193 protein-coding genes, 6 pseudogenes and 3 riboswitches (2 of these 202 only partly in view) are annotated in these 230104 nt (G+C 74.6%); of the genes and pseudogenes, 91 read left to right on the top strand and 108 right to left on the bottom strand.

Going from position 1 to position 230104, the window contains the following annotated elements; all coding sequences use genetic code 11:
- The 3 genes in view from AD017_RS16305 to AD017_RS16295 are tightly spaced (each overlapping or abutting the next) and all read right to left on the bottom strand, a layout consistent with a single transcriptional unit that may run on beyond the window.
- Positions 1 to 556, bottom strand: partial view of a sulfate/molybdate ABC transporter ATP-binding protein gene (locus AD017_RS16305; RefSeq protein ID WP_060574752.1) — the 5' portion only. The gene continues 536 nt to the left of window position 1, outside the view; 556 of the gene's 1092 nt are visible here — the first part of the coding sequence; the start codon lies at positions 554 to 556; the stop codon falls past the left edge of the window.
- Entirely contained in the window at positions 553 to 1410 is an 858-nt protein-coding gene (locus AD017_RS16300) for an ABC transporter permease (RefSeq protein WP_174521756.1), read from the bottom strand. Before AD017_RS16300 ends, AD017_RS16305 begins: the two co-directional genes overlap by 4 nt.
- Complete coding sequence (locus tag AD017_RS16295) at positions 1407 to 1811, bottom strand: molybdopterin-binding protein (RefSeq protein ID WP_010234411.1); 405 nt, start codon at positions 1809 to 1811, stop codon at positions 1407 to 1409. Before AD017_RS16295 ends, AD017_RS16300 begins: the two co-directional genes overlap by 4 nt.
- A gap of 108 nt (positions 1812 to 1919) precedes the next feature.
- Between AD017_RS16295 and AD017_RS16290 the strand changes: the two genes are divergently transcribed.
- The 3 genes from AD017_RS16290 to AD017_RS16280 all read left to right on the top strand — a co-directional run bounded on the left by AD017_RS16290 (position 1920) and on the right by AD017_RS16280 (position 4634).
- Positions 1920 to 3134 carry an acyl-CoA dehydrogenase family protein gene (locus AD017_RS16290; protein WP_010234414.1) on the top strand — a complete coding sequence of 405 codons (1215 nt, stop codon included), beginning with the start codon at positions 1920 to 1922 and terminating at the stop codon, positions 3132 to 3134.
- A gap of 154 nt (positions 3135 to 3288) precedes the next feature.
- Positions 3289 to 4347, top strand: a complete 1059-nt coding sequence (moaA, locus tag AD017_RS16285) for a GTP 3',8-cyclase MoaA (protein WP_060574751.1) — start codon at positions 3289 to 3291, stop codon at positions 4345 to 4347.
- Between the two features lie 2 nt (positions 4348 to 4349).
- A complete protein-coding gene (locus tag AD017_RS16280; RefSeq protein WP_010234420.1) occupies positions 4350 to 4634 on the top strand; it encodes a MoaD/ThiS family protein in 285 nt (94 codons plus the stop codon).
- A 10-nt stretch (positions 4635 to 4644) separates the two neighbouring features.
- Here the strand turns inward: AD017_RS16280 and AD017_RS16275 are convergent, their stop codons facing one another.
- Entirely contained in the window at positions 4645 to 7551 is a 2907-nt protein-coding gene (locus AD017_RS16275; protein ID WP_060574750.1) for an Hsp70 family protein, read from the bottom strand.
- A 138-nt stretch (positions 7552 to 7689) separates the two neighbouring features.
- Between AD017_RS16275 and AD017_RS16270 the strand changes: the two genes are divergently transcribed.
- The 4 genes from AD017_RS16270 (at position 7690) to AD017_RS16255 (ending at position 12274) form a co-directional block, all read left to right on the top strand.
- Positions 7690 to 8307 carry a histidine kinase gene (locus AD017_RS16270; protein ID WP_010224141.1) on the top strand — a complete coding sequence of 206 codons (618 nt, stop codon included), beginning with the start codon at positions 7690 to 7692 and terminating at the stop codon, positions 8305 to 8307.
- On the top strand, positions 8298 to 8960 hold the full coding sequence (locus AD017_RS16265; protein ID WP_075297857.1) for a response regulator transcription factor: 663 nt from the start codon (positions 8298 to 8300) through the stop codon (positions 8958 to 8960). Before AD017_RS16270 ends, AD017_RS16265 begins: the two co-directional genes overlap by 10 nt.
- A 75-nt stretch (positions 8961 to 9035) precedes the next feature.
- Positions 9036 to 10367 carry a HAMP domain-containing histidine kinase gene (locus AD017_RS16260; protein ID WP_145984059.1) on the top strand — a complete coding sequence of 444 codons (1332 nt, stop codon included), beginning with the start codon at positions 9036 to 9038 and terminating at the stop codon, positions 10365 to 10367.
- Positions 10364 to 12274 carry an ATP-binding protein gene (locus tag AD017_RS16255; RefSeq protein WP_060574748.1) on the top strand — a complete coding sequence of 637 codons (1911 nt, stop codon included), beginning with the start codon at positions 10364 to 10366 and terminating at the stop codon, positions 12272 to 12274. The genes AD017_RS16260 and AD017_RS16255 overlap by 4 nt, the downstream gene beginning before the upstream one ends.
- A gap of 14 nt (positions 12275 to 12288) precedes the next feature.
- Here the strand turns inward: AD017_RS16255 and sbnA are convergent, their stop codons facing one another.
- Entirely contained in the window at positions 12289 to 13266 is a 978-nt protein-coding gene (sbnA, locus tag AD017_RS16250; RefSeq protein WP_060574747.1) for a 2,3-diaminopropionate biosynthesis protein SbnA, read from the bottom strand.
- Between the two features lie 409 nt (positions 13267 to 13675).
- On the opposite strand from sbnA, the gene AD017_RS16245 reads away from it, so the two are divergent.
- From AD017_RS16245 to sbnB, 4 genes are read left to right on the top strand one after another with little or no spacing between them, the layout of a single operon-like run.
- A complete protein-coding gene (locus AD017_RS16245) occupies positions 13676 to 17818 on the top strand; it encodes a Pls/PosA family non-ribosomal peptide synthetase (protein ID WP_060574746.1) in 4143 nt (1380 codons plus the stop codon).
- Positions 17819 to 17861: 43 nt separating this feature from the next.
- Entirely contained in the window at positions 17862 to 21146 is a 3285-nt protein-coding gene (locus tag AD017_RS16240) for an amino acid adenylation domain-containing protein (protein WP_082398757.1), read from the top strand.
- Between the two features lie 23 nt (positions 21147 to 21169).
- Positions 21170 to 22147: a TauD/TfdA family dioxygenase gene (locus AD017_RS16235; RefSeq protein ID WP_010229490.1), complete on the top strand. Its 978-nt coding sequence runs from the start codon at positions 21170 to 21172 to the stop codon at positions 22145 to 22147.
- Positions 22144 to 23211, top strand: coding sequence for a 2,3-diaminopropionate biosynthesis protein SbnB (sbnB, locus tag AD017_RS16230; protein ID WP_060574745.1), 1068 nt, complete (start codon positions 22144 to 22146; stop codon positions 23209 to 23211). Before AD017_RS16235 ends, sbnB begins: the two co-directional genes overlap by 4 nt.
- A gap of 13 nt (positions 23212 to 23224) precedes the next feature.
- Here sbnB and AD017_RS35820 read toward each other — a convergent pair whose 3' ends face one another.
- Positions 23225 to 23746 (bottom strand): hypothetical protein, encoded by a 522-nt coding sequence (locus AD017_RS35820; RefSeq protein WP_010229496.1) that lies wholly within the window; start codon positions 23744 to 23746, stop codon positions 23225 to 23227.
- Between the two features lie 104 nt (positions 23747 to 23850).
- On the opposite strand from AD017_RS35820, the gene AD017_RS16220 reads away from it, so the two are divergent.
- From AD017_RS16220 to AD017_RS16210, 3 genes are all read left to right on the top strand, one after another.
- Positions 23851 to 24540 (top strand): response regulator transcription factor, encoded by a 690-nt coding sequence (locus AD017_RS16220; RefSeq protein WP_010229499.1) that lies wholly within the window; start codon positions 23851 to 23853, stop codon positions 24538 to 24540.
- Positions 24540 to 25817: a HAMP domain-containing sensor histidine kinase gene (locus AD017_RS16215; RefSeq protein WP_060574744.1), complete on the top strand. Its 1278-nt coding sequence runs from the start codon at positions 24540 to 24542 to the stop codon at positions 25815 to 25817. Before AD017_RS16220 ends, AD017_RS16215 begins: the two co-directional genes overlap by 1 nt.
- A gap of 131 nt (positions 25818 to 25948) precedes the next feature.
- Positions 25949 to 26371, top strand: coding sequence for a PepSY domain-containing protein (locus AD017_RS16210; protein WP_060574743.1), 423 nt, complete (start codon positions 25949 to 25951; stop codon positions 26369 to 26371).
- 122 nt (positions 26372 to 26493) lie between these two features.
- Here AD017_RS16210 and AD017_RS16205 read toward each other — a convergent pair whose 3' ends face one another.
- From AD017_RS16205 to AD017_RS16190, 4 genes and pseudogenes are all read right to left on the bottom strand, one after another.
- Positions 26494 to 27504: a DUF2399 domain-containing protein gene (locus tag AD017_RS16205; protein ID WP_060574742.1), complete on the bottom strand. Its 1011-nt coding sequence runs from the start codon at positions 27502 to 27504 to the stop codon at positions 26494 to 26496.
- A complete protein-coding gene (locus AD017_RS16200) occupies positions 27501 to 32105 on the bottom strand; it encodes a hypothetical protein (protein WP_060574741.1) in 4605 nt (1534 codons plus the stop codon). The genes AD017_RS16205 and AD017_RS16200 overlap by 4 nt, the downstream gene beginning before the upstream one ends.
- A gap of 253 nt (positions 32106 to 32358) precedes the next feature.
- Positions 32359 to 33102: pseudogene (locus AD017_RS16195) on the bottom strand (hypothetical protein); the annotation flags it as partial.
- Positions 33099 to 34538, bottom strand: a complete 1440-nt coding sequence (locus tag AD017_RS16190; protein ID WP_060574740.1) for a hypothetical protein — start codon at positions 34536 to 34538, stop codon at positions 33099 to 33101. The gene AD017_RS16190 and the pseudogene AD017_RS16195, both read right to left, overlap by 4 nt.
- Before the next feature lie 149 nt (positions 34539 to 34687).
- On the opposite strand from AD017_RS16190, the gene AD017_RS16185 reads away from it, so the two are divergent.
- A complete protein-coding gene (locus AD017_RS16185; RefSeq protein WP_060574739.1) occupies positions 34688 to 35188 on the top strand; it encodes a PepSY domain-containing protein in 501 nt (166 codons plus the stop codon).
- Positions 35189 to 35213: 25 nt separating this feature from the next.
- Here the strand turns inward: AD017_RS16185 and AD017_RS35355 are convergent, their stop codons facing one another.
- The 7 genes from AD017_RS35355 to mftF form a co-directional block, all read right to left on the bottom strand.
- Positions 35214 to 35405, bottom strand: coding sequence for a hypothetical protein (locus AD017_RS35355; protein ID WP_060574738.1), 192 nt, complete (start codon positions 35403 to 35405; stop codon positions 35214 to 35216).
- Between the two features lie 84 nt (positions 35406 to 35489).
- Positions 35490 to 36479 (bottom strand): P1 family peptidase, encoded by a 990-nt coding sequence (locus tag AD017_RS16175; RefSeq protein ID WP_060574737.1) that lies wholly within the window; start codon positions 36477 to 36479, stop codon positions 35490 to 35492.
- A 118-nt stretch (positions 36480 to 36597) separates the two neighbouring features.
- Positions 36598 to 37317 carry an SRPBCC family protein gene (locus AD017_RS16170; RefSeq protein ID WP_060574736.1) on the bottom strand — a complete coding sequence of 240 codons (720 nt, stop codon included), beginning with the start codon at positions 37315 to 37317 and terminating at the stop codon, positions 36598 to 36600.
- Between the two features lie 92 nt (positions 37318 to 37409).
- Positions 37410 to 38261: a xanthine dehydrogenase family protein subunit M gene (locus AD017_RS16165; protein ID WP_010232657.1), complete on the bottom strand. Its 852-nt coding sequence runs from the start codon at positions 38259 to 38261 to the stop codon at positions 37410 to 37412.
- Positions 38258 to 40741, bottom strand: a complete 2484-nt coding sequence (locus AD017_RS16160) for a xanthine dehydrogenase family protein molybdopterin-binding subunit (RefSeq protein ID WP_060574735.1) — start codon at positions 40739 to 40741, stop codon at positions 38258 to 38260. The genes AD017_RS16165 and AD017_RS16160 overlap by 4 nt, the downstream gene beginning before the upstream one ends.
- Position 40742: 1 nt before the next feature.
- On the bottom strand, positions 40743 to 41261 hold the full coding sequence (locus AD017_RS16155; protein ID WP_010232655.1) for a (2Fe-2S)-binding protein: 519 nt from the start codon (positions 41259 to 41261) through the stop codon (positions 40743 to 40745).
- A 391-nt stretch (positions 41262 to 41652) separates the two neighbouring features.
- Complete coding sequence (mftF, locus tag AD017_RS16150) at positions 41653 to 43182, bottom strand: mycofactocin biosynthesis glycosyltransferase MftF (RefSeq protein WP_145982516.1); 1530 nt, start codon at positions 43180 to 43182, stop codon at positions 41653 to 41655.
- Between the two features lie 80 nt (positions 43183 to 43262).
- Here mftF and AD017_RS16145 point away from each other — a divergent pair, with 80 nt between their 5' ends.
- Positions 43263 to 44390 carry an alkaline phosphatase family protein gene (locus tag AD017_RS16145; protein ID WP_010223831.1) on the top strand — a complete coding sequence of 376 codons (1128 nt, stop codon included), beginning with the start codon at positions 43263 to 43265 and terminating at the stop codon, positions 44388 to 44390.
- Between the two features lie 9 nt (positions 44391 to 44399).
- Here the strand turns inward: AD017_RS16145 and mftE are convergent, their stop codons facing one another.
- Genes mftE through mftA form a run of 6 tightly spaced genes read right to left on the bottom strand, consistent with a single transcriptional unit; the run spans position 44400 to position 52760 of the window.
- On the bottom strand, positions 44400 to 45119 hold the full coding sequence (mftE, locus tag AD017_RS16140; RefSeq protein ID WP_060574734.1) for a mycofactocin biosynthesis peptidyl-dipeptidase MftE: 720 nt from the start codon (positions 45117 to 45119) through the stop codon (positions 44400 to 44402).
- 17 nt (positions 45120 to 45136) lie between these two features.
- On the bottom strand, positions 45137 to 46654 hold the full coding sequence (locus AD017_RS16135) for an MFS transporter (protein WP_060574733.1): 1518 nt from the start codon (positions 46652 to 46654) through the stop codon (positions 45137 to 45139).
- 29 nt (positions 46655 to 46683) lie between these two features.
- A complete protein-coding gene (locus tag AD017_RS36370) occupies positions 46684 to 51033 on the bottom strand; it encodes a mycofactocin system FadH/OYE family oxidoreductase 2 (protein WP_227012762.1) in 4350 nt (1449 codons plus the stop codon).
- Positions 51034 to 51089: 56 nt separating this feature from the next.
- Positions 51090 to 52331: a mycofactocin radical SAM maturase gene (mftC, locus tag AD017_RS16125; protein WP_174521755.1), complete on the bottom strand. Its 1242-nt coding sequence runs from the start codon at positions 52329 to 52331 to the stop codon at positions 51090 to 51092.
- A 29-nt stretch (positions 52332 to 52360) separates the two neighbouring features.
- Positions 52361 to 52684, bottom strand: a complete 324-nt coding sequence (gene mftB, locus AD017_RS16120) for a mycofactocin biosynthesis chaperone MftB (RefSeq protein WP_010229645.1) — start codon at positions 52682 to 52684, stop codon at positions 52361 to 52363.
- Complete coding sequence (gene mftA / locus AD017_RS16115) at positions 52674 to 52760, bottom strand: mycofactocin precursor MftA (protein WP_060574731.1); 87 nt, start codon at positions 52758 to 52760, stop codon at positions 52674 to 52676. The genes mftB and mftA overlap by 11 nt, the downstream gene beginning before the upstream one ends.
- 158 nt (positions 52761 to 52918) lie before the next feature.
- Here mftA and AD017_RS16110 point away from each other — a divergent pair, with 158 nt between their 5' ends.
- From AD017_RS16110 to AD017_RS16095, 4 genes are all read left to right on the top strand, one after another.
- Positions 52919 to 53296, top strand: coding sequence for a DUF952 domain-containing protein (locus AD017_RS16110; protein WP_060576428.1), 378 nt, complete (start codon positions 52919 to 52921; stop codon positions 53294 to 53296).
- Between the two features lie 149 nt (positions 53297 to 53445).
- Complete coding sequence (mdo, locus tag AD017_RS16105) at positions 53446 to 54717, top strand: NDMA-dependent methanol dehydrogenase (protein ID WP_060574730.1); 1272 nt, start codon at positions 53446 to 53448, stop codon at positions 54715 to 54717.
- Positions 54718 to 54821: 104 nt separating this feature from the next.
- A complete protein-coding gene (locus AD017_RS16100) occupies positions 54822 to 55880 on the top strand; it encodes a MoxR family ATPase (RefSeq protein WP_060574729.1) in 1059 nt (352 codons plus the stop codon).
- A complete protein-coding gene (locus AD017_RS16095; RefSeq protein WP_060574728.1) occupies positions 55877 to 57421 on the top strand; it encodes a VWA domain-containing protein in 1545 nt (514 codons plus the stop codon). Before AD017_RS16100 ends, AD017_RS16095 begins: the two co-directional genes overlap by 4 nt.
- Before the next feature lie 32 nt (positions 57422 to 57453).
- Here the strand turns inward: AD017_RS16095 and AD017_RS16090 are convergent, their stop codons facing one another.
- Complete coding sequence (locus AD017_RS16090) at positions 57454 to 58041, bottom strand: NADPH-dependent FMN reductase (RefSeq protein ID WP_060574727.1); 588 nt, start codon at positions 58039 to 58041, stop codon at positions 57454 to 57456.
- A gap of 42 nt (positions 58042 to 58083) precedes the next feature.
- On the opposite strand from AD017_RS16090, the gene AD017_RS16085 reads away from it, so the two are divergent.
- The 4 genes from AD017_RS16085 to AD017_RS37240 all read left to right on the top strand — a co-directional run bounded on the left by AD017_RS16085 (position 58084) and on the right by AD017_RS37240 (position 63013).
- Positions 58084 to 59703 carry an ABC transporter substrate-binding protein gene (locus AD017_RS16085; RefSeq protein WP_060574726.1) on the top strand — a complete coding sequence of 540 codons (1620 nt, stop codon included), beginning with the start codon at positions 58084 to 58086 and terminating at the stop codon, positions 59701 to 59703.
- 120 nt (positions 59704 to 59823) lie between these two features.
- Positions 59824 to 60789: an ABC transporter permease gene (locus AD017_RS16080; protein ID WP_060574725.1), complete on the top strand. Its 966-nt coding sequence runs from the start codon at positions 59824 to 59826 to the stop codon at positions 60787 to 60789.
- Positions 60786 to 61580 carry an ABC transporter permease subunit gene (locus AD017_RS16075; RefSeq protein ID WP_010227896.1) on the top strand — a complete coding sequence of 265 codons (795 nt, stop codon included), beginning with the start codon at positions 60786 to 60788 and terminating at the stop codon, positions 61578 to 61580. Before AD017_RS16080 ends, AD017_RS16075 begins: the two co-directional genes overlap by 4 nt.
- Positions 61577 to 63013 carry an ABC transporter ATP-binding protein gene (locus AD017_RS37240; RefSeq protein WP_060574724.1) on the top strand — a complete coding sequence of 479 codons (1437 nt, stop codon included), beginning with the start codon at positions 61577 to 61579 and terminating at the stop codon, positions 63011 to 63013. The genes AD017_RS16075 and AD017_RS37240 overlap by 4 nt, the downstream gene beginning before the upstream one ends.
- Positions 63014 to 63016: 3 nt before the next feature.
- Here AD017_RS37240 and AD017_RS16065 read toward each other — a convergent pair whose 3' ends face one another.
- The gene (locus AD017_RS16065; RefSeq protein WP_060574723.1) at positions 63017 to 63379 is read right to left on the bottom strand and encodes a hypothetical protein; all 363 of its coding nucleotides are present in this window, start codon (positions 63377 to 63379) and stop codon (positions 63017 to 63019) included.
- A gap of 115 nt (positions 63380 to 63494) precedes the next feature.
- Here AD017_RS16065 and AD017_RS16060 point away from each other — a divergent pair, with 115 nt between their 5' ends.
- Together AD017_RS16060 and AD017_RS16055 are read left to right on the top strand one after the other, a co-directional pair.
- Complete coding sequence (locus AD017_RS16060) at positions 63495 to 63854, top strand: hypothetical protein (protein WP_010234641.1); 360 nt, start codon at positions 63495 to 63497, stop codon at positions 63852 to 63854.
- Positions 63851 to 65371 carry an ABC transporter substrate-binding protein gene (locus AD017_RS16055; RefSeq protein WP_060574722.1) on the top strand — a complete coding sequence of 507 codons (1521 nt, stop codon included), beginning with the start codon at positions 63851 to 63853 and terminating at the stop codon, positions 65369 to 65371. Before AD017_RS16060 ends, AD017_RS16055 begins: the two co-directional genes overlap by 4 nt.
- Positions 65372 to 65883: 512 nt before the next feature.
- Here the strand turns inward: AD017_RS16055 and AD017_RS16050 are convergent.
- A complete protein-coding gene (locus tag AD017_RS16050) occupies positions 65884 to 66630 on the bottom strand; it encodes a trans-aconitate 2-methyltransferase (RefSeq protein WP_060574721.1) in 747 nt (248 codons plus the stop codon).
- A 213-nt stretch (positions 66631 to 66843) separates the two neighbouring features.
- Positions 66844 to 67115, top strand: a riboswitch (cobalamin riboswitch).
- Between the two features lie 113 nt (positions 67116 to 67228).
- Between AD017_RS16050 and AD017_RS16045 the strand changes: the two genes are divergently transcribed.
- From AD017_RS16045 to AD017_RS16025, 5 genes are all read left to right on the top strand, one after another.
- Positions 67229 to 70228 (top strand): ribonucleoside-diphosphate reductase subunit alpha, encoded by a 3000-nt coding sequence (locus tag AD017_RS16045; RefSeq protein WP_060574720.1) that lies wholly within the window; start codon positions 67229 to 67231, stop codon positions 70226 to 70228.
- Positions 70225 to 71301 (top strand): ribonucleotide-diphosphate reductase subunit beta, encoded by a 1077-nt coding sequence (locus AD017_RS16040; RefSeq protein WP_010226799.1) that lies wholly within the window; start codon positions 70225 to 70227, stop codon positions 71299 to 71301. The genes AD017_RS16045 and AD017_RS16040 overlap by 4 nt, the downstream gene beginning before the upstream one ends.
- A 253-nt stretch (positions 71302 to 71554) precedes the next feature.
- On the top strand, positions 71555 to 73066 hold the full coding sequence (locus AD017_RS16035) for an MmgE/PrpD family protein (protein WP_060574719.1): 1512 nt from the start codon (positions 71555 to 71557) through the stop codon (positions 73064 to 73066).
- On the top strand, positions 73066 to 73974 hold the full coding sequence (gene prpB, locus AD017_RS16030; RefSeq protein ID WP_060574718.1) for a methylisocitrate lyase: 909 nt from the start codon (positions 73066 to 73068) through the stop codon (positions 73972 to 73974). The genes AD017_RS16035 and prpB overlap by 1 nt, the downstream gene beginning before the upstream one ends.
- Positions 73971 to 75098: a bifunctional 2-methylcitrate synthase/citrate synthase gene (locus tag AD017_RS16025; protein ID WP_060574717.1), complete on the top strand. Its 1128-nt coding sequence runs from the start codon at positions 73971 to 73973 to the stop codon at positions 75096 to 75098. The genes prpB and AD017_RS16025 overlap by 4 nt, the downstream gene beginning before the upstream one ends.
- A 282-nt stretch (positions 75099 to 75380) precedes the next feature.
- Here AD017_RS16025 and AD017_RS33450 read toward each other — a convergent pair.
- Positions 75381 to 76040: pseudogene (locus AD017_RS33450) on the bottom strand (LLM class flavin-dependent oxidoreductase); the annotation flags it as partial.
- A 36-nt stretch (positions 76041 to 76076) separates the two neighbouring features.
- Between AD017_RS33450 and AD017_RS16020 the strand changes: the two are divergent.
- From AD017_RS16020 to AD017_RS16010, 3 genes are all read left to right on the top strand, one after another.
- A complete protein-coding gene (locus tag AD017_RS16020) occupies positions 76077 to 77066 on the top strand; it encodes an ABC transporter substrate-binding protein (protein ID WP_227012760.1) in 990 nt (329 codons plus the stop codon).
- A 126-nt stretch (positions 77067 to 77192) separates the two neighbouring features.
- Complete coding sequence (locus AD017_RS16015) at positions 77193 to 78194, top strand: iron ABC transporter permease (protein ID WP_060574716.1); 1002 nt, start codon at positions 77193 to 77195, stop codon at positions 78192 to 78194.
- Positions 78191 to 78955 (top strand): ABC transporter ATP-binding protein, encoded by a 765-nt coding sequence (locus AD017_RS16010; protein ID WP_060574715.1) that lies wholly within the window; start codon positions 78191 to 78193, stop codon positions 78953 to 78955. The genes AD017_RS16015 and AD017_RS16010 overlap by 4 nt, the downstream gene beginning before the upstream one ends.
- A 25-nt stretch (positions 78956 to 78980) precedes the next feature.
- On the opposite strand, the gene AD017_RS16005 is transcribed toward AD017_RS16010, so the two are convergent.
- Positions 78981 to 80105: a bifunctional 2-methylcitrate synthase/citrate synthase gene (locus AD017_RS16005; RefSeq protein WP_060574714.1), complete on the bottom strand. Its 1125-nt coding sequence runs from the start codon at positions 80103 to 80105 to the stop codon at positions 78981 to 78983.
- Positions 80102 to 81400: an isocitrate lyase gene (gene aceA / locus AD017_RS16000; protein WP_010226781.1), complete on the bottom strand. Its 1299-nt coding sequence runs from the start codon at positions 81398 to 81400 to the stop codon at positions 80102 to 80104. The genes AD017_RS16005 and aceA overlap by 4 nt, the downstream gene beginning before the upstream one ends.
- Positions 81401 to 81607: 207 nt before the next feature.
- Here aceA and AD017_RS15995 point away from each other — a divergent pair, with 207 nt between their 5' ends.
- Positions 81608 to 83029, top strand: a complete 1422-nt coding sequence (locus AD017_RS15995; protein WP_060574713.1) for a short-chain fatty acyl-CoA regulator family protein — start codon at positions 81608 to 81610, stop codon at positions 83027 to 83029.
- A gap of 2 nt (positions 83030 to 83031) precedes the next feature.
- On the opposite strand, the gene AD017_RS15990 is transcribed toward AD017_RS15995, so the two are convergent.
- The 4 genes from AD017_RS15990 to AD017_RS15975 are packed head-to-tail and all read right to left on the bottom strand — an operon-like array spanning position 83032 to position 86913.
- The gene (locus AD017_RS15990; RefSeq protein WP_060574712.1) at positions 83032 to 83811 is read right to left on the bottom strand and encodes an ABC transporter ATP-binding protein; all 780 of its coding nucleotides are present in this window, start codon (positions 83809 to 83811) and stop codon (positions 83032 to 83034) included.
- Entirely contained in the window at positions 83808 to 84851 is a 1044-nt protein-coding gene (locus tag AD017_RS15985) for an iron chelate uptake ABC transporter family permease subunit (RefSeq protein WP_060574711.1), read from the bottom strand. Before AD017_RS15985 ends, AD017_RS15990 begins: the two co-directional genes overlap by 4 nt.
- Positions 84848 to 85876, bottom strand: coding sequence for an iron ABC transporter permease (locus AD017_RS15980; protein WP_060574710.1), 1029 nt, complete (start codon positions 85874 to 85876; stop codon positions 84848 to 84850). The genes AD017_RS15985 and AD017_RS15980 overlap by 4 nt, the downstream gene beginning before the upstream one ends.
- Entirely contained in the window at positions 85873 to 86913 is a 1041-nt protein-coding gene (locus tag AD017_RS15975) for an ABC transporter substrate-binding protein (RefSeq protein WP_060574709.1), read from the bottom strand. Before AD017_RS15975 ends, AD017_RS15980 begins: the two co-directional genes overlap by 4 nt.
- Before the next feature lie 153 nt (positions 86914 to 87066).
- On the opposite strand from AD017_RS15975, the gene AD017_RS15970 reads away from it, so the two are divergent.
- Positions 87067 to 88050, top strand: coding sequence for an ABC transporter substrate-binding protein (locus tag AD017_RS15970; protein ID WP_060574708.1), 984 nt, complete (start codon positions 87067 to 87069; stop codon positions 88048 to 88050).
- Here AD017_RS15970 and AD017_RS15965 read toward each other — a convergent pair.
- From AD017_RS15965 to AD017_RS15910, 12 genes are all read right to left on the bottom strand, one after another.
- Positions 88034 to 89437, bottom strand: a complete 1404-nt coding sequence (locus tag AD017_RS15965; protein ID WP_060574707.1) for a DHA2 family efflux MFS transporter permease subunit — start codon at positions 89435 to 89437, stop codon at positions 88034 to 88036. The genes AD017_RS15970 and AD017_RS15965 overlap by 17 nt on opposite strands.
- On the bottom strand, positions 89434 to 98484 hold the full coding sequence (locus AD017_RS15960; protein ID WP_227012759.1) for a non-ribosomal peptide synthetase: 9051 nt from the start codon (positions 98482 to 98484) through the stop codon (positions 89434 to 89436). Before AD017_RS15960 ends, AD017_RS15965 begins: the two co-directional genes overlap by 4 nt.
- 52 nt (positions 98485 to 98536) lie before the next feature.
- On the bottom strand, positions 98537 to 99415 hold the full coding sequence (locus tag AD017_RS15955) for a siderophore-interacting protein (protein WP_010231486.1): 879 nt from the start codon (positions 99413 to 99415) through the stop codon (positions 98537 to 98539).
- Complete coding sequence (locus AD017_RS15950; RefSeq protein ID WP_010231489.1) at positions 99412 to 99645, bottom strand: phosphopantetheine-binding protein; 234 nt, start codon at positions 99643 to 99645, stop codon at positions 99412 to 99414. The genes AD017_RS15955 and AD017_RS15950 overlap by 4 nt, the downstream gene beginning before the upstream one ends.
- A complete protein-coding gene (locus tag AD017_RS15945) occupies positions 99642 to 100307 on the bottom strand; it encodes an isochorismatase family protein (protein ID WP_029239603.1) in 666 nt (221 codons plus the stop codon). Before AD017_RS15945 ends, AD017_RS15950 begins: the two co-directional genes overlap by 4 nt.
- 5 nt (positions 100308 to 100312) lie before the next feature.
- The gene (locus AD017_RS15940; protein WP_060574705.1) at positions 100313 to 102028 is read right to left on the bottom strand and encodes a (2,3-dihydroxybenzoyl)adenylate synthase; all 1716 of its coding nucleotides are present in this window, start codon (positions 102026 to 102028) and stop codon (positions 100313 to 100315) included.
- The gene (locus tag AD017_RS15935) at positions 102025 to 103221 is read right to left on the bottom strand and encodes an isochorismate synthase (protein WP_060574704.1); all 1197 of its coding nucleotides are present in this window, start codon (positions 103219 to 103221) and stop codon (positions 102025 to 102027) included. The genes AD017_RS15940 and AD017_RS15935 overlap by 4 nt, the downstream gene beginning before the upstream one ends.
- Positions 103222 to 103299: 78 nt before the next feature.
- Positions 103300 to 104067: an SDR family oxidoreductase gene (locus AD017_RS15930; protein WP_227012758.1), complete on the bottom strand. Its 768-nt coding sequence runs from the start codon at positions 104065 to 104067 to the stop codon at positions 103300 to 103302.
- A 2-nt stretch (positions 104068 to 104069) separates the two neighbouring features.
- Positions 104070 to 105068 (bottom strand): ABC transporter substrate-binding protein, encoded by a 999-nt coding sequence (locus AD017_RS15925; protein ID WP_060574702.1) that lies wholly within the window; start codon positions 105066 to 105068, stop codon positions 104070 to 104072.
- 110 nt (positions 105069 to 105178) lie between these two features.
- Positions 105179 to 106054, bottom strand: a complete 876-nt coding sequence (locus AD017_RS15920; protein WP_060574701.1) for a siderophore-interacting protein — start codon at positions 106052 to 106054, stop codon at positions 105179 to 105181.
- On the bottom strand, positions 106051 to 107796 hold the full coding sequence (locus AD017_RS15915; RefSeq protein WP_060574700.1) for an ABC transporter ATP-binding protein: 1746 nt from the start codon (positions 107794 to 107796) through the stop codon (positions 106051 to 106053). The genes AD017_RS15920 and AD017_RS15915 overlap by 4 nt, the downstream gene beginning before the upstream one ends.
- Positions 107793 to 109592: an ABC transporter ATP-binding protein gene (locus AD017_RS15910; RefSeq protein ID WP_060574699.1), complete on the bottom strand. Its 1800-nt coding sequence runs from the start codon at positions 109590 to 109592 to the stop codon at positions 107793 to 107795. Before AD017_RS15910 ends, AD017_RS15915 begins: the two co-directional genes overlap by 4 nt.
- 108 nt (positions 109593 to 109700) lie before the next feature.
- Here AD017_RS15910 and AD017_RS15905 point away from each other — a divergent pair, with 108 nt between their 5' ends.
- Positions 109701 to 110375 (top strand): TetR/AcrR family transcriptional regulator, encoded by a 675-nt coding sequence (locus AD017_RS15905; RefSeq protein ID WP_168172282.1) that lies wholly within the window; start codon positions 109701 to 109703, stop codon positions 110373 to 110375.
- A 7-nt stretch (positions 110376 to 110382) separates the two neighbouring features.
- Here AD017_RS15905 and AD017_RS15900 read toward each other — a convergent pair whose 3' ends face one another.
- From AD017_RS15900 to metE, 5 genes are all read right to left on the bottom strand, one after another.
- A complete protein-coding gene (locus AD017_RS15900) occupies positions 110383 to 111384 on the bottom strand; it encodes a hypothetical protein (RefSeq protein WP_060574697.1) in 1002 nt (333 codons plus the stop codon).
- Positions 111385 to 111437: 53 nt separating this feature from the next.
- Positions 111438 to 112199 carry an ABC transporter permease gene (locus AD017_RS15895; RefSeq protein WP_060574696.1) on the bottom strand — a complete coding sequence of 254 codons (762 nt, stop codon included), beginning with the start codon at positions 112197 to 112199 and terminating at the stop codon, positions 111438 to 111440.
- 92 nt (positions 112200 to 112291) lie between these two features.
- The gene (locus AD017_RS15890) at positions 112292 to 113236 is read right to left on the bottom strand and encodes an ABC transporter permease (protein ID WP_010241996.1); all 945 of its coding nucleotides are present in this window, start codon (positions 113234 to 113236) and stop codon (positions 112292 to 112294) included.
- The gene (locus tag AD017_RS15885; RefSeq protein WP_060574695.1) at positions 113233 to 114762 is read right to left on the bottom strand and encodes an ABC transporter substrate-binding protein; all 1530 of its coding nucleotides are present in this window, start codon (positions 114760 to 114762) and stop codon (positions 113233 to 113235) included. Before AD017_RS15885 ends, AD017_RS15890 begins: the two co-directional genes overlap by 4 nt.
- 201 nt (positions 114763 to 114963) lie before the next feature.
- Entirely contained in the window at positions 114964 to 117267 is a 2304-nt protein-coding gene (gene metE, locus AD017_RS15880; RefSeq protein ID WP_060574694.1) for a 5-methyltetrahydropteroyltriglutamate--homocysteine S-methyltransferase, read from the bottom strand.
- A 185-nt stretch (positions 117268 to 117452) separates the two neighbouring features.
- Positions 117453 to 117594, bottom strand: a riboswitch (cobalamin riboswitch).
- A gap of 299 nt (positions 117595 to 117893) precedes the next feature.
- Here metE and mdo (AD017_RS15875) point away from each other — a divergent pair.
- From mdo (AD017_RS15875) to AD017_RS15865, 3 genes are all read left to right on the top strand, one after another.
- Positions 117894 to 119186 (top strand): NDMA-dependent methanol dehydrogenase, encoded by a 1293-nt coding sequence (mdo, locus tag AD017_RS15875; RefSeq protein ID WP_010242003.1) that lies wholly within the window; start codon positions 117894 to 117896, stop codon positions 119184 to 119186.
- Between the two features lie 134 nt (positions 119187 to 119320).
- Complete coding sequence (locus AD017_RS15870) at positions 119321 to 120586, top strand: MoxR family ATPase (RefSeq protein ID WP_082398752.1); 1266 nt, start codon at positions 119321 to 119323, stop codon at positions 120584 to 120586.
- A 13-nt stretch (positions 120587 to 120599) separates the two neighbouring features.
- Entirely contained in the window at positions 120600 to 122141 is a 1542-nt protein-coding gene (locus AD017_RS15865; protein WP_060574693.1) for a VWA domain-containing protein, read from the top strand.
- Between the two features lie 43 nt (positions 122142 to 122184).
- Here AD017_RS15865 and AD017_RS36355 read toward each other — a convergent pair whose 3' ends face one another.
- Positions 122185 to 122691: a zinc-binding dehydrogenase gene (locus AD017_RS36355; protein WP_227013336.1), complete on the bottom strand. Its 507-nt coding sequence runs from the start codon at positions 122689 to 122691 to the stop codon at positions 122185 to 122187.
- Between the two features lie 92 nt (positions 122692 to 122783).
- Positions 122784 to 123179: an alcohol dehydrogenase catalytic domain-containing protein gene (locus tag AD017_RS36350; protein WP_227013335.1), complete on the bottom strand. Its 396-nt coding sequence runs from the start codon at positions 123177 to 123179 to the stop codon at positions 122784 to 122786.
- 146 nt (positions 123180 to 123325) lie between these two features.
- Here AD017_RS36350 and mftM point away from each other — a divergent pair, with 146 nt between their 5' ends.
- Positions 123326 to 124036, top strand: a complete 711-nt coding sequence (mftM, locus tag AD017_RS15855; RefSeq protein ID WP_010242010.1) for a mycofactocin oligosaccharide methyltransferase MftM — start codon at positions 123326 to 123328, stop codon at positions 124034 to 124036.
- Here the strand turns inward: mftM and AD017_RS15850 are convergent.
- Together AD017_RS15850 and AD017_RS15845 are read right to left on the bottom strand one after the other, a co-directional pair.
- Positions 123990 to 125132 carry a DUF418 domain-containing protein gene (locus AD017_RS15850; RefSeq protein ID WP_060574692.1) on the bottom strand — a complete coding sequence of 381 codons (1143 nt, stop codon included), beginning with the start codon at positions 125130 to 125132 and terminating at the stop codon, positions 123990 to 123992. The two genes, mftM and AD017_RS15850, sit on opposite strands and share 47 nt — an antisense overlap.
- Positions 125122 to 125721, bottom strand: a complete 600-nt coding sequence (locus tag AD017_RS15845; RefSeq protein ID WP_060574691.1) for a hypothetical protein — start codon at positions 125719 to 125721, stop codon at positions 125122 to 125124. The genes AD017_RS15850 and AD017_RS15845 overlap by 11 nt, the downstream gene beginning before the upstream one ends.
- A gap of 111 nt (positions 125722 to 125832) precedes the next feature.
- On the opposite strand from AD017_RS15845, the gene AD017_RS15840 reads away from it, so the two are divergent.
- Positions 125833 to 127119, top strand: coding sequence for a sensor histidine kinase (locus AD017_RS15840; RefSeq protein ID WP_060574690.1), 1287 nt, complete (start codon positions 125833 to 125835; stop codon positions 127117 to 127119).
- Positions 127116 to 127754, top strand: a complete 639-nt coding sequence (locus tag AD017_RS15835; RefSeq protein ID WP_010242021.1) for a response regulator transcription factor — start codon at positions 127116 to 127118, stop codon at positions 127752 to 127754. Before AD017_RS15840 ends, AD017_RS15835 begins: the two co-directional genes overlap by 4 nt.
- A gap of 54 nt (positions 127755 to 127808) precedes the next feature.
- Here AD017_RS15835 and AD017_RS15830 read toward each other — a convergent pair whose 3' ends face one another.
- The 5 genes from AD017_RS15830 to thiC form a co-directional block, all read right to left on the bottom strand.
- The gene (locus AD017_RS15830) at positions 127809 to 128621 is read right to left on the bottom strand and encodes a xanthine dehydrogenase family protein subunit M (protein WP_060574689.1); all 813 of its coding nucleotides are present in this window, start codon (positions 128619 to 128621) and stop codon (positions 127809 to 127811) included.
- Complete coding sequence (locus AD017_RS15825; RefSeq protein ID WP_010242027.1) at positions 128618 to 129169, bottom strand: (2Fe-2S)-binding protein; 552 nt, start codon at positions 129167 to 129169, stop codon at positions 128618 to 128620. Before AD017_RS15825 ends, AD017_RS15830 begins: the two co-directional genes overlap by 4 nt.
- Positions 129166 to 131436, bottom strand: coding sequence for a xanthine dehydrogenase family protein molybdopterin-binding subunit (locus AD017_RS15820; protein WP_060574688.1), 2271 nt, complete (start codon positions 131434 to 131436; stop codon positions 129166 to 129168). Before AD017_RS15820 ends, AD017_RS15825 begins: the two co-directional genes overlap by 4 nt.
- 240 nt (positions 131437 to 131676) lie before the next feature.
- Positions 131677 to 132531 carry a bifunctional hydroxymethylpyrimidine kinase/phosphomethylpyrimidine kinase gene (thiD, locus tag AD017_RS15815; RefSeq protein ID WP_010242030.1) on the bottom strand — a complete coding sequence of 285 codons (855 nt, stop codon included), beginning with the start codon at positions 132529 to 132531 and terminating at the stop codon, positions 131677 to 131679.
- Positions 132532 to 132745: 214 nt separating this feature from the next.
- Complete coding sequence (gene thiC, locus AD017_RS15810) at positions 132746 to 134392, bottom strand: phosphomethylpyrimidine synthase ThiC (protein ID WP_060574687.1); 1647 nt, start codon at positions 134390 to 134392, stop codon at positions 132746 to 132748.
- Between the two features lie 220 nt (positions 134393 to 134612).
- Here thiC and AD017_RS15805 point away from each other — a divergent pair, with 220 nt between their 5' ends.
- Complete coding sequence (locus AD017_RS15805; protein WP_060576426.1) at positions 134613 to 135044, top strand: nitroreductase family deazaflavin-dependent oxidoreductase; 432 nt, start codon at positions 134613 to 134615, stop codon at positions 135042 to 135044.
- 100 nt (positions 135045 to 135144) lie between these two features.
- Here the strand turns inward: AD017_RS15805 and AD017_RS15800 are convergent, their stop codons facing one another.
- Complete coding sequence (locus AD017_RS15800) at positions 135145 to 136779, bottom strand: FtsX-like permease family protein (protein WP_060574686.1); 1635 nt, start codon at positions 136777 to 136779, stop codon at positions 135145 to 135147.
- Positions 136780 to 136784: 5 nt separating this feature from the next.
- Positions 136785 to 137549 carry an ABC transporter ATP-binding protein gene (locus AD017_RS15795; RefSeq protein WP_060574685.1) on the bottom strand — a complete coding sequence of 255 codons (765 nt, stop codon included), beginning with the start codon at positions 137547 to 137549 and terminating at the stop codon, positions 136785 to 136787.
- Between the two features lie 232 nt (positions 137550 to 137781).
- Here AD017_RS15795 and AD017_RS15790 point away from each other — a divergent pair, with 232 nt between their 5' ends.
- Both AD017_RS15790 and AD017_RS15785 read left to right on the top strand, forming a co-directional pair.
- A complete protein-coding gene (locus AD017_RS15790; protein WP_060574684.1) occupies positions 137782 to 138978 on the top strand; it encodes a sensor histidine kinase in 1197 nt (398 codons plus the stop codon).
- On the top strand, positions 138975 to 139613 hold the full coding sequence (locus AD017_RS15785) for a response regulator transcription factor (RefSeq protein ID WP_060574683.1): 639 nt from the start codon (positions 138975 to 138977) through the stop codon (positions 139611 to 139613). The genes AD017_RS15790 and AD017_RS15785 overlap by 4 nt, the downstream gene beginning before the upstream one ends.
- 7 nt (positions 139614 to 139620) lie before the next feature.
- Here the strand turns inward: AD017_RS15785 and AD017_RS15780 are convergent, their stop codons facing one another.
- Positions 139621 to 139893, bottom strand: coding sequence for a hypothetical protein (locus tag AD017_RS15780; RefSeq protein WP_060574682.1), 273 nt, complete (start codon positions 139891 to 139893; stop codon positions 139621 to 139623).
- Positions 139894 to 139992: 99 nt separating this feature from the next.
- A complete protein-coding gene (locus AD017_RS15775) occupies positions 139993 to 140574 on the bottom strand; it encodes a peptide deformylase (RefSeq protein ID WP_010224081.1) in 582 nt (193 codons plus the stop codon).
- 213 nt (positions 140575 to 140787) lie between these two features.
- On the opposite strand from AD017_RS15775, the gene AD017_RS15770 reads away from it, so the two are divergent.
- Together AD017_RS15770 and AD017_RS15765 are read left to right on the top strand one after the other, a co-directional pair.
- Positions 140788 to 141102, top strand: coding sequence for a DUF3263 domain-containing protein (locus AD017_RS15770; RefSeq protein ID WP_010224083.1), 315 nt, complete (start codon positions 140788 to 140790; stop codon positions 141100 to 141102).
- A 48-nt stretch (positions 141103 to 141150) separates the two neighbouring features.
- The gene (locus tag AD017_RS15765; protein WP_060574681.1) at positions 141151 to 141846 is read left to right on the top strand and encodes a LytR C-terminal domain-containing protein; all 696 of its coding nucleotides are present in this window, start codon (positions 141151 to 141153) and stop codon (positions 141844 to 141846) included.
- 68 nt (positions 141847 to 141914) lie between these two features.
- Here the strand turns inward: AD017_RS15765 and AD017_RS15760 are convergent, their stop codons facing one another.
- The 4 genes from AD017_RS15760 to glp form a co-directional block, all read right to left on the bottom strand.
- The gene (locus AD017_RS15760) at positions 141915 to 144362 is read right to left on the bottom strand and encodes an AAA family ATPase (RefSeq protein WP_060574680.1); all 2448 of its coding nucleotides are present in this window, start codon (positions 144360 to 144362) and stop codon (positions 141915 to 141917) included.
- Positions 144363 to 144408: 46 nt separating this feature from the next.
- Positions 144409 to 145416, bottom strand: coding sequence for a CDP-diacylglycerol--serine O-phosphatidyltransferase (gene pssA, locus AD017_RS15755; protein ID WP_060574679.1), 1008 nt, complete (start codon positions 145414 to 145416; stop codon positions 144409 to 144411).
- A gap of 1 nt (position 145417) precedes the next feature.
- Positions 145418 to 146122 carry a phosphatidylserine decarboxylase gene (locus AD017_RS15750; RefSeq protein WP_010243531.1) on the bottom strand — a complete coding sequence of 235 codons (705 nt, stop codon included), beginning with the start codon at positions 146120 to 146122 and terminating at the stop codon, positions 145418 to 145420.
- Between the two features lie 575 nt (positions 146123 to 146697).
- Positions 146698 to 147936: a gephyrin-like molybdotransferase Glp gene (gene glp, locus AD017_RS15745; protein WP_060574678.1), complete on the bottom strand. Its 1239-nt coding sequence runs from the start codon at positions 147934 to 147936 to the stop codon at positions 146698 to 146700.
- 216 nt (positions 147937 to 148152) lie between these two features.
- Between glp and groL the strand changes: the two genes are divergently transcribed.
- Entirely contained in the window at positions 148153 to 149781 is a 1629-nt protein-coding gene (gene groL / locus AD017_RS15740) for a chaperonin GroEL (RefSeq protein WP_060574677.1), read from the top strand.
- A gap of 76 nt (positions 149782 to 149857) precedes the next feature.
- Here the strand turns inward: groL and AD017_RS15735 are convergent, their stop codons facing one another.
- Positions 149858 to 150274 (bottom strand): hypothetical protein, encoded by a 417-nt coding sequence (locus AD017_RS15735; protein WP_060574676.1) that lies wholly within the window; start codon positions 150272 to 150274, stop codon positions 149858 to 149860.
- A 721-nt stretch (positions 150275 to 150995) separates the two neighbouring features.
- Between AD017_RS15735 and AD017_RS15730 the strand changes: the two genes are divergently transcribed.
- The 4 genes and pseudogenes from AD017_RS15730 to AD017_RS15720 all read left to right on the top strand — a co-directional run bounded on the left by AD017_RS15730 (position 150996) and on the right by AD017_RS15720 (position 153737).
- Positions 150996 to 151415, top strand: a complete 420-nt coding sequence (locus AD017_RS15730; RefSeq protein ID WP_202968842.1) for a helix-turn-helix domain-containing protein — start codon at positions 150996 to 150998, stop codon at positions 151413 to 151415.
- 63 nt (positions 151416 to 151478) lie between these two features.
- Positions 151479 to 152366, top strand: a pseudogene (locus AD017_RS37430) (DDE-type integrase/transposase/recombinase); the annotation flags it as partial.
- Between the two features lie 83 nt (positions 152367 to 152449).
- Entirely contained in the window at positions 152450 to 152932 is a 483-nt protein-coding gene (locus AD017_RS36335; protein ID WP_227012702.1) for a Mu transposase C-terminal domain-containing protein, read from the top strand.
- A complete protein-coding gene (locus AD017_RS15720; RefSeq protein WP_060573909.1) occupies positions 152925 to 153737 on the top strand; it encodes an ExeA family protein in 813 nt (270 codons plus the stop codon). The genes AD017_RS36335 and AD017_RS15720 overlap by 8 nt, the downstream gene beginning before the upstream one ends.
- 163 nt (positions 153738 to 153900) lie before the next feature.
- On the opposite strand, the gene AD017_RS15715 is transcribed toward AD017_RS15720, so the two are convergent.
- Entirely contained in the window at positions 153901 to 154869 is a 969-nt protein-coding gene (locus tag AD017_RS15715; RefSeq protein WP_060574675.1) for a YafY family protein, read from the bottom strand.
- 63 nt (positions 154870 to 154932) lie between these two features.
- On the opposite strand from AD017_RS15715, the gene AD017_RS15710 reads away from it, so the two are divergent.
- A complete protein-coding gene (locus tag AD017_RS15710; protein WP_060574674.1) occupies positions 154933 to 155532 on the top strand; it encodes a TIGR03086 family metal-binding protein in 600 nt (199 codons plus the stop codon).
- A gap of 67 nt (positions 155533 to 155599) precedes the next feature.
- Here AD017_RS15710 and AD017_RS36330 read toward each other — a convergent pair whose 3' ends face one another.
- From AD017_RS36330 to AD017_RS15695, 3 genes are all read right to left on the bottom strand, one after another.
- Complete coding sequence (locus AD017_RS36330; protein WP_060574673.1) at positions 155600 to 155935, bottom strand: PspC domain-containing protein; 336 nt, start codon at positions 155933 to 155935, stop codon at positions 155600 to 155602.
- Positions 155936 to 156020: 85 nt separating this feature from the next.
- Positions 156021 to 156227, bottom strand: coding sequence for a hypothetical protein (locus AD017_RS15700; protein WP_060574672.1), 207 nt, complete (start codon positions 156225 to 156227; stop codon positions 156021 to 156023).
- Between the two features lie 113 nt (positions 156228 to 156340).
- Complete coding sequence (locus AD017_RS15695; protein WP_010226452.1) at positions 156341 to 158002, bottom strand: DNA repair helicase XPB; 1662 nt, start codon at positions 158000 to 158002, stop codon at positions 156341 to 156343.
- 404 nt (positions 158003 to 158406) lie between these two features.
- Between AD017_RS15695 and AD017_RS35815 the strand changes: the two genes are divergently transcribed.
- The 4 genes from AD017_RS35815 (at position 158407) to AD017_RS15675 (ending at position 164498) form a co-directional block, all read left to right on the top strand.
- On the top strand, positions 158407 to 162732 hold the full coding sequence (locus tag AD017_RS35815; protein WP_060574671.1) for a nitrate- and nitrite sensing domain-containing protein: 4326 nt from the start codon (positions 158407 to 158409) through the stop codon (positions 162730 to 162732).
- A complete protein-coding gene (locus AD017_RS15685; protein WP_010235343.1) occupies positions 162729 to 163157 on the top strand; it encodes a roadblock/LC7 domain-containing protein in 429 nt (142 codons plus the stop codon). The genes AD017_RS35815 and AD017_RS15685 overlap by 4 nt, the downstream gene beginning before the upstream one ends.
- Before the next feature lie 83 nt (positions 163158 to 163240).
- Positions 163241 to 163900: a DUF742 domain-containing protein gene (locus AD017_RS15680; protein ID WP_010235346.1), complete on the top strand. Its 660-nt coding sequence runs from the start codon at positions 163241 to 163243 to the stop codon at positions 163898 to 163900.
- Positions 163901 to 163946: 46 nt separating this feature from the next.
- Complete coding sequence (locus tag AD017_RS15675) at positions 163947 to 164498, top strand: ATP/GTP-binding protein (RefSeq protein ID WP_010235349.1); 552 nt, start codon at positions 163947 to 163949, stop codon at positions 164496 to 164498.
- Here AD017_RS15675 and AD017_RS15670 read toward each other — a convergent pair.
- Positions 164495 to 166798, bottom strand: a complete 2304-nt coding sequence (locus AD017_RS15670; RefSeq protein WP_060576425.1) for a helicase-associated domain-containing protein — start codon at positions 166796 to 166798, stop codon at positions 164495 to 164497. The two genes, AD017_RS15675 and AD017_RS15670, sit on opposite strands and share 4 nt — an antisense overlap.
- Positions 166799 to 166914: 116 nt before the next feature.
- On the opposite strand from AD017_RS15670, the gene AD017_RS15665 reads away from it, so the two are divergent.
- Both AD017_RS15665 and AD017_RS15660 read left to right on the top strand, forming a co-directional pair.
- Positions 166915 to 167097: a hypothetical protein gene (locus AD017_RS15665; RefSeq protein WP_010242391.1), complete on the top strand. Its 183-nt coding sequence runs from the start codon at positions 166915 to 166917 to the stop codon at positions 167095 to 167097.
- A gap of 2 nt (positions 167098 to 167099) precedes the next feature.
- A complete protein-coding gene (locus AD017_RS15660; RefSeq protein ID WP_075298066.1) occupies positions 167100 to 167705 on the top strand; it encodes an NTP transferase domain-containing protein in 606 nt (201 codons plus the stop codon).
- A gap of 102 nt (positions 167706 to 167807) precedes the next feature.
- Here AD017_RS15660 and AD017_RS15655 read toward each other — a convergent pair whose 3' ends face one another.
- Positions 167808 to 168413: a transglycosylase family protein gene (locus AD017_RS15655; protein WP_060574670.1), complete on the bottom strand. Its 606-nt coding sequence runs from the start codon at positions 168411 to 168413 to the stop codon at positions 167808 to 167810.
- 488 nt (positions 168414 to 168901) lie between these two features.
- Between AD017_RS15655 and moaC the strand changes: the two genes are divergently transcribed.
- The 3 genes from moaC to AD017_RS37420 are packed head-to-tail and all read left to right on the top strand — an operon-like array spanning position 168902 to position 170285.
- A complete protein-coding gene (gene moaC, locus AD017_RS15650) occupies positions 168902 to 169354 on the top strand; it encodes a cyclic pyranopterin monophosphate synthase MoaC (RefSeq protein ID WP_010242385.1) in 453 nt (150 codons plus the stop codon).
- Positions 169351 to 169854: a molybdenum cofactor biosynthesis protein B gene (locus tag AD017_RS37425; protein WP_060576423.1), complete on the top strand. Its 504-nt coding sequence runs from the start codon at positions 169351 to 169353 to the stop codon at positions 169852 to 169854. The genes moaC and AD017_RS37425 overlap by 4 nt, the downstream gene beginning before the upstream one ends.
- On the top strand, positions 169851 to 170285 hold the full coding sequence (locus AD017_RS37420; RefSeq protein ID WP_010242381.1) for a molybdenum cofactor biosynthesis protein MoaE: 435 nt from the start codon (positions 169851 to 169853) through the stop codon (positions 170283 to 170285). The genes AD017_RS37425 and AD017_RS37420 overlap by 4 nt, the downstream gene beginning before the upstream one ends.
- Before the next feature lie 124 nt (positions 170286 to 170409).
- On the opposite strand, the gene AD017_RS37230 is transcribed toward AD017_RS37420, so the two are convergent.
- Both AD017_RS37230 and AD017_RS37225 read right to left on the bottom strand, forming a co-directional pair.
- Positions 170410 to 170697 (bottom strand): LysM domain-containing protein, encoded by a 288-nt coding sequence (locus AD017_RS37230; protein ID WP_304440544.1) that lies wholly within the window; start codon positions 170695 to 170697, stop codon positions 170410 to 170412.
- 21 nt (positions 170698 to 170718) lie between these two features.
- Positions 170719 to 170790, bottom strand: a pseudogene (locus AD017_RS37225) (transglycosylase); the annotation flags it as partial.
- A gap of 135 nt (positions 170791 to 170925) precedes the next feature.
- Here AD017_RS37225 and AD017_RS15630 point away from each other — a divergent pair.
- Together AD017_RS15630 and AD017_RS36315 are read left to right on the top strand one after the other, a co-directional pair.
- Entirely contained in the window at positions 170926 to 172023 is a 1098-nt protein-coding gene (locus AD017_RS15630) for a tyrosine-type recombinase/integrase (RefSeq protein ID WP_168172826.1), read from the top strand.
- A 146-nt stretch (positions 172024 to 172169) separates the two neighbouring features.
- Entirely contained in the window at positions 172170 to 174113 is a 1944-nt protein-coding gene (locus tag AD017_RS36315) for a tyrosine-type recombinase/integrase (RefSeq protein WP_227013334.1), read from the top strand.
- Between the two features lie 289 nt (positions 174114 to 174402).
- On the opposite strand, the gene AD017_RS15620 is transcribed toward AD017_RS36315, so the two are convergent.
- Positions 174403 to 176994, bottom strand: coding sequence for a site-specific integrase (locus AD017_RS15620; protein ID WP_227012956.1), 2592 nt, complete (start codon positions 176992 to 176994; stop codon positions 174403 to 174405).
- Complete coding sequence (locus AD017_RS15615) at positions 176991 to 178220, bottom strand: tyrosine-type recombinase/integrase (protein WP_227013333.1); 1230 nt, start codon at positions 178218 to 178220, stop codon at positions 176991 to 176993. Before AD017_RS15615 ends, AD017_RS15620 begins: the two co-directional genes overlap by 4 nt.
- Before the next feature lie 898 nt (positions 178221 to 179118).
- On the opposite strand from AD017_RS15615, the gene AD017_RS15610 reads away from it, so the two are divergent.
- The 6 genes from AD017_RS15610 (at position 179119) to AD017_RS15585 (ending at position 185842) form a co-directional block, all read left to right on the top strand.
- Positions 179119 to 180036 carry a MoxR family ATPase gene (locus tag AD017_RS15610; protein WP_010242377.1) on the top strand — a complete coding sequence of 306 codons (918 nt, stop codon included), beginning with the start codon at positions 179119 to 179121 and terminating at the stop codon, positions 180034 to 180036.
- 4 nt (positions 180037 to 180040) lie between these two features.
- Positions 180041 to 181171 (top strand): VWA domain-containing protein, encoded by a 1131-nt coding sequence (locus tag AD017_RS15605; protein WP_060574666.1) that lies wholly within the window; start codon positions 180041 to 180043, stop codon positions 181169 to 181171.
- Positions 181164 to 182279, top strand: a complete 1116-nt coding sequence (locus AD017_RS15600; protein WP_060574665.1) for an XdhC/CoxI family protein — start codon at positions 181164 to 181166, stop codon at positions 182277 to 182279. The genes AD017_RS15605 and AD017_RS15600 overlap by 8 nt, the downstream gene beginning before the upstream one ends.
- A 126-nt stretch (positions 182280 to 182405) precedes the next feature.
- Positions 182406 to 183743: an iron-containing alcohol dehydrogenase gene (locus AD017_RS15595; protein ID WP_010242371.1), complete on the top strand. Its 1338-nt coding sequence runs from the start codon at positions 182406 to 182408 to the stop codon at positions 183741 to 183743.
- 10 nt (positions 183744 to 183753) lie between these two features.
- Positions 183754 to 185136 carry a GAF domain-containing sensor histidine kinase gene (locus AD017_RS15590; protein WP_082538257.1) on the top strand — a complete coding sequence of 461 codons (1383 nt, stop codon included), beginning with the start codon at positions 183754 to 183756 and terminating at the stop codon, positions 185134 to 185136.
- Between the two features lie 85 nt (positions 185137 to 185221).
- On the top strand, positions 185222 to 185842 hold the full coding sequence (locus AD017_RS15585; RefSeq protein ID WP_227012757.1) for a response regulator transcription factor: 621 nt from the start codon (positions 185222 to 185224) through the stop codon (positions 185840 to 185842).
- An 18-nt stretch (positions 185843 to 185860) separates the two neighbouring features.
- On the opposite strand, the gene AD017_RS36310 is transcribed toward AD017_RS15585, so the two are convergent.
- The gene (locus AD017_RS36310; protein WP_227013383.1) at positions 185861 to 186202 is read right to left on the bottom strand and encodes a hypothetical protein; all 342 of its coding nucleotides are present in this window, start codon (positions 186200 to 186202) and stop codon (positions 185861 to 185863) included.
- Between the two features lie 160 nt (positions 186203 to 186362).
- Positions 186363 to 186764: pseudogene (locus AD017_RS36305) on the bottom strand (class I SAM-dependent methyltransferase); the annotation flags it as partial.
- Between the two features lie 64 nt (positions 186765 to 186828).
- Between AD017_RS36305 and AD017_RS15575 the strand changes: the two are divergent.
- Positions 186829 to 187431 carry a hypothetical protein gene (locus tag AD017_RS15575; RefSeq protein WP_060574664.1) on the top strand — a complete coding sequence of 201 codons (603 nt, stop codon included), beginning with the start codon at positions 186829 to 186831 and terminating at the stop codon, positions 187429 to 187431.
- Between the two features lie 24 nt (positions 187432 to 187455).
- On the opposite strand, the gene AD017_RS15570 is transcribed toward AD017_RS15575, so the two are convergent.
- The 3 genes from AD017_RS15570 to thiO form a co-directional block, all read right to left on the bottom strand.
- Positions 187456 to 188202 carry a thiazole synthase gene (locus AD017_RS15570; protein WP_010226767.1) on the bottom strand — a complete coding sequence of 249 codons (747 nt, stop codon included), beginning with the start codon at positions 188200 to 188202 and terminating at the stop codon, positions 187456 to 187458.
- Positions 188203 to 188204: 2 nt separating this feature from the next.
- Entirely contained in the window at positions 188205 to 188405 is a 201-nt protein-coding gene (gene thiS, locus AD017_RS15565) for a sulfur carrier protein ThiS (protein WP_010226766.1), read from the bottom strand.
- A 2-nt stretch (positions 188406 to 188407) separates the two neighbouring features.
- Positions 188408 to 189556, bottom strand: a complete 1149-nt coding sequence (thiO, locus tag AD017_RS15560) for a glycine oxidase ThiO (protein ID WP_060574663.1) — start codon at positions 189554 to 189556, stop codon at positions 188408 to 188410.
- Positions 189555 to 189662, bottom strand: a riboswitch (TPP riboswitch). Its footprint overlaps the gene before it by 2 nt.
- A 31-nt stretch (positions 189663 to 189693) precedes the next feature.
- On the opposite strand from thiO, the gene thiE reads away from it, so the two are divergent.
- Positions 189694 to 190377 carry a thiamine phosphate synthase gene (gene thiE / locus AD017_RS15555; RefSeq protein ID WP_060574662.1) on the top strand — a complete coding sequence of 228 codons (684 nt, stop codon included), beginning with the start codon at positions 189694 to 189696 and terminating at the stop codon, positions 190375 to 190377.
- Positions 190378 to 190447: 70 nt separating this feature from the next.
- Here the strand turns inward: thiE and AD017_RS15550 are convergent, their stop codons facing one another.
- Both AD017_RS15550 and AD017_RS15545 read right to left on the bottom strand, forming a co-directional pair.
- Complete coding sequence (locus AD017_RS15550) at positions 190448 to 191704, bottom strand: hypothetical protein (protein ID WP_060574661.1); 1257 nt, start codon at positions 191702 to 191704, stop codon at positions 190448 to 190450.
- Positions 191705 to 191836: 132 nt separating this feature from the next.
- Positions 191837 to 192532, bottom strand: a complete 696-nt coding sequence (locus tag AD017_RS15545; RefSeq protein WP_060574660.1) for a DUF3159 domain-containing protein — start codon at positions 192530 to 192532, stop codon at positions 191837 to 191839.
- A gap of 153 nt (positions 192533 to 192685) precedes the next feature.
- On the opposite strand from AD017_RS15545, the pseudogene AD017_RS15540 reads away from it, so the two are divergent.
- Positions 192686 to 193470 (top strand): annotated as a pseudogene (locus AD017_RS15540) (SGNH/GDSL hydrolase family protein); the annotation flags it as partial.
- Positions 193471 to 193484: 14 nt separating this feature from the next.
- Here AD017_RS15540 and thpD read toward each other — a convergent pair.
- From thpD to ectA, 4 genes are all read right to left on the bottom strand, one after another.
- Positions 193485 to 194411 carry an ectoine hydroxylase gene (gene thpD, locus AD017_RS15535; protein WP_060574659.1) on the bottom strand — a complete coding sequence of 309 codons (927 nt, stop codon included), beginning with the start codon at positions 194409 to 194411 and terminating at the stop codon, positions 193485 to 193487.
- 137 nt (positions 194412 to 194548) lie between these two features.
- Positions 194549 to 194944: an ectoine synthase gene (locus tag AD017_RS15530; RefSeq protein WP_010241127.1), complete on the bottom strand. Its 396-nt coding sequence runs from the start codon at positions 194942 to 194944 to the stop codon at positions 194549 to 194551.
- Positions 194945 to 194951: 7 nt separating this feature from the next.
- On the bottom strand, positions 194952 to 196205 hold the full coding sequence (gene ectB / locus AD017_RS15525; protein ID WP_010241128.1) for a diaminobutyrate--2-oxoglutarate transaminase: 1254 nt from the start codon (positions 196203 to 196205) through the stop codon (positions 194952 to 194954).
- Positions 196206 to 196790, bottom strand: a complete 585-nt coding sequence (ectA, locus tag AD017_RS15520; protein WP_010241130.1) for a diaminobutyrate acetyltransferase — start codon at positions 196788 to 196790, stop codon at positions 196206 to 196208.
- Positions 196791 to 197116: 326 nt separating this feature from the next.
- Here ectA and AD017_RS15515 point away from each other — a divergent pair, with 326 nt between their 5' ends.
- Positions 197117 to 197416 carry a hypothetical protein gene (locus AD017_RS15515; protein WP_139323983.1) on the top strand — a complete coding sequence of 100 codons (300 nt, stop codon included), beginning with the start codon at positions 197117 to 197119 and terminating at the stop codon, positions 197414 to 197416.
- Positions 197417 to 197467: 51 nt separating this feature from the next.
- Here AD017_RS15515 and AD017_RS15510 read toward each other — a convergent pair whose 3' ends face one another.
- Together AD017_RS15510 and tatA are read right to left on the bottom strand one after the other, a co-directional pair.
- Positions 197468 to 198208 carry an SDR family oxidoreductase gene (locus tag AD017_RS15510; RefSeq protein WP_060574658.1) on the bottom strand — a complete coding sequence of 247 codons (741 nt, stop codon included), beginning with the start codon at positions 198206 to 198208 and terminating at the stop codon, positions 197468 to 197470.
- Positions 198209 to 198215: 7 nt separating this feature from the next.
- Complete coding sequence (tatA, locus tag AD017_RS15505) at positions 198216 to 198443, bottom strand: Sec-independent protein translocase subunit TatA (protein WP_010241145.1); 228 nt, start codon at positions 198441 to 198443, stop codon at positions 198216 to 198218.
- Positions 198444 to 198658: 215 nt separating this feature from the next.
- On the opposite strand from tatA, the gene AD017_RS15500 reads away from it, so the two are divergent.
- The 5 genes from AD017_RS15500 (at position 198659) to AD017_RS15480 (ending at position 204296) form a co-directional block, all read left to right on the top strand.
- Positions 198659 to 199519 (top strand): arpA protein, encoded by an 861-nt coding sequence (locus AD017_RS15500; RefSeq protein WP_145984057.1) that lies wholly within the window; start codon positions 198659 to 198661, stop codon positions 199517 to 199519.
- Between the two features lie 7 nt (positions 199520 to 199526).
- On the top strand, positions 199527 to 201320 hold the full coding sequence (locus AD017_RS15495; RefSeq protein WP_060574657.1) for a choline/carnitine O-acyltransferase: 1794 nt from the start codon (positions 199527 to 199529) through the stop codon (positions 201318 to 201320).
- A gap of 18 nt (positions 201321 to 201338) precedes the next feature.
- Positions 201339 to 202313, top strand: a complete 975-nt coding sequence (locus AD017_RS15490) for an NAD(P)-dependent oxidoreductase (RefSeq protein WP_082399265.1) — start codon at positions 201339 to 201341, stop codon at positions 202311 to 202313.
- A 132-nt stretch (positions 202314 to 202445) separates the two neighbouring features.
- Positions 202446 to 203567, top strand: a complete 1122-nt coding sequence (locus AD017_RS15485) for a hypothetical protein (RefSeq protein ID WP_060574655.1) — start codon at positions 202446 to 202448, stop codon at positions 203565 to 203567.
- A gap of 72 nt (positions 203568 to 203639) precedes the next feature.
- Positions 203640 to 204296 (top strand): maleylpyruvate isomerase family mycothiol-dependent enzyme, encoded by a 657-nt coding sequence (locus AD017_RS15480; RefSeq protein WP_060574654.1) that lies wholly within the window; start codon positions 203640 to 203642, stop codon positions 204294 to 204296.
- Between the two features lie 40 nt (positions 204297 to 204336).
- Here the strand turns inward: AD017_RS15480 and AD017_RS15475 are convergent, their stop codons facing one another.
- Positions 204337 to 205179 (bottom strand): alpha/beta fold hydrolase, encoded by an 843-nt coding sequence (locus AD017_RS15475; RefSeq protein ID WP_060574653.1) that lies wholly within the window; start codon positions 205177 to 205179, stop codon positions 204337 to 204339.
- A 109-nt stretch (positions 205180 to 205288) separates the two neighbouring features.
- Here AD017_RS15475 and AD017_RS15470 point away from each other — a divergent pair, with 109 nt between their 5' ends.
- Positions 205289 to 205666, top strand: a complete 378-nt coding sequence (locus AD017_RS15470; protein ID WP_060633641.1) for a hypothetical protein — start codon at positions 205289 to 205291, stop codon at positions 205664 to 205666.
- A 51-nt stretch (positions 205667 to 205717) separates the two neighbouring features.
- The gene (locus AD017_RS35350; RefSeq protein ID WP_168172281.1) at positions 205718 to 205873 is read left to right on the top strand and encodes a hypothetical protein; all 156 of its coding nucleotides are present in this window, start codon (positions 205718 to 205720) and stop codon (positions 205871 to 205873) included.
- A 9-nt stretch (positions 205874 to 205882) separates the two neighbouring features.
- On the opposite strand, the gene AD017_RS15465 is transcribed toward AD017_RS35350, so the two are convergent.
- Positions 205883 to 206386 carry a VOC family protein gene (locus tag AD017_RS15465; RefSeq protein WP_050802442.1) on the bottom strand — a complete coding sequence of 168 codons (504 nt, stop codon included), beginning with the start codon at positions 206384 to 206386 and terminating at the stop codon, positions 205883 to 205885.
- A gap of 111 nt (positions 206387 to 206497) precedes the next feature.
- A complete protein-coding gene (locus AD017_RS15460) occupies positions 206498 to 207595 on the bottom strand; it encodes an LLM class flavin-dependent oxidoreductase (RefSeq protein ID WP_060574651.1) in 1098 nt (365 codons plus the stop codon).
- 100 nt (positions 207596 to 207695) lie between these two features.
- Here AD017_RS15460 and AD017_RS15455 point away from each other — a divergent pair, with 100 nt between their 5' ends.
- Positions 207696 to 208160 carry a MarR family winged helix-turn-helix transcriptional regulator gene (locus tag AD017_RS15455; RefSeq protein ID WP_029239718.1) on the top strand — a complete coding sequence of 155 codons (465 nt, stop codon included), beginning with the start codon at positions 207696 to 207698 and terminating at the stop codon, positions 208158 to 208160.
- Positions 208161 to 208242: 82 nt separating this feature from the next.
- On the top strand, positions 208243 to 209388 hold the full coding sequence (locus AD017_RS15450) for a glycerol dehydrogenase (RefSeq protein WP_010234358.1): 1146 nt from the start codon (positions 208243 to 208245) through the stop codon (positions 209386 to 209388).
- Between the two features lie 68 nt (positions 209389 to 209456).
- Here AD017_RS15450 and AD017_RS15445 read toward each other — a convergent pair whose 3' ends face one another.
- The 3 genes from AD017_RS15445 to AD017_RS15435 are packed head-to-tail and all read right to left on the bottom strand — an operon-like array spanning position 209457 to position 212220.
- Positions 209457 to 210482: an NAD(P)-dependent alcohol dehydrogenase gene (locus tag AD017_RS15445; protein ID WP_010234357.1), complete on the bottom strand. Its 1026-nt coding sequence runs from the start codon at positions 210480 to 210482 to the stop codon at positions 209457 to 209459.
- Complete coding sequence (locus AD017_RS15440; protein WP_060574650.1) at positions 210479 to 211207, bottom strand: iron-sulfur cluster assembly protein; 729 nt, start codon at positions 211205 to 211207, stop codon at positions 210479 to 210481. Before AD017_RS15440 ends, AD017_RS15445 begins: the two co-directional genes overlap by 4 nt.
- Complete coding sequence (locus AD017_RS15435; RefSeq protein WP_060574649.1) at positions 211207 to 212220, bottom strand: amidohydrolase family protein; 1014 nt, start codon at positions 212218 to 212220, stop codon at positions 211207 to 211209. The genes AD017_RS15440 and AD017_RS15435 overlap by 1 nt, the downstream gene beginning before the upstream one ends.
- 202 nt (positions 212221 to 212422) lie before the next feature.
- Between AD017_RS15435 and AD017_RS15430 the strand changes: the two genes are divergently transcribed.
- The gene (locus tag AD017_RS15430; protein ID WP_060574648.1) at positions 212423 to 213817 is read left to right on the top strand and encodes a helix-turn-helix domain-containing protein; all 1395 of its coding nucleotides are present in this window, start codon (positions 212423 to 212425) and stop codon (positions 213815 to 213817) included.
- Between the two features lie 12 nt (positions 213818 to 213829).
- On the opposite strand, the gene AD017_RS35345 is transcribed toward AD017_RS15430, so the two are convergent.
- Positions 213830 to 213970, bottom strand: a complete 141-nt coding sequence (locus AD017_RS35345) for a hypothetical protein (RefSeq protein ID WP_010239639.1) — start codon at positions 213968 to 213970, stop codon at positions 213830 to 213832.
- A gap of 220 nt (positions 213971 to 214190) precedes the next feature.
- Between AD017_RS35345 and AD017_RS15425 the strand changes: the two genes are divergently transcribed.
- Positions 214191 to 214811, top strand: a complete 621-nt coding sequence (locus AD017_RS15425; RefSeq protein ID WP_010239637.1) for a DedA family protein — start codon at positions 214191 to 214193, stop codon at positions 214809 to 214811.
- Positions 214812 to 214894: 83 nt separating this feature from the next.
- Positions 214895 to 216292 carry an amidase gene (locus tag AD017_RS15420; protein WP_060574647.1) on the top strand — a complete coding sequence of 466 codons (1398 nt, stop codon included), beginning with the start codon at positions 214895 to 214897 and terminating at the stop codon, positions 216290 to 216292.
- 2 nt (positions 216293 to 216294) lie between these two features.
- On the opposite strand, the gene hppD is transcribed toward AD017_RS15420, so the two are convergent.
- From hppD to AD017_RS15390, 6 genes are all read right to left on the bottom strand, one after another.
- On the bottom strand, positions 216295 to 217491 hold the full coding sequence (hppD, locus tag AD017_RS15415; protein WP_010239633.1) for a 4-hydroxyphenylpyruvate dioxygenase: 1197 nt from the start codon (positions 217489 to 217491) through the stop codon (positions 216295 to 216297).
- Positions 217488 to 218549, bottom strand: coding sequence for a Glu/Leu/Phe/Val dehydrogenase dimerization domain-containing protein (locus tag AD017_RS15410; RefSeq protein ID WP_060574646.1), 1062 nt, complete (start codon positions 218547 to 218549; stop codon positions 217488 to 217490). Before AD017_RS15410 ends, hppD begins: the two co-directional genes overlap by 4 nt.
- Before the next feature lie 151 nt (positions 218550 to 218700).
- Positions 218701 to 219900: a homogentisate 1,2-dioxygenase gene (locus tag AD017_RS15405; protein WP_060574645.1), complete on the bottom strand. Its 1200-nt coding sequence runs from the start codon at positions 219898 to 219900 to the stop codon at positions 218701 to 218703.
- Positions 219875 to 221569 carry an FAD-dependent monooxygenase gene (locus AD017_RS15400; RefSeq protein ID WP_082399263.1) on the bottom strand — a complete coding sequence of 565 codons (1695 nt, stop codon included), beginning with the start codon at positions 221567 to 221569 and terminating at the stop codon, positions 219875 to 219877. The genes AD017_RS15405 and AD017_RS15400 overlap by 26 nt, the downstream gene beginning before the upstream one ends.
- A gap of 2 nt (positions 221570 to 221571) precedes the next feature.
- Positions 221572 to 222534 carry an MBL fold metallo-hydrolase gene (locus tag AD017_RS15395; protein ID WP_010224400.1) on the bottom strand — a complete coding sequence of 321 codons (963 nt, stop codon included), beginning with the start codon at positions 222532 to 222534 and terminating at the stop codon, positions 221572 to 221574.
- 90 nt (positions 222535 to 222624) lie between these two features.
- Positions 222625 to 223161, bottom strand: coding sequence for a MarR family winged helix-turn-helix transcriptional regulator (locus tag AD017_RS15390; protein ID WP_060574644.1), 537 nt, complete (start codon positions 223159 to 223161; stop codon positions 222625 to 222627).
- A 25-nt stretch (positions 223162 to 223186) separates the two neighbouring features.
- On the opposite strand from AD017_RS15390, the gene AD017_RS15385 reads away from it, so the two are divergent.
- The 3 genes from AD017_RS15385 to AD017_RS15375 all read left to right on the top strand — a co-directional run bounded on the left by AD017_RS15385 (position 223187) and on the right by AD017_RS15375 (position 225256).
- Positions 223187 to 223822, top strand: coding sequence for a carboxymuconolactone decarboxylase family protein (locus AD017_RS15385; RefSeq protein ID WP_168170536.1), 636 nt, complete (start codon positions 223187 to 223189; stop codon positions 223820 to 223822).
- A gap of 65 nt (positions 223823 to 223887) precedes the next feature.
- Positions 223888 to 224319 carry a CBS domain-containing protein gene (locus AD017_RS15380; protein ID WP_060574643.1) on the top strand — a complete coding sequence of 144 codons (432 nt, stop codon included), beginning with the start codon at positions 223888 to 223890 and terminating at the stop codon, positions 224317 to 224319.
- A gap of 139 nt (positions 224320 to 224458) precedes the next feature.
- Complete coding sequence (locus AD017_RS15375) at positions 224459 to 225256, top strand: aldo/keto reductase (protein WP_060576418.1); 798 nt, start codon at positions 224459 to 224461, stop codon at positions 225254 to 225256.
- 751 nt (positions 225257 to 226007) lie between these two features.
- Here the strand turns inward: AD017_RS15375 and AD017_RS15370 are convergent.
- Together AD017_RS15370 and AD017_RS15365 are read right to left on the bottom strand one after the other, a co-directional pair.
- A complete protein-coding gene (locus AD017_RS15370) occupies positions 226008 to 227018 on the bottom strand; it encodes a phosphotransferase family protein (protein WP_060574642.1) in 1011 nt (336 codons plus the stop codon).
- A complete protein-coding gene (locus AD017_RS15365) occupies positions 227015 to 228196 on the bottom strand; it encodes an acyl-CoA dehydrogenase family protein (protein ID WP_060574641.1) in 1182 nt (393 codons plus the stop codon). The genes AD017_RS15370 and AD017_RS15365 overlap by 4 nt, the downstream gene beginning before the upstream one ends.
- 105 nt (positions 228197 to 228301) lie before the next feature.
- Here AD017_RS15365 and AD017_RS15360 point away from each other — a divergent pair, with 105 nt between their 5' ends.
- Complete coding sequence (locus AD017_RS15360) at positions 228302 to 228886, top strand: TetR/AcrR family transcriptional regulator (RefSeq protein ID WP_060574640.1); 585 nt, start codon at positions 228302 to 228304, stop codon at positions 228884 to 228886.
- Here the strand turns inward: AD017_RS15360 and AD017_RS15355 are convergent.
- Positions 228875 to 229987, bottom strand: a complete 1113-nt coding sequence (locus tag AD017_RS15355) for a helix-turn-helix domain-containing protein (RefSeq protein ID WP_060574639.1) — start codon at positions 229985 to 229987, stop codon at positions 228875 to 228877. The two genes, AD017_RS15360 and AD017_RS15355, sit on opposite strands and share 12 nt — an antisense overlap.
- A gap of 18 nt (positions 229988 to 230005) precedes the next feature.
- A protein-coding gene (locus tag AD017_RS15350; protein ID WP_010240900.1) for a M20 family metallo-hydrolase crosses the window boundary here: on the bottom strand, positions 230006 to 230104 show its 3' end. 1140 nt of this gene lie beyond the right edge of the window; the window shows 99 of its 1239 coding nt (coding positions 1141-1239); the start codon falls outside the window, past its right edge; its stop codon occupies positions 230006 to 230008.

Raw genomic sequence — 230104 nt, 5'->3', positions numbered from 1 at the left:
CGTCGGCGATCACCCGCCGGAGGAGGGTCCGCATGGCGGGCGTGGCGTCGACGTCGAGCGCGGCGAGCGGCTCGTCGAGCAGGAGCAGCCCGGGCCGCGGGGCGAGCGCGCGGGCGAGCGCGACGCGCTGCTGCTGCCCGCCGGAGAGCTGGGCCGGGCGGCGGGCGGCGAGCTCGCCGACGCCGACGTCGCCCAGCAGGCCGCGGGCACGCTCGTCGGCCTCGGCCCGCGGGGTGCCCTGCGCCCGCGGCCCGAAGGCCACGTTGGCCAGCGCGGACAGGTGCGGGAACAGCAGCGCCTCCTGGGCGAGCAGCCCCACGCCCCGCCGGTGCGCCGGGACGAACGCGCCGGTCGCGGTGTCGAGCAGGGTGCGCCCGCCGACCCGCAGGTGCCCGCTGTCCGGGCGGAGGAGCCCGGACAGGACACCGAGCATCGTCGACTTCCCGGCCCCGTTCGGCCCGAGGACGGCGAGGACCTCCCCCTCGGCGACGCTCAGCTCCAGGTCGAGGTCGAAGCCGTCCCGCTCCAGACGGGCGGCGAGCTCGACGCCGCTCATCCGCGGCCGTCCATCCCGCGCGGCCGGCCGACCACGATCACGACGAGCGACACCACCACGAGCAGCAGCGACAGCGCGACCGCGCCGGCGACGTCGGTCTCGCCCTGCAGGTAGACCAGCAGCGGCAGGGTCCGGGTGGTGCCCTCCAGGCTGCCGGCGAACGCGATCGTCGCGCCGAACTCGCCCATGCACCGCGCGAAGGCGAGCACCAGCCCGGAGGCCAGCCCGGGCAGCACCAGCGGCACCGTCACCCGGCGGAACGCCAGCCCCGGGGACGCGCCGAGGGTCGCGGCGGTCGCCTCGTACCGCTCGCCCGCGGTCCGCAGCGCGCCCTCCAGGGAGACGATCAGGAACGGCATCGCGACGAACGTCTGGGCCAGCACCACCGCGACCGTGGTGAAGGGGATGAAGATCCCGAAGGCGGCGTCCAGGCCGTCGCCGACCAGGCCGTTCGCCCCGAGCAGGAACAGCAGCGAGAGACCGCCGACGACCGGCGGCAGCACCAGCGGCAGCAGCACGACCGAGCGGATCCCCCGCATCAGCCGGGGCAGCCGGTTGATGCGGCCCCGGGCGAGGACGACGGCGAGCGGCCCGCCCAGCAGCAGGCACAGCGTCGTCGACACCGCGGCCGTGACCAGCGACAGCCGCAGCGCCGACAGGGCGGCGGTGCTGGTCAGCAGGCTGGGCATCTCCGCCCAGTCGGCCTCCCACAGCAGCCCGGCGACGGGCAGCGCGATGAGCAGGAAGCCGATGCCGGCCGGGACCCACATCCACGCCGGCAGCCCGACGCCGGTGCCGTGCCGGTCGGCCGCGCCCTCCCGGCGGCGTGGACGCTCCGGGGCCACCACCGTCACAGGTGCCCGCCGGGTGTCTCCACCACGACGTTCGTCGACTTGATCACCGCCACCGCCAGCGCGCCCGGCTCGAGCCCGAGGTCACGGACGGCCTCGCTGCTCATCAGCGACACGACGCGGTGCGGCCCGCACTGCATCTCCACCTGGGCCATCACGGTGTCGGCGATGACCGAGGTGACGAGCCCGACCATGCGGTTGCGGGCCGAGCGCTGGACCACCGACGGGTCCGGCGGCGCCGACGCGTGGTCACGCGCGAACTCGGCCAGCGCGGCGCCGTCGATCACCTTGCGGTTCGACGCGTCGTTCTGCACCGGCAGCGTCCCCGCTTCCACCCACCGGCGGACGGTGTCGTCGCTGACGCCGAGCAGGCGGGCGGCCTCGGAGATCCTGAAGTGCGGCACGGACCGGATACTAGGGTCCGCCGCTGCGGCGGTGCCACGGCGGGAGAGCACGCAACTCCCCACCCTCGTCGCGTGCCGGTCCGCGGGGGCGTGTGATGTGATCGCGGCGTGGACTTCGCACCCAGTGCCGTGGCGACCGACTACACCGCGCGCATGCGCGCCTTCCTCGACGAGAAGGTCCTGCCCGCCGAGGCGGAGTACGACGCCTTCCGCGCCGAGCGGCGCGGCACCGCGGCGGAGTGGGACCTCCCGCCGGTCGTGGAGGACCTGAAGGCCGACGCCCGCGGGCGCGGTCTGTGGAACCTGTTCCTGCCCGCCCTGTCCGGCCTGTCGAACCTGGAGTACGCGCCGGTCGCCGAGGTCTCCGGCTGGTCGCCGGTGATCGCCCCGGAGGCGATCAACTGCCAGGCCCCGGACACCGGGAACATGGAGACGCTGCACCTGTTCGGCACCGACGAGCAGAAGGAACAGTGGCTGGAGCCGCTGCTCGCGGGCGAGATCCGGTCCGCGTTCGCGATGACCGAGCCGGACGTGGCGTCCTCCGACGCCACCAACATCGAGACCCGCATCCGCCGCGACGGCGACGACTACGTCATCGACGGGCGGAAGTGGTGGATCTCCGGCGCCGCCGACGAGCGCTGCCGGGTCTTCATCGTGATGGGCAAGACCGATCCCGAGGCATCGACCCACCGCCAGCAGTCGATGATCCTGGTCCCGCGCGACGCCCCCGGGCTGGAGATCGTCCGGCACCTGCCGACCTTCGGCTACCAGGACCAGCACGGCCACTCCGAGCTGCGGTTCGACGGCGTACGGGTGCCGGCGTCGAACCTGCTCGGCGAGGAGGGCGGCGGCTTCGCGATCGCCCAGGCCCGGCTCGGCCCGGGGCGCATCCACCACTGCATGCGGCTGATCGGGATGGCCGAGCGGGCGCTGTCGCTGATGACGGAGCGGGCGCAGTCCCGGGTCGCGTTCGGGCGGCCGCTGGCCGACCAGGGCGTCGTGCGGGAGCAGATCGCGCTGTCCCGGATGGAGATCGAGCAGGCCCGGCTGCTGACGCTGAAGACGGCGTGGCTGATCGACGAGCACGGCGCCAAGGGCGCGGCCACCGAGATCGCCGCGATCAAGGTCGTGGTGCCGCGGACGGCCTGCGCCGTGATCGACCGGGCGATGCAGGTGCACGGCGGTGCGGCGATGAGCGACGACACCCCGCTGGCCTACTTCTACGCCTGGGCGCGCGCGCTGCGCTTCGCCGACGGCCCGGACGAGGTGCACATCCGCTCGGTGGCGCGCCAGGAGCTCAAGGCCCACCCGCGGCCCGAGTAGTCGCACCGGCCCGCCCGTTCGACTAGGTACACGGTGACTAGTTCCGCATCTGCGTGCGTGTGGCCAGAGCCACTCCCGCGGCTGCGGATCATGTGGTTGAGCTGCGGAAACCCGCCCTGGGCGACCGCCGGGGGACACGGTTAGCCTCGGGGACATGACCACCGAGCTCGGCCTTCCGGCGCTGCGGGGCGGCCCGTCGCGGGACCCCGCCCGGCCCGACGATCCGCGGCTGATCGACGGGTTCGGACGGGTGGCGACCGATCTCCGGATCTCGCTCACGGACCGCTGCAACCTGCGCTGCACCTACTGCATGCCCGCCGAGGGCCTCGACTGGATGCCGCGCGACGAGCAGCTGACGGACGACGAGCTCAACCGGCTCATCGCCGTCGCCGTGCACGAGCTCGGCGTCGAGGAGCTCCGCTTCACCGGCGGCGAGCCGCTCCTGCGCAAGGGCCTGGAGAACGTGTTGTCCGCGGCGTCGTCGCTGCGGCCGCGGCCCGACATGTCGCTGACCACGAACGGGATCGGGCTGGCCCGGCGCGCGGAGTCGCTCGCGGCGGCCGGGGTGAACCGGCTCAACGTCTCGCTGGACACCCTCCGCCCGGAGCGGTTCGCCGAGATCACCCGGCGGGACCGGCTGCAGGACGTCCTCGACGGCATGGCCGCCGCGCAGGCCGCAGGGCTGTCGCCCGTCAAGATCAACACGGTGCTGCTCCGCGGCGTGAACGACGACGAGGCGGCCGATCTCCTGGAGTTCGCGCTGGCCCACGGCTACCAGCTGCGGTTCATCGAGCAGATGCCGCTCGACGCCCAGCACGGGTGGCGCCGCTCGGAGATGATCACGGCCGAGGAGATCCTGGAGCGCCTGGAGCAGCGGTTCGTCCTGACGGAGTCGGACGAGGACCGTGGGGGCGCGCCGGCCGAGAAGTTCGTCGTCAACGGTGGCCCCGCCACCGTCGGGGTGATCGCCTCGGTGACGCGGCCGTTCTGCGGCGCCTGCGACCGGACCCGGCTCACCGCCGACGGCCAGGTCCGCACCTGCCTGTTCGCCACCGGCGAGACCGACCTGCGGGCGATGCTGCGCGGCGGCGCGTCCGACGCCGACATCGCCGCCACCTGGCGCGACGCCATGTGGGGCAAGAAGGCCGGCCACGGCATCGACGACCCCGGGTTCCTGCAGCCCACGCGCCCGATGAGCGCTATCGGAGGATGAGTATGACCACGAGCGTCACCCCGGACCTCGCGACCCGGACCCTCACGGTCCGCTACTTCGCGGCCGCCAAGGCCGCCGCCGGCACGCCCGAGGAGACCGTCGAGCTGCCCGCCGGCGCGACCGTCGCCGACGCCGTCGCCACGCTGCGGGCCGCGCACGGTCCGGAACTGGCCCACGTCCTGCAGCGGTGCAGCTTCCTGCTCGACGAGGTCGCCGTCCGGGACCGGTCGGTGGCGCTCGGCGGGGCGGCCGCACTCGACGTGCTGCCGCCGTTCGCCGGGGGCTGACCCGCCGGGCTCAGCCCGCCGCCAGGTCCAGGATCGTCAGCGTCCCGTCCTTGAGGTTGCTGACGTAGGCCTTCTTCCCGTTCGGCAGCACCGCGATGCTGGTCGGGCCGTTGCCGACGGGCAGCGTCGCGGTGACCGTGAAGGTGTCGGCGCTGATCACCGACACCGTGTTGTCGGTGACGTTCGCGGTGTAGGCGAACCGGCCGTCCCGCGACCAGGCGATGGCCTGCGGGTTCGTCCGCACCGGCACGGTGGCGAGCACGGTGTTGCTCCCGGTGTCGGTGAAGGACACCGACGCCGAGTCGTAGTTGACGTTGGCGACCATCGGCCGGACCGGGTTGACGGCGACGCTGTGCGGGCTCCGTTCCACCGGCACCTCGGCGACGACGGCGTCGTCCGACGTGTCGAGCGCGCTGATCAGGTTCGACTCGTGGTTGGCGGTCCAGAAGCGCGTGCCGTCCGGGGTGATCGCGACCCAGTGCGGGTTCGGGGCGACCTTGATCTCGCTCGCGACCCGGTTCGTCGCGGTGTCGATCACCGAGACCGTCCCGGAGTCGTGGTTGGGCACGTAGACCTTGCTGCCGTCGGGGGTGACGGCGAGCGCGAACGGCCGGGTCTGCACGGGGACCGTCGCGACGACCGAGTTCGTGGTCGTGTCGAGCACGGCGACCGTGGCGATCGTGCGTGCCTCGTCGAACACGCTCACGTAGACGTGCCGCCCGTCCGGTGCGAACGCGAGGTACTGCGGCGGGCCCTCGGGCACCTCGATGGTGGCGATCTCCCGGTTCACCGACGTGTCGATCACCGTGACGACGCCTGCCGCCCGGTTGGCGACGTAGGCCAGCCGTCCGTTCGGGGACACCACGACGAAGCCCGACGTCGGCCCGGCCGGGACGGTTCCGCCGAGGGTCGGGATCGGGACGGCGACGGCGACGCCCTCGGGTGCCGCCGGTTCGGTCGCGGTGCTGTCACCGAGCAGGAGCCCGAACCCGCCGGTGCCGAGGTAGACCGCCCCGGCGGCGAGGACGAGCACCGCCACGACCGCGACGGCGAGGAGCCTGCTCCGGCGGCGGGGACGCTCCTCCGGGAGCGGGGCCGGGTCGCCGACGGTCGTCGGCGGGCCCGGTGGGGGCGCCGCCCCGCCACCCGCGGCCTGCGGGTCCGGCTGCGGAGCGGCGACGGGACCACCGGCGCCGGCCGGGCCGCCGGGTGGTCCGGCGGAGCCGTTGGTGGACGTCCCGTACGCGTAGCCGTTCGCGGGTGGTGGGGCGGCGGACGGCAGCCCGGATCCGGCCGGGGTGGACGACGCCGGGGCCGCGGCGGCCGATGCCGGCGGCGGCCAGGTGCCGGGCCGCGGCATCTCCGCCGCGGGCACCGCGGCGCGCGGCATCCCCGCGGACTCCCCCGGGCGCGGCATCCCCGCGGTCCCCCCGGGGCGCGGCATCCCGGCGGTCTCCCCCGGGCGCGGTGTCCCCGCCGCCTCCCCCGGACGCGGCAACCCGGCGGACCCCGCGCGGCCCGGCGTCCCGGAGGGTTCCGCGGGACGCGGGATCCCCGCCGCGTGCTCGGCGGGCCGGGGCACACCGCCCTCGGCGGGCCGGGGCATCCCGGCCGGCCCGGCGGAGGTCTGCGTCCCGGCAGCGGCGCGGTCGGCACGCTGCGCCCCGGGTTCCTGCGCGTCACCCGAGGCACCCCGGCCGACGGTGGCACCGGCGGCTCCCGCGGCGGCCACCGCCCCGGCGGCTCCCGCCGCACCCACGGCGCCCGGCGCCGCCGACCGCCGCTCCGGCGGCGGGACCGTCTCCACCCGGGCTGCGGCACCACCGGCACCGGACGCCGAGAGGTCCCCGCGCGCGAGCTCCGCCGCGCCTAGGGCGACGGCGTACTTGGGGTGTGCGTCGACCACGATCGGCCGCCCGAGCTCCTCGGACAGCATCCGCGCGACCAGCGGGATCCGGGAGGAACCACCGACCAGGAGCACCGAGCCGAGCTCGGCGGGCGCGACCCCGGCCGAGTGGAGGGTGCGGGTCAGTGCCCCGATCGTCGACTCCACCTGGGCCCGGATCATGCCCTCGAAGTCGCCCAGGGTGAGCCGCACGTCGAAGTGCCGCTGCGGCAGGAACACCGGGATCGTCGTCTCGGTGTCGACCGACAGCGCCTCCTTTGCCAGCACGCAGTCCTGGCGGAGCCGGGCCATCGCCACCGACGTCTGCAGGTCGCCCAGGTCGAGCTCGGTCAGCGCGTTGCCGGACTGGTAGTTGACGTAGGACAGGATCGCCTCGTCGAAGTCGACGCCGCCGAGCCGCTCGATCCCCTCCGGGGTGCCGAGGATCTCGATGCCGTCGCCCTTCTTGCGCAGCACCGTCGCGTCGAACGTCCCGCCGCCCAGGTCGTAGACGGCCACGGTGTCGTCCTCGGCCAGGCGGCGCGCGGCCGCGTAGTGCGCGGCGGCGGCCTCCGGCTCGGTGACCGCCCGCAGCACCGTCGTCGGGCCGCTGTGCAGCCCGGCCGACTCCGGGACCTCGTCGAAGAGCTCCCGCCGGTACGGCCCCCAGTTCGCCGGGTGGGTGAGCACCAGGCGCTCGGGCGGAACGCCCTCGGTGCCGCCCACCCGATCGACGACGTCGCGCAGCACCGCGCCGAGCAGCATCGACACCGGGAACTCGGACCCGCCCAGGAACACCGGGGTCGGGTCGCCGAGGCGCCGCTTGAACTCCCGCGAGACCCGGTCCGGCCTGCTCACGGCGCGCCGGACCGAGGCCTCGCCGCTGACCAGCACGCCGTCCTCGCGCGCGTACACCGCGGCCGGTGACACGACACTGCGGTCCCCGAGGGTGAACATCTCCACCTGGGACGCGTGCGCGACAGCCGCGGCGACGAACGTCGTGCCGAGGTCGACCCCCAGGCTGTAGGACACCGTCGCACCTCCCGTTCCGACCCGTGACACTCGCCACAGAGCGCGCGGCGTTACGGGGGACGCGCAAGGGGGCTGTCCCTACCTCCGGGTGGGGTCCGCACGCTTCCGCCACCACCCCGGGCGGGGCACGCTCGGCGCATGACCGTCGATCCCGCGTGCCGGGACACGGGCGCGGGTCCACCGGACGGCGGGACCGCGGCCGGGTGGACCCAGTGGTCGCAGCGGCGTGGGCTGGAACGCCGGCTCCACGACGGCGCCGCGCTGCGGCTCTCGGCGCTCGCGCTGCAGCTCGGGCTGGTCCGCCACCGGCTGCCCGACGACGACGTCGAGCTGCACGGGGCCGTCGACGACCTCCAGGGCGAGCTGCACGCGGTCCTCCAGGAGCTGCGCGGGATCGCCGCCGAGCTGTACCCGCCGCTGCTCGACGAGGCCGGGCTCGGCCCGGCGCTGCGCGAGGAGTCGGCGCGGCGCGGCCTGCCGGTGACCGTCGAGGTGCCCGACGACCGGTTCGGACCGTCCGCCGAGGGTGCCGCCTACTTCGCCGTCGTCGCGGCGCTGGACCCGTGCCACGCGGAACGGCTCGTCGTGACCGTCCGCCGGGACCACCACGACCTGCTGCTGCGGCTGGACGGCCTCCGGCCGGCCGGTGCCGCCCGGGTCCGGGACACCGCCGGGATCCTCGGCGGGTCGGCCGGGCCGGCCGTGGGAGCCGGCCCCGGCACCGTGACGATCACTGCGAGGTTTCCGTGCGGGTAGCGCTGGCCGAGGACGGGGCGTTGTTCCGGGAGGGCCTGCTGATGCTGCTGCGGGCGGCCGGGCACGAGGTCGTCGGGTGTGCCGCGGGCGGCGACGAGCTGGTCGCGATCCTCACCCGGGAACGGGCCGACGTCGCGCTGCTCGACATCCGCATGCCCCCGGAGCCCGACGGCGGGCTGGTCACCGCCGAGCGGCTCCGTGCCCTCTACCCGGACATGGGCCTGCTGTTCCTGTCGCACTACGCCGAGTCGCACTACCTGATGCGGATCCTCGACATCGGCACCGACGCGATCGGCTACCGGCTCAAGGAGAAGGTGGGCAGCGTCGAGGTCCTCACCGACACCCTGGACCGGATCCGGGACGGAGAGATCGTGATCGAGCCGGTGCTGGCGAAACGCCTGGTCGAACGGCCCCGGGGGGACCGCCGCGACGCCCTGTCCGGGCTGACCGAGCGGGAGCTCGACGTGCTGCGGCTGATGGCCGAGGGCCGCTCGAACGCCGGCATCGCCGGGCAGCTCTACGTGACCCCGAAGGCCGTGGAGAAGCACATCGCGAACATCTTCGGCAAGCTCGGCCTGACCGCGGAGACCGCCGAGCAGCACCGGCGGGTGCTCGCGGTGCTCACCTACCTCCGTTCGCAGGACGGCGGCTGAGCCGCCCGGTCCTTGGCCGGCGGCATCGGCCGGGCCTAGCGTTGCGCTGCTCGTATCCGGGAGCGGGTGGTGGGGATGGGACGGGCCGCGGCAGCACGTCTGGTGCCCCCGTTCGTCGTCGGGGCCGGTGTCCTCGCGGTGGTCGTGCCGGTCGTCGGCACGGGGCCGTGGGCGGGGCCGGGCGCGCGGGGCGTCGTCACCGCGTTCGTGGCCGCCGCCCTCGCCGCCGTCGGCACCACCGCGGTGCTGCCGCTGCTCGACCGGTGGGCCCGCCGGCTGGACCCGCGCCGCGCCGCCACCCCGTACTCGGCCCTCGCCCGCGCCACCGCCGGGATCCGGTCCGGGAGCCTCCCGGCCGCGCTGCCCGGCCTGGCCGGGGCCGTCGCCGAGGGCACCGGCGCCGAGCGGGCCGTGGTGTGGCTGACCGTCGAGGACCGGCTGGTCGCCGCCGCGGTGCACCCGCCGGGCGGCGCGGACGGGGCCGGCTCCGGTGAGGACGGCACCGGCGAGGTCTCCGTGCCGGGGCTCGCCGTGCTCCTCGCGCGGCCGGGCACCGACCACGTCGTGCCGGTGCTGGACGGCGGGCACCTCCGGGCGGCACTGGCGATCGGCAAGGCCGACGCCCCGGTCACCGCGGACGACCGGCGGCTGCTGCGCGACCTCGCGAACGGCGCCGGTGCGCTGCTGCGCGAGGTGCAGCACGGCGTCGAGCTGGAGGCGCGGGTCCGCCGGGCGGACGAGCTGGCCGACGAGCTGCAGCGGTCCCGGGAGCGTCTCGGCCGGGCCCGCGACGTCGAGCGGCGCCGGCTGGTCGGCGAGCTCTCGCACGCCACCGCCGGCCGGTTCGTCGCGCTGCGCGACGGATTGAAGGGCGCCCGCGGCGAGCTGGCCGCCGGTGCCCCGCCCGACGACGTCCGGGCCGGACTGGCCCGCACCCGGGAGGGCCTCGAGGAGCTGCTCGAACGCTTCCGCGCGATCGCCCGCGGCGTCTACCCGTCGGTGCTGCGCGACCAGGGCCCGGCGGCGGCGCTGGAGGAGCTGGCCGCCGACCTCCCGCGGGTCGTGCGGGTGGGACCGGCGCCCGACCGGCGGCTCGACTGGGAGATCGAGTCGGGGATCTACTACCTGGCCGCGGCGGCGGTGCAGCACCTGGCGGCCCGCCCCGGCCCGGAGCTGTCGGTGGAGTTCGACCGGGCCGGTGGACGGCTGACGGTCCAGGTCGACGACCCCGGCACCGGCGGCACCGCGGGGCTCGGCGAGGCGCTCGCGATCGACGCCGAGCGGCTCGACGCGCTCGGCGGGACCGTCGACGTCACCGGTGCGGGGACGGGCGCGGTCGTCGTGCGGGCCTGGCTGCCGGAGCGGCTCGAACCGCTGGTCGAACCGGCCCGCGGGGTGTTCCCGTGACCGGCCCCCGCGGCCGGCCGGGCGAGCGCGTCCTCGTCGGCGGGCTGACGGTCGTGCTGGTGACGGCCGTCGCGGGCGGTGTCCTCGCGGGGGTGCACGCCGTGCTGGTCGGCGCCGGGCTGACGCTCCCGGTGGCGGCCGTGGTCGCCGCCGTACCGGTCGCCGCCGGTTTCCTGCCGCTGTACACGGCCGCCCGGCGCCTGGTCGACCGTGCGGTCCGCGGCGACCGGCCGACGCCCTACGGCGTGCTGGCCGGGGTGACCGCGCTGTCCCGGTCCGCGCCCGCGGACACCCCCGACCTCGCCGGGGCGGCCGAGGCCGTCGCCCGCGGTGTCGGGGCCACCACCTGCCGGCTGACCGTCCACCGGAGCGGGCTGCGGGACCGCGCCTACACCTGGACGGCGGCGGGCACCGTCGCGGCGACCGGTGACGCCCTCGTCCGGGTGCCGGTGCGGCTGGGCGAGGAGGAGCTCGGGGAGCTGGCCGTGGACCGTGCCGCGGCGAGGGCGCTGCGCGGCGAGTGGGCGACCCTGCTGGCCGACATCGCCGACGGCCTCGCGGTGGCGGTGCACGCGAACCGCTCGGCGGTCGAGCTGGAGCGGCAGCTGCGGGCGGCGCTGGCGCACGGCGAGCGGATCGCCGCGGCCCGCCGGGACGCCGTCGCCGCGATGGACGCCGAGCGGCGCCGGATCGAGCGCGACCTGCACGACGGCGCCCAGCACCACCTCGTCAGCCTCGGGCTGAGCCTCGGCCTGGTCGAGCACCTGGTGTCGGCCGCTCGGCCGGAGCAGGCCCGCGCCGGTCTGGACGAGCTGCTGGAGCGGGTCGACGCGGCGGACGCGGTGCTGGCCGAGACCGTCGGCGGGGTCTCCTCCGCCGTGCTGGCCGGGCAGGGACTGGTCGCCGTGCTGCGGGACCCCCTGGCCGGGTCCGAGCCGCCGGTGACCGTCGAGCACGACGGCGTGCCCGCGGGGCGGCGCTACCCGGACGGGATCGGCGACACCGCGTACTTCTGCTGCCTGGAGGCGGTGAACAACGCGCGCAAGCACGCGCCGGGGGCCCCGGTGACCGTGAGCATCGCGGAGCGGGACTCGACGCTGCGGATGGCGGTCCGCGACGAGGGCCCGGGCTTCGTCCCGGACCCGGGGCCGGGCTCCCCCCGCGGACAGGGCCGCGGCCTGCGGAACCTCACGGTGCGGCTGGTGGCGGTCGGCGGGACGGTCGCGGTGCGGTCCGCGCCCGGCGCCGGGACGACCGTCCTGTGGTCGTTGCCGCTGCCCCCGGACCGCGAGGGCGTCGTGGACCCGGAGGAGCCGGAGCTCCCGGAGCACGGGGCCGACGGGCGGGCCGGGCGCGCGCCGGACGGGTTCCCGGCCGAGGTCGGGGAGCTGCTCCGGACCGGAGCCGGGGTCTACGCCGGCACCCCGCACGCGGCGGCGCTCGGGGCGACGGCGGACGCGCTCGGCCGGGTCCCGGCGGACGACCGCGTGGCCCGGATGCGGGGCGCGCGCGCCGCGCTGGCCGCGCTGGAGGAGGTGCTGGGGACCGTCCGGCCGGTGCCGCGGGGTGCCGACCGGCTGCGCTACCTCGTCGAGCGGCTGCGGGCCGAGGCCCACGAGCTGGTGGAGGCGGAGCTGGCCGAGGCCCTGCGCGGGCCCGGCCCGGTGCTGCCGGGTGAGCTGCGCGCGTCCGCCGAGCGGCTGCTGGGGATGCTGGGGGTGGCGCCGCGGACCCGGCTGGGGCTCCCGGCCGACGCCGGCGCCGACGAGGTCCGCCGCGCGGCCGAGCTCGAACTGGCCCGCTGGCAGCGGCTGGCGGCGCACCCGAGTGCCACCGGAACCGTGCGGGACGCCGCGCCGGTGCTGGTCCGGACCTGCGAGCGGCTGCTCGCCGACCGTCCCGGCTGACCCGGCGCGGTGTCTCACGCGGCGGCGAGGGCCGAGTCGTCAGCCAGGGCGTCGGCGCCGTAGAGGTCCTCGACCCAGTGCGGCTGGTAGATCGTGTCCAGGTAGCGCTCGCCCAGGTCCGGCGCCAGCGCGACGCAGGTCGTGTCCGGCGTGCCGTGCTCGGCCAGCCACGCCTCGGCGCCGCTGACGACGGTGCCGGTGGAGCCGCCGAACAGGTAGCCGGTACGGGCCAGGCGGTGGCAGGTGCGGACCGTGTCGGCCTCCTCGACCAGCACGACGTCGTCGACGTAGGACTCGTCGAGCTGCGGCGGACGCTCACCGCTGCCCAGGCCCGGGATCATCCGGCGCGACGCCGGACCGCCGAACGTCACCGAGCCGACGCTGTCGACGGCGACGATGCGGACGTCCGGGTTCCACTCGCGGAAGAACCGGGCGACACCCATCAGCGTGCCGCAGGTGCCCGCACCGACGAAGACGACGTCGACGTCCGGGAACTCGCGGGCGATCGCCGGGCCGGTGGTGGCGTGGTGCGCCATCCAGGCGTTCGGGTTCTCGTACTGGTTCAGCCAGACGAAACGCTCGTCGGACTCGCACAGCTCCCGGACGTGGTTCTTGCGGGCGCCGAGCAGACCGCCCTCGGGGTCCGGCTCGGTGATCACGTGCACCTCGGTGCCCAGCGACTCCATCAGCCGTCGGGTCGCCAGGTTGCAGCGGGAGTCGGTCACGCACACGAACCGGTAGCCGCGGTTGGCGGCGATCATGCTGAGCGCCACCCCGAGGTTGCCGGACGAGGACTCGACCAGGAACGAGCCCGGCCGCAGGATCCCGTCCCGCTCGGCGGCCTCGATCATCGCGGTCGCGGCCTTCAGCTTCACCGAGCCGGCGAAGTTGAAACCCTCGCACTTGAGGTACAGGGCGTGTCCGACGACCGACCGGAGGTCGACGTACAGGTCGTCCTGGTTGAACTGCTGGGGGCCGGTGATGACGGTCATGGGATTCGCCTCGTTTCCGCTCGTTGCGACTGCCGTCAACGGTCGCGGCACGGGGCCTCCCGCTCGATCGTGTGCACACCCGCTCCGCCGGAGGCGCCCCCCGTTCCGTGGTGGGGTCAGCACCCGCGTGCGGGCACCGCCCCGTGGGGGGTCCGCCCGGCTCCGCCGGAGCCGCGCGCGGCGGATGCTCGGCATGTCCGGCCCCAGCCGGTCACCGCGATCCCCACCGGCGAGGAGCGCCATGTCCGCACCGACCGTCCCGGGCCCGCCCGTCGTCAGAAGTGGCTATACGGGCCCCGCGCACGCCGTACAGCCGTTGACCCGCCCGGACGCCGGTGCCAGCCTTCCGAGCTGCGTCAGTGACCGGGGGCAACCGGCCGGTGCCCTCCCGTCGCCCGGGGGAGGCCAGGTGCCGCAGCACGCCGGATCACCGGTTCCGGGACCCGGACCGCGGATCTCCGAGCTGGTGCTGGTCGACACCGACCGGCCCCAGGGACGCCGCGTGCGCCGGGACGAGCGGCTGGACCACCTGTTCGAGCAGCGGTGCGACTGGAACCGGAGCTACGGCCGTCCGGACCGGCTCGCCGTGGACTCCCCCGAGCTGTCGCTGACCTACGACGAGCTCGACGCCCGGGCGAACCGCCTGGCCCGCTACCTGCGAATGCGGGGCGTGCGCTGCGGGGACAGGGTCGCGCTCCTCATCGACGTGCCGGTGCACGCGCACGTCGCGATGCTCGCCGTCCTCAAGATCGGCGCCACCTACGTCGCCCTGGACGTCACCGCGTCGACGGGGCGGTTGGTCTACATCGTCGAGGACGCACGGGCCTCCGTCGTGCTGTCGCTGTCGCACCTTGCGCAGCGGGTGGACCGGATCGAGCTGCTGACCGCGAGCGGTGCGGAGCTCGTGCACCTCGACGCGGTCGCACCGCTGGTCGACGAGCTCGACGGTCGCCGCCTGATCGACGCCGAACGCGGCGTCCTCGACAACCCGCTCGCCTACATCAGCTACGCGTCGGTGTCGGGCAGGCCCGAGGGCGTGGCGATCGACCACGCGAGCATCGGCAACTTCGTGAAGGTCGCCGCGGAGACCTACGGCATCCGCACCGAGGACCGCGTCTACCAGGGGATGCCCCTCGCGTTCGACTTCGCCGTCGAGGAGATCTGGGTCCCGTGGACGTGCGGGGCGACGCTGGTGCCGCGCCCGCCCGGTCCCCCGCTGCTCGGCCCCGCGCTCACCGCATTCCTCACCGAGCACCGGGTCAGCGCGCTGTGCACCGTCCCGGAGGTCCTCGCCACCCTCGACGCGGACCTGCCGGGCCTGCGCTTCCTGCTCGTCTGCGGCAAGGACGCCGGCCCCGACCAGCTGCGCCGCTGGTGCCGGCCGGGCCGCCGGCTGCTGAACGTCTACGGCCCGACCGAGGCGACCGTGACGGCGACCTGGGCCGAGGTGCGTCCGGTCGGCCCGGTGACGATCGGGCTCCCGCTGCCGACCTACAGCACCGTCGTCCTCGACGTCGCGGACCCGCACCGGGCGCTGCCGCACGGGCAGGCGGGCGAGATCGGGATCGCCGGGATCGGGCTGGCCTGCGGCTACCTCAACCACGACGACCTGACCGAGCAGGTCTTCGTCCGGGACTTCCTGGAGATCCCCGGCAACCCGTCGGGGCGCATCTACCGGACCGGGGACCTGGGCCGGGTCAACGCCGCCGGTGAGCTGGAGTACCTCGGCCGGGTCGGCGGGCGGGACCGGGACCGGGACCGCTACGGGCCGCGGACCGCGCTCGACCCGGCTCCGGCCACCGTGGCCGCCGCCGCACCCGCCCCGGTCCCGGAGAGCGCGCCGGCCGCCGGTCCGACGACGACGCTGGCCGAGGTGCTGTCCGGTGTCCTGGGCGCCCCGGTGGGTCCCGACCAGCACTTCTTCGACGACCTCGGCGCCGACTCCATGACGATGGCCCGGTTCTGCGCGACGCTGCGCGGCCGCGACGACCTGCCGCCGGTCTCGATGAAGGACGTCTACCGGTACCCGACGGCCCGGGCGCTGGCCGCGGCCGTCGCCGACGACGGGTCCAGCCCGGCCCAGCGGAGCCTGCTGGAGGCGCTGGCCGGGGTGCTGGGCGCCCCGGTGGGGCCCGACCAGCACTTCTTCGACGACCTCGGCGCCGACTCCATGACGATGGCCCGGTTCTGCGCGGTCCTGCGCAAGCGGGTGGACCTGCCCCCGGTCTCGATCAAGGACGTGTACCGGTACGGCACCGTGCGCGAGCTCGCGGCCGGGCTGGGCCTGGCCGGTCCCGGGTCCGGCGGCGGTGAGCCGGCGCAGCAGGCCCCGGACGGCGAGATCGCGCTGCCCGACCCGGTCGGCACCCCGCGGCACGCGCTCTGCGGCACCCTGCAGGCGCTGGTGTTCCTGCTCTACCCGGCGCTGCCGATGCTGATGACCTACCGGGGCCTCGAGTGGGCGCTGGCGGGCACCGGGCCGGTCGAGATCTACCTGCGGGTGGTGGCCTTCGCCGGAGCGACGTTCGTGCTGCTGTGCGCCGTGCCGATCGCGGCCAAGTGGCTGCTGGTCGGCCGGTGGCGGCCCCAGCAGATCCGCGTCTGGAGCATGGCCTACCTGCGGTTCTGGTTCGTCCGGTCGCTGATCCGGTCCAGCCCGCTCGCGCTCTTCGTGGGCTCGCCGGTCTACGTGTTCCACCTCCGCGCGCTGGGGGCGCGGATCGGCGGCGGCGTCACGGTGCTGACCCGGCAGGTGCCGGTGTGCACCGACCTCCTCTCGATCGGGCGGGACACCGTCGTCCGCAAGGACTCGTTCCTGTCCGGCTACCGGGCGCGCGACGGGGTCGTCCAGATCGGGCCCGTCACGCTCGGCCGGGACGTGGTCGTCGGGGAGAAGACGGTGCTCGACATCGGCACGGCGATCGGCGACGGCGGCCAGCTCGGGCACACCTCGTCGCTGCACACCGGGCAGGTGGTCCCGGCCGGGGAACGCTGGCACGGGTCGCCGGCCCGCCGGACGGACACCGACTACCGCGTCGTCCCGGCGCTGCCCTGCTCCGCGCTGCGCCGGGCGCTGTTCGCCGGGATGCAGCTGCTGGTCCCGCTCCTCGTGGGCATGCCGCTGGTCCTCGGCGGGGCGGCCCTGCTGCTCACCCTCACCCCGGTCGGCGCGCTCGCCGACACCGGCACCCCGGCGTTCACCGCACCCGGGTGGTACGCCGAGGTGCTGCTGGCCTCGACGCTGATGTTCGCCGGGGGCACCCTCCTCGCGCTGCTGGCGGTGGGCACCGTCCCGCGGCTGCCGGCGCTCCTGGTGCGCCCGGACCGGGTGTACCGGCTGCACGGCGTCCACCACTGGCTGCACGGGCTGGTGTCCGGGAGCACCAACCGGAAGTTCTTCACCGAGCTGTTCGGCGACTCGTCGTTCGTCGTGGGCTACCTGCGCTGGCTGGGGTACCGGCTCACCCCGGTCGTCCAGACCGGCTCGAACTTCGGGATGGCGGTCCGGCACGGGTCCCCGTACCACTGCTCGGTCGGGCGGGGCACGGTCGTCGCGGACGGGCTGTCGATGATCACCACCGACTACTCGGCGTCGTCGTTCCGGGTGTCGCGGGTGTCGATCGGCGCCGACAACTTCCTCGGCAACAACATCGCCTACCCGCCGCAGGGCCGCACCGGCGACAACTGCCTGCTCGCGACGAAGGTGATGGTCCCGATCGACGGGCCGGTCCGGGAGGGTGTCGGCCTGCTCGGCTCGCCGTGCTTCGAGATCCCCCGCTCGGTGGAGCGGGACACCGGCCTGGAGCTGCCGCCCGACGAGCTGCACCGGCAGCTGGCCGAGAAGGACGCGCACAACGAGGTGAGCATCCTGTTGCGCCTGCTGACCCGCTGGCTGCACCTGACCGGTGTGCTCCTGCTGGCCACCGCGGCGTGGGAGCTGTCCCGCACGGCCGGGGTGTGGGCGTTCCTGCCGCTGCCGGCGGCGACGCTGCTGTTCACCGTCGCGTTCTTCGTCCTGGTCGAGCGGGCGACCGAGCACATGCAGACCCTCGCCCCGGACGGCTGCTCGATCTACGACCTCACGTTCTGGCGGCACGAGCGCGCCTGGAAGATCCCGTCCGAGTCGTACTTCCCGACCTTCGACGGCACCCCGTTCAAGGCCGTGCTCTGGCGGCTCCTGGGCGTCCGGATCGGCCGTCGCGTGTTCGACGACGGCTGCTTCCTCACCGAGCGCTCCTTCACCGCGATCGGCGACGGCTGCACGCTGAACGCCGGGAGCATCGTCCAGTGCCACTCGCAGGAGGACGGCGCGTTCAAGTCCGACCGGACCGTCCTCGACTCCGGTGTGACCCTCGGGGTCGCGGCGTTCGTCCACTACGGCGTGCGGATCGGCGCGGACGCGGAGATCGCCGCCGACTCCTTCCTGATGAAGGGCGAGGAGGTGCCCGCCAGGGCGTACTGGGGCGGCAACCCGGCGGGCGAGATCCGTTCCGGGCGCCCCGCCCCCGCCGGTGCGGTACCGCCCGCGCCACCGGTCCGGCAGGCCGCCTGATGCGCCGGCCCCACCCGATCCCACCTCCCGAGAGGACGATCCGATGACCACCCGGCCCGCTCTGCCGACCCCGCCGGGCCGGCCCGCGCCTCCCGTCACACCGGGCACCGCACCGCCGGCGTCCGCGCTCCCGGTCCCGCCGGCCGCCACGCCGGACGGGCCCGGCCCGGCCGCGCCCCCGTCACCTCCGTCCGGGACGCGGGCACCCGCCACCCGGATCCCCCGCTGGACGACCGATCCGGTCCCCGGCACGGGCGTCGCCGACGTCGCGCTGCCCACCGACGGGCCGGTCGGGCCGGCCGCCCTGCTCGCCGCGCACGCCCGGGTCCTCGCGGCGCTGTCCGGCGAGACGGGGATCGTGACCGGTGTCCGCGGCGCGGCGGGCGCGGCCCCCGTGGCCCGGCGGCTCGACACCACCGCAGGGTCCTGGCGGGACCTGGTGGAGGCGGCCGGGGAGAACCCCGCGGTCCCGGAGGACGCCGGGTTCGAGACCGTCCTCGACCCGTACGGCGACCCGGGCGACCCCACCGGCGACGTCGTGCTGACCGTCGGCGTGGTGACCGGCTCCGACGGGCCGCTGCTGCGGCTGCGCTTCCGCACCGACGTCGCCGACGCCGGGTTCGCCGCGCGGATCGCCGGCTACCACCTCACGGCGCTGGCCGCGCTCACCGCGGAGCCGGACGCCGCCCCCGCCCGGCGCTCCCTGCTCGCCGACGACGAGCTGCACCACCAGCTCACCGAGCGGGACGGTCCCGACCGCGAGCTGCCGGACGCCCGGTTCCACGAGCTCGTCGAGCGGCGGGTCGCGGCCCACCCGGACGCCGTCGCCGCGGAGCTCGGAGACGTGCGGTGGACCTACCGCGAACTCAACACCCGGGCGAACCGGCTGGCCAGGGCCCTGCTGGACCGCGGGCTCGCGCCGGAGGACCCGGTCGCGGTGGTGACCGAACGGAACCTCGGCTGGATGGCGTCGGTCCTCGCGGTGTTCAAGGCCGGTGGCGCCTACCTCCCGATCGAGCCGCACTTCCCGTCCGAGCGGATCGCGACGACGCTGTCCCGCGCCGGCTGCCGGCTGGTGCTCACCGAGCGGGGGAGCACGACGAACCTCGACGGGGCGCTGGCGACACTGCCCGGCAGCGGCACCGTCGGCACCGTCGACATCGACGACCCCGCCCTCGACGCGCTCCCCGGCACCGACCCCGGCCTGGAGATCGGTCCGGACCGGCTCGCGTACCTGTACTTCACCTCCGGCTCGACCGGCGTCCCGAAGGGCGCCATGTGCGAGCACGCCGGGATGCTCAACCACCTGTTCGCGAAGATCGAGGACCTCGGTGTCGGGGAGGGGCAGGCGGTCGCCCAGACCGCGCCGCAGTGCTTCGACATCTCGCTGTGGCAGCTGATGGCGGCGCTGCTCGTCGGCGGGCGGACCGTGATCGTCGAGCAGGAGCTGATCCTCGACGTCGCCCGGTACACCGACCGGCTCGCGGACGCCCGGGTCGACGTCGTGCAGGTCGTGCCCTCCTACCTGGAGGTCGTGCTGTCCTACCTGGACGCGAACCCGCGCGACCTGCCGGACCTGCACACCGTGTCGACGACCGGGGAGGCCCTGAAGCCCGAGCTCGCGGCGCGCTGGTTCGCGGCCCGGCCGGGCGTGCGGATCGCCAACGCCTACGGCCTGACCGAGACCTCGGACGACATCACCCACGCCGTCCTCGACCGGCTGCCGGCGCACGGCCGCGTCCCGCTGGGCCTGCCGGTGCGCAACACCGCCGTCCGGGTCGTCGACGACGACCTGGTGCCGGTCCCGCTCGGCGCGCCCGGTGAGATCGTCTGCTCCGGCGTCTGCGTCGGCCGGGGCTACGTCGGCGACCCGGAACGGACCCGGCAGGTCTTCACCACCGACCCGTACCGGCCCGGGCAGCGGCTCTACCGCAGCGGCGACCACGGCCGGTGGCTCCCGGACGGCACCCTGGAGTTCCTCGGCCGCCGCGACACCCAGGTGAAGATCCGCGGGTTCCGCATCGAGATCGGCGAGATCGAGAACACCCTCGCCCGCGTCCCCGGCGTGCGGGACGCGGCAGTCGTCGTCGCCGAGCGGGCCGGCGGGAACAAGCACCTGGTGGCGTTCTACGCGTCCGGCGCCCCGATCGAGGACGTCCTGCTCCGCGAACGGCTGGCGGCGTCGCTGCCCGGCTACATGGTCCCGTCGGCGTTCCACCACCGCGACGCGCTGCCGCTGACCGCCAACAGCAAGGTCGACACGAAGGCGCTCGCCGCGATCGCCGCGGAGACGGACGCCGGGGACACCGCGGGGCCCGGCGACGGCCACGAGCCCCCGCAGGGCCCCACCGAGCAGCGGATCGCCGGCGTCGTCGCCCGGGTGCTGGACCTGCCGCCCGACGGGATCGACCGCCGGGACCACTTCTTCGACCTCGGCGGGACGTCGCTGTCCGCGGTGAAGGTCGTGATCGGACTGGACCGCGTGGTGTCGCTGGCCGACATCACCCGCCACCCCGTGCTCGCCGACCTGGCCGCGGTCGTCGACGGCCGGGTGGAGGCACCCACCGGGCTGCTGCTCCCGCTGCTGGACGACCCGTCCGCGACCGGGCTGCTGGTGTGCTTCCCCTACGCCGGTGGCAACGCGGTGAGCTACCGGCCGATGGCGGCGGAGCTGCGCGGCAGCGGTCTCGCGGTGCACGCCGTGGAGCTGCCCGGGCACGACCTCGACGCGGCCGAGCCCCGGCCGTTCGCCGAGCTCGGCGACGTCGCGGCCCGGGTCGCCGACGAGATCGTCGCGCTCGCGCCGGGCCGGGTCCTGCTCTGGGGGCACTCGGCGGGTGCCGCGTTCGCACTGGAGACCGCCCGGGCCCTGGAGACGCGCGGGACGGCCGTCGACCGGGTGTTCGCCGGCGCGCAGCTGCCCGGGTCCCCCGCGGCCCGGCGGGCCGCGGTCGCGGCGCTGACCTCGCTGGACGACGCCGAGGTCGCCGCGGGCCCGGTCGCCGAGGGCGGGCACCCCGGCCTCGGCGGGCTGGACGCGCCGCGGGCGGCCCGGGTCGGCGCCGCCTACCGGCACGACCACCGCTCGGCCAACCTGCTGCTCGCCGAGCTGCTGGAGGACCCGCCCGCCGGGCCGGTGGCCGCGCCGGTGACGGTCGTCGTCGCCGCGGACGACCCGAGCACGACCGGCTACCCGGACCTCTACGACGGCTGGGCGGCGCTCGCCGGCCCGGTCGAGCTGGTCGAGCTCCCCGGCGGGGGCCACCACTTCCTGCGCACCCGTCCGGCCGACGCGGCCCGGGCCGTCACCGCCCACCCGGCGTCCTGACCCACCGACCGAAGGGAGAACCGATGTCCACCTCCTCCGTCCCCTCAGCCCGGCTCGAGGTCGAACTGCGCCCGGGCCGGCCACCGCTGTTGCCCGCCGACGCCGTCCGTGGCATGGCCTGGGAGGACTTCCGGGCCGCCCTGCGCGGGCTGGTGACCGAGCACGGCGCGGTGCTGGTCCGCGGCTTCGGGCTGGCCGGCACCGCCGACGTCGAGGGCGTCTTCCGCGGGCTGTCCGACGCCCTCATGCCCGAGCGGGAGGCTTTCGCCGCCCGCACCGTGTACGCCGATGGCGTCTACTCGGCCACGCCGTGGCCCGCCGGCCAGCAGATGTGCATGCACCACGAGCTGAGCTACGCCGCCGAGTTCCCCTCCATGATGCTGTTCGCCTGCCTGGTCGCCCCGGCCTCCGGCGGCACGACCGGGGTCGCGGACTCGTCGGCGGTGCTGGAGGCGCTGCCACCGGACCTCGTCGGCCGCTTCGAGCGGGAGGGCTGGCAGCTGGTCCGCACCTACAACGACGAGATCGGGGCCTCGGTGGCCGACTCGTTCGGCACCGGCGACCCGGCCGCCGTCGAGGCGTACTGCCGGGCCGCCGGGATCGAGTTCGCCTGGCAGCCCGGCGGTGGCCTGCGCACCCGGCAGCACCGCCGCGCCGTACTGACGCACCCCGTCACCGGGCGGCGGTGCTGGTTCAACCAGATCGCCTTCCTCAACGAGTGGACGATGGAGCCCGAGGTGCGCGACTACCTGGTCGACGTCTACGGGCCGGACGGGCTGCCGTTCACCACCCGGTTCGGCAACGGCGATCCGATCGACCGGGACGTCGTCGAGCTGCTCACCGGCACCTACGAGCAGCACACCCTGCGCGAACCCTGGCAGGCGGGCGACATGCTGCTCGTCGACAACATCCGGACCGCGCACGGCCGCGACCCGTTCGACGGCCCCCGCGAGATCCTCGTCGGCCTCGGCGACCCGGTGCGGGCGGGTGACCTGCGATGACCGACGTGCAGGAGAACGCCGCCGCCGGGGCCGGGGAGACGCTCGACCCGCCGCCGTTCTCGGTGATCTCCGGCGGCCAGGTCCGCCGGGTACTGCAGGGCCGCGAGCGCGAGATCGTCGACCTCGTGGCGGACACCTACCGGCTGCACGGGGCCGGGGACTCGGTCAACCCGCCGTCGTACTTCCTGCGGTTCCCGGACCGGCCGGCCTCGCGGATCATCGCGCTGCCCGCGTCGATCGGGGGCCCGTCCCGGGTGGACGGCCTGAAGTGGATCTCCAGCTTCCCGGGCAACGTCGCGTCCGGACTCCCGCGGGCCTCCGCCGTGCTGATCCTCAACGACCCGGCGACCGGCTACCCGTTCGCGGTGCTGGAGAGCTCGATCATCAGCGCCACCCGCACCGCGGCGTCCGCGGCGCTGGCCGCCGACCGGCTGTCCCGTGACCGGGACCGGCCGCTGAGGGTCGGGTTCGTCGGGACCGGGCTGATCGCCCGCTACATCCACACCTTCCTGGCCGGGACCGGCTGGGAGTTCGACGAGATCGGCGTGCACGACCTGTCCGCCGACAGCGCGGCCGGGTTCCGCGGCTACCTGGAGCGGTCCGGGGCGGGCGGCCGGATCACGGTGCACGACGACGCCGGATCGCTCGTCCGCGGCAGCGACCTGGTCGTGTTCGCCACCGTCGCGGCCCGCCCGTACGTCGACGATCCAGGCTGGTTCTCGCACGCCCCGCTGGTGCTCAACGTGTCGCTGCGCGATCTCGCGCCGGAGGTCCTGCTCGCGTCCGCGAACATCGTCGACGACGTCGAGCACTGCCTGAAGGCGGACACCTCACCGCACCTGGTGGAGCAGGCGACCGGGAACCGGGACTTCCTGGACGGGACGCTCGACGACGTCATGTCCGGCCGGGTCCGGGTGCCCGCCGACCGGACGGTGGTGTTCTCCCCGTTCGGGCTGGGCGTGCTCGACCTCGCGGTCGGCCGGTTCGTGCACGACGAGATCGCCCGGACCGGCGAGCTCGCCGTGGTCGAGGACTTCTTCCACGAGCGGAGCAGGCACGGGTGACGCCGCGGCGGGATCAGTCCTCGGCGAGGACCGTCACCTGACCGGAGGGGACACCGTCCGCGCAGCTCAGGGCCACGACGACGTCGACGTCGTCGCCGTCGAGGCCCACCCGGCCCGGGCCGGCGTCATCGTCGTCGTCGCGCTCGAAGCCCTGGGCCGGGTTCACCGACACCACCTCCGGGGTGGTGCCGGCACAGCGGGCGAGGATCGTCCCGCCCGGTCCGGCGGGCACGACGGCGGGCGGGGGCTTCCCCGCGGGCTGCTGCGCCGCGGGCTGTGGCGCCGCGGGCTGCTGGGCGGCGGGCTGCTGCGGTGCGGGCGGTGCCGCCCCCGCCCCGGGCTCCGCGGCCACCTGCCGCGCGAGCCGTGCCTCGATCTCCTCGGCCGCGAGCGGCTGCGTCCCGCTGTCGCCACCGAGGCCGGAACCGATCGTCCCGACCGCCGTCATCCCGAGCACCAGCGCGCCGACGGCCGCCGCGATCCAGAGCCCGACCTGGAGCCCGGGCCGCGCGGTGCGCTTCGTCGATCGGTCCATGCCGACAGCATGCCCCGGCCCCGGGTTAACGCATCCCTAATAGGGACACAAACGACACCCAGGACGTCCCGTCCCGCCCGTCGCGGCGGATAGGTTCGGTCCCCGTGGCCCAGATCCTGATCGTCGAGGACGACCCCGGCATCCGCGGAGCCCTGATCCGGGGGCTCTCCGAGCGCGGGCACGCCGTCGACTCCGCCCCCACCGCCATGGCCGGCCTCGAGTCCGCCGTCGGCACCCGGCCCGACCTGGTGGTGCTCGACCTCGGGCTGCCCGACATGGACGGCACCACGATGCTGCGGATGCTGCGCGGCGCCAGCTCCGTCCCGGTGATCGTCGCGACCGCCAGGGACGACGAGTCCGAGATCGTCGCCGTCCTCGACGCCGGCGCGGACGACTACCTGGTCAAGCCGTTCGCCGCCGCGCAGCTCGACGCCCGCATCCGGGCCGTCCTGCGGCGGCTCGGCGACGGGACGCCGGACCCGACGGTCGTCGTCGGGGGGTTGTCGGTGGACCCGCGGTCGCGCCGCGCGCACCTCGACGGCGGCGAGCTGGAGCTCACCCCGCGCGAGTTCGACCTGCTGCACTACCTCGCCGCCCGGGCGGACCAGGTCGTCAGCAAGCGGGAGCTGGTCACCGAGGTGTGGCAGCAGCCCTACGGCGGCGCGGACAAGACCGTCGACGTCCACCTGTCGTGGTTGCGGCGCAAGCTCGGGGAGACCGCGCAGGCCGCGCGCTACCTCCACTCGGTGCGCGGGGTCGGGGTCCGGCTCTCCGCACCCACCGGTGACGCCTGATGCGCCGCCGGATCCTCGTCCTGGTCGGTGCGACGGTGCTGCTGGTGCTGGTCGCGTTCGCGATCCCGCTGGCCACGCTCATCCGTTCCGTCGCGGAGGACTCCGCACTGTCGGGGGCCACCTCGCAGGCCCGGTCGCTGACCCCGACCGTCGCGACCGGGGACCGCGCCGCGATGCAGCCCGTCGTGCAGGGCGCCGACGCCGCGGACGTCACCGACGTCTCGGTGTTCCTGCCCGGCGGCGACATCGTCGGCGCGCCCGCACCGCGCAGCCGGCTGGTGGAGCTCGGCCTGCTCGGGCAGAGCGCGTCGACCGACGCGCCCGGCGGCCGGGAGATGGTCTTCGCCGTGCAGGGCACGCCCGCCGGGAACGCCGCGATCCGGGTCTTCGTGCCCGACGACGAGCTGTACCGCGGCGTCGTCCGGTCCTGGCTGCTGCTCGCCGGGCTGTCGGTCGTCCTCCTCGCCGGTGGCCTGCTCGTCGCCGACCGGCTGGCCCGCACCCTCGTCGACGCGACCACCGACCTGTCCGAGGTCTCGGAGCGGCTCGCCCGCGGCGACCTGTCGGCCCGCGCCGATCCGGAGGCCCCCGCCGAGCTGGGCGTCGTCGCCGGGGCGCTGAACGGGCTGGCGGGCCGGATCTCGGAGCTGCTCAAGGAGGAGCGGGAGAACGTCGCCGACCTGGCCCACCGGGTCCGGACCCCGCTCACCGCGCTGCGGCTCGACGCCGAGGCGCTGCGGGACCCCGACGAGTCGGCCCGCATCTCGTCCGGTGTGGACGGTGTACAGCGGGCGGTCACCGGAGCGATCGAGCAGGCCCGGCGCCGGGGCGGGGAGAGCCGGTCCGCCGACGCCGCCGCCGTCGTCCGGGAACGGGTGGAGTTCTGGCAGGTGCTCGCCGAGGACACCGACCGCGCCGTCACCCTGGACCTCGCCGACGGCCCGCTGCCGGTCGGCTGCGCCCGCGGCGACCTCGAGGCCTGCGTGGACGCGCTGCTGGGCAACGTGTTCGCCCACACCCCGGACGGGACGGCGTTCGGGATCGAGCTCACCGGCCGGTCCCGCGGCGGGGCCCGGCTCGTCGTCACCGACCACGGGCCCGGGCTGCCCCCGGGCTCCGACCCGACGTCGCGCGGGGTCAGCGGCGGGGGCTCGACCGGGCTCGGCCTCGACATCGCCCGCCGCACGGCCGACTCCGGGGGCGGCCGGCTCGCCCTGCACTCCCCGCCCGGCGGGGGCCTGCAGGTCGAGCTGGAGCTCGCCGCACCGGCGGAGTGACGCCGACCCGACGGTCTTGAGGTCGCCTTAGGACTCGCACAGCGCGGCCTTGTCCTCCGCGGCGGCATCGTTCTCCCTGTCACCGGGACACACCGGTCGACCAGCGGACACGACACGGAGGACGATCAGAGATGCGTACCAGGACCACCGTTGCAGCCCTCGCCGCCGGCCTGTTCCTCGTCGGCGGAGGGACCGCGCTGGCCCTCGCCCCGGGGGACGCCGCGATCGCCCCCGTCGCCCTGTCCTCGGTCACCGGGGCCCCGCCCGCGGGCGCCGCGGCACCGGCCGTCGACCGCGCCGCCGCCGAGCGCATCGCCCTGGAGCGGGCCGGTGGCGGGCAGGTGACCGAGGTCGAGTTCGACCGGGCCGACGACGACCGCGACGACGCCGACGACCGGGACGACCGGGACGACCGGGACCACTGGGAGATCGAGGTCCGCAACGGCGGCACGGAGCACGACATCGACGTCGACGCCGCCACCGGGGAGATCCTCGACCACGACGTCGACGGCGACGACTCCACCGACGACCGCGACGACCGCGACGACGACTGATCGGTCCGTCCCCTTCCCCGTCCCCGGTTCGCACGGGATCCCTCTCCTCGCACGGGGTCCGATCCCGTGTGAAGAGAGCGAACCCGTGCGAACTCGGGTCCGGGCGGGGCGGGGCGGGGTGGTCAGGTCGGGGGGAGGCCGGTGCGCCAGTCCCGGCCTGCGGACAGGACACGGTGCCCGACCGCCTCCTGGGCCAGCCTCATCCCGGACGCGAACAGCTCCCGGACCGGGCCGCGCAGACCGGGATCGAGCCAGTCCACGTCGGAGTGGTCGATCCGCGCGGACGGTGCGGGCACCCCGTGTTCCAGCAGCGCCCGGTACAGCCCGGTCGCCGGACGCACCTCCGGCAGCCCCTCCGCCACGGCGAGCTCGGAGGCCCGGCGCGGGATCCGCAGGCCGGCGGCGTCGAGATCACCGAAGTACCGGATCGCCGCGGGCGGGTCGTCGCGCAGACGCAGCACCGACGCCGTGAACGCGTTCCCCGCCCCCCACGCGACACCGGCGACCGGGCCGGGATCGTCACGCAGGGCCCGGACCAGCGAGTCCGCGGTGTCGGCGTTCTCGACCACCAGCAGCACCGTGCCCCCGGCGGGCAGCGACTCGACATGCAGCGGCGGGACCACCCGCCGGGCGCGCAGCGTCGCCAGGTCGAGCCGGCCGGGCAGCCTCCCGTCGAACGCCTTCTCGTCACCGGTGATCTCCAGCGCGCGTTCGCGGAGCGGGACCTCCACCGCCCGGGTCCCACCGGCGAAGAGCCAGTCGCTGACCCGGCGCAGCACCGGCGGCGGGTGCGGGAGGTCCGCGGCCCAGGCGAGCTCGGCGTGCCACGGGACGCCGCGCCCGCCCGGTCCCGCGGCCACCGGGCCCACTGCGCCGGGCCGGAGCAGCTTCACCGACTTCGGCAGCGGCGGGACGCCGTCGTCGGTCTCCCGGGTCGGGACCAGCACACCGGCGGCCGCCAGCTCGTCGAGTGCCGCAGCCAGGCCACGACGCGCCCCCGCGGTCCCCACCGACGACGGGTCGGCCTCGAGGTGGGCGCGCTGGACCGCGGCCCGTGCGAGCCGGGTCCGTCCGGTGGCCCGCAGCAGCTCCGCCAGCCGCACCGCGACGGGACCGGCCTCGGGACCGGTCACTCCTGAACCGGGCCGGTGACGTCGCCCGTGCCGGGCCGGTCGCCCGCTCCCGGGGACCCGGCGGGACCCGCCGCGTCGACGCCGTCCGGGCCGGCTCCGCTGCCGGTCCGCGGCCCGGCGTCCTCACCCGGCTCGGGGCCCGTGGCCGGGACCGTCTCCGTACCCGGATCGGTGGGCGCGTCGGCGCGCCGGTAGACGCGGGCCGCGCTGATCCGGCCGCCGCCCTCGTCGCCGTCCGGCACCGACCGCGTCACCCGCTCGTCGACCGAGAGGTACTTCCGGCCCGCGCGCAGGTCGGCGTCGTTGCGGAGCCGGATGAGCAGCGGGAACCCGGACAGGGCGCCCGCGTCGAACAGGCCTGTGGTGTAGACGAGCTGCACCCCCAGCGCCTGCGCGACACCGAACTGCAGCTCCAGCAGGTATCCCGCCGACGCCCGTCCGATCGGGTTGTCCAGGAACAGCACCCCGGCGTGCGCACGACGCCCGTGCCCGCGCTGGTGCGCCCGGAGCGCGGCCATCGTGCAGTACAGGACGATCGCGGCCGTCAGCTGCTGCCCGCCGGAGAAGACGTCCTTGATCGCGGAGACCCGCAGCCGCTCGGTGCGGAGCACGGCGTCCGGCTTGAGCATCTCCACCCGGACGCCCTTCGGCATCGCCGCCCGCACCCCGCGCAGCAGCATCGACATGCCGTCGCGCCGGTCGCGGGCCGGGCGGCCCGACTTGGCCGCGGCCGCCTCCGCCGTCCGGTCGACGACGATCCCCAGCTCGTGCCGCAGCGCGGTGTCGGGGAGCTCCTCGAACCGGATCCGCAGGAACTGCTGGCCGGACCAGTCACCGAGGCCGTCCGGGAGCTGCGAGACCTTCTGCGCGAGCCGCACCATCCGCAGCGCCTCGCCGACCATCCCGGACAGCCGCGTCACGATGCCGGAGCGGTGCCGCTCGATGTTGCCGAGATCGTCGTCGAGCGAGCGCAGCCGCGGGCGCAGCGCGTCGATCCACTCCCGGGCCAGACCGGGCATCTCGGCGCGGTCCACCCCGCCGATGTGGCGGTGCACCGGCGACGACAGCGTCGCGAACCGCGGGTCCTGGGCGAAGCGGGCGACGGCGTCGACGCCCTCGCGCACCCGGCGGTCGGCGCGGCCGCGCTCGGCGACCGCGTCGCGCACCCGGGCCTGGTGCCGTTTCAGGGTGGCGACGGCCTCGTCGACGTCGCCCTCGAACGGGAGCCCGCCCGCCTCCGGCGTCTCCTCCAGGCCCTCGACGATCCGGGCGAACCCGCGGGACGCGTCCTCGGCGTCGCGGTGGGTCTCCTCGGCGGCCTGCCGGGCCCGCCGGGTCCGCTCCAGCTCGGTGCCGGCCGCGTCGAGCTCCGCCGACGCCCGGGCCACCAGCTCGCGGCCGTGCTCGACGTCGCGGGGCGGCTCGTACGGGTCGATCGGGCGCTCGCCTGCGGGCTGCGAGGCCAGCTCGCGGCGGAGCACCTCGACCTCGGTGTTGGCCTTCTGCCTGCGCTCCTCGGCCTGCTCGTAGGCCTCCCGGGCCTGCTCGGCGGCGGCCCGGCGGCTCGCCGCGTCGGCGCCGTCGGGGGTGTGCAGGAACGCCGTCGCGGCCTCCACCACCGAGCGCGGCAGCCCGTCGACGGTGACCCGCTTCGACGCGGCGTCGGCCTCGGCCCGCTCCAGCGACCCGCGCAGGTCGGTGTCGACGGCGGCCGAGGCGTAGGCGTCGCGGGCGCGCTGGAAGACGTCCCGCAGCTCGGCCAGCGAGGTGTCCGGCGCACCGGCCGGGTCGGGGGCCTCCTCCAGCGGCAGGCCGGCGGCCTCGTCCCGCGCGTTCGCCGCGATGCTCTTCTGCCGGTCCCGGGTCTGCTGCGCGGCCGCAGCCTCGCGTCCGGCCCGGGTCGCGCTCTCGCCCGCGGTCTCCGCCTCGTCGCGCAGCCGGGCCGCGTCCGCGGTCCCGGTCCGGCGGCGTTCCTCCACACCGGGCCGCCGGGCGAGCTCGTCACGGAGCGCGGCGAGCGCCTCGGCACGGCGACGGGCGTCGGCCGCGGTGCGCTCCAGGCCGGGCCGGTCGGTGGTGAGCCGGTCGGCGCGCTCGTCCAGCGCGGCCACCTCGGCGACGGTCTCCTGGTAGGCGCGGACGGCCTCGTCGCGCTCCCGTTCGGCGCCGGCCGCCGCGTCGGTCAGCTCGTCGACGGTGGGACGGCGGTCCCGCAGCGCCGCGAACCGGTCCCGCAGCCGGCGGTCCGAGTCGAGCGTCTCCTCGAGCGCGGCGATCCGCGCGGACCGGTCGGTGGTCTCGGCGACCAGCCGGAGCCGGACCTCCTCGGCGGCGTCCTCGTCGTGCAGCGCCGGGTTCGGCGGGACGACGAGCTCGATCCCCGGTGCCGCGTCCGTCGCGGCGTCCACCGCGGCGGTGGAGCCCACCGCGACGAGCGACGCCGGGAGCAGCCGGGCCTCGTCGAGCTCGGTGCGGGCGCGCGCGGCGTCGGCGGCGTCGTTGAGGAGGATCCCGCCGGCCAGGTGCGGCAGCCGCTCCAGCACGGTCGCGCGGTCCGCGGCCGGGAGCGTCGCGATGTACCGGCGACCGGACCAGGCGGTGATGCCGGCCTTCTCCAGCACCTCCAGCACGGACTCGATCTCCTGCGGGTCCGGGAGCAGCCCACCGTCGCCGAGGGCGTGCAGTGCGCGCTCGTCCCGGCGCTGGTCGCCGAGCAGCGAGGTCCGCTCGCGCTCCGCGCCCCGGACGGCGGCGGTGATCGTCTCGACGACGAGGCCGGCATCCGCGGCGGCCCGGACCGTCTCGACACCGAGCAGCTCGGCCGGGCGGGGCTCGCCCGCCAGGTCGTCGCTCTCGGCTGCGGCGCCGGCCCGCGCGGTCTCCGCCGACGCCGCGGCGGCCCGGGCGGTGGCCGCGGCGTCCTGGGCGGCGGTGCGGCGCGCCTCGGCGGCCCGGCGCTCGTCGCGGATCCCGGAGGCGGCGGTGTCGGCGTCGGCCAGCGCCGTCGCGGTCGCAGCGGCGTCCCGCTCCGCGGCGGGGGCCTCGTGCTCGACGTCGTCGGGCCCGGACCCGGCCTTCAGGTGACCGGCCTTCACGGCGGCGGCGACCCGCCGGTCCAGGTCGGCGAGGGACTCCTCGGCCTGCGAGACCGCGCTCTCGGCGCGTGCGGCGTCGGCCGCGCGGGCGACCTGCTCGGAGCGGGCCTCGGTGGCCCGGTCGTCGGCGGCCGACCGGGTCTCCTCCGCTGCCTCCGCCGCGGCGTCGGCCTCACCGGCGGTCCGCAGCAGCGCGGCGGACAGCTCGCGGGCGGCGTCCTGGCGGGCCTGCAGGGCCGGACGGGCCTTCTGCTCCTCCTCGTCGACGCGGCTGCGCAGCCGCGCGGCCTCGGCCGCGGCGACGCGGTGGGCGAGCACCGGCTCGACCGCGTCGCGGGCCGACGACACGGACGCGGCCTCGTCACGCTCCCGCGTCGCCGTCGCGGCGGTCTCCTCCGCGGCCCGCACCGCGAGCTCCGCGGTCAGCCGGCGCAGCTCGCCGACGGTGTCCTGCAACCGTTCCGACGAGGCCGCGGCCTCCTGCTCGGCCGCGACGGCCTCCGTGACGGTGGTCCGGGTCGTCTCCGCGCGGGTCGACTCCGCGACCCGCCGGGCGGCGATGCCCTCGGCCGTCGTGCGCAGCGCAGCGCGGGCCGTGTCCTCCGCCGACCGCGCGGCCGCCGCCGTCTCCTCGGCCTCCACCATCGGCTCCAGCCGGGACAGCGTGCCGTCGACGAACTCGCGCTCCGATTCCAGCTCCTCCCGCTGCGCCAGCCGGTCGGCGTAGCCGGCGACGAGCTCGGCGACGTTCTGCGGTTCCTCCGGGTCCAGCACCGCACGGAGCAGGAAGTCGACGAACGCCTCGTCGCTGGAGAACGAGAACGCCTCCGCGGCCTCGCCCTCGCCGGCGTTCATCGCCCGCTGGTAGCGGAACAGCTCGGGGTCCAGCCCGATCTCGACGAGGTGCCGGGTCCAGTCCCGGTGCCCGGTCTCCCAGGCCAGCTCGATGCCGGGATGGTCGCGGTGGGCGGCGTGCAGCCGCTCCCGGAACGACGCGAGGGTGATCCGCTTCCGGTCGTGGGTGAAGGGCAGGTCGTCGAGACCGAACCCGGGCGCGGGACGGAACGCGTACCAGGCGTCGGCCAGCTTCTCCGGGTCCGACGACGCCACGTGCCCGCGCCACTCCGACGCCTTGCCGGTGACCAGCAGCGCGCCGGTCCCGACGTGCATCCACTCGCAGACGACGTGCGCGACGTCCTCGGCGAGCACGAAGTTCTCCAGGACCGTCGTGCTCGTCGTGCCCACGACCTGGCGGCGCCCCGGCAGCAGCACCGAGAAGATCAGCTTGAGCAGGACGGACTTGCCGCCGCCGTTCTCCAGGAACAGCACCGACGCCGGCGACGGCCGCCGCGGGGTCGTGCGGTCGAGCGCGTCCGGCGCGAACAGGTCCTCCTGCACCGCCACCTTCACCGGGCGCCCGACGCCGCGCAGGTCGAGCGAGACGTCCTGGTAGCGGGCGGCGGTGGGGCCGACCGAGAAGAGACGGACGCGGGTCAGCTCATACATGGCGCTCCTCCGGCCGGTCCGCCGGCTCGTCCCCGGAACCCGTGTCCGGCGGGCCGGACGCCGGGGCACCGCCCGCATCGCCTTCTGCGGAATCGCTTCCCCAGGCAGCGATGTCGCCGGAACCGGCACCCGACGGGCCCGACACCGCAGCGCCACCCGCCTCACCCTCCACGGAATCGCTTCCCCAGGCAGCGGTCTCCGAGGAGGTGCCCCCGGCGCCCGGCCCGTCGACCACACCGTTCCCGGCCGGCTCCGCCACCAGCGTCCCCGCCGCGGCACCGGCCGGGAGCACCCCGAGCGACAGCAGCTCGTCGAACGCGCGCTGCGCGGCCAGCTCACGGACCTGCACCTGGTAGCGCGGCGTCGTCCGGAAGGCGCCCTCGGCACCGACCGGCACCAGGAAGCCCTGGTCGGCGAGGAACCGGAGCGCCTTCCCGACGATCCCGCGGGTGGTGGACTCGCCGGCCCGGCCGTCCTTCGTCGCCGTCGCCTCGGGACGGCGCAGCCACACCCGCCAGACCTCCTCGAGCTGCGGCGCGTCCGACTCGGGGTCGGCCGGGCCCGCGGCCCGCTCGTTCAGCGCCCGGCACGCCTCGCGGACGGCGCCGTCGACCAGCTCCACCGAGACGCGGCCGACGTACGAGTCGTCGCCGAGGTCGTCGGGACGCGGGAACGCCAGCGCGGCGACGGCGAGGTGCGCGATGCCGTGCAGCACCTTGTCCGCCTGCCGGTTCGCCAGCGCGGTGCGGCGCGCGTACTCGTCCATCCGGATCTCGAAGACCGAGCCCTCGGTCGCGGCGAGGACGATGCCCGGCGCAGCGTCGACGGTCAGCACGACCAGCCCCAGCCCGGACGCGACCCGCTGCACGGTGGTGCGGAAGTCGTCGTCCTCGCGGTAGCGGCGGACCAGGTCGGCATAGTCGGGGTCGCGGCCGGGCAGCGCCTTGGGCCGCATCCCGAACGCGACGAGCCGGGCGGCCGTCTCGACGTCGCTCATCGCTTCTCCCCCTCGACGCCGGCCACGGCCAGCAGCAGGTCCGCGCCGCCGAACTCCGGGTCGTCCAGCACGGTCCCGTCGTCGACCGCGATCAGCACGGACGGGTCGCCCTGGGTGCGGGCGGTGCCGATCGCCGTGCCCAGCGCGTGCACGGCGCGCAGCGCGACGAGCTGCGGCAGGTCGGGCCCCGCGGCGCGGGCCCTGGCCAGCGCCTCGGACAGCCGCACCGGGTGCTCGGCCTCCTGCGGCAGGACGGCGTCGGTGCCGGCCCAGGTGTCCACGCCGAACCGTTCCCGCGGCTGCGGCGCGAGCTCCGGCGCGGGGACCTCGGAACCGAACGGGTCGCGGTCGGTCGGCGGCGTCAGCAACGTCTCGACCAGCCCGCCGAGGCTCGGCACCGACGGGTTCCGCACCCCGGTGCCCGCGGTGAACCACGCGGTCGCCGGATCGTGCGCGGCGCCGACGGTGAGCCCCAGCGACGGGCGCAGCAGCTGCCCGAACACGTCGACCGAGGCCCGCTTCGGTTTCCCGGAGAACTGCTGGCGGTCCTGCTCGGCCCGGAAGGCGGCGCCCGCCTCCTGCAGCCTCGCCTGCAGCTGGGTGTGGCGCTGGATGCAGTCGTCCACGACGGCGACGAGCTCCGCGGCCTGGCGCCGCCGCTCCGGCTCGGCCGCCTCGTCGCGGGCGTCGGCGATGTTCGCCTTGATCACCGTCTCGGCGCGGTACCGGGCCTCGATGTGGGTCAGTGCCTCGTTCAGCAGCTGCGGGACGGCGTCCAGCCAGTCCACCGAGCGTACGTCGCGGCGGGTGGCCTCGAGCTTGCGCCGCAGCGACTCCGCGTACTGCACGGTGCGGTAGCGGGCCTGCTCCGCGGCGAGGCGCGCGTCGCCGAGCCTGCCCCGGACGATCAGCGTCTCCAGCTTGGTCTCGGCCGCCTCCTGGGCGGACTCCACGTCGGTGTCCAGCGCCCCGACCAGCACGTTGATCGCCTCGTCGGACGCGCGCAGGTACACCCCGCCGTCCGGCGCGGCGACCTCGACGAGCAGCTTGAAGTCGAACCTGCGGCGCACGTAGCGGCCGTCGGCGTCGGTGGCGCCGTACTCCACGGCGAACCCGCGGTCGATGCTGCCGACGTTGACCAGGTTGTCGATCACCCACTGCGCGACCCTGGCGTGCTCGGACCGCGGCGCGTCCGGCACCTGGGCGGCGACGAACGGCAGCAGCCGCCGCACGACCTCCGGGTGGTCGGCGCCGTGGTCGAAGTCCATGGCCAGCGTGACCTGGTCGATCGCCTGCAGCCCGATCTCCGCCATCTGGTAGCCGACGGCGTCCCACTCGAGGCGGCCCTTGCGGGCGTCGAGGTCGTGCAGCGGCGCCGTGCAGGCCAGGGCCTTCAGCCGGCGCGCCACTCCCTCGTCCGGGCTGATGGTCGACACCCGGACGACTGTAGTTCGGACCCGCAGATCCCTAACGACGCCTTAGGGATCGCACAGCGCGCTCTTGGTGCGCCGGTCGGCAGAGTTCTCACCAGTCACCGGGGCACACCGCCCCGGACCAGCGAGAACGTCCCGGAGGAAGATCCACGATGCGTACCCCGCTCACCGTCGCCGCCGTCGCCGCCACCGGTCTGCTGCTCGTCGGCGGGGGCACCGCCCTCGCGCTCGGGCACGGCGGACCCACCGAGCTCACCGCGCAGCCGGTCGCCGCGGTCGCCCCGGCGTCGTCCGGTGGTCCCGCCCCGACGACGGGTGTCGTCCCGCCCGAGCTCCCCGTCCCCGCCGCGGAGCGGGCCCCGGCCGGCGCCGCCGTCGACCGTGCGGCCGCGGAGCGCATCGCCCTCGACGCCGCCGGGGCGGGCCGGGTCACCGACGTCGAGTTCGACCGCGCCGACGACGACCGCGACGACGACCGCGACGACCGCGACGACCGGCACGACGACCGCGACCACTGGGAGATCGAGATCCGGGACGGCGGCACCGAGCACGACGTCGACGTCGACGCCGCGACCGGCGCCGTCCTCGACCACGACGTCGACCGCGACGACCGCCACGACGACGACCGGCACGACGACCGGGACGACGACTGATCCGGCACGTGGCCGGGGCGGACCGTCAGGACGCCCCGGCGGTCCGGTCGGCGGCGGCCAGCGCGGTCGCCCGCAGCATCACCCGGTCCTCCGGTGCCGCGACGACGTCGAGCAGCTCGGCGAGCGTGTGGCACAGCGTGATGTGGCCGCTGACGGTCGACACCGTCCAGCCGTGGTCGAACGCCCGCACGTGCACCCCGCGGACGACGTCGTTCACCGCCCACCAGCCGGATCTCGTCCGGGTCGGGCGCCGGCTCCGGGCGGGCCGGGCGCGGCCGGCCCAGCCAGGGGTTGGGCTCGCTCATCCGGCCACCAGCGACGAGTACGACGGCCGGTCCGGTGCCGCCTCCGCCGCGAGCAGGGCGTGCACGACGGCCCGCGCCGTGACGTCGGCCGCCGCGGCCTGCAGCTCGAAGGTCCCGGCCACGTCGGGTGCCGGGCCGGTGCCGGTCGCCAGGCCGAACGCGCAGTCGCCGTCCCGGAGGGTGTGCACGGGATGGATGGAGCGGGCGAGGCCGTCGTGCGCCATCGTCGCGAGCCGGGTGCAGCCCGGCTTGTCCAGTGCGGCGTCGGTCGCGAGCACCACCAGCGTGGTCGCCGTGCCGAGCGGGTTGACGTGCCCCTCGTACAGCTCGGCGACACGGTCCGCGGGGGCCGGGGCCCCGGGGAACTCGCCGGGCAGCCCGTAGCGGGCACCGAACGGGACGCCGGTCGCCGGGTCCACCGCCGTCCCCGCCGAGTTCAGCACCACCAGCGCGGCGACGGTCGCGCCGGAGCCGAGGACCGCGGACGCCGTGCCGATCCCGCCGCGCAGGCCACCCGCCACGGCCCCCGTCCCGGCACCGACCGAGCCCTGCCCGACCGGGCCGTCGTGGGCGGCGTCGTAGGCGGCCGCGCCGGTCTCCGCGGTCGGCCGGGCGGCCGGGTCACCACCGCGTCCGAGGTCGAAGACCACCGCCGCCGGGACGATCGGGACCACCGCGCCCGGCACCGGGAAGCCCTCGCCGTCGCGTTCCAGGCGGGCCATCACACCGGACGCCGCGTCGAGGCCGAACGCGCTCCCACCGGACAACGTGATCGCGTGCACCCGCTGCACGGTGGCGGTCGGCAGCAGCAGGTCGGTCTCGCGCGTCCCGGGCGCGGCCCCGCGGACGTCCGCCCCGGCCACCGCCCCGCCGGGCGGCGCGAGCACCACGGTGCTGCCGCTCCGGGCGCCCGGCCCGGTCAGGGCGGCGTGCCCGACCCGCAGCCCGGTCACGTCGGTCAGTCCGTTGCCCGTTCCCGCGCGCACCGCACCATCCTCCCCGGACGCCCGGCCCCGCGCAGCCGCACACCCGGGTACCGACGCAGCGCGGGCCGGTCCCCGTGGGGGAACCGGCCCGCGTGCGTCGTCGGAGGCGTGCGAGGACTCAGTCCTCCGAGCCGCCGCTACGGGCCCGCCGGACGATCAGGAAGATCAGCGCGAGCAGGCCGAGCCCGCCCAGCACCGGCGCGAGCCGCTTGAGCACCGGGGCGCCTGCCGAGTCGAGCAGGTCGATGGCCTCGACCGGGTTGCTCTGCGGGCGGGCCACGGGCGCCGGCGAGGCCGCCTTCGCCTGCTCACCCGGGCCCGGCGGGACGGCCGGGATCGGGCCGGTCTCGTCGGCCGCGTGCTTCGGCCCCGCGCCGTTCGACGACGCGCCGCCGCCGGTCAGCTTGTCCGCCACGCACGACGAGAACTGACCGATGATCTTGTCGGCGACGTCGGAGATGACCCCGCGGCCGAACTGCGCCGGCCGGCCGGTGACGGTCATGTCGGTGACCATCGTGACCGAGGTCTTGTCCGGGCCGTCGGCGACCATCGTCCCGGTCACGATCGCCTTCGCGGTGCCGTTGCCGCGGGCGTCGCGGCCGGACGCGTCGATGACGACCTTGTGGTTGGCGTCGTCGCGCTCGACGTAGGTGCCCTTGCCCTTGTAGGTCAACGAGATCGGGCCGAGCTTGACCTTCACCGTGCCCTGGAACGAGTCACCCTCGTACTCGGTGAGGGTGGCCCCCGGGAAGCACGGCGCGATGAGCTCCGGGTCGTTGAGCGCCTTCCAGGCGTCCTCGATCGGCGCCGCGATCGTGAACTTGTTCTCCAGCTGCATCTTCTCTCACTGCCTCCAGTCAGGCGGGAAACGACAGGGGCGCCCGTCCGGGAGGTCCCGGACAGGCGCCCCTTCCCGAGCTTCGTCGGTCCTCAGCCGGCGGCGGCCAGCACGGCCCGCCCGGTGAGCACCTTCGCCAGGTGCTCACGGTAGTCGGCCGCGGCGTCCGCGTCACTCGGAGCGGAGGTGCCCTCGGTGGCGTGTCCGGCTGCCGCCTTCGCGACGTCCGGACCTGCCGCCTGCCCCACCAGCGCCCGCTCGACACCGGTCGCCCGGATCGGGACGTTGCCCATGTTCGTCAGGCCCACCCGGGCCTCCGAGATGGTGCCGCCGTCCACCTTGAGCGCGACGGCGACGGCCACCATCGACCACGCCTGCGCGACCCGGTTGAACTTCTCGTAGTGCGTCTTCCAGCCGGTGTACTTCGGGAACCGGATCATGGTGAGGATCTCGCCCTCGCCGATCGCGGTGGTGAAGTAGTCCTGGAAGAACTCCGTGGCAGGCACCAGCCGGGTCCCGCCCTGCCCGAGGATGACGAACTCGGCGTCCAGGGCGAGCGCCGCGGCACCCAGGTCACCCGCCGGGTCGGCGTGCGCGAGCGCGCCGCCCAGCGTGCCGCGGTGCCGGACCTGCGGGTCCGCGACCGTCTCGGTGGCCTGCGAGATCAGCTCGACGTGCTTCTTGACCAGGTCGTTGCGCATGACCTCGTGGTGCGTGGCCATCGCGCCGACCATGACGTACTGGTCGTCCTCGCCGATCCGCTTGAGCTCGGGGATCCCGCCGAGGTCGACGACCGTGGACGGCGCCGCCATCCGCAGCCGCAGGACCGGCAGCAGGCTCTGCCCGCCGGCCAGGATCTTGGCGTCCTCGCCGGCCTGCTGCAGCGCGGTCACGGCCTCCTCGACGGAGCCGGGCCGGACGTAGTCGAACTTCGCCGGGATCACTGGACCTCTCCCTTGGGGTTGTTCGGGTCGATCGAACCCAGGCCGGCACCCGGCGAGTGGGTGTCGCTCGGGGTCTCCTGGGCCGCGTGGCCCTTCGCGACCTGCAGCGCGCGCCAGACCCGCTGCGACGTCGTCGGCATCTCGATCTCGTCCACACCGAGGTGCCGGATCGCGTCGAGCACGCCGTTGACGATCGCCGGGGTGGAGGCGATGGTGCCCGCCTCCCCGACGCCCTTCACACCGAGCGGGTTGGTGGTCGACGGGGTCGACACCGTCTCGGTGGTGAAGCTCGGCAGGTCCGCCGCCGACGGCAGCGTGTAGTCGACGAACGTGGCGTTCACCAGGGTGCCCTGGTCGTCGTAGTTCGCCTCCTCGAACAGCGCCTGCGCGATGCCCTGGGCGAGGCCGCCGTGCACCTGGCCCTCGACGATCAGCGGGTTGATGACGTTCCCGATGTCGTCGACGCAGACGTACTTGCGCAGGGTGACCCGGCCGGTGTCGGTGTCGACCTCCATGGCGCACAGGTGCGTGCCGTGCGGGAAGGAGAAGTTCTCCGGGTCGAACACGGCGTCCGAGTCCAGCGACGGCTCCATGCCCTCCGGGTAGTCGTGCGCCATGAAGGTGGCGAACGCGATCTCCTGGATGGCCTTGCCCTTGTCGGTGCCCTTGACCGTGAACTGGCCGTTCGCGAACTCGAGGTCGTCCTCGGACGCCTCGAGCAGGTGCGCGGCGATCTTCCGGGCCTTCTCGATGACCTTGTCGGCCGCGTTGACGATCGCGACACCGCCGACGACCAGCGAGCGCGAGCCGTAGGTGTCGAGGCCCTTCGGCGCGACCTGGGTGTCCCCGTGCAGGATCTCGACGTCGTCGAACCCGACGCCCAGCTTGTCCGCGACGATCTGGGAGAACGCCGTCTCGTGGCCCTGGCCGTGGGCGGAGGCACCGGTGGTGACCTCGACCTTGCCGGTGGCCAGCATCCGGATGCTCGCGGCCTCCCAGCCGCCGGCGCCGTAGTCCAGCGAGCCGAGCACGCGCGACGGCGCGAGGCCGCACATCTCGGTGAAGGTCGAGATGCCGATGCCCAGCTGCACCGGGTCGCCCGACTTGCGCCGCTCCTCCTGCTCACGGCGCAGACCGGCGTAGTCGAACAGCGCCATCGCGCGCTGCGTGGCCTGCTCGTAGTTGCCGGTGTCGTAGGTCAGGCCCACGACGGTGTCGAACGGGAACTCCTCGTGCTTGATCCAGTTCTGCTCGCGGAGCTCCATCGGGTCCCGGCCGAGCTCGACGGCGAGCTCGTCCATCATCCGCTCGATGCCGAAGGTGGCCTCCGGACGGCCGGCGCCGCGGTAGGCGTCGGTGAGCGTCTTGTTGGTGAAGACGTTGGAGCAGGTGAAGCGCAGCGCCGGGATCTTGTAGATCGCGTTGAACATGAACGCGCCGAGGATCGGCACACCGGGCCCGACCAGGCCCAGGTAGGCGCCCATGTCGGCGTAGAGGTGGACGTCGAAGCCGGTGATGGTGCCGTCCTTCTTGGCGGTCATCACCAGGTCCTGGATCTGGTCCCGGGCGTGGTGCGCGGTGAGCATGCACTCGCTGCGGGTCTCGGTCCACTTGACCGGCTTGTTCAGCTTCTGCGCGAGCAGCACGCAGAGCATCTCCTCGGGCAGCACACCGATCTTGCCGCCGAAACCGCCGCCGACGTCCGGGGCGATCACGCGCAGCTTCGACTCGGGGACCCCGAGGGTCACCGTGGTCATGGTGCGGAGGATGTGCGGTACCTGGGTCGCGGCCCAGATGGTCAGCTGCTCGCCGGTCGGGTCCACGACGCAGGAGCGGGGCTCCATGAACGCCGGGATGAGCCGCTGCTGGCGGAACCGGCGGCGGACGACGATCTGGTCGTCGTCGGCCTCGGCGGTCGTGATCGCATCGGTGACGCTCGCACCGGTGCCGACCTCGCCGGAGTCGAAGACCCAGGTGGCGGAGACGTTGGTGCCGAGGTCCGGGTGCACCAGCTCCGCGCCGTCCTGGGCGGCGGCCTCCATGTCGAGGACCGGGTCGAGCGGCTCGTAGTCGATCTCGACGAGCTCGGCGGCGTCCCGCGCCGCGGCGGCCGACCGTGCGACGACGACGGCCACGCCCTCACCCGAGAAGTTGACCCGCCCGACGGCGAGCACGGGACGCTGCGGGGCCTTCTGGTCCGGGGTGATCGGCCATGCGCAGGGCATGCCGACCTCCTCGGCACCCAGGTCGGCCGCGGTGTAGACGCCGAAGACGCCCGGGGCCTTCTCGGCCTCGGACTTGTCGATGGAGGTGATCGTGGCGCGCGCGATCGTCGAGCGGACGACGGCGATGTGCACGGTCCCCGGCGGGGTGATCGAGTCGGTATAGCGGGACCGGCCGGTGATCAGGCGCTGGTCCTCCTTGCGGACCCGGGCCCTGCCGATCTCGCCGGTGGTGGTGGGTTCGGCGGTCGGCGTCAACTCAGTTCCCTCCCGCGACCGGGGCGGCGCTCTGGCCGGCCGGCTGCGCGGCGCCCGGCTTCATGGTCTGCGCCGCGCTCTGCACCGCCCGCACGATGTTCTGGTAGCCCGTGCAGCGGCAGAGGTTGCCCTCGATGCCCTCACGGACCTCGTCCTCGGACGGGTCGGGGTTGTCCCCGAGCAGGTCCACCGCGGCCATGATCATTCCCGGCGTGCAGTAGCCGCACTGCAGGCCGTGGCACTCGCGGAACGCCTCCTGCACCGGGTGCAGGTTCCCGTCCCGGGCGAGGCCCTCGATGGTGGTGACCTCGCTGCCGTCGGCCTGGACGGCGAGGACCGAACAGGACTTCACGCTCTGCCCGTTCAGATGGACGGTGCAGGCACCACAGTTGCTGGTGTCGCAGCCGATCAGCGTCCCCGTCTTGCCCAGCGTCTCCCTCAGGTACTGCGCGAGCAACATGCGGGGCTCGACGTCGTCGGCGTAGTTCACGCCGTCGACGGTGACCCGGACCTCTGTCATGAACTCTCACTCCTCGTACGCGACCCGCACTGGGCCGCGCGGGGTCTACCGGGGACTTCGTTCGAGGTGCGCCGCTGCGGTCGCGACCGACGGTGGCGCGCCTGGCTGCCGACACCGTGTCGTGTGGCAGCGCCCACATCACACTCCCGATCTTCCTGGGTGGCAAGAAGAACGGAGCGGGCCCGACGGCCGGCCGTGCGGCGTGTCGGGGGCGTGACCGGGGCCACTCGGAGCCGCTGTCCGCAACCGCGGGGTGGATCATCGGAACGGACCGCAGACACGGATCCGTGACACAACACAAATCACTCGTTCAGACCAACCCGGACGGAGTGGTCCGGTCTTGACGAGTCAGGTCAGCCTAACCTAGGTCACCGCCCCGGAAGCCGGGGCCTCATCGGCGGGAGCCGGGGCCCGCCGGGCGCAGCGGAGCGGTGGTCCGCCTGCGCCACGCGCCCCACCAGAGACCGGCCCCGTAGGCCAGGTCGTCGAGCCGGTGTGCGACCAGGTGCAGGGCGAACGGCACCCGCACGCGCGGGTCGCGGTCACGGTGCGTCCACCAGTCCGCGACGCCCTCCGCCAGTGCCGCCACCGCCACGGCCCGGCGGGCGCGCGCCGAGAACGGCAGCGCGAGCGCGGCGACCGGCCAGAAGTGCCGGGTCAGCGCCGACGCCGTCTGCGCCAGCGCGGCCCACAGCCCGAGCCCGGTGAGCCGGGCGGCGCTGCGCCGCGGAAGGTCCAGCCGGGTCAGCTTCCGGGACAGCCGCTCGGTGGCCAGCACCGTCACGACGCCCGCGACGGCCGTCGCCCCGCGACGCTGGGCGAGCAGCAGCAGGCACACCGCGGCCGTCCAGGGCGAGAGCACCACCGGCGGGACCGCGCCCGGGTGCCGCTGCGCCAGCGGGGCCGCGCCGGTGCCGTAGAAGGCCTTGCGGCGCAGCCACTCCCCCGGACGCGTGCGGTGGTCGTGGGCGACCCGTGACTGCGGTTCGAAGCGCATCGCCCAGCCCGCGCGGTGCAGCCGCAGCACCAGGTCGACGTCCTCGGCGACGTGCATGTCCGGATCGAACGCCCCACCGGCACCCGCGACCGCCTCGGCCCGCACGAGCATCGCCGCGCTCGGCACGTAGGCGACCCGCGAGCGGGGCACGACCAGCGCCGGGTCCGGCCCCAGGTCCAGCGACGACCGGACGGCCTCGTAGCGCCCGACCGTCCCGCGCAGGCCGGAGCCGCGCTCGGGGTCGAGCGCGACGATCCGCGGGGCGACGAGCCCGACCGCGGGATCGGCCAGGTGCGCGAGCAGCGGTTCCAGCCAGCCCGGCTCGGGGACGACGTCGGAGTCGACGAACACGACGAACGGGGTGCGGGCCGCCGCGAGGCCGGCGTTGCGGGCGGCGGCGGGGCCCTGCGGCGTGGCGTGCCGGACGACCCGCCCGCCCGCGGCCTCGACGTCGCGCCGCAGCGGACCGGGCTCCGTCGACCCGTCGTCGACGACGACCAGCCCGCCGGGTGCCCCCGGACCTGCACCGACCGGACCGAGCGCGGCGAGCAACCGGTCCAGCGGCCGGTCCTTCACGGGGACGACGACGGTCACCGCGGCCGCCGTGTGCCCCCCGGACGCCGGGCCGGCCCCGGCGACGGGGTGGGCGAGACCCGCGTCGAGCAGGGTCCGGGCGAGCGCCCGGTGCGTCGGCGAGGCGACCTCCAGGATCCCGCCCGGCGGGGGCAGCAGCTCCCGGGCCCGCGCCGACAGGTGCACCAGCCGGGGCGGGGCGCCGCCGAGCAGCGCCGCGCCGCCGTCGATCCGCCGGGTCCGCCGGTCGAGCAGCACCCGGAACCCGTCCGGGAGACGCCGGTCCGCGGGCCCGCCTCCCTCGGCGGGGGCACCGGGGGGCGTGGTCTCGGAGCGGGCGGCGGTGGTCACCGGCCGAGCGTTCCATCCCCGCCGCCACCGAGTCGATACTCCCCGGACCGTCGTCCCGTCCGGGCGGCACACTCGTCGTCATGCCGGATCTCCTGCCCCGCTACGGCACCGCGACGCTGGCCGACGTCCTCCCCGCCCTGCTGCACGCGATCGGCTCGCCGCTCGACGAACGGCCGCCGGCGTTCGCGCTGCCACCCGCACGGGCAGCCGTCCTGCTGCTGGTCGACGGGCTGGGCCACGAGCTGCTCCGCGCGCACGCCGCCGACGCCCCGGTCCTCGCCGGCCTCGCCGACGCGGGACCCTTGACCGTGGGGTTCCCGTCGACCACCCCGATCAGCCTCACCTCGCTCGGGACCGGCCTGCCCCCGGGCGCGCACGGGACGCTGGGGCTGTCGTTCCGGGTCGGCGGCGAGCTGCTCGACGCGCTGGGCTGGTCGGTCGCCCGGAAGGACCGCCGCGACGACCTCGTCCCCGAGCGGGTGCAGCCGGAGCCGACCGCGCTGGAGCGGGCCGCGGCGGCGGGCGTCGCGGTGCGGACGGTGTCGCCACGGGCGTTCCGCACGTCCGGGCTGACCCGGTCCGGGCTGCGCGGCGGGGAGTACCGCGGGGTGGCGGCGCTGGGCGACCTCGCCGCGGAGATCGTGGACGGCGCGGCCGGGCCGGGCCCGCGGCTGGTCTACGGCTACCACGCCGATCTCGACGCCCTCGGGCACGTGTACGGCCCGGGCACCCCGGCCTGGCGCTGGCAGCTGCGCCAGATCGACGCGCTGCTCGGGATGCTGGTCGAGGCATTGCCCGCCGGGACGCTGCTGGCCGTCACCGGCGACCACGGGATGGTCACCGTGGACCGGCTCGTCGACGCCGACGAGCGGCCCGAGCTGCGGTCGGGCGTCGCCCTGCTCGGGGGTGATCCTCGGGCCCGGCACGTCTACACCGAGCCGGGCGCTGCCGGCGACGTGCTGGCCGCCTGGCGGGCGGTCCTCGGCGAGGACGCGTGGGTGGCGTCCCGGGACGAGGCGGTCGCCGAGGGCTGGTTCGGCCCGGTCGGCGAGCGGGTGCGGGACCGGATCGGGGACGTCGTCGTGGCGCTGCGCGGGACGGCCGCGGTGGTGCGCTCGGAGGCCGAGCCGTACCTGTCGTCGTTCCCCGGACAGCACGGGTCCTTCACCGCGGACGAGCAGCTGGTCCCGCTGCTCGTGCACTCCTGACCGCGGGGCCTACCGGGCGGGGACGCGCAGGCGCCCGGTCTCCGGGTCCGGGTCCCAGGCGTCGATCGCGGCCGACGCCGCGTCGACGATCGCGGTGAGCACCCGCCCGCCCTCGGCGGCCGACGCGCCCGACGGGTCGCCCAGCACCCCGTTCGGGCTGACCGCGGCCACGCCGCCCGCGCGCAGCTCGCCGATCACCTCGCGCAGCGGCCGGGTGTCCCCGGCGGCCGCGTGCTCCCGGCGGACCAGCGCGGGATCGACGTGCTCCAGCAGCGACGTCTCGTACCGGCCGGCGTGCGCGTCGAGCGGGACCCCCGGGACGGGCGCGGAGCACGGCAGCCAGGCCGCGTCGCGGCCCTCGTACCGCAGGAGCGTGACGGCCGACCGCAGCGCCGCGACGTTCCCGCCGTGCCCGTTGACCAGCACCAGCCGCGACGCCCACCGGCAGGCCGAGCGGCCGTACTCGACCAGCACGGTGCGCAGCGCCTCCTCCCCGATCGACACCGTGCCGGGGAACCCCTCGTGCTCACCGGCCGCCCCGTAGGCCAGTGCGGGGGCGAGCACGAGCTCCGGGTCGGCGTCGTGCAGCACGGCCGCGAGTACCGACGCGAAGAGCGTGTCGGTACCCAGGGGGAGGTGCGGCCCGTGCTGCTCGACCGACCCCACCGGGACGACGACGGTGGGCGCCCGGCCGGTCAGCTCGGTCCAGGTCAGGTCGGCGAGCAGCATGGTGACAGCGTCCCCCGTCAGCGTCCGGCCCCGCGCAGCGCGGTCAGTGCCAGCACGACGACACTGGCCAGCAGTCCCGCACCGACCAGTCCGACGGCGCCGACACCGGTGGTGAACGCCGTGCGCGCGGCGGCGAGCAGGGCCTCCCCGGCCGCGGGCGGCAGGTCCGCGGCGGCCGTCACCGCCCCGGCCATGCCCTCCCCGGCCCGCTCCGCCACGTCCGCCGGCAGCCCGCCGGGGAGCACCAGGCGTCCGGTGTAGACGGCGGTGAGCACGCTGCCCGTCACCGCGACGCCCAGCGCCACCCCGAGCTCGCCCGCGGTCTCCGAGATCGACGCCGCCGACCCGGCCCGTGCGCTCGGCACCGACCCGATCACCAGGTCGGTGGCGATCACCCCGATCGGGCTCAGGCCGAGCACCGTCCCGGTGACGGACGCGACGAGCGCGACCGGGCCGGCGCCCGCACCGGCCAGCCCGACGACCAGCGAGCCAGCGGCGGCGATCCCGGCCGAGGCCGCCACGACCGGGGAGACCCCGAAGCGACGGGTCAGCGCCGGGGTCAGCAGCGACCCGGCCACCGTGGCGAGCGCCAGCGGCAGCATCCACACGCCGGCGACCAGCGGGGAGGCCCCCGCCACCAGCTGCAGGTACTGCGGGAGCACGAAGAACAACCCGTTGACCGCGAGCAGCGAGACCAGCAGCACCGACACCGCCGCGGTGAAGGCCGGCCGGGTGAACAGCGCGACGTCGAGCAGCGGGTCGGCCAGCCGGCGCTGGCGGCGGACGAACACCGTCCCCGCCGTCGTGCCGGCGACGGCCGCGACGAGCACGGTCGCACTCGGCCCGTAGGCCGCGAGGTTCTTGACCGCGAGGACGAGCGGCAACATCGCCGCGAGCGAGAGCGCGACGCTGACGGCGTCGATCCGGCCGTCCCCGGAGCCGCGCTCCTCCGGCAGCAGGCGCGGCCCCAGCACGAGCAGCAGCAGCATGGCGGGCACGCCGACCAGGAACACCGACCCCCACCAGAACGCCTCGACCAGGGCGCCGCCGACCAGCGGCCCGAGTGCGGCGCCGACGGAGAACGTCGTCATCCACACCGCGACCGCGAACCGGCGCTGGACCGGGTCGGGGAACATCGTCGAGATCAGCCCGAGGGTGGACGGCATCAGGGTCGCCCCGGCGACGCCCAGCAGGGCCCGCGCGGCGATCAGCAGCTCCGCGGTCGGGGCGAACGCGGCCAGCACGGAGGCGACGGCGAAGGCGGCGCCGCCGATCAGCAGCAGCCTGCGGCGGCCGATCCGGTCGCCGAGCGTGCCCATCGTGATGAGGAACCCGGCGATCAGGAAGCCGTAGATGTCGAGGATCCACAGCTGCTGGGTGGCCGAGGGCTGCAGGTCCGCGGTCAGGGCGGGCGCGGCGAGGTAGAGGACGCTGACGTCGAGCGCCAGCACGAGGAGGGGCAGGGCGAGGACGGCGAGGCCGACCCACTCCCGTGGCCCGGCGCGGTCGGGGGTCGTCCGTGGATCGGTCTGCATGGCGACGACGCTAGGAACTGGACCTGACTTCAGGTCAAGACCGCGTCTCCCTCCCGGATCGCGGCGTCCATCCGCCGCGGGGCCAGGGCGTCACCGATGCGGTACACCGGCACGGGCCCGCCGGTGAGCGCCGTCCACAGGGTCCCACACGGCACCGACGACGACGCCGTGACGACGGCCGCGACCTCCCGCTGCTCGGTCCGGCCGGTCGGGTGGTGCAGCAGCTCGACGGCCACGCCCCCGCCGGCGCCGGAGACGCCGAGCACCGCACGGTCGGTGCTGCAGCGGATCCCGGCGGTGTGCGCGCGGCGGCGGAACCCCTCGCGGTCGAGGGTGAGCCCGAGGTCCTGGCCGACGACCAGCGCGGCGGTGACGATCTCGACGTCGTGCCCGCGGGCCGCCAGCAGCTCGGCGGTCGAGGTGGCGTGGTGGAAGCCCAGCTCGTCGACGACGAGGACCGGGCCGCCGGGCAGCCGGGCCCCGGCGAGGACGTCGTCGACCGGGACGGTCAGCCGCTCCGGGTCCCAGGCCGGGACGGACGGCCGGGAGCCGGTCGCGAGGACGACGGCGTCCGGGCCCCGGTCGGCGACGAACCCGGCGTCCACGGTGGTCCCGAACCGGATCCCGGCCCCGGCGTCCCGGGCCGCCCGGAGCAGGTCGGTGACGACGTGGCCCAGCTCGCCGCGGCCGGGGGCGGTCGCGGCGAGGGCCAGCCGGCCGCCGGGGGCGTCGGTGCGCTCGGCCAGCAGGACACGGTGGCCCCGCCCGGCCAGCGCACCCGCGGCGGAGAGACCGGCCGGGCCCGCCCCGACGACGAGCACCCGCGCCGGGTCCCCCGCCCTCCTCGCGCGCCGCGGGCGCACCCCCTCGCGTCCGGCCGCGGGATTCACCGCGCACCCGAGGGGCAGGTTGAGCCCGACCCGGCCGATGCAGTCCTGGTTGCACCCGACGCAGCGGCGGACCGGGCGTCCGGCCAGTGCCTTCGCGGCGAAGTCCGGGTCGGCGATCTGCCCGCGGGCGACGCCGACGAGGTCGCACTCGCCGCGCTCCACCGCGTCCGCGGCCTGGGCGGGGGTGGTGAACCGGCCGACGCCGACGACCGGGACGTCCGACCCCGCCTCGCGGACGGCGCGGCGCAGCGTCGCGGCGAGGTGCCCGGCGTACCCGGACGGTGTGTGCATCGACGGCTCGATCAGGTGCAGCGTCGAGGTCGCGACGCCGACCGAGGTGGTGAGGTGGTCGACCGCGCCGGTCGCGACGAGCCGCCGGGCGAGGTCGGCGCCGTCGCCGGGGGAGATCCCGCCGGGGACGCGCTCGTCGGCGCCGATCCGCAGGCCCAGCACCGGGTCCGGGCCGATCGCCGCACGGACGGCGGCGACGACGTCGAGCACGATCCGTGCCCGGCGGGCACGGTCGCCGCCCCACGCGTCGGTCCGCCGGTTCGTCGCCGGGGACAGGAACAGGCGCAGCAGTGAGGCGTGCGAGCACTGGATCTCGACGCCGTCGAACCCGCCGGCGACGCAGCGGGCCGCGACGTCGGCGAACCCGGCGACGATCCCGGCGATCCCCGCGGCGTCGAGCTCCCGGGGCACCTCGCGGAACATCGGGTCGGGCAGCGCCGACGGGCCGACGACGGCCTCCCGCGAGTACATCCCCGAGCCCTGCGCGCCGTTGTGGTTGAGCTGGGCGAGCACGACCGCGCCGTGCGCCTTCACGGCGTCGGTGATCCGCCGGTAGCCGGGGAGGACCGACGGGTCGTGCCCCCGGATCAGGCGCTCGTAGGGCCGGTCGTCCGGGAGGACGGCGTGCTCCTCGGTGATCACCAGTCCGGCGCCGCCCGCGGCCCGGGCCGCGTAGTAGGCGGCGTGCCGGGCGGACGGCAGCCCGTCCTCGGCGAAACCGGTGAGGTGGGCGGTGAAGACGATCCGGTTCCGCAGCTCGCGCCGCCCGAGCCGCAACGGCACACCGAGCCCCCCGGAACCCCGCTCACCTCCCCCGCCCCGCCCGGCCGGACGCCCGTCGATCAGCACGTCCCGGCCATCGCGGGGGCCGGGACGTGCGTCCCGATCCCGTGCGAACGCGACGCGGCGGCCCTCCCGGACCGCCTCCGTCAGGGTGCGGGGGGCGACCCGGTCGCCGGCGGTCGCGCGGCCGGGGGCGTCCGGGACGGTGCGGTCCGGCAGCCGCGCCCCGCAGTCGACGACGGCCGCGCACGGCACCGCGGTGACCGCGCCGGTGTGCACGTCGACCAGCTCGGCGACGCCGTCGCGGACGGCACGGAGCTCGGTGAACAGGGCCCGGGTCACGCCGGCCCGCTCCAGCCGCGCGTTCGCCGGGGCCATGTCCCCGCAACGCCCGAGCTGGTGCCCCGCGACGGCGTCCGGCGTGGACAGGGTGACGGGGTGGCCCGCTGCGGAGAGCAGCTCCGCGATCCCGGGCCCGGTCCAGTCCCCGAGCGGGTCGCGCACCAGGACCGGCGCGTCCCGCGGGACCGGCAGGACGGCACCGGAGGCGAGATCGGCGGCGGCGGCGACCGGGACGTCGGAGCCGAACTCCGGCGGCGCCGCGCGGGAGCCGGTGGCCAGCACCACGGCGGCGCCGCGCGCCTCGGCCGCGCGGACGGCGTCGTCGTCGACATCGGACCGGAGCTCGACCCGGACACCGAGCCGGTCCAGCTCGTCCGACCACCACGCGACCGGCAGCGCCAGCCGCTCCCGCCCGGGCAGCGCGGCGGCGGCGTGCAGGAGGCCACCGAGCCGGTCCGAGCGTTCGTGCAGCGTCACGGGGTGCCCGCGCAGCGCGAGGGTCCGCGCCGCCTCGAGCCCGGCCGGCCCGCCCCCGACGACGAGCACCCGCCGCGCGGGCTCGCTCTCCGGCCCCGGAGCCGGGCTGTTCCCGCCCGGCCCGCCGGCCGTCCCCGGGCCGCCCGCGGTCGTCCCGGTCGCGGGGGGCGTCCCGGTCGCCGGGATCGCCGGGGTCATCGCGGTCGCGGGGGTCGTCGCAGTCGCCGGGGGCCCGGCTCGGCCGGTGCGGGGGTCCGGCTCGGTGCGTTCGTGGCCGGACCGGGGTTCCAGCTCGTCGCCGACCACCGGGTTGCGCGGGTCCCGCGCTGCGGCGAGCGCGTTCGTGAGCAGGCACGGCCGGATCCGCTCCGGCGTCCCCGCGCGGGCCAGTGCGACGAGCCCGGGATCGGCGATCTGCGCTCTCGTCATCTCGACGAGATCGGCGTCACCGCAGGTCAGAACGTCCTCGGCGAGCTCCGTCGACGCGACGCTCCCGGCCAGCACGACCGGCACCACCCCCTCCACAGCTCTGCGCACCCGGGCGCACCGGTCCCGCAGGAACGCCTCGGGGGTGTGCAGGTCCGGCCGCGTCGCACCGGGCGACAGCCCGCTGCCGGCGACCGGGACGAGCAGGTCCACCGCCGGTGCGACGGCACGGGCGAGCGCGACGCCGTCGTCCGGGGTGATCCCCGCCCACGGGGCGAGCTCGTCGACGCACAGCCGCAGCGCCAGCAGCGGTCCGGGCCCCATCGCGTCGCGGACCGCGGCGAGCACCTCCCGCAGCAGCAGCGACCGGTCGGAGCCGTACCGGTCGGTGCGGTGGTCGGTGAGCCCGGAGCAGAACTGGCGGAGCAGCGAGTGCTGCCCGGCGGAGATCTCCACACCGTCCACACCACTGTCCACAGCGGCCCGTGCGGCGTCGGCGAACCCGCGGACGACCGCGTCGATCTCCGGGGTGTCCATCGCGACCGGGGTCTCCCGGGACACGACGTCCGGGACCGCGGACGGCGCCCACAGCGGGCGCCCGGAGTGCGCGGAGGTGCCCTGCCCACCGGCGTGGGCGAGTCCGGCGAGCACCAGCGCCCCGTACGGCCGGCACGCCGCGACGACCGCGGCCCACCCGGGCCCGGCCGGCACAGCGTCCGGTCCCGCGTGAACCGGATCGTGACTCGGCGCTACCGGGCCCGGGCCTCGCCGCGCCGCTACGGGGCCCGGCACCGCCTCCGGGACGGGCACCGGACCGTCCGTGCCCGGATCACCCTCGCCGAGAAGCAGCTCGGTGTCGGCGTAGAGCCCGCCGACGACGCTGATCTGCATCTCGGCGGGATCCGGCCCGGACGAGGACGAGAACGGGGACCCCGACGCGGGACCCGGCGCAGGGCGCGGTCGGGCCCCGGGCACCGGATCGGCCGGGACCGGGGCCGGGAACGCCGCGGGCGCGTAGGCGTAGGGATGGTCCGAGGCGTGCACCGACGCCGGCTCGACCACGATCAGCCCGGCGCCCCCGGCGGCCCGGGCCGCGTAGTAGGCGACGTGGTCGTCGGTGATCTCCCGGGCGGTGTTGCCGAGGTTCGTCTCGTGCGGCCCGAACAGCACACGCGACGGGGCCCACCGACCGCGCAGGTCGACGGGCCCCGTCAGCAGGCTCGTGGTCAGCTCCCCGCGACCGGCGCGGCGGCCGGCTCGGACTCCGGCGTCGGCGTGAACCCGGCGAGCGGGCTCTCGTCACACGCCCGGTCCGGCCGGCGCGGCGGCGGGGCCAGGGACAGCATCGTCGGCTGCTTGGGCTCCCGGGAGTTCCGCGGCGCCGACCGGGAGTGGTCGACGTCGGACTTCGGGATCACGGTCTCGGCGTTGCGCGCCGCGAGCATCTGCTCGCCGTAGCCCTGCACGCACTCCGGGTCCGGGCCGTCGAGCGGCAGCCCGGTGAAGAACTTGGCCGCCATGCAGCCGCCCTGGCACGAGTCGTAGTGCTGGCACGACGCGCAGGCCCCGCCGGTCTGCGGCTGGCGCAGCTCGGTGAACAGGTCCGAGTGCTCCCAGACCTCCTTGAAGCCGCCCTCGTCGCGGACGTTGCCCGCCAGGAAGTTCTCGTGGATCGCGAACGGGCAGGCGTAGACGTCGCCGACCGGGTCGATCAGGCAGACCACGCGCCCCGCGCCGCACAGGTTCAGCCCGGGGAGGGCGTCGCCGTAGGCCGAGAGGTGGAAGAACGAGTCACCGGTCAGGACCTGGTCGCCGTGCGCGACCAGCCAGTCGTAGAGCTGCTTCTGCTGGGCCTGGGTCGGGTGCAGCTCGTCCCAGACGTCGGCACCGCGGCCGGACGGGCGCAGGCGGGTGATCCGCAGCTGGGCGCCGTACTTGTCGGCGATGGCCTTGAAGTCGTCGAGCTGGTCGACGTTCTCCCGGGTCATGACGACCGAGATCTTCGGCGCCTGGAACCCGGCCTCGGCGAGGTTCTCCAGCGCGGTGATCGCGGTGTCGAAGGATCCGGGGCCGCGGACGTAGTCGTTGACCTCGGCGGTCGCGCCGTCCATCGAGATCTGGATGTCGACGTAGTCGGTCGCGGCCAGCTGGGCGGCACGGGCCTTGTCGAGCTTGACGCCGTTGGTGGAGAACTTGACCCCGACGTCGTGCGCGATGGCGTAGTCGAGCAGCTCCCAGAAGTCCGGGCGCACGGTCGGCTCTCCGCCGCCGATGTTGATGTAGAAGACCTGCATCCGCTGCAGCTCATCGATCACCGCCTTGGCCTCGGCGGTGGTCAGCTCACGCGGGTCGCGACGCCCGGAGCTCGACAGGCAGTGCACACACGCGAGGTTGCACGCGTAGGTGAGCTCCCAGGTCAGGCAGATGGGCGAGTTGAGGCCGTACTGGAAGTGGTCGACCAGCTTCACGGGCACCCCTTTGTGGTGGTCGGCGGGCTCTAGCGGGCGACGATGGTCCGGGACTGCAGCAGCCCGGCGAGTGCCTTCAGGTAGGCCTCGTGCTGGGCGGCGGGCACGCCGGCCGCCTCGACGGCGGACCGGGCGTCGGGCTGGTCGGCCAGCCCGCGCACCACCTCGACCAGCTGGACGGTCTTCAGGAACGACAGCTTGCGGGTCGTGAAGTCGTACACCAGGGCACCGAAGGGCTCGGGGCGCAGCGAGACGCTCTCGCTGAGGCGGTACGGCGCCGCGGGGTCGAACGACCCCGCGGCCCCGTCCGAGCTCGGGCTCGGTACCGCGGTGTCGAGCGGCTTAGTAGACACCGCACATGCCGTCGATGGAGACCTCTTCGACGAGGGTCTCCTCGACCAGGGCGTCCTCGTTCTGGTGCTCGCTCATGGGCTACCTCCGCAGGGATCGACTCTCGGCGAGAGAGGTGACGAACCGCCCCCGCCGGCCGGCGGTGGCAGCGAGATCGACGCTATTGGCACCCGGTGCCGGAATGCAAGGACCTCCTCTGACGCCCGTCCGTTCGGAGGGGAGGCATGCTGGCGGTCATGACGGTCGACGGCGCTGACTCCCCTGCCCTGCTGCATCTCTGCACCCCCGCCGAGCGCACCTCCTACGAGCTCGTCGGCGAGATCGCCCCGGCCTCGCTCGACGAGGTGGGCTTCGTCCACCTGTCCACTCCCGACCAGGTCGCGCTGCCCGCACAGCGACTGTTCCCGGGCCGGACCGATCTCGTGCTGCTCGTCCTGTCCCCCTCCGCGATCGCCGACGCCGGCATCGAGGTCCGGTGGGAGCCCGGCGTCCCGGGCGCCCCGGAGGCGATGCGCTTCCCGCACGCGTACGGCGCCGTCCCGGCGTCCGCGGTGCGCGCCGTCGTGCCCTACCCGCCGGGGCCGGACGGGTTCACCGCGCCCGAGATCCCCTGATCGACGGCGCCCTCCCCTCCGTCCGGAGGGGACTCCTGCCCCGGCGAACAGCCGGGTGGTCAGGTACCCATCTGTAGCTGTTGCAGATTGCTGGCAATAGCCATGGTTGTGCTCGTCCGCAACGCCAACGAGGCCGTCGAGGAGAGCCAATGGCCATCGAGCTCAACCAGATCTGGGACTTCCCGATCAAGGAGTTCCACCCGTTCCCGCGGGCGCTCCTGGGGGTCGGCGCGCACGACATCCTGGGTGTCGAGGCGAAGAACCTCGGCATGACGCGCGTCCTGTTCGTCACGTCCGGGCTGCGCGGCTCCGGGATCATCGAGGAGCTCAAGGGCAAGGTCGAGTACCAGGGCGTCGACGTCGTCGTCTACGACCAGGTCGAGTCCAATCCCAAGGACTACAACTGCATGGACGCCGCCGCGCTCTACACGAGCGAGAAGTGCGACGGCATCATCTCGATCGGCGGCGGCTCGTCGCACGACGCCGCCAAGGGTGCGCGCGTCGTCATCGCGCACGACGGGCGCAACATCAACGAGTTCGAGGGTTTCTCGAAGTCCACGAACATGGAGAACCCGCCGCACATCGCGGTCTCCACCACCGCAGGGACCGGGTCCGAGACCTCGTGGGCGTACGTCATCACGAACACGTCGGACATGGACGACCCGAAGAAGTGGGTCGGGTTCGACGACGCCGTCGTCACCACCCTGGCCCTCGACGACCCGCTGCTGTACTACAGCTGCCCGCAGCACTTCACCGCGTACTGCGGGTTCGACGTGCTGGCCCACGGGTCCGAACCGTTCGTGTCGCGGCTGGACTTCGAGCCGTCGCTGGGCAACGCGCTGTACTCGATCGAGCTGGTCGGCCAGTACCTGCGCGAGGCGACCTACGAGCCGCGCAACCTGCAGGCCCGCTCGAAGATGATGCACGCCCAGTACATCGCCGCACAGGCGTTCAACTCGGGTGGCCTCGGCCTGGTGCACTCCACGTCGCACGCGGTGTCGGCGTTCTTCGACACCCACCACGGCCTGAACAACGCCATCGCCCTGCCCCGCGTGTGGGAGTACAACCTGCCCTCGCGCTACGAGCGGTACGCCAAGATCGCGACCGCGCTGGGCGTCGACACCCGGAACATGACCACCGTCCAGGCCGCCGACGCCGCGGTCGAGGAGGCCATCCGGCTGTCCAAGGACGTCGGCATCCCGGACAACTTCGGCGTGCTGCAGTCCGACAGCTACGACAAGAACCGGATGAACACCGGCAAGTACGCCGGCCGCGGGGACACGATCCCCACCGACGACAAGACGATCCGCAGCATCGCCGAGCACATGATGGGCGACTACTGCACGCCGGGTAACCCCCGCGAGTGCACCGTCGACGCGCTGGTGCCGCTGGTCGACCACGCCTTCAACAAGTCCTACTAGGACGCGGTTCGGACCCGCCGCCGCGCCCGGATCAGCCCCCGGGCGCGGCGGCGGCCTGTCCCGACCGTCACGAGACGCTTCTGCGCAGTGCAGCGAGGAGAACGGTGTTCGAGAGCCCCGAGACGCTGACCGAGGCCCTGGCCGGCGAGAACTACGTCATCGACCCCGAGTTCGCGGTGGTGGTGCACCTGGCCACCGCCCTGGAGCGGCCCCTCCTGCTGGAGGGCCCGGCCGGCGTCGGCAAGACCGAGCTGGCCAAGTCGCTGGCCGCCGCGGCGGGCCGGACGCTGATCCGGTTGCAGTGCTACGAGGGTCTCGACGACGGCCGCGCCCTCTACGAGTGGGACTACGGCAAGCAGCTCATGCACGTCCAGATGCTCCGCGACCGGATCGGCGAGCTGCTCGCGGGCACCGCGACGATGGCCGAGGCGTCGGCCCGGCTGCAGGCCGAGGACACCGGCCTCTACACGGAGCACTTCCTCTCCGCCCGCCCGCTGCTCGAGGCCGTGCTCTCCCCCGAGCCCGTGGTGCTGCTCGTCGACGAGGTCGACCGTACCGAGGAGTCGATGGAGGCGCTGCTGCTGGAGGTGCTCGCCGAACGGCAGGTGACCGTCCCCGAGATCGGCACCTTCACCGCGCGTTCGGCGCCGTGGGTCGTGCTGACCTCCAACGACACCCGCGAGCTGTCGCCCGCCCTGAAACGACGCTGCCTCCACTACCAGGTCGGCTTCCCGACCCCCGAGCGCGAGACCGAGATCGTGTCCCGCCGCGCCCCCGACGTCGCCGCCGACGTCGTCACCGACGTGGTCGAGCTGGCCCGGCGGCTGCGCGAGTTCCCGCTGCGCAAGTCCCCGTCGATCTCCGAGGTCGTCGACGCCTCCCGCGCCGCCGCCGTGCTCGGCCTCGAATCCGGCGGTGAGCTGGAGAAGGTGCGGTCCTCGCTGCTCGCGGCGCTGCTGAAGTACGGCTCCGACCGCGAGCTGGCCGTGCGGCGCCTCGACGGCGCCAAGGTCGCGGACGAGGTGGGGGCGGCCGACGACTCGGGCTGGGTGAGCCGCTCGTCGCGGCCCGCGGACACGACGTCCGGCGCGTTCGGCAAGGGTCGCGCCACCTCCACCGGGAGCCGGGCGGCGGCCGACCGGAACCGCCGGGGCCGCCGGTGAGCACGGCGGACGGGCACGCGGAGAGACTCCTCTCGGTGCTCTCCGCCGCCTTCACCCGGGTACTGCGGGCCCAGCGGGTGGCGGTCTCCCCCGCCGAGGCGATCGAGGTCCGGCGGGTACTGGCCATGATCGGCGCCACCGACACCGCGCGGCTGCGGGCCGGGCTGCGCGCCGTCACCGTCAAGTACTCCTACGAGCGCGCCGGGTTCGAGCGGGCCTTCGACGCCTTCTTCGGTCTGCTCCCCGAACCCGCGGGCGACGGGTCCGCGAGCGGCGGGCCCGGACTCCGCGGGCCGGGCGCCGAGGGTCTGCCCACCGACCTGGATCTCACCGAGGACGACGACCCGCTCGGCCGCTACGCCGACTACGACCCGAACGTGGCCGATGTCGGGGACATGCTCGACGCCGACGAGCAGGAGAAGGGCTTCAACCCGCACCGCGACGACGACGACGTGTCGCTGGGCGGGTCGGACTCCGAGCTCTCGGTGTCCTCCGGGGAGGACAGGGGCCGCCGCGGGACGACCTACACCGTGGATCTCGAGCGAGCGGGCGCCGCGGTCGGCAAGGAGCTGACGTCGGGGGCCACGACGCAGGTCTCCGGCGAGATCTCCTTCGACGACCCGGAGGCGATCCTGGCCTGGCTCGCCGCGTACGACCCGCACGCCGTCTACACCGACGGTCCCGAGGGCGAGGAGCTCTCGGAGGTCCAGCTCGGCACTCTCGTCGAGGCCATCGCCGAGTTCGTGACCCAGCTCGCCGAGCGGGTCGAGGCCGGCGAGGGCGAACGACCCGACCCCGCGAGCGACGGCACCGACGGCGCCGACCGGCTGGACTCCGCCGACATGCAGCAGGCCTGCCACGAGCTGCTGCACCGCATGCGCGGCGCACCACGACGGGTCCCGCGCGAGCACGCCCACGGCCCGCTCGACGTGCGGCACACGGTGCGGCGCAGCATGCGCAGCGACGGCGTGCCGTTCCACCTGCTGCACCGTGCGAAGGTCCCGGACCGGGTCCGGCTGCTGGTGATCGCGGACGTCTCGCTGTCGGTCCGGTCGATCACCGCGTTCGTGCTGCGGCTGGCGCGGACACTGCACCGGCAGGCGTTCCGCTGCCGGGTGCTGGCCTACGTGGACTCACCGGTCGAGGTGACCGAGCTCCTGCTGCGCGCGCACGACGACCACGCCCTGGCCGCGGTCCTCGCGGCACCGGGCATCGACCTGGACGCCACCAGCGACTACGGCCGGGTGTTCACCGAGCTGAACGAGAACTTCGCCGACGCGGTCGACCACCGCACCGCCGTGCTGTTCGTCGGCGACGGCCGCTCCAACGGCCTGCCCCCGGGCACCGAGGAGCTGCGGACCCTGGCGCGGCGCGCCTTCCGGGTCGGCTGGATCACCCCGGAACCCGGGCGCTACTGGAACCAGGCGTCGTGCGCGATGGAGGAGTACTCGGAGATCGTCGACCACGTGCTGGTCGCGAAGGACGCCGACGACCTGCTCGCCGGGGCGGGGGAGCTGGGTCACGCGCTGTCGCGCCCGTGAGTGGAAAACACGGTCAGGGCCGTGTTGTCCACTCACGAGTCGCGGAGCGACCGGCGTGGGATGTCCGGACCGGTGGCACCGGCGGCGTCGCGGGGCATCCGCCGGGCGAAGGTCACGACGGTGTCCGCCAGCTCGGCCAGCCGGTCTCGGACGCCGTCGTCGGTCAGCTCGCCGCCGGCGAAGTGGGTGTTGTTGGCGTACACCGCACCCGGCGCCGCCCAGGCGCGGAAGAAGCCGACCAGCGGTTTGAGCTCGTGCTCGATCGCGAGGAAGTGGTGGTCGGTGCCGCCGGTCGCGACCAGGCCGACCGGCTTGCCGGCGAGCGCGTCGTTGGGCAGCACGTCGAACAGGTTCTTCAGCCGGCCCGTGTAGCCGCCCCGGTACATCGGCGTGCCGACGACCAGGGCGTCCGCGGCGACGACGCGGTCGATCACCGCACGGGTGTCGCCGGTGTAGCCGGCGGGATCCCGGCCGTCGGAGAACACGACGTCGTGGTCGCGCAGGTGCAGCAGGCCGGCGTCGACGTCGTCGTGCCCCGCGGCCCGGGCGACCGCGATCTCGAGGAGCAGAGCCGTCTTCGACGGGGTGGAGGGGCTGCCGGAGATCGCCAGGAGGTCCATCCCGGGCACCCTAACCGCGAGGGCGTTCGGCACCCTGGTGCCGTGCCCCTGAGCCGACGCTCGTTCCTGCGTGCCACCGGCGCCGCCGCGGCGCTGGCCGGGATCCCCGCCCTCGCCGCGTGCGGGGCCCCGGCCGACGCCGGCGCCCCGCGCCTGACCGTGGCGTTCGCCGGTGCCGGACCGCTGCCGGTGACCGACCCGCACCAGGTGTGGCGGCCGGTCGACCGGGCGCGCGCAGCGGCGGTGGCGGACACGCTGCTGGTGTGGGGCCAGGACATGCGGCCGGAGCCGCACCTGGCCGCGTCGGTGGGGCCGGACCGCACCGGGAGGCGGTGGCGGGTCCGGATGCGGGAGGCGACCGCGCACGACGGCAGGCCGCTCACCGCGGCCGACGCGCTCGCGTCGTTCCGCCGGATCGCCGCCCCCGCGACCGGGGCGACCGCGGCCCCGCTGCTGGCGAACGTCGACCTCACCGCGAGCCGGGTGGTCTCGCCGACCGAGCTGGAGTTCGTCCTGCGGACCCCGGACTTCCAGTTCCCGCTGGTCCTGGGCGCGCCGGGGACCGGGATCGTCCGCGACGGCCGCGGCGGGACCCCGGTCGGCACCGGCGCGTTCCGGGTCGGGGACACCCCGGCCGTCCTCCTCCGGCACGACGGGCACTGGCTGGGCGCCGCGCTGTCCCCCGAGCTCGAGTTCCTCGTGGACGACGACGAGGAGAACCGCTACCAGTCGCTGCTCGACGGGTACGTCGCCTACGCCCACGATCTCTTCCCGCACAGCGTGCGGCGGATCCTCGGCCGCACCGGGACGGGCGTCGTCTCGACCCCGGCCTCGGCCACCCGGTTCCTGGAACTGGGCACCGGCCCCGCGCGGGCCACCGGCCGGGCCGATCTCGGCGGTCCGGACGACGACGGTCCCGCGCTCGCCGTGCCACCGGAGGGCGCCGACCCGTTCGGCGATCCGCGGCTGCGGGAGGCGGTGCGGCTCGGCATCGACCGCGACGAGCTGGTGCGGAAGGTCCTGCTCGATCTCGGCTCCCCCGGCGACGACCTGTTCGGGACCGGGCTCGCGCACCATCCCGACCGCGTCCCGCCGGTCGCCCGCGACGTCGACCGGGCCCGGGAGCTCGTCACCGCGGCCGGGGCGTACGGAGCGACCGTCGGGCTGGTGTTCGACCCGCTCGATCCGCTCTCCCGCCCGGCCGCGACGGTCGTCGCCGAGCAGCTGGAGACGATCGGTCTGGTCGCCGAACCCCGCGAACCGGATCCGGCGGGTGCCGAGCCGGTCCCGGGCATCCGGTTCCGCCGGGTGCCGGCCCAGCCGGTCCCGCTGTACCTGCGCGCGGTCGCCGCCGGCGGGCAGGACCCGATCCCCGTTCCGGTCGCGGACGACGCCCCGGCAGCACCGGCAGCACCGGCAGCACCGACGCCCGGGACGGCCCGCGCCGACGTGACGGCGCTGCTCGTCACCGCCGCCCGGACCCCCGACGAGCGCACCCGCGACACCGCCCTGCGCCGCTCCCAGGTGCTGGTGCGCGACGCGGCGACGGTCTGGTCGGTGGGCGACGAGCACGTCGGTATCTCCGCCGACCTGACGGGTGTCGAGCCCGCCCGGCCGGACACCGGGACCTGGGCCCGTTTCCACCGCGTCCGCCTGGGCTGACCGCGGGCCGGCCGGAGCGGTCCTTGCACCCGGCCATCGCCCGTGATCCTGTTCAGGTGATCAGGCGAGAGCGGGGAGGACGTCGGGCGTGTGGAGCCGGGTCGACAGGGCTGCCGCGGGGTGAGCGTCGCGCCGTACGCACCGCCCCGCCGCGGCCGTCCGGTCGCCGTCCGGGCCGGGGTCGCCGCCGCCCAGCTGGCCGCCGCGACGGTCATGATCTTCCTGCTGACCACGATGCTCCCCGGCGAGACCGCGGAGATCGTCCTCGGCCCGGACGCCACCGACGACCAGGTGCGGGAGCTGTCCGCCCGGCTCGGGACCGACCGGCCGGCCGTCGACCGCTTCGCCGACTGGGCCGGCGGCGCGCTCACCGGCGATCTGGGCACGTCACTGGTGACGGGCCGGGCCGTCGTCGACGAGATCATCGACCGGCTCGGCTCCACCGTCCTGCTCACCGGCCTGTCGCTGCTCGTCACCGTCCCGCTCGCCGTGCTGGTCGGTGCCGCTGCGGGACGCAGGCCGGGCAGCGCCGCCGACCGGGTCTCCACCGCGGCGGTCTCGGCGCTGCAGGCGGCGCCGCAGTTCGCGCTCGGGCTGTTGCTGGTCGCGGTGTTCGCGTTGCAGCTGGGCTGGCTCCCGGCGACGGCGGGCGGGGGCGCGCTGCTCACCCCGTCGGTCCTGGTGCTGCCGGTCGCCGTGCTGACCGCGTCGCAGCTGGGCTGGCTGTCCCGCCAGGTCCGGCAGGGCGTCCTGCAGACCGACCGGTCACCGCACGTCACGCACCTGCGCCGGCTCGGGCTGCCGGAGCGGGTCGTGCTGTGGCGGCACGTGCTGCCGGGTGGCGTGGCGCCGTCGCTGCAGCAGCTGGCGCGGATCGTCGAGGGCACCCTGGGCGGCGTCGTCGTGATCGAGTCGCTGTTCGCCCTGCCCGGGATCGGCGCCGGTGTCGTCGAGGCGGTGCAGAGCCGTGACCTGCCGCTGGTGCAGGGCTACGCGGTGCTGGCCGCGGTCGTCACGATCGTGCTGAACCTGCTGGTCGACCTGCTGACCGCCCGACTCACCCCCGTCCGGGAGGAGGCGCCGTGAGCCGGGCGACGCTCGGGTTCGCGCTGGCCGGTGTGCCACTGGCGTGCGCGCTGCTGGGCCCGCTGCTCGCACCCCTGCTCCCCGCCGACGACGGCGCGGGCGCGCTGCTGCCGCCCGGGCCCGGCCATCCGCTGGGCACCGACGCGCTCGGCCGCGACGTGCTCACGCTCGCCCTGACCGGAGGGACGACCGTCGTCGGGCTGACCGCCGGGGCACTGCTGCTGTCGTACCTCGTGGCGATGCCGCTCGGGCTGGTCCTCGCCGCGACCCGGGCCCGGTGGGCCGCGACCGCGACCCAGCGCGTGCTCGACGTGCTGCTCGTGCTGCCGTCGCTGGTGGTGTTGCTGGTCCTGGCCGGGACCGGGCGGCGCGGCATCGGCTGGCTGCTGGTGGCGGCGGCCGTGCTGCAGCTTCCCGCGATCGTGCGGCTGGTCCGCAGCGCGGCCGGGGCGCCGTCCCGCCGGGTGGCGCTGGAGACGATGGCGCAGAACGGCGAGCCGTGGTGGCGGATCCACCTGGTGGAGACGGGCCGGTTCGTCGCCGGGCCGGTCCTGGTGGACGCCGGCACCCGCGGCGTGATGATCCTCGGCCTCCTGGCGAGTGCGAGCTTCCTCGGGGTCGGCCTGCCACCGGACACGGTGGACTGGGCCGTGGTGATCGAGCAGAACTCGGCGTCGCTGTTCCTCGCCCCGGCCGCCCTGTTGGTGCCCGCCACGCTGCTGGTCGCGCTGGCCGCGGGGACGAGCCTGCTGGTGGACCGGATCGCCGACCGGACGGGAGCGGTGGCATGACCGCGGCGCTCGCAGTGTGCGGCCTCGGCGCCCGGACCGCGGACGGCACAGTGCTGCTGGACGGCGTCGATCTCGACCTCCTCCCGGGCCGGGTGCTGGCCGTGGTGGGCCCGTCCGGCGCGGGGAAGTCCACCCTGGGCCTGGCCCTGCTCGGCGAGGCGGCGACCGGGGTGGAACCGACCGGCTCGGTGCGGGTGCAGGGCACCGAGCTCCTCGGACTGTCCGGCGGCGCGCTGCGCCGGGCCCGCGCCGGGCGGGTGGGACACCTCCCGCAGCACCCCGGCGTCGTCCTCGACCCGGTCCGCCGGGTCGGTCCGGTCCTCGACGAGCTGGCCGCGACCGTGCACGGACGCGGGCGTGCCCGCCGGGCGGCCCGCGCAGCAGCGGTCGCCGAGTCCCTCGAGCGGGCCGGGCTCGGCACCGAGCCCGGGCTCGCCCGCCGGTTCCCGCACCAGCTCTCGGGTGGTCAGCAGCAGCGGATGGCGCTGGCGCAGACGCTGGTCACCGGCCCCGACGTCGTCGTGCTGGACGAACCCACCACCGGCCTGGACCCGGACACCACCGGCGCCGTGATCGGGCAGCTGGCCGCGCTCGCCCGCGCCGGGACCGCGCTGGTGCTGCTCACCCACGATCTGGACACGGCCCGCAGGCTCGCCGACGACGTGCTCGAGCTCGACGGCGGCAGGCCCGCCCGGCGCGGCACCGCCCGGGAGGTGCTCGGTCCGCCGGTGGCGGAGGCCGGGTCCGTGCAGCGGCCGCCCGGTGACCCGTTGCTGGAGGTGACGGACCTGTCCGTCCGGACCGCCGGGGGGATCACGCTGCTCGCGGGCGTCGGGCTGTCGGTGGAGCGGGGTGGCTGCCTCGCCGTCGTCGGGCCGTCGGGGGCGGGCAAGACCACACTGGGACGGGCGCTGGCCGGGCTGGTCCCGAGCGACGGCGGGATCCTCGTGACGGGCACCCGCGCGACCGGGGACCACCGGGCCGTCCAGTACGTGCACCAGGACTACCGGTCGGCGTTCCTCGACCACCGCCCGGTGCTCGACCAGGTCGCCCGCCCCGCGGAGCTGCTGCGCGGCCTGCCCCGCGCCGACGCACGAGCGGAGGCGACCGCGCTGCTCGGACGGCTCGGACTGGCGCCGGCGGACACCGGCCGGCGTCCGGGCGGCCTGTCCGGCGGCCAGCTGCAGCGGGCCTCGGTCGCCAGGGCTCTGCTGGCGCGGCCGTCGGTGCTCGTCACGGACGAGGCCACCTCGGCACTGGACGGCCGGCACCGCGCGCTGCTGCTCGCCGAGCTCGCGCGGGCCCGGCGCGACGACGGTCTCGCCGTCGTGCTGATCAGCCACGACCCTGCGACCGTCGCCGCGGCGGACCGGGTCCTCGCGCTCGCGGACGGGCGGGTCGTGGACACGCCCGCCCCGGCGACGACCGGGTAGGGGTCAGAGACCGAGGTGCTCGCGCAGGACCGCCGCGGTCTCGGTGGTGGTCTCGGCGTGCAGCCGGCAGTGCTCGTGATGGTCGGCGTGCGCGCCGCAGGCGGCCGCGCTCGCCTCGCAGGCCCGCAGTGCCGCGGCGGCCGCGGTCTCGGCGACGGCCCGGTCCGCCGCCCGCCGGCCCAGGACCCGCGCCGCGGCCGAGCACAGGTCCGCGCAGTCGAGCGCGAGCAGCACCTCCCGTTCCATCCCGCCGCCCGCGACCATCGCGGACGCGCACGCCGTGCTCGCCCGCTCCGCGTCGTGCAGCTTCTCGACGACGACCGCCGGCGTGGTCACGCCCGCGGCGTCCAGTACGTGGTGGCTCATCGCGATCCCTCTCCTCGGTGGTCCGGGCGGGATTCCCGGTGGGACCGGGCGCTACTCCTGTCGGCGTGTCCTTCATTACTGAACACCTCGTCATATGTGACGTAATGTCGCCGCCATGTCCGCGCTCCCCGCCGTCACGGTCTGCCGGGGGTGCTGCTGCGGCTCCGGCCGGAAGCACCCGGGCGTCGACCACGCCGCCGTCCTCGACCGGATCACCGCCGGCACCGACGGGCACGCCCGTCTCCGGACCAGCGACTGCCTGGGCCCGTGCGCCGACTCCGACGTCGTCGTGGTCGGCCCGGTCCCCTCGGCCCGCCGGTCCGGCGCCCGGCCGGTCTGGCTGCGGCGGGTGCTCGACCACGACGCCGCCGACGCCCTCGCGCGCTGGGTGCGCGCAGGCGGGCCGGGCGTGGCCGAACGGCCCGCCGAGCTGGACGGGCACGTCTTCGCCCCCGGTCTGCGGGCGGCGGGATGAGGCCCCCGGAACTCACCCGGCGCGGCTTCCTCGCCGCGGGACTCGGCGCCGCCGGGCTCGTCCTCGCCGGCTGCGGCGGCGGTTCCGGCTCCGGGACCGACCGGCTGCGGGCCGCGTTCGCCGCGGGCGGATCCCGCGAGTCCCTCGACCCGCACGTCCTGCCCCTCTACGTCGACCAGGCGCGGGCGAAGGCGTGCTTCGACACGCTCACCGGCTGGTCGCAGGACATGACGCCGGAGCCCCGGCTCGCCGAGTCCTGGGAGAGCGACCCCTCCGGCACCCGCTGGCGGATCGTGCTGCGCGACGCCCGGTTCCACGACGACCGGCCGCTGACCGCCGACGACGTCCTGTACTCGCTGCGCCGCATCACCGACCCGGCGACCACCGGGATCGCCGCCGCGCTGTTCCGCGATCTCGACCTCACCGCGTCACGGGCGACGGCGCCGCGGGAGCTGGAGCTCGTCCTGAACCGTCCGAACTTCGTGTTCCCGCTGGCCTGGGGCGCACCCGGCACCGAGATCGTCCAGCAGGGGGCCACGACGTTCGACGCCCCCGTCGGCACCGGCCCGTTCCGCTTCGCCTCCTTCACCCCGGGCGGCCCGGCGCTCTACACCGCGTTCGACGGCCACTGGGACGGCAGGCCGGCGATCGGCGAGCTCGAGTTCCTCCCGGTCGACGACGAGGAGGCCCGGATCGGCGCGCTGCTCTCCGGCCAGATCGACTACGCGCACGACCTCACCCCGGCGGGAGCGGCCCGGCTCGACGGCGACGCGCGGGCCTCGGCACTGTCGGCCCCTGCGTCGGCGAACCAGTTCCTGGTGCTCCGGGTGGACCGCCCGCCGTTCGACGACCCGCGGCTGCGCGAGGCCGTCCGGCTCGGCATCGACCGCGAGGAGCTGGTCCGGATCGCACTGCTCGGGCGCGGCAGGCCCGGGAACGACATGTTCGGGCAAGGGCTGCGCTACTACCCGGACGTCCCCCAGGTCACCCGGGACGTCGATCGCGCCCGGGCCCTCGTGGCCGACGCCGGCGCGCAGGGGCTGGCCGTCGAGCTCCAGACCAGCGGGGCCGACCCGAACTTCGACGCCGCCACCGCCGTCGTCGCGCGGCAGCTCGACGGGATCGGGCTCCGGGTGACGCCCCGTGCGCTGCCGTCGGAGAACTACTTCAAGGCCATCCGGCAGCAGGGCGTGTTCTCCCAGAACAGCACCGGTGCGCTGCCGATCCCCGACTACGTCGGACGCCGGATGCTCACCTCCACCCCCACCTACGACTTCACCGGCTACCGCAACCCGGAGATCGACCGGCTCTACTACGGCGCCATCGGCACCGACGACGAGGCCGCCCGCACCGACGGCTTCGGCCGCATCCTGCAGACCCTGCGCGCCGACTCGGGCGGACTGGTCTGGGGCGTGCGGGACTGGAACGTCGGTGTGTCCGGCGGGGTCGCCGGGCTGGAACCGGCGCGACCCAACACCTTCGCCTGGGCGAACTTCGCCGGCGCCCGGCTCGCCTGACCACCGGCCCGACACGCGGCTCAGCCGACCGCCCGGCCCTGCGCCCGGGCCCGAGCCGCCCTGCTCCCGAAGCCGCACAGCTTCCGGCCTTGTCGCGCATCCTGCGGGATCACCGCACAGGGCCGAGCCCGTGCGGCAGCCCGCCACCCTGTGCGGCTACATGCCTCGGGAGCGCCGCGCTCACCGCGCACCTGGCACGGTCGCCGCACAGGATCCGTCCTCACCGCACACCTCGCGGGGCAACCGCAGAGGACCTAGCTCGTGCGGGAGCCCGGCACCCTGTGCGGCGGCGCTACCGGCGGCCGTCGACCTGTGCGGCTGCGCCTCGACCTGTGCGGCTGCCGGGCATGGGGACCGCGCGGCACGGTGTCCGCGCCGTCGCAGTCCCGGCCCGACAGCCGCACAGCGTCCGCGCACGCCGCTCACACCGCGTCGCAATCGCACAGGACCTGTCCCGTGCGGTGGCCCACCACCCTGTGCGGCTGTGTCGGTCGGATCGGGTGCCCGGCGGGTCAGCGGATCGCGACCAGCATCCGGCGGTCGAAGGTCTGGGTCAGCGTCCCCACCTCGGCGAAGCCGGCTCCGCGCAGCGCGTCCTCCCAGGCCGGGAGGGTCGACCCGCCTGCCACGTGATCGGCGAACCGGCGCTCCCGCTCGGCGAACTCCGTGGCCAGCGCGGGCTCGTCGGCGAGGGCGTCCCACCAGGCGCGGAAGTCCTCACCGGTGGCGAGACCACGCTCGGTCCGCTGTTCGCGCAGCCGCCGGGTCAGTGCGGCGAGGCGCGGTGCCGCCGGGTCGGCGAGGAGGGTGTCGACGTTCACGAACACCCCGCCCGGCCGCAGGGTCCCGGCGAGCTGCGCCGCGAGCGCGGGCAGGGCACCCTCCTGCAACCAGTGCAGTCCGGTCGCCGACACGGCGGCGTCGAACGGACCGCCCACCTGCTCCGTCCATTCCGGACCGGACAGGTCGGCGTCGACCCAGCGGACCCGGTCCCCGGTGGTGCGGCGGGCGAGCTCGAGCATCACCGGGTCGACGTCCACGCCGACGACCTCGGCCCCGGGGAAGCGGTCCGCCGCCCGCGAGGCCAGGGACCCCGGGCCGCAGGCGAGGTCGAGCAACCGCCCCGGGCCGGCGTCGAGCCCGGCGACGACGTCGAGGGCGAGCCCGAACAGGTCCTCGCGGTCGGGCACGTAGCGGGTCTGCTGGGCGTCCCACCGGGCCAGCCAGTGCCCGGCGTCGAGATCGGGGGCGACGACCACGGAACTCCTCCTGCGTAGCGGATGCACCTGCGCCCCGACGCTATTCGGCCTCCGTCCACAGGGGAACCCGCCTTCGATCGCGACGACGGTCACCCGCCGGAGTGGAGTGTCGAGGCGCCCGACCGCACCGGACCTGCGACGTTCACCGCGCGTGACGAATCGGCTCGAGATCCGGACACCTAGGGGTCTCGAACTCAGTGCAGCCCTAGATGTAGTGTCCGCGGCGCTGGTGGTTCACCGGCCCGCCCGGGTCGGTGAGGCAAGAGGGAACCCGGTGCGAATCCGGGACTGCCCCGCAGCGGTGAACGGGAACGACCGCCGTCACGAGCACTGGGAGACCCTCCCGGGAAGCGACGGCCAGTAGGCCGGGCGCCTGCGGCACTCGTGAGTGGAAAAGTCGGCTCAGGCCGCGATAACCACTCACGGGCGCCGAAGGCGCCCGATACCCGTGAGTCCGAAGACCTGCCACCGGTGCGCGCACCGCCCGGTGTGCGCTGCTCCGGGGCCTCGCGGGAGGGCGCCAGGGTGCGGTGCTCCATGCCGTCTCCTCACCTCGCGCGCGGTCACGGACCGACGGCGACTCGCGAGGAGAGAGCCCGTGACCGCATCCACCGCTCCCCCTGCCTCACCGAACGGCACCGCACCGGCCGCGCTGCGCGTGATCCGGCGCGACGGTTCCGAGACGAGCTTCGACGCCTCGAAGATCTCGGTGGCGATGACCAAGGCGTTCCTGGCCGTCGAGGGCGGCGCCGGGGCGTCGTCGTCCCGGCTGCACCCGCTCGTCCAGGAGCTGACCGGCCAGGTCGTCGCGGCGCTGCACCGGCACCCGACGCCGGTCGTGCAGGTCGAGCAGATCCAGGACCAGGTCGAGCTCGCGCTCATGCGCGGCGAGCACCACAAGGTCGCCCGCTCCTACGTGCTCTACCGGGAGCAGCAGGCGCAGGCCCGCGCGAGCGGCACCGGGGCCGCCGGTGCGAGTACGACGATCCATGTCACCGGCCCCGACGGCACCCGCGCCCCGCTGGACCGCGGCCGGGTCGAGACCGTGCTGGCCGAGGCCCTCGACGGGATCGACGACGTCGAGGCCGCCCCCGTGCTGGCCGAACTCGACCGCACGGTCTACGACGGCATCACCGCCGACGAGCTCTCCCAGGCGCTCGTCATGGCGGCCCGGACGCTCGTCGAGCGGGAGCCGGACTACTCGCTCGTCGCGTCGCGGCTGCTCATGGACCGGCTGCGCGCCGAGGCGGTGTCGCACCTGTCCGGTACCCGGGAGACCCCCGACCAGGCCACGATGGCCCGGGACTACGCGTCCTACACGAAGGACTACCTGCGGCACGCGATCGCGATCGGCCTGGTCGACGCCGAGCTGGCCACCTTCGACCTGGACCGCGTCACGGCGGCGCTGCACCCCGAGCGCGACCTGCAGATCGGCTTCCTCGGCCTCCAGACCCTGTACGACCGGTACTTCCTGCACGAGCACGGCACCCGGTTCGAGCTGCCCCAGGCGTTCTTCCTGCGGGTCGCGATGGGACTGGCCGTCCGCGAGGTCGACCGCGAGGCCCGCGCGATCGAGTTCTACGAGCTGCTGTCGAGCTTCGACTTCATGGCCTCCACCCCGACGCTGTTCAACTCCGGCACGACCCGGCCGCAGCTGTCGTCGTGCTTCCTCACCACCGTCGACGACGACCTCGACTCGATCTTCGGCGGCTACCGCAACAACGCGCTCCTCGCGAAGTACTCCGGCGGGCTGGGCAACGACTGGACCCCGGTCCGTGGCCTCGGCGCGCACATCCGCGGCACCAACGGTGTCTCGCAGGGCGTCGTGCCGTTCCTCAAGATCGCCGGGGACACCGCCGTCGCCGTCAACCAGGGCGGCAAGCGCAAGGGCGCGGCGTGCGCCTACCTGGAGACGTGGCACGTCGACATCGAGGAGTTCCTCGACCTCCGCAAGAACACCGGCGACGACCGCCGTCGCACCCACGACATGAACACCGCGAACTGGGTGCCCGACGAGTTCCTCCGCCGGGTGGAGGCCGACACCACGTGGACGCTGTTCTCCCCGGACGAGGTGCCGGACCTGCACGATCTCTACGGCGACGAGTTCGCCGAGCGGTACCGCGCGTACGAGGCAGCGGCCGAGCGGGGCGAGCTGCGCGTCCACCGGACGGTCCGCGCCGTGGACCTGTGGCGGCGGATGCTGACCATGCTGTTCGAGACCGGGCACCCGTGGGTCACGTTCAAGGACCCGTGCAACCTGCGCAGCCCGCAGCAGCACGCCGGCGTCGTGCACTCGTCGAACCTGTGCACGGAGATCACGCTCAACACCCGGGCCGGGCACGACGACGACCGGGGCGAGGTCGCCGTCTGCAACCTGGGTTCGGTCAATCTGGCCGCGCACGTGACGCGCGACGGGCTGGACGCGGACAAGCTGCGCCGCACGGTGACCACGGCGGTCCGGATGCTGGACAACGTCGTGGACATCAACTTCTACACGATCCCGGAGGCCCGCCGGTCCAATCTGCGCCACCGCCCGGTCGGCCTGGGGATGATGGGTTTCTCCGACGCGCTGTTCGTCCAGCGGATCGCGCCCGGCAGCGAGGCCGCGGTCGGGTTCGCCGACGTCAGCGCGGAGGTCCTGAGCTACCACGCGATCGCCGCGTCGTCGGACCTCGCGGCCGAGCGTGGTCGCTACGCGAGCTTCGAGGGCTCGCTGTGGAGCCGCGGCGTCCTGCCGATCGACTCGCTCGACCTGCTGGCCGACGCCCGCGGCGAGGGTGAGCTGGAGGTCGACCGGTCCTCCACACTGGACTGGGCGTCGCTGCGGGAGACCGTCCGCACCCAGGGGATGCGCAACTCCAACGTGCTCGCCATCGCCCCGACGGCGACGATCTCGAACATCTGCGGGGTCGGGCAGTCCATCGAGCCGATCCACCTCAACCTGTACGTGAAGTCCAACATGTCCGGCGACTTCACCGTGGTCAACCCGCACCTGGTCCGCGATCTCAAGGAGCGCGGGCTGTGGGACGAGGTGATGGTCTCGGACCTCAAGTACTTCGACGGCTCGCTGGCCGAGATCGACCGGGTGCCCGGCGACCTCAAGGAGCTGTACGCGACGGCGTTCGAGATCGAGCCGCGCTGGCTGGTCGAGGCCGCGTCGCGGCGGCAGAAGTGGCTCGACCAGGCGCAGTCGCTGAACCTGTACCTGGCCGGGCCGAGCGGGCGGAAGCTCGACGAGCTGTACCGCCTGGCCTGGCGCTCCGGTCTCAAGACCACCTACTACCTGCGGACCAGGGCGGCGACGTCGGTGGAGAAGTCCACCCTCAAGGGCACCGACGGGCGGCTGACCGGGGTCCCGACCGGGACGTCCGGGACGTCCGGGCCTGCCGGGCCTGCGGCCTCGCCCGCCGCGACGGTCCCCGCCGTGCCGGTGCCCGGCACCGCCGTCACCCCCGACCCGGCGGCGGTCCGGCCGGTGACGACCGGGGCGCCGTCCGCCGGCCCGGCGGACTCCACCGCGACCGCGGAGACGGAGCTCGACCTCGACCCCGCCGCCGCCTGCTCGATCGACGACCCCGACTGCGAGGCCTGCCAGTGACCACTGTGGAGAACGACCCCGACACGACCGGCCTCGGCGAGATCGACCGCGGCGCGGCCCCGATCGACGCCGACGACAAGCGCATGATCAACGCGCGGGCGGACGTCAACCAGCTCCTGCCGCTGAAGTACCACTGGGCGTGGGACAAGTACCTGGCCGGCTGCTCGAACCACTGGATGCCGACCGAGGTCGCCATGCAGGCCGACATCGCGCTGTGGCGCAGCCGGGACGGCCTGACCGACGACGAGCGCCTGATGCTCACCCGCAACCTGGGCTTCTTCGCCACGGCGGAGTCGCTGGTCGCGAACAACGTCGTGCTCGCCGTCTACCGGCACCTCACCAACCCGGAGTGCCGGCAGTACCTGCTGCGGCAGTCGTTCGAGGAGGCCGTGCACACGCACACCTTCCAGTACGTCTGCGAGTCGCTCGGGCTCGACGAGGGCGAGCTGTTCAACGCGTACCGGCAGGTCCCGTCGATCACCGACAAGGACGCGTGGGCGCTGCGCTACACCCAGGCGCTGTCCGACCCGGACTTCTGCACCGGCACGCCGGAGAACGACCGGGCGTTCCTGCGCGATCTCGTCGCGTTCTACGTCGTGTTCGAGGGGATGTGGTTCTACACCGGGTTCGCGCAGATCCTGGCCCTGGGTCGCCGGAACAAGATGGTCGGCGTCGCCGAGCAGTACCAGTACATCCTGCGCGACGAGTCGATCCACCTGAACTTCGGCATCGACTGCATCAACCAGATCAAGATCGAGAATCCACACCTGTGGACGGAGGAGTTCGCGGCCGAGATCCGCGCGATGCTGCACGAGGCGTGCGAGCTGGAGGTCGCCTACGCCCGCGACACCATGCCGCGCGGGATGCTCGGACTGACCGCCGAGTCGTGCGAGCAGTACCTGCGGTTCATCACCGACCGGCGGGCCGAGCAGATCGGCCTGGCGCCGCTGTTCGGCCAGGCCGACAACCCGTTCCCGTGGATGAGCGAGGCGATGGACCTGCGGAAGGAGAAGAACTTCTTCGAGACGCGGGTGACCGAGTACCGCACCGGCGGCTCCCTGGAGTGGGACTGACGGCCGGCCCTCCCACTGAGATGCAGTTCAGCGTTCCGGCAGAGGCCCGTGGGCGACGCTGAGCTGCATCTCGGCGAGGTGACCGGCCGGGTCTTCGCAGGATTCGCCGAACGGCCCGGGAAGTACGCAGGACTTCGCCGTCGTGGGCCCCTCGCCCCCGGAGCAGCCGCAGGTCCAGGCTCGATGGGCCGGTCCTCACCGGCGTCGCACCTGGCCCTCCGAAGGCCCGTCCGCTCCGCCGGGAGGAGTTCGCATGACAGTCGAGCACAAGGTCCGCGTCCATCGCAGCGAGGAGGACCTCGCGCGGCCCGACCAGCTCGCATGGAAGATCGCCGAGGTCGCGGCGGATGGGATCGCCCCGCCCGCCGAGGTCGCCGACATGGTCGTGAACCGGTTGATCGACAACGCCGGCGTGGCGACCGCGTCGCTGGACCGCCGCCCGGTCGTCGCGGCTCGGGCGCAGGCGCTGCGGCACGCGGCGGCGTCCGGCCGTGCGGGCGCGGTCGTGTTCGGCACCCGAGAGCGTGTCTCGCCGGAGTGGGCGGCGTGGGCCAACGGCGTCGCGGTGCGCGAGCTGGACTACCACGACACGTTCCTCGCCGCGGACTACTCCCACCCCGGCGACAACATTCCCCCGCTACTGGCCGTCGCCCAACACGTCGGCGCCGACGGTGCCGCTCTGACCCGTGCCGTCGCCGTGGCCTACGAGGTGCAGGTCGCCCTGGTGACCGGCATCTGCCTGCACCAGCACAAGATCGACCACGTGGCGCACCTCGGCCCGTCGGTCGCCGCCGGGATCGGCGCGCTGCTCGACCTGCCGACCGAGATCACCTGGCAGGCGGTGCAGCAGGCCCTGCACACCACGACCGCGACCCGGCAGTCCCGCAAGGGCGAGATCTCGTCGTGGAAGGCCTTCGCGCCCGCCTTCGCCGGCAAGGTCGCGATCGAGGCCGCGGACCGCGCCATGCTCGGCGAGGGCGCGCCGTCGCCGATCTACGAGGGCGAGGACGGGGTGATCGCGTGGCTGCTGGACGGTCCGGACGCCGGCTACACGGTGCCGCTGCCGGAGCGCGGTGAGGCACCCCGGGCGATCCTGCAGACCTACACCAAGGAGCACTCCGCGGAGTACCAGAGCCAGGCGCTGATCGACCTCGCCCGGCGTCTCGGGCCACGCATCCGGGAGGCGGGCGGCCCGGAACGGGTCCGCAGCATCGTCATCCACACCAGCCACCACACGCACTACGTGATCGGCTCCGGCTCGGGCGACCCGCAGAAGTACGACCCGAAGGCGTCGCGGGAGACCCTGGACCACTCGATCCCCTACATCGTCGCCGTGGCGCTGCTCGACGGCGGGTTCCACCACGAGCGGTCCTACCCGCCGCACCGCCCGACCGACGACGAGCTCGTCCGGCTCTGGCACGCGGTCTCCACCGTGGAGGATCCGGAGTGGACGCGCCGGTACCACTCGGCGGACCCGGACGAGAAGGCGTTCGGCGGCCGGGTGGAGGTCTCCCTCGACGACGGCCGGACGCTCGTCGACGAGATCGCGGTCGCCGACGCGCACCCGCTGGGCGCCCGCCCGTTCGGCCGCGACGAGTACCTGGGCAAGTTCCGCGACCTGGCCCGCGACCTGGTGGACCGGGTGGAGCAGGACCGGTTCCTCGACGCCGCGCTGCGGCTGCCCGAGCTCACCGCGGACGAGCTGGGCGAGCTGACGGTCGTCCCGGCGGCGCTCGCCACCCATCCCGGCCGCGGGGTCTTCTGATGCTCGGCACGACCACGACGGCGCACGAGCGGCGGGTCGCGCTGCGGGACGCACTGGCGAGCGGACGGCTGCTGCAGTTCCCGGGCGCGTTCAACGCGCTGTCCGCCCAGCTGATCGCCGAACAGGGCTTCGACGGCGTCTACGTCTCGGGCGCGGTGCTCTCGGCGGAGCTCGGGCTGCCCGACGTCGGCCTGACCACCGCCACCGAGGTGGCCGGGCGGGCGGCCACCATCGCCCGCGCCACCGGCCTGCCCACGCTGGTCGACGCCGACACCGGCTGGGGCGGCCCGGCCAACGTGGCCCGGACGATCCAGACGTTCGAGGACGCCGGGGTCTCCGGCTGCCACCTCGAGGACCAGATCGGCCAGAAGCGCTGCGGCCACCTGTCCGGCAAGGAACTCGTGTCCACCGACGACATGTGCACCCGGATCCGCGCCGCGGTCCGGGGCAGGCGCGACGAGGCGTTCGTCCTCTGTGCCCGGACCGACGCCCGCGCGGTGGAGGGCATGGACGCGGCGGTCGCCCGCGCGCGGTCCTACGTCGAGGCCGGGGCGGACATGGTGTTCGCCGAGGCGCTGACCTCGCCGGACGAGTACGCCGCGTTCCGCGACGCGCTGGACGTCCCGCTGCTGGCCAACATGACCGAGTTCGGGCGCACCCCGCTGCTGGACGCCGCGACGCTTGAGAAGCTCGGCGTGAACGTCGTCATCTACCCGGTGACCCTGCTCCGGCTGGCCATGGGCGCCGCCGAGGCCGGCCTCGCCGAGATCCGCCGCACCGGGACCCAGGCCGGCGTGGTGGACCGCATGCAGACCCGGGCCCGGCTCTACGAGCTCATCCGCTACGACGCCTACGGCGAGTTCGACGCCACGCTCGCCGGCCACCTCGACGAGGAGGACCCCGCATGACCGTCACCGACGCACCTCCGCAGATCCACAAGGGCCTCGCCGGAGTCGTCGCCGACACGACGGCGATCTCCAAGGTGGACTCCGACACCAACTCGCTGCTCTACCGCGGGTACCCGGTGCAGGACCTGTGCGGGCGCGGGAGCTTCCTCGAGGTCGCGCACCTGCTCTGGCACGGCGAGCTGCCGGACGCCGCACAGCTGGCCGACCTCGACGCGCGGGAGAAGGCGCTGCGGCCGCTGCACCGCAGCCTGCGGTCGCTGTTGCTCGCGACGCCGGACAGCTGCCACCCGATGGACACCCTGCGCACCGCCGTGAGCTGGCTCGGCTCGGAGGACGCGCAGGAGGACGACGCCGGGGCGAACTCGGCGAAGTCGCTGCGGCTGCTCGCCGCACTGCCCACCGTCGTCGCACTCGACCAGCGCCGTCGCCGCGGGCTGGACCCGATCGCGCCGGACCCGGACCTGGGGTACGCGGCGAACTTCTTCCAGATGAGCTTCGGCGAGATCCCCGAGCCCGAGGTGGTCCGGGCGTTCGAGGTCTCGATGATCCTCTACGCCGAGCACAGCTTCAACGCCTCGACGTTCACCGCACGGGTGGTGACCTCGACGTTGTCGGACCTGTACAGCGCCGTCGTCGCGGGGATCGGTGCGCTGAAGGGCCCGCTGCACGGCGGGGCGAACGAGGCCGTCATGCACATGCTGGCCGAGATCGACGGCCCGGACGCCGCCGAGGCGTGGCTGGCCGACGCGCTGGCGAACAAGAAGAAGATCATGGGATTCGGGCACCGGGTGTACAAGCGCGGCGACTCCCGGGTGCCGACCCTGCAGACGGCGCTGGAGGAGGTCGTCGCGCTGCGTGGAGCCCAGGAGCTGCTCGGGACGCACTCGGCGCTGGCCGCCGCGATGCTGCGGGAGAAGGGCCTGCACCCGAATCTCGACTACCCGGCGGGCCCGCTCTACCACCTGATGGGGTTCGACATCCCGATGTTCACCCCGCTGTTCGTGATGTCCCGGATCACCGGCTGGACCGCGCACATCACCGAGCAGCTCGCGGCGAACTCCCTCATCCGCCCGCTGGCGGCCTACGAGGGCTCGGCACGCCGCGAGGTCCCGGACCCCGGCTGACCCAGCCGGTCCCCCACCGGCCGGGCCCGCTCGTCGATCACGGGCAGGTCCGGCCGGCACCGGCGGTACCCGGTCGGCCAGTGCGGCGGTGCGGCGCACCACGGGTTCCAGTTCGGCGAACGGCAGCCGGGCGGGCTGGACGTGGCACAGCAGGTCGGTCGCGTAGGGGAGGCACGGGTCGGCCGCCAGCCCGGCGGCCACCTCCTGCTCGGTCCCCGCGTACACGTTGCCCGCGCGCAGGTGCGCCGCCGGATCGCGGCCCCACCGTGCGACGTGCGGCGCGAGCAGGTCGTGTACGGCCACCCGGGACGCACCCGGCACGACGGGGCGGGAGAGCCCGACCCGCCGCCCGCCCAGCGCGCGGAAGCGGGCTAGCAGCCGGGCGGAGCGGACGTCGTCGGGCCCGGACGGGCCGGACCGCCTGCCCGACAGCAGGCCCAGGCCGCGGGCCGCGGCCACCGCGACCCCGTCCTCGGACGACGTCGCGAGCCAGGTCCGCCCGCGCAGGCCCCGGACCGATGGGACGACGTCGGCGCGGACCAGCACGTCCAGCACCTCGGCGAGCCGGGCGTGCCGCTCCTCGGGCCGCACGCCGAACGCGTCCGCCGCCCCCGCGTCGGATCCCGCACCGACGCCCAGCTCCAGGCGGCCACCGCTCAGCGCGTCCACCGTCGCGGCGTCCTCCGCCAGCCGTAGTGGCTGCTCGAGCGGCCCGACGACGACCGCGGTCCCCAGCCGGATCCGCCCGGTCCGGGCGGCGACGGCGGCCAGCACGACGAGCGGGGACGACGCGTGGCCCTGCTGTGCACCGAGATGGTGCTGGGCGATCCAGAACGAGCCGAAGCCCAGCTCCTCGGCGAGCACGGCCAGCCGGACGGTGTCGGACAGCTCGGCCGCAGAGTCCCGCGGGCCGGAAGCGTGGGTCAGGACACCCCAATTCACCCTCGACACCTGATCAATCTTTCATAGATTGTCCGGGTGATCCGATCCCGTCCGGCCCTCGTGGCCGTCGCCGTGTCCGCCGTGCTGCTTCTCGCGGGCTGCGGCTCCGCCGTGCAGGACGCCCCCGCGCCGGGAGGAGGGACGGCGGAGGGCTTCCCCGTCACCGACGACAACTGCGGTGTCACGACGACCTACACCGCCCCGCCGGCCCGTGCGGTCACCCTCACCTCGAACGCCACCGAGCTGATGCTCGAGCTGGGTCTGCAGGACGCGATGGTCGGCACGTCGTACCTGAAGAACCGGCCGATCGGCGAGAAGTACGCCGAGGCCTACGCCGGGGTCCCGGTGCTGGCGCCGGGCCAGCCGTCGCTGGAGCAGCTCGTCGCCGCCGAGCCGGACTTCGTCTACTCCGGATACCCGGACGGGTTCTCCGAGTCCAACGGCCACACCCGGCCGCGGCTGGCCGAGCTGGGGATCGACACCCACCTCAATTCCGAGTCGTGCCGCGAGGGCAGGTCCGGTTTCGAGGACCTGTTCGGCGAGATGACCCGGATCGGTGCGATCTTCGGCGTGGCGGACCGGGCGGAGGCGAGCGTCGGCGAGCTGCGCGGACGGCTGGACCGCGTGCGCGAGCAGCTCGGGAGTGTGGAGCCGGTGCCGGTGTTCGTCTACAACAGCGGCGCCGACGCACCGCGGACCGCGGGCGGCAAGGCGATCCTCACCGAGATGATCGAACGGGCCGGCGGGCGCAACGTGTTCGACGACGTCGCCGAGCGCTGGCCCCAGGTGTCCTGGGAGCAGGTCGCGCAGCGGCGTCCCGCGGTGATCCTGATCTACGACTACCTCGAGCCCAGCGTCGAGTCGAAGATCGCCACGCTGCGGTCGACACCCGCGATCGCGGCGGTCCCGGCCCTCGCCACGGGTGCGTTCCCGACCGTCGCGCTGTCCGAGGCCCAGCCCGGCCCGCGGTCCGTCGACGCCGTGGAACAGCTGGCCCGGGACCTGCACCCCGACCGCTTCCGGTGACCCGGCGCGCCGAGCTCGTCGCCGTCCTGCGGCCCGACGGCGCCCTCCCGCGCGGCGCCGCCGCCGGTCCCGTCGCACGGGCCGCGGGACGGTACCCGCTGCCCCTGGTCGTCGCGTGGGCTCGCGGTGCTGCTCGTCGCCGTCACCGGGGCGGCGCTCGCGACCGGATCGGTGGCGGTGCCGTGGTCGCAGACCTGGCGGATCCTCGCGCACCGCCTCGGCGGGACCGCCCTGGTCCCCGCCCCGGACTGGTCCCGTGCGCAGGACCTCATCGTCGCCGACACCCGGCTGCCCCGGGTCCTGCTGGCCGCCCTCGTCGGGGCGACACTCACGGTGGCCGGGATGGTCCTGCAGGCGGTGGTCCGCAACCCGCTCGCCGGTCCGAGCGTCATCGGGGTCTCCTCGGGCGCCGCGACCGGCGCCGTCGTCGTGATGCGGTTCGGGCTGCTCGGGGCCGGGGCGCTGACGCTCAACGTCGCGGCCTTCGCCGGGGCACTGGCGACGCTGGCCGTGGTCCTGACGATCGCCCGCTCGGCCGGCCGGATCACCGTGCTGCGGCTGATCCTCGGTGGTGTCGCGGTCGGGTCGGTGCTGTCCGCGCTGACCAGCCTGCTGGTGCTCACCGCACCCAGTCCCACCCTCGCCTCGCAGGTGCTGTTCTGGACCCTCGGCGGGTTCGGCGCGACCCGCTGGGAGCTGCTGCTCGGCCCCGCGGTCGTCCTGGTCGCGGGCCTGGTGCTGCTGCTGGGACGGGCCCGCGAACTCGACCTGCTGCTCGCCGGTGACGAGAGCGCCGGGGCACTCGGCCTGGACGTGCACCGGTTCCGGCAGCTGATGTTCGTCGTGATCGCGGTGCTGGTGGGGGTGACCGTCGCGGTGAGCGGCGTGATCGGGTTCGTGGGGCTGATGCTTCCGCACGTCGTGCGCTTCATGGTCGGCGCCGGGCACCGCCGCGGGCTGCCGGTCGCGGTGCTGGTCGGCGCGGTGTTCACCGTGCTCGCCGATCTCGTGGCCCGCACGGTGATCAGCCCCGAGGAGATCCCGGTCGGGATCGTGACCGCGCTGGTCGGCGGACCGTTCTTCGTCTGGCTGCTACGCCGCGACGGGCGCCGGGAGGAGCACCGGTGACCCCGCTGCGCATCGAGGACGTGACGGTGACCGCCGGCGCCGCGACGCTGGTCGCCGGCGTGTCGCTGGAGGTGGGGGCCGGCGAGACGGTCGGGCTGCTCGGACCGAACGGCAGCGGCAAGTCCTCGCTGCTGCGCACCGTCTACCGGGTCAACCGGCCCGCGTCCGGACGTGTGCTGGTCGACGGCGCCGACGCCCGGGAGGGGCCCGCTCGACGGGTGGCCCGCCGGGTCGGTGTGGTGATGCAGGACGTGCCGACCGACTTCCCGCTGACGGTCCGCGAGATCGTCGCGATGGGCCGGTCCCCGCACAAGCGGGCGCTGCAGGCGGACGACCCGGTCGACCACGCCCTGGCCGGAGCGGCACTGGAGGTGCTCGACCTCACCCGGCTCGCCGGGCGCCGGCTCGCCACGCTGTCCGGCGGGGAACGCCAGCGGGCGCTGGTGGCGCGGGCGCTGGTGGGACGGCCGTCACTGCTGGTGATGGACGAGCCGACCAACCATCTCGACGTCCGGCACCAGCTCGCACTCCTGGAGCTGGTCGGCGAGCTGGGGCTGCCAGCGCTCGTCGCGTTGCACGACCTGAACCTCGCCGCGCGGTACTGCGACCGGATCTGCCTGCTCGACGGCGGCCGGGCGGTGGCGACGGGGACGCCCGCCGAGGTGCTCACGCCGGAGCGGATCGGCGCCGTCTACGGCGTCACCGCGACCGTGCTGGAGCATCCCTCGGCGGGCTGCCCGCTCGTCGTCCTCTCGCCCTGAACCCGCACCGGGGCGGGCCGGGACGTCACCGGCCCGCGGGCACCTCCCTCCTCGCCTTCCCGTCGTAGGCGGCGACCGGGCGGATCAGGACGTTGTCGCCGGCCTGTTCGACGACGTGCGCGGCCCAGCCGCTGATCCGCGACATGACGAACAGCGGCGTGAACAGCGGGGTGTCGAACCCCATGAGGTGGTACAGGGGGCCGGCCGCGTAGTCGAGGTTGGGACGCAGCCCCTTGTCCCGCAGCATCGCCCCGGCGAGCACCTCGTAGAAGGCCAGCAGGTCCCGGCCACCGCGCAGGTCGGCGATCCGGCGCAGTTCGCGGTGCAGGATCGGCACGCGGGAGTCCCCACGCTTGTAGACCCGGTGGCCGAAGCCCATGACCGTGTCACCGGCACCGAGCCGCGCGTTCAGCCACTCGTCGACGTCGTCCGGGTCGCCGATCTCGGCGAACTGCTCCATCACGGCCTGGTTCGCCCCGCCGTGCAACGACCCCTTCAGCGCTCCGATCGCACCGACGACCGCGCTGTGGAGATCGGAGCGGGTGGAGGTCACGACCCGGGCGGTGAAGGCGGAGGCGTTGAAGCTGTGCTCGGCGAACAACATCATCGACACCTCGAAAGCGCGCACCACCTCGGGCTCGGGCACCTGCCCGAAGGTCATGTGGAAGAAGTTCTCCGCGTACGGCAGGTCCTCGCGCGGCGCGATCGGCTCCTGCCCCCGCCGGCGGCGCTGCTCCAGGGCGACGACGGTGGGCAGCACGGCCAGCAGCCGCATCGCCTTCTCCCGGCCGGCCTCCGGCGACGGGTCGTCGGCCTCCGGGTCGACCGCGCCGAGCCAGCTGACCGCCGTGCGCAGCACGTCCATCGGATGGCAGGCCGGCGGCAGTGACAGCAGCAACCGCTCCAGCGCGGGCTCGATCGTCCGCAGCGACCGTTCGCGACCGTCCAGTTCCACGAGCTCGCCGGAGTCGGGCAGCTCGCCGGTCCACAGCAGGTGCGCGACCTCCAGGAACCCGTGCCGCTCGACCAGGTCCTGCGCGGGGTAGCCCCGGTAGAGGAGCACGTTGTGGCCGGGATCGACGTCGGAGATCGCGGTCGAGTCGGCGACGACACCGACCAGTCCGCGGCGGATGCCGGGGTCGCCGGTCATCGGGCGCGGGTGAACTGCTCGGCCTCGGTCGACCCGGCCAGCGCCGTCGTCGACGACTCCGGGTTGACCGCGGTGGAGACCGCGTCGAACCAGCCCGTCCCGACCTCGCGCTGGTGCTTGACCGCGGTGTAGCCGTCGGCCTCGGCCGCGAACTCGCGCTCCTGCAGCTCGACGTAGGAGGTCATGCCGTTCACGGCGTAGCCACTGGCCAGGTCGAACATCGAGTGGTTCAGCGCGTGGAAGCCCGCCAGGGTGATGAACTGGAACGCGTAGCCCATCGCGCCCAGCTCGCGCTGGAAGCGGGCGATCGTGTCGTCGTCGAGGTGCTTGCGCCAGTTGAACGACGGCGAGCAGTTGTAGGCCAGCATCTGGTCCGGGAACTCACCCTTGATCGCCTCGGCGTACTTGCGGGCCAGGTCCAGGTCCGGGACCGAGGTCTCCATCCACAGCAGGTCCGAGTACGGGGCGTAGGCCAGGCCACGGGTGATGCACGGGTCGATGCCGCCGGTCACCCGGTGGAAGCCCTCCGCGGTGCGCTCCCCGGTGAGGTACGGCCGGTCGCGCTCGTCGACGTCGGAGGTGATCAGGTTGGCGGCCTGTGCATCGGTCCGGGCCACGATCACCGACGGCACGTCGGCGATGTCGGCGGCCAGCCTGGCCGCGTTCAGGGTGCGGACGTGCTGCGAGGTCGGGACCAGCACCTTGCCGCCGAGGTGGCCGCACTTCTTCTCCGACGCGAGCTGGTCCTCCCAGTGCACGCCCGCGGCACCGGCGGCGATCATGCCCTTCATCAGCTCGAAGGCGTTCAGCGGACCGCCGAAGCCCGCCTCGGCGTCGGCGACGATCGGCGCGAGCCAGTGCGGGTCGACGTCCTCGCGCCGCTCGAGCGTGGTGATCTCGTCGGCCCGCAGCAACGCGTTGTTGATGCGGCGCACCACCGACGGCACCGAGTTCGCCGGGTACAGGCTCTGGTCCGGATAGGTCTGGCCGGCCAGGTTGGCGTCGGCCGCGACCTGCCAGCCGGACAGGTAGATCGCCTCCAGGCCCGCCCGGACGCTCTGCACCGCCTGGTTGCCGGTCAGGGCTCCCAGCGCGTGCACGTAGTCCCGCTCGTGCAGCAGGTCCCAGAGACGCTCGGCGCCGAGCCGGGCCAGCGTGTGCTCCTCGCGGACGCTGCCGGACAGCGCCACCACGTCCTCGGCGGTGTGACCGCGGGTGACGCCCGCCCAGCGGGGGTCCTCAGACCACTGCCGGGTCAGCTCGTCGATCCGCTCCTGCCGGGTGCTCCCGGTCATGTCGTGCTCCTTCTGCGAAGTCTCGTTCGTGCGTCGCCTCACGTGACGGCCGGGGGTGACCGGACGCCGCGTCGGCTCTCGAACGGGGTGTGACCAGCTTCGGAGTGAGAACGGTGATCAGCGACGGTGGCGTCGTGCCAACTTCTGCACATCTTCCGGGGCGATTCTGCGAATCTTGCGAACACCGATCTTCGCTAGCATCCGGGGATGGCTGCCACAGGTGTCCCGGGAACCCGGCTCCGGAGCCTGCGGGAGACGCGGTCGATGAGCCAGGCGTCGCTCGCCCGCACGCTGGGGATCTCGCCGAGCTACCTGAACCAGATCGAGCACGGGTCCCGCCCGCTCACGGTGCCCGTCCTGCTGCGGATCACCGAGGTGTTCGGGGTCGACGCCGCGTTCTTCGCCGCGCGCCGCCCCGAGCGGCTCGTCGCGGAGCTGCACGAGGTGTTCGCCGAGACGACGACACCGGCCGGGGCGGTGTCGCCGACCGAGATCGAGCGGCTCGCCGCCGAGATGCCGACCGCCGCCGACGCGGTGCTGGAGCTGTACCGGCGGTGGCGGCGGGCCGACGAGCACCTCGCCGCGGCGACCGACTCCCCGCGCGACGGCAGCGACCGGGTCCGGTCCGCGTCCCCGCACGAGCAGGTGCGCGACTTCTTCTACCGGCGGCGCAACCACATCGCCGACCTCGACGACGCGGGCGAGGACCTCGCGGCGGAGATCGGTGTACGTCGCGGCGAGGTCCGCCGGGCGCTGGCCGAGCGCCTGCGCGGCCGACACGGGGTGAGCATCGCCGGCCTGGACGACACCGATCCCGAGGGCGCCGGCGAGCTGCACAGCTACGACCGCACGCACCGGGTGCTGCGCCTGTCGCCCACCCTGCGGCCCGGCCAGCAGGCGTTCCGGATGGCGACCCAGCTCGGCTTCCTGGAACAGGACCACGTCATCGACGCGCTCGCCGCCGAGGACTCCGGCGACGAGGCGACCCGCACCCTCACCCGGATCGGGCTGGCCCGCTACTTCGCCTCCGCGCTGACGCTCCCCTACGGAGAGTTCCGGGCCACGGCCGAGGAGTTCCGGTACGACGTCCAGCGGCTCGCCGACCACTTCGGACAGGGTTTCGAGACGATCTGCCACCGCCTGTCGACCCTGCAGCGGCCGTCCGAGCCGGGCGTGCCCTTCTCGTTCGTGCGGGTGGACCGGGCGGGGAACATGTCGAAACGCCAGTCGGCCAGCGGGTTCCACTTCTCGCGGGGCGGCGGGACCTGCCCGCTGTGGAACGTGTACCACGCCTTCACCGCGCCAGGGGAGATCCACGTGCAGGTCGCGTCCATGCCGGACGGTGCCCGCTACCTGTGGGTGGCCCGCACCGTGCACGGCTCACGGCGGCGCTGGGGCAGCCCGGGCAAGACGTTCGCGATCGCTCTGGGCTGCGAGCTCCGGCACGCCCACCGGCTCGTCTACTCCGCCGGGCTGGATCTCGACGACCCCGCCGCGGCCACCCCGATCGGCGCCGGGTGCCGGGTGTGCAGCCGGGACGCGTGCCCGCAGCGCGCGTTCCCGCGGCTGGACCACGCCCCGTCGATCCAGGAGGACCGCAGCACGTTCGTGCCGTACCCGACCGGCTGAGCTCAGCGCGGGCGCGGCAGCACCAGCGGTGTCCCGGTGAGCGGGTCCGGCATGACGAGCGCGTCCACCCCGAACACCGACGACACGAGCTCGGAGGTGACGACGTCGGACGGGGCGCCCTCGGCGACGATCCGCCCGTCCGACATCGCGATCAGGTGGTGCGCGTAGCGCGCGGCGAGCTCCAGGTCGTGCAGCACCATCACGACCGTCCGCCCCTGCCCGGCGTTGACCCCGCGCAGCAGCTCCAGGACGTCGAGCTGGTGGGCGAGATCGAGGAACGTCGTCGGCTCGTCGAGCAGCATCGTCTCCGGGCCCTGGGCGAGCACCAGCGCGATCCAGGCGCGCTGGCGCTGCCCGCCCGAGAGCTCGGCGACGGGCCGGTCGGCGAGGTCGTCCAGCCCGGTCGCGGCCCGGGCGGCGGCGACGGCGCGCTCGTCGTCGGCGGACCACTGCCGGAACCAGCGCTGGTGCGGGTGCCGCCCGCGCCCGACGAGATCGGCGACGGTGATCCCGTCGGGGGTGGCCGGCTGCTGGGGCAGCACGCCGATCCGCCGGGCCACCTCGGTCGCGGGCAGCCCGGCGAGCTCGGCGCCGTCGAGCAGTACCCGGCCGCCGTGCGGGCGCATCAGCCCGGCGAGCCCGCGCAGCAGCGTCGACTTGCCGCACGCGTTCGGCCCGACGATCACGGTGATCCGCCCGTCGGGGATCGTGACGGACTCGCCGTCGACGACCATCGTCGCGGCCGTGTAGCCGAGGCGGAGGTCCTGGCCGGTCAGCGTCATCCGCTCGCTCCGATCCGGTTGCTGCGCACCAGCAGTGCGATGAGTACGGGCGCACCCACGAGCGCGGTCAGCACCCCGACCGGGAGCTCGCGGGGCAGGAACGCGGTGCGGGCCACCAGGTCGGCCGCCACCACGACGAGAGCTCCCGTCCCGGCCGACGCCAGCAGGCCGGGACTGCGCTCGGCCAGCACCCGTCGCACGATCTGCGGTGCGACGAGCGCGACGAAGCCGACCGGCCCCGCCGAGGCGGTCGCGACCGCCGACAGTCCGACGGCGCAGGCCAGCAGCACGGCACGGGCCCGGCCGATCCGGGGCGAGAGCGACCGGGCGAGGTCGTCGCCCAGCTCCAGCACCTGCAACCGCCGGGTCAGGCCCAGCACCGGTGGCAGCAGCAGGCACAGGCCCAGCGCGACCGGCACGACGTCCGGCCACGACCGGCCGGACAGGCTCCCCACCAGCCAGATCGCCGCCTGGTGGGCGGCATTGACGTCGGCCCGGCCGAGCAGGAACGTCGCCGCCGCGCTGAGGATCGCGGCGACGCCGATCCCGACCAGCACGAGCCGGTAGCCGGAGAACCCGTTCCGGTAGGCGATCGTGTACACCGCGACGGCGGCGACCCCGGCCCCGGCGAGCGCCCCGCCGGTCACCCAGGCGGCGGAGGCCCCGAACCCGATGATCATCACGATCGCACCGGCCGACGCCCCCGCGTTGATCCCGATCACGTCCGGGCTGACCAGCGGGTTGCGCGCGATCCGCTGGAACAGGGTGCCTGCGATCCCGAAGGCCGCGCCGACCAGCACCCCGGTGATCGCGCGGGGCAGCCGGTGGTTCACGACGACGTCGTAGGTGAGCAGCGTGCCGTTCCCGGCGAGCGTGTCGAGCACGGTCGCGAGCGGCATCGGGTACTCGCCGACCGTCGTCGCCCACAGCGCGACGGCGACCGCAGCCGGCCAGACCGCTGCCCCGAGCAGCAGCCCGCGGACACCCACCCGCGCGGAGACCGGGCCACGGCGGAACACGAGCGTCCCCGGCGCGCTCACAGGGCGGCCACCTTCCGCGTCCGCACGAGGTGCAGGAACACCGGGCCGCCGAGCACGGCCGCGGTCACCCCGATCTGCACCTCCTCGGGCGCGATCACCACCCGGCCCGCGACGTCGGCGAGCAGCACGAGGCCCGCCGCGAGCAGCGCGGACACCGGCAGCACCCACCGGTGTGCGGTGCCCACCAGCGCCCGCGCGGCGTGCGGCGCGACCAGCCCGACGAACGCCACGGGCCCCGCGACCGCCGTCGCCGTCCCGGCCAGGACGACGACCGCCACCAGCCCGGTGACGCGGGTGGGGCCGGGCCGGGCACCGAGGCTGCGGGAGGTGTCCTCGCCGAGCGCGACGGCGTCGAGGCGCCGGACCAGCGCGACCGCGAGCAGCACCCCGGCGACGGCGAACGGCACGGCCTGCCCGACCGTGAGGAGATCGGCGCGGGCCAGCGAGCCGACGATCCAGTACCGGAACCGGGCGAACAGCTCCCGGTCGAGCAGCACGACCGCCGACGTCGCCGCCGTGATCAGCGCACTGACCGCGGCTCCGGCCAGCGCCAGTTTCACCGGGGTCGCGCCGTCGCGCCCGGACCCGCCGATCGCGTAGACGGCGAGCGCCGCCAGCGCACCGCCCAGGAAGCCGAACCAGACGTGGCCGGCCAGCGAGCCGATGCCCGCCGACGCCATCACGAGGATCATCGCCCCGGCCGCACCGGCGTTCACCCCGAGCGTGCCCGGCCCGGCGAGCGGGTTGCGGGTGATCCCCTGTGCCACGGCACCCGCCAGCCCGAGGCAGGCGCCGGTGATCAGGCCGGCGAGCGTCCGCGGCAGCCGCACGTGCCGGACGACGATGTCGGTCGGCGAGCCGCCGAACCGCAGGAGCCCGTCGGCCAGCTCCGCCCATGACAGCGGCCGGGCACCGACCTTCATCGACAGCACGGTGGCGGCGGCGACCACGAGCAGCCCGCCCGGCACCGCCCACGGAGCGGCCGGCCGGGGCCGGAGCACCGGAGCGGGGGCGGTCGCCGTCACTCGGGGTGGACCAGGTCCGCGACCCGCTCGGCGGCGTGCGGACCGCGGATACCGGCAGCACGGTCGGCGAAGAGGAACGGGAAGACCTTCCCCTCGCGCACCGCGGTGCTGCCGGACAGCGCGGGGTCGTCGCGGACCTTCTGCACGTCGGCCTCGCCGTCGGCGACGGTCGTCGTGGCGTCGCAGCAGGTCGAGGTGAGGATGACGTCCGGGTCCCTGGCGATCAGCTCCTCCTTGGACACCGCGACGTGGCGCCGCTCGCGGAGGTCGGCGAAGGCGTTCTCCGCGCCGGCCATCTCCAGCACCCTGGTGCCGAAGTCGATCCCGGAGGCGACCCGGTAGCTGCCGTCGTCGTCGTTGAGCAGGATCGCGACCGACGGGCGCGGCCTGCCCGCCACCCGCTCCTCGACAGCCGTCGCCCGGGCCTGCAGGTCGGCGACGAGCTCCTCGGCCCGCTCCTCGACGCCGAACACCCGGCCGAGACCGCGGAGGTCCTCGTGGACGGTCTCCATCGACACCTGGTCGGGGTCGATCGCCTCGTCGGACAGTCCGTCCGCGGAGGGGCACAGCGGCGCCGAGATCCAGCTCTGCACGCCGAGCCCCGCGAGGTCGGCCCGGGTGCTGATGCCCTCGGTCCCGGAGGTCGCGAACGCGTTGTTGTAGCCGGACATGACGAAGTCCGGGGTCGCCGCCAGCAGGGCCTCGCGGGTCGGGAGGTCCGGCACGTAGGGCACCCCGGCCTGGGCCTCGGCGTAGGGCTCGAGCACCTGCGCGTCGAGATAGGCGGTGCCGACGAGCCTGTCGGACAGGCCCAGCGCGTGGACGGTCTCGATCGCCGGCTGGTAGAGGGCGTAGATCCGCTCCGGCGGGCCGGGAACGGTGACGGGAAGGCCGCAGTTCGTCTCGGTGACGGCCCCGGCCGCCGCCGGGTCGGCCGCCTCCGGGGCGGGCGGGCCGCCGCAGCCGGCCAGTACGAGGGCCGCCGCGGAGAGCAGGGCGGCCGGGACCAGACGGCGCGGAACGGGTCGGGTGCGCACGGGACCTCCACTGCGAGCGAACCGCATAAAAGATGACAAGTTGTTCATATGTGACAACTGTCCGGTCGCGCCAGAGCTGCGGAGGCAGAGTCCGGAAGATCACGCCGAAGGCGGACCCTTGCCCGACTAGGTTAGGCTCGCTTTACTCGGGACATGCCGCTCCTCGTCGCACCCGACGCCACCGCCGGGCCGATCAGCCGCCGGGACCTCCTGGGGCTCGCCGCCGGCTCGGCCGCCCTGCTCACCCTGTCCGCCTGCGGATCCGGCGGGCAGGCGCCCGCCGGGGCGACCCGCACGGTCGACGGCGCGTCCGGCCCGGTCGAGATCCCGGTCTCCCCGCAGCGGGTGGCGGCGACGGACTTCTACACGACCTACGCCCTGCTCGACGTCGGGTTCACCGTCGTCGCGACCGCGGAGGCCACCGTCGGCGGCGTGCTGCCGGGCCTGCAGTCCGCCTACGACGTCCTTCCCAAGGTCGGCAAGCCGCAGGAGCTGTCGTACGAGGCGATCGTGGCGCAGCGCCCGGACCTGATCCTCGGGACGATGGTGCCGGGTCTGGCCGAGGACCTGCCCGAGCGCCTCGGCGCGGTCGCCCCGACCCTGCTGTTCGCCGCCGGCGGCGCCCCCGGGACCTGGCAGGAGCGGGCCGTCCGCGCCGCCGACGCCGTCGGGCGCGGCGCCGAGGCGGAGGCGCTGCGCGGCCGCTACGAGCAGCGCGCCCGCGAGATCGGTGAGCGGCACCGCGACCTGCTGGGCAGGATCCGGATCGGCCTGGTCCGCGGCGGTCCGCCCGGCACCGCGCTGGTCGACCTGCCGCAGTCGTGGAGCGGCGTGGTGCTGGGCGCGATCGGGGCGCGGCTGCCCGCGGTCGCCGAGGGCAGGCCGGGTGCGTCGGAGCGGATGTCCTACGAGGAGATCGGTGTCCTCGACGACTGCGACGTGCTGCTGCACCTCGCCGACACCCGCGGCGGCGTCGACGGCAACACCACGCGGATGCTGCAGGCGCCGACGTTCCGGGCGCTGCGCGCGGTGCGGGCCGGGAACCTGCACCCCCTGCCGAACTACTACGTCTCGCACTACGGCCAGGGGCTCGCCGTCCTCGACGAGCTCGACCGGATCCTCACCGGGACGGCCTGACCCCCGGCAGCCGGGTCGCGCCCGCCAGGGCGAGCAGGCAGAACCCGAGCACCCACCAGAACGTCTGCCCGAACGCGGCGGCGCTCGCACCCGGGCCGAGCGCCGCCAGCCGGGACTGCAGGATCACCGCCACCAGCGCGGTGCCGACCGACCCGCCGAGCGTGTTCAGCAGGTTCAGCGCGCTCGCCGCGCGCGGGATCATCTCCTTCGCCATGGTCCGGTAGACCAGCGCCATCACCGGTGCCCCGATCAGCGCTCCTCCGGCGCCCCGGACCAGCAGCGACGCGGCGACCAGCGCGTCGGCCGGGCCACGGTCGAGCTGGGTGAACACCACCGTCCCCAGCGCGACCATCGCGATCCCGGCGAGCACCAGGTTCCGCGGCGCGATCCGGTCCACGAGGCGGTTGACCAGCAGCGACCCGGCGAGCGCCCCGATGCCCTGGGGCGCGAGCAGCAGGCCGGTCTCCCAGGCGTCGAGCCCGCGGCCGGACTGCAGGTAGAGCGGGAGCAGGAAGGTCGCGCCGAACACCGACAGCCCGAGGATCACCAGTGCGAGCGCGGCCGGGCCGAACGGGCTGCGCGCGAAGAGCCGCGGGTCGATCAGCGGGGTGCCGCGGAACCGGAGGCCGTGCAGCACGAACAGCCCCAGCATGGCCAGCCCGGCGAGACACACCGGCACCCCGGGCAGCGCGCCGCCGGTGCGCTCGACCTCCGTCAGACCGAGGACGAACACCGCGAGGCCGGGTGAGAGCAGCAGCGCACCGCGGACGTCGAACGCCGTCCCGCGGGCCGCCGCGGAGTCGCGCGGCACCAGCAGCACGGCCGCCACCGCCGCGGCCAGGCCGATCGGCAGGTTCACGTAGAACAGCCACGGCCAGCTCGCGACGCCGAGGATCGCCCCGCCGGCGAGCGGGCCGAGCACCGGCGAGAGCAGCGGGACGACACCGACGATCGCGATCATCCGGCCGATCCGCCGGGGCCCGGCGAGGCGGGCCAGCACCGCCTGCCCGGTCGGCGGGAGCAGCCCACCGGCCAGGCCCTGCAGGATCCGGAACGCGACCAGCGACGTCAGCGACCAGGCCAGCGCGCACAGTGCCGACGCCACGACGAAGCAGAGCACGGCCACGATCCAGGTCCGGCGACCGCCGAACCGGTCGACCAGCCAGCCCGACGTGGGGACGGCCGCGACCACGGCGAGCAGGTACGCGGTGCTCACCCACTGGATCTCGACCGGGGTCGCGTCGAACTCCGCGGACAGGGTGCTCACCCCGACCGCGACGATCGTCGCGTCCAGGGTGGCCATGAACGTGCCCAGGACCAGGACGAACGCGGCCCGCACCAGCGGCGCGTCGATCCGGTCCGAGGTCTCCGGGGCCGCGCCGCTCATCCGGCGGTCCCCTCCCCGGCCAGGGCCACCAGCTCGTCGCGCAGGAGCCCGGCGAGCGCGGCGATCCGGTCCGCACCGAAGAGGGCCTCCGGCCAGGTGAACCGGACGGCGAGGGTGGGCGCGCCGTCCCCGCCGTCGGCGGTCGCGAGCGCGTTCACCGCCAGCTCGTGCGGGAACGGCATCGCGGCCGGGTCGCCGGAGCCGAGCGCGCCGGCGTCGGCCGGGGCCCGCCACGGCTCGTCCGCACCGGTGGGCGCGGTGAACCGGCCCAGGTAGTTGACCGTCACCCGGGGCCGGACGGCATCGCCGAGCGGCCGGTCCGGCGCGTCCCGCAGCAGGCCGTGGCCGAGGCCGTCCCCGGCGGCCCGCAGCTGGGCACCGACCGCCGCCGGCCCCCCGGTACCGGGGCGGACCAGCGCCGGGGTGACCGTGGTGAACCAGCCGACGGTCCGGGACAGGTCGAGCGCGCCGGTGCCGTCCGGGTCCGTCGCCGGACGGCCGTGGCCCTGCAGGTCCACGAGCAGCTCCGGCTCGCCGGTCCGGCCGCGCCAGCGGTGCGCGGCCCGGGCCAGCGCGGTGAGCAGCACCGCGTCGGGTCCGGTGCCGTGCGCGACCGGCAGCGTCGTCAGCACGGCCGCCGTCGTCGCCGGATCGAGCCGGATCTCGTGGTGCCGCGCGGTGGCGGCGGTGTCGCGACCGGGGTCGAGGGCGACCTCACCCCAGCCGGGGTCGGCGGCGGCCGTCACCGCCCGCCAGTGCGGGAGCTCCGCGCGGCGGGCGTCGGTGGCCGCGTGCAGCGCCAGGGCCCAGCCGACCCAGGTCCGCCCGACCGGTGGCAGCGCGGGCGTCGCGCCGGCCGCGACGGCCGGGTGGGCCTGCGCGAGGTCGTCGAGCAGCACCCGCCACGACACCGGGTCGACGACGAGGTGGTGTGCCAGGAGCACCAGCCGGCCCGGCCGGTCCGGTCCGGCGTCCAGCCACTCGGCACGCAGCAGCGGGCCGCGGTACGGGTCGAGCCCGTCCCGTGCGGCGGCGATCCGCCGGTCCGCGACCGCCCTGGCGTCGTCGCCGGGCGCGAGCGCGGTCCGGACGAGCACGTCGGCGCCGGTGACGGCGCCCGGACCGGGGACCCGCAGCACCGGTTCACCACCGGTGTCCGGCACGGCGAGGTGCGCCCGGAGGGCGTCGTGCCGCACCAGCAGCGCGTCCAGGACGGCGTGCCAGAGCGTCACGTCGCCGCCCGCGGGCACGACGGTCTCCGTCCACTGGCAGTACCCGGCGGACGGGGCACCGGGCCGGCCGCTGCCGCCCCGGCGGAGCAGGTCGCGCATCACCGGGGTGAGCGGCGCGTCGCCGGTGACCGGTCCGGCGTCGGCGGGGGTGTCGGCGGCGGGGACCGATCGGATCGCCATCCCGGCCGCCGTGCCGCCGTCGAACACGTCGCGGGCGGTCAGCAGCCGGCCGGCCCGGCGGGCCCGGGAGATCACCTGCAGCGAGACGATGCTGTCGCCGCCAGCGGCGAGGAAGTCGTCGTCGGGGCCGATCGTGTCGTCGTCGAGGACGTCCCGCAGCACGCCGAGCAGGATCCGCTCGGCCTCGGTCGCGGGCTCCCGGGACGGCCCGGCCGTGACGCGGTCCGGCGCGGGCAGGGCGTCGCGGTCCAGCTTCCCGGCCGGTGTCAGCGGCAGCCGGTCGAGCAGCACGAGGTGGGTGGGCACCATGTGCGCGGGCAGCTCCGCGGCGAGCGCGGCCCGCAGTGCCTCCACGGCGGGGGCGGCGCCGCCGGCCGGCACGACGTAGCCGACCAGCCGGTCGTCACGCACGACCACGGTGGCGGCGCGGACACCGTCCTGGGACCCGAGCACGGTCTCGATCTCGCCGAGCTCGATCCGGAACCCGCGGATCTTCACCTGGTGGTCGGCCCGGCCGAGGAACGCGATCTGCCCGTCCGCCCGCAGGTGCACCAGGTCACCGGTGCGGTACATCCGCTCGCCGGGCGCACCGAACGGGTTCGCGACGAACGACGACGCGGTCTCCCCCGGCCGCCCCAGGTAGCCGCGGGCCAGCCCGGCGCCGGCCAGGTACAGCTCGCCGGTGCGGTCCGGGCCGACCGGCTGCAGGCCGCCGTCGAGCACGTAGGCGCGGATGCCCGGGTCGGGCACGCCGATGGGCAGCGGCCCCGGGTCGTCCGGGTCGTACGCCCAGGCCACCGCGTTGATCGAGACCTCGGTGGGGCCGTAGCAGTTGACCAGCCCACGGCGGGCGCCCCAGCGTCGCGCGAGCGCCGGGTCGAGCCGCTCCGCCCCGACGAGCAGGGTGATGTCCGGTGGCAGCGTGCGGTCGTCGGGCATCGCGGCGAGGAACGACGGCAGCAGGTTCGCCAGCGTGACCCGCTGGGCGGCGATGTGGTCGAGCAGCGCATCCGCCGAGTCACGGACCTCGGCCGGTGCGACGACCGAGGTCCCGCCCGAGGCGAGCGCGATCACTGTCTGGAAGAAGGCGACGTCGAAGCTGGTGGAGGCGAACTGCAGCACGCGGTCGTCGGGCGTGGCCCCGAAGGTGCCCTCGGACAGCAGGACCAGGTCGGCCAGGCCGCGGTGCGGCACGCCGACCGGCTTCGGACGACCGGTCGTGCCCGAGGTGAAGATGACGTACGCGAGCCGGTCCGGGTCGTAGGGCGGCAGTGGCGGGCCGTCGCCGCCCGCGAGCACCTCGTCCAGCCGGATCCGCGGCACGCCACGCTCGGCGAGCAGGCGTTCCGCGTCGCCGCCGGTCGTGGCACCGACGGTGAGCGCCGCGACCGGGGCCGCGTCGGACACCATCGTCTCCAGCCGGGCCTGCGGGTAGGCCGGATCGAGCGGCAGGTAGACCGCACCGGCGCGGAGGATGCCGATGATCGCCAGCGGCATCTCGACGTCCCGGTCGAGCAGCACCGCGACCGGCTGCTCGGGCCGCACCCCGCGGCGCACCAGCTCGCGGGCCAGCGCGTCGGCCAGGGCGTCCAGCTCGGCGTAGGTGAGCACCCGGTCCCGGCACTGCACCGCCGGGTGGTCCGGCCGGGAGGCGACCCAGCCGGCGAACCGTTCGGCGAGGGTGAAGGTCGCACCCGGGCCGCCGTCGGCGACGCGGAGGGCCTCGGCGCGGGCCGCGGGATCGAGCAGCGGCAGCGCCGTCGCCGGACGCTCGGGATCGGCGACCAGCTCGTGGAGCACGGTGTGCAGGGCGTGGCCCAGCGCGCGGACCGCGCCACCGCTCAGCGCCGCGGGCTGGTACCCGAGGCCGATCACGATCTCGTCGTCCGGGATCACGACGACGGTCAGCGGGTAGTGCGTCGCGTCGGCGATCTCGACCCCGGCCAGGACGGGGCCCGGGCCGGGGCCGGCGGCCGGACGGCGCTCGGCGGCCGGGAAGTTCTCCATCACCAGCATCGTGTCGAACAGGTCGCCGGCACCGGCGTCGCGCTGCACGTCCGGCAGCCCCACGTGATGGTGCTCGGACATCGCGACGGACCGGTCGTGCACCGTCCCGAGCACCGCGGCCGCCGTGTCCCCCGGTGCCCAGCGGACCCGCACCGGGACGGTGTTGCCGAGCTGCCCGACCATCCGCTCGACGCCGGGGACCTCGGCCGGGCGACCGGAGACCGGCTGTCCGAACAGGACGTCGCGGCGGCCGGTCGCCCGGCCGAGGACGATCCCCCATGCGGTGTGCAGCACCGCGGTCAGGGTGACGCCGCGCTCCCGGGCGAACCGGCGCAGCGACGCGCTGAACCCCGCGCCGAGCGCGACGGGGTGCCGCTCGGGCCGGGCGACCGTCGTGCCGGTCGCGCCCGGCGCGATCCGGGTGCCCTCGTCGACGCCGTCGAGCAGCTCGCGCCAGGCCCGGCGGCCTGCGTCGTGGTCACGGGCGGCGAGCCAGGCGAAGTGGTCGGCGACCGGCGGCGGGGGCGGGACGGCCGGGCCGCCGCCCAGCTCGTCGTGGATCGCGAGCAGGGCCTTCCCGACCAGCGGCATCGACCAGCCGTCGAGCAGCGCGTGGTGGTTCGTGATCGCCAGCCGGTGGTCGCCGGGCCCGAGCCGGGCCAGCAGGAACCGGATCAGCGGCGGGCGGGCCGGGTCGAAGGGCCGGGCCTGCTCGGCCGCGGCCACCCGGGCGAACGCGGCGGCCGGGTCGTCGTCCCCGGTCAGGTCGGCGAACCGCCAGTCGAGGTCGACACCGGCCGGGACGACCTGGACGACCCGGCCGTCGTCGAGCGCGGCCAGGTGGATCCGCAGCGGCGGGTGCCGGCGCAGCAGCTCCGCCGCCGCCGCGCGCATCCGGTCCGGGTCGAGGTCCCCGGCCAGGGTGACGACGGCCTGCACCACGTAGACGTCGGTGTCGCCGTCGGCGAGAGCCATGCTGTGGAACGACAGCCCGGCCTGCAGCGCGGTCGCCGGGAGCACGTCGGCGACCGGGCGCTCCTGCTGGAGCTCGTCGATCGTGGCCTGGTCGAGCCCGACCAGCGGCAGGTCGGACGGGGTGAGCCCGCCGTCGCCGGTGCCGAGCCCGGCGGCGTGCGCGGCCAGCCCGGCGACGGCGGCGGCGAAGGCGCGCTGCACCTCCGCGACCCGGTCCGGGCCGAGTGCGGCACCGGCGGCGGTCCACTCGACGGAGAGGCACTCACCGCCGGCTCCGTCGGTCAGGAAGCAGTTCAGCGCGAGCAGCTGCTCGAGGGCCTTGCCGGGCGGCTCCGTCACCGCGAACGCCGAGCCCTCCGGCATCCGCCAGCCCGCCCCCGGCGATGCGGCGAACCGCCCCAGGTAGTTGACCAGCACGTCCGGCGGGGCGTCGGCGCCGAGCTCCGCGCGGGTGCGCGGGTCGAGCCACCGGAGCACGCCGTGTCCCGATCCGTCACCGGGGACGGCGCGGGCGGCCTCCTTCGTCGCGCGCAGCAGGCGGCCGGCGGCGGGCCCGCCGGCGAGCGCCTCGCGCAGCGCGTCCAGGCCGGCGACCTCCCCGAGCGGGAGCCGGACCGGGTGCTCGACGGTGAACCAGCCGACCGTCCCGGCCAGGTCCAGACGGGCGGACTCGCGGCCGTGGCCCTCGGTGCCGACCGTGACGGCGTCGGTCGCTCCCGTGACGGTGCGCAGGGTGAGGGCGAGCGCGGCCAGCAGCACCTCGTCGACACCGGCCCGGTAGGCGGCCGGCAGCCGCTCGACCAGCGCGGCGGTCTGCCCGGCGTCGAGCACGGTCCGGTCGTGGCGTGCGGTGGCGACGGTGTCGCGCCGCGGGTCCAGCGGACGGTCCCCGATCCGGACGGTCGCGGCGGCGGCGGACCGCCAGTACGGCAGCTCGTCGCGGCGGGCCCCGCTCTCGCCCTGCTCGGCGAGCACGCCCGCGTGCCGCCGCCAGGACGCGCCGGTGCGGGGCAGCGCGGGATCGTCCCCGCTGGCCGCGGCGGTCCACGCGCGGTGCAGGTCGGGCAGTAGCACCCGCCAGGAGACACCGTCGGCGGCGAGATGGTGGACGACGACGAGCAGCCGGTCCGGGGTGCCCTCGCCGGTCCGGGCCAGCAGCACCCGGACCAGGTCCGCCGCGGCGGGATCGAGCTCCCCGGCCAGCAGCCCGGCGAGGTCGGCGACCCAGTCGTCGGTGAGCGGCCCGGTCGCGGCCTCCCGGAACGCCCGGGCGGCGTCGACGGCACCGGCCGGGAGCACGGCCGGCTCCCCGTCGACGCAGCGCAGGCGCAGCGCGTCGTGCCGGTCCAGCACCGCGCCGACGGCGGCGGCCAGGTCCGGGGTGCGGGCCGGGACGTCGATCCGCAGCGCGGTCCACTGGGCGTACCCGGCGATCGACGCCGGGTCGCGGTTCGGGGCGAGCAGCCCGCGGACGATGGGGGGCGCCGGGACCGGGCCGGTCGGCTCGTCCGGGACCACGTCCGGGCCGGTGGCGGCCGGGGTGGCGGCACTGCTCATGGCGGCGAGGGCCGCCAGGCTGCGCCGGGCCAGCAGGTCCCGCGGGCGGAGCTCCAGCCCGGCCTCACGCAGCCTGCTGCCGACGGCGATCGCGGAGATCGAGTCGCCGCCGAGGGCGAGGAAGTCGTCGTCGACGTCGACCCGCTCGGTGCCCAGCACCCCGGCGACGACGTCGTGCAGCGACCGCTCGGCGTCGGTCGCGGGGGCCCGGGAGGCGGCCGACGGCGCCGGTGCCGGCAGCGCCGCCCGGTCGAGCTTGCCGTTGACCGTGGTCGGGAGGGCGTCGAGGACCAGCACCGCGGACGGCACGAGGTGCTCGGGCAGGCGCGCGGCGAGCGCGTCGCGCACGGCGTCCGGGGTGAGGTCGCCGGTCACGTAGCCGACGAGCCGGTCACGGCCGGCGTCGGCGCGGACCGTCACGGCGGCGGCGCCGACCCCGGGCACCGCGGCCAGCTCGGCCTCGACCTCGCCGAGCTCGACCCGGTAACCGCGGATCTTGACCTGGCCGTCGTCGCGGCCGAGGAACTCCAGGCCCGCGCCGGTGAGCCGGGCCCGGTCACCGGTGCGGTACATCCGCCCGGGCCCGAACGGGTTCGCGACGAACCGTTCCGCGGTCGTGCCGGGCCGGTCCAGGTAGCCGAGCGCGAGGTGCGGACCGGCCAGGTAGAGCTCGCCGGGCTCGCCCACCGCGACCGGCTCCAGCGCGGCGTCGAGCAGGTGGGCACGGGTGCCCGCCAGCGGGAGGCCGATCGTCGGGTGCCCACCGGTGACGGGCGCGAGGGTCGCGTCCACGGTGGCCTCGGTCGGGCCGTAGAGGTTGTAGGCGGTGATGCCGGACGCGGCGACCCGGCGCCACAGCGGCGCCGGGGTGGCCTCGCCGCCGAGGACCAGAAGCACGGGGCGGTGGTCGCCGTCCAGCAGGCCGGCGTCGAGCAGCGGCCCCGCCAGCGACGGCGTCGTGTCGACGATGTCGATCCGGTCGGCACGCAGCGCCGCGGCGAGAGCCTCGCCGTCACGGACCAGGTCGGTGTCGTAGAGGTGCAGCTCGTGCCCGGTCAGCAGCCAGGTCAGCTGGTCCAGCGCCGCGTCGAAGGCGAACGAGTAGGTGTGCGCGGCACGCAGGTGCCGCCCGGCCGCGCGTTCCGCCTCCGCGACGAGGGTGCCGCGGTGGTGGTGCACCAGCCCGGCGAGGCCGCCGGCGCGGGCGAGGACGCCCTTGGGGCGGCCGGTGGAGCCGGACGTGTAGAGCACGTAGGCCGGGCGGTCCGGGTCGAGCGGCCCGGTCGCCGCGGGCCCGGCCGGGAGCGGTCCGGTCGGGTCGAGGACGGCGCAGGCGGGCGCCGGCAGGTCGGCGACGGTCTCCGGGGTGGCCAGCAGCAGGGCCGGGCGGGCGTCGTCGAGCAGGTCACGGCGCCGCTGCGGCGGGTGCGCCGGATCGAGCACCAGGAACGCGGCCCCGGCGTCGAGCACGGCGAGCAGTGCCACGACCAGCGCGGGTTCGCGGGGCAGCGACACCGCGACCACGTCGCCCGGTCCGAGCCCTCGCCCGCGCAGCGCGGCGGACAGCTCCCGCACCCGCCCGACCAGCTCCCCCGCGGTGAGGCGGACGCCCGCGTGCACGAGCGCGGGCCGGTCCGGGTCCGCGGCGAGGTCGTCGAGCAGCTCCGGCAGGTCCTTCGGGGCGCCGGCCGGGGCCGGGCGGTCGAGCGCGGCGAGGGCCCGGTCCCGCTCGTCGGGCGCGAGCAGCCGCACCGCGCCGACCGGGGGCAGACCGGGCCCGGCGAGCGCGGTGAGCAGGTCGGCCAGCGCGTCGAGACGGCGGCGCAGCACCGGCTCGTCGTTGGTGCGGGCGTCGGCCTCGAAGCCGAGGAGCAGGCCGCCGGCCGCGGTGGGGGTGGCGGTCAGGCCGAGGTCCTCCGGCGGGCCGCCCGCCACGTTCACGAGCACGCCGGTCGACCCGCCCAGCCGGACACCGAAGTCGAACGACGCCTTCAGGTTGATCCCGCGCCCGTGCAGCAGCTCGCCCGACCCGGGCAGCTCCCGGGGCAGGTCCTCGCCACGGAACCGCTGGTGTGCGCGGACGTCGCGCAGCGCCGCGGCGGTGCGGCGGCCCAGCTCGTCGAGCCGGTCCCCGGGGCGCACCGCGAGCCGGAGCGGCAGGACGTTGACCATCATCGCCGGGGTGCGCAGCGCCGCGGACCCGGTGCGGCACATCAGCGGGAGCGCGAACACCACGTCGGTGCGGCTCTCCAGCCGGTGCAGGAACGCGGCGTACCCGGCGATGACCAGCTCACCCCAGGTGACGCCGGCGCCGTCGGCGACCTCCTTCAGGCGGGCGATCGTGTCCGGGCCGAGCTCGCGGTGCGCGGTCACGGTCGCCGCGGCCGGGCCGTCCGGGGGCGGCGGGCCGCCCGGGGCCTCGGGCAGCGGGGTCAGCAGGTCCCGCCAGAACGCCCGGTCCTGCCCGGCCTGCTCGCCGGCCCGGTACTCCAGGTCGGCGGCGACGAGGTCCGCGAACGGCCGGAACGGGCACCGCGGCGGCTCCTCCCCGCGGACGGCGGCGGTGTAGCGGGCCCCGATCCGGCGGCAGAGCTGGGTGGCGGAGTAACCGTCGAACACCAGGTGGTGGCCGAGCTGCAGGTAGTGGACCTCGGTGTCGCCGAGCACCGCGACCGACGGCCGGAACAGCGACCGGCCGGTCATGTCCCGGCAGTCGGCGGCGAGCCGGGCCCGCTCGGCGGCGACGAGGTCGCGGGCCGCGGCGTGCGGGTCGGGGGCGTCCCGCAGGTCGACGACGGGTGGCGGCGGGACCGGGTCCGGGTCGACGTACTGCCGCGGGCCGTCCGGTGTGGTCACCAGCCGCAGGCGCAGCGTCTCCGCCTCACAGACCGTCGCCCGGACCGCCTCGACCAGTGCCGGGACGTCGACCGGGGTGTCACCGGAGATCTGCAGGACGTCGCCGACGACGTAGTACGGCGAGTCCGGCTCCAGGCGCTGGGCGTTCCAGATCCCCAGCTGGGCGCCGGTGAGTTCCAGCAGGCCGTCCCCGGCGGTGCTCCCCGTGTCCACGTCGGTCCGGACGGTCGCCGTGCTCAACAGATCTCCCTCGCTCGCGGTGTCCGGCACCCGCGGCGCGGGCGGCCGGTCCTCAGTGGCCGTGGCCGTGCTCGTCCTCGTCGTCGCCGTGGTCGTCGAAGTCGGTGACGCCGCGCTTCCAGTAGCCGGTGACGTCGCGGTCCGCCGCGTCGAGGCCCAGCTCGTCGCGCAGGAAGCGGCGCAGCGGCTTGATCGCCGTCGTCTCCCCCGCCACCCAGGCGAAGACGCGCGCGTCCGCGGGCGGGCGCACCGCCGTCACCGCCTTCTCCAGGGCGTCCGACGTCCCGGCGGGCACGTCGCCGCGGTGCACCCAGCGCACCTCGACGCCGTCCGGCGCCGACATCGGGAGCTCGTCGGCGGCGTCGGTGACCTCGACGAACGCCCGTCCGCGAGCGTCGGCGGGGAGCCGTTCGAGGATCCGGGCGATCGCGGGCTGCGCGGTCAGGTCGCCGGCCAGCAGGTAGTGGTCGTAGCCGTGCGGGATCGCGAGTCCGCCGGGCGGGCCGGCCACCGGGATCCGCTCGCCCGGCGCCACGGTGCGCACCCAGTCCGAGGCGAGGCCGCCGTCGTGCACCACCAGGTCGATGTCCAGCTCACCGGCGTCCGGGTCGTGCCGGCGCACGGTGTACTCGCGCGACACCGGCCGCGGGCGCGGCCAGTTCAGCATGTCGCCGTCCTGCTCGGGCAGGCGCAGCACGCCGTCCTCGCCGGGGAACACCAGCCGCACGTGCTCCTCGTCGCAGTGGCTGTGGAACCCCGCGAGCCCGGGACCGCCGAGGGTGAGCCGCACCATCGACGGGCCGACCGGCGCGGTCCGCAGCACCTCGAGCTCGCGCAGCAGGATCGGGTACGGCACCTTCGTCGCCCCGGTCTCCCGGCCGTAGGCCGTCGCGAGGTTCCCGGCGACGTCGCCGCGGTCCGCCCGCTTCACGCCGCACCCCGGACGATCTCGATCCAGCGGCTCAGGACGGGCTCCTCGGCCAGGTCCGGGAACTCCAGCGCCGGGGCGCCGCCGTCGCGCCAGCGCTCGACGAGCGTCATGATCCGCATCGAGTCGAGGCCCCGGTCGAGGAGGTCCTCCTCGGGGTCGATCCCCTCCGGCGCGACGCCCAGCAGCTCGGCGACGTCGGATCGGATCCGCTCCGCGGTCGGCGCGCTCATCCGCCCACCCCGGCCGGGGTGGCGGCGAACGCCCCGAGGACGTCGGCGGTGCCGGTCACCACGCCACAGCGCTGGGCGACGTACTCGCACGCGGCGTCGTGGTGGCGGCGGGAGAAGTCGGCGACGGCGTCGGCCACCAGGAACGGGGCGACGTCGCGCATGAACGCCTCGACGGCCGTGGCCTGGCAGCCGATGTGCGCGTAGATCCCGGTGACGAGCAGCTGGTCCCGGCCGCCCTCGGCGAGGCGCTCGGCGAACGTGCTGCGCTGGAACGCGCTGTAGCGCCACTTGGTGAGGACCTCGTCGCCGGGCTGCGGCGCGAGCTCGTCGACCACGTCGGCGGCGGCCGGGTCGTCGTCGATCACCGCGCCGATCCCGTCACCCCAGAAGTCGGTGAGCAGCCCGCGGTCGGCGGGGTCCTGCCGGCCCGGCTGGGCGGTGTAGAACACCGGCACGCCGCGCTCCCGGCAGGCGGCCAGCAGGGCCGCGATGTTCGCGACGACCTCCGGGACCGGGGAGCCGGCGTAGGGCGCCAGGAAGTAGCGCTGCATGTCGTGGACCAGCAGCGCGGCCCGGGACGCGTCCGGCTGCCACGCGACCCGTCCGGCCGGGCGCTCGGCCGGGGCCGGCAGCGGGTAGGGCTCGATCCGGGGCAGGGACATCTCGCTCACCTCTCCTCGTCGGCCGACGAGGGGTCCGCCCCGCCGGTGTCGGCCGCGGCGGGTGCCGCGGCGCGTGCGCGCAGCGCCTCGCGCAGCTCGCGCTTGCTGGTCTTGCCGACCCCCGTCACCGGGAAGCCGGGAACGATCTCGATCAGGTCCGGCACCTTGAACGCGGCCACCCCGCGCTCGCGGACGAACCGGCGCAGCACCGACCCGGCCGGTGCGTCGGTGCCCGGCCGGGGCACGACGTAGGCGCAGGTCCGTTCGCCGAGGTAGCCGTCCGGGACGCCGATGACGGCGGCGTCCAGCACGTCGGGGTGCGCCATGAGGTGGTCCTCCACCTCGGTCGGCGCGACCTTCTCCCCGCCCCGGTTGACCTGCTCCTTCACCCGGCCCACGACCTCCAGGTGCCCGGTCGGGGTGCGGCGGACCAGGTCACCGGTCCGGTAGAAGCCGTCGTCGGTGAAGGCGGTCGCGTTGTGCTCGGCGGCGCGGAAGTAGCCGCGGATCGTGTACGGCCCGCGGGTGAGCAGCGCGCCGGCCCGGCCCGGCTCCACCTCGGCCGTCGACGGCGCCGCCGGGTCGTCCGGGTCGACGACCCGGATCTCGTCGTCGGCCGAGATCGGCCGGCCCTGGGTGGTCAGGACGAGCTCGTCGGGGTCGTCGAGGCGGGTGTAGTTGACCAGGCCCTCGGCCATCCCGAAGACCTGCTGCAACCGGCAGCCCAGCGCCGGGCCGATCCGTCCTGCCAGCTCCGGCCCGCACTTCGCCCCGCCGACGAGGACGACCTCCAGACTGGACAGGTCGTGCGAGGTGCGGGCGGCCGCGTCGGCCCAGGCCGCCGCGAGCGGCGGGACCAGCCCGGTGATCGTCACCCGTTCCCGCTCGACCAGCGCGAACGCCGTCGACGGATCGGGGGCCGGGGCGAACACCGAGGCCGCGCCCGCGTGCAGCGCGCCGAGGACACCGGGCGAGCTGAGCGGGAAGTTGTGCGCCGCGGGCAGCGCGGCGAGGTAGACGCTGTCCGGCCGCAGACCGCAGATCCGGGCGCTCTCCCGGACGCTGTGGAGGTAGTCGTCGTGGGTCCGCGGGATCAGCTTCGGCAGCCCGGTGGACCCGCCGGAGAGCTGCAGGAACGCCACGCCCTCCGGGTCCGGGTCGGGCAGCGCGACCGGGTCGGCGTCCAGGCCGGCCAGCGGGACCGTCCCGTCCGTGGTGCCGCCGGCGCCGGTGTCCAGCACGATCGTCTCGCGGACGGAGCCGACGGCGCCGGCGGTGGCGCGGGCGAGCGCGCCGTGGTCGTACCGGGCGTGCGCGTCGACGGTGAGCACCGCCGCGGCCTCCGACCACTCCGCGACGTGGCGCAGCTCGGTCTCCCGGTGCGCCGGCAGCGCGAACACCGGCCGGGCACCCACCCGGAACAGCGCGAACACGACCGGCAGGAACTCGGGGACGTTCGGCAGCTGGAGCACGACGTTCTCGCCGGGCCGGATCCCGAGCCCGTGCAGGCCCGCGGCCAGCCGGTGCGCCCGGCGGTCGAGGTCGGCGAAGGTCCAGCGGTGCTCGGTGCCACCGGTCCGCCCGACGACGGCGGTGCGCTCCGGGTGCGCCGCGGCCAGCAGCGACAGCCAGGCCCCGAAGGAGCGGCCGTGCCAGTACCCGGCCGCGCGGTACCGCGCGGCGACCTCCGGCGGCCAGGCGACGTGGTCGGGCCCGGTCATGCGACGGCCTCGACCCCGATGGCCCGCAGCATCGTGCGGAACTTCGCGCGGGTCTCGGCGACCTCGGAGTCCGGGTCCGACCCGGCGACGATGCCCGCCCCGGCGTACAGCCGCACGGTCCGGTCGCACACCTCGGCGCTGCGGATGGCCAGCACCCACTCGCCGTCGCCGTCGGCGTCGACCCAGCCGGTCATCCCGCTGTAGTAGCCGCGGTCCGACGGTTCGAGCTCGCCGATCGCCTCCCGGGCGGCGGGCACCGGCACCCCGCACACGGCGGGGGTCGGGTGCAGCGCGTGCGCCAGGTGCAGCGCGCTCACCGACGGGTCGGCGAGCCGCCCGGAGATCCGGCTGGACAGGTGCCACATGGTGGCGGTGCCGATGACCTCGGGCTCGGTGGGCGCGTCGACCTCGGTGCAGAACCCGCGCAGCACGGCGACGACCCGGTCGGCGACGAGCGCGTGCTCGGCGAGGTCCTTCTCCGACACCTTCAGCGCTGCGATCCGGGCCTCGTTCTCGGCCGGGTCGTCGGACCGCGGGATCGACCCGGCGAGCGGGTTGGTCACCACGGTGCCGCCCTCGCGGGAGACCAGTAGCTCCGGGCTCGCACCGACCAGCGTGCGCAGCGCGGGGTCGCCGGGCGCGGTGACGTCCGCGGCGAACGCGAACGCGGCCGGGTCGGCCAGCGCGAGCCGGGTGAGCAGGTCCCGCACCGGGACCGGGGTCTGCGAGGTCAGCTCCAGCGCCCGCGCCAGGACGACCTTCTCCAGCCGGCCCTCCCCGATCATGCCGAGCGCCCGGCGCACCCCGTCGGCGTAGGTCTCGGGGGCCGGTTCGTGACGCACCGACCAGCGCGAGCCCGGCGGTTCCGGGACCCGGACCGGGCCGGACGCCGCCGGGGACGGGGCGGCGCGGCGCACCAGGGCGGGGACGTGGAGGCTGCGCGGCGCGCCGGGGGCGAACCCGATCGCACCGACCACCACCGGGTCGGGGTGACCGGCGTCGGCGACGGCGGCGAGCGTCCCGGCGACCGCGTCCCCGGGGGAGCCCGGGGACTCCGGGACGACGGTGTGCACACCGTCGGCGAGCAGGGTCCCGCGTGGTGACCGGTGGAAGAACGACCCGGGCAGGTACGCGGCGAGCAGGTCACCGCTGTCGTGCTCCGGGAGCGGACGCGCGGGGGCGGGGCTGGACAACTGACGTTTCCTTCCGGTCGTCGCCGGGCGGCGGAGGGTGGCGTCTCGTCGGGGCCGGGTACCGGCCCGTCTCGTGGCTCAGAGACCGAGGCTCGCGCCGCCGTCGACGGTCAGGGACTGCATGGTGACGTGCCGGGCGCCGTCGCCCGCGAGGAACAGCACGGCGGCCGCGACGTCGCCGGGGTCGGCGATGCGGCCGAGCGGGATGCCGAGGCGGTAGCGCTCCGGTGCACCCGCGACGACGGCGGTGGCCCCGCCGTCGTCGGACGGGTCCGGCCAGAGGGCCCGCTGCATGGCCGTGTCCGTGGCACCGGGACACACGACGTTGCAGCGGACGTGCGGCGCCAGCTCGAGACCCAGGGTGCGGGTCAGGGACACCGACGCGGCCTTGGACGCCGCGTAGGCGGCCATCCCGGTCCGCGGGGTACGGGAGGCGTCCGAGGCGACCGTGACGATCGACCCGGACCCGCGGCCGTACATCCGCCGGCCCGCGGCCCGCCCGGTGTTCCACACCCCGGTGGTGTTGACCGCCAGGCAGGTCGCGAGGTCGTCGGCGTCCGCGTCGAGCACCGTCCCGGTCCGCAGCACACCGGCGGCGTTGACCAGCACGCCGAGCGGGCCGAGCTCGCGCTCCGCCTCGCCGACGGCGCGGTCGACGGCGCCGGCGTCGGCGACGTCGGCGACCAGGCCGAGCGCAGCCGGGCCGGTGAGCCCGGCCGCGGTGTCCCGCACCGCGGGATCACGGTCGAGCAGGGCCACCGGACGTCCGTCGGCGGCCAGCGCGGCCGCCACGGCCGCACCGATGCCCCGGGCCCCGCCGGTCACGAGTGCTGCGGACGCGGCCACGGTCAGCCGCCCTGCCGCGGGAAGATCTGCCCGAACTCGTCCAGGGTGGACAGCACGCCGTCGAAGTCGGGGCGGTAGCTGGTCGCCGGGAGCTCCCAGACGTTGCCGGACCGGAATGCGGGCAGCTGGGCGAAGTTCGGGTCCTGCTTCAGCTCCTCGAGCGACCTCCCGCCGCTGTCGACCACGATGGCGTTCGGCGCGTTCGCGACCTCGCTCAGGAGCTCGGGGCTGACCTCCATCGAGTCGCCGGTGCTGGCGAGCCGGGCATCCGGCACCTTCGCGACGACGTCGGACGGGGTCACGCCGAGGTCCTGGCCGAGTGCGGGCAGCGCCGCGGTCGACGGGATCAGGTAGAGCTTCTCCGAGGCGAACGACCCGATGTAGACGGTCTCGCCGGCCGGGGGCGTGACCTGGCCCTTCACCTCGTCCAGCTTGGCCTGGTACTGGTCCAGCAGGGCCGGGACGGCGTCCGCCTTGTTCACCGCGTCGGCGACGGCGTCCAGCTGGTCCTGCCAGCCGGTCAGGGTGCGCGGCACCAGCACGGTCGGCGCGATCGCCGCGAGCTGGTCGTAGGCCTGCATGGCCTGGACCGCGGTGATGCCCTGGCCACCGCCGATGATCAGGTCCGGCTGGGCGGCCGCGACGGCCTCGATGCTGAGCGAGTCCCCGGCGGGCAGCTGCTCGGTGCCCGCCTCACGGGCCCGGTCGGCCCAGGCCGGCGGGAACCCGCCGTCGAAGTTCGTGACACCGAGGACCCGGGTGTCGGTCGCGACCGGCGGGACGTCGAGCGCGTACAGGTAGCTCGCGAGGCCGCCGTTGAGGTTGACGACGCGCTGCGGCGCCGACGGGACCTCCAGCGGCCCCCGGTCGGTCGTGATGGTCCGGGCCCCGGATGCCTCGGCGTCGCCGCCCCCGCCACCGGACCCGCATCCCGCCACCAGTCCCAGCAGGACGGCGAGCGACGCTGCCGCGAGCGCGCGCGCAGTCGATGAACCCGGCATCTTCGGGCCTCCTTCGCATTCTTCGCTGATGCGACGAACTTATGAAGTTAGCCTGGCCTTAACAAGAGATAGCGTCATCTGAATTGATGACGGATCTCACCTGGCGATCATTACGCGGGGTGACTCGATTCCCCCATCTGCTCGTTCGCGTCGGCGACGTCCTGCGCCGTCGGGGCGTCGTCCTGGGTGAGGTCGCGACGCCAGTAGCCGGTGAAGGCGACCGCCCGCTTGTCCAGCCCGCGATCACCGACGAGGTGCCTGCGCACCGCCCGCACCGACGACGCCTCCCCCGCCACCCAGGCGAAGACCTCGCCGTCGGGCAGCTCGGCCGCGCGCACCGCGTCGAGCAGCGACGACGGCCGGTGCACCCAGTGCACGGCCAGCTCGGCGGGCGAGTCCAGCCGCTGTTCCTCGGCCGGGCCCGCGACCTCGACGACGGCGACCGCGCGCACACCCGCGGGCAGCGCCTCCAGCGAGGCCGCGATCGCCGGCAGCGCGGTCTCGTCCCCGGCGAACAGCCGGACCGGCTGCTCCGACGGCGTCCGGTAGCCGGCGACGGCCGGTCCGAGCACCCCGACGACGTCGCCGATCGCGGCGCGGGCCGCCCACCGGCTCGCCAGCCCGGCGTCGTCCGTGCCGTGCGGACCGTGCGTGCCGTCGTCGTGCAGCACGAAGTCGATCACCATCCGGCCGTGCTCCGGGTCCAGCGTGCGCACCGTGTAGGACCGCATCCAGGGCCGCCGCTCCTCGGGGACGGCGAGGTAGCGCGCGTACCAGCCCGCCACGCCGCTGCCGTCCTCCGGGGCTCCGGGGATCTCGGGGACGCCGCCGTCGCGGGCGAGGAAGAGCTTCACCTGCTGGTCCGGCGCGACCTCGCGGGCGCCCAGCCAGTCGTCGGCGGACAGCGTGATGCGCCGCATCCGCGGGGTCAGGGGCTCGACGCCGGTCACGCGGCCGAGCACGTAGGGCGGGAGGGGCTGGGTCACGGGTTCTCCTCCGTCGAGACGAGCCGCCAGCCACGGGCGCGGCGGCGGGACTCCCAGAACGCGGCGTAGCGGCCACCGCGGGCGAGCAGTTCGGCGTGCGTCCCCGACTCGGCGACGCCGCCGTCGTGGAGCACGACGATCCGGTCCGCGGCGACGACGGTCGGGAGCCGGTGGGCGATCACCAGCACCGTGCTGCGCTCCGCCAGGACCCGCATCGACCCGGTGAAGAACCGCTCGTTCTCCGGGTCCAGCGCGGCCGTGGCCTCGTCGAGCAGGACGACGTCGGCGTCCTTCAGCAGCGCCCGCGCGATCGACACGCGCTGGCGCTCGCCGCCGGACAGCGAGGTGCCGCCCTCCCCGACCCGGGTCGCCCAGCCGTCCGGCAGCCGCTCGACGATCTCGGTGACCCCGGCGAGGCGGGCCGCCTCGGCGAGGTCCGCAGTGCTCGCGCCGGGCCGGCCGAGCCGGACGTTGTCCTCCAGCGTCCCGTCGAACAGGTAGACGTCCTGGAAGACCAGCGCCAGCTGGGCCATCAGGTCCTCGGTGGTCTGGTCGCGCACGTCGGCCCCGCCGACCCGGACGGTGCCCGAGCCGGCGTCCCAGAACCGGGCGATCAGCCGGGTCACCGTCGTCTTCCCGGAGCCGGAGGCACCGACCAGCGCGACGGTCGAGCGGGGCGGGATCCGCAGCGACACCTCCCGCAGGACCGGGTGCGCGGGGTCGTAGCCGAAGCTCACCCGGTCCAGCTCGACCGCGCCGCGCTCGGGGCGGCCCGCCGGGACCTCCGGTTCGGGCAGCGGTTCCTCGGTCAGCACCGCGACCAGCCGGGCGAGGTCGTTGCGGGCGATCCGGACGACGCCCGCGTAGTCCCCGACCTCGGCGAGCGGCCCGGTGAACCGGGCGGCCAGCGCCACCAGCGCGACCATCCGGACGGCGTCGAGCGAGCCACCGAGCACCAGGTAGGCGCCGGTGAGGATCAGCGCGCTGAACGCGACCTGGACGGCGAACCCGCCGGCGACGATGCCGCCGGTCGCCAGCCAGACCGACCGGTGCCCGGCGCGCCGCTGGGCCTCGATCGCGTCCTCCAGCGGCCGGTACCCGGCCGCGCCGCGGCCGAACGCCCGGAGCACACGCTGGGCCCGCGCGAACTCGACGACCCGGTTCCCGGCGTCGACGGCCGCCGCGTCGTCGAGCGCGTCGCCGCGGCCGACCCAGGTCGCGGCGAGCCGGAACGCGAGCCACAGCAGCGGGACGCAGACCAGGGCCGCCAGCGCGAGCCGCCAGTCGAACAGCAGCATCGCGAGCACGATCGTCGCCGGGGTCACGATCGCCACGACCAGCGGGGTGAGCAGGTGTGCGAACAGGCCGGCCACCATCGTCGTGCCGCCGGTGGCGATCCGGGACAGCCGCCCGACCCGCTCGGAGGAGAACCACCCCAGCGGCAGCGACGACACGTGGTCACCGAGCCGCTCGTGCATCGTCGTGAGGACGACGAGCGCGACGCCGAACCCCGCCATGGCCTGCACGTAGTACACGACGCACGCGCCGGCGACCGCGACGAGCAGCACGCCGGTCCAGGCGAGCGCGGCGGCGGTGTCCCCGGCGAGCAGGGCCTCCAGGAAGGGCACCAGCAGGACCGTCGCGACGCCCTGGAGCACCCCGAACCCGGTGACCCAGGCCAGGTAGGCGAACAGCCGGCGGCGGTGCTCCGGGCCCAGGATCAGCAGCAGGTCGGCGATCATCGGACGTCCTCCCCCGCCCGGTGGGCGGTCCACATCGCGGCGTAGCGCCCGCCGCGGGCGACCAGCTCGTCGTGCGTGCCGGACTCGACGATGCGGCCGGTGTCGACCACGGCGATCCGGTCGGCACCGGTGATCGTCGACAGCCGGTGCGCCACGACGATCACGGTGCGCCCGCGGGCGAGCTCGGAGAGCGCGTCCTGGATCTCGGCCTCCGACTCGGGATCGGCGAAGGCGGTCGCCTCGTCGAGCACCAGGACCGGGGTGTCGGCGAGCAGCGCGCGGGCGATCGACACCCGCTGCGCCTCACCGCCGGAGAGCAGCGCGTCCTCCCCGACGACCGAGTCGTAGCCACGTGGCAGCGCCCGGACCCGGTCGTCGATGCGGGCGGCCCGGCAGGCGGCGTGCAGGTCCTCGTCGGACGCGCCGGGGCGGCCGAGCCGCACGTTGCCGGCGACCGTCCCGTGCAGCAGCTGCACGTCCTGCAGCACGAAGCCGACGTGCCGGTAGAGCACCTCGGGGTCGATCTCCCGGACGTCGGTCCCGCCGATCCGGACCGTGCCGCCGGTGACGTCGTGGAACCGGGCCACCAGGGTCGCCAGGGTGCTCTTGCCCGCGCCGGACGGCCCGACCAGCGCCGTGACCGTCCCTTCCGGACAGTCCAGGTCGATCCCGCGCAGCACCTCGGCGCCGCCCGGGTAGGCGAAGCGGACCCCGGACAGCTCCACCCGGTGCCCCTCGGGCACCCGCGGCACGTCCGGCACCGGCAGGACAGGGGTATCCAGCAGCTCGTGGATCCGCAACGCGGCCGCGGCGGCGGTGCGCCGGTTCTGCGCGCCGAACCCGAGCGCGGTGATCGTCGTCGGGACGACGAGGGCGATGAGGATCCCCGTCATCCCCTCGACCGGGGTCACCCAGCCGGTACCGGTGAACCAGACGACCCCCGCACACGACACGAGGAGCACCACCGGCGCCGAGATCGCCATCGTGCTGACGGCCTCGATCCGCAGCATGGGGCGGACCCACGCGGCGTAGAACCGGCCGAAGTCGCGGGCGGCCTCGGCGTAGCCGCGGTGCGCGCGCCGCGCCTGGCCGAACGTCTTGACGACGGCGATGCCCGACACGAACTCGACGACGGCGGCGCTGATCCGGGCGTGGCCGGCGTGCATCTCGTCGACCTTCTCGGTGTAGCCGCTCATCATGTACGCGTAGGCCGCGGCGTAGAACGGCACGGTGGCCACCGCGAGGAGGGCGAGCCGCCAGTCCAGCCAGGTCAGGTAGCCGAGTCCGGCGAGCGGCAGCATCCAGGCCGCGACCCACTCCACCGGGTGGTGCGCGACGACCTGGTGGAGCTCGTGCACGTCGTCCTGGGCGGCCTTGCGGACCAGCCCGGACGAACGCTCGGAGAACCAGCCGAGCGGCACCCGTCCCAGGTGGGCGGCCATCCGGCGGCGCAGCACCGCCTGCAGCCGGACGTCGGCGAAGTGGGTGATCGCGAGTGCGAGGCCGGTGATGCCACCGCGGGCCCCGAGGCCGGCGACGACCAGCCACACGGTGCCCGTCACCGCGCCGGGATCGACCGGGCCGGGGGCGAGCAGTGTGTCCGCCAGCTGCGCGAGCGCGACGAACGGGACCAGGCCCGCCGCGGCACCGACGGCCGCGAGGACCTGCGCGACCCGGATCCGGACGGCGACCGGGCGCAGCAGCGCGGTGAGGGCCGCGGACTCGGCCCGGGCACGGGCCCGTGGGTCCGGTGGCGCGACCGGCGGCGCGGTCGCCTCCTCGGTGAGAGCGGTCACGGGGTCTCCCGACAGAGATCGCAGGGCGGGCGGCGCAGCGCCTTGATTAGGCAAACCTTAGCTATCTCTGAATAGCATTTGCAATCCTGGGTGCCGTACGGTTCGGCGGTGCCGATCACACCGGGAGTGCGGGCGGGGAACCGGCCGGGACCGAAACCGCGCCTGACCCGGGAGGAGATCGTCGAGGCCGCCGTCGAGGTGGGCGTCGAACGACTGTCGGTCGGTGCGGTCGCCGAGCGTCTGGGCGTCGCACCCGGCACCCTCTACCGCTACGTCGACGGGCTGGAGGAGATCGCCGCGGCGGCGATCGCGCTGGTGTTCGCGCGCACCCCGCTCCCCGACCCGGCGCACGGCTGGCGCCCCTTCCTGGAGGAGGAGGCGGAGCTCGCGTTCGACCTGCTGCTGCGGTACTCCGGCCTGATCCAGGACCTCGGCGCCGACCTCAGCGCGGTGGCGGGCGACCGGCTGCGGAGGATCGTCGGCGCGCTGCACGACGCCGGGTTCGGCCCGACCGCCGCCGTACGGGTCGCCGACGCGGTGCTCGACGTCGTCGCCGACGGCGCACACCAGACCCGCTGGGTACGGGGTCCGGGTGGCGGCCCCGGCGACCTGTCCGACCCGGCGCGGGCCTACCTCGACTCGCTCGACGGCGCCGTCCGCGAGCAGGTCCGGGGCATCATGACCGGCCCGCGGGACCACGTGCTGGACAAGGTCGCGCTGCTCCTCGACGGCGTCGAGCTGCGCCGCGCCGCCGGACGGGAGGGGTACGCCGGGATCCGGTGAGCACCGGTCAGCCGCTGTTGCGGTCGCCGTCGGGGTCGAGCAGGTCCGGCTCCGGGGCCACCCGGCCGCGCCAGGCGTCGAGCACGGCGGGATCGGCGGTGCCGGTCCGGGCGAGCACCCGCAGTGCGACCGCCTGCGCGGCCCGGCCCGGCGGGTCCGCGGGACGGTCGCCCGGCGGCTCCCCCGCCGATACGGCACGGAGCACCTCGGCGGTGACGTCCCGCTGCGCCGGGTCGCCGAACCTCTCCAGGAGCCGGTCGAACGCGGCCAGGCGGCCCGCGTCGAACGGCCGCGGACGTCCCGTCAGGTCCGTCAGCGGGTGCGCCGGGTACAGGTGGGCGCACGGCAGGTACCCGTCCGGCACCGGGACGGTCGCGGCGTGCGTGCGCCCCGCCCGCAGGAGCTGTGGGAGCAGGTGGGTGTGCGGGCCGTCCGGCGAGCGGCCGTCCGGCGGCGGGATCGCGGCGAACACCTCGACCCGGCCGACGGCCGTCACGAACACCCGGTGCGGTCCGGCTGCGACCAGCGTGGCGACGAGGTCGCCGTCGAGCGGGCGCCCCTCGGCCGCCCGCAGCGCGGCGAGCAGCTCCGGGTCCCCGGTCCGCACGCAGGCGTCGACCGTGGGGGTGCCGAGACCGAGGTCGACGAGGACGTCCGCCCGGTCGGTGTCGCGCAGCGCGTCGCGGTCCGGCCCGAGCACGGTGACGGTGGTCCGGGCCGCGCACCGGGCGTCCGCGGCGGGCAGGCACAGCGCGACGGCGTGGTTCCAGTGGTCCTCCGGCCCGACCGGGGTGCGGTAGGCGACCGGCCGGGTGCCCGGCGGCGCAGCGAGCCGGATCCCGCCGCGGCCGGTCACGACCGCCCCCGGCTCCGGGGTCGCGGCGGGCTCGTCGGGCAGCCGGACGAACTCGGCGATCGCGCCCGGCGCGCCCGCGCTCCAGCCGGCGTCGGGATCGGACAGGTACGCGTGCAGCAGCTCCGCGACCGTGCTCGTGCCCGTGGCGTCCATGCCCGTCCACCCTGCCCGCTCGTCTCGTGGGCCGGAACCCCCACCCCCGCCGGTCACCGGGCTCCCACCCGGTCGAACCGTCGTCCCCACCACAGGGCCACCCCGGCGGTCAGCACGACGGCGGCCGAGGGCACGAGCACCACCTGCGGCGCGGTGAACAGGTACTCGCGGCCCTCCGCCACCATCGCGCCCCACTCGGCGGTCGGCGGCTGCACGCCCAGCCCGAGGAACGACAGTCCCGAGATCGTCAGCAGGGTGCTCGCGAACCGCACGCAGGCGTGCGCGCCCAGCGGCGGCACCAGGTTCCGGCCCACGTGCCGCACCAGCACCCGGACCGGGCCCGCACCCAGCGCGACCGCGGCCGTCACGTACTCGCGCTCCCGCTCGGCGAGCACCAGCAGGTGCGCCTGCCGGGCGAACGGCGTCCACGCGATCGCCGTCACGGCCACCAGGAGCGAGGTGGTCCCCGGTCCGAGCGTCACCGCCGCGACGAGTCCGAAGAGGACGACCGGGATCGCGGCGAGGACGTCGACGAGCCGCATCACCAGCCGTCCGAACGCACCGGTGACGGCGGCGGCCGCACCGACCGCCGTCCCGAACGCCCCGGTCACGGCGACGGCGAACAGGCTCAGCCCGAGGGTCAGGCGTCCGCCGTGGAGGGTGCGGGAGAGCAGGTCCCGGCCCAGCTGGTCGGTCCCCAGCGGGTGCGCCGCCGACGGTCCGGCGAGCAGGCCCGCGAAGTCGGCGCGCTCGGGGTCGGGCAGCAGCAGCGGGGCGCACGCGAGGAACGCGACGGCGAGGCACCCGGCGGCCACGACCGGCCACCGGCGTCGCGGAGCGCGCGACCGCCCCGGGCCGCCGGCACGGACGGGCCCGGGGCGGGCACCGGCCCGTTCCCGCACGCTCGTCACGCGTCCACCGCCGAGCGCAGGACCGGGTCGAGCAGCGTCGCGACAATCTCGACGAGCACGCCGGCAACGACCGCGACCGTCACCACGAGCAGCGTCCCGGCCTGGATCACCGGGAGGTCCTGGGCGGGCACGGCCTGGTGCAGCAGCCGCCCGAGGCCGGGGATGCCGAACACGACCTCCACCACGACGGACCCGCCGAGCAGCCCGGCGACGAACAGCCCGGCGAGCGCCGTCACCGACGTCGTCGCGAGCCGGGCGCCGTGCCGCCACAGCACCGAGTGCTCGCCCAGGCCCTTCGCCCGGGCGACGAGCACGTGCGGCCGGGTGAGCACCATCGCGGTCTCCGCGCGGACGAGCTGGGCGGCGAGTGCGCCCGGGTACGCGGCCAGGGTCAGCACCGGCAGCACCAGGTGCTGCGGCCCGCCCCAGCCCACGGCGGGCAGGGCACCGAGCCCGACCGCGAAGACCAGCACCAGCCAGGGCGCCAGGACGAACTCGGGCACGGCGACCCCGGCGATCGTCCCCGCCCCGAGGAACCGGTCCAGCCGGCCGCCCGGCCGGCGCGCCGCGTAGGCCCCGGCCGGGATCCCGACGGCCGCGGCGAGCGCGAGTGCCAGCACCGCCAGCAGGCCGGACACCGCGGCCGCCCCACCGACCTGTTCCAGGACCGGGGTCCGCGAGACGTACCCGTACCCGAGGTCACCGCGCAGCAGCGCGCCGAGCCAGCGCAGGTACTGCTCGACCGGTGAGGCGTCCAGCCCGAGCGACGCCCGCACCCGCGCCTCGGTCGCCGGGTCCGGCACGGCCTCGGCGGAGCGGGCCCGCAGCACCGCGCGGGCCGGGTCCACGTCCGCCAGCCGCGGCAGCGCGAACACCAGCACCGTCGCGGCGAGCAGGACCGGCGGGACGACCAGCAGCCGGCGCAGGACCAGCCCGATCACCCCGTCGGCGTCAGCTGGGGCAGGATCGGCTCGATCTGCAGCGGGTCCGGGGTGAACCCGGTCGCGCCGCGCAGCACGGCGGTGTTCAGCGGGTGCACCAGCATCACGCCGACGGCATCGGTGGTGAGCAGGCCGGCGGCCTCGGCGAACAGCTGCTGCCGCTGGGCCGGGTCGACGGTCGTGTTCAGCCGGGCGACGACCGCGTCGTAGGCCGGGCTGCAGTACTGGTCGATGGCGTAGCTGCCCTCGCACGTGTAGTCCGAGGTGAGCGTGCTCGCCGCGTCCGGGAAGTCGGAGAGGTAGCTGCGCGAGTTGAGGAACATGTCGTAGTTCCCGGCGAGGACCTCGGGCTCCTGCGCCTCGTAGTTCCCGACGGTGATCTCGACCCGCACCCCTGCCTCGGCGAGCATCGCCTGGAGCGCGTTCGCGAGCGTCGGCAGCTCGGGGCGGTTCGGGAACGTCCACAGCTGCACGGTCAGCGGGTTCTCCGGCCCGAACCCTGCCTCGGCGAGCAGCTGCCTCGCACGCTCGGGGTCGGCCGCGGGCGGCGGATCGGTCTCGCCCCACGGCACCGCCGCACCGAAGAGGTCCGCGGCCGGGGCCGCACCGCCGCCGAGCACCTGCTGCGCCAGCACCGGGCGGTCGATCGCCGCGGTCACGGCCTGCCGCACCCGGACGTCGTCGAACGGCGCGCGGGACTGGTTGAGCTGCAACGGGACCGTGCGAGCGTTCGGGTACTCGACGACCTCGGCGCCCGACGAGCGGACCTGCTCGACCTGGGCCTGCGGGAGGCCCTCGGCGAACTGCACGTCACCGGCCTGGACGGCGAGCGCGCGGGCCTGCGGGTCCTCCACGTAGCGGACGGTGATGCGGGCCGCGCCCGCCTTCTCGCCCCAGTACTGCTCGTTGCGGACGAGCTGCGCCGACTGGGCACCGTCCACCTGGTCCAGCACGAACGGGCCGGTCGCGTTCCGCAGGTACGCGGGCGCACCACCGCCGGCGTACGCGGCGGGAGCGAGGATCCCGAGGTTGCCGCTCGACATGCGCAGCGGCATGACCGGGTCGGGCTCGGCCGTGGTGATCCGCACGACGTCGGGGCCGTCCGCCGCGACCGTGAACCCGATGTCGCGGATCGCCCGCGGCGGGGCGTCGACCCCGGCGACGTAGCTCAGTGCCGTGACGACGGCGTCCGGCGTGAGCGGGGTGCCGTCGTGGAAGGTGACGCCCGGACGCAGGGTGAACCGCCAGGAGTCGCCCTCCTGCTCCCACGCGGTGGCCAGCATCGGTGCGGGCTGAGCCTGGTCGTCCACCGTGGTCAGTGTCTCGGCGACGCCGAGGGACTGGAGGCGGGCCCCGTCGTCCGCATCGAAGGCGTAGTCCGCGCGGGGCGGGAACTGGAGCGCCACCGTCAGCTCACCGGCGGGATCGGGGCTGCCACCGGTACCGCCGCCGCAGCCGGCGAGGAGCAGGGCGGTCGCGGTGGCCAGTGCGGCCAGGGCGTACCGGCCACGTCGTCGTGCGATCACGACATACAGCTACATCTGACGAACTGTTCAGACAAGATGGACGTGAGCAACAGCTCTGATCACGGATCCGGAAGTCTTGCGGCCGGATCCGGCCGCGCAGCTTCCCGATCCGTGATCACCATCCCGGTCAGGGATGGAGATGCCCCCGCGGCGCCGGACGGGACGGCCGGTACCGGCCGGCGCCACGGGAGCGCACCGGCGTCAGCCGGTGGTCGGTACCCCGCCGGAGCGGACCCGGCGGGCGGCCGCGACCAGGTTGGTCAGGGCGGCGACGGTCTCGGGCTCACCGCGCGTCTTGAGCCCGCAGTCCGGGTTGGCCCACAGCCGCTCGGCACCGATGTGGTGCAGCGCCGCGGTGAGCTGCCCGGCGAGCTCGTCGGCGTCCGGGACCTCGGGCGAGTGGACGTCGTAGACGCCCGGGCCGAGCCCGCGCGGCACCCCGGGTCCGAGGTCACCGAGGACCTCCATCCGGGACCGGGCCGCCTCGACCGTGGTGACGTCGGCGTCCAGGCCGTCGATGGCCCCGACGACCTCGCCGAACTCGGAGTAGCAGAGGTGCGTGTGGATCTGCGTGGTGTCCGCGACCCCGCCGACGGACATCCGGAACGAGTCCACCGCCCAGTCCAGATAGGACTGCCGGTCGCGCTCGTGCAGCGGCAGCAGCTCGCGCAGCGCGGGCTCGTCGACCTGGATGATCCGGATCCCGGCCGCCTCGAGGTCGACGACCTCGTCGCGCAGCGCCAGCCCGACCTGCCGGGCGGTGTCGCCGAGCGGCTGGTCGTCGCGGACGAACGACCAGGCCAGGATGGTGACGGGCCCGGTCAGCATGCCCTTCACGTACCGGTCCGACAGCGACTGCGCGTAGGTCGCCCAGCCGACGGTGATCGGCTCCGCGCGGGAGACGTCCGAGTGCAGGATCGGCGGCCGCACGCAGCGCGAGCCGTAGGACTGCACCCAGCCGAGCTCGGTCGTGGCGAACCCGTCGAGGTTCTCGGCGAAGTACTGGACCATGTCGTTGCGCTCGGGCTCACCGTGCACGAGCACGTCCAGGCCGATGTCCTCCTGGAGCCGCACCACGCGCTCGATCTCCCGGCGCATCCGCCCGGTGTACTCGTCGTCGGTGATGTCGCCGCGCCGGTGCGCGGCGCGGTCCTTGCGGATCTCCGCGGTCTGCGGGAACGACCCGATCGTCGTCGTCGGCACGTCGGGCAGGCCGAGCGCCTCGCGCTGCGCCTTGGCCCGCACGTCACCCGCGGGCCGCCGGTAGTGGTCGGCGCCCAGCTCGGCGAGCCGGCTGCGCACGCCCTCGTCGCGCCGGGACGCCGCGGCCACCCGCTCCCGGGTGGCCTTCGCGGCGTCGAACGCGTCGGCCACCGCGGCCCGCCCCTCGTGCAGCGCGCGGCCGAGCAGCACGACCTCGTCGACCTTCTGGCGGGCGAAGGCCAGCATGTCGACGACGTCGGCGGGCAGCGCGGTCTCCGCCTCCAGGTCGTACGGGACGTGCAGCAGCGAGCACGAGGTCGAGACCTCCACCCGCCCCGCGACGCCGGTCAGCCGGGTCGCGTCGGACAGCGCGGCGTCGAGGTCGGTGCGCCAGACGTTGCGGCCGTCGACGACGCCGGCCAGCACCCGCTTGCCGCCCAGCCCCTCGACCGAGTCGATCCCGTCGAGGTCCGCCCGGCCCGCGACGAGGTCCAGCGCGAGCCCCTCGATGGCGGTGGACGCGAGCACCGGCAGTGCCCGGCCGAGCTCGCCGAAGTACGACGCGACCAGGATCTTCGGCCGGCGCGGCGCCGACGCGAGCCGGTCGTAGGCCTTCCGCAGTGCCGCGACCTCGGGGTCGGTGCGGTCGGCGGCGAAGGCCGGCTCGTCGAGCTGGACCCACTCGGCACCGGCGTCGGCGAGCTCGGCGAGCAGGTCCCGGTAGACCTCGACCAGCGGGCCGAGCAGGTCCAGCGGCCGGAAGTCCTCCGGCGATCCCTCGGCAGGCTTGGACAGCAGCAGGAAGGTCACCGGCCCGACCAGCACCGGGCGGGTCAGGACGTCGGAGCGCAGCGCCTCCCGGAACTCGTCGAGCGCCTTGCGGCTCCCCGGGGCCAGTCGCGTCGACGGCCCGATCTCGGGGACGAGGTAGTGGTAGTTCGTGTCGAACCACTTGGTCATCTCGCAGGCCGGGGCGCCGGTGCGGCCGCGGGCCATCGCGAACAGCCGCTCCAGCGGATCCTCGATGCCGGCGAACCGTTCCGGCACGGCCCCGACGGCGAGCGCGGTGTCGAGCACGTGGTCGTAGAACGAGAACGTGTTGCCCGGGACCTGCCCCAGGCCGGCGTCGCGCAATCCGGTCCAGGTGTCCCGTCGCAGTCCGCCTGCCACGTCGTGCAGCGCCGAAGCGCCGGACCTCCCGGCCCAGAACGCCTCGGTCGCGCGCTTGAGCTCCCGGTACGGCCCGATCCGGGGGTATCCCAGAACGGTGCTTGCGGTGCCCGATTCGGACGAAGTCGTCACGGCCCTCTCTCCTCGCGAGCGCGGTGGGGGTGACCCGGGCCTCGCGGGAGGGCGACGTCACGACCGGGACGGCTCGGCCGTCCACACCGGACCCTGTCCGGCGGGCACGGCGATGCCCGGTCGTCCGCTCGGCCCTCCCTCGGGACCACGGATCGCGTGCACCGGCCGGCACACGCACCGTCGGCAGGTCTTCGGACTCGCGGGCGTCGTGCACGGGTGCACGTCCTACTGGCCGTCGCTTCCCGGGATCGCTCCCAGTGCTCATGACGGCGGTCGTTCCCACTCACCGCTGCGGGGCAGTCCCGGAGTCGCACCGGGTTCCCTCTTGCCTCGCCCGCCCGGCCCCTCCCGGGACCGCGCCGGCGAACCGTCGGCGGGACCGACCATAGATCAGGGATCCGGACGGGGCCAGGCCAGGCATTGCCGGACGATGCTTGTTGCCATACAGTGGCAACACGTTCGCCCGCTCCCACCCGAGCCCCAGGGCGACCTATCCCTGCCCCCTCCGTTCGGAGGGGCGTCCTGCCCGGACGCCCGACGGGTAATCGCGATCACCCCTGTGCTCACGGCCACAGCCCCCCTAGCGTGCGGAATCGACCCATCCGCCTGCCTCAGAAAGGGCTGACATGCAGGTAGACGAGCTGCTCAAGCCGTTCCCCATCAAGGAGTTCCACCCGTTCCCGCGGGCACTCATGGGTCCCGGCTCCCACGAGCTGATCGGGCCGGAAGCGCTCAAGCTGGGCTTCAAGAAGACCCTGGTCATGACGTCGGGCCTGCGCGGCACCGACATCGTCCACAAGATCGTCGAGTCGATGAAGTACCACGGCCTCGAGGTCGTCGTGTACGACAAGGTCGAGTCGAACCCCAAGGACTACAACTCGATGGATGCCGTCGCGTTGTACCAGGAGAACAACTGCGACTCGTTCGTCTCCATCGGCGGCGGGTCCTCGCACGACGCCTGCAAGGGCGCCCGCATCTCGGTCGCCCACGACGGCCGCAACGTCAACGAGTTCGAGGGCTTCAACAAGTCCGAGAACCCGGCCAACCCGCCGCACATCGCGGTCTCCACCACGGCCGGCACCGGCTCGGAGACCTCGTGGGCGTACGTGATCACCGACACCACGACCGACCCGGACAACCCGCACAAGTACGTGGCGTTCGACGACGCGTCGGTCACCACCCTCGCGATCGACGACCCGGTGCTCTACTACGACTGCCCGGTCGACTACACCGCGCAGTGCGGCTTCGACGTGCTCGCGCACGCCTCCGAGCCCTACGTGTCGCGGCTGAACTTCCAGCCGTCGCTGGGCAACGCGCTGCACGCGATCAAGCTGACCTCGCAGAACCTGCGGGCGGCCGTGTGGAACGGGCAGGACCTTCCCGGCCGCGAGGGCATGATGTACGCGCAGTACATCGCGGCCCAGGCGTTCAACTCGGGCGGCCTCGGCATCATCCACTCGATCTCGCACGCGGTGTCGGCGTTCTACGACACCCACCACGGCCTGAACAACGCGATCGCGCTCCCCCGCGTGTGGGCGTTCAACATGCCGGTCGCCTACGAGCGCTTCGCGGACATCGCGGAGGCCATGGGCATCGACACCCGCGGCATGACCAAGCCCCAGGCCGCCGACGCCGCGCTGGCCGCCTCGATCCGGCTGCTGCGCGACGTGGGCATCCCGGAGAAGTTCGCCGACGTCAAGCAGGACACCTACTCGAAGAACCGGCTGGGCCAGGGCCCGACCAAGTTCTACGAGAACTCGCCGACCATCGTCGGTGACGCGGCGGACGTCGACCGGATCACCAACCACGTCCTGGGTGACGCCTGCACCCCGGGCAACCCCAAGGAGTGCACCTTCGAGACCGTCCGCCCGGTCGTCGACCACTCCATCAACGGCGACCTGGACGACCTCCTGACCTGATCGTCCGGTCAGTCCGTCGAGAATTTCGCACCAGCGGGCCCACGCCGCGCGAGTGATACTCGTGACGGGTGGGCCCGCTGGCTGCGGGGCCCGCTGCACCACCGCCGGTGCGGCCTGCGAAGGAGAAACCCAACGTGACCGACGCTGTCGTCCCCTCTGCGCCCGAGGCTGCTGCCGCGATCGGCGCAGGCGCCCCGTTCGAATCCGTCGACCAGGTCGTCGAGGCCCTGCGCGAGCAGGGCTACATCGCCGACACCCGGCTGGCGACCACCGTCTTCCTCCTGACCCGGCTGGACAAGCCGCTGTTGCTGGAGGGACCCGCCGGCGTCGGCAAGACCGAGCTCGCGAAGATGCTCGCGCTCGCCACCGGACGCCGGCTGCTGCGCCTGCAGTGCTATGAGGGCCAGGACGAGACCAAGGCCCTGTACGAGTGGGACTACGGCAAGCAGCTCATGTACACCCAGATCCTGCGCGAGAAGATCGGGCAGGTCGTCGAGGACGCCCCCGACCTGGCCTCGGCCGTCGAGCGCATCGGGTCGCAGGAGAGCGTCTTCTTCTCCGAGCGGTTCCTCGCGCCGCGCCCGCTGCTGGAGGCGATCCGCTCGGAGCAGCCGTGCGTGCTGCTGATCGACGAGGTCGACCGCGCCGACGAGGCGCTCGAGGCCGTGCTGCTGGAGACCCTGGGCGAGTACCAGATCTCGGTGCCCGAGGTGGGGACGTTCACCGCGAACCACCGCCCCTACGTGCTCCTGACCTCGAACAACACCCGCGACCTGGCCGCAGCCCTGAAGCGCCGCTGCCTGCACCTGTTCCTCGACTACCCCTCCGCGCAGCGCGAGCTCGACATCGTCCGGTCGAAGAAGACCGGGCTGGGCGACCAGCTGGCCGAGGAGCTCGTCAACGTGGTGCGCGGGCTGCGCGAGCTGGAGCTGCGCAAGTCGCCCTCGATCTCGGAGACCATCGACTGGGCCCGGACGCTGGCCGTCCTGGGGGTGGACGAGCTCAACTCGCAGATCCTCTCCGACACCGTCTCGGTCGTCGTGAAGTACGACAAGGACGTCAAGAAGGCGCTCGACGCCATCCCGCGCCTGGTCGACCCGAACCAGACGGTCCCCGAGCACGGCCACGGCCACGGGCACGGCCATGGCCACGGGCACGGCCACGACGGCGACCACTCCCACGACGACGCGCCGGCGGCCCCGGCCGCACGTCCCGCCGCGTCGGACGACCCCGACGACGGCGACGTCGACGGCCGGGCGAAGCGCGCGGCGAAGGACGAGCCGGGCCGGCACCCGATCTACGGCGGCATCACCTCCGGTGGTGGCAGCACGAAGCCCCGGAACGTGAGCTCCGGCCAGGGGTCCCGCTCGTTCGGCGGGTCCCGCAGGCGTCCGGTCTGAGCCGGGGGCGGGAGTGGAAGCCAGCATCCACCGCTTCGTCCGGCTGCTGCGGATCCGGGCGGTACGCATCTCCGTCTCCGAGGCACTGGACGCCATGGCCTGCGCCGCCCAGCCCGGGGTGCTCGCCGACAAGTCGGTGCTCAAGGAGGCGCTGCACGTCGCCCTGATCAAGGACCGGCGCGACGAGGAGACCTACGACCAGGTCTTCGACCTGTTCTTCTCGCTGGTCAAGGTCGGTGAGAGCGAGACGGGCCACGGCCACGGGCACGGCCACGGCGACATGACCGACGACACGCCGCTGGACGACTTCACGCTGTCCGAGGAGCCCTCGGAGACCCCGCAGGAGGGTCACGACCACGGCGCCCCGGTCGACATCAAGGAGTTCTTCGACCCGGAGGACCTGGCCGAGCAGTACAACCTGCACCAGGAGGCCAACAAGATCGACATGGCCTCCATGACGGACGAGATCGTGCTGTCCAAGGAGCAGGCGAACGACATCACCGAGGGCCAGCGCGTCCAGATCGAGACCGACCGGTTCTCCGGCGGCGGCATCCCGGGCGACATCTCCCAGCAGGCGGGGACGCAGGTCGACGCCGACCTGTCCGTCGCCCAGCAGGACGCCCTGCTCGGCTGGCTGAACTCCGAGGAGGACGCTCTCAGCGAGGCCGAGCAGGGCACCGAGGACGACGCGGCGGCGCTGCGCCGCCGGCTCACCGGCGTGCTCGACAACCTGCCGGAGCTGCTCAAGGCGCACCTGGAGAAGCTCCTCGAGATCGAGCAGCGGATCGTCGAGGGGCACGACGACTCCGAGCAGGCCGCCGAGGTCGACCGGGCGACCGAGACCGAGCGGATGCAGCTGGAGGACTCGCTGCGCCGCCTCGCGAAGTCGCTGCACGGCGCGCTGACCCACCGGCGCCGGGTGTCGCCGCGCGGCCGGATCGACTCGGCCCGCACGATGCGCAAGAACATGCGCTACGACGGCGTGCCGTTCACCCCCGTCACCGTGCAGCGCCAGGAGGACAAGCCGCGGCTGGTGGTGCTGGCCGACGTCTCGCTGTCGGTGCGGGCCACCGCCCGGTTCACCCTGCACCTGGTGCACGGCCTGCAGGACCTGTTCGGCCAGGTGCGCTCGTTCGCGTTCGTGGCCGACCTCGTCGAGGTGACCGACCTGTTCGCCGACCACCCCGTCGAGCACGCCCTCGGGCTGATCTTCGGCGGCGACCAGCTCGACGTCGACGCCAACTCGCACTACGGGCTGGCGTTCGGGCAGTTCCTGGAGGACCACGGCTCCGCCGTGACCCGCCGGACGACGGTGCTGGTCCTCGGCGACGGCCGCGGCAACGGGAACGACCCGAACATGGAGGCGTTCGTCGAGATCACCCGGCGGGCCAGGGAGACGATCTGGCTGACCCCGGAACCGCGGTACTCGTGGGGCCTGGGCCGGTGCGACCTGCCCGCCTACGCCGAGTACTGCGACCGGGTCCGCGTCGTCCGGGACCTGTCCGGCCTGGAGACGACGACGAACGAGATGTCCGGCGAGCTCATCGGCCGCTGACCCGCACCCACCCCGCACCCGTGGTGCGGGGTGGGACGGCCGCTCAGCGCTCGACCACGATCTTCCCGACGGTGCGGCCGGACTCGACCAGCCGGTGCGCCTCGCGCACGGACTCCGCGGTCAGGCCCTGCAGGCGCCGGGTCTCCGTCGTCCGGAGCTCACCGGCGTCGACCAGCCGGGCGACCTCGTCGAGGATCTCCCGCTGCACGGTCGACCCCGGCTCCGACAGCGGCCGGGTGAACATCAGCTCCCAGTGCCACGACTGGCTCTTCGCCTTGAGCGGCAGCGTGTCCAGCCCCTCCGGCTCGTCGATCGCGACGACGGCGCCGCGCGGGGTCAGCAGCTCGGCGTAGGCCTCGACGTTGCCCGCCGAGACCGGGGAGAACACGTACTGCACGCCGTCCGGGGCGACCCGGCGCACCGATCCGACGAGATCGTGGTGGTCGGCGATCTCGTGCGCGCCCATGCTCCGGGCCCAGTCCGCCGACTCCGGGCGGGAGGCGGTGCCGACCAGGGTGAGGCCGAGCCGCCTGCCCAGCTGCAGCACCATCGACCCGACGCCGCCCGCTGCCGAGACGACGAGCAGGGTGCCCGTCGCACCGTCGCCGACCCGCAGGTGGTCGTGCAGGCACTCCCACGCGGTCAGCGAGGTAGCGGCAGTGCGGCCGCGGCGGCGAAGTCCAGGGTGGACGGCTTGCGGCCCACGATCCGGGAGTCGACGAGCTGGCGGTGCGCGTTGCTGCCCGGACGGTCGATCGCGCCGGCGTAGTAGACCTCGTCGCCGGGTGCGTAGCCCTCCACCTGCGGTCCGACCTCGACCACGACGCCGGCGGCGTCGAACCCGAGCACCTTCGGCCCGCCGGACAGGTCGAACGACGACCGCACCTTGCCGTCGACCGGGTTCACCGAGACCGCGCGGACGTCCACGAGCAGGTCGTGCGGGCCGGGCGCACCGACCTCGGTCTCCGAGTCGACCAGCGCCCCGGGATCGTCGATCGGGAGCGGGCGCGGTGCGACGACGGCGGGAACGGTAGCCATGGCCCGACGCTAACGCCGGCCCGCGTGGCCCGCGCGGCACGCGGGCCCCACCGTCCGGACGGGCAGGATCCCGACCACCGGCCGTGGTGCGACCGGGCGGGGGCCGCCTAGCGTCGGGGGTACCCGAACCGCACTGGAGCGCCCCGATGATCGGAACCGACCGGCTCAGCAACGATCTCGCCGGCTGGCTGGACCGCACCCTCGTCCGCCCCGGCCTGCTCCCACCGGAGCGGTTCGAGGACGCGTTCGTCGCCTGCGTGACGAGCGCCGCCAAGGATCCCGAGGCCCCGGACGACGCCTGGCTCGCCTTCTACCGCAACACCCTCGACGCGCTGGCCGGCGAGCCGGAGCCGGGCGGGACGAACGCGGAGATGGCACCCGTGCACGCGCGGGCCCGGTCGCTGGTGGTCGGCGACGACGTCCTGGAGCTGGGCTGCTGCTTCGGGTTCCTGTCCCTGCAGCTGGCCCGCGACGGCCACCGGGTGACCGCCACCGACCTGACCGGCGGGACCGTCGACCTGCTGACCCGGGTCGCGCCGCAGCTGGGCGCGGACGTCGAGACGCACGTCGCCGACGCCCGTGCCGTCGCGCTGCCCGACGGCTGCGCCGACACGGTGTTCGCGGTGCACCTCATCGAGCACCTGTCCGAGGCCGAGGGCGACGAGGTGGTCGCGGAGATGCTGCGGCTCGCGCGCCGCCGGGTGGTCGTCGCCGTCCCGTTCGAGGACGCACCGAACCCGGCGTGGGGACACGTCCGGGTGTTCGACACCGACGTCCTGCAGCGGATCGGGGAGCGCACCGGCCGCACCTTCACGGTGTCGGAGCACCACGGCGGCTGGCTGGTGATCGACCTGTGAGGAGTGCGTGGGTGAGTGTCTCCAGCGGGCCGCGCTCGTACCGGCGCAACCACCACGACGCGGCCACGGCGGACGACACCACCACCGTCGCCCACACCGCGACGACGGCGGCGGTGCGGGCCGGGGCGGGGACCGCGGCGAGCGAGCCCGCGAGACCGGCTCCCCAGGCGTGGAACAGCACCCCGGCAACGACGTTCTGCCCGACGTAGCAGGTCATCGCGGTCCGGCCGACGGCGGTGAGCCCGCGCCGCACCCGTCCGGCGGGTCCGCGCAGCCGTGCCAGGACCTCCGGGACCAGCCCGAGCAGGCCCGCCGAGACCAGCGGCGCGACCAGGTAGCGCTCCACCGCGAACCAGTCCGCCCCGGCGAGGGTGGTGGCGACGTTCAGCACCACACCGGCGGCACCGGCGGCGATCAGCCGGCGGCGCACCCGGGTGCCGCCCGCGTCGAACACCCCGGCACGCAGCAGCGCCGATCCGGCGAGGAACAGCACGACGGCCGACGGGACGATCAGCACCAGCTCGATCCGGAAGAGCCACGCCTCGGTCAGCCGGGCCCAGACCTGCCCGGTCCAGGTGGCCGGGTACGGCGGCAGCGGAGGCAGCTCGCCGCCGTCGCGGGCGAGCAGCGCGCCGGCCGTCAGCCCGCCGGTGACCAGCACGACGAACCCGCCGGCGAGCGCGGCGGCGACGATCCGCACGGTCGCCGAGCGGCCCACCAGCCAGGCCACCAGCACCGACGCGATCGCGTAGCCCATCAGCACGTCGAACTCGAAGACGAGCACGTAGTGCAGCAGTCCCTCGGTGAACAGGATCCCGGCCCGGGCCAGATAGCGGCCGGGCCACGGCAGCCCGCGCCGGACCGCGGAGCGGTACTGCAGCTCCATCCCGATGCCGAACAGCAGGGTGAGCAGGCCGAGGAACTTCCCGTTCGCCACCGCGAGAAGGACGTCGTCGGGCCACCAGCCCACGCCGGTCCCGGTGAGGATCCCGGCCGGACCGGCGGGATCGGCGAACACCCACACGTTGGTCGCGAAGGTTCCCGCGATCGCGAGCCCGCGCAGGACGTCCGGCGCGGTCAGGCGGTCACCGGACACCGGACCGCTCCCGGTCGTCGGTGCCCGGGAAGACCGTCGCCCACAACGGACCGGCGACGAACCAGATGCCGGCGACCAGCGACGCCGTCGCGAGCCAGGACCACATCGGGTCGTCCGGCCAGGCCGCCGGCGCCGGGAACGCGAGGCCCCCGGCGACGGTGAGCAGCGCCAGCACCCCGGTCGTGATCACCCAGGCGGCGACGACCTTGCGGAACTCGCCCCACTCGTACCGCATCCGGGCCGCCCCGCCGCGCGGCGGCCGCACCGGAGCCGGGCCGCCGGCGAACCGGTGCGCGAACCGCACGTCGGCCCAGCGGACAAGCGAGTGGCCGAACGCGACGGTCACCCCGAGGTAGAGGGCAGCGAGCCCGTGCACCCGGGACGGCTCGCCGCCGGTCGCCAGGTTCAGCGTCGAGGCGGTGACCAGCACGACGTCCATCGCCGGGACACCGAGCAGCAGGACGGCGCCGACCCCCCGGCGGCGCAGCAGGTAGCGGGCGGCGAGCCCGGACAGCAGGAACACCCAGAACCCGATCTCGGCACCGACGATCAGCCACAGCAACGGCTCGGCGAACAGCGACTCCCCCATGGCCGACGATCGTGCCGACCCGCGCCGCCCGCCGCGTCCGGCGTGCGACCGATCCCGGCGTACCACCTTCGACGGACGCCGCACGGTCGCCGGACGTGCTGGGATGGGCCGGTGATCTCGTACCTGGCGAACCGGGACGGCGGTCGTCCGTCGGTCCTGCGGGACGCCGGGACCGGGGCCGTCTGGTTCGCGGTCGGCCTGCTGTTCGTGTGGGGGCTCCCCGAGGCGGGGATCGTGTGGTGGGGCCCGGACACCGGGACGACGACGGCGTCGGTCCTCACGATGGCGGTCGCGTGCGCGGCGGCGGCCGTCCGGCGGATCGCGGTACCGGCCGGTCTGCTGGTGGCGACGGCGGCAGTGGTCGCCGGCCCGGTGGTCGGCGGGCGCACCGAGATCGGCACCGTGCTCGTGTTCACCGACCTGCTCTACTGCGCCGTGCTGTACCCGTCCCGCCGCACCGCACGGGCGGTCGCCGTCGCGGCCGGCGTCCTCGCCACCGTCCTGGCCCTGGTCACGCTGGTGACCGCGGGGACCCGCACCGCGGCCTACAGCGTGCTGAACCTGTCGCTGGTCGTCGGCGTCCCGCTGGTCTGGGGACTGGAGGTGCGCCGGTTCCGGGACCTCGCCCGGGCCGAGCGCGCCCGGGCGGCCGAGGCGGAACGTGCGGTGGCCCGGGAGCGGGACGCCGCGGTCGCCGCGGAGCGGGCGCGGATGGCGCGGGACCTGCACGACGTCGTCGCCGGGCGGCTCTCGGCGATCGCGCTGCAGTCCGCGGCCGCGCTGCAGCCGGGCGCGGACCCGGCGCTGGTCCGCCGTGTGCTCGGCACGGTGCGCGAGTCCGGGGTCGCCGCGCTCGGGGAGATGCGCGCGATGATCGGGCTGCTCCGCGACGGCGACGGTGCCGCAACCGACCCGCGCGGCGCGCCGGCCCGCCTGTCCGAGGTGGACGCCCTGCTGGACGAGGCCCGGGCCGCGGGCCTGCACCCCCGGATCGACGACGACCGCGGCTCCGTCGCGCTGCCCGCCCCCGTCGACCTCGCGGGCTACCGCATCGTGCAGGAGTCGCTGACCAACGCGGCCAAGCACGCACCCGGATCCACGGTGACGGTGCGCCTCGGTCTCGATCCGGGCCCCGCACCCCGCCGAGTGGCACCTCCTGCACCTGCCGGGTCTCCGGCAACGGGCATGGTGTGCCGGCCGGCGGTGCTGCTGATCGAGGTCGGCAACGGGCCGGGTGAGCGGGCCACAGAGGGCCCCGGCCTGCACGGCGGGACCGGTCTCGACGGCCTGCGCGAGCGGGCCCGGGCCGTCGGCGGCTCGTTCGACGCGGGCCCGGACGGCGACGGCTGGCTGGTGCGCGCCCTGCTGCCACTGGCGACGGAGGAGGTGCCGCGGTGAGCATCCGGGTGGTGGTCGCCGACGACCAGGAGGCCGTCCGGACCGGGCTGGTGCTGATCCTCGGATCGGCACCGGACATCGAGGTGGTCGCCGAGGCGGGGGACGGGCTCGCCGCGGTCCGCGCGGCGGCCGAGCACCGGCCCGACGTCGTCCTCATGGACATCCGGATGCCCGGCATCGACGGGATCGAGGCGACCCGGCGCATCCTGGCCGGGGCGTCCGCGCAGGTGCTCGTGCTGACGACGTTCGACCTCGACGAGCTCGTCGACGGGGCGCTCGCCGCCGGGGCGGCCGGGTTCCTGCTCAAGTCGGTGGACGCGCCCCGGCTGACCGACGGGGTCCGCGCCGTCGCTCGCGGGGACGGTGTGCTCGCACCGGAGATCACCCGCCGGGTGATCTCCCGCTACGCGGGCGCGCCGCGTCCCGGGAGTGTGCCCGGGCTGGGCGCGCTCACGGCCCGCGAGCGCGACGTCCTCGCCGGGCTCGGCCGGGGGCTGTCGAACGCGGAGCTGTCCGCGGAGCTCGTGATCTCCGAGGGGACGACGAAGACGCACGTCTCCCGCGTCCTCGCCAAGCTCGGCCTGCGCTCCCGCACCCAGGCCGCGATCGCCGCGCAGGACGCCGGCCTCGTCTGAGGCTCCACCCGGTGCCGCCCCACCTGGCAGGTGGGGCGGCGCGGGTGGTGCGGGTCAGGCGTGCGAGGTCTCCAGGGCCCGCCGGACCAGCACCTGCACCAGGTGGGTGCGGTAGGCCGGGGTGCCGTGCGTGTCCGACGGGGGCTCGGTGCCCTCGGCGGCCAGCGCGGCCGCCTCGGCGATCGACTTCCCGTCCTTCAGCGCCTGCTCCGTGGCCGTGGCCCGCAGCGACGTCGAGCCCATGTTGACCAGGCCGATCCGGTCACCCGACACCGCGACGGCGACGATCGCCCAGTCGTTGGACCGGCGGGTGAACTTCTCGTACGCCCAGCCCCGGTCGCCGCAGCGCGGGATCCGGATCTCGACGATCAGCTCGTCGGGCTCGCGGACCGTGGTGAACACACCGGTGTAGAACCCGCCGATCGGGACGGTGCGCCGCCCGCGCGGGCCCTGCAGGACGATCGTGCCGTCCAGCGCGAGCACCGCAGCGGGCAGGTCGGCCGCCGGGTCGCCGTGCGCCAGCGTGCCGCCGAGGGTGCCGCGGGCCCGGATCTGCGGGTCCCCGACGGTGCGGGCGACGGCCGGGAGCAGCGGCACCTCGGCCGCCAGCTCGGGTGAGTCCACGACGTCGCGGTGCTTGGTGCCGGCACCGATCGCGACCTCGTCGCCCTCGACGCGGATGTAGGACAGCTCGGGCAGCCGGCCGATGTCGATCAGGAACTCGGGGGCGCCGAGCCGGACCTTCATCACCGGGATGAGCGAGTGGCCGCCGGCGAGGACGCTGGCGTCCTCGCCCTTCTCGGCGAGCAGCGCGATGGCGTCGTCGAGGGTGTCGGGGCGGGCGTAGTCGAACTGCAGCGGGATCATGCGCCGGCCCCCTCACCGCGGGAGAAGGCGGGCGCGGTGCGCAGCGCGTCGGACTCGGCCTCGGCCTTCTGCTCGGCGTCCGGGTCCTTGCCGGCCGCGACGAGCACCGCACGGACGATGTTGTGGTAGCCGGTGCAGCGGCAGAGGTTGCCCTCCAGCCCCTCCCGCACCTTGCGCTCGTCCAGGTCGTCGTCGTGGCTGATCAGCGACACCGCGGACATGACCATGCCCGGGGTACAGAACCCGCACTGCAGGCCGTGCTCGGAGCGGAACGCGGCGGTGACCGGGTGCTCCGGGCGGCCCTCGGAGGCCCCGTCGAGGCCCTCCATCGTGGTGACGGACTGCTGGTCGGCCTGGACCGACAGCACGGTGCACGACTTCACGGCCTCGCCGTCGAGCAGCACCGTGCAGGCGCCGCAGGAGGTCGTGTCGCAGCCGATGTTGGTGGCCTTCAGCCCGACGGTGTCGCGCAGGTAGTGCGCGAGCAGCTGCCGGGGCTCGACGTCGGCGGTCGTCGACTCGCCGTTGACGGTGATGTCTACCTTCACTTGCTTCCCTCCGAAGCGGAGTGGACGGCCTCCCAGACCCGCAGCGGGGTCAGGGGCATGTCGATGTGGGTCACGCCGAGGTGGGACAGCGCGTCGATGACCGCACTCTGGGTCGCGGGGGTGGACCCGATCGTCCCGGCCTCGCCGATGCCCTTGTAGCCCATCGGGTTCACCGGGGTCGGCGTGGTCATCTCGACGAGGTCGAAGCTCGGCAGCTCGGCGGCCGAGGGGATGCCGTAGTCGGCGAAGGTGCCGGTCAGCGGCTGGCCCTCCTCGTCGAAGACGACCTCCTCCAGCAGCGCCTGCGCGATGCCCTGCGCGATGCCGCCGTGCCGCTGTCCCTCGCAGAGCAGCGGATTGAGGATCGGGCCGGCGTCGTCCACCGCGACGATCTTCTCGACGGTGACCTTGCCGGACTCGGTGTCGACCTCGACGACGCAGACGTGCGCGCCGAACGGGAAGGTCGGCTTCTCGCCGTCCCAGGTGGTGTCGACCTTGAGCTGCTCGGCCGCGGCCAGCTCGGCGAGGGTGACGCTCTTCGCCGACGGCACCCCGCGGACGGTGATCGCGGCGTTGGCCGGGTCGAGCTCCAGGTCGTCGACGCTCGCCTCGAGGAGGTCCGCAGCCCGCTGCTTGGCGAGGTCGATCAGCTCCGCCGACGCCTGGTGCACCGCGACGCCACCGGTCTGCAGCGACCGCGACCCCATGGTGCCGCCACCGCGCGGGACGAGGTCGGTGTCGCCGTGCTTGACGGTGATCTTCTCGATCGGGACGCCCAGCTGGTCGGACGCGAGCATCGCCCAGGCCGTCGCGTGCCCCTGCCCGTGCGGCGACGTACCGGTCAGCACCGTCACGGCGCCGTCGGGGTGCACCTCGACCGACGCGTCCTCGGCGAACGCGCCACCACCGGTGATCTCCACGTAGGACGAGACGCCGATGCCGAGCTGGCGGGCGTCGCCGCGCTCGCGGCGGGCCTTCTGCTCGGCGCGCAGCCGGTCGTAGCCGGACTTCTCCAGCGCGAGGTCGATCGCCTTGGCGTACTCGCCGGAGTCGTACTCGACCCCGCCCTTGGTCTGGAACGGGAACCGGTCCGGGGCGACGACGTTGAGCTTGCGGACCTCCGCCGGGTCCTTCCCGATCTCGTGCGCGAACAGGTCCATCGCCCGCTCGATCGCAGCGGTCGCCTCGGGGCGGCCTGCGCCGCGGTAGGCGGCGATCGAGGTGGTGTTGGTGACGACGGCGCGGGCACGCGAGTCGACGTTCTCGATGTCGTAGGTGCCCGGCGCCATCATCCGGGTGAACACCGACAGGAAGGTGCCCAGGCGCGGGTAGGCGCCGAGGTCCTGCACGACGTCGAGCCGGTAGTGGGTGACCCTGCCCTCGCGGGTGCCGCCGATCGTGATCGTCTGGCGCTGGGCGCGGCCCTGCACCATCCCGGTCATGTTCTCCGACCGCGACTCGTTCCAGCGGACCGGGCGGCCCTCACGCCGGGCGAGCCACGCCACGATCGCGAACTCGGGGTCGGAGCCGATCTTCGCGCCGAACCCGCCACCGACGTCGGGCAGGATGACCCGCAGGTTCTCCTTGTCCATGCCCAGCCAGCCCGCGACCTCGTCCCGGCCGCCCTGGGCGTTCTGGTTGGACATGTAGAGCGTGCAGCGGTCGCCGTCCCAGAACGCGCTGGCGGCCCGGGTCTCCAGCGGGGCCGCGGCCAGGCGCTGGTTCACCAGGTCCCGGGTGACGACGACCTCGCAGCCGGCGAAGTAGTCCGGGTCGGGCTCGGAGTCGTACCCGTACGCGGCGGCCGTGTTGGTGCCGGCCTCCGGGAACAGCAGGATCTCGTCCTGCACCGCGGCCAGCGGGTCGATCACCGCGTCCAGCGGCTCGTACTCCACGTCGACCAGCTCGGCGGCGTCCTCGCCCTGGTAGAAGTCCTCGGTCAGCACGGCGGCCACCGGCTCGCCGACGAACCGGACCCGGTCGGTCGCGAGGAACGGGCGGGTCATCGCCTTGTTCGCGCCCGGGAACAGCAGCGCCGGCTCGATGTCGAGGTCCGCGCCGGTGATCACCGCGACGACACCGGGCGAGTCGAGCGCCGCCGAGGTGTCGATCGACGTGATCGTCGCGTGGGCCAGCGGCGAGCGGACGAGCGTCAGGTGCAACGCTCCGGTCAGCCGCTCGTCGATCAGATCGTCGGTGTAGGTCGCGCCCCGCGTGAGGAAGACCGGATCCTCGGTGCGGACGACGCGGGTGCCCAAGATGCTCATCGCGGCCGAGCGTATACAGGAACGGGGCCGGCGTGCGACGCGCCGAGGACCGATTCTTTGCAGGTCAGGGTACCCTTCGCGGAGCGACGCGCGGGCGCGGCACCGCATCTGCGGAGCCACGACGGTCGGGCGTCCGATCATCGGTGTCCGGCACTCGGCGACGGCCGCGGCGGGTCGCTCCCCGACTTTTGCGACCGGGTCCCGGGGACGGCGCCCGGGCGCGGCCCGACCCCGCGGGGATCAGGCCGGGTCGTCCCACCAGGGCCGGACCGTCCACAGTGGCGAGACCGGGCCGTGCCCGGCGCCCAGCGGGTAGGAGTGCCGGACCGCCTCGACGATGTAGCGCTTCCCGAACCGGACGGCCGCCTCGACGTCGTGGCCGCGGGCCAGCCCGGACGCGACGGCCGCCGCGAGGGAGTCCCCGCCGCCGTGCGTGTCGCCGGTGTCGAACCGCGGGCCGGGCAGCTCGACGAACACCTCGCCGTCGTAGAGCAGGTCGAGGCAGCCGTCGGTGTCGCCGGCGAGATGCCCGCCCTTGACCAGCACCGCTCGCGGGCCGAGATCGTGCAGTGCCTTCGCCGCCGCGTACTGGCCGTCGCGGTCGTGCACGTCGTGCTCGACCAGCAGCCGGATCTCGTCCAGGTTCGGCGTGACCAGCGTGGCCCGCGGGAACAGCGTGTGCCGGTAGGCGTCGAGGGCCTCGGCGGCGAGCAGCGGGTCGCCGTGCATGGAGGCGGCGACCGGGTCGACGACCAGCGGTGTCGCGCGCCCGGCCCCGATGCCGTTGCCGTCGCAGGCCGCCGCGACGGCCTCGATGATCTCGGCGTTCGCGAGCATCCCGGTCTTCGCGGCCTGCAGCCCGATGTCGGACGCGACGGTGGTGACCTGCCCGGCGATCGTGTCGAGCGGGATCGTGTGCACCCCGGTGACGCCGACCGTGTTCTGCACCGTCACCGCGCAGACGGCGAGGCAGCCGTGCACCCCGCACGCGGCGAAGGTCCGCAGGTCGGCGGCGATCCCGGCGCCGCCGCCGGAGTCGGTGCCGGCGATCGTGAGGGCGCGCGGCGGTGTGGTGCCGACGGTGGGCTCGGGCATGGCGTGGTCCTCCCTGGCCGGCATTACCCGGCCGGTCCCGCGGTCGGCGGCGCCGGCCCGTCCCGGACCCAGCCGCCCTCTCAGCCCGCTCGCACCGCGAGCTCCCGCGTCGTGCTCGTACTTCTCGTGCTCCTCGGACGACGACGGTAGTCGCTCACCCCACCGGGTGTCGTGACGCCCGGGGGACGGTCGCCGTCCCCCGGGCACCCACTCCTCAGTCCCCCGCCGACGCGATCGGCAGGTACACCCGGCCGCCCTCGTCCCGGAACTCCCCGGACTTCTCCTCCATCCCGGCCTCGATCGCCTCGACGCTGGTCAGGCCGTGCGCCTCGGCGTAGTCCCTGACGTCCTGGGTGATCTTCATCGAGCAGAACTTCGGGCCGCACATCGAGCAGAAGTGCGCCGACTTCGCGGGCTCGGCCGGCAGCGTCTCGTCGTGGTACGCCTGCGCGGTGTCCGGGTCGAGCGAGAGCGCGAACTGGTCGCGCCAGCGGAACTCGAACCGGGCCTGGGACAGGGCGTCGTCACGGGCCTGGGCGTGCGGGTGCCCCTTGGCCAGGTCCGGGGCGTGCGCGGCGATCTTGTAGCTGATCACCCCGACCTTGACGTCGTCGCGGTTCGGCAGGCCCAGGTGCTCCTTGGGCGTGACGTAGCAGAGCATCGCGGTACCGGCCTCGGCGATCCGGGCGGCGCCGATGGCCGAGGTGATGTGGTCGTAGCCGGGCGCGATGTCGGTGGCCAGCGGGCCGAGCGTGTAGAAGGGCGCCTCGTCGCACCACTCCTCCTCCAGCCGCACGTTCTCGACGATCTTGTCCATCGGGACGTGTCCGGGGCCCTCGATCATCACCTGCACGTCGTGGCTCTTCGCGATCCGGGTCAGCTCGCCCAGGGTCGCGAGCTCGGCGAGCTGGGCCTCGTCGTTGGCGTCGGCGATCGAGCCGGGGCGCAGGCCGTCACCGAGGGAGAAGGTGACGTCGTAGCGGCGCAGGATCTCGCAGAGCTCGGAGAAGTGCGTGTAGAGGAACGACTCGCGGTGGTGGGCCAGGCACCACGCGGCCATGATCGAACCCCCGCGGGAGACGATCCCGGTGACCCGCTTCGCGGTCAGCGGCACGTACCGGAGCAGCACGCCTGCGTGCACCGTCATGTAGTCGACGCCCTGCTCGCACTGCTCGATCACGGTGTCCCGGTAGACCTCCCAGGACAGCTCCGCCGGGTCCGAGTCGACTTTCTCCAGCGCCTGGTAGATCGGAACGGTGCCGATCGGGACCGGCGAGTTGGACAGGATCCGCTCGCGGGTGGTGTGGATGTCGCGGCCGGTGGACAGGTCCATCACGGTGTCGGCACCCCACCGGGTGGCCCACACCATCTTCTCCACCTCGTCGGCGATCGACGACGACACCGCGGAGTTGCCGATGTTGGCGTTGACCTTCGTGAGGAAACGCTTCCCGATGATCATCGGCTCGGACTCGGGATGGTTCACGTTCGCCGGGATCACCGCGCGGCCGCGGGCGACCTCGGAGCGGACCAGCTCGGCGTCACACCGCTCGCGGACCGCGATCCAGCGCATCTCCTCGGTGACCACCCCCGCCCGTGCGTACGACAGCTGGGTCCCGCCGTCCTCCCGGCCCCCGATCCACGGCGCGCGCAGCGCGGGGAGTCCCGCGCCGACGTCGATCACCGCCGTCGGATCGGTGTAGGGGCCGGAGGTGTCGTAGACGTCGTGGTGCTCGCCGTTGCTGAGCGCGATCCGCCGGACCGGGACGGAGATCCCGTCCGGGCCCTCGACCCAGGCCTTGGCCGACCCGGTGATCGGGCCGGTGGTGACCTGCGGACGCGCGTGTTCCGGTGCAGCCGTCATGAACGACAGTCCTCCCTCGCCGGCATTACCCGGCTGGTTCTGCGGTCGGCGACCGTGGATCGGTGTGTCGCCCTCTCAGCCCCGCGCGACGGAGCTCCCGCGTGTTCAGTTGATCGTGCCCGGGCACCGTAGGCACCGTCCGGCGCGGAAGGCCAGCCCCCGGGCGCTTCTCACCCGCCCGCGAGGAATGATCACGACGGGTGCCGGGTTCACCACCGGTATGACGCAGAATGCCGAGCTGAGCCCGACCGACTGGGTCCGCGAACAGACCCAGAAGATCCTGGAGCAGGGCACCACCGAGGGCGTGACGGTCATGGACCGGCCGATCGTCCTGGTCACGACGACCGGCGCGAAGTCCGGGAAGCAGCGCTACGTCCCCGTGATGCGCGTCGAGCACGACGGGTCCTACGCGATGATCGCCTCGAAGGGCGGCACCCCGGAGCACCCGGCCTGGTACCACAACGTGGTGGCGAACCCCGAGGTCACCGTGCAGGACGGCACCGCGACCGGGACGTTCGTCGCGCGCGAGGTGTCCGGCACCGAGCGCCAGGAGTGGTGGGACCGCTCCGTCGCGGCGTACCCGCCGTACGCCGAGTACCAGGAGAAGACCTCCCGGGTCATCCCGGTGTTCGTGCTCGAGCCGAAGGGCTGATCCCCGGCCCCGGCACACCGGCACCGCTGCGCGCCCGCCCCCTCGTGCGGGCGCGCAGCGGTGTGCGGAGCCGCGTGCGGCTCCGGGACCGTGGCCGCGGTCAGCCCGCGGCCAGTCCGTGGGCGGGCGCCACCCGGCCGGCCCGGCGCATCGACGCCGCCGCGGCGAGCACCGCGACCGCGACGACGCCGATGCCCAGCCCCGCGAGCTGCCCGGCCGGCGGCAGCGGCACCGGCATGTCGATCGCCTGCAGCCCCAGCGCGCCGTAGCCCGCCCCGAGCACCACACCGAGTACGGCCCCCACCAGCCCGGCGAGCGCCGCCTCCGCGGCGACGGCGTACCGCGCGCCGGACCGGGTCAGGCCCAGCGCCCTAAGCAGCGCGATCTCCCGGGTCCGCTCGTTCACCGACAGCGCGAGGGTGACCCCCACCCCGAGCACGGCGACGACCAGCGTCACCCCGACCAGCCCGGCGCCGACCGCCCGGACGGTCGTGAACACCTGCTCGGTCTCGGCCCGCACGTCCGCCGCCCACATCACCGTCGCCCCGCCGCCGTCGGTGGCCGACGCGACCGCGGCCCGGACGGCCTCCGGCGCGGCCCCCGGTGCCCCGTCGACGAGCACCTCGGTGCCGTCCGTACGGACCCGCAGCTCGGACCGCTCGGCCAGCCGTGCCGCGGTGGCGTCCGCCGCGTCCTTCCGCCCCGCGGCGTCCCCCGCCGGGCCGGTGTCCGCGGGCAGCACCAGGACGTCCGCCGGGTAGTTGCGGTCGATCGAGGCCCGCGCCTCCGCGCTCGCCCCGTCGATGCCGACCAGCAGCGCCGCGGTGAGCCCGACACCGAGGGCGAGCACCGTCGTCGTCGCGGCGGTCCGCCGGGACACCCGGCGGGCGTTCGCGACGGCCAGCCGCGCCGGACCGGAGCGCTCCGCGAGCGGCCGCAGCGCGGTCGCGGCGGCCGCCACCAGGAACGGTCCGGCCACCACCAGCGCGGCGAACAGCACCATCCCGCTGAGCGCCACCAGGCTCAGCGCCGCCAGCGAGTCCGGGACCGCCAGGCCGAGGGCGCCGGTCACGGCCGCCACTGCGACGAGCACGGCGGCGAGCGGCGCCCTGCGCCGGACACGCGGACCGTGCGCCTCGGCGGCGTCGGCCGCCCCCAGCGCGACGACGGGTGGCACCCGTCCGGCGGCGAGCGCGGGCGGCACCGCCGCCACGACCGTCGCGACGACGGCGAGCAGCACGCACCCGGCCAGCCCGGCCGGCGGCAGGGCCAGACCCGGCACCTCCACACCGGACGCCCGCAGCGCCGCGAGGGTCACGTACCCCGCCGCGGTGGCGACGACGGCCCCACCGACGCCCGCCACCAGCCCGGTCACTCCCGCCTCGGCCAGCACCGAGCGGGTCACCTGCCCGCGGGTCGCGCCGATGCACCGCAGCAGCGCGAGCTCCCGGCTGCGGCGCCCGAGCACGATCCGGAACGTCGAGCCGACCACGACCGCCGCGGCGACCAGGGCGAGTCCGACGAACACGGAGAGCCCCGCCAGCACCGAGGTCACCGAGGCGGACACCTGGTCCGCGTCGGTGGCGCCGGCGAGCAGTGCCTCGCGCAGGGTGCCGGTGAACAGCACCGACCCCGTCGCGAACACCGTCGACACCAGCACCGCGAGCCCGGTCAGCACCGTCTGCCGCGGGTTCCTGCGGATCCCGGCGACGGCCGCGCGGGTCGCCGGGTTCACCGCCCTCACGACGGCACCGGCGCCGGACGCCGCCCGCCCGCCGTCAGCTCGCCGAGTGCGGTGAGGACGGTGCCGGGCGTCGGGTCGGCGAGCCGGCCCGCTGCCGTCCCGTCGCGCAGCAGCAGCACCTGGTCCGACGCCGACGCGGCCAGCGGGTCGTGGGTGACCATGACGACGGTCTGGCCGTAGTCGTCGACGCAGCCGCGCAGCAGGCCCAGCAGCTCCCGCCCGGACGTGGTGTCCAGCGCCCCGGTCGGCTCGTCGGCGACGACGATCTCCGGCCGCCCCAGCAGCGCCCTGGCCACCGCGACCCGCTGCCGCTGGCCGCCGGACAGCTCCGCGGGCACGTGCCGCAGCCGGTCGCCGATCCCGAGCCGGTCGACCAGCTCCGTCCGCCACGCCCGGTCCGGACGCCGACCGGCCAGCGAGGCCGCGAGATCGATGTTCTCCCCGGCGGTGAGGTGCGGCAGCAGGTTGCCGTCCTGGAACACGAACCCGATCCGGTCCCGCCGGACGACGGTGAGGTCGGCGTCGTCGAGCGCGCCGAGGTCGGTGTCGCCCAGCAGGACCTGTCCGGCGGTCGGCCGGTCCAGGCCGGCCAGGCAGTGCAGCAGCGTCGACTTGCCGGATCCCGACGGGCCCATCACCGCGGTGAACCGGCCCGCCGGGAGCCACATCGTGATCCCGTCCAGGGCCCGGACGGCGCCGCGGCCCTCGCCGTAGGCGCGGACCAGGCCGATGGCCGCGGCGGCGGCCCGTGGGGCCGTCACCGCTGCTCACCCCACTCCTGCAGGAACGGCAGCGCCGCGACGGTCAGCAACATCAGGAACAGGACGACGCCGCCGATCACGGCGGCGGTGTTCATCAGGACGTCGAGCATGATGACGACGGTGCCGTGCGGGAGGGGTCCGGCGCGTCGGACCACGGGACGGTCTCCGGTCGTCCGCGCGTCGTACTTCCGGCCGAGGGCGGGCCGGCGATCTCCGCCCTAGGGTGAGCGCCATGTCCGGACCGACCGCCGTCATCCCGCGGGACGGGGCGCCCGCGGCCCGGCCCGGCGCCCGGTCGCGGACGCTGCTGTTCACGTGCGAGGCGTTCGCCTACCTGTTCTGGCTCGGGATCGACGTGCTCGCCTCCCCCGGCGTGTCGGACCCCGGGATCTTCGCGTACTCGGGCCCGGTCGCCGGTGCGCTGGTGGCCGCCGTCGCCCTCTCCCGGTACCGCTGGTCCCGGAGTGCGGCGACGGTGATCGCGATGGTGCTCTCCGCCGTGCTCTCGCTGGCTGCGGTGGTCACCGGTGGGCCCCCCGAGGTGTCGCTGGCCGAGCTGTTCGCGCTGGCGGTCGTCACCGTCTCGACGGTCCGTGTCGCCGCGGGCGGGGTGGCCGTCCTGACCGCCGCCGGTGCGTTCCTGGTGATCGTCGGCATGCCCGCCCTGCGGTTCGCCACCGACGGTGTCGACTGGAACATGAGCGTGGCGGTCACCGGGCTGGGCTGGGCGAGCACGGTCGCGGTCGCCGCGGTGCTGCGCGAGGTCCGGGTGCGGCGCGAGGCCCGGCTCGCCGAGGCCCGCACCGGGGAACGGCTGGAACTGGCCCGCGAGCTGCACGACGTCGTCGCGCACCACGTCACCGGCATCGTGGTGGCCGCGCAGGCCGCCGTCACGGTCGCCAGGATCCGGCCCGAGGAGGCCGGCCCGGCGCTGGAGTCGATCGAGCGGGCCGGCGCCGAGGCACTGGCCGGGATGCGCCGCATGGTCGGAGTGCTGCGCGGCGGCGAGGAGGCCGGCCGCACCGTCGCCCACGGCCCGTCCGACGTGGACGAGCTCGTCGACCGGTTCGACCCGGACCGCACGCGCACCGTGCTGGAACGCGACGCCGCGCTCGGCGCGCTGCCCCCGGGCGTCGGCGCGACCGCGTACCGGGTGGTGCAGGAGTCGCTGACCAACGTGCACCGGCACGCGCCGGACGCGACGTCGGTCCGGGTCGCGCTGCTGAGACGGAACGGGTCGCTGGAGGTGACCGTCCGCAACGACGGCGGCGCCCCCGACCGCACGCAGCAGGCGCTCGGACGCGGCGGTTTCGGGCTGGCCGGGATGGCGGAGCGGGTCGGGGTGCTGGGCGGGACGCTGCGTGTCGGCCCGGACGGCCCCGGGGCCTGGACCGTGCTGGTGGAGCTGCCGCTGGACGGAGCGCGGTGAGCATCGGTGTCGTCCTGGCCGACGACCAGGAGATGGTGCGCACCGGGTTCCGGCTGATCCTCTCCGCGGAGAGCGACATCGAAGTGCTGGGCGAGGCCGGGACCGGTGACGACGCGGTCGCGGTGGCCCGCCGGCTGCGCCCGGACGTGGTCCTGATGGACATCCGGATGCCCGGCATCGACGGCATTGCGGCCACCCGGGCGCTGGCCGCGGACCCGTCGCCGCCGCGGATCGTCGTCGTGACGACGTTCGACCTGGACGAGTACGTCTACGGCGCGCTGCGGTCCGGTGCGTGCGGGTTCCTGCTGAAGGACGCGGGGCCGCGCCTGCTGGTGGAGGCGGTGCGGGCGGCCGCGGCCGGGGACGCGCTGGTGTCGCCGTCGGTCACGGTGCGCCTGCTGGAGCGGCTCACCGAGCCCCCGCCCCGTACGGAGCCGGCGGTCGCGCTGTCGCCGCGGGAGCTCGACGTCGTCCGCGCGGTCGCCCGCGGCCGGACCAACCACGAGATCGCGGGTGACCTGTTCGTCTCGCTGTCCACGGTGAAGACCCACCTGGCCAACATCGGGTCCAAGCTGGACGCCCGGAACCGGGTCGAGATCGCCGCGTGGGCCTGGGAGAACCGGCTGGTCGGCTGAGCCACGCTCACCCGGCGGCGCGGACCCGCGGGAGCGGCCCGCGCTGCGCGGGGATCCGGACGCCGGGCGTCACGTCGCCGAGCGCCTCGGGGAACGCGACCGGCGCGTGCGGCAGCGGGTAGTCCTCGGGCAGCGCCGCAGGCGTGCCCTCGGGGGCCGTACGACCGGCCGCCCGGTCGCGTTCGGACGCGCGGGCGTCGAAGAGCTCGAACAGCGGCTGGGCCGCCATCACGAGCAGGACTGCCAGCACGGGGGCCACGGCCAGGATCGTCAGCACCATGGCTCCACAGTGCTCCCGCCGCGCCGTCCCCGGCATCGGCCGGAGGTACGGTTCTCGCAGGTCGGGCCTCGGACCATGGGAGGAGGCCCGGGCTCCCGCTCAGCCGCGCGGCACGTCCTCGGCGGGGGTCGTCGCCGGGTCCCAGGAGTCGTCGGGCGCGCCCCACCCGTTCTGCTTGAGCATCTTCTTCGCGGCCTTCTGGTTCCGGCCCATCAGCCGGTCCAGGTACAGGTGGCCGTCGAGGTGGTCCGTCTCGTGCTGCAGGCAGCGGGCGAAGAAGCCCCGGCCCTCGACGTCGACCGGCTCGCCGTCGAGGTCGGTGCCGGTGACCCGGGCCCAGTCGGCGCGACCGGTCGGGTAGCTCTCCCCGGGCACCGACAGGCAGCCTTCCTCGTCGTCGTCCGGGTCGGGCATGACCTGCGGGCGTTCGCTGGTCTCGAGCACCGGGTTGACGACGAGGCCGCGCCGCATCGTGCGCGTCTCCTCGTCCGGGCAGTCGTAGACGAACAGCCGCAGGTCCACCCCGACCTGGTTCGCGGCGAGGCCGACCCCGTTCGCGGCGGCCATCGTCTCGAACATGTCGTCGACGAGCGTCCGGATCCCGTCGTCCACCTGCTCGACGGGCCGGGTGGGCCGGTGCAGGACGGGGTCGCCGACCATGCGGATGCGCAGAACCGTCACCGTCGCAGGGTACGGTCCGGCGATCTCCCCTCCGCGCCTGCTCCCGCCGTGGACCCGACCGGGGGGTTTCCGCGCCGCGGGGCGCGTCGTGACCGGTCGGCGTCGGTGCCGTGTGGTTCAATCCGGACCGCGAATGACAGACGTGTCATTCGTGCCGGCGGCGCCTCTCCGGAGCCGTCGCCGACCGAGTTCGTCAGCCGCTCGAGGAGCGTGATGGAGTCCGCTGGGTCCCTGCCGGAAAGCCGCGGAGCGCACCGCCGCCCCGCCGCCCCCTCCCGCGACCTCGACCGCCGCGAGCGCGAGATCCTCGCGTTCGAGGGCCAGTGGTGGAAGTACGCGGGAGCCAAGGAGCAGGCGATCCGCGAGCTCTTCGACATGTCCGCCACCCGCTACTACCAGGTGCTGAACGCGCTGGTCGACAAGCCCGAGGCACTGGCTGTCGACCCGCTGCTGGTCAAGCGCCTGCGCCGGCTGCGCTCCAGCCGGCAGCGCACCCGCGCCGCCCGTCGTCTCGGCCTCGAGCCCTGAGCCGGCGGCGCAGACGACAGCCGTGATCGACACTGACCGGAGGTCACCATGACCGCACCCGCGTCCGGCGGGCAGTCGCCGCTGAAGATCGCCGGAATCGCACTGATCGGTGTCGGTGTGGTCGCCGGGGTGGTCGGCCTGTTCGGCCTCGGCGGAGGTGGCGAGGAGAACCCTCAGGCCGCCCCGCCGCCGTCGGCGAGCGCCGAACCCGCCCCGGGCGGCGACGGCGCCGCACCCGGCGCCGACGGCGCCGGAGCTCCGGGCACCCCCGGCGGGCCCGGAGCCCCCGGCGCGCCCGGCGGCACGTCGCCGCTCACCCCGGGCGCTCCCGGCACGCCGGGTTCCCCCGGCTACGACGGGCCCGGCCCGGCCGTCGCCCCGCCGCCCGCCGCGGCCGGTGGCGCCGGCGGCGCCGGTGGTGGTGGCGCCGCGGCCGGCGAGGGATCGTCCGCCGCGGCCCGGCCCGCCGTGCGGATCTACAACAACTCCACGATCCGCGGGCTCGCCGAGAAGGCCGCCGGCCAGTTCCGGACCAACGGCTGGGACGTCGCCCAGGTCCAGAACTACTCCGAGGGCGTCATCCCGACGACGACGGTCTACTACCGGCAGGGCACGGGCGAGAAGGCCGCCGCGGAGGAGATCGCGCAGAAGTTCGGCATGCGTACCGAGCCCCGCTTCGACGGCATCCAGGACGCGACGCCCGGCGTGATCGTGATCGTCACCCGGGACTTCTCGGCCGCCTGACACCGGCTTTCCGCTCCCCGGCACGGACGGTCCCGGACGAGTCGCTCGTCCGGGACCGTCGTGTGTGGTCAGCCGCTGCGGCGCTCGGCGTAGGCCTCCAGGTCGGCGACCTGCGCGGGGTCCAGCGACGGCCGGACGGTCTCCCGTGCGGTCGCGACGTGCGCCGCCGTCACCTCGCCGGCCTCCAGCGACTCCCGCATCGCGGTGAGCGCCGCCTCGCGCAGCAGCGCCGCGCAGTCCGCGGCCGAGTAGCCGTCCAGGTCGGACGCGAGCGTGTCCAGGTCCACGTCGTCGGCCAGCGGGACGTCCCGGCCGGACGCGCGCAGGATGTCGGCCCGCGCCTCGGCGTCCGGGGGCGGGACGAACACCAGCCGCTCCAGCCGGCCCGGGCGCAGCAGGGCCGGGTCGATCAGCTCCGGGCGGTTCGTCGCCCCCACGACGACGACCTCCCGCAGCGGCGTCGCCCCGTCCAGCTCGGTGAGCAACGCGGCCACCACCCGGTCGGCGACGCCCGCGTCGGTGGACCCGCCACGGCGCGGCGCGAGCGCGTCCACCTCGTCCAGGAAGATCAGCGCCGGAGCGGCCTCCGCGGCCCGCCGGAACAGCTCCCGGACCGCCCGCTCGGACTCGCCGACGTACTTGTCGAGCAGCTCGGCGCCCTTCACCGCGAACACGTTGAGATCCCCGGACCCGGCCAGCGCCCGCAGCAGGAAGGTCTTCCCGCCACCGGGCGGACCGTAGAGGAGCACACCACGCGGGGCCTCGACACCGAGCCGGGCGAACGAGTCCGGGTGCCGCAGCGGCCAGAGGACCGCCTCGGTCAGGGACCGCTTCACCTCGGTCATGTCGCCGACGTCGTCGAGGGTCAGACCCCCCGCGCTCAGCGTGCCGCCGTCGGAGAGCGAGATCGGCCGGACCGAGCCGACGGCGTCGAGCAGGTCCTGCTGGCGGACCTCCTCCGCGTCGTCCGCGCCGCCGTGCAGGGCGGCCGCGATGGCGGCCTCCCGCCGGACGGCCGCCAGGTCGGCCACCACGAACCCGGGGGTCCGCGCCGCGATCACGCCCAGGTCGACGTCACCCGCCCGCGGCACCCCGGACAGCAGCCGTTCCAGCAGCGCCCGCCGCGTCGCCGTGTCCGGGAGCGCGACGGCGAGCTCGCGGTCGACGAGGTCCGGGGCGCGCAGCCGAGGGTCGAGCCCCTCCGGCTCCGCGCTGGTGACGACGAGCGCGGGCCCGCCGGGCCGGGTCGCCGCCCGCAGCTCGTCGAGTACCAGTGTGGCCAGCGGCGGTGGTGACGAGGCGGGCAGCAGGGCGTGTGCGTCGTGCACCAGCAGGACCGCGGGATCGTCCGGGGTGCTGCGGGCGTCGGCGATCGCGGCGCGGACCCGCTCGGCCGCGGCCGCGGGCTCGACGGCGGCGACGGCGGGCCCGACGAGCTCGACACAGCGGGCCCCGGCGGCCGCGGCGGCGCTGCGCACCAGCGTGGCCTTGCCCGAGCCCTCCGGGCCGGAGACGAGCACCCCGAGCCGGGCGTCCCCGCCGAGCCGGGTGAGCAGCTCGGGGCGGCGGAACATCAGCTCCAGCCAGTCCAGCAGCCGCCGCGCGACCGCCTCGTTCGCCGCGAGGTCGTCGATCGACGGCGTCGGGTCGGCATCCAGGGCGGCACCGTTCCGGGCCGCGGTGTCCGGGGCGGCACCGTCCCGGGCCGCTGTGTCCGGGGCGGCACCGTCCCGGGCCGCTGTGTCCGCGCCGGCACCGCCGTCGCGGGCGCCACGGTCGCCCGTCCCGCCTGCCGGTCCGCCGGGGGAGCCCACGAACCCGCCGGCGGGCCCGGCCGGGCCCGGCCCGCCGGACCGCCCGGTCGCGGTGGGCCCACCGGCCGTCGTCAGGGCGGGACGGCCGACGGCGGTGCCCGGTGCCGGCGAGACGGTCACGGTGCCGGTGTCGGCGCCGCCCTCCCAGCCGACGACGGTCGACGGCACGACGACGACCGGTCCCCCGTCCGGGCCGGCGACGGCCACGGTGAGCAGCTCCGAGGTCCACGCCCCGCCGACGGCGGCGACCAGCGCGCGGCGCACCGACCCGACGTCGGACCCGGGCGGCGGCTCGATGTCCTGCGGCAGCAACGACACCGCGTCGCCGCGGACCACGACCTTCCCCATCAGCGCCAGCCGCAGCGTCGCCGGGCTCACCGTGGCGGTCGCGAGCCGCGAGCCGAGCAGCCGCACCTCCCGGGCCGCGGTCACCGTGGCCGGGGCGACGACGACCTGGGCCCCGTCGGTGAGTCCGGCGTTGGACAGCGTCACGTCGTCGAGCCGGGCCTGGCCGTGCGGGCCTGCGGCGTCACCGGCGACGGCCAGCGCAGCCGTCACCCGGGACCCCGTGAGCGTCACCGCGTCCCAGGAGCGGAGGCCGAGCCCGGCCAGCACCTCGGGGTGCAGCCGGATCACCCCGCGCCGGGCGTCGGTGGCCGCGGGGGCCAGGCGGGCGACCAGGGTCAGCGAGGGATCTCCCACGCCGCCACGCTATCCCGTCGGCGGACACCGGCCGGCGGGAGCGGGGTCAGCGGCGGCGCAGGCCGAGACGGCGGCCGGAGCCGCGCGGGGCCGGGGCCACACCCGGGCCGCGGGCGGCGGCGCGGCGGTCGGTGCCGTTCTCCCGGCGGGCGGCGCCCTCCGGGTCCAGCCGGCGGCGCACGCCGCGGGCGACCGCACCGGCCCGCCCGGCGACCCGGCGCCGCAGCGGCGGGCGCAGACCGAGCTGGCGGGCGGAACGCGCCGCCCGGGCGACGGCGCGGCGCTGGCGGACCGGGACGTCCCACGCCTCGGGGTGGCGGGCCAGCCAGCGGTAGCGGTAGGCCGTGTAGGGCAGCAGCAGGAGGTAGCCGAGACCCGCGATCGTGATGCCCAGGAACGGCACCGTGAGCAGCACGGCGACGATCACCGTCACCCCGACCAGCAGCGGGGCGATCGCCCGCGGTGGCACCCTGACCGTCTTCAGCGAGACGGTCGGGATCCGGCTCACCATGAGCCCGGCGGTGACCAGCGCCCAGCCCGCGACCAGCGGCTCGGCCGACCACCAGCCGTCGCCGAAGTGGAGCCAGAGGTAGAGGGGGATCCCGGCGGTCATCGCGGCGGCCGGGGCCGGGACGCCGACGAAGAACTCCCGGGCGAACGGCGGGGCGCTGTCGTCGTCGATCAGGGTGTTGAACCGGGCCAGCCGCAGCGCCATGCAGACCGCGAACACCAGGGCGACGATCCACCCGGCCCGGGTGTCCTCGAACGCCCAGATGTAGATCACCAGCGCCGGGGCGACACCGAACGACACCAGGTCGGCCAGCGAGTCGAGCTCGGCACCGATCCGGCTGGACGCGTCGAGCAGCCGGGCCAGCCCGCCGTCCAGCGCGTCGCACAGGGCGGCCGCGAGCACGGCGCCGATGGCCAGGTCGAACCGGTTCCCCAGCGCGAAGTAGACGGCCGAGAGGCCCGCGCACAGGTTGAGGACGGTGACCGCGTTGGGCAGGAGCCGGACCCCGGCGGGATACCCGTTGGCCGGACGCCCGATCCCCATCTCAGCCCTCCACCGGCACGTACCCCAGCACCGTCTCGGCGCCGACGGTGCGCTGGCCGGGCCGGACGAGCGGCTCGGTCCCCGGCGGCAGGTAGGTGTCCACCCGCGACCCGAACCGGATCAGGCCGAAGCGCTCGCCGGCCGCGACCTCCTCGCCCCCGGTCAGCGGGCAGACGATCCGGCGGGCCAGCAGGCCGGCGATCTGCACGACCCCGACCCCGGTGCCGTCGGCCCGGACGAAGGTGATCGCGTTGCGCTCGTTGTCCTCGCTGGCCTTGTCCAGGTCAGCGGAGAGAAACTTCCCCGGCAGGTACGTGACGGCGGCGACGCGCCCGTTCACCGGCACCCACTGGACGTGGACGTCGAGCACGGTCAGGAAGACCGACACCCGGGTGTGCGGCTCGCGCGGCAGGTCCAGCTCCGCGGGCGGGACGACCTCGGCGACGGTCGCGACCGTGCCGTCCGCCGGGGCGAGCACGGCGTCGGTGCGCAGCGGAGGGGTCCGTGCCGGCTCCCGGAAGAACAGCGCCGTGGCCGCGGTCGCCAGCAGCCCGGGGAGCGCTCCCCGGCCGCTGAGCGCGCGGACACCGGCGGCGGCGAGGGCGACCCCCGCGACGATCGGACGCCCGCCGGGGTGCATCGGCGGGATCGCGTCCCGGACCAGTCGGGCGATGTGGGTCGGCGAGGTGCCGGTTCCTTCGGCCATGGCGGGTCGTCGGCTCCTGGTGCTCCGGTTGGGGATCGCCACGCTACGCGGGCACCGGACGTGCACGACCGGCGGGACGACCGGACACGCCGGGACGACCCCCTACCGTTCCGCGGGCCGGGCGCCTGGCACCATCGACCGCTCGACGACGCGCGCGGTGCAGCGCGCGGGACGGCGGGCAGCAGGCCATGGGCCTCGCCACCGACCCCGGACAGTAAAAGGGCCGGGGCCGCCGTCCCCCGAGACGACGACCCCGGCCTTGGAACCGCTCGTCCGCTCCCCAGCGACGGGCGGTGGGTCCTGTGCTACGAAGGGTCTACCCCTCCGTGAGCAAAAGTATTCCTCGCCGACGACCGGCCGTCCAGATCACGATGGATGTCGACTGTGATCTACCTCGTTCGGCCGAACGTGCATCCCGTAAGACGTTGCGCCGGGTGAGATCGTTGCCCCGACTGCCTATGAGACAGGTCACACTTATGGCGCAGTGAGGGCGACATGCGGGTGGTGGCGGTGTCGCACTGCGCATCCGGACCGGACGCGGACAGGACCGTTCGGCGCGCGGAGGGGTCGCCCGGCTACCCGTCGAGCAGCCACACCGCGACCGGTTCGCCGCCACCCACCGATTCGACGTCCGCGGGGAGATCGATCAGACAGTCGGCCCGTGCGAGTGCGGCGATGAGGTGCGATCCGGACGCACCGACCTCGGAGACGGTGCCGGACGCCGCGTCGAGCAGCCCGCGCCGGAACTGCCGGCGCCCGGGGATGGAGGACATCGGCCCCGCCAGGCGGGCGGTGACCACCGGACGCGCCGGCTGCGGATGGCCGGCCGCGGCCCGCAGCGCGGGCCGGACGAACGCCTCGAACGACACCATCGAGCTGACCGGGTTGCCCGGCAGCGTCGCCACCGCGACCGTCACCCCGCCCAGCTCGAGCCGGCCGCAGCCCTGCGGGCCGCCGGGCTGCATCGCGACCTTGCCGAACTCGACGCCGTGCCCGGTCATCGCGTCCTTGACGACCTCGTAGGCGCCGGCGCTGACCCCGCCCGAGGTCAGGACGAGATCGACGCCGCCGTTCACCCGCTCCGCGAGGACGGAACGGAACCTCTCGACGTCGTCGGGCACGAAGGACAGCAGCTCGGCGGTCGCACCGGCCTCCCGCACCGCGACGGCGAGCATCGTCCCGTTGGACTCGTAGATCTGGCCGGGAGCGAGGGGCTCACCGGGGGCGACCAGCTCGGAGCCGGTCGAGAGCACCAGCACGTGCGGGCGCCTGCGTACCTCGAGCACGGGGCGCCCGACCGCGGCGGCCAGGCCGATCTGCGGGGCGCCGAGCACCGTGCCGGCGTGCAGCAGCACGGCACCGGCGACGGTGTCCTCGCCCGCCCGGCGCACGAAGGCACCCGCCTCCGGGGCCGCCGAGACCCGCACCCGCTCGGTGCCGGCGTCGGTCCGCTCGACCGGGACGATCGCGTCCGCACCCTCCGGCACCGGGGCGCCGGTCATGATCCGCGCGACGGTGCCGGGCGCCAGCGGCGGGACGTCGACGCGACCGGCGGGGATGTCCGCGGCGACCGGGAACACGAGGGGGGTGTCGTCCGACGCCCCGGCCAGCTCGGCGACCCGCACCGCGTAGCCGTCCATCGCCGAGTTGTCGAACGGCGGCAGCGCCACGCCCGCGGTCACGTCCGCGGCCAGCACCCGGCCGCTCGCCTCCGCGAGCGGCACCGTCTCCGTCCCGGTCGGGGGCAGCAGCGCCGCCACCGCCGCCGCGTGCTCCTCGACGCTGCGTGGACCGGCCTCGGACCAGGTGCTCATGGGCCCATCCTGCCTCCGCCCGCGAGCGGCCCGCACACCGCCGCCGCGCGCTTGCACTCCCCACGGGCGAGTGCTAGAAACGGGCACAGCATCCACTGGCACTCGTGTCCGTGGAGTGCCAGGTCGGGTCGGCGAGTCCGGCGCAGGGTAGCCGGGCGTCCGTCGCGGGCGCCGCATCCGATCACTCGACTCTGTCTATCGGAGGGCAACACCCCCATGGCGAAGCAGATCGCGTTCGACGAGGAGGCCCGCCGCGGCCTCGAGCGAGGGATGAACACCCTCGCGGACGCCGTCAAGGTGACGCTCGGCCCGCGCGGCCGCAACGTCGTCCTGGAGAAGAAGTGGGGCGCGCCCACCATCACCAACGATGGTGTGTCGATCGCCAAGGAGATCGAGCTCGAGGACTCCTGGGAGAAGATCGGCGCCGAGCTGGTGAAGGAGGTCGCCAAGAAGACCGACGACATCGCCGGCGACGGCACCACCACCGCCACCGTGCTGGCCCAGGCGCTGGTCCGTGAGGGCCTGCGCAACGTGGCCGCCGGCGCGAACCCGATGTCGCTCAAGCGCGGCATCGAGAAGGCCACCGAGGCCGTCTCCCAGGCGCTGCTGAAGAGCGCCAAGGAGGTCGAGACCAAGGAGCAGATCGCGGCCACCGCGTCGATCTCCGCCGCCGACAAGCAGATCGGCGAGCTCATCGCCGAGGCGATGGACAAGGTCGGCAAGGAAGGCGTCATCACGGTCGAGGAGTCGCAGACCTTCGGGCTCGAGCTCGAGCTCACCGAGGGCATGCGCTTCGACAAGGGCTACATCTCGCCCTACTTCGTGACCGACGCCGAGCGGATGGAGGTCGAGCTCGAGGACCCGTACATCCTCCTCGTCTCGTCCAAGATCTCCACGGTCAAGGACCTGCTGCCGCTGCTCGAGAAGATCATGCAGTCGGGTAAGCCGCTGGCGATCATCTCGGAGGACGTCGAGGGCGAGGCCCTGGCCACCCTGGTCGTCAACAAGATCCGTGGCACCTTCAAGTCCGTCGCCGTCAAGGCCCCCGGCTTCGGTGACCGTCGTGAGGCCATGCTCGCCGACATGGCGATCCTGACCGGCGGCGAGGTCATCTCGGAGAAGGTCGGCCTCAAGCTCGACAACGCCGACGTCTCCCTGCTGGGCACCGCCCGCAAGGTCGTCGTCACCAAGGACGAGACCACCATCGTCGACGGTGCCGGTGACAACGAGCAGATCGCCGGCCGGGTCAACCAGATCCGCGCCGAGATCGAGCGCACCGACTCCGACTACGACCGCGAGAAGCTCCAGGAGCGTCTCGCCAAGCTGGCCGGCGGCGTCGCCGTCATCAAGGCCGGCGCGGCGACCGAGGTCGAGCTCAAGGAGCGCAAGCACCGCATCGAGGACGCCGTCCGCAACGCGAAGGCGGCCGTCGAGGAGGGCATCGTCGCCGGCGGCGGCGTCGCCCTGATCCAGGCCGGTGCCGGCCTGTTCGAGGGTCTCGGCCTGGACGGTGACGAGGCCACCGGCGCGAACATCGTCAAGGTCGCGCTGGAGGCCCCGCTCAAGCAGATCGCGGTCAACGCCGGCCTCGAGGGCGGCGTCGTGGCGGAGAAGGTCCGTAACCTGCCGACCGGTGAGGGCCTCGACGCCGCCACCGGCGAGTACAAGGACCTCGTCGCCGCGGGCATCATCGACCCGGCGAAGGTGACCCGCTCGGCGCTGCAGAACGCGGCCTCGATCGCGGCCCTGTTCCTCACCACCGAGGCGGTCATCGCCGACAAGCCGGAGAAGGGCGGCGGCGCCCCCGCCGACCCGACCGGCGGCATGGGCGGCATGGACTTCTGAGTCCACCCCACCCAGCACGTCCCGCGGGGGCGGTACCGGTTCGCCGGTGCCGCCCCCGCGGCGCGTCGTGGCCGGGTCAGGAGGTCCGCAGGGTCACCGCCGGGTACTGCGCATTGCCCTGCATGTCGAAGCGCATCGCGCGGTTCGGGTCGATCTCGTAGGTCTGGCCGTGCGGAGCTTCGTCGAAGGTGAAGGTGATCCTGCTGGCGACGTTCGGCGACGTCGGGAACACCTCGTGCTCGCGCGGGCCGATCACGCGCTGGTACCCCGCCTTGGGTCCCCCCGTCACCGTCATCGTCACCGGATAGTCGCGCGTCTGGATCACGAGCGGGGTCGGGTCCTGCGCCGTGGACGGGTCCGCGGCCGGCGCCACGATCCCGGGGGCGGGGGCGGCGGGCGAGGCGACGGCGGCGGTCGCGGCACCCAGGCCGATGCCGACGCACGCGAGGACGGCGCAGGCACCCGAGGTGATTCGGCGGCTCATCGTGGTCATCTCGTTCTCCTCGATCCTTGACTCACTGGTCGTCTCACCGGTTGCTCGACGACTGCCGTGGACTGTGCCGGTCCGTGGTCGTCCGGCGCCTCGGACCACGGGACGGCATTGGCGAACGGATGTCTCGTACTTTCGGCGGAGCCGACTCCGGGGCCTCTCGACCACCACGGCACCTCCGCACCCGGCCCCGCCCACGCAGCTCGTCGCCGAGGGACACCTCGAGCGGCCGGCGCTCACCGGTTGCGGCGGCGCTCGCCGTTTGCGGCGGCGCTCGCCCGATCGCACGAGCGAACCCGGATCCGGTGAGCATCGGCGGCCGGGAACGGCTGTTCGCCGACGCTCCTCGTGACCACGAGTTGAGCGGGGTCCGTCGTTCGCGGTGACGACGCGGTGGGGGCGGGTGCGGGGCCCGATGGCGTTGGTGTGCGACGACAGCGTGATCATGTCGGGCCGTCGGTGGAGGCGGTGGGCCCTCCCGGTCGGGGTACCAGCCAGTCCCGGGAGGGCCACCTCAGGCGCGCGGGAGGCGCCCGTGGTCACGGTAGGCAAGAACGTCGTAGAGGTTGAAGCCCGGCTGGTGGCCGGTCGGCTGGAGTGCCGGTGTGGGGGTCGGCTGCGGCCGTGGGGGCATGCCCGGGCGCGGGTGCTGCGCGGGACGGGTGCGCTCGGGTGGCGGCTGCGGCCGCGTCGGGCGCGGTGTTCGGGCTGCGGCACCACGCACGTGCTGTTGCCGGTGGGGGTGCTGGCCCGGCGCGCGGATCTGGTGGCGGTGATCGGCGCGGCGTTGGCGCTGGCCGCGACCGGGTGGGGGCACCGACGGGTCGCCGAGCGGGTAGGTCGGGCGGCGGGAACGGTGCGCGGCTGGCTGCGCCGGTGGCGGGCCCGGGCCGAGGGGCTGCGCGTGGAGTTCACCGCGCTGGCGGCGGCGCTGGATCCGTTGGCCGCGATGCCCGATCCGGCCTCGTCCGGGACGGGGGATGCGGTCGCGGCGCTGCTGGCCGCGGCGGCAGCGGTGACCCGGCGCTGGGCCGCGACGGTGGACGGGTTGTCGCCGTGGGAGCTGGCCGGCGCGGTGACGTCCGGGCGGCTGCTGGCCCCGCCGAGCTCGACGGAGTCGATCAACACCAGATGCCCCTGGTGAGGTGATCACTCCGGCCACGACGCTCCGCGCGGACGATCTTCGACCGCGACAGAGGAGTGATCGGTGAGCCAAACCGACAACGACGCACGCCGCCGAGCCGAGCGGGCCCGGCGGGTGGCGCTGTTTCGCTACGAGTTGATCCAGGAGGTGATCGACCCGACGCTGACCGCGCGCCAGCGCGGGAAGCTGGTGCGCGAGCTGGCCGAACGGGCGCATCCGGGCCCGTTCGCCGAGCCGGTGCAGGTCACCCGGCACACCATCGACCGGTGGGTCCGGGCCTGGCGGGTCGGCGGGTTCGAAGCGCTGGTGCCCCAGCCGGCCAAGGTCACTGCCCGGACCCCGCCCGAGGTGCTCGCGACGGCGGCGGCGCTCAAGCGGGAGAACCCGGGCCGCACCGCCGCACAGATCACCCGGATCCTGCGCGCCCAGTCCGGTTGGGCCCCCAACGAACGCACCCTGCAGCGCCACTTCGAACGCCTCGAGCTGGGACTGATCGTCGACGAGGCCGGCCACGAGCAGCGGCTCACCGCGGCCCCGGCGGCCTTCGGGCGCTTCGAGGCTGACCGTCCCGACGAGCTCTGGGTCGGCGACGCACTGCACGGCCCGCAGATCGCCGGGCACAAGGTCTACCTGTTCGCGTTCCTGGACGACCGGAGCCGGGCGGTGATGGCCGCCCGGTTCGGGTTCTCCGAGGACACCGTGCGGCTCGCGGCGGCGCTACGCCCGGCGCTGGCCTCGCGCGGAGTCCCCGAAAGCATTTATGTCGATAATGGTTCAGCGTTTGTCGACTCGTGGCTGCTGCGCGGCTGTGCCAGCCTCGGCATCAAGCTGGTCCATTCCACCCCGGGCCGACCCCAAGGCAGGGGAAAAATCGAGCGCTTCTTCCGCACCGTCCGGGAGCAGTTCCTCGTCGAGATCACTCCCGATCGGGCCGCCGAGATCGCCGATCTGGCCGAGCTCAACCGCTTGTTCACCGCCTGGGTCGAGACTGAGTACCACCCCCGCACCCACTCCGAGACCGCGGGGTCGCGCCGATGGCGCGCTGGCTCGACGGGCTGGCTTCCCCGTTGCCGCGGCCCACCCCCGCGCAGCTGCGCGAGGCGTTCCTGTGGTCCGAGCACCGCACCGTGGCCAAGACGGCCACGGTCTCGCTGCACGGCAACACCTACCAGGTCGACGAACTGTTGGTCGGGCGCAAGGTCGAGCTGGTGTTCGACCCGTTCGATCTCACCGAACTGGTGGTGCGCTATTCCGGGCGCGAGTTCGGGACCGCGGTCGCCCACCACATCGGGCGCCACGCCCACCCCAAGGCCCGCCCCGAAATCCCCGACACCACCCTGGAACCGACCGGGATCGACTACCTACGGCTGATCGACACCACCCACACCGAACGGCTCGAAGGTCGTATCAACTACAGCGCTCTGCTCGAGCGCCACCACTCCAATACGCCGGTCGAACCAGAATCAGTCGAACTCACCATCCCGGAACTTCAGGCGCAGGAGACTCAGGATGATTGACCAGCTCAGCGGCTACTTCGGATTTTCCCGCACCCCATTCGGCCGTGACCTCGCGCCGGGAATGCTGCATCGTCACCACGCCCACGGCGAAGCGGTCGCCCGCATCCAGTGGTGCATCGGCGAACACGCCCTCGGAGTGATCACCGGCGAGGTCGGGGTCGGCAAGACCGTCGCGGTCCGCGCCGCGCTGGCCGGCATCGACCCCGCCCGCCACATCGTCATCTACCTCGGCAACCCCGACGTCGGCACCCGCGGGATCCAGCACGCCATCGTCACCGCCCTCGGCGGGGTTCCCCGCCCGCACCGGGCCACCCTGATCCCGCAAGCCCTCGACGCGCTGGCCACCGAGTACGCCGAGCGGGGCCGTGTCCCCGTCGTGGTCCTCGACGAAGCCCACCAGCTCTCCCACGAGCAACTCGAGGGGGTGCGGATGCTCACGAACCACGACATGGACTCCAGCAGCCCGCTGGCCTGCCTGCTCGTCGGCCAACCCACCCTCCGCCGCAAGATCAAGCTCGGGATGCTCGCCGCGCTCGACCAGCGCATCGCAGTGCGCTACCACCTCGGCGGCATGACCGGCGACGAAACGGTCAGCTACCTTCGCCACCACCTCACACTGGTCGGCCGCTCGGACACACTGTTCTCCGACGACGCCGTCTCACTGATCCACACCACCAGCCGCGGCGCGCCAAGGGCGGTCAACAACCTCGCGCTGCAGTCGCTGCTGGCCGCCTACGCCGCCGACAAGACCATCGTCGACGAGTCCAGCGCACGCACCGCCGTGACGGAGGTGACGACAGAATGACCACCACCGCGACAACCTGACCACCAGCCCCGCCCGGCACCCAGCCCGGCGGGGCTACTCATGTCGCACGGTGAACATCGCGGACGTCACCGACATGGACACGACGAACGTCGCGCAACAACGGCCGCGGGGCGGGCGGGGTGGTTGGGGTGGTCAGGTCAGGTCAGGTCAGGGTGGCTGCGGTGGTGTGGGCGCGGGTGCGCAGGGCTGCGCGCAGCTCCGGGGGGTCCAGCACCTCGATCCCGGGCAGGAGCGGCCACAGCACCGACTCGGCGTGCCACAGGTCGCCGAACGCCGCCTCCACCTCGCAGGTGCGGCCGTCGTCCCGGACCGTCTCCACAGCCATCGCGGACAGCGCCGGACGGCGGTCCACCGGGAGCCGCAGCCGGACCCGCAGGCCCGGGTGCCGGGCGCGGAAGTCCTCCCTGCGGCGCAGCCACAGCTCCTCCAGGTCGACGCCGTCGGGCCGCCGGGCGGGCTCGGGCAGCGGTGTGGCCGCCTCGATCCGGGAGACCCGGTAGGTGCGGTCCTCACCGTCGCGGATCGCGAGCAGGTACCAGCGGCCCGAGGCCTGGACCAGCCCGACGGGCTCGACGGTCCGCTCGGTCGCCTCGACCGGCGTGGCCCCGCGCGGTCCGCCGCCGGCGCGGTAGCGGATCAGCAGCCGGGTGCCCTCGAACACGGCCTGCTGGACGGCGCCGAGCGCGGGGTACTCCTCGGGGTGCTGCGGGTCGCGGAGCAGCCCGCCGTGGCGGACGAGCACCCGTCCGGCGGCCCCGGTGGCCTGCGTGCGGGCCTGCTCGGGCATCGCGGCCACGATCTTGCGCATCGCCGACGAGAACTCCGGTCCGAGACCGAGTGCCCCGGAGGTGACCGCCGATCCCGACGTCAGCAGGGCCACCGCCTCGCCCGGCGTCAGGCCGGTCAGGTCGGTCGAGAAGCCGGGGAGCAGCGCGAACCCGCCGTGCCGTCCGCGCTCGGCGTAGACCGGGATCCCGGCGCCGGAGAGCGCCTCGACGTCCCGCAGCACCGTCCGCTCCGAGACCTCCAGCTCGACCGCGATCGCGGCGGCCGTCATCCGGCCGCGGTGGCGCAGCAGGAGCACCAGGGAGAGCAACCGGTCCGCGCGCACGGGTTCGAGAATGGCAGAGAATCACGCCAGGAGATGTCGTGATTCGTGGGCAGGCTGCCTGCCATGACCACATCGACGGATGTCCTCGCCACCGATCCCCGCGCCGCCCACCTCGCCGCCCTCGACTGGGTGTCGGGGCTCGCCGCCGCCGTCCCCGAGGACCGCATGGCCGGCCCGACCCCGTGCGACGAGTTCGACGTGCGCACGCTGCTCGCGCACCTCGTGACGACCGTGCGCCGCCCCGCCGCGATCGCCGCCGGGACCGATCCGCTGGCGGCGCCCCTGGTCAGCGAGGACGTGCTGGACGCACCCGCGGAGGCCTACGTCGCCGAGGCGGCCGCGTTGCACGGCGCGTGGTCCGGGGCGGACGCCGTGGAGCTGCTGGACCGGACGGTCCGGATGCCCTTCGGCGAGGTCCCGGTCCGGGTCGCGCTGTGGGTGTACGTGAACGAGACGCTCGTCCACGGCTGGGACCTCGCCGTCGCGACCGGGCAGCCGGTGGAGGCGGATCCCGCACTCGCGACGACGGCGCTCGAGGTGGCACGGCGGTTCCTGCCTGCCGAGCCGCGGGGCGGGCCGGTCCCGTTCGGGCCGGTCGTCACCCCGGCACCCGGCGCCGGGCCGACCGAGCAGCTCGCCAACTGGGCGGGCCGGCGTCGCTGATCCGAGCGGGTGCAGCGCCCCCTCGCGCGCCACACCCGCCTTGCGACCACGGACCCGCGGCCGCGGGTCAGCCGGCCGGCGCGATGATCCAGACGGCCAGGTAGACGATTGCGGCCGCGCCGCCGGTGAACAGGGTCAGCACCAGCACGAGGATGCGGAGCAGGGCTGCGTCGATGCCCAGGTCGGCGGCCAGGCCGCCGCAGACGCCGCCGAGCATCTTGTCGGTGGTGCTGCGGCGCATCCGGTACGAGCCGAGGCGGTCGGCGAGCCCCGGGGCGGGAGTGCCCTGCGGTGCACCGCCGGCGGGCGGGAGCTGGGGCGTGGCCGGGACCGTCGTCGTGGGCTCGCCCGCCGGGTCCGCCTGCGGGGTGGTGGAGGTGGTGTTCTGCGCTGTGGTGTCCATGCGTCCAGCGTGTCGGGCGGGCCCGTCGCCGGACTCGGGATCGCCCCGGAGAACCACCCCGAACCGCACCGGGGGTGGTTCGGGGTCAGCCGTCCTCGCCCCGGGGCCGCTCCGCGGGGCCACGCTGCCGCGGCGGGCCCGGCGGCGGCGCGGGCGGGGCACCGGGACGGTCCGGCGGGTCCGGCACCTGCCGGTCCCGCATGCGGACGACGCGGCCCAGCAGGAACGCGACGCCCAGCGCGACGAGCGCCCACAGCACCAGGCCGCCGAGGATCCACAGGGCGGTCGTCATGCGTCCCCTCCCGTCCCGGGCCGTCGGGGCGCGCACCAGTCTGCCCGCCGCGCACCCCCCGAGGGGGATCATCGCTGGATCAGGTGACGGCGGACGGCCCGGTCACCCCGGGGCTACCCGGCGTCGGGCAGCGCGGGCCCGAGGAGGTCGTCGGCGTCGACGATCCGGTAGGCGTAGCCCTGCTCGGCGAGGAACCGCTGCCGGTGCGCGGCGTAGTCGGTGTCCACGGTGTCGCGCGAGACCACCGAGTAGAAGTGCGCCTGACGGCCGTCGGCCTTGGGGCGCAGCAGCCGACCGAGCCGCTGTGCCTCCTCCTGGCGGGACCCGAAGGTCCCGCTGACCTGCACCGCGATCGTCGCCTCGGGCAGGTCGATCGAGAAGTTCGCGACCTTCGAGACGACGAGACGGTCGAGCTCGCCCCGGCGGAACAGGTCGAACAGCCGCTCCCGCTCCTTGTTCCGGGTGGAGCCCTGGATGACCGGGGCGTCGAGCTTCTCCCCGAGCGCCTCCAGCTGCTCCAGGTAGGCCCCGATGACCAGGGTCTGCTCGCCCTTGTGCCGGTCGAGGACCGCCTGCACGACGTTCAGCTTCGTGTGCGCGGTCGACGCCGTCCGGTAGCGCTCCTCGGCGTCGGCCGTGGCGTACGCCATGCGTTCGGCGTCGGTGAGGGTCACCCGCACCTCGACGCACTCGGCCGGGGCGATCCAGCCCTGGGCCTCGATGTCCCGCCAGGGGGCGTCGAAGCGCTTGGGCCCGATCAGCGAGAAGACGTCGCCCTCCCGGCCGTCCTCGCGGACCAGGGTGGCGGTCAGGCCGAGCCGGCGCCGGGACTGGAGGTCGGCCGTCATCCGGAACACGGGGGCGGGGAGCAGGTGCACCTCGTCGTAGACGACCAGGCCCCAGTCCCGGGAGTCGAACAGCTCCAGGTGCTTGTACTCGCCCTTGGTCCGGCGGGTGACGACCTGGTACGTGGCGATGGTGACCGGGCGGATCTCCTTGCGCTCGCCCGAGTACTCGCCGATCTCCTCCTCGGTCAGCGACGTCCGCGCGATCAGCTCGCGCTTCCACTGCCTGCCGGAGACGGTGTTGGTCACCAGGATCAGCGTGGTGGCGCCGGCCTTGGCCATCGCGGCCGCGCCGACCAGCGTCTTGCCGGCACCGCAGGGGAGCACGACGACGCCGGAGCCGCCGTCCCAGAAGCCGTCGACGGCCTGCTGCTGGTAGTCCCGCAGCGACCAGCCGTCCTGCTCCAGCTCGATCGGGTGGGCCTCGCCGTCGACGTAGCCCGCGAGGTCCTCGGCGGGCCAGCCGACCTTGAGCAGTGCCTGCTTCAGCCGCCCGCGCTCCGACGGGTGGACGACGACGGTGTCGTCGTCGATCCGCGCGCCGAGCATCGGGGAGATCTTCTTCTGCCGGAGGATCTCCTCCAGCACCGCGCGGTCGAACGCGGTCAGCACCAGCCCGTGGGCCGGGTGGTTCGACAGCTGCAGCCGCCCGTAGCGGCCCATCGTGTCGACCACGTCCACGAGCAGCGGCTGCGGCACCGGGTACCGGGACCACCGGACCAGCGCGTCGACGACCTGCTCGGCGTCGTGCCCGGCCGCGCGCGCGTTCCACAGGGCGAGCGGGGTGACCCGGTAGGTGTGGACGTGCTCGGGGGCGCGCTCGAGCTCCGCGAAGGGCGCGATCGAGGCCCGCGCCTGCTCTGCGTCGGAGTGGTCGACCTCCAACAGGAGTGTCTTGTCGGATTGCACGATCAGTGGACCGTCGGTCACGGAGCGAATCCTTTCGACGCCGGATTGCCGAGCTTCACGGGTCCGCCGGGCGACGAACGGAGACGAGCGGTCGACGTGTGTCACATCACGTGACCGGGGAGCAACCGTCGCTACGCCACTCGGGACAGGGGCGCTCCGGGGGCTAGACTCCTGAGCCGTCCGTCACGCACAGACGAGACCCAGCGCGATCATATCCGCCCGACTCCCCCGGGACGCGGCAACCGCCGCCCCGTGTCGGACCGGAAGTGGTCGAGCGGGTCCCGTCGTGACCCGAAAGGCGCACCGGACCACCTGATGCTCCCCCTCCTCGACGCCACACGGCCGGGTCTCCCGCCCGCCGACCGCCGGGAACACCCGGGAGCGTCACCCGTGCCCGGACCGGAGACCGACAGGGAGACCTCGCCGTGACCACCGTGACCAGCGCGGAACGCCCGAGCACCCTCTCGGAGCGACTCGACCCGCGGAACTGGAGCCTCGTCGCCAAGCTGGCGGTCGTGGGCCTGGTCCCCACCGTGCTCGCCCTGAGCATCGGCGCCATCCGGGTCGTCGACCAGGCCAACGTGGCCGAGGAACTGGGCCGCGGCAGCGGCCTGGTCGACGTGCACCGTCAGATCGAGACGCTGACGGGGGCGCTGCAGGCCGAGCGCGACACCGCCGTCACCTTCCTCGCCGGGAACCGGCTGGGTGACCGGGCCGCCGTCGACTCCGCGCAGGCTGCGACCGACGACGCGCTGCGCACCACGACCGACCAGCTCGACGCCGCCGAGGAGCAGGCCCCGCAGCTGGCCACCGCCCGCCGGCAGGCCGAGACGACGCTGGGGCAGCTGCCCGTCATCCGGTCCCAGGTCGCGGACGGGCCGACGCCGGCCACCGACGTCAGCACCCGCTACACCTCGGTCGTCCAGCGGACGCTCGGCCTGGACCGGGCACTCGTCGGGCGGCTGCAGACCGCGGAGACCGCCGGTCTGACCACCGCACTCGGCTCCGGCGCCGACGCCCGGGAGGCGGTCGAGCTCGAGCGCACCGTGATCAACGGCGCGATCGCGGGCGGCCAGCTCGACGAGGCCCAGCGGGCCCAGGTGACCGGCGCCGAGGCGGCGTTCCAGTCCGCCGCGGGCGACTTCGCCTCGTCGCTGACCCCCGAGCAGACGGAGACCTTCGGCGACTTCGCCGCGGACCCGGCCAACGCGGAGCGCAACGCCCTGCGCGACCAGGCCCTCGCCGCGCCCCCCGGTGCGGCGCTGCCGATCGACCCGGCCGCCTGGAACGCGGCGGTCGACCGCTCGGCGCAGGCGGTCGATCGGTCGACGCAGGCCGCCGAGCAGGCGTTCGTGGACGGCCGGGCCGCCGCCGCCGAGGAGGCCGGCAACACCGCGGGCCTGAACTCGGTGCTGCTGATGCTGACCCTGCTGCTGACCGGTGGCATCATCCTGCTGCTCGGCAGGCAGATGGTCCGCTCGCTGCGCCTGCTGCGCAGCTCGGCGCTGGAGGTCGCGGAGCGCAGGCTGCCCGCGGCGGTCCAATCGATGCGGGCGGGCCAGGCCCCGAACGCACTGGTCGAGCCGGTGCCGCTGGACAGCCGGGACGAGATCGGCGAGGTGGCGCGCGCGTTCGACGCGGTGCACGGCCAGGCGATCCGTCTCGCCGCCGACCAGGCCGCGCTGCAGCAGAACGTCAACAGCATGTTCGTCAACCTGTCCCGGCGCTCGCAGGCGCTGGTCGAGCGTCAGCTGCAGCTGATCGAGCAGCTGGAGAGCAACGAGCAGGACCCGGACCAGCTGTCCAACCTGTTCCAGCTCGACCACCTCGCGACCCGTATGCGACGCAACAGCGAGAACCTGCTGGTGCTCGCGGGCACCGACCTCGCCAAGCGGAACGTCGCACCCGTCCAGGTGGTCGACGTGCTGCGGGCCGCGGTGTCCGAGGTCGAGCAGTACCAGCGGGTCGTCGTGCAGACCCCGCCGAACGCGACGATCGCCGGCCGCGCCGCGAACGACCTCGTCCACCTGCTGGCCGAGCTGCTGGACAACGCGACCAACTTCTCCCCGCCGGACTCGCAGGTCGTCATGTCCACGACCCGCACGGCGGACGAGTCGCTGCTGGTCGAGATCTCCGACCGCGGTGTCGGCATGACGGACTCCGAGCTCGTCGACGCGAACCAGCGGCTGTCCGGCCCGGCCGAGGTCGATGTCTCGGCCTCCCGCCGGATGGGCCTGTTCGTGGTCGGCCGCCTGGCCGCGCGGCACCGGGTCGGGATCCGCCTGTCCGGTACCGCGGGCGGCGGCTCCGGCGGCCTGAGCGCCTCGGTGACGGTCCCGCCGCACCTGGTGCCCTCCGCCCAGCTGCCCGAGCAGCGCCGCGACGGCGGTCCGGCCGGCCCGGAGCGGGGCGCACCCCCGCTGCCCCCGGAGCCGCAGGCCCCCGCGCTGCCGGAGCCCCCCGCCGGTCCGTCCGGTGACGCCCCGGCACCGGCGGTCGCGATCAACGGATCCGGCCGGGGTGGCTCGCTGCCCTCGATGGTGGCCGGCTCCGACGGTCCGCTGACGCCCACCTTCGAGACCGGCGCCGCCGTGAGCGGTGGCGCCCGCAACGGCTCGTCGTCCGCGCTGCCGACCCGCAAGCCCGGGTCGTCCCTGCGTCGCAACGCGCCGTCCGAGGAGGCGCCCGACGGTCAGGGAACGGCGGCGAACGGGTCGGCCCCGGGCGGGCTGCAGGCGTTCGCCCCGTCCCACGACGCCGCCGGCCGCGAGGAGCGCTCGCCCTCCGACGTCTTCACCCCCGCCACCGAGACCGGCGCCGGCACGACGCCGGAGCCCGGCCCGGCGCCGGGTGCCGGCGGTCCGCCGCGCGGCCCGGACGCCTTCCGGGGCGGCCGCGGGCCCGCCGGACGTGAGCCCGGCGACGACACCACCGGTGAGCTCTCCGGCGACGACGACGCCGGCGACGACGACCGGGCCCACCCGGGTGCCGGTACGGCCGCCGCGCTCGGGATCGCCGGTGCGGCCGCGGCCGGTGCGGCCGCACGCTCCGGCACCGGGGACGGGCGCCAGGGCCCGCCCGCCGAGCGGGACCTCGACGACACCGTCGTGATGGACGCGGCGACCGGGGACGGCCCGCCGCCCGCGGCCGACCGGACCGGCACGGCCGACGACGATCCCGGCGACGACGGGACGGAGGGACCCGGGACCTCGGCCCCGGAGGCGGACGCCACCGAGCCCGAGGCCGACGACGACGCACCGCTCGGAGCCGACGCGGCCCTGGCCGCCGGTGCCGCGGACGCCGCCACCGGCACCACCGGTCCCCTCCCCTCCGGGACCGGACCGGCAGGGGCCACCGGGGCCGATCCGAGCGGTACCGACACGGACCCCGCGGACTCCGACGGCGGGACCGCCACCGGTGTCACCGGGGCGGCCGCCGTCGCGGGTGCCGCGGCGGCCGGCGCCGCCGTCTCCGGCGCCGGTACGGCCGACCCCGACGGGCCGGACACCGCCGACGACGCCGAGGACCCCGCCCGCGGGAGCGGCGCGGCCGAGGCCCTCTCGGCCCCGGACACCGCGACCGACGACACGGGCGACGACGACGCCACGGCCGACGACCGCGCGTCCGACGACGCCGCGACCGGGAGCCCGGCGACCGGCGACCGCACGACCGGCGCCGGCGCCACCGAGGACGGCGCCGAGGACGGTCCCGACGGCGGCGACACGGCCGAGGAGGACACCTCGACGGCCGCCATCCCGACCGTGCGGCCCGCCGGGCGCGAGCCGATGGGCGGCCCGCCCGCCTCCCGGACCAACGGCGCCGGACCCGGTGCCGGCGGGCGTCCGGTGATGCCGGGTGGCCGCGGACCGGGCGGCGCCCCGTCGCCGCTGCCGACCCGGCGGCCCGCCCCCGGTCCGCAGGGCCCCGCACTGCCGCAGCGTGCACAGGGCCAGGGCACCGCCGGCACACCCGCCACGGGCGCTCCGGCCACCGCTCCGGGCGGCGCGAACGGGGCCCCGCAGCCGGGCGCCGCGCCCGCGCTCCCGAAGCGGCAGGTGCCCGCCCGTGACGCCACGGCCGGACCGGCACAGCCCGGTGCGACCGGCGGCGGCCAGGAGGAGCTCTTCGCGCCGAAGGTGCCCGTCGAGGGCGACCGCGGGCAGCTCCGCCGTCCCGGTGCCGTCGAGTCGGCCCGCGGGCACGGCGACGAGTTCGACATGGGCCAGACCACGCCGATCTTCGACGACATCGCGTCGGCCTGGTTCCGGTCCAACCGCTCGGTGCCGGTCCGCTGGCAGGACGGCACGCCCGCCCAGGCGGGCGGCCCCGCCGCACAGTCCGGGCGGGCCACCGCCGCACCGGCCGAGCAACTCACCGCGGACCCCGCGGAGGCGGGGCCCGACCAGGGGTTCGCCTCTCCCGCCGACGACGCGTGGCGGCAGGCCCGCGAGGTCGGCGACGGGGACGAGGGTGACCGTCCGGACGATCTGACCACGGCCGGTCTGCCCAAGCGGCGCCCGCGCGCGCGCCTGCTCCCGGGCAGTGCGGCAGGATCCACCGTGCTCAGCCCCCCACCGGCCGGGGAGCCGCGCGACGCCGAGAGCGTCCGCGGCCGACTGGCCAGCTACCAGCAGGGTGTGCGCCAGGGCCGGGAGAGCGCCTCCGGCGCCCGGCGCACGACCAGCACCGACGGCACCCCCGAGCCGTCCGGTGACCGACCGAACCCGTCCGACCCCGAGGAGAACCAGTGAGGGCACCGCAGGCACAGCCCAGTCAGAGCCGTTTCGGCTGGCTGGTCACCAACTTCGCCGAGCGCGTCCCTGGCGTCGCACACGCGATCGTGGTGTCGGCCGACGGGCTGCTGCTGACCGCGTCGGACCGGCTCCCCCGGGACCGCGCCGACCAGCTGGCCGCGGTCGCGTCCGGCCTCGTCAGCCTGACCCAGGGCGCGGCACGCTGCTTCGACGCCGGTGGCGTCGTGCAGACCGTCGTCGAGATGGACCGCGGGATCGTCCTGCTCATGTCCATCAGCGACGGCTCGTGCCTGGCCGTGCTCGCGTCGCCGAGCTGCGACATCGGCCTCGTCGGGTACGAGATGACGCTGCTGGTCGACCGGGTCGGCCAGCTGCTCACGCCGGAGCTCCGCGCGGAGCTCCAGGGATCCTTCGGGCCCTGAGCGACCAGCTCCACCGAGCAGGCAGCCGGAGACGATACCGTCATGCACCCCATCCGAGGATCGACCAGAGCGGGTGAGATCCGATGACCCAGAACCCGGGCGACTCGGGCCCCGAGCCCACGTTCGCGGACGTGATGAACGGGTTCAGCCTGGACTCGAGGCGCAAGCCGAAGAAGCGGCGGTGGGGTCGCAACCGGTCCGACGACGACCAGGGCGCACCCGCCACGGACGACCGGCAGCAGGTCCCGCCACCGGCTCCGGCCGAGATGACGGGTCCGATCGCCGGTTCGGCCGCCTACGGGCTCCCTCCGACCCGGGCCGAGGCGGAGGCCGCACACCAGCAGCCCCCGCAACCCCCGACGACTCCCGCGGCAGCGGCGCCGCCCCCTCCGGCCGCGGGCGGGGCCGCCTTCGTGCGGCCCTACGCGTGGACGCGCGGCCGGACGAAGTCGGGCTACGAGCTGGCCGTCGAGACCCTGGTCTCGGTCAGCAACCGGGCCCGCAGCCAGCTGGAACGACTGCCGATGGAGCACCGTTCCGTCGCCGACCTCCTGCTCGAGCAGACCCGCTCGGTCGCGGAGGTCGCGGCGCTGCTGTCGCTCCCCCTGGGCGTGGCCCGGGTGCTGCTCGGGGACATGGCCTCGAGCGGCACGGTGACCGTTCACCAGACCGCGAGCACCCCCGGCGACATGCCGGACCTCGCGCTGATGGAAAGGGTGTTGAGTGGACTCCGTCGGCTCTAGGCCACAGCCGCCCCAACCCGCTGCCGGCCCGGCCCGCACGGCCACGATGTCGGCCAAGATCGTCGTGGCCGGCGGATTCGGCGTCGGCAAGACCACGTTCGTCGGGTCGGTCTCGGAGATCATGCCGCTGACCACCGAGGCCGTGATGACCGAGGCGAGCTCGTCGCACGACGACCTCTCCGCCACCCCCAACAAGCGCTCGACGACGGTCGCGATGGACTTCGGCCGCGTCTCGCTGGACTCCGACCTGGTGCTCTACCTGTTCGGGACGCCCGGCCAGCAACGCTTCTGGTTCATGTGGGACGACCTGGTCCGCGGCGCGATCGGCGCCGTCGTCCTGGTCGACACCCGCCGGCTGGCCGACTCGTTCGCCGCGATCGACTTCTTCGAGGACCGCAACCTGCCCTACGTGGTGGGTGTGAACGCCTTCGACGGTCACCTGCAGCACGGCCTCGAGGACGTCCGCGAGGCCATGTCGATCGACCCGGCCGTCCCGATGGTGGTGTGCGACGCCCGCCACCGGCAGTCGACCAAGGAGACGCTCATCGCGCTGGTGCAGCACGCCATGCACCAGCGGATGGCCGCCGGGGCCCGCTAGGACCGGGCCCCGGCCCCGCCGGACTCCTCCACCGGGGCGATCGACGTGATCCGGTGCAGCTGGATCCGGCGGAGCTCGCCGTCGAGGGCATCGCGGCCCTCGACGACGCCACCGCCCACCGAGGTCGGCGCCAGCACCCGGTCGCCGGCCACGCCGTGCGCGTCGACGTAGCCGATCCACACCGTCCGGCCCTCGCGGACCGCCGACTGCAGCGACGCCAGGTCGCCGGTCGACCCGGTCGACTCCCGCCGCCCCGCCACGCTGCGCCGGACCCCGGCCAGTGCGTCCCCGGCCCGCAGGCGTTCCACGATCTCGTCCGCCCGGTCCGACGGGCCGTCGTGCACGACCCCGCCGGTGCGGGCGTTGCCCCCACGGCGGCGCGACTCGGCCCGCCTGCCCTTCCCCGCGAGATCGAGCACCGCGCCGCCGGCGTCCTCGGCGGCCGGGCTGAACCCGGCGGCCCGGAGCCCGTCGAGCACCTCGGCCAGCGGCAGCGAGCTGACCACGACCGTCGGCGCGATCCGGCGCAGACCCAGCTCGGCCGCCGCCTCGTGCGCGAGCACCTCGGAGAGCAGCACCTCGTCGTCGGACCGCAGGAAGGCGGCCACGGCGCCGCCACGCAGCCGCCCGTGCCGGCGGGCGACGTCGTCGACCAGGTAGGTCAGCGTCTGCGGCACCGGGGTCCGCGAGCGGGCCTCGAGGAAGGCCCGCACGTCCTCGGCGGTGCGCCCGGTGTCGAGCGCGCGGCGCAGGCTCCGCTCGGTGAACCGGTACACGGTCGCCCCGCCCGCGGACTCGACGTCGGCGAGGGTCGCCAGCTCGTGTGCCAGGTCGGCCGACAGCCGGCCCGGGGCGACGGCGGTGAGGTCGGCCTGCAGGAGGATCTCCTCGACCGGTGCGGGCAGCGCCGCGTGCAGCGCCGCGGCCACCGCGGTCGGGTGCCGTGCGTCCCGGGTCGCCGGGTCGAGCAGGACCCGCCCGGCGGTGGTGACGGCATCGAGGGCGACCACACCGACGGTCGTCGCCTCGGCGACGGTCCAGGTGACCATCTCGTCGCGCAGCCGGCCCCCGCGGCGCGGGGCCGCCCACGCCAGCACCCGCGCGAGGTCGTCGGCGGAGCCGACGGCGCTCCCGTCGGGCAGGTCCGCGAGCGTCTGGAGGATCCGGCGCCGGTCCTTCGGGGCGGGTGGGCGGCGCGGGCCGTCGGACAGCGCGCCGATCGGCTTGCCGGCCTCGTCGCGGCGGCCGACGACGCCGGGCAGCCGCGGCAGCTCCAGCCAGGTCCGGGCGAGGACCGCCCAGCGCGACTCCTCGGGGGCGGCGGCCCACACGTCGGCCTCGGGGGTGGGCAGCCACTCGGGGTTCACCGACTCGGTGTCGCCGATCAGGTCGGCGCCGAGCAGGATCTCGAGGATCAGGGCGGCCGTGCCCTCGTCGGTGTCGGCCTCCTTCGCCGCGCGGCGAAGCTCCCGCACCCCGAACCCGCCGGAGCGCAGCACACCGGGGGCCTCGGCTCCCAGGTACTCCAGCACCAGGTCCACCCGGCGCAGGAACTCCATGGCCGCGCCGGCGCCGGTGCCGTCCACCGTGGCCGGATCACGCTCGCGCACCGTGACGTCCGGCCGGGAGACCTCGAGCCGGCCCATCGGGCGGTCGCCGCGCAGCGCGACGGCCACCTGGCGCGGCAGCTCGACGGTCTCGGCGTCCCGGCGCACCAGGAGCCCCTTGGTGACCAGCGAGCCGACCGGGCCGGAGCTCCCCGTCGCGCCGCGCGAGCGGCCGATCGGCGGTCCGGCCGCGAGGACGTCGAGCACGCGGCGCTCCTCGTCGGTCACGCCTGCCAGCAGCGTGTCCAGTTCGGACGTCGCCGCGGGACCCGCGGCCTCGCCGCCGAGCCCGCCCGGCCAGGGCCCGACGGCCTCCGCGGCCGCCGGGACGGCCGACAGCGCGTCGTCCGGGCCCCAGACCAGTGCCCGGGCCCGCAGCGGCCCCAGGCCCTCCCGGAAGGTCGCCTCGTCGACGTCGGGGCCCAGCCACCAGCGGGGGCCGTGCGCAGCCGTCGAACCGTCCACCGGGGACCGGCCGGCACCGGCGAGGACCAGTGCCTCGAGCACGGTCAGCGGGACCGTGCCGAGTTCCTCGCAGGTGCGCTGCACCGAGGCCCGGATGGAGGCCCGGGTCGCCAGCACCGTCAGATCCGACGGCGGGGGGACGGCGAGGTCCGGACGCGTACGCAGGAGCGCGGCGAGGAACCCGTCGTCCTGCGCGCGCAACCACTCGACCAGCGACGTCTGCACCACCACCAGGGTAGTCGGGTGGTCCGGGACGCACCGGGACGGACAGGACGAGCGCCGTCCGGGATACTGACGGGTGACACCGCCCCGGCCCCGCCGGACACCCGACGCTGGAGGAACCGATGGCCGCGAAGCCCCTGGACACCGACCGGATCGACCCGAGCTGGCCGCACCTGCCGGACGGCGAGCACCCGCTCACCGAGCTCATGGGCCCGGTGCAGGGGAACATGTCCCCGTTCGGTGATGTCGAGTTCCCGGTCGACAGCGTGCCCTACGAGCACCCGGTCACCGAGATCAACCGCTGACCGTGGTCGCGGGACTGCTGCTCGCCGGTGGCGCGGGCCGCCGCATGGGCACGCCGAAGGCGCTGGTCCGCCTGCACGGTGAGCCTCTCGCGGTGCGTGCGGTGAAGGCCCTGCAGGCGGGTGGCTGCGGGCCCGTCACCGTGGTGCTCGGTGCGCGCTCCGACGACGTCACCGACGTCCTGCGCAGCGCGGGGCTCGGTACCAGCGGCAGCGACGTGGGCGTCGTCGTCGCGGAGGACTGGGACGAGGGCATGGGCGCGTCGCTGCGCCGCGGGCTGGACGCGCTGACCCACCTGCCCGGGACGGGCGCCGCGCTCGTGCACCTGGTGGACCTGCCCGGGGTCGGGCCGGAGGCCATCGCGCGGGTCAGCGCGGGCGCGACGCACTCGTCGCTGCGCCGCGCCGCGTACGACGGCGTGCCGGGGCACCCGGTGCTGCTCGGCCGCGACCACTGGTCCGGCGTCGTGGGCAGCGCCGCGGGCGACGCCGGGGCCCGGGACTACCTGTCCGGCAGCACCGATCTCGAGCTGGTCGAGTGCGGTGACGTCGCCGAGCCGGACGACGTCGACACCCCCGCCCAGCTCCGGAAGCTCGCCGGGTCCACCTGAGACGGGTCGGCCCGGGCCGACCGGCGCCCCGGACGCAGACGTGTGCCCCGGTCCCGTGGGAAGGGACCGGGGCACACGTGGCGGGAGCCCGGGTGGGCCTGATCAGACGTTGACGACCTGGCCCGGGTGGATCATCTGCCCGGCGCCGAGGCCCGGGTTCTTGGCGAGCAGGTTCTTCCAGTGCCCGACACCGTGCGCCGCGGCGATCTTGCCGAGGGTGTCGCCGGACTTCACCGTGTAGGTGTTGCCGGACGGCGCGGCCGCCGGGGCGCTCAGCTTGGTGCGCGTGGGGGCCTGCGAGCCGGAGTCGCGCTCGACCGTGCGCGGGGTCGAGGAGCCGGAGGCGCCGGTCTTCTTGGAGCACGACGGCCAGGCGTTCCAGCCCTGCTCCGCCAGCACCTTCTCCGCGACGGCGATCTGCTCGGTACGGGTCGCCTGGTGCGCCGCGGACGCGTACTCGCCGCCGCCGAAGGCCTTCCAGGTGGACGGGGTGAACTGCAGACCACCGGAGAAGCCGTTGCCGGTGTTGGCCGCCCAGTTCCCGGTGCTCTCGCAGTGCGCGAGCTCGTCCCAGGTGGAGTCGGTGGCGGCGTTCGCCGGGACGATCGCGAGCATGGGGGCTCCGAGGACGGCGCCGGCGACGGCGGTCCGGGCGATCGTGCGTCCGGCGGTGCTGGGTTTGCGATGCTTACCGCGGTATCGAGCCATGGCAGGTCTCCCGCGTGGCGCCGTCCGACCAGTGCGCCCGGGGAGTGGGCGCGCGTTCCGGTGGCCGGGGAGTGGCCACCGATCCGCATCGCGGTCGGCCCTGTCCCACGAAGTACCTCGGGGGCCGGTGACCGCCGGACAGGGAGCACTGCGGTACCGGAGCCCGTCCGCATTGGGGGAGTCGGTCGGGCCGGGATCGAAGGTAGGTCACGTCAGGGCGACGGGAAAGTCGACGGCGACACGGCGTGGCGTCGGACGTTCCGGGCACATCAAGATCGAATAAACGGTTTCCGCTGGTCATTCCCGCCGATCACGAAGCGGATACGCTCGAGGAAACTCTGTGTTCGGTTCCACAAACGTGATACAGATCACAATTTACGACCATCCGGACCAACGTCTGCGGCCACTCCGCGTGCACACCCCCGGCGTATAGGGTCGGCGCCGTGAGTAGCGAGCTCAGCCACGTCGACGAGGCAGGCGCCGCCCGCATGGTGGACGTCTCGGACAAGCAGCCGGGCCGCCGGGCCGCGGTCGCGACGGGTGTCGTGCGCACCACCGCCGAGGTCGTGGGCCTGCTCCGCGCCGACGGGCTGCCGAAGGGTGACGCGCTGGCGACCGCCCGGATCGCCGGGATCATGGGTGCCAAACGGACCCCGGACCTCGTCCCCCTCTGTCACCCGATCGCGATCAGCGGCGTCACCGTCGATCTCGAGCCCGACACCGAGGGCGACGCCGGGCGGATCGCGATCCGGGCCGAGGTCCGGACCACCGACCGCACCGGGGTGGAGATGGAGGCGCTCACCGCCGTCACCGTCGCGGGGCTGACCCTGCACGACATGATCAAGGCGGTCGACCCGGCCGCGGTGCTCGACGCGGTGCGGGTCGAGCGCAAGGACGGCGGGAAGACCGGGCAGTGGACCCGCCCGGAGGACCGGTCGTGAGCGCGGACGCCGGAGCGGACCGCGACACCCGCACCGCCCGTGTCGTCACGGCGTCGAACCGGGCCGCGGCAGGGGTCTACACCGACCGCGGCGGCCCGCTGATCACCGGCTGGCTGCGCGAGCGCGGCTACGCGACGCCCGACCCCGTCGTCGTCCCGGACGGCGAGCCGGTCGGCGAGGCGCTGCGTGCCGCCGTCGCGGACGGCGTGGACGTCGTGATCACCACCGGCGGGACCGGGATCTCCCCCACCGACGCCACCCCGGAGGTGACGCGCGCGGTGCTGGACCACGAGGTGCCCGGGCTGGCCGACGCGGTGCGCCGGGCCGGCGAGGCCCAGGTGCCCACGGCCGTCCTGTCCCGTGGGGTGGCCGGCGTGGCGGGCCGGACGCTGATCGTGAACCTGCCCGGGTCGCCGGGCGGGGTGAAGGACGGCCTGGGCGTCCTGGGGGGCGTCCTCGACCACGCCGTCGACCAGCTGCACGGAGGGGACCACCGATGAGCGAGCACCCCACGGTCCTGCGGGCCGCGGTCGGCGAGGAGCCACTGGACGTGGACGAGCACGCCCGGCTCGTCGAGCACGCCGCGGCCGGCGCCGTCGTCACCTTCGCCGGGGTGGTCCGCGACCACGACGGCGGCCGGTCGGTGCACGGCCTGGAGTACAGCGCCCACCCGACCGCGGGCCGGATCGTCGCGGAGGTGGCCGAGCAGGTGGCCGCCCGCAGCGACGGGGTGCGCGCGCTGGCGGTGAGCCACCGGATCGGTCCGCTGGACATCGGCGAGGTCGCGCTGGCCTGCGCGGTGGCCGCGGAGCACCGCGGGCAGGCGTTCGGCGCGTGCGCCGAGCTGGTCGACGAGGTCAAGCGGCTGCTCCCGGTGTGGAAGCACCAGCGGTTCACCGACGGCACCGACGAGTGGGTCAACTCGGCCTGAACGACGGGAACGGCCCGGACCGCACCCCGAGGGGTGGGTCCGGGCCGTCGTCCGCCGGGGCGGGTGCTGGGGACACCGCGCGCCCCGTCACGTCCGTCCGGATGGCGGTCCGGGCGGACGGGGATCAGCCCAGGTTCAGGCTCTGCCCGACACCGATGGCGTTCACGTTCGAGATGCCGTTCAGCGAGGCCAGCTTCGCGACCGAGGTGCCGTGCGCCGCGGCGATCTTCCCGAGGGTGTCGCCGGACTTGACGGTGTAGCCACCGCCCGCGGCCTTGGCGGCCTTCTTCGGGGCGGCCGGCGCGGCGGGGGCCGAGGCCTTGACCCGCTTGCCCGTGTCGGCCGAGTGGCCGGTGATGCCCAGCTTCTTGGAGCAGGAGGGCCAGGCGCCCCAGCCCTGCGCCGCCAGCACCTTCTCGGCGACGGCGATCTGCTCGGAGCGGCTCGCGTTCGCCGCCGACCCCTGACCGCCGTAGGCGCTCCAGGTGGAGGGCGAGAACTGCAGGCCACCTTTTATCTGGACACCTGACTTCTGACCGCGGTGTCTCTGCAGGTCAGAGACTTGTGGTTTGTGATCTAGTGCCGGGCCATGCGAGTAGCGAAGTGCGTTCCAGAACGAGTAGGCGAACCGGCTTTGGCTGTGGTCGACGACGTGGGCTCGCCGGTGCCGGAGGTGTCGGCGTTCCTGCGGTCGCTGGCGGTGCGGGAGTACTCGCCGAACACGGTGCGGGCCTATGCCTACGACCTGTTGAAGCTGCTGATGTTCCTCGACGGTCGAGGGTGCCCGCTGGCCGACTTCTCGCCGGTGCTGGCCACAGATTTTCTGGCCTGGCTTCGCCAGCAGTCCTCGGCTGGCCGTGCACAGCGCAGCCAGCTGGGGTTGGTGACCGCGCAGGGACGGCGTCTGTCCGCGCGGACGTGCAACCGCACGTTGGCAGCGGTGTCGTCGTTCTATGAGTTCCTGATCAGCTGCGGTGGCTATATCGGTGTAAGTAATCCGATCTTGCGCGAGGCCGACCACGTCTCGGCCCAAGTCTTGGGGCGGCACCGGGCGCCGCTGGTGACCAGCGCCGATCAACGGCCTATCCGCCGCACGCTGCGAGTCCGGACGGTCGACACGCTTCCGCGCCCGGTACCGGACGAGACGTTCACCGCGCTGCTCGGACAGCTGACCAAGCTGCGTGACCGGGCGCTGGTCGAGCTGATGCGAGAGGGCGGTTTCCGCCCCGGTGAGGTGCTCGGCTTGCATCTGGACGACGTCTCCTACGGTCGCAAGCGGGTCACCATCCGTCACCGCGGCGATCACCCCGCAGGGGCGCGGCAGAAGAGCCGCCGCGACCGGGTGGTGGATCTGCTCGAGGACCGGGCGTTGCCGGTGCTGAACCGCTATCTGCTGCTCGAACGCCCACCGGACGTCGAGTCCTCGGTGGTGTTCCTGGTCGGCGGCCGCGGCCAGCGCCGGGGCGAGGCGTTGAGCTACGACGGGCTGGTGCGGATGTTCCAGCGCGCCGCAGTCCGGGCCGAACTGCGGGAGAGCTGGCTGACTCCACACAGCCTGCGTCACACCCACGCCACACGGATGTTCGAACTTGGGATGGGCGAACTGACGTTGATGCGCCGGCTCGGGCACGCGAGCCCGGACTCGACAAGGGTCTACACCCGCGTCACTGACCACCAGGTCCGAGACGAGTACCGCGCGGCGCTCGAGATCGGCGTGGAGCTGGGAGACCGCCGGTGAGCGGGTCGGGGCCGAGCGGCGCTGCTGATCCGGGCGGCTCATCGCGCCGGCCCCGTGATTTCTCGGAACCGTGGCACGCCTCGGCGCAGGAGTACGAGCGGTTCGTCCGGGACGGGCTGCGGGCCTCGAGGAACTGGGGCCCGGCATTGCGCGATGCGCGCACGGAGTTCGTCGCGCACTACCCGAGCCTGGCCCGCTGGATGCGCCGACCGATCGCTGAACGCCTGGGGCCGACCGGCAACATCCCCCGCCGAGCGCACGGCGCGCTGGTGGACCCGGCGGCGGCGCGGGCCAGCCTGAACGCGCGGCCCTACCTGATCTATCTGAGCCTGACCGGGCGGCTTCCGCTGGACTGGACCTGGCTGTTCGGGGTCAAGGTCCTGCGGATCCTTCCGATCGCCGACGGGCTCGGGTTGGCGCTGCGCGCCCAGATGGCCGAGCTGCTGGACCGGGCAGTCGCGCTCGGTGCAAAGAAGAGCGGAGTGCACTGGCAGCATTCCTGGGCCATCCCCCGGCTGCTGCTCCACCGCGCTGACCCGGACCTGCACACCCTGACCGCAGCCGACATCGACGAGCTGCGAGACAGCATCCGCCACATCCACTCGCTGCCTGAGAACGATCAGATCGATATGCCGACCGACCAGCGCTCCGGGTTCCCGATGAACTGGATGACTCACGCCACCCAGACCGGGGTCCTGCTGTTCCACACCGGGGTCATCGAGACCCTGCCACTGCGCAAACACCCCCGACGCCGCCGCGCGCTGAGCACCGTCCCCGGGGTCGGCGCGGTGATGGACCGCTATGTCGATGAGCTCGCGGTCACCCGCCGCCCCGGCACCGTCGCCCAGGCCCGCTCGGCGCTGTTGCGCCTGGCCGCCTGGCACATCGAGACCCGGCCGGAGGAAACCAGCTTGGCCGGGCTGGATCGTCCGGCGCTGCTGGGGTTCCTGGCTTGGCTGCCGCACCAGCGCAAGTGGAAACACCCCGACCAGCCACTCTCGGCCATCTATCGCCAGCACGTGATCAGACACGTCGTCGCGTTCTTCCGACACGCCGCCAACCACGGCTGGGACGCCATGCCTGCACGGGCCCCGCTGACCACCGCTGACGTCCCGCGCAACATCGACCGGGTCCCGCGATTCATCCCGGCCGAGCAGCTCGAACCGCTGATGGACGGCATCCGCGAGCTGGATTGCCAGCTGCAGCGCTGCGCGCTGCTGCTCGCCCGCTGGAGCGGCGCTCGCAGCGGTGAGATCCACAAGCTCGATCTGGATTGCCTCGACACCTACCCCGACGGGACCCATCGGCTCCGGTTGGCCGCCGGCAAGTCCGGCAAGGAACGAGTAGCGCCGATCCACCCTGAAGCCGCCGACGCGCTCCGCGCACTGATCGCGCAGCGTCGCGCCCAGACCGACCGGTCGCTGTTCGACCCGGACCTCGGCCGCGAGATCCGCTACCTGTTCCTGCGCAACGGACGCCTGGCCAGCCCGGACTACCTGTTCAAACGCGGCCTGGAACGGGTCTGCGAACAGCTCGGGTTCGTCGACGACAAGGGCCGGGCCCTGATCCACCCACACCGGTTCCGGCACACCATCGGCACCCAGCTCGGCGAACGCGGCGCGAAGATCCAGACCATCATGAAGGTCCTCGGGCACAGCTCGGCCGGCATGTCGATGACCTACACCAGCCTGTCCGACCCGGTCGTGCTCGCCGACTACCAGGCCGTCCTCACTCCCGGCGCGGTGCTGGCCGGCCCGCAGGCCGAGGCCATCCGCAGCGGCGAACTCACCGACGAGGCGGTGAACTGGCTGTCGACGAACTTCTACAAGACCGAACTCGAACTCGGCCGCTGCCTGCGCCTGCCCCAAGAGGGCCCCTGCGAATGCGACCTCTACCTGACCTGCTCGAAGTTCCTCACCACACCCGACTACGCACCCCGACTGCACGCCCGCCTCGACGTCGAACAGCAACTCATCGACGACGCCCGGACCCGCGGCTGGGACCGCGAAGTCGAACGACACCAACGGATCGCTGCCAAGCTCCGCGCCCTCCTCGACGAGCTCGGCCAGCCCCCGACACCGCACATCTGACCGCCCAGCCGAATCCGCGCGCCCGGGCGTCACGACGAACCCTCCAGACCGAGCCACGACATCATCCGCGCGCCCCAACTCCTCCCACTCGCAGGGCAGTGATCTGCATCACCCTGTAGTGGATCTGTTCGGATAACACCCTGGTATCCGTTGCCAGAATCGATCGTCCAGTCGCCACCGGACTCGCTTATCTGGAGTAGCGCGGTGGGTGCGACCGCCCCAGCGCGAGTAGGTCGATTTAGCTGTCCGATGGGGGTGAAACTGCGGCCGCGACTCGGGCGTGTGGTGATCATCGAACTGTCTCCTTCGAGGGCGTCGATCGGCCGGGTGCTGGCTCCGAGGCCGAGGTCGGTGTGGGCATTCCGAGATCGGTGACCGCCGCTCGGTGAGTGCGGGCGGAGCGATCGAGGGCGGCGAGTTTTGCCTGTCCGGCGCGCAGGGTGTGTTCGAGGCCCTCGAGTTCGCCGAGCCAGCCGTGGACGCGGGCTTCGTCGATGCGGTCGGTGAGATTGGCAAGGATCGTGACCAGTCGCTGGCGGGCGCGGGGGTCGACGCGCTGCATCGGACAGCGCAGGCAGGCGTGCTCGTGCGAGCACGGGGTTCCGTAGGGCCGCGCGCAGCTGCCCAGTTCAAGAGCCCGGCGCTCGAAGTGCTGCTCGAACTCGGCCCACTCAGCCGGGGTGGGTTCGCGATACTCGGCGCTGGGGCGCACCGCGCGCCGCCGGTCGAGGTAGGTGCGGTAGGTGCGAATCAACTCCTCGTCGAACACCGCTAGGTAGGACTGGGTGGTGTTGAGGCTGTGATGGCCGAGCAGCCGGGCAGCGATGTGGACGGGCAGCCCCGTTGTGACGGCCTCGGTGGCGAACATGCGCCGAAAGTCGTGTGGGGTGAACCGCAGCGGCTCTCCGTCGCGACCGCGCAGTCCAGCCGCGTCGACGGTGCCTTGCAGCAGACGGTGCACCATGTCGCGGGTCAGCGCCCGCTGTCGAGTGGGGCCCGCGCGCCGCTGGAATAGGTGCGGCAGGACCGGCCCGTAGACCCGCTCGTGATGGTCCCAGCGCGACACGACCGGTATGCGGCCATCGTTGTCGGCGCGCAGCCTGCTCACGATGCTGGCCAGCACGCTGGCCAGTTCCGGGCTGACCAGCAATAGCCGTTCTTCGTCGATTTTGGACGGCAGGACCTGCAGGAGCGGCACCACCTCGCCGGTAGGGGGGAGCCGATAGGACGACAACGCCAGTTCGGTCAGCTCGAGTAGTTCCTCGACCCGTAGCCCGGTGTGGCGCAATGTTTCGATCACCGCCCAGGCCCAGAACGTCTTATCCTCACGCCGGACTACGTCGATCCGCTCGCCAGGCTCGTCCCGGTCCTCGTCTCGGCCTTCTGTTGCAGGACCGGGCAGGGGTTGGACAGTCACGGAAGACTGCTCGCAGGATCGGCCGCCGCGCTCGGTATGACTGCGCCGCGCGACCCGGCGATAGCGGGGCGCTGTCCCCGGTATGGCACTCGCGCCGTCCTGCTCGGTGGAATCGCTGGCTGGCTCGGGGGTGGACACGCTGAACTCGGCGCCGATCTCCGTGCATTGGGCCGCGGTGAGGACCGCGGCCCAGTGTGCGTGGGAGTTCTGCGCGGTCTCGGCCAGTGTCAGTAGGTGCGGGAGCCGATCGCGGACGCGCTGGTGCATCCGCGCGGTCAGTGCAGCTCGTTGTTTTTGCGGCCGAATGTTGGCGGTGTCGCGACGCGGAATCGGACAAGGCACTACCCATGGCGCCCAGCTGGGGTCTTCGATCGCCCACTCGGCCAGGTCGAGGTAGAACGCACGGACGGTGATCAAGACCTGTTGCACTCCGAGAGCAGCGCGTTTGCCACCCCGCTTGTGCTCACCGAGCCGTCGCTTCCAGGCCGACACCATGTCCGGTGACAGGCGAAGTGAGTCCAGTCCCGGGTGGTGGGCCTCCAGATCGACCCAGAACAGCGAAACCAGCTGGTTCGACCGGTTCAGCATCGTGCTGTGGTCGCTGCGCTGTTCCAATTCGCTCAAGTAGCGCACCAGCAGATCCCGGATCGAGCGGTTCTGGATCCGGTAGCGGTCCACCAGTTCAGCCGGGCTGCGTTGGCCGAGCCGGGCGCGTTCCCACGGCTCCGGGCGGGGCCCGGACAGCTCGGTGACGGTAGCGAGCAGGTCCCAGGCCACGAACGTGCCGCGCAGATCGCGGCCGCGGTGGGTGTAGGACCAGATGCGGAACTCGGCGAAGTCTTCCGCAGTGATCTGCTCCAGTTCCCGGCCGGTGTGCAGAACCAGCTTGGTCAAGATCACCACGGCCTCGGCAGGTATCCGGCCCTCGAGCCTGCGGGCCTGCACGGTCTCCTCGAGCTGGGTGAAAGCTGTCGGGCTCAGACACCGCCGGGCGTCGATGAACAAGTTCATGGCGCGGTAGGCGGCGAGGAAGTCATAGCTGGGCAGCACCACGCGCGCCGACAGCAGACAGCCCAGGCCGCTGGTGAGGTCCGAGCGGTCTCTGACGCCTGGTTTGCGGCGAAGATCCTCGAGCCACCCCACCCCGGTGTCGGCTCCCGAGAGAACCCACCGCTGCTGCCAGCCATCGCCCGGGAATGACTCCAACCACTCCAGGATCCGGCGGGCCCCCCGCAGTCGATGCTGGCGTTCCCCGCCCCCGGCCGGTGGCCAGATCGGCAACCCCGGCAGTAGTGCCAGCACCTGGTCCAGATCAACGTCGTTGACCGGGCCCGAGCGTGACGGGACCTGCATCGCCGCCGATTCCGCTGCGTCGATGCCGCGCGGTGCTCCCGACTGCGGCCCCGCCGGGGAAGCGTTTGGCACCGACGCCGGCATCGACCGGGCCGTCTTCGCCGGGCTCATCGCTGCCCTCCGGCTTGACCCGAGAACGGCCCCAGCAAGATCGCCATATCCTCGGCGGCGTAGTCGGCGGCCCTGGCCGGCGCGACCGGCGCTGGTTCGCCGAGCCTGGCCAAGTGCTCGTGCACCCGGCCTAGGACCACGGATTCGTCGTCACACAAGTACTGCTGCGTCGTGGTCAAGTGGGCGTGCCCGAGCACAGTCTGCACGTCCCGCAACGACAGCCGGTCGTCCCGGATCATCCGGAGGGCACACGTGTGCCGTAGGTCGTGCATCGACCAGTTCGTGCCGAGCACCGCGTTCGCCCGCCGCATGACCGCCCGCCACGCGTCATAGCTCAATGGCTTTCGTCCCCGAACCTCCGAGCCCCCGCTGATCGTTACCGCCGTGATGGGTCCGCTCGGCGGCGTCCCATCGACCGTGGCCCCGTCTACCCCCCTCAAGACTGGGCCACGGTGCCGCCGGCGCAGCGTCTGCCACAGCGGCTCGCCCGGTCCCACCTCGCCGCCGAGTTGCTCGATGTAGAGACGCAACCACACGAATGTCTCGCCCGAGACCGGCAGCCACTGCTGTGCGTTGCTGCCCTTGCGATGGACCCGGACCAGCTGCTCGCCCCAGTCCAGGTCCGCGCCCCGGACCCCAAGCAGCTCTCCGATCCGGGCGCCACTGCTGACCGCCATGGCCACCATTGCCCGGTCCCGGTCCGAGCGCAGCGCCTCGAAAAGCGACTCCCACTGCTCATCGGGCATCGCCCGCGGCCGCGACCGCGGCAGCCGCGGGTTGTAGCGCAGCCGCGGCCGCGGTGTGAACGGGCCCAGCGGATTGTGGTGCGCGCCCGCACGCTGACCGGACCGGTCCCGCTCCCGCGGCACGGGATTCACCAGCGGCCCCCCGCCGCGTTCGTCGATCCAGAACTCGTAGAACGCCCGCAACACCGCATTGCTGTGGCGCACCGTCCGGGCCGCATAGCCATCTCCGGGATATGCCTTGCGCGTCACCGGGTTCACCGTCCCCGCCGTGACCGCGGACTCCCGCCGCCGCGACGCGCCCGGCTTGGTGGCGCGCCGCAGCCACAGCACCAGATCCCGGACCTCCGCCGACGACGCCCGATCCCAACGAACCTCGACTACAGCCAAGAACCGCCACCAGCGCAGCAGGTCATAGGCGTAACTGCGCACCGTGTGCGCCGACATCCCGCGGGCAGCGAGCTCGACCAGGAACTCGTTCACCGGCTCAATCGCGCACCCGTCCGGGCCGCGTACCTCCCAGCCCGGCAGGTGATCAGTCGCAGTCACGCGACCCCACCGGCCCAGCTCCAGGTCCTGCAGCTCCCGTTCCCTCGACATCAGCAGCCTCCGCGCTTTCGTGATCAGAAGCGCTAACGGCTACACCGAGCAACGCCGCCATCTGTGACGACACGCGGGCCCACAACCCGCTAGTCCGGTCAACAGAGCACTGCGCGAGCTGGTCCCAGACGTTGTCCGGGGCGGCGTTGGCGGTGCCGGCGATCGCAGCCGTCGCGCCGACCGCGACGATTCCCGCCGCGGCGACGCGCAGGAGACTTCGGCCCTTGGGTCCCTGAGACATTGTGCTTCGCTCCCACCGCGCCGGCCCGATCAGTCGCACGTCCGCGCTGGGTCCCCGGGCACAGGTGTGCCCGCCGTTCGTCGCGGAGCGTCGATCGGGACCGGGGAGCGACGTCCATGACGCCCGCGGAAGTGTTCTCTCTCGTCCCCGTCCCGTTCTGTATTCCTCGACGGACCGGACTGCCGCAGGACGGGGGTGGTTCGGCGCGGCGGGCCCGGATGTTGGCTCGTTCAGCTGGCCGCTCCGGTCGGACCGGCCGAGGCGGAACAGTGAACGGGCGAAAAGAATCCGTCAAACATCGGGCCGGTGAGCGGAATCACGGTGACACCGTTGTAATTATCAGATCAATCCTAAATGCACTGGTCAACGACGTCACATCACGGACCTATCTCGCGACTGTGAATATTTCAGGTGTGGAAGCAAACCGAACCTTCCGGGCCGCTCGTTCGTCTGTACGGGGATGGGCGCACACCCTCCGGAGGGTGCGGCCGGGGCCGCCTGCTGTGGCCGCTGCCGCGTCCCGTCCGGCATGCTGGTTCGGTGAACGACTCCGCACCCGCCGGCGCGCCGGGGCACCCCGCCCGTCCGGCACCAGGGAGCCCGGCCGACCTCGCCACCGCGCTGCGTGGCACCGGGTACCTGGCCGACGACGGCCTCGCCACGGCGGCCTACCTGGCCATGCAGATGAACCGCCCGCTGTTCTGCGAGGGCGAGCCGGGTACCGGCAAGACCGCGCTGGCGCAGGCCCTCGCCGAGACCCTCGGCGCACCGCTGATCCGGCTCCAGTGCCACGACGGCATCGACGCCGGTCAGGCCCTGTACGACTGGGACTTCCCCCGGCAGCTGCTGCACCTGCGCACCCTGGAGGCGACCGGCGGGGACCTCGACGCCGACGCGGTCGAGTCCTCCCTCTACGACGAGCGCTTCCTGCTGGACCGGCCGATCCTGCGCGCGCTGCGCACCAGCCCGTCGGTGCTGCTCATCGACGAGATCGACCGCGCCGACGACGAGTTCGAGGCCTTCCTGCTGGAGGTCCTCACCGAGCACGCCGTCACCATCCCCGAGGTCGGGGAGGTGCGCGCGCAGACGCCGCCGATCGTCGTCCTCACCTCCAACCGGACCCGCGAGGTGCACGACGCCCTCAAGCGCCGCTGCCTCTACCTCTGGCTCGAGCACCCGACGATCGAGCGGGAGATCGAGATCCTGCACAGCAGGCTGCCCGACGTGCCGGAGCGGCTCGCCGCGTCCGTCGCGCGCGCGGTGCAGAAGCTGCGGCACTCCGACCTGATCAAGCCGCCGGGCGTGGCCGAGACCCTGGACTGGGCCCGTGCGCTGCAGCTGGTCGGCGCCCGCCACCTGGACCCGGAGACCGCCGCCCGCACCCTCGGCGCGGTCCTCAAGTACCGCGAGGACGCCGACCGGGTGCACAAGCAGCTCGACTCCCTGCTCGCCTCCTGACGCCGTGACCGCCCCGCCCCCCACCGACGAGCTGCTGACGGGACTCGTCGGCTTCACCGAGGTGCTGCGTGCCGCCGGCGTGCCCGTGACCCAGGACCGGGTGACCGCGTTCCTGCAGGCCCTGGACACCCTCGACGTCACCGACCGGGAGCAGGCGTACTGGGCGGGCCGGTTGACGCTGTGCGGCGACCCGGACGACGTCGTCCGCTACGACCTGGCCTTCCCCTCCTGGTTCGAGCCGTCGGAGGGCCGTCGGGCCACGAACCGCGACGAGCGCCCGCCCGCCCCGCCGCGGCTCGCCGCGCTCGTCCCCGGCCGGGAGGGTGCCGGCGAGGACGACACCGACGACGACGGCCCGCAGATCAAGGCCGCCGCCACCGGCACCGAGGTGCTGCGCAGCCGCGACCTCGGCGAGCTCAGCCCGGCCGAGCGGGAGCACCTCCGCAGGCTGATGACGCTGCTGCGGCCGGAGCCCCCGACCCGGGCGTCGCGGCGACGGCGGCCGCACCGGCGCGGCACGGCCGACCCGCAGCGCACGCTGCGCACCGCGCTGCGCAACCAGGGCGAGCTGTCCACGATCCGGCGGCGGGACTCGTCCCGGCGCCCGCGCAAGGTCGTCCTGCTGATCGACGTCTCCGGCTCGATGGAGCCGTACGCCGACGCGCTGATGCGGTTCGCGCACGTCTTCGTGCGACGCTCGCCGCGTTCGGTGGAGGCGTTCACCCTCGGCACGCGTTTGACGAGAATCACCCGGGAATTGCGTCTGCGTGATCCGGAAAGAGCACTCGGTACGGCCGGGAAGGCGATTCCCGACTGGTCCGGGGGAACGCGTCTCGGCGAGTTGCTGAAGGCGTTCGTCGACCGGTGGGGGCGCCGTGGGGCCGCCCGCCGCGCCGTCGTCGTGGTCTTCTCCGACGGCTGGGAACGCGGCGGCACGGAACTGCTGGGCGAGCAGGTGGAGCAGCTGTCCCGGCTGGCCCACCGGCTGATCTGGGTGAACCCGCACGCCGGCAAGGACGGCTACGCCCCCGTCCAGGGCGGAATAGTCGCGGCCCTGCCGCACTTGGACGACTTGCTGGCCGGGCACAGCCTGGACACGCTGGAGAAGCTGCTGAAGGTGGTGCGAGATGCGTGACGTGATCGACCAGCTCGAGGGCTGGTGGAAGAACGGGCAGCCGGCCGCGCTGGCCACGGTGGTCGGCACCTTCCGGTCCGCTCCGCGCCAGCCCGGCGCGTCGATGCTGGTCGGACCGGGTGGCGAGGCCGTCGGCTCGGTGTCGGGCGGCTGCGTCGAGGGCGCCGTCTACGAGCTCGGCCAGCAGGTGTTGTCCGACGAGCGCCCGGTGCTGCAGCGCTACGGGGTGTCCGACGACGACGCGTTCGCCGTCGGCCTCACCTGCGGCGGGATCCTGGACATCTTCGTCGAGAAGGTGACCCCCGAGACCTACGACCAGCTCGGCCGGATCGCCGACGCGATCCGCGCCGAGGACCCGGTGGCGGTCGCGACCGTCGTCGCGGGCCCGTCCGAGCTGCTCGGCTCGCGCCTGGTCGTGTGGCCGGACCGCACGGAGGGCGGCACGGGCTCGGACCGGATCGACGACGCCGTCCGCGACGACGTCCGCGGCCTGCTCGACTCCGGCCGCAACGCGACCCTGACCTACGGGGTGCACGGCGAGCGGCGCGGCGAGGGCCTCCAGGTGTTCGTCGAGTCCTTCGCCCCGCCGCCCCGGATGATCGTGTTCGGCGCGATCGACTTCGCGGCCGCGGTGGCCCGGATGGGCGGCTTCCTCGGCTTCCGGGTGACCGTGTGCGACGCGCGCCCGGTCTTCGCGACCGCCAGCCGGTTCCCGGGGGCGAACGAGGTCGTCGTCGAGTGGCCGCACCGCTACCTGCAGGCCGAGGCCGACGCGGGGCGGATCGACCAGCGGACCGCGCTGTGCGTGCTCACCCACGACCCGAAGTTCGACGTGCCCCTGCTGGAGGTCGCGCTGCGGCTGCCGGAGGTCGGCTACATCGGGGCGATGGGGTCCCGCCGCACCCACGACGACCGGATCGACCGGCTCCGCGAGCGCGGCCTCACCGAGGCCGAGATCGGACGGATGTCGTCGCCGATCGGTCTCGACCTGGGTGCCCGTACCCCGGAGGAGACCGCGGTGTCGATCGCGGCGGAGATGATCGCCCAGCACTGGGGCGGCGAGGGGATCCCGCTCGCCGAGCGGGAGGGCCCCATCCACGCCTCCTGAGCCCTCCGCTTTCGGGGAGGCCGCCTGCCCGCCCGCGACCAGCGGATCTTCGTCCGCCCGCCGATCGTGGGTGGCCCGCGGGAGGCCCCCGGGCTGTACCGTGGGCCACACGCTCGTGACGGAGCCGTGTCCCGAACCGGGCGGCGGCCCGACCACGACGGAGCGGAGGAGGGCAGCGTGGTCCTCACCGGATCATCCGGATCCGTGCACCGGGACGCGGTCCTGGTGCTCGACGGCGACCAGGCACGCCCGGGCGACGGTTCCGGGACCGGCTACACCGTGCGCGCGGCCGACTGCCCACGGGAGAGCAGGCCGCGGCTGTCCAAGTTCCACGCACCGGAGATCGTCTTCGGTCCCGACTCGCTCGGGGAGACGGCGCACGCCGCGGTCCGCCTGGGCGCCCGCAGGCCGTTCGTCGTCACCGACCCGGGGGTGACCGAGGCGGGCTGGCCCGCCGAGCTGCTGCGGCACCTGCGGGCCGCGGGCCTGCGTCCGCAGCTGTGGAACGAGATCACCCCGAACCCGAAGGACCACGAGATCCAGGCCGGGTTCGAGCGCTACGAGAGCTCCGGCTGCGACGTGGTGATCGGCGTCGGCGGCGGGTCGGTGATCGACGCCGCGAAGGGCGTCGCGCTGCTCGCCGCGAACGGCGGCACGATCCTCGACTACGAGGGCATCGACCGGATCTCCAACCCGATCCCGCCGCTGGTCATGGTGCCGTCGACCTCGGGCACCGGGGCCGACGTCTCGCAGTTCTGCATCATCACCGACACCGAGCGACTCACCAAGATCACGATCATGGGGCGGGCCCTCGTCCCGGACGTCTCGGTGATCGACCCGCGGCTGCTCGTGACCATGCCGGACTGGTTGAACGCCGCCACCGGGCTGGACGCGCTCACCCACGGCATCGAGGCCTTCGTGTCGCTGGCGCACGGCCCGCTGACCGACACCCACGCGCTGCACGCCGTCGCACTCGTCCACACCAACCTGCCGACGACGATGATCCGCCGCACCGACGACGGCCCGCGCACCGCGATGGCCCAGGCCGCGCTGGAGGCCGGGCTGGCCTTCACCAACGCGATCCTCGGGGCCACGCACGCGATGAGCCACCAGGTCGGCGGGATGCTCGACCTCCCGCACGGGCTGATCAACGGGGTGCTGCTGCCGCACGTCATCCGCTTCAACGGCGCCGACGACCCGACGCGGTTCGTCCCGATCGCCCAGGCGATGGGGCTGCCCGCACGGCCCGGCATGCCCGGCGACGAGGCCGTCGACATGGTCGCGACCGAGGTCCGCAAGCTCGCCGACGAGGTCGGCGTCCCCACCGGGCTCGCGGCGATCGGGGTCCGCGACTCGGACGTGCCCCGCCTCGCCCGGCTCACCCTCGGCGACGCCTGCCTGACCACCAACCCGCGCACCGCCACGGTGGAGCAGATCGAGGATCTGTTCCGGGAAGCACTCTGAGGCCCCGACGGTGACGGCCGCCGCCCGGTTCCCGAGCCGCCGCACGCCCGCGCCGTCGACCAACGGCTTCGGGAGCCGCCCGGACCTCGACCAGTTGACCGGCCTGCGGACCGGCAAGCCGTCGTTCTACCCGGAGTACCGGGTCAACGCCGAGCGGCTCAAGCGGGTCATCCTCGCGCTCGACCGGATCTCCGCGGCCCTGGTGCGGACCATGGAGGGCTCCGAGGCGCTGGTCCGTGCGGTCGCCGACGCCGCCGCCGACCACCTCTCCGCGGACTGGGTGATCCTCGGGCTGGTCGACGGCGAGCTGCCCGACGCGACACCCCGGCACGTCGTGCTGGGCCCGGACGGCGTCGAGTGGGCGGACCTCCGGCTGGTGCCGGACAAGGTGCGCCGGCACGTCGCGCTGCTCCGGTCCGGGGACGGGATCGCCCACGAGTCCGCCGCCCACCGCGGCAACGACGAACGCTCCCACCTGCACGTCCCGATCCGGCTGAACGGCCGCACCGTCGGCGGGTTCGCCGCCTGGACCCCGCCGGACCGCGACATCGACGACACCGACCACTCGGTGCTGCGGATCCTCGCCGGCCAGACCGCGTCGGCCCTGCAGAACTGCGCGCTGCTCGAACGGTCCGAGGCCCTGCACGCCCGCACCGCCGCCCAGGCCGAGGACCTGCGGACCCGCAACGACGAGCTGATGGCCACCCAGCAGGCACTGGGCGCGGCCCGCCAGCGCGAGGTGCTCGACAACGAGCGGCACCGGATCGCCCGCGAGCTGCACGACAGCGTCACCCAGTACGCGCTGTCGGCCGGGATGCACATCGAGCTGTGCCGCTCGGAGATCGCCGACCTGAACCTGCTGCAGCACCTCGACACCGCGAAGGACCTCACCCGGCGTGCGGTGGAGCAGCTACGCTCGGCGATCTACGCCCTGAACGACGACGACCACGGCGACAAGGACCTGCCGTCGATGCTGCGGCAGCTGTCCACCGTGCACATGCCCGACGAGCTGCGCGTCGAGGTGACCATCGGCGGCACCCCGGTCCCGCTGCAGCACGAGCACGAGCAGTCGCTGTTCCGGATCGCCGGCGAGGCGTTGTTCAACACGGCGATGCACGCGTCGGCGTCGCGGGCGGTGGTCCGGCTGGCGTACCAGGCGGACCGGATCCGCCTCTCGGTGTCCGACGACGGCGGCGCCTCCCCCGACCAGATCCGCCGCACGCTGCGTGCGGCGTCGGTCCGCGGCCCCTCCGGTGAGCACCGCGGGCTGGTCAACATGGACGCCCGGGCCCGGGAGATGGGTGGGGCCCTGCGCTTCCGCCGGTCCCGGATCGGCAGCCTGCAGGTCCAGGTGGACGTCCCGCTCGGGACGCCGGTGAAGGAGATCTCGTGAGCGGACCACTGCGGACCCCGCCGGCGCCCGCACACGCCGGTGGGGCCCCCGGCGCGACCTGCCCTCGACCCGTCCGATCCGGATCGTGCTGGTCGACGACCACTCGATCATGCGCCAGGGCCTCCGCGCCGTCCTGGAGCGCGAGGACGACCTGCGCGTCGTCGGCGAGGCGGGCAGTGCCCCGGAGGCGTTCGCCGCCGTCGCGGCGGGGCGCCCGCAGGTCGTGCTGCTGGACCTGAAGCTGGCGTCCGGCCCGCAGACCGACGGCCTGGAGGTGTGCCGCAAGCTCTGCGCGGACCACCCGGGGATCGGGGTGCTCGTGCTGACCACGTTCGCCGAGGACCGCCTCGTCGTCGAGTCGGTGCAGGCCGGGGCCCGCGGCTACGTCGTGAAGGACGTCGACACCACCGAGCTGGTGCGGGCGATCCGGGCGGTGTCGCGCGGCGAGAGCGCGTTCGACGCCCGCTCCGCCTCGGCGATGGTGCGCTCGCTGTCCGGCGGGATGCCCGACCGCGAGCGGCTGACCGACCGCGAGCTGGACGTGCTGCGGCTCCTGGCGCGCGGGCTGTCCAACCGGGCCATCGGCGCCGAGCTGTTCATCTCCGAGACCACGGTGAAGTTCCACGTCGGGAACCTCATGCGCAAGCTGATGGTGTCCCGCCGCGCCGAGGCCGTCTACGCCGCGACGAAGCTCGGCCTGCTCTGAACCGCGGGCGGCAGACGCTCAGGGCGCGACCGCCTGCACGGTGACGCTCAGCGGCAGGGCCGGACCGTCCCCGGTGACGCGCCACTCGCCGTCGTCGCCCTCGGCCATCCGGCCCGGCAGCGCCTCCCACGGCACGCTGGCGTGCTCGGCCAGCGCGGTGACGGTCAGCCCCTGCCCCAGCAGTGCGGTGACGATCTCGCCGATGCCGTGGTTCCAGGAGTGCGTGACGGTGGCGGACAGCGGGCGCGACGTCGGCACGTAGCTCGTGTCCTCCTCGGACACGACCGGCTCGGCCGTCTCGAAGTACGGGTACCGCAGGGACAGGTCGTGCTCGTCGAGCGCACCGAGCAGCGGGTGCATGTCCCGGACGAGCAGCCGCCCGCCCGGCGCCAGCAGCCCCGCGACGACAGCGGCCCACCGCTCGATGCTCGGCAGCCAGCACAGCGCGCCGATCCCGGTGTAGCAGCCGCCCGCCCGGCGCCAGCAGCCCCGCGACGACAGCGGCCCACCGCTCGATGCTCGGCAGCCAGCACAGCGCGCCGATCCCGGTGTAGACGACGTCGAACGCGTGCCGGGGCAGCACCTCGTCGGCCCGCTGCACGTCGGCCTCGACGTAGTCGATCTCGGCGCCGGCCCGGGCGGCGATCGACCGGGCGTGCTCCAGCGACGCAGGCGAGAAGTCCAGCCCGGTCACCCGGGCACCCAGGCGGTGCAGCGACAGCGTGTCCGTCCCGAGATGGCACTGCAGGTGCACGACGCGCAGGCCGGTGAGGTCACCCAGCCGGTCCCGGTCGAACCGGACGACGCCGGAGAGCGCCTCCGGATCGCCGACCAGCTGGTCGACGCGGTAGTCCGGGCTCTCGGCGTGCAGCGGGGCACGGTCGTCCCAGGAGGCGCGGTTGACGGTCAGCGATCGGTCCATGCCCCCACCCCAGCAGGTGCGCACCCGCACGGCGATCGGATTCCGGGCCCGGTACACAGGTCCGATGCGGTGGTACGCGGAACGTCCCGACCGGCTGGCGCGACAGGTCGTCGCCGACGTCGTCGCAGTGCTGTGGGTGGTGCTCGCGCTGGTGGCGGGTGTCGCGGTGCACGACGGGCTCCGGGCCCTGGAGGGGCCCGGCGAGTCGCTGGTCGCGGCGGGCGGCCGGGTCTCCGACGCGTTCGCCGGGGTCTCCGGCGCGGTGTCGGCGGTCCCGTTCGTCGGTCCCGATCTCGCCCGTGCGTTCGAGCCGGCCTCGGGCGCGGGCGCGGACCTGGCCTCGGCCGGACGGCAGTACGGGGAGACCGTCGGGACGCTCGCCGCCGGGTCGCTGGTCGTGGTCCCGCTGGTGCTGCTGCTCCCGGTGCTGCTCGGCTGGCTGCCGCTGCGGCTGCGCTACGCCCGCCGGGCCGGGGCCGCGGTCGCCGCCCGGGACACGGCGCCGGACCTGCTCGCGGTCCGCGCCCTCACCCGCGTGCCGGTGGCCCGGCTGACCCGGATCGCCCCGGACCCGGCGGCCGCCTGGCGGGCCGGGGACCCGGACGTCGTGCGGCGGCTGGCCGGGCTGGAGCTGGAGGCGTTGGGCCTCCGGCTCGTGAGTGGTTAGTGCGGCCCGGACCGACTTTTCCACTCACGGGCTGCTTGCCTGCGCCCAGTACCGGCGCGGGATCCGCCCGGCGTGCCGGGCGTCCCACCCGGCCTCGACGCCCCGCCGCATGGCCCGCGCCATCCGCTCCGGATCCGCGGCGCGGGTGACGGCGGTGGCGAGCAGGACGGCGTCGCACCCCAGCTCCATCGCCTGCGCGGCCTCGGACGCCGTGCCGATGCCCGCGTCGAGCACCACCGGCACACCGGCCTCCGCGACGATCATCTCGATGTTGTGCGGGTTCCGGATGCCCAGTCCGGTGCCGATCGGCGAGCCCAGCGGCATGACGGCCGCGCAGCCGGCCTGCTCCAGCTTGCGGGCGAGCACCGGGTCGTCGTTGGTGTAGGGCAGCACCGTGAAGCCGTCGTCGACGAGCTGCTCGGCGGCGTCGAGGAGCTCGACCGGGTCCGGGAGCAGGGTCCGCTCGTCGGCGACGACCTCCAGCTTCACCAGGTCGGTCTCCAGCGCCTCGCGGGCCATCCGCGCCGTCAGGACCGCCTCGGCCGCGGTCCGGCACCCCGCGGTGTTGGGCAGCAACCGGATCCCGAGCCTGCGCAGCAGGTCCAGCAGCCCGGTCCCGCCCTCGACGTCGACGCGGCGCAGCGCCACCGTCGTCAGCTCGGTGCCGGACGCGACCAGCGCCCGCTCCAGGATCTCCAGGTTGGCGGCACCGCCGGTGCCGGTGATCAACCGGGAGTCGAACAGGTGGTCCCCGAACGCGAGCTTGTCCATCGTCATCCTCCCTGCACGGCGGTCAGCACCTCGATCCGCGCGCCCTCGGCCGGGACGAACCCGGCCCGCGCGGCGCGCGGCACCACCTCCCCGTCGACGGCGACGGCGATGCCCCGCTCGGGCATGCCGGCGTCGGCGAGCAGGCGGACGAGGTCCGCGCCGTCGTCGATCTCGCGCTCCTCGCCGTTCAGCACGATGCGCATCGTCAGCTCCTCTCCGCCGCGGCCGGTGCGAACCGGCGCGGGTCCGCCGCGCGGGCGGCGGCGGGCACGTCGTCGCCCCGCAGCACCGCGGCCGCCGCGGCCACCGTGACCGGGACGAGCAGCATGCCGTTCCGGCCGTGTCCGGTGGCCGCGACCAGGCCGTCCGGCCCGGTGCGGCCGATCAGCGGCAGGTTGTCCCGGCTCCCCGGGCGCAGCCCGGCCGCCGTCTCGGTCAGCTCGTACTCGGCGATCCCGGGCAGGATCCGCTCCGCGTCGCGGAGCAGGTCTCGGACCCCGCCGACGGTGACCGCCGTGTCGAACCCGTTCTCCGACGTCGTCGCGCCGATCACCAGGTCCCCGTGACCGGGTACCACGCGCGGCACGGCGTACACCGGACGTCCGTCGACGAGTGCCCGCACCGTCCGGGACGGCGGCGGCAGCGCCCCGGACCGGCGGGTGAGCCGCAGGATCTCGCCCTTGACCGGGCGGACCAGGCCCGCCAGCGACGGGTGCAGCGACGACGAGTGCGCGCCCGCCGCGACCACGACGACGTCCGCCCCGACCTCGGTCCCGTCGGTGAGCCGGACCCCGGTCACGGCGGTGCCGTCGTCGCACACGGACTCCACCGCGCGCTCGTCGATCCGCACCCCGCCGCGCTCGCACGCGGCGCGCAGCGCCGCCAGCAGCAGCCGGTTGTCCACCGAGGGGTCCCCCGGCACCGAGAGGCCGCCCCGGACGTCCGGGCCGATCGCCGGTTCGAGCCGGCGCAGCTCGCGCCCGGTCAGCCGCTGCACCGGCCTGCCGAGCGAGTCGAGGTGACCGGCGAGGGCGTGCAGCTCGTCGCGGTCACCGGAGCCGGTCGCCACCACGACGGTGCCCTCCGGGTGCAGCCCGGCGTCGGCGCCCGCGTCGGCGGACAGCTCGGCGGCGAAGCCGGGCCAGCGGGCGACCGAGTCCAGCCCCAGCTCCAGCAGGTCCTCCTCGCCGGGCCACGCCTCGGTGACGGGGGCCAGCATCCCCCCGGCCACCCAGGACGCCCCGGAGGCCGGGGCCGGGTCGAACACGGTGACGCGGTGACCGGCGCGCGCGGCCTCGCGGGCCACCGCGAGCCCGATCGCCCCGGCACCCGCGACGGCCAGTCGGACGGTCATGGATCTGCCACCTCGCTCCCTGCGCCGGCATGACCCGGATCAGGTTCGACGGTCGGGACCGCGCCTGGTCCCCTCTCAGCCCGATCGCCGGGCTCCCGTGGTTCTCGGTCGTACGAGTCCCCAGGCTACGCCGTAGCGTGCGGTCCGTGTCCGACACCGATCCCCGCGCCCGGCGGCTCGCCCGCCTGCAGGACGCGCGGCTGTACGTGTGCACCGACGCCCGCACCGAGCGCGGCGACCTGGCCGAGTTCGCCGACGCCGCCCTCGCCGGCGGGGTCGACGTCGTCCAGCTCCGGGACAAGGGCGGCGACGACGGCCCGCTGGAGGCCCGGGCGGAGCTCGCTGCCCTGGAGGTGCTCGCCGACGCCTGCCGCCGGCACGGCGCGCTGCTCGCCGTGAACGACCGGGCCGACGTCGCGCTGGCCGCCGGCGCCGACGTGCTGCACCTGGGGCAGGACGACCTGCCCGTGCACTGGGCCCGCCGCGTCGTCGGCGACGACGTGCTCGTCGGCCGCTCCTCGCACAGCGCGGACGAGACGCTCGCCGCGGCCGGTGAGGACGGCGTGGACTACTTCTGCGCGGGCCCGTGCTGGCCGACCCCCACGAAGCCCGGACGGCCGGCACCCGGCCTCGACCTGGTCCGCGAGGTCGCGGGCCGTGCCCCGGCACGGCCCTGGTTCGCGATCGGCGGGATCGACGAGGAGCGGCTCGACGCGGTGCTCGACGCCGGGGCGGACCGGATCGTCGTCGTCCGGGCGATCACGCAGGCCGACGACCCGCGCGCCGCCGCGGCCCGGCTGCGGGCCCGGCTGCCCCGCTGAGCCCCGGACGTACGGCGGCCCCGATGGGCCGATCGCCCACCGGGGCCGTGCGCTGCGGTGCCGGAGCGGCTCAGTTGGACGGAGCCGCGCCCCCGCTGCCCTGACCGGACTGTCCGGACCGGTCGGACCCGCCCGACCCGGAGTCGGGCTGCTGGGTCGGCAGCACCCGGCTGAGCCCGTCCTGCAGCGGGTTCCCGCCGCTGCCCGAGCCGTCCTGCTGCTCCGTGCCGCCCTGCTCGTCCTGCGACGACTCGGTGCTGCTGGTGCTGCTCGACGACTCCGAGGTGCTCGTCGCGGACTCCGACGTGCTCGTCGCCGAGTCCGACGAGTCGGTGGAGCCACTGCCGTCGTCGGTCTCCGGTGCCGGGGCGGGGCCGGTCACCACGCTCCCGACCGAGGTGCTGGAGCTGTTGCCCGCCAGCGACGATCCCTTCACGACCTCGATCCCGGTGATCAGGAACATCGACACCGCGAAGGTCAGGACGCCGAGCACCGCGGAGACGATCACCGTCCGCCGGGTGAGACGGACCCGGCGCCAGCGCCCGTGCCCCGCGGAGCGCGACGGCTGGGCCGGCGCCTGCGACGGGTCGAGCAGCACGGTCTCCTCGCCGGTGGGGCCGGCGACCCCGCGCCCGGACGACTGACCCGCCGCCACGACCGTGCCCTCGGCGACGCCCTTGCCCTTCTTGGCGGCCGCCTTGTCCTTGATCTCGATGGCCTTGTCCCGGCTCACCTCGAGCGAGCGGGTGAACAGGGTCGTCGCGAGCGTCGAGATGATCGAGCCGAGCGCCGCACCCAGGACCGTCCCGATCGCGCCGAGGAACGACCCGAGGATCGCCGTGACGATCGCGGCCCCCGCGCCGGCGGCGATCTTCGTCGGGCTCAGGTCCGCCTTCAGCGTCGCCGTCTGGTCGGGGGAGCCACCGCGGTCGCCGGAACCGCCGGAGCCGCCACCCGGGCCGCCACCGCCCGGACCGCCGCCGACCGGACCGTTCGGGCCGCCCGGCCCGCTCGCGGCCCGCAGGTCACCGGGGCCGTCGGGGGGCAGCGCGCGGGTACGCGGGTGCCCGCCGGGCGGCGTGCCGGCCGGGGCACCGGGCCCGGGGACCACGCGGGTCGGCCGCGGGCCGCCGGCCGGGGGTGCACCGGGCGGCCCGCCGTGCGGCGGGCGGGACGGCGCCGTGCGCCGCTGCTGGTGCGGGACGCGGGGCGAGTCGGGTGCCGCGACGGGGCGTCCGGACGGGTACTGGGGTGCGGGGCGGGACGGGCCGGCGGCGCCACGGGGGGCGTCACCGGAGCCGGGCTCCGGGGGGCGCTGGTGAGGCATGGCTCCTTGCACGATCGTCGGCGGGGCGAGCTCCACGGGTGAGAACGTCCGGGCACGACGGAACGCACCGGACGATCACCAGATGTGCGGACCTTCACACGACGGCGTGAAAGTCACGGTAAGATCACGATTCTAGCGTGACCCCGGGTCAGCATCCGTCACCCGGGGGTTACGGATGCCCGGGTGATCGCGTGGCAGCGCCGTACGCAGCAACGGCCACGACACGAGCACGCTCAGTCCGACGAGGACGGGGCTCACGATCGTCCGGGCGAGCCCCAGCAGCAGGACCTGGTCGGCCGCCCACAGCGGCAGGAACACGGCCAGCCGCACGACGTACTGGAACACCCACGCCCACGACGCCCGCTGGTAGCCACGGAGCAGGTCCGGGTCACGCCGCCAGCGGGTCCGCTGCCCCAGCAGCCCACCGACGATCACCCCGAGCAGCGGCCAGCGCACGACGGTCGAGATCGCCCAGGCCAGCGCGCTGCCCGCGTTCGACACGATCTGGACCAGGAAGAAGTCCGACGCCCGACCGGTCGCCAGCGCGATCCCGGCCGCGAGGACGACGCCGGCCAGCCCGAACAGCACCGCACGCGGCTTGCGGCCCTGCCGCAGCCGCCACAGCGCCGTCCCGGCACCCGCCACGACCGCGGCCCCGGCACCCCAGTTGATCGGGAACGCCGAACCGGACCAGCCCGCCACCAGCCACGCCAGGACGAAGGCGACCACCGGCACCGAGGCGTCGACGGCGCCGGCCCGGCCGCCGAGCAGCTCGGCCAGCCCCGGGTCCTGACGGGAGGCGGAGCGAGGGGCGGGATCGTGCGTCACAACGGTAAGGGTGCCCTACCAAGCCCCGGCGGTCGACGGAACGGGTTGGCGCGCACCACCGGAAAGGGTGATCATCGGAGTAACGCGGGACGTCCGTCCGCTGAACAACGGGCAGGGAGCACGCACGGACCAGGCCGAAGGGGGGCGGTGCACATGCGGCACCGGAGCTACGTCGCGATCGGCGACAGCTTCACCGAGGGGCTCGACGACCTCACCGAGGACGGCTCGCCACGCGGCTGGGCCGACCGGGTCGCCGAGACGCTCGCGGCCCGGTACCCGGGCTTCGGGTACGCCAATCTCGCCGTCCGCGGGAAGGTCCTCGACGAGATCGTCGCCGAGCAGATCCCCGTCGCCGAGCAGCTGCGCCCCGATCTGATCACCTTCTGCGCCGGCGGCAACGACATCATCGGCTGGAGCTGCGACACCGACGACCTCGCCGCCCGGTTCGACGCCGCGCTGGCCCGGCTGGTCGCGACCGGCGCCGAGGTGCTGATCTTCACCGGGTTCGACCTGTGCCGGATGCACCCCTTCATCCGCAGGCTGCGCGGCCGGATCGCCTGCTACAACGAGCTGATGCGGGCCTCGGCCGAGCGGCACGGCTGCCGGGTCGTCGACCTCTGGGCGATGGACGTGCTGGCCGACCCGCGGGCGTGGGGCCCGGACCGGCTGCACCTGGTGCCGCACGCGCACGAGCGCGTGGCCTGGCGGATGCTGGAGGCGCTGGGCGAACCGGTCGGGGCCGACTGGCGTGCCCCGTGGCCCGAGCCCGAGGGCGCACCGTGCCGTGGCGGGCCCGGCAGGCCGAGGACCTGCACTGGCTCACCCACCACGTGATGCCGTGGGTCCGCAGGCGCCTGCGCGGCGAGCGGATCGGCGACGGCTACCTGCCGAAGCGGCCGACCCTCGGGCCGCTGCCCGGGACCGGCAGCCCGCACGGGGTGCGTGACCCGGGTCAGCGCACCGGGGTGAAGTCGCGCGCGCCGATGTGCCCGGGCCGCGGGTTCGGAGCGGAGAAGGGCTCCACGCAGGTGTTCTCGACGCTGTTGAACACCAGGAAGATGTTCGAGCGCGGGTACGGGGTGATGTTGTCCCCGGAGCCGTGCATGCAGTTGGAGTCGAAGAAGGTCGCCCCTCCGGCGTCACCGGTCATCATCGCGATGCCGTGCCGGTCGGACAGCTTCGAGATCGAGCCGGCGTCCGGCGTACCGATCTCCTGCTCCTTGAGCGACGAGAGGTGGTTGTCCTCCGGCGTCTCACCGACGCAGGACACGAACGTCCGGTGCGATCCCGGCATGATCATCAGGCAGCCGTTGAACGCGTGGTTGTCGGTCAGCGAGATCGAGCAGCTGACCGCGCGCGGGCCGGGCATGCCGTCCTCGGCGTGCCAGGTCTCGAAGTCGGAGTGCCAGTAGAAGCCTCCGCCGCCGAGGCCGGGCTTGTAGTTGATCCGGCTCTGGTGCACGTACACGTCGGAGCCGAGGATCTGGCGCGCGCGGGACAGCACGCGCTCGTCACGGACCAGCCGGCCGATCGCCTCGGAGATGCGGTGCACCTCGAAGATCGAACGGACCTCGTCGGAAGACTTCTCGATCACGCACCGCTCGTCGGCGCGCACCGAGGGGTCGTTCGCGAGCCGGTCGAGCTCCGCCTGGTACTCGGCGATCTCGTCGGCAGTGAGCAGGCCCGGGACCTGCGTGAAGCCGTCGCGCTCGTGCACGCCGAGCTCCTGTGCCCCGAACATCCCGGCACCCGCGTGGTCGCCCCACACGGTCGGCTCGGCACGGTCGATGAACGCGGGGGTGTTCGACACCCGGGTGGGGTAGCGGTCCCCGGTCCCGGTGAACTGGTCGAGGTGGGTACTCCCGGCAACAGCAGTCACGGGCGTTCCTCCTTGCGGTGTTGCTCGTCCTTTCCACGGGTGCGGCCTGTATCTAGACCACGAGGGACGTTCCCGCTGTCGTACAGCGGAAACGTCCCTCGTGGTGGATCGGCCTGCGCCGGTCGCCCGGCGGTGCCTCAGTCCTCGACGACCAGCGGGTACACGCCGTTCTCGTCGTGGACCTCCCGGCCGGTGACCGGCGGGTTGAAGACGCAGACGCACTTGATCTGGGTCTTCGGGCGGAGCTGGTGCTTCTCGTTCCCGCTCAGCACGTAGATCGAGCCCGGCGCCAGCTGGTACGTGACGTCGTTGTCCTTGTCGTAGAGCTCGCCCTCACCCTGGGTGATGAAGACGGCCTCGATGTGGTTGGCGTACCAGAAGTCGTTGATCGTCCCGGCCTCGAGGGTGGTCTCGTGGACCGAGAACCCCACCTTGTCGTTGGCCAGCACGATGCGCTTGCTGCGCCACTGCCCGTTCTCGGACTTGACGTCGCGCTCGGTGTCGGTGATCTCGTTCAACGTACGGACGATCATGTGACTATCAGCTCCCGATGACGGTTCGGACGGACTCGCCGATGATCCCAAGACCCTCGTCGATCTCGTCGTCGGTGGTGGTCAGGGGCGGCAGCAGCTTGAGGACCTCGTCGTTCGGGCCCGCGGTCTCCAGCAGCAGCCGGTGCTCGAAGGCCTTCCCGGCGATCTTCTCCGCCAGGCCCTCCTCCTCGAACTGGATGCCGCGCGCCAGGCCGCGGCCCTTGGCGAACATCTCGGTGCCCCGGTTGTCGCCGATGATCTTGTTGAAACCCTCTTCGATCTTCTGGCCCTTGCGGATCGTGTCCTTCTCGAGCGTGTCGTCGGTCCACCAGTTCCGCAGGGTGTGGGTGGCCGTCACGAAGGCGGGGTTGTTGCCGCGGAAGGTGCCGTTGTGCTCGCCGGGGCCCCACTGGTCGTACTCGGGCTTGATCAGCACGAGCGCCATCGGCAGGCCGTAGCCGGAGATGGACTTCGAGATGGTGACGATGTCGGGCTGGATGCCCGCGATCTCGAAGGAGAAGAACGGGCCGGTCCGGCCACAGCCCATCTGCACGTCGTCGACGATCATCAGGATGCCCTTGCGGGTGCACAGGTCGCGCAGACCCTGCAGCCACTCGATGCGGGCCGGGTTGAGCCCGCCCTCGCCCTGCACGGTCTCGACGATCACGGCGGCCGGCTCGTTGAGGCTGGACCCGGTGTCGTCGAGGACCTTCTCGAACCACAGGAAGTCGGGCATCTTGCCGTCGAAGTAGTTGTCGAACGGCATCGGCGTCGAGTGGACCAGCGGGATGCCGGCGCCACCGCGCTTCATCGAGTTGCCCGTCACCGACAGCGCGCCCAGCGTCATGCCGTGGAACGCGTTGGTGAAGTTGATGAGCGCTTCCCTGCCGGAGATCTTGCGCGCCAGCTTCAGCGCGGACTCCACGGCGTTGGCACCCGTCGGCCCGGGGAACTGGACCTTGTACTCCAGCCCGCGCGGGGCGAGGACGACGTCCTGGAAGGTGTTCAGGAACTCACCCTTGGCCCGGGTGTACATGTCCAGACCGTGGGTGATGCCGTCGCTCGCGAGGTAGTCGAGCAGCGGCTTCTTCAGCGCCTCGGGGTTGTGCCCGTAGTTGAGCGCACCGGCGCCGCCGAAGAAGTCGAGGTAGGAGTTCCCGTCGACGTCGGTGAGCCGGCTGCCCTTGGCCGTGTCGAAGACGACCGGCCAGTTACGGCAGTAGCTCCGGACCTGGGACTCGAGATCCTCGAAAACGGTCATTTACTTGCCACCTTTGTCTGCTGCGATCGGGCCGATGCGGTAGAGGTGCTCCGGCTCGTGCTCGTCGCCGAGCAGGTCCGGACCGAAGAGGTCCTCCCGCTCGATCGACGTTCCGTGTCGTCTGGCGAAGGAACTGAACAGCCGGATGGACGACTCGTTGTCCGGGGTGATGGTCGTGTCCATCCGGTCCACCCCCGCGGCGTCGAACGCCTGGTCCCAGACCGCGTCGAGCATGCGGCCCGCGAGACCGGCCCCGCGCGCGACCGGGTCCACGCACACCTGCCAGATGAACAGGGTGGTGGGGGCCTGCGGGCGCAGGTAGCCGGTGACGTAGCCGACGGCGCGGCCGTCGTCCCGGCGGGCGATCACCGAGGTACGCGCGAAGTCGTGACACCAGAGCACGTAGGCGTAGCGGGAGTTGGCGTCCAGCGTCTGCGACTCGACGGCGAGCCGCGCCATGTCGACCCCGTCGGCCGCGACCGGTGCCACGATCTCGTACGAATGGTCACCCTCGGCGTCGGCGGTCGTCTCGTTCCCGGACGACGACGCGGACGCCCGAGGCTCGGCCTGCTCGGGAGCGATCATGTCGAACGAGATTAACGGTCCGGCGGGCCGGATGCAGGTTCTGACGGGTACGCGGGCGGCCTCCGGCGCACCGCCGCATGACCGGCGTCACACTGTCCCGTACGGCCGCCGGAACGGGTGTCCGCCCAGCGAGGAGGCCGGATCCGGGGCTCCCGGCCCGCGTCCGGGACAAGGCCGTCACCGGCCGATCCGGGCACTCCCGTGGCGCTCGCCACGCTCCGCGACGAAGTCCCGTCGCATTCGGCCGTTCGTGCGGATGCACTTGCATCTGCACGGCTGCGGGGCGACGATGGGATCTCCGCCGAACGACGCCCGGAGGAGCCACCGTGCCGGTACCACCCGTCAGTACACGACCGGTGCCGTCGTCGACGCCGGCCGCCGAGCCGGGCGTCACCGTCACGTGCGCCCGCGACGGGCACAGTCACGTGGTCCCGCACGCGGTGCTGGCCGACTCCCTGACCGCGGACTCGGGGCAGTGCACGGCCGTCTGCGGGCACGTCGTGCTCCCGGCCTCGCTGGCCTCACCGCCCGGGTCGGGTTGCCTGCTCTGCGCCGAGGCGACCGACGCCGGCCGGCGGCCGCAGCGGCGACGCACCTGGACCGGGCGCACGGTCCGGACCTCCTGACGGTCCGCTCCCTGACCTCACGCCCGGGTCCCCCGCCCGGGCGTGCTCCCCTCAGCGTCCGCCGCTGACGTCGAGCACCGCACCGGTGACGTAGCCGGCCTCGTCCGAGAGCAGCCACGCGATCGCCGTCGCGACCTCCTCCGGCCGCCCGGCCCGCCCCATCGGGATCTGCGGCGCCATCCGGTCCACCCGGCCGGGCTCGCCGGCCCGGGCGTGGAAGTCGGTGTCGAGCAGGCCCGGCCGCACCGCGGCGACCCGGACGCCGTCCGCCGCGACCTCCTTCGCCAGGCCCACCACCAGCGACTCGACGCCGGCCTTCGCCGCGGCGTAGTCGTTCCACTCGTCCGGGGAGCCGAGCACCGCCGCCCGGGACGTCACGTGCACCAGCACACCGCCGTGCCCGCCGTAGCGGGTGGACATGCGGTGCACCGCCTCCCGCGAGCAGAGCAGCGGGGCACGCAGGTTGAGCGCGAGGACACCGTCGATGCGCGCGTCGCTCATGTCCTCCAGGCGCTGCCGGGACGGCGCACCACCGGCGTTCACGACGACCCCGGTCAGCCGGGTGGGCATGCCGGCTGCCTCGTCGAACAGCCGCTCGACGCCCTCGGTGCGGGTGACGTCCGCGGCGACGGCTCGCGCCTCCACGCCCGCGGCGCGGCAGTCGGCGACCACCGCCGCCGCGTCCTCCGGGGACGACCGGTGCCCGACCAGCACGTCGTGGCCGCGCCCGGCCAGCAGGCGGGCGGTGGCGGCACCGACGCCACGGCTGGCGCCGGTGACGAGCACCGTCATCGGGAGCTCAGCCGCGGGTCTCGCCGGTCGGCGTCGCGCTCCCGCTCTCGAGGTCGGCGGCCGCCCGGCCGCTGCCGTCGGCCGGCTCGTCGGCCCGCAGCTCGCGCATCTCGCTCTTCAGGATCCGGGACGACCGGCCCACCGACCGGGCCATCTCCGGGAGCTTCTTGGCGCCGAACAGCAGCACCAGCACAGCCAGCACGATCAACCAGTGGGTGGGGCTGAGTGCACCCATCGCCGCCTCCTCGCTCGCGATCGGGCGCCCGTCCGGACACCCGTCATGGTCAACGACCGACACGGCCCGGAGTTCCGCGGCGGGAACGGGTGACCGGGACTGACCGTTCGGTCACCATCCGTGGACACCGGCCCCCGGTCCCGGTTTGGATCGGCAGGAATCGACACGGTCATCGAGGGCGGCGCCGGTGCCGCCCGGCGCGAAGGAGCTGATCCGTGCAGCCGTCGGTACTCGCCGTCCCGCAGGCCCTCGAACCGGTCGATCTCGACCGGTACCCGCTGCACGAACCCGGATCCGACGGCTGGGACGCCGCCGTGCGGACCGCGCGGGACCACCTCGCCGCGGACGGCTGCGCGGTCCTGCCCGGGTTCGTCCGGGCGGCCTGGCGGGACCGGCTGCGCCGCGAGGGCGAGGAGATCGCCCCGCGGGCGCACCACGAGTCCCAGGTCGTGAACGTCTACAACACCGAGCCCGATCCGGACCTGCCCGCCGAGCACCCGGCCCGGGTCCCGCTGGAGCGCGGGAACGCCTTCGTCGCACGGGACCGGATCCCGGACGACCAGGTGATCCACCGGCTCTACCCGGTGCCGGCGTTCCGGGCCTTCCTGGCCGCCTGCGTGGGCGTCCCGGAGCTGCACGAGCTGGCCGACCCGCTGGCCGGGCTCTGCCTCAACGTCGTCGGCGAGGGCCGGTCGCACCCCTGGCACTTCGACACCAACGAGATCGCGATCAGCCTGCTCACCCGGGCGCCGGAGGCCGGCGGGGTGTTCGAGTACTGCCCGGACATCCGGTCCGACGGCGCGGAGAACACCGCCGACGTGGCCGCGGTGCTCGCGGGTGACGGCGGTGACCGCGTCCGCCGGCTGGAGCTGCGCGCCGGGGAGCTGCAGCTGTTCCGGGGCCGCTACTCGCTGCACCGGGTCACCGAGGTGCGGGGCGGCACCGCACGCCACACGGCGATCTTCTCCTACAGCGCGCGGCCGGGGGTGGTCGGCAGCGCGGTGCGGACCCGGCAGCTGTTCGGCCGGACACTGCCCGAACACGGGGGCAGCGGAGCGTGCGCGTCGACGGGCTGATGGACTGATGGCCGTGACCCAGCCCACGACCTTCGTCGCCGACGACGACCTGCCGAAGGTGCCGCTGCCCACGCTCGCCGCCTCGGTGGACCGGTTCCTGGAGTGGTGCGCGCCGCTGCTCACCCCGGACGAGTACGCCCGCACCGAGGCCGCCGCGCGGGAGCTGCTCGTCCCGGGCGGTACCGCCGAGGTGCTGCAGGCCGACCTGGAGCGGTTCGACGCGTCCGCGCACAGTTGGCTCGACGAGTTCTGGCCGTCGCGTTACCTGGGCCGCCGGGACCGGATCGCGCTCAACGCGAACTTCTTCTTCCAGTTCGGACCGGGCTCGGCCGACCCGTGCGAGCGGGCCGCCGAGCTCGCGACGGCCGCGATCGGGCACAAGGCCGACCTGGACGCCGGGACGTTCCCGCCGCTGACCGCGCGCGGCGTGCCACAGTCGATGGACCAGAGCCGGCACGTCTTCTCCACGACCCGGATCCCCGGGGACCCGCAGGACACCGTCCGCAGCCCCCACACCGACGCGTGGCCGGGCCCGTCGGCCGAGCGGCACGTCGTCGTGTTCAGCCGGGGGCGGATCCACCGGCTCGACGTGTTCGGCCCCGGCGGCGACCTGCACACCGTCCCCGAGATCGCGGACGGGCTGCGCGCGATCCGGGACGCGTACCCCGGCCGCGCCGGGCTCGACGAGGCGGTCGGCTCGCTGACCACGCTGGCCCGCGCCGAGTGGGCGGGCGTCCGGGACCGGCTGGCCGGGCTCGACCCGGCCAACGCCGAGGCCGTCGATCTCGTGGAGCGGGCGCTGTTCGCGATCTGCCTCGACGACGACGTCCCGGCGGACGACACCGCGGCCGCCAGGACCCTGCTGGCCGGGGACTCCGGCAACCGGTGGTTCGACAAGGCGCTGTCGGTCGTCGTGCTCGCCGACGGCACCGCCGGGGTGAACATCGAGCACTGCGAGCTGGACGGCACGACGGTCCTGACCCTGGTGGACGCGATGTTCGCCGACCCGGTCGAGACCCACGCCGCCCGTGCCGGTGCGCGGGAGCAGGGCCCGCCCGCCCACTCCGAGCTGACGTTCGTCCTCGACGACGACCTGCGCGCCACCGTCCGCCGCGCGCACGACGACTTCGCCGCCTTCCTCGGTGCCACCGCGACCACGCTCGTCGCCTTCGACGACTTCGGCGCGCAGGACGCGAAGGCGCTGAAGTGCTCGCCGGACGCCTTCGTGCAGGCCGCCTACCAGGTCGCCCACCGCCGGGCGAAGGGCGTCACCGGCGCCACCTACGAGTCGATCGCCACCCGGCAGTTCCGCCGCGGGCGCACCGAGGCGATGCGGGTGATCACCCCCGAGATGGTCGCCTTCGTCGACGCGATGCAGGATCCGCAGGCCGCGGACGACGACCGGCGGGCCGCGTTCCGTCTCGCCGCGGAGGCGCACGGGGCGCGCGCGAAGCAGTGCCAGCAGGGCGACGCCCCCGAGCAGCACCTGTGGGAGCTGGAGTGGATCCAGCGACGCCGCGGCGCGGAGCTCGGGGCGACCGAACCGATGGAGGTCTTCGCGTCCCCCGGCTGGACGATCATGCGCGACGACTGGCTGTCGACCAGCTCGGCGCCGTCGGAGAACGTGCGGTTCTTCGGTTTCGGCTCCACGAGCTCGCGGTGCATCGGCGTGGCGTACGTGCTGCTCCCGGACCGGTTCCACGTGCACCTGTCCACCCCGGCCGACCAGGCCGACGGGATGCACGCGTTCGCCCGCGAGCTGCGGGTGGCGGTCGGCGAGCTGCGGAACCTGCTTGCCTGATCGCGGAGGATGTCCGGTGTGGAGCGCTTCCTCGTCACCGGCAGTTCCGGGCACCTCGGCGAGGCGCTGGTCCGCGTCCTGCGCGGCGACGGGATCGCCGTCACCGGGCTGGACCTGCGGCCCTCGCCGTGGACCGACGTCGTCGCGTCGCTGACCGACCGCGACGCGGTCCGCGGGGCGCTGACCGGCGTCACGCACGTCCTGCACACCGCGACGCTGCACAAGCCGCACGTCGGTTCGCACAGCAGGCAGGACTTCGTGGACACCAACGTGTCCGGCACCCTCGCGGTGCTCGAGGAGTCGGCCGCCGCCGGAGTGCGCGGGGTGGTGTTCACGTCCTCCACCAGCGCGTTCGGGCGGGCCCTGGCACCGTCCCCCGGCGGGCCGGCGACCTGGATCGACGAGGCCGTCGTCCCGCGGGTGCGCAACGTCTACGGCGCGACGAAGACCGCCGCCGAGGGGCTGTGCGAGCTGGCCGCGCTGGATCCGGGGCTGCCGGTCGTGGTGCTGCGGACGTCGCGGTTCTTCCCGGAGGCCGACGACCGCGACGACGTCCGGGCCGGCTTCGACGACACGGCACTCAAGCTGGTCGAGTTCTGTCACCGCCGGGTGGACGTCGCCGACGTGGTGTCCGCGCACCTGGCTGCGGCGCGGCGGGCACCGGAGCTCGGGTTCGCCCGCTTCGTGGTCAGCGCGCCGTCGCCCTTCACGCGGGACGACCTCGCCGGGCTGGGGACCGATCCGGCCGCGGTGCTGGCCCGCCGTGCGCCGGAGGTGGACGCGCTGCTGCGCGAGCGCGGCTGGGCGGTCCCGGCCGTCGACCGCGTCTACTCGCCGGCACGGGCGGTCGCCGAGCTCGGCTGGTCCCCCGTCTGGGACGCCGCGGCCGTCGCCGGCCGGGTCCGTGACGGTCACGCGCCACGCAGCCCGCTCGCCGACGCCGTCGGGGCGAAGGGATACCACGCAGAGCCGACCGGCGTGTACACCCGGTGATTTCCGCTCACCGGACCAGGTGACTGTGGGCCGCTGGGGCTAACGCATCGGGTGTGTACGGCGGTAAGGGTGACGGCAGCACGCGGGAGCCACCGCTCGCTGAACCGCCGTACCGAAGCCCGGAGGTCCGCCATGACCGGCCCGCAGCAGTCCCGGCCCAGCCCCGCCCCGCGCGGTGGGGGCGACTCCGGCGGCCCCCGGCCGTCCCCCCGCGCGCGGCACGGCCGTGACGGGGACTTCCCGGAGAACTCCTACCAGGGCGGGTACGAGGACGGTGGCGGCTACCCGGACCTGCGGGCGTCGCGGCCGGTGGACCGCACGCCACCGGCCGGTGAGGTCCAGGACCTCTACGGCGGCACCGGCCCGCAGCCGGTGATCGACGACCCGGCGGGGTACGGCACGGCCCCGGCCCGGGACGAGGGCGGGTACGCCGCACCGGCGCGCTACGACGGCTACGGCGCCCCGGTGCAGGGCACCCCGGACCCGGGCCGGGCACCGGCCTACGACGAGACCGCCGGGTACGGGATGCCCACCGGGTACACCGCCGGTTCCGGGTACGACGGGTCCGCGACGGACGACGGGCAGGGGTACGGGTACGGGGGGCGCCCCGGCTACGGCGAGTACGGCGACTCCGCCTCGCGCGGCGGCACCGCCATCGACGGCGGCCCGCCCTACACGGCCTCCGCCGCCGGCCCGCTCGACGCGCCCACCGGGGCCCCCGCCCCCACCCACGCGCCGTCCGGGGCGGCGGAGCCCGCCTACTCCGGGCACGACGGCACCCACCCCGGGTACCAGGCCGGCGGGGCGACGGACCCCTACGGCACCCCGGGGACCACGGCCGTCGCCGACCGCGACGACGAGGGCCGGACGGTCGCGGCCGCCGTCCCCGCGCAGCGCGCCCCGGCCGAGGGCGGTCGGCGGCCGTCGACCGTCGCCGAGGCGGCCGCGGTGCGCTTCGGCCCCACCGGGGCCGCGGAGACCGCCGAGGCCGCGGGCGGCCGGTCCGGACCCGCGCAGGCGCCGGGCCAGGTCCGGCCGGCGACCGAGGACCGGGGACGCGGGGCCGCACCGGCGGCGACGGTCGCCAAGGACCCGGCCGCCCTCACCGTCCTCCGGGTCGTCACCTACGTGCTGGTGTCGCTGTCCTGCCTGGTCTTCCTGGCCGGGGTGGTCTACGGGGTGCTGAGCTGGCTGGAGCTGCGCGAGGCGCTGGGCTCGTCGCCCCTGTTCGGCGGGTCGCCCTTCGGCGGCTGATCCGCCGAGGTCCCAGGCCGGACCGGCGGGTCCGGCCGATGAGTCCGGGCCGGGGCACCGGTCGACAGCGGTATGAGCACCGGCCCCCGCACCGTCCCGCAGGACGAGCTGCGTTCCGCGATCGCCGAGGAACGCATCGCCCTCGCCGACGACCTGTCCACCCTGACCGGCGATGAGTGGGGCGCCCCCTCGCTGTGCGCGGGCTGGTCCGTGCACGAGGTCGTCGCCCACGTCTCGCAGTCGGGCTTCCCGCACACCTGGGCCTGGATCGCCTCGGCGGTGCGGCACGGCGGACCGGACGGCGGCGAGGACGTCCGCACCCGGGCCCGCGCCGCCCGCCACGGCCCGGCCGAGCTGGTGGAGCTGTTGCGGGAGAGCGCGACGTCGACCTACCGGCTGCCGCTGAGCAACCGCTGGGACCCCTACGTCGATCTCCTCGTGCACGGCCAGGACGCGCTGCGCCCGCTCGGCCGCACCCACCCGGTGCCGCGGCGCCTGCTGGCCCCGGCGCTGACGTTCGCCTGGTCCAGCCCGCTCTACGGGGTGCGACGGCGGCTGCGGACGGTCCGCTTCGCCGCGACCGACCTGGACTGGACGGCCGGGGACGGTCCGCTGGAGCTGCACGGGCCGGCGGCGGACCTCCTGCTCGCCGTCACCGGCCGCGCCGTCGGCCTGGCGGGGCTGTCGGGGACCGGACGGGAGACGGCCGAGTCGACGCTCGGCGGGTGACCCCGGCCGCGGGCGGGACCACCCGCGGCCGGACGGCCCGTCAGAGCGCGGCCAGGACCTCCCGCAGCCTCGTCTCGAACCCGCCCGGGTCCTCCATGAACCCGACGTGCCCACCCGGGAACCGCTCGGGGTCCGACCCCAGCCCGGCCGCCAGCGCGCGGGAGGTGAGGTCGCAGAGCTGCCCGTCGGAGGTCAGGCCGATGCCGACCGCGACCCGGCGCCCACGCAGCACGTCGAGGTCCGGTGCCCAGCGCACCGTCTCGCGCATCTCGTGCAGGAAGAAGTGCCGTTCGTCGGCGGCCGTCCGGTCCGGGTCGGGAGCGGCGGCGTCGGCGGTGGGCAGTCCGGTGCCGCCGCCGGGACGGTCCTCCGGCGGGCCGGCGGGGAGGCCCACCGCGGCGAGGAACAGGGCCCAGGCCGCGGCGGGGCCCTCCTCGGTGTAGGCACGGACCGTCCGCTCGGTGGAAGCGCGGCGGGCCTCGACGTCGGGCAGCAGCTCCTCCAGCGGCGGCTCGTGCGCGACCACGGCGGTGACCAGGTCCGGCCGTTCCTGGGCCAGCGCGAGCGACACGACGGCACCGCCGCTGGATCCGAGCAGCGTCGCCGGGCCCCGCCCGACGTGCTCGACCAGTGCGGCCAGGTCCGCCGCACGCAGCGGGACCGGCGAGTCGGCGTCCGGGTCCTCGGCCGTGCTGCGACCGGTGCCGCGCTGGTCGAGGGTCAGCACGGTGTGGTCGGCGGCCATCCGGTCGGCGAGCGCGGCGAACCCGTCCGCGCCCATCGGCGAGCCGACGAGTGCGAGGAGCGGCCCGGAGCCGCGGACGTCGAACGCGATGCGCGCGCCGGGCCGGTCGAGCAGGTCGGTCGTCACGGCGATGGTCATGGTGGCTCCCGGGGTGTGCGGCGGCGGTGTCGCGGTCGTGACCGTCGGCGCGGACGGTACTCATCGCCGTACGCTGGGACCGACTCCGACGGAACGGACGATCCACCCCGTGAAGACCCGCGTCGCCCCCGTGCTGGGCGTGCTCCTCGTGCTCGCCCTGCTCGGCAGCGGCCTCGTGTGGTTCGCCGCGAGCCGCGGCATCACCACCGGCGACGTGTGGGAGATGCTCGACCCGCCGCCTCCCGAGCAGTGCTCGGAGGACGACCCGACGACGTCGGGCTGCCTCACCCCGACCGCGCTGCGCCTGCACGACGCGACGGTGCAGCGGTTCGGCGAGCCCGGCCCGGACGCGCCGGTGCGGGCGGTCACCTGCTGGTCCGAGCACGCGTGGAACCCGTCGAGCGACCACCCGGGTGGGCGGGCCTGCGACTTCTTCCCCGCCGCCTACGGCGACTTCCCGGCGGGCCAGGACCTCGACGACGGCTAGGCCGTCGCGAACTGGCTCCGCGACAACGCCTCCGAGCTGCGGGTCCGGTACGTGATCTGGCAGGGCCGGATCTGGTACCGCGGGACCGGCGACTCCGGCGAGGGCCGGGAGAACTGGGGCCGGCCGTACAACGGCGGCGGGGTCTACGACCCCGAGGACGCCACCGGCGGGCACTACGACCACGTGCACGTCAGCGTCCGGCGGTAGCCCCGCCGGTCACAGCACGTGGTGGCCGTACATCTCCCCCAGCGGGTCGGCGATCAGCTCGACCCGGGCGCCGTCGGGGTCCCGGAAGTACACCGAGACGCCGGAGTGCACCTCGTGCTCGACGCCGGCCTCGCTGAGCCGGGCGACGATCGAGTCCCAGACGGAGGGCTCCACGCTGATCGCGATGTGGTGCAGCCCGCCGAGCACCTCGGCGTAGGGCCCGACGTCGAGCCCCGGGAAGTCGAAGAACGCCAGCAGGTTCCCGTTGCCGATGTCGAAGAAGAAGTGCGACGAACCCGGGTAGTCCCGGTTCTCGATCAGCTCGGTGAGCGGGAACCCGAGGACGTCCTGGTAGAAGCGCACGGTCCGCTCGACGTCGCTCGACACGAGCGCGGTGTGGTGCAGGCCGCGGGCGGTCGAGGCCGGTCGCTCGGCCTGCGGCTTCAGGTGGGACTCGCGGATCCGGTCGCGCTCGGCGTCGAGGGCGGTGGTGTCGGTGCTCATGGTCGTCATCCCTTCAGCAGTGCGGTGAGGTCGGGAACGTCGTCGGACTCGTCGGTCCGCGCGACCGCCGGGCGGGTGGCGACGGCGTCGGCCGTCCGCCCGGCCGGTCCTGCGGGGCCGTCAGGCGGCCTCCTGCTCCGTGCCGGCGTCCCGGGCGGCGACCAGGGACGCGTGGGTCGGCGCGTCCGGCACACCGGCCGGGCGCAGCGCGTCGAACTCCTTCCGGAGCACCGGGACGACCTCCTCGCCGAGGATGTCGAGCTGCTCCAGCACGGTCTTCAGCGGCAGGCCCGCGTGGTCGACCAGGAACAGCTGGCGCTGGTAGTCGCCGACGTAGTCACGGAACCCGAGGGTCCGCTCGATCACCTGCTGCGGGCTGCCGACGGTCAGCGGCGTCTGCCGGGTGAAGTCCTCCAGCGAGGGCCCGTGCCCGTAGACCGGGGCGTTGTCGAAGTACGGCCGGAACTCGTCCACCGCGTCCTGCGAGTTCTTCCGCATGAACACCTGGCCGCCGAGCCCGACGACCGCCTTCTCGGCCGGTCCGTGGCCGTGGTGCTCCCAGCGCTTGCGGTAGAACTCGACCATCCGCCGGGTGTGCTCGGCCGGCCAGAAGATGTGGTTGTGGAAGAAGCCGTCGCCGTAGTAGGCGGCCTGCTCCGCGATCTCGGGGTTGCGGATCGACCCGTGCCACACGAACGGCGCGACGCCGTCGAGCGGGCGCGGGGTCGAGGTGAAGCCCTGGAGCGGGGTGCGGAACCGGCCCTCCCAGTCGACGACCTCGGTGTCCCAGAGCTTCCGCAGCAGCGCGTAGTTCTCGACGGCCAGGTTCAGTCCCTGCCGGATGTCCTGCCCGAACCAGGGGTAGACCGGGCCGGTGTTGCCGCGGCCGAGCATGAGGTCGACCCGGCCGTCGGCCAGGTGCTGCAGCATCGCGTAGTCCTCGGCGATCTTCACCGGGTCGTTGGTGGTGATCAGCGTCGTGGACGTGGACAGCTGCAACCGCTCGGTCAGGGCGGCGATGTGCGCGAGCGTGGTCGTCGGCGACGACGAGAAGAACGGCGGGTTGTGGTGCTCGCCGAGCGCGAAGACGTCGAGCCCGACCTCCTCCGCGTGCCGCGCGATGGTGACGACGTCCTTGATCCGCTGCGCCTCGGTCGGCGTGCGGCCCGTCGTCGGGTCCGGCGTGACGTCGCTGACCGTGAAGACTCCGAACTGCACGACTGCTCCCTCTGCTCGTCGACGGCCCGTTGGTTGATCCGTCATCTACATCCTGCGCCAACATAGATGATGCGTCAACTATTCCGGTACCGTGGTCCCCGTGACACGGTGGCTGGACGAGCACGAGCAGACGACCTGGCGGGCCTACCTCCGGATGCAGTCCCGGCTGCAGGCCGAGCTCCACCGGCGGCTGCAGGCCGACTCCGGGCTCTCCCTCTCCGACTTCGACGTGCTCGTCGCGCTGACCGACCGCCCGGACGAGCGGTGCCGGGTCCTGGAGCTCGCGACGCTGCTGGAGTGGGAGAAGAGCAGGCTGTCGCACCACCTGTCCCGGATGCAGAAGCGCGGCCTCATCACCCGCGAGGAGTGCGACGACGACGGCCGCGGCAACGTCGTCGTGCTCACCGCCGAGGGGCGGGACGCGATCGAGCGGTCGGCCCCCGGGCACGTCGAGACCGTGCGGGAACTGGTGTTCGACGCCCTGCCCGCCGGCGACGTCGACGCGCTCGCCCGCGTCTCGGCCGCGGTGCTGGGGCGCCTCGGCGAACGGGGCGTCTCAGGCTGAGATGAACGGCGGCTGCCCACCCGGACCGCGAGGCCTACCGTGCGGTGCCGCCACGGGAGACACCCGCGGTGGAAGGAGAACCATGGACCGGACGATGCGCACGATGATCAGCCCTGGCCGGTACGTGCAGGGCAGCGGGGCCATCCACCGCCTCGGCGAGTACCTCGCTCCGCTCGGGTCGCAGCCGCTGCTGGTGGCCGACGACATGGTGTGGGGGTTCGTCGGTCACGACGTCGAGACCTCTCTCAAGGCGGCCGGGCTCCCGGTCGACCGTCGCCCGTTCAGCGGCGCGCCGAGCGCGGCCGCGGTGGACCGCCTGGTCGGCGAGATCCAGGACGCGGGCGCCGACGTCGTCGTCGCCGTCGGCGGTGGCAGCACGATCGACACGGTCAAGGCCGCCGGGTACCTGGCCGGCATCCGGTGGGCGAACGCGCCGACCGTGGCCTCGACCGACGCTCCGTGCAGCGCCCTCTCGGTGATCTACACCGAGGACGGCGAGTTCGACGAGTACCGCTTCTTCCCGCGCAACCCCGATCTCGTCCTGGTCGACTCGCAGGTGGTGGCGAACGCGCCCGCCGAGTTCCTGATCGCGGGCGTCGGGGACGCGCTGGCGACCTGGCTCGAGGCCCGCGCGACGTCGCGCTCGGGCTCGAACACGATGGCGGGCGGCCTGCCGACGGTGACCGGCACGGCGCTGGCGAAGCTCAGCTGGGACGTGCTCTGGGAGAACGCGCTGCCCGCGGTCGACGCCGTCCGCGACCACCAGGTGACGCCCGCGGTCGAGAAGGTGATCGAGGCGAACACCCTGCTGTCCGGGCTCGGGTTCGAGTCCGGCGGGCTCGCCGCCGCCCACGCGATCCACAACGGCCTGACCGCGGTGCCCGCGACGCACGGCCTCGCGCACGGCCAGAAGGTCAACCTCGGGTCGGTCGCACAGCTCGTCCTGGAGGGGGCGGACCCGGCCGACCTGCGCGAGTTCATCGAGTTCACGACCTCGGTGGGCCTGCCGACCACGCTGGCCGAGGTCGGCATCCGGTCCGACGACGCCGAGTCCGTCCGGGCCGTGGCGCGGGCCGCGTCGGCCGAGGGCGAGACGATCCACTCGATGCCGTTCGAGGTGCTCGCCGACGACGTGGCGGCCGCGCTGGCCTCGATCGACCGGTTCGCGACCCGCGTCCGGGAGGACGCGAAGCTGCCCGCCCCGGTGCCGTACGCCGCCGCACACTGATACCGGCAGCACCCCGACCCACGGTCCTCCGACGGCACGCCGGACGACCGTGGGTCACGGCCCGGTGGTCAGGGGACGAGGATCGCCCGGCCCCGGACCCGGCCGGCGTCGAGGTCGTCGATCGCCGCCTGGAAGTCGTCGAGGGCGTACTGCGTGGTGTGCAGCGTGACCAGCCCGCGGGCGGCGAGCGCCATGAGGTCCTGCAGGTCGTTGTACGAGCCGACCAGGTTGCCGATCACGTTCACCTCGGCCGAGACCAGGTCGATCGTCGGCACGTCGACGTTCTCGCCGTAGCCGACGACGTGGTAGTCACCGGCCCGCTTCGTCATCCGCAGGCCCTCGGAGGTCGAGCCTCCCTCACCCACGAAGTCGATCACGGACTCGGCGCCGTCGCCGCCGGTCAGCGACAGCACCTCCTCGACGTGCGACCCGTCGGCGACGATCCCGGTGTCGGCGCCGATCGACTGGGCCAGCTTGAGCGCGTCCGGGTTCCGGTCGAGCACGACGAGACGGGCCGGCGTCAGCGCCTTGAGCACCTGGATCCCGATGTGCCCGAGCCCACCGGCGCCGATCACCACGCAGGTGTCGCGCGGCCCCAGCCGCCGGGACGCCTTGGCCGCCGCGTGGTACGCCGTCAGCCCGGCGTCGGCGAGGGCGGCGACGTCGGCCGGCTGCAGCGACGGGTCCAGCTTCACCACCGAGCGGGCCGAGGTGCGGAGGTACTCGGCGTAGCCGCCATGGGTGTCGATGCCCGGGAAGTCCGAGGCCGTGCAGTGGACGTCGTCGCCGGACCGGCAGGCGCGGCACAGCCCGCAGGTGGCGAGCGGGTGCACGATCACGGTGTCGCCCTCGGCCACGTTCGTCACGGCCGAGCCGACCGCCGACACCCAGCCCGCGTTCTCGTGGCCGATCGTGTACGGCAGCGTGACCTGCGACTTCTCCGCCCACTGCCCTTCGAGGACGTGCAGGTCGGTCCGGCAGACCCCGGCGCCGCCGATCTTGACGATCACGTCGTGCGGCCCGGCGACCTCCGGTACCGGGACCTCCGTCATCTCCAGCGGTCGGTGGTACCCGACGACCTGGACAGCCTTCACGTCTCGTACTCCTTCGGTGCGGTGGACTCCGGGTACCGGGTGCGCAGCAGGCCCCGGCAGAAGTGCGCGTTGCCCTCGATCGAGATGCGCTGCGAGCGGGCCATCCGCAGCTTCAGCGGGACCTGCTCGGCCGGGTACGGGACGCCGTCGTGCCCGACGAGCACCGGCAGCGCCGGGTCCGTCCCGAGCCCGACGGTCGCCCGCCGCCGCAGCAGTACCTCGGTGACGGGGCCGTCCGGCAGGTCGCCGAGGGTCACACCGAAGAGCGACTCGGGCGTCCGGTCCGGGTCGGCGCGCAACAGCCCGGTCAGCGACCGTTCCATCGCGGCGGCGTGTGCCTTCCGCTGGAAGGTGGCCCGCAGCTCGTCGAGGTCGGAGTCGGCCTCGTGCCGGAACGTGCCGCGGTACCCGGCGTCCGCGGCCAGGCCGGCGTTGATCAGGTCGGAGTCGTGGTGGTCGTCGAGCTCCACCACGACCTCGCCGGTCCAGTCCAGGTCGGTGAGCACGTCCTTCGCGTCCGAGCACATCAGGTAGGCGAAGTTCGGGGCGCAGAACGCCGTCGGGAGCCGCAGGTGCACCACGACCCGGTCGCCGTCGACCTCCAGGGACCGGACGAACTCCAGGTCGGTGATCGGCTCGTCGAGCTCCGGGTCGACGACGGCGTCCAGCGCGTGCCACGCCTCGTCACGGCGCGTACCGGGCCGGGTGAGGGCGGGGGCGCTCATCAGGCCACCGCCACGGCCTGCGGCTCCTCGATGGGGAGCTGCAGCTCGGCCGGGACCGGGATGTCGTACATCGCGGCCGCGTTCAGCCCGAGGATCTTCTTCTTCTGGTCGGTGGTCAGCGGCGCGTACTCGCTCAGCTCCTCGGGGATCTGGAAGTCGACGAACCGCTCGACCAGCCAGCGCGGGGTCCAGATCGCGTAGTCGCTGGAGAACTGGATGCGGTTCTCGTCGAGCCAGTACAGGAGCTCGCCGATGATCTGCGCGAAGTACTTCGGCCGGGTGTGCATGAAGGGGATCGCGACGGCCAGGCCGGCGTGCACGTTCGGCTCCTGGGTGGCGATCCAGCAGAAGTCCTCGAGCCGCGGCAGGCCGCAGTGCTCGATGACGAAGTTCATCTCGGTGAAGTCGGTGGCGACCTTGTCCACGTCGGCGACGTCGAACGCGTCGCGGTCCAGCGGGCGGATCGTCGGGCCCTTGTGGATGTGGATGTTGCGGACGCCCAGTTCCTGGGCCGTCTCCAGGTACTTGTACGACCAGTAGTCGTCGAGCTTCCAGCCGCGGGACTCGCCGTGCCACTCCGCGGTGTAGAGCTTCGCGCCCTTCAGGCCGAAGCGCTTCGCGTCCTCCCGGAGCTGCCGCAGGCCCTGTTCGCCGTTGCGCGGGTCCCAGTTGTGGTTGTAGGTCAGCTTGTCCGGGTGCGCCTGCGCGAGGGCGAACGCCTCCTCGGTCTGGCCGAACCCGTTGTTGTAGAACTCGCCCAGGTGGGCGGGCTGGAAGATCGCGTGGTCGACGTGGCCGTCGTCGAACAGGTCCTTCATCAGCCGGTCGCCGCCCTGGTAGAGGTAGTCCTCGTAGGACCAGACCTCGGACTCCGGGCTGAGGTTGCGGTGGTAGTCGTAGAAGCAGTCGATGAACTGCTTGCCGTGGATGTTGCGCTGGTTCTCCGGGCGCGCGTCCCACAGCGCCACGTGGGCGTCCACGATGAAGTAGGACTCACCGTTCTTCGAGTACATCGTCGTCCTCTCGGGTCGCGGCGAGGTGGTGGACACCCCGCGACTGGCGCGGGCCGGTGGGGTCCCGCGTCGTGGGCCGACGGTAGGAACGGCGCAGAGCCGGTTGGCGTGATCGCCGTCTCAACCTGAGACGAGACGGTGACGCACGGGAGTACAGCTTGTGACAGCGTGACCGACAGCAGGCCGTACGAGGAGGTACGTGATGGCGCAGGCCCTGGCCCCCGCACGCATCTCGGCGTCCTGGGCTCGCAGCGAGACCTACGGCGCGCCGACCGAGGCCGTCAGCCCGGCCTTCACCGGCGGGGTCGACGACGACTCGCTGTTCGCACGCTGCGGCAGCGAGGTGCTCGCCGGGCTCCACGAGGGGCTCCCCGGGGAGCCGATCAGCCTGATGCTGACCGACGCCGACGGCATCGTGGTCTCCCGGCTGTGCGACGAGCAGGCGCTGATCCGCGCGCTCGACCAGACCTATCTGGCACCCGGTTTCGCGTTCGGCGAGCGGGAGGCCGGCACCAACGGGCTCGGTCTCGCCCTGGCCGACCGGGTCCCGTCGCTGGTGCGCGGCGACGAGCACTACTGCACCGGCCTGTGGGGCTACACGTGCGCCGCCGCACCCGTCCTCGACCCGGTGGACGGCGACCTGCTCGGCTCGATCAACCTCACCACCTGGTCGCAGCGCTCGGACCAGCTCCTCCTCGCCCTGGCCCGCACCGCCGCCGGGCAGACCTCGGCGCTGATGCTGGCCCGCGGCCGGGGCGCCAGCCCCCGGCCCGCACCGCGCGGCGAGGTGTTCCGGGTCGCCCCGCAGGCGTCGGCCGGAGCCGTCGCCGGGCTGTCGGAGAACTGGCAGCACGCGGTCGCCGAGGCCGCGACCGCCCTGCGTGACGGCGCCCGGGTCGGTGTCGTCGGTGAGCCCGGCGCGGGCAAGGCGGCGCTCCTCGCCACGGCGCTGCGCTCGGTGCGGCCACGGCACCGGGTGCTGCACGCCCGCCCGCCGGCCGCCGCGGACGCCGTGTCCTGGCTGTCGCTGTGGTCCCCGGAGCTGGGGAAACCGGACACCGCGGTGATCGCGGGCCGGGTGCACGAGCTGCCCGGCCCCGTCGCGACCCGGCTGGCGGCGCTGGTCCGCTCGCTGCCGCACGCGGCGCTGAGCCTGACCGCGGGCACCGTCGACGGGGTGCCCGATCCGCTGGCCCGGCTGCTCGACGTCGTCGTGGAGGTCCCGCCGCTGCGCCACCGCGGTGAGGACGTCATGCCGCTCGCCCGCCACCTCGTGCGCGACGGCGTGACCTTCACCGACGCCGCCGCCCGTGCGCTGCGCACCTACTCCTGGCCGGGGAACGTCGAGCAGCTCCGCCGGACGGTCCGCGACGCGGCCGCGCGCAGCACCGTCGTCGACGTGCGGCACCTCCCGCCGGAGCTTCTGGCCACCCGCTCCGGGTCGCTCACGAAGATCGAGTCCCTGGAGCGCGACGAGCTCGTGCGCTGCCTGACCGAGCACGGCATGAGCGTCACCCGGGCCGCCGAGACGCTCGGGATCAGCCGGGCGACGGCGTACCGCCGCGTCCAGCGCTACGGGATCGCGCTGCCCCGCTGAGCAGCGGCCCGGTCAGAGCCGGCGCACGCAGGAGCCCACCCACACCCCGCCGAGCAGGGCGACGATCCCGCCGGTGACCAGCGCGCCGACGGTCAGCAGCGCGACGCCACCGGCGAGGACGAGCGCCGCGAGGAGCAGCTGGATCCAGACCACGTCCCCAGCATGCCCGCTCGCCGCGCGGCGCGTCGGGACCGTTGCGCGGGGAACGTGACCCGATCGTGTCGGCCTGTCGGGAACCCCGGCGGCCTCCCGGACGTCACACCTGGTGACGGCGACGGCGTGCCAGGACGCGGGCCCCGTGGAGCGGGGCGGCGTCCGGGCGCCCGACCGGACAGGGCACCATGATCGGAACGCACCTGATCGGAGGTCTCGAGTGACCGGGCTGACGGACGCCGTGGCCGCACTGCTGGCCGCCGTCCCGGCTGCACCCGTCCGATCACTCCTCGTGATCGCCATCGGCGCCTTCCTCGAGGGCCCGGTCGTCACGGTCGCCGCGGCGGCACTGGCCGGGGCCGGGCAGCTGCCCTGGTGGGGCGTGTGGGTGGCCGCCCTCGCCGCCGACGTCCTGGGCGACACCGTGCTCTACGCGCTCGGCCGGCACGGCGAGCGGCCGCGCGTCGCACGCGTGCTCACCCGGCTCGGGCTGACCGACGCCCGCCGCGCGGCGCTCACCCGCGAGGTCCGCACCCACCTGCCGCGGATCGTGCTCGGCGCGAAGCTCGTCGACATCGGCGCGATCCCCGCCTACCTCGCCGCCGGCCTCGCGAACGTCGGGTACCGGCGGTTCCTCACCTGGATCGTGCCGCTGGCGGCCGCGCGGACCGCGGTCCTCGTCGGGATCGGGTACGCCGCCGGGGACCGGCTGGCCGCCGACCTGGAGTCCCGCCCCTGGCTGCTGCTCGTCGGCGGGCTCGCCGTCGGGATCGCGCTGGTGCTCGGGCGGGTCGCGGTCACCCGGATGACGTCGTCGAAGCAGCGGGTCCGCGTCCGCTGACCCGCGCTCCGGTCGCCCGGACGCGGGACCCCGCGGCGGGTCCGCTCCACCGTCCCCACCCCCGGCGAGCATGATCTGAGGACATGAGCCGACGGGTGCACGCGTTCTCCGACGACGCGCTGGGCGACGACGACGCGGTGGGCCTGGCCGACCGCGTCCGCCGCGGCGAGGTCTCCCCGGCCGAGCTCCGCGCCGCCGTCGCCGCACGGGTGGCGCGGGTGGAGCCGGAGCTGCACGGCCTGGCGCTGGACCGGACCTCCGAGCCGGTGACGGGCTCCGCGGGCGGGCCGCTCGCCGGCGTCCCGACGCTGGTCAAGGACAACACCGAGGTCCGCGGCTGGCCGTCGGCGAACGGGACGACCGCCTACACGGCGACGCCCTCCCGCGAGCACTCCGAGGTCACCCGGCAGCTGCTGGCGACCGGGCTGGACGCCGTCGGGGTGAGCCGGATGCCCGAGTACGGGCTGAACGCCTCCACCGAGTTCGCCGAGGCCGAGCCCACCCGCAACCCGTGGGACCCGCGCTACTCGGCCGGGGCGTCGTCGGGCGGGTCGGCCGCCCTGGTCGCCGCGGGGGTGGTGCCGATCGCCCACGCCAACGACGGCGGCGGGTCCATCCGGATCCCGGCCGCGGCCTGCGGGCTGGTCGGGCTCAAGCCGTCGCGGGGGCGGATCGCCCAGAGCGCGAACGGCGCGCGGATGCCGATCGACCTGGTCACCGACGGCGTCGTCTCCCGCTCGGTGCGTGACACCGCCACCTTCCTCGCCGCGGCCGACCGGCACCGTCGCAACCCCTCGCTGCCCCCGGTCGGGCTGGTCGAGGGCCCCGCCCGGCGACGGCTGCGGATCGGCCTGGTGCTCGACTCCCCGACCGGCGCGACCGTCGACGAGGACACGCGCACCCGCCTCGCCGAGGTCGCCGAGCTGCTCGGCAAGCAGGGCCACGAGGTCTCGGGGACGACGACCGGGGTCGGGCAGCGGTTCGTCGACGACTTCCTCGACTACTGGGGGCTGCTCGCGTTCTCCGTGGTCACCGGCGGGCGCTGGCTGCACGGGCGCACGTTCGACCCGGACCGGCTCGACGCCCTCACCCACGGCCTCGCCGACCACTACCGGCACGTCATGGCCCGCACCCCGGTGTTCCTGCACCGGCTGCGCCGCGTCGAGCGGACCTACGCCGAGCTGTTCACCCGGCACGACGTGCTGCTGTCCCCGGTGCTCGCCCACACGCCTCCGGAGATCGGGTGGCTCAGCCCGCGCGTCCCGTTCGACGACCTGCGGGCCCGGCTGCTCGACTACGTCGCGTTCACCCCGCTGTGCAACGTCGCCGGCGCCCCGGCGATCTCGCTGCCCGCCGGCGCCGCCGGCAACGGGCTGCCGGTCGGGGTGCACCTGTCGACGGCGCTCGGCGACGAGCGCACCCTGCTGGAGCTGGCCTTCGCGCTGGAGGCCGACCGGCCGTGGCGCCGGATCCAGGACTGACGTCAGACGTTCCCGCGGCGCTCCTGCTCGCGCTCGATCGCCTCGAAGAGTGCCTTGAAGTTGCCCTTGCCGAAGCCGAGCGAGCCGTGCCGCTCGATGAGCTCGAAGAACACCGTGGGCCGGTCCCCGACCGGCTTGGTGAAGATCTGCAGCAGGTAGCCGTCCTCGTCGCGGTCGACCAGGATCCCGCGCGACTGGAGCTCGGAGATCGGGACGCGGACCTCCCCGATCCGGGCCCGCAGCTCCGGGTCCTCGTAGTAGGCCGCGGGGGTGGCGAGGAACTCGACGCCCCGGGCCCGCAGCACGTCGACGGTGGTGAGGATGTCGTTGGTCGCCAGCGCGAGGTGCTGGGCGCCGGGGCCGCGGTGGAAGTCGAGGTACTCGTCGATCTGCGACCTCCGCCGGCCCGGCGAGGGCTCGTTCAGCGGGAACTTGACCCGGTGGTTGCCGCTGGCGACGACCTTGCTCATCAGCGCGGAGTACTCGGTGGCGATGTCGTCGCCGACGAACTCCGCCATGTTCGTGAAGCCCATGATCCGGCGGTAGAACTCCACCCACTCGTCCATCCGGCCGAGCTCGACGTTCCCGACGACGTGGTCGAGGGCCTGGAAGAGCCGCTTCGGTGCCCCGTCGGGGCGGACCGCCGTGGAGCTGCGGGCGACGTAACCGGGCAGGTACGGGCCGGTGTAGCGGCTGCGGTCGACCAGCGTGTGCCGGGTGTCGCCGTAGGTGGCGATCGCGGCGGTCCGCACGGTGCCGTGCTCGTCGGTCGCGTCGTGCGGCTCGGCCAGGACGGTCGCGCCCTGGGCGCGGGCGTGGGCGATGCAGCGGTCGACGTCGGGGACCTCGAGCGCGATGTCGACGATCCCGTCGCCGTGGACGCGGTGGTGGTCGGCGACGGGGCTGTCCGGGTCGACGGCGCCGCGCAGCTCGAAGCGGACGGCGCCGGAGCGCAGCACGTAGGCGTGGTGGTCGCGGTTGCCGGTCTCCGGGCCCGAGTAGGCGACGAGCTCCATGCCGTAGACGGCCTGGTACAGCAGCGCGGCCTGGGTGGCGTTGCCGACGGCCCAGACGACGGCGTCCCAGCCGGTGACGGGGAACGGGTCGCGGGCCGCGTCGTGCTCGACCAGGCCGACGAGGCGGTGCAGCGACTCGGCGTCGAGCTCGGCGAGCTTCTCGGAGTCGGTGAGGATGTTCATCGCTGTACTCCCTCGATGCCGTTCGACAGGGTGCGTGCGGCGACCCGCTCGGCCGCCGCGACGGTGGTGATGCCGTGCTCGCGGGCGTCGGTGAAGACGGCGGCGAGGGTGGCGCCGATCGCCCGGGTGCGCTCGGCGACCCGCTCGGCGCCCCAGCCGAGGACCTCGCGGCCGACCAGGTGGATCGCGCCGCCCGCGTTCGCGACGAAGTCGGGCGCGTAGGTGATGCCGCGGCGGCGCAGCACCTCGGCGGCGCCGTCGTCGTCGAGCAGGTTGTTCGCCGCACCGGCGACGACCGCGCACGGCACCGTGGCCGCCGTCGCGGTGGACAGGAGCCCGCCGGTCGCGCACGGGACGAGCACGTCGCACTCGCGGGTCAGCACGTCGGCGGTGCCGATCACCTCGGCGCCGAACGCGTCCGCCGCGGCGGCGCAGCGGTCCGGGTCGACGTCGGTGACGATCAGCTTCGCGCCGGCGTCGGCGGCGAGCCGGGCCACGTCCGCGCCGACGGCGCCGAGGCCCTGGACGAGCACGCGCAGCCCGTCGAGCCCGTCCAGGCCCGCCTCGTCGACCGCGGCGGTGACGGCGGCGAACACGCCGAGCGCCGTCGTCGGGGCGCTGGACCCGGGGCCGCCCGCGGCGACGGAGCGGCCGAAGGCGTGCGGGGTCAGCGTCCGCAGGGTGTCCATGTCGGCGGAGCCGGTGCCGACGTCTGGGCCGGTCGTGTAGTTGCCGCCGAGCAGGTTCAGGTTGGCCGCGTGCAGCTCCAGGACCCGGCGCCAGGCGGCGTCCCCGAGCGACGCGCGCGGGGCGGGCAGGGCGATCACCGACTTGCCGCCGCCCATCGGCAGCCCGGCGGCGGCCATCTTCAGCGTCATCGCGCCGGCGAGCCGGCGGGCGTCGGCGACGGCGGCGTCGACATCGGCGTAGACCATCGCGCGGGTGCCGCCGGAGGCCGGGCCGAGCCGCGTGGAGTGCACCCCGATCACGAACCACGCCCCCGTCTCCGGGTCGTGCCGCACCGAGGTCAGTTCGCCGTCCCACTCCGGCAGAGCCATGCCACGCCTCGTCTCACTCGTCGCTGATGTGCAACGAGGACACTCCCGGCGGCCCTACCTGCGCAACCGGCCCATCACGAGCTGGTCGATCCGGCCAGATCCACGAGGATGCGGCGGCCGACTGCTGGCCGGATCGCCCAGGAGACCGGCGTCACGACGGCGGCCCGCGACCGGCCCAGGTCCAGGCGTAGCCCGGGTCCTCCGCCGCGATCCCACCCTCACCCAGCGCCAGCGGACGGAACGTGTCGACCATGACCGCCAACTCGTCGAAGAACTCCGCCCCCAACGCCCGCTCCACCGCACCCGGCTGCGGACCGTGGCTGTGCCCACCCGGATGCAACGAGACCGACCCCAGCCCGATCCCCGAACCCTTGCGGGCCTCGTAGTCCCCGCCGCAGTAGAACATCACCTCATCGGAATCCACATTGGAGTGGTAGTACGGCACCGGCACCGCCAACGGGTGATAGTCGACCTTGCGCGGCACGAAGTTGCACACCACGAAATTCCCGCCCTCGAACACCTGGTGCACCGGCGGCGGCTGGTGCACCCGCCCCGTCACCGGCTCGAAATCGGCGATGTTGAACGTGTACGGATACAGACACCCGTCCCACCCCACCACGTCGAACGGGTGATCCGGCACCACGTACCGGGTCCCCGTGATCCCGGACCCGCCACCGCGGTGCTTGACCAGCACCTCCACATCGGTGCCCTCGACCAGCAACGGCTCCCCCGGGCCGTGCAGGTCCCGCTCGCAGTACGGGGCGTGCTCGAGCAGCTGCCCGAACCGCGACAGGTACCGCTTCGGCGGTGCGATGTGCGAACTCGCCTCGATCGCGTACAGCCGCACCGGCTCGGATCCCTCCGGGACCCACCGGTGCGTCGTCGCCCGCGGCAGTACCACGTAGTCCCCCGCGCCGGCCCGCAGCGTGCCGAACACCGTCTCCACCCTCGCCGCACCCGACTCGACGTAGACGCACTCGTCGCCCACCGCATTGCGGTACAGCGGCGAGGCCTCGCCCGCCACGACGTAGGAGAGCCGCACGTCGGCGTTGCCCAGCACCAGGCGCCGCCCCGTCACCGCGTCCACCGCCTTCCAGTCCTGCGCGCCCAGGGTGTGCAACCGCAGGTGCCGCGGGACCAGGGGCCGGTTCTCGCTCAACGACTGGTCGGGCAGCTCCCACGGCGACGCGTCCACGATCGCCGAGGGCACCCCGCGGTGATAGAGCAACGACGAGTCCGAGGAGAACCCCTCCTCCCCCATCAACTCCTCCGCATAGAGGCCCCCGTCGGGCCGGCGGTGCTGGGTGTGCCGCTTCGGCGGGACGTCACCGACGCTGCGGTAGTACGCCATCGGAGTGCTCCTCTCCTGAGGGGACGGCCCGCGCGGTGGCGCGGGCGAGTGCGACCGCGAGGTCGTCGCGGGTCGGCCGGTGGAGGACGGCGGCGACGTGCGCGTCCGGGCGGACGACCCACACCTCGCCGGGCCGGGCACCGAGCACACCGGTGAGGTCGGCGTGCTCCCCCGCGCCCCCCGGCCGGGATGCACGTCCCGGCCCCGCGGCGGGCCGCAGCGTGCTGCCCGACCGTGGTGACGCCGGTGTCATCGGCAGGGTCGTGGCCGGGCCGGGTGCGGCGGCGGCTGCCGCCGTGGCGACTCCGGTGTCGGCGCCGGGCGCGGTGAGCAGCAGGAACCCGTCCCGGGCCAGCGCGCGCAGCCGCGTCGTCGTGCCGTCGGGCAGGGTCACCGGGGCGTCGGGGACCAGGATCCCCGGGCCGGCGGGCGGCACCTGCCCGCGCGGCGGGCGTCCGGCGAACGGGCGGGAGCGGTCCGCGGTGGTCAGCGGCGAGCCGACGTACCAGAACGGCTCGGACAGCCGTCCGGAGTCGACGAGCGCGCGGGCCTCCGGGTCCGTCGCGGCCCGGGCCAGCACGTCGGCGCGGTGCCGGGCCCGGCCGGGATCGGGTGGGACGAGGAAGTCCATCGTCGCCGTCGTCACCGCGACGTTCTCGACGGCGGCGGCGTGCCGCTCGTCGTGGTAGCTCTCCAGCAGCTCCGCGGGCGCCCGGCCGAACCCCGCCCAGGCGATCTTCCAGGCGGCGTTCTCGGCGTCGGCGACCCCGGAGTTCAGCCCGCGCGCCCCGAACGGCGACACCAGGTGCGCGGCGTCCCCGGCCAGCAGCACCCGGCCGCACCGCATCCGGTCCGCGACGCGCGAGTGGAAGCGGTACACCGACGACCACACCAGCTCGTACGGGACGTCGCCCACGACCTGCCGGATGCGGGCGTCGAGCGCGCCGGACGCGGTCTCGGCGGCGAGGTCGTACCCGGCCGGGACCTGCCAGTCGATGCGGAACGTCGAGTCGGGGCACGGGTGCACGAGCACCTGGCGGCCGGGGTTCCACTCCGGGTCGAAGTGGAAGTGCCGCTCGTCGGCCCGGTGCGGCAGGTCGGCGCGCACGTCGCAGATCAGGAAGCGGTCGTCGAAGCTGTGGCCGTCGAAGGACACCCCGAGCTGCCGGCGCAGATCGTCGCTGCGGGCCCCCGCGCACACCACGGCGTACGAGCCGCGGACCTCCGCACCGCCCGCGCGGACCGCGACCCCGTCCGCGGTCTGCGTGACCGCGGTGACGGGCGCGTCCCACCGCACGTCGATCAGGGGTTCCGCGGCGATGCAGCGGTCGAGCTCCTGCTCGGTGCGGCACTGCGACACGTTGACGAACGGCGGGAAGGGCGACCGTCCGGGGGAGCTGAAGGTCTGGGCGAACAGCTCGGTCCCGCGGTGGTAGGTCCGTGCGGTGGTCCAGGTGACGCCGGCGTCGGCGATCCGGCGGCCCGCCCCGACCGACTCCCACACGTCGAGGACGTCGCGGTGCTGGCAGATCGCCCGGGAGCCGACGGCGTCGCGCCCGGGCCGCCGGTCCAGCACGACCGACGGGACACCCCAGCGGGCGAGCAGCAGCGCCGTCGTCTGGCCGACCGGACCCGCACCGACCACGACGACGGGCTCGTGCCGCCACACGGTCAGGACTCCTGCAGCTGCGCCCAGACCTCCCGGTCGCGTTCGGCCGTCCAGATCACCGGACGCTCGATCCCGGCGAGCTCGTCCCAGAGCCGGGAGACGTCGAAGGGCAGGCAGTGCTCGAAGATCGGCCAGTGCCCGTAGTCGTCGACGAGGGCGGCGTGGGTGGCCTCGAACGCCTGCCGGAGCGTGCCCCCGCGCCGCTGCACCGCGCCGACCTCGTCGATCATGACCTGCAGGAAGTGCCGGGTCTGGGCGATCGCGGCGTCGACCTCGGACCGGCCGCGGCTCACCGCGCCGCGCCCGCCGACGAGCTGCTCGGCGCCGAGCGCCGCCACCGCGTCCAGCGTGCCCGCCGCCCACTCCCGGTGGAACGCGTCGCCGGTGTAGAGCGCGGCCTGGGCCTCGACGAGGTCACCGGCGAACAGGATCCGCTGCCGGGGCAGCCAGGCGGTGATGTCGCCCTCGGTGTGCCCGCGCCCGTGGTGGGCGAGCACGAGCTCGCCGCGGTCGCCGCCCAGGTCGATGGTGAGGCGGTCGGCGAAGGTGAGCGTCGGCCAGGTCAGCCCGGGGACCGAGTCGGCGGACTCGGCCAGCCGCGGCATCCGGGCGAACTCCGACTCCCAGTCCTCCAGACCCCGCTCCGCGACGAGTGCCGCGGTCGTCTCGTGGGCGACGATCGTCTCCGCGTCGAACGCGCTCGCCCCCAGCACGCGGACCGCGTGGTAGTGCGAGAGCACCAGGTAGCGGACCGGTTTGCGGGTGTGCTCCCGCAGCCTCGCCAGCCACTTCCGGGCGGCCACCGGGGTCGCGAGGGCCTCGAAGCAGACCAGGAAGTCCTCGCCCTCGATCGCGCCGATGTTCGGGTCGCCCTCGGCCGTCAGGGCGTAGACACCGTCGGCGAGCACCTCGAGGGTCTGCTCCTTGGCCGCGGTGTCGGCGGACGAGGCGAACGGCTTGGCCATGGCGGGGACCCTCCGGGACGACGCTGAACGGAGATCATCAAACCTTTGAGCATCGGCCACGGTACGGCGCCGGACCCGTGAACACCAGGGTCAGCGGCGCCGGACCCAGTCCTGCTCCTGCGCCGCGGCCGCCAGCTTGGCCAGCAGCCCGTTCAGCGTCGCGAGCTCCTCGGGGGTGAGCAGCCCGGCCCAGTCCGCCTCGCGCCGGTTGTGCGCGCCGAACGTCTCCTCCAGCCGCGCGGTGCCCTCCGCGGTCAGGCCGAGCACCACCGTCCGGCGGTCCCGCGGGTCCCCGGTGCGCTCCACCAGACCGCCCGCCTCCAGCGTCTTGGCCAGCGCGGACACCGCCGCCCGGCTCATCCCGGCCAGCTCCGCGCAGCGCCCCGCCTCCTGCGCCCCGGCCACCCACAGTGCGAACAGCAGGCGGAACGCCGACCAGCTCCAGCCCGCCGGGCGGTGCACGGTCGACTCCAGGTCGTAGACGATCGCGGAGGCGACCCGGTGCAGCATCAGCACCATCGCCATCGCGGACCGGTCGATGCCCGGCATCCGCTCCCCGGCCCGGTCCAGCGCGACCTCGGTGAAGGGCAGGAACCCGTCAGGTACGGGATCGGGACTCGGGGACACGCCCGCGATCGTAGGGTCCGTCGGTGTGAGCACCGATCCCGTGACCCCGGACCCCCGCACCGCGGGGCCCGCCGGCGACCTGCGCGGCCGCCCCCGGCCGTCCGGGCCGCCGCGGACCGCGCCGCTGCACCCCGCGGACCTCGACGACGAGCGGGCCGCCCTGCACGCCCGCATCGCGACCGGCCCGCGCCGGTCCCAGGCCCGGGTCCCGCTGGTCGACGACCGGGAGCGGCTGCTCGGTCCGTTCGGGCCGATGCTGTTCTCGCCGCGGATCGGTGACGCCGTCCAGCAGGTCGGCGCGGCCCTCCGCTTCGACGCCGACCTCCCGCCGCGGCTGCGGGAGATCGCCGTCCTCGCCGTCGCCGTGCACCACGGCAGCGCCTTCGAGTGGGCGTCGCACGAGGGCCTGGGCCGGGAGACCGGGCTGTCGGGCGGCCAGCTGCAGGCGTTGCTCGACGGCGTCGTCCCGGACGGGCTCGACGACGCCGAGCGGACCGGCCTCGACGTCGTCCGCACGGTGCTCGACACCCGCGACCTCGACGACGACCGGTACACGACGGCCCTGCAGGTACTGGGCCGCGACACCCTGGCCGCGCTGGTGTGGCTGACCGGCTACTACGCGATGCTGGCGAATGCGCTCGCGGTGTTCCGCCCGGAGTGACCGACGCGGGGGTGCGGTGCGGGCCCGTCCCGGGTACACCTGAGGCGACGGACGGAAGGAGCGCGATGGACACCCTGGTCGACGCCTCCGTCGGTGCTGCCATGCACACCTTCCCCAAGACGTGCGGCCCGGCGACCACCGTCGCGGACGCGCACACCTTCTTCGGCAACCCCAAGGTGCACGCCCTGCTGGTCGTCGACGACGGCGTGCTGCTCTCCGTGGTCGAGCGGGCCGATCTCGACGACGCCGACCCCGCCGCACCCGCCGCGCCGTCCGGGACGCTGGCCGGGCGCGTCGTCGCGCCGTCGGCGGACCTGCGGACGGCCTGGGACACGATGACCGCCACCGGGCGGCGCCGGCTCGCCGTCGTCGAGGCCGGACGGCTGGTCGGCCTGCTGTGCCTGAAGCGCACCCGGCGCGGGTTCTGCTCCGACGAGGGCATCCGGGCCCGGATCGACGAGCGCGCCGCCGGTGGAGGAGACCCGGACCACCGGTGAGGCGACCCACGACCGGGAACGCGGGGTCCGGCCGGGCCCGTTGACCCGGGACGAGTCCGCGACACCGCCGTCGCCGTGCGACGACGAGAGGACCCCGGTGCACCCGGACGCCACCATCACCCTGAACAACGGCACCACGATGCCGCGCCTCGGCTTCGGCGTGTCCGAGTCCCGGGACGCCCGCGCCGCGGTGACCGAGGCGCTCGCGCGCGGCTACCGCAGCATCGACACCGCCGCGGTCTACGGCAACGAGACGGCGGTGGGGGCCGCGCTCGCCGGATCCGGCCTGTCCCGGTCCGAGCTGTTCGTGACCGGCAAGGTGTGGAACGTCGGCCGCGACCGGGCGGACGCGATCCGCTCCGCGCACGAGAGCCTCGACCGGCTCGGCCTGGACCACGTCGACCTGCTGCTCGTGCACTGGCCGAACGACGAGCTGGAGCCGTGCCTGCGCACCTGGGACGCGATGGAGGAACTGCTCGCCGACGGCGCGGCCCGCGCGATCGGGGTCTCGAACTTCCGGCCGTCGCACCTGCGCCGGCTGCGCGGCCTCGGCGGGACGACGCCCGCGGTCAACCAGGTCGAGCTGCACCCGCACCACCAGCAGCGGGACCTGCACGCGGTGCACGCGGCGCTCGGCATCGTCACAGGGGCGTGGAGCCCGCTCGGCCGCGGCGCGGTCCTTGGCGGGCCCGCCCTGCGGGCGATCGCCGGCCGGCACGGCGTCACCCCGGCCCGGGTGGTGCTGCGCTGGCACCTGCAGCGGGGGACCGTAGCGGTGCCGAAGTCCGACACCCCGGAGCGGATCGCGGAGAACCGGGACCTGGCAGGCTTCGCCCTGACCGGCGACGAGATGGACGCGATCGCCGCCCTGGACGTCCCCGGCGGCACAGGCCGGATCGGCCCGCGCCCCGGCCGCGTCGACCGCCTGGCCGCCTGACCCACCGCCCCCGCACCCCGCACCCCGCACCGAGGACGCTCACCTGTTGCGGCAACGCTCACGCGATCGGGCGAGCTCCGACACAACAGATGAGCGCCACCGGAAACCGTGAGCGCCGCCAGACCCGTGGACGCCGACCGGTCCCGTCAGGACCACCGATCGGTGAGCACCGGCAGGTCCCGTGAGAGCCAGCACGCCCGCGGACGCCGACCGATCCGCGCTCACCTGTTCCGGCAACGCCCACCCGATCGCACGAGCGACGACACAACAGGCGAGCGCCACCGGAAACCGTGAGCGCCGGCAGACCCGTGGACGCCGACCGATCCCGTCAGGGCCACCGATCGGTGAGCACCGGCAGGGTCTGTGAACGCCGCGCCCCGGATCCCGTGAGCACCGGCAGATGCGGTGAGCGCCACCGGGTCCTGCGAGCGCCACCGGATCCTGAGTGCCACCGGAAGCGGTGAGCGCCACCGGAAGCGGTGAGCGCCGACAGGCCCGCAGACGCCCGACGGATCCCCGCGCTCACATGTTCCAGCAACGCTCACCCGATCGCGCGAGCGCGGACGGAAGAAGTGAGCGCCATCGGAAACGGTGAGCGCCGACAGGCCCGTGGGCACCGACGGATCCCCTCAGCGCCACCGGAACCGGTGAGCGCCCGCGGGTCCGGTGGGCGCCCGCGGGTCCGGTGAGCACCGGCAGGTCCGGTGAGCACCGGCAGGTCCGGTGAGCGCCGGCGGGAAGCGCGGGGCGGTCAGGTGGTCGCGGCCGTCAGGCCTGCGGCTGCGAGGGGCGCGGTGGCCTCCCCGACGGTCGCGAAGCCGTCGCCCCGGGTGTCCCCGCGGACGTGCCGCTCGTGGATGCCCTCCGCGATCACCGCGATCTTGAAGTAGGCGAGGCCCCGGTGGAACGACCAGTCCCGCGGCTCCCGCCCGGAGGTGGCGACGTAGCGCTCGACCAGCTCGTCGGCACCCGGCATGCGGGCGCTCGTCGACGCCGCCGACCCGGCCAGCACCGGCGCGAAGACCGGGTCGCCGTAGGCCGTGTGCAGCGCGAGGTCGGCGAGCGGGTCGCCGAGGGTCGCCATCTCCCAGTCGACGAGCGCCCGGATCCGGGTCGGGTCGGCGGGATCGAGGATCGCGTTGTCGATGCGGTAGTCGCCGTGTACGACGGCGGCGTCGCTCTCGGCCGGGCAGATCGCGTCCAGCCGGGCGTAGAGGGCCTCGACGTCGCCGAGCTCGCGGGTCTTCACCCGTTCCCACTGCGAGTACCAGCGGTCGACCTGGCGGCGCAGGTACCCGGCCGGCTTCCCGAGCCCGGACACCGCCCCGGTGGTCGCGTCCACCGCGTGCAGCGCCGCGAGCGTGTCGACCAGCGCGAACGCGGTGTCACGGACCTGCCCGTCGGTGTACGCGTCGAGGTCGTCCTCGCTGCGGACCACGACGCCGTCGACGAATCCGGTGAGGGCGAACGGCACGCCGATCACCGACTCGTCGGCCAGTGCGACGGCCGGGGCGACCGGCACCCCGGACCCGGCGAGGGCGGCGACGAACCGGTACTCGCGGCCCATGTCGTGTGCCGACGGGGTGAGGTTCCCCAGCGGCGGGCGGCGGAGCACCCAGACCGACTCGCCGTCGGTGACCCGGTAGGTCAGGTTGGACCGGCCGCCGGAGACCAGCTCCGCGGTGACGCCGCCGCGGTAGCCGTCGACGTGCTCCTTCAGGAAGCCGTCGAGCGCGTGGAGGTCGAGACCGTCGGGGCTCATCGGGTCGCCCGCCCCACGACGCGCTTGGCGATCGACCAGCGGTGGGTCTCCGACGGGCCGTCGTAGATCCGGAACGGGCGCACCTCGCGCAGGAACCGCCCGAGCGGGATGTCCCCCGAGACCCCGAGCGAGCCGCAGAGCTGCAGCGACCGGTCGACGACCCGCCACACGGCCTCCGCGGTGAAGGTCTTCGCGATCGACACCTCCATCCCGGCACTGCGCCCCTGGTCCAGCTCCCAGCAGGCCCGCAGGATCAGGCCGCGCGAGGCGTGCAGGTCGATCTCGTTGTCCGCGACCATCGCCTGCGCCATGCCCAGGTCGGCCAGCCGGGACCCGAACAGCTTCCGGTCCGCGGCCCGGGCGACGGCGATGTCCTGCGCCCGGCGGGCGAGACCCAGCCAGCGCATGCAGTGCGTCATCCGGGCCGGGCCGAGCCGGACCTGGGCGTAGCGGTAGCCCTGGTCGACCTCGCCGAGCACGGCGTCGTCGCCGACCCGGCAGTCGGAGAACTCGACCTCGAGGTGGCCGCCGTAGAGCGACTCGTCCAGCGTCGGGATGTGCCTGCCGATCTTCATCCCCGGGTTGGACGCGTCGACCAGGAACATCGTCGCCCCGCCGCGCTCGCCGGGGACGCCGGCGGTGCGGGCCATGACGATCGCGAACGCCGCGCCGTCCGCACCGGTGATGAACCACTTGTGCCCGTCGATCCGCCAGCCGCCGTCGACCCGGGTGGCGACGGTGGCGAGCGCGTCCGGGTCGGAGCCTGCACCGGGGGCGGGCTCGGTCATGGCGAAGCAGGAGCGGACGTCGCCGGCGGCCAGCGGCGCCAGGTAGCGGACCTTCTGGTCCTCGGTGGCGATCTGCTCGAGCATGTGGACGTTGCCCTCGTCGGGGGCGGCGATGTTCAGCGCGAGCGGCCCGAGCAGCGAGTAGCCGGCCTCCTCGAACACCGCGGCGCGGGCGCGCATGTCCAGCCCGTGCCCGCCGAACTCGACGGCCGCGTGCGGCGCGAACACCCCGGCGGCGCGGGCCCCGTCCTGCAGCTCGCGGCGGACGTCCTCGGACGGGACGACGCCGTCGTGCGCCTCCTCGACCGGGATCACCGTCTCCCGGACGAACCGGGACGTGCGCTCGGCGAGCTCGGCCACCTGAGGGTCGAGGGTGAAGTCGACGGCCATGTCTCCTCCTGATGATGATTGGCTAATGATAATTAGCCACCATCGTCGCAGCTCTGCGCAAGTAGGTGCCGACCCACGTCACATCCGGGCTATACACTGGGAGCCGTGCGGGAGGCGGAGATCCGGGCGGCGGCGCTGGAGCAGTTCGCCGTCCGCGGCTACGAGGCGACGACGATGGCCGACATCGGCGCGGCCGTGGGCATGCGCGGCCCCAGCCTCTACAAGCACGTCAGCTCCAAGCAGGACCTGCTCGCGTCGGTGATCGAGGAGACGATGACCGCGCTGCTCCGCGAGCACGACACGGCTGTGTCCGGTGTGGACGATCCGGTGGAGCGCCTGCGCCGGGCGGTCGACGCGCACGTCCGCTTCCACGCCCGGCACCGGCGCGAGGCGTTCGTCGGGACCCGCGAGCTGCGCAGCCTCGTCGAGCCCCGCCGCTCCGAGGTCGTCGGGCTGCGCACGGAGTACGAGCGGCGCTTCCGGTCCCTGGTCGCCGACGGCACCGACCGCGGCGCGTTCCGGGTGACCGACCCGCGGCTCGCGTCGTACGCGATCCTCGACCTCGGGATGGGGGTCGCGGTGTGGTTCCGGGAGGACTCCGGGCCCACCGAGAACGAGGTGGCCTGGCAGCAGGTGGAGTTCGCGCTCCGCCTGGTCGGCGCCGTCCGGCCCCCGCCCTCACCCCAGTAGGACGACGGCGAGCGCCGCGTCCCGCGGCCGGGTCAGGTCCAGGCCGGTGAGCTGCGCGAACCGGCGGAGCCGGTTCAGCACCGTGTTGCGGTGGCAGTAGAGGACCCCGGCGGCCTCGGACACGCTCCCCGAGTCCAGGTAGGCGTGCGCGGTCGCACGCAGGAGCACCGCCTCGTCCTCGCGGGCGCCGTCGAGCCCGGACAGCAGCCGCCCGGCCAGCCCGTCGTGCTCGTCGAGGGCGCGGCGGGCCACCAGCGGCCACACGTCGCGCGGCTCGCGCGGGCGGGCCACGTCCGGCGGGAGCAGCCGCGCCATCCGCACCAGCGCCGCGGCCGCGCCGGGCACCGCCGCGAGGCCCGCGACACCGTCGTCGACGACGCAGGCGATGCCGCCGGTGAGCCGGTCGCGCAGCCGCCCGGCCCCGGGCGCTCCGCTCGCCCAGAACACGACGACGCCGAACTCGACGTCGCGCAGGTGCACACCGGCTGCGCGGGCGGCCCGGCCGCGCAGGGTCGCCGCGTGGTCGGCCAGCGCGGCGCACACCGCGAACGCCCCGTCCTCGGACACGCCGAGGCCGGTGGCGAGCCGGGCGTCGCGGTACTCGTCGGCGGGCCCCGCGCCGAACAGCAGGTCGAGCAGGTGCCGCTGCTCGTCGCGCTGCTGCTCGGCCAGGAGTGCCCGCTCGCCGAGGAAGGCGAAGTGCACCTCGCGCGCGTAGGCGTCGACGACCGCCCAGAGCAGGTCGGCCCGCGGGGCGAGTGCCGCCGCGTCCTCGGCCTGTTCCAGCAGGGCCGACCAGAGCACCGGGAAGTCGAGCCGGACGGCACGGACCAGGTCGTCGAGGTCCACTCCCTGGCGGGCGCGCCGGCGACCCAGCCGGTCGGGCAGGTCCCCGAGATCGATCCGGCCGTCGCCGCGGCCGAGCTGGTCGACCAGCAGTGCGAGCGACGCCTCGGCGGTCTCCCGCAGGTCCTCCCGGGTGACGGGCTGGTCGTCGTAGCGCCCCTCGGCGTCGAGCCGGGCGAGGAACGCGGACGCCAGCTCCGGCACCCGCCTGCGCAGCCGCGCCACGGTCCGCGCCCAGGCCGCGTCGGAGTCCACGCGCACCAGCGTGCCAGGTCAGCGTCCGGTGATCTCCCCGGCGGCGAGCCGGCGCACGACCCCGGTCAGCAGCGCGACGCCGGCGAGGAGGTCGTCGTCGCGGGTCAGCTCGCGCTC

This window comes from Pseudonocardia sp. EC080619-01 (assembly GCF_001420995.1).
In the GTDB taxonomy this organism is placed as follows: Bacteria; Actinomycetota; Actinomycetes; order Mycobacteriales; family Pseudonocardiaceae; genus Pseudonocardia.
Note: the sequence above shows the minus strand (reverse complement) of the source record. Positions and strands in the feature narration are given on the sequence as shown.

Excerpts from the sequence above, each read along its gene's own strand:
- moaA (WP_060574751.1), top strand. The coding sequence starts at position 3,289 with ATGACCACCGAGCTCGGCCTTCCGGCGCTGCGGGGCGGCCCGTCGCGG.
- AD017_RS16280 (WP_010234420.1), top strand. The coding sequence starts at position 4,350 with ATGACCACGAGCGTCACCCCGGACCTCGCGACCCGGACCCTCACGGTC.
- AD017_RS16270 (WP_010224141.1), top strand. The coding sequence starts at position 7,690 with ATGACCGTCGATCCCGCGTGCCGGGACACGGGCGCGGGTCCACCGGAC.
- AD017_RS16260 (WP_145984059.1), top strand. The coding sequence starts at position 9,036 with ATGGGACGGGCCGCGGCAGCACGTCTGGTGCCCCCGTTCGTCGTCGGG.
- sbnA (WP_060574747.1), bottom strand. The coding sequence starts at position 13,266 with ATGACCGTCATCACCGGCCCCCAGCAGTTCAACCAGGACGACCTGTAC.
- AD017_RS16240 (WP_082398757.1), top strand. The coding sequence starts at position 17,862 with ATGACCACCCGGCCCGCTCTGCCGACCCCGCCGGGCCGGCCCGCGCCT.
- AD017_RS16235 (WP_010229490.1), top strand. The coding sequence starts at position 21,170 with ATGTCCACCTCCTCCGTCCCCTCAGCCCGGCTCGAGGTCGAACTGCGC.
- sbnB (WP_060574745.1), top strand. The coding sequence starts at position 22,144 with ATGACCGACGTGCAGGAGAACGCCGCCGCCGGGGCCGGGGAGACGCTC.
- AD017_RS35820 (WP_010229496.1), bottom strand. The coding sequence starts at position 23,746 with ATGGACCGATCGACGAAGCGCACCGCGCGGCCCGGGCTCCAGGTCGGG.
- AD017_RS16215 (WP_060574744.1), top strand. The coding sequence starts at position 24,540 with ATGCGCCGCCGGATCCTCGTCCTGGTCGGTGCGACGGTGCTGCTGGTG.
- AD017_RS16210 (WP_060574743.1), top strand. The coding sequence starts at position 25,949 with ATGCGTACCAGGACCACCGTTGCAGCCCTCGCCGCCGGCCTGTTCCTC.
- AD017_RS16200 (WP_060574741.1), bottom strand. The coding sequence starts at position 32,105 with ATGTATGAGCTGACCCGCGTCCGTCTCTTCTCGGTCGGCCCCACCGCC.
- AD017_RS16185 (WP_060574739.1), top strand. The coding sequence starts at position 34,688 with ATGCGTACCCCGCTCACCGTCGCCGCCGTCGCCGCCACCGGTCTGCTG.
- AD017_RS16170 (WP_060574736.1), bottom strand. The coding sequence starts at position 37,317 with ATGCAGCTGGAGAACAAGTTCACGATCGCGGCGCCGATCGAGGACGCC.
- AD017_RS16155 (WP_010232655.1), bottom strand. The coding sequence starts at position 41,261 with ATGACAGAGGTCCGGGTCACCGTCGACGGCGTGAACTACGCCGACGAC.
- AD017_RS16145 (WP_010223831.1), top strand. The coding sequence starts at position 43,263 with ATGCCGGATCTCCTGCCCCGCTACGGCACCGCGACGCTGGCCGACGTC.
- mftE (WP_060574734.1), bottom strand. The coding sequence starts at position 45,119 with ATGCTGCTCGCCGACCTGACCTGGACCGAGCTGACCGGCCGGGCGCCC.
- AD017_RS16135 (WP_060574733.1), bottom strand. The coding sequence starts at position 46,654 with ATGCAGACCGATCCACGGACGACCCCCGACCGCGCCGGGCCACGGGAG.
- mftA (WP_060574731.1), bottom strand. The coding sequence starts at position 52,760 with ATGAGCGAGCACCAGAACGAGGACGCCCTGGTCGAGGAGACCCTCGTC.
- AD017_RS16110 (WP_060576428.1), top strand. The coding sequence starts at position 52,919 with ATGACGGTCGACGGCGCTGACTCCCCTGCCCTGCTGCATCTCTGCACC.
- mdo (WP_060574730.1), top strand. The coding sequence starts at position 53,446 with ATGGCCATCGAGCTCAACCAGATCTGGGACTTCCCGATCAAGGAGTTC.
- AD017_RS16090 (WP_060574727.1), bottom strand. The coding sequence starts at position 58,041 with ATGGACCTCCTGGCGATCTCCGGCAGCCCCTCCACCCCGTCGAAGACG.
- AD017_RS37240 (WP_060574724.1), top strand. The coding sequence starts at position 61,577 with ATGACCGCGGCGCTCGCAGTGTGCGGCCTCGGCGCCCGGACCGCGGAC.
- AD017_RS16065 (WP_060574723.1), bottom strand. The coding sequence starts at position 63,379 with ATGAGCCACCACGTACTGGACGCCGCGGGCGTGACCACGCCGGCGGTC.
- AD017_RS16060 (WP_010234641.1), top strand. The coding sequence starts at position 63,495 with ATGTCCGCGCTCCCCGCCGTCACGGTCTGCCGGGGGTGCTGCTGCGGC.
- AD017_RS16055 (WP_060574722.1), top strand. The coding sequence starts at position 63,851 with ATGAGGCCCCCGGAACTCACCCGGCGCGGCTTCCTCGCCGCGGGACTC.
- AD017_RS16035 (WP_060574719.1), top strand. The coding sequence starts at position 71,555 with ATGACAGTCGAGCACAAGGTCCGCGTCCATCGCAGCGAGGAGGACCTC.
- prpB (WP_060574718.1), top strand. The coding sequence starts at position 73,066 with ATGCTCGGCACGACCACGACGGCGCACGAGCGGCGGGTCGCGCTGCGG.
- AD017_RS16025 (WP_060574717.1), top strand. The coding sequence starts at position 73,971 with ATGACCGTCACCGACGCACCTCCGCAGATCCACAAGGGCCTCGCCGGA.
- AD017_RS16005 (WP_060574714.1), bottom strand. The coding sequence starts at position 80,105 with ATGACCGGCGACCCCGGCATCCGCCGCGGACTGGTCGGTGTCGTCGCC.
- aceA (WP_010226781.1), bottom strand. The coding sequence starts at position 81,400 with ATGACCGGGAGCACCCGGCAGGAGCGGATCGACGAGCTGACCCGGCAG.
- AD017_RS15995 (WP_060574713.1), top strand. The coding sequence starts at position 81,608 with ATGGCTGCCACAGGTGTCCCGGGAACCCGGCTCCGGAGCCTGCGGGAG.
- AD017_RS15990 (WP_060574712.1), bottom strand. The coding sequence starts at position 83,811 with ATGACGCTGACCGGCCAGGACCTCCGCCTCGGCTACACGGCCGCGACG.
- AD017_RS15970 (WP_060574708.1), top strand. The coding sequence starts at position 87,067 with ATGCCGCTCCTCGTCGCACCCGACGCCACCGCCGGGCCGATCAGCCGC.
- AD017_RS15965 (WP_060574707.1), bottom strand. The coding sequence starts at position 89,437 with ATGAGCGGCGCGGCCCCGGAGACCTCGGACCGGATCGACGCGCCGCTG.
- AD017_RS15950 (WP_010231489.1), bottom strand. The coding sequence starts at position 99,645 with ATGAGCGCGCCGACCGCGGAGCGGATCCGATCCGACGTCGCCGAGCTG.
- AD017_RS15945 (WP_029239603.1), bottom strand. The coding sequence starts at position 100,307 with ATGTCCCTGCCCCGGATCGAGCCCTACCCGCTGCCGGCCCCGGCCGAG.
- AD017_RS15940 (WP_060574705.1), bottom strand. The coding sequence starts at position 102,028 with ATGACCGGGCCCGACCACGTCGCCTGGCCGCCGGAGGTCGCCGCGCGG.
- AD017_RS15925 (WP_060574702.1), bottom strand. The coding sequence starts at position 105,068 with ATGCCGGGTTCATCGACTGCGCGCGCGCTCGCGGCAGCGTCGCTCGCC.
- AD017_RS15915 (WP_060574700.1), bottom strand. The coding sequence starts at position 107,796 with ATGATCGCCGACCTGCTGCTGATCCTGGGCCCGGAGCACCGCCGCCGG.
- AD017_RS15900 (WP_060574697.1), bottom strand. The coding sequence starts at position 111,384 with ATGGACGCCACGGGCACGAGCACGGTCGCGGAGCTGCTGCACGCGTAC.
- mdo (WP_010242003.1), top strand. The coding sequence starts at position 117,894 with ATGCAGGTAGACGAGCTGCTCAAGCCGTTCCCCATCAAGGAGTTCCAC.
- AD017_RS36355 (WP_227013336.1), bottom strand. The coding sequence starts at position 122,691 with ATGGTGCTGCAGCTGGGCAGGCGGCTCGGCCTCACCCTGGTCGGCACC.
- AD017_RS36350 (WP_227013335.1), bottom strand. The coding sequence starts at position 123,179 with ATGGCTACCGTTCCCGCCGTCGTCGCACCGCGCCCGCTCCCGATCGAC.
- mftM (WP_010242010.1), top strand. The coding sequence starts at position 123,326 with ATGATCGGAACCGACCGGCTCAGCAACGATCTCGCCGGCTGGCTGGAC.
- AD017_RS15845 (WP_060574691.1), bottom strand. The coding sequence starts at position 125,721 with ATGGGGGAGTCGCTGTTCGCCGAGCCGTTGCTGTGGCTGATCGTCGGT.
- AD017_RS15830 (WP_060574689.1), bottom strand. The coding sequence starts at position 128,621 with ATGATCCCGCTGCAGTTCGACTACGCCCGCCCCGACACCCTCGACGAC.
- AD017_RS15820 (WP_060574688.1), bottom strand. The coding sequence starts at position 131,436 with ATGAGCATCTTGGGCACCCGCGTCGTCCGCACCGAGGATCCGGTCTTC.
- thiD (WP_010242030.1), bottom strand. The coding sequence starts at position 132,531 with ATGCCCGAGCCCACCGTCGGCACCACACCGCCGCGCGCCCTCACGATC.
- thiC (WP_060574687.1), bottom strand. The coding sequence starts at position 134,392 with ATGACGGCTGCACCGGAACACGCGCGTCCGCAGGTCACCACCGGCCCG.
- AD017_RS15805 (WP_060576426.1), top strand. The coding sequence starts at position 134,613 with ATGACGCAGAATGCCGAGCTGAGCCCGACCGACTGGGTCCGCGAACAG.
- AD017_RS15790 (WP_060574684.1), top strand. The coding sequence starts at position 137,782 with ATGTCCGGACCGACCGCCGTCATCCCGCGGGACGGGGCGCCCGCGGCC.
- AD017_RS15780 (WP_060574682.1), bottom strand. The coding sequence starts at position 139,893 with ATGGTGCTGACGATCCTGGCCGTGGCCCCCGTGCTGGCAGTCCTGCTC.
- AD017_RS15770 (WP_010224083.1), top strand. The coding sequence starts at position 140,788 with ATGGAGTCCGCTGGGTCCCTGCCGGAAAGCCGCGGAGCGCACCGCCGC.
- AD017_RS15765 (WP_060574681.1), top strand. The coding sequence starts at position 141,151 with ATGACCGCACCCGCGTCCGGCGGGCAGTCGCCGCTGAAGATCGCCGGA.
- pssA (WP_060574679.1), bottom strand. The coding sequence starts at position 145,416 with ATGGGGATCGGGCGTCCGGCCAACGGGTATCCCGCCGGGGTCCGGCTC.
- AD017_RS15750 (WP_010243531.1), bottom strand. The coding sequence starts at position 146,122 with ATGGCCGAAGGAACCGGCACCTCGCCGACCCACATCGCCCGACTGGTC.
- glp (WP_060574678.1), bottom strand. The coding sequence starts at position 147,936 with ATGAGCACCTGGTCCGAGGCCGGTCCACGCAGCGTCGAGGAGCACGCG.
- groL (WP_060574677.1), top strand. The coding sequence starts at position 148,153 with ATGGCGAAGCAGATCGCGTTCGACGAGGAGGCCCGCCGCGGCCTCGAG.
- AD017_RS15735 (WP_060574676.1), bottom strand. The coding sequence starts at position 150,274 with ATGACCACGATGAGCCGCCGAATCACCTCGGGTGCCTGCGCCGTCCTC.
- AD017_RS36335 (WP_227012702.1), top strand. The coding sequence starts at position 152,450 with ATGGCGCGCTGGCTCGACGGGCTGGCTTCCCCGTTGCCGCGGCCCACC.
- AD017_RS15720 (WP_060573909.1), top strand. The coding sequence starts at position 152,925 with ATGATTGACCAGCTCAGCGGCTACTTCGGATTTTCCCGCACCCCATTC.
- AD017_RS15710 (WP_060574674.1), top strand. The coding sequence starts at position 154,933 with ATGACCACATCGACGGATGTCCTCGCCACCGATCCCCGCGCCGCCCAC.
- AD017_RS36330 (WP_060574673.1), bottom strand. The coding sequence starts at position 155,935 with ATGGACACCACAGCGCAGAACACCACCTCCACCACCCCGCAGGCGGAC.
- AD017_RS15700 (WP_060574672.1), bottom strand. The coding sequence starts at position 156,227 with ATGACGACCGCCCTGTGGATCCTCGGCGGCCTGGTGCTGTGGGCGCTC.
- AD017_RS15680 (WP_010235346.1), top strand. The coding sequence starts at position 163,241 with ATGACCCAGAACCCGGGCGACTCGGGCCCCGAGCCCACGTTCGCGGAC.
- AD017_RS15675 (WP_010235349.1), top strand. The coding sequence starts at position 163,947 with ATGTCGGCCAAGATCGTCGTGGCCGGCGGATTCGGCGTCGGCAAGACC.
- AD017_RS15665 (WP_010242391.1), top strand. The coding sequence starts at position 166,915 with ATGGCCGCGAAGCCCCTGGACACCGACCGGATCGACCCGAGCTGGCCG.
- AD017_RS15655 (WP_060574670.1), bottom strand. The coding sequence starts at position 168,413 with ATGGCTCGATACCGCGGTAAGCATCGCAAACCCAGCACCGCCGGACGC.
- moaC (WP_010242385.1), top strand. The coding sequence starts at position 168,902 with ATGGTGGACGTCTCGGACAAGCAGCCGGGCCGCCGGGCCGCGGTCGCG.
- AD017_RS37420 (WP_010242381.1), top strand. The coding sequence starts at position 169,851 with ATGAGCGAGCACCCCACGGTCCTGCGGGCCGCGGTCGGCGAGGAGCCA.
- AD017_RS15620 (WP_227012956.1), bottom strand. The coding sequence starts at position 176,994 with ATGAGCCCGGCGAAGACGGCCCGGTCGATGCCGGCGTCGGTGCCAAAC.
- AD017_RS15600 (WP_060574665.1), top strand. The coding sequence starts at position 181,164 with ATGCGTGACGTGATCGACCAGCTCGAGGGCTGGTGGAAGAACGGGCAG.
- AD017_RS36310 (WP_227013383.1), bottom strand. The coding sequence starts at position 186,202 with ATGCACCCGCTGCTCGGTGCGCTCGACGAGCACGACCTGTCCCTGCGG.
- AD017_RS15575 (WP_060574664.1), top strand. The coding sequence starts at position 186,829 with ATGCGGTGGTACGCGGAACGTCCCGACCGGCTGGCGCGACAGGTCGTC.
- AD017_RS15570 (WP_010226767.1), bottom strand. The coding sequence starts at position 188,202 with ATGGACAAGCTCGCGTTCGGGGACCACCTGTTCGACTCCCGGTTGATC.
- thiS (WP_010226766.1), bottom strand. The coding sequence starts at position 188,405 with ATGCGCATCGTGCTGAACGGCGAGGAGCGCGAGATCGACGACGGCGCG.
- thiO (WP_060574663.1), bottom strand. The coding sequence starts at position 189,556 with ATGACCGTCCGACTGGCCGTCGCGGGTGCCGGGGCGATCGGGCTCGCG.
- AD017_RS15550 (WP_060574661.1), bottom strand. The coding sequence starts at position 191,704 with ATGCCTCACCAGCGCCCCCCGGAGCCCGGCTCCGGTGACGCCCCCCGT.
- AD017_RS15530 (WP_010241127.1), bottom strand. The coding sequence starts at position 194,944 with ATGATCGTCCGTACGTTGAACGAGATCACCGACACCGAGCGCGACGTC.
- ectB (WP_010241128.1), bottom strand. The coding sequence starts at position 196,205 with ATGACCGTTTTCGAGGATCTCGAGTCCCAGGTCCGGAGCTACTGCCGT.
- ectA (WP_010241130.1), bottom strand. The coding sequence starts at position 196,790 with ATGATCGCTCCCGAGCAGGCCGAGCCTCGGGCGTCCGCGTCGTCGTCC.
- AD017_RS15510 (WP_060574658.1), bottom strand. The coding sequence starts at position 198,208 with ATGACGGTGCTCGTCACCGGCGCCAGCCGTGGCGTCGGTGCCGCCACC.
- tatA (WP_010241145.1), bottom strand. The coding sequence starts at position 198,443 with ATGGGTGCACTCAGCCCCACCCACTGGTTGATCGTGCTGGCTGTGCTG.
- AD017_RS15495 (WP_060574657.1), top strand. The coding sequence starts at position 199,527 with ATGGCCGTGACCCAGCCCACGACCTTCGTCGCCGACGACGACCTGCCG.
- AD017_RS15485 (WP_060574655.1), top strand. The coding sequence starts at position 202,446 with ATGACCGGCCCGCAGCAGTCCCGGCCCAGCCCCGCCCCGCGCGGTGGG.
- AD017_RS15480 (WP_060574654.1), top strand. The coding sequence starts at position 203,640 with ATGAGCACCGGCCCCCGCACCGTCCCGCAGGACGAGCTGCGTTCCGCG.
- AD017_RS15475 (WP_060574653.1), bottom strand. The coding sequence starts at position 205,179 with ATGACCATCGCCGTGACGACCGACCTGCTCGACCGGCCCGGCGCGCGC.
- AD017_RS15465 (WP_050802442.1), bottom strand. The coding sequence starts at position 206,386 with ATGACGACCATGAGCACCGACACCACCGCCCTCGACGCCGAGCGCGAC.
- AD017_RS15450 (WP_010234358.1), top strand. The coding sequence starts at position 208,243 with ATGGACCGGACGATGCGCACGATGATCAGCCCTGGCCGGTACGTGCAG.
- AD017_RS15440 (WP_060574650.1), bottom strand. The coding sequence starts at position 211,207 with ATGAGCGCCCCCGCCCTCACCCGGCCCGGTACGCGCCGTGACGAGGCG.
- AD017_RS15435 (WP_060574649.1), bottom strand. The coding sequence starts at position 212,220 with ATGTACTCGAAGAACGGTGAGTCCTACTTCATCGTGGACGCCCACGTG.
- AD017_RS15430 (WP_060574648.1), top strand. The coding sequence starts at position 212,423 with ATGGCGCAGGCCCTGGCCCCCGCACGCATCTCGGCGTCCTGGGCTCGC.
- AD017_RS15420 (WP_060574647.1), top strand. The coding sequence starts at position 214,895 with ATGAGCCGACGGGTGCACGCGTTCTCCGACGACGCGCTGGGCGACGAC.
- hppD (WP_010239633.1), bottom strand. The coding sequence starts at position 217,491 with ATGAACATCCTCACCGACTCCGAGAAGCTCGCCGAGCTCGACGCCGAG.
- AD017_RS15410 (WP_060574646.1), bottom strand. The coding sequence starts at position 218,549 with ATGGCTCTGCCGGAGTGGGACGGCGAACTGACCTCGGTGCGGCACGAC.
- AD017_RS15405 (WP_060574645.1), bottom strand. The coding sequence starts at position 219,900 with ATGGCGTACTACCGCAGCGTCGGTGACGTCCCGCCGAAGCGGCACACC.
- AD017_RS15395 (WP_010224400.1), bottom strand. The coding sequence starts at position 222,534 with ATGGCCAAGCCGTTCGCCTCGTCCGCCGACACCGCGGCCAAGGAGCAG.
- AD017_RS15380 (WP_060574643.1), top strand. The coding sequence starts at position 223,888 with ATGGACACCCTGGTCGACGCCTCCGTCGGTGCTGCCATGCACACCTTC.
- AD017_RS15375 (WP_060576418.1), top strand. The coding sequence starts at position 224,459 with ATGCCGCGCCTCGGCTTCGGCGTGTCCGAGTCCCGGGACGCCCGCGCC.
- AD017_RS15370 (WP_060574642.1), bottom strand. The coding sequence starts at position 227,018 with ATGAGCCCCGACGGTCTCGACCTCCACGCGCTCGACGGCTTCCTGAAG.
- AD017_RS15365 (WP_060574641.1), bottom strand. The coding sequence starts at position 228,196 with ATGGCCGTCGACTTCACCCTCGACCCTCAGGTGGCCGAGCTCGCCGAG.